At 59.3% G+C, this 177,724-nt stretch carries 147 protein-coding genes, 2 tRNA genes and 3 pseudogenes (1 of these 152 running past the window's edge); 77 read left to right on the forward strand and 75 right to left on the reverse strand.

Translation table 11 applies throughout. The features are described 5' to 3' along the window. The 9 genes from gltB to DBP26_RS09975 all read right to left on the reverse strand — a co-directional run. Window positions 1–1,844 carry the beginning of a glutamate synthase large subunit gene (gltB, locus tag DBP26_RS09930; RefSeq protein WP_108237407.1) on the reverse strand. It extends 2,602 nt beyond the left edge of the window, so the window shows 1,844 of its 4,446 coding nt (coding positions 1–1,844); its start codon is at window positions 1,842–1,844; its stop codon lies beyond the left edge, outside the window. 359 nt (window positions 1,845–2,203) lie between these two features. Further along, window positions 2,204–3,823, reverse strand: coding sequence for an AAA family ATPase (locus DBP26_RS09940; protein ID WP_108237408.1), 1,620 nt, complete (start codon window positions 3,821–3,823; stop codon window positions 2,204–2,206). 10 nt (window positions 3,824–3,833) lie between these two features. Continuing rightward, window positions 3,834–4,937 carry a 3-dehydroquinate synthase gene (gene aroB, locus DBP26_RS09945; protein ID WP_108237409.1) on the reverse strand — a complete coding sequence of 368 codons (1,104 nt, stop codon included), beginning with the start codon at window positions 4,935–4,937 and terminating at the stop codon, window positions 3,834–3,836. A gap of 126 nt (window positions 4,938–5,063) precedes the next feature. Then, window positions 5,064–5,582, reverse strand: coding sequence for a shikimate kinase AroK (gene aroK / locus DBP26_RS09950; protein ID WP_108237410.1), 519 nt, complete (start codon window positions 5,580–5,582; stop codon window positions 5,064–5,066). Window positions 5,583–5,586: 4 nt separating this feature from the next. Continuing rightward, window positions 5,587–7,677, reverse strand: a complete 2,091-nt coding sequence (gene pilQ, locus DBP26_RS09955; RefSeq protein ID WP_108237557.1) for a type IV pilus secretin PilQ — start codon at window positions 7,675–7,677, stop codon at window positions 5,587–5,589. A gap of 53 nt (window positions 7,678–7,730) precedes the next feature. After that, window positions 7,731–8,258 (reverse strand): type 4a pilus biogenesis lipoprotein PilP, encoded by a 528-nt coding sequence (gene pilP, locus DBP26_RS09960; RefSeq protein ID WP_108237411.1) that lies wholly within the window; start codon window positions 8,256–8,258, stop codon window positions 7,731–7,733. Beyond that, window positions 8,255–8,902: a type 4a pilus biogenesis protein PilO gene (pilO, locus tag DBP26_RS09965; protein ID WP_108237412.1), complete on the reverse strand. Its 648-nt coding sequence runs from the start codon at window positions 8,900–8,902 to the stop codon at window positions 8,255–8,257. Before pilO ends, pilP begins: the two co-directional genes overlap by 4 nt. After that, a complete protein-coding gene (locus DBP26_RS09970) occupies window positions 8,899–9,480 on the reverse strand; it encodes a PilN domain-containing protein (RefSeq protein WP_108237413.1) in 582 nt (193 codons plus the stop codon). Before DBP26_RS09970 ends, pilO begins: the two co-directional genes overlap by 4 nt. Further along, window positions 9,480–10,544, reverse strand: a complete 1,065-nt coding sequence (locus DBP26_RS09975; RefSeq protein WP_108237414.1) for a pilus assembly protein PilM — start codon at window positions 10,542–10,544, stop codon at window positions 9,480–9,482. The genes DBP26_RS09970 and DBP26_RS09975 overlap by 1 nt, the downstream gene beginning before the upstream one ends. A gap of 206 nt (window positions 10,545–10,750) precedes the next feature. Here DBP26_RS09975 and DBP26_RS09980 point away from each other — a divergent pair, with 206 nt between their 5' ends. After that, on the forward strand, window positions 10,751–13,228 hold the full coding sequence (locus DBP26_RS09980; RefSeq protein WP_108237415.1) for a penicillin-binding protein 1A: 2,478 nt from the start codon (window positions 10,751–10,753) through the stop codon (window positions 13,226–13,228). A gap of 129 nt (window positions 13,229–13,357) precedes the next feature. On the opposite strand, the gene DBP26_RS09985 is transcribed toward DBP26_RS09980, so the two are convergent. From DBP26_RS09985 to rpmE, 3 genes are all read right to left on the reverse strand, one after another. Further along, entirely contained in the window at window positions 13,358–14,626 is a 1,269-nt protein-coding gene (locus DBP26_RS09985) for a malic enzyme-like NAD(P)-binding protein (protein WP_108237416.1), read from the reverse strand. 186 nt (window positions 14,627–14,812) lie between these two features. Beyond that, on the reverse strand, window positions 14,813–15,631 hold the full coding sequence (locus tag DBP26_RS09990; protein WP_108237417.1) for a thermonuclease family protein: 819 nt from the start codon (window positions 15,629–15,631) through the stop codon (window positions 14,813–14,815). Between the two features lie 2 nt (window positions 15,632–15,633). Beyond that, window positions 15,634–15,855 carry a 50S ribosomal protein L31 gene (gene rpmE, locus DBP26_RS09995; RefSeq protein ID WP_108237418.1) on the reverse strand — a complete coding sequence of 74 codons (222 nt, stop codon included), beginning with the start codon at window positions 15,853–15,855 and terminating at the stop codon, window positions 15,634–15,636. Between the two features lie 168 nt (window positions 15,856–16,023). Between rpmE and DBP26_RS10000 the strand changes: the two genes are divergently transcribed. The 10 genes and pseudogenes from DBP26_RS10000 to DBP26_RS10050 all read left to right on the forward strand — a co-directional run bounded on the left by DBP26_RS10000 (window position 16,024) and on the right by DBP26_RS10050 (window position 28,945). Next, window positions 16,024–18,243 (forward strand): primosomal protein N', encoded by a 2,220-nt coding sequence (locus DBP26_RS10000; RefSeq protein ID WP_108237419.1) that lies wholly within the window; start codon window positions 16,024–16,026, stop codon window positions 18,241–18,243. 160 nt (window positions 18,244–18,403) lie between these two features. After that, a complete protein-coding gene (gene argS / locus DBP26_RS10010; protein ID WP_108237421.1) occupies window positions 18,404–20,140 on the forward strand; it encodes an arginine--tRNA ligase in 1,737 nt (578 codons plus the stop codon). A gap of 1 nt (window position 20,141) precedes the next feature. Continuing rightward, window positions 20,142–20,834 carry an SPOR domain-containing protein gene (locus tag DBP26_RS10015; protein ID WP_108237422.1) on the forward strand — a complete coding sequence of 231 codons (693 nt, stop codon included), beginning with the start codon at window positions 20,142–20,144 and terminating at the stop codon, window positions 20,832–20,834. Window positions 20,835–21,034: 200 nt separating this feature from the next. Then, window positions 21,035–21,565: an ATP-dependent protease subunit HslV gene (hslV, locus tag DBP26_RS10020; RefSeq protein ID WP_037016051.1), complete on the forward strand. Its 531-nt coding sequence runs from the start codon at window positions 21,035–21,037 to the stop codon at window positions 21,563–21,565. A gap of 66 nt (window positions 21,566–21,631) precedes the next feature. Continuing rightward, window positions 21,632–22,969 carry an ATP-dependent protease ATPase subunit HslU gene (hslU, locus tag DBP26_RS10025; RefSeq protein WP_108237423.1) on the forward strand — a complete coding sequence of 446 codons (1,338 nt, stop codon included), beginning with the start codon at window positions 21,632–21,634 and terminating at the stop codon, window positions 22,967–22,969. A gap of 102 nt (window positions 22,970–23,071) precedes the next feature. Next, a complete protein-coding gene (locus tag DBP26_RS10030; protein WP_108237424.1) occupies window positions 23,072–23,449 on the forward strand; it encodes a DUF971 domain-containing protein in 378 nt (125 codons plus the stop codon). Window positions 23,450–23,789: 340 nt separating this feature from the next. Continuing rightward, window positions 23,790–25,469: a class II poly(R)-hydroxyalkanoic acid synthase gene (gene phaC, locus DBP26_RS10035; RefSeq protein WP_108237425.1), complete on the forward strand. Its 1,680-nt coding sequence runs from the start codon at window positions 23,790–23,792 to the stop codon at window positions 25,467–25,469. Window positions 25,470–25,576: 107 nt separating this feature from the next. Beyond that, complete coding sequence (gene phaZ / locus DBP26_RS10040; RefSeq protein ID WP_108237426.1) at window positions 25,577–26,431, forward strand: poly(3-hydroxyalkanoate) depolymerase; 855 nt, start codon at window positions 25,577–25,579, stop codon at window positions 26,429–26,431. A gap of 160 nt (window positions 26,432–26,591) precedes the next feature. Then, window positions 26,592–28,273, forward strand: a pseudogene (gene phaC, locus DBP26_RS10045) (class II poly(R)-hydroxyalkanoic acid synthase). A 57-nt stretch (window positions 28,274–28,330) separates the two neighbouring features. Further along, window positions 28,331–28,945, forward strand: coding sequence for a TetR/AcrR family transcriptional regulator (locus tag DBP26_RS10050; RefSeq protein WP_108237427.1), 615 nt, complete (start codon window positions 28,331–28,333; stop codon window positions 28,943–28,945). Window positions 28,946–29,053: 108 nt separating this feature from the next. Here DBP26_RS10050 and DBP26_RS10055 read toward each other — a convergent pair whose 3' ends face one another. The 3 genes from DBP26_RS10055 to DBP26_RS10065 form a co-directional block, all read right to left on the reverse strand. Continuing rightward, window positions 29,054–29,905 (reverse strand): phasin family protein, encoded by an 852-nt coding sequence (locus DBP26_RS10055; RefSeq protein WP_108237428.1) that lies wholly within the window; start codon window positions 29,903–29,905, stop codon window positions 29,054–29,056. Between the two features lie 10 nt (window positions 29,906–29,915). Beyond that, complete coding sequence (locus DBP26_RS10060; RefSeq protein ID WP_108237429.1) at window positions 29,916–30,353, reverse strand: phasin family protein; 438 nt, start codon at window positions 30,351–30,353, stop codon at window positions 29,916–29,918. Window positions 30,354–30,570: 217 nt separating this feature from the next. Next, window positions 30,571–30,849, reverse strand: coding sequence for a polyhydroxyalkanoic acid system family protein (locus DBP26_RS10065; protein WP_108237430.1), 279 nt, complete (start codon window positions 30,847–30,849; stop codon window positions 30,571–30,573). A 140-nt stretch (window positions 30,850–30,989) separates the two neighbouring features. On the opposite strand from DBP26_RS10065, the gene ubiE reads away from it, so the two are divergent. From ubiE to DBP26_RS10120, 11 genes are all read left to right on the forward strand, one after another. Beyond that, window positions 30,990–31,760: a bifunctional demethylmenaquinone methyltransferase/2-methoxy-6-polyprenyl-1,4-benzoquinol methylase UbiE gene (gene ubiE, locus DBP26_RS10070; RefSeq protein ID WP_108237431.1), complete on the forward strand. Its 771-nt coding sequence runs from the start codon at window positions 30,990–30,992 to the stop codon at window positions 31,758–31,760. Beyond that, a complete protein-coding gene (locus tag DBP26_RS10075) occupies window positions 31,760–32,383 on the forward strand; it encodes an SCP2 sterol-binding domain-containing protein (protein WP_108237432.1) in 624 nt (207 codons plus the stop codon). Before ubiE ends, DBP26_RS10075 begins: the two co-directional genes overlap by 1 nt. Continuing rightward, window positions 32,380–33,999, forward strand: a complete 1,620-nt coding sequence (gene ubiB / locus DBP26_RS10080; protein WP_108237433.1) for a ubiquinone biosynthesis regulatory protein kinase UbiB — start codon at window positions 32,380–32,382, stop codon at window positions 33,997–33,999. Before DBP26_RS10075 ends, ubiB begins: the two co-directional genes overlap by 4 nt. 56 nt (window positions 34,000–34,055) lie before the next feature. After that, entirely contained in the window at window positions 34,056–34,448 is a 393-nt protein-coding gene (gene hisI / locus DBP26_RS10085) for a phosphoribosyl-AMP cyclohydrolase (RefSeq protein ID WP_108237434.1), read from the forward strand. A gap of 1 nt (window position 34,449) precedes the next feature. Next, window positions 34,450–34,782 (forward strand): phosphoribosyl-ATP diphosphatase, encoded by a 333-nt coding sequence (locus DBP26_RS10090; protein WP_108237435.1) that lies wholly within the window; start codon window positions 34,450–34,452, stop codon window positions 34,780–34,782. Between the two features lie 43 nt (window positions 34,783–34,825). After that, complete coding sequence (locus DBP26_RS10095) at window positions 34,826–35,095, forward strand: twin-arginine translocase TatA/TatE family subunit (RefSeq protein ID WP_108237436.1); 270 nt, start codon at window positions 34,826–34,828, stop codon at window positions 35,093–35,095. Between the two features lie 10 nt (window positions 35,096–35,105). Beyond that, window positions 35,106–35,576, forward strand: a complete 471-nt coding sequence (gene tatB, locus DBP26_RS10100) for a Sec-independent protein translocase protein TatB (RefSeq protein WP_108237437.1) — start codon at window positions 35,106–35,108, stop codon at window positions 35,574–35,576. Next, a complete protein-coding gene (gene tatC / locus DBP26_RS10105) occupies window positions 35,573–36,364 on the forward strand; it encodes a twin-arginine translocase subunit TatC (RefSeq protein WP_108237438.1) in 792 nt (263 codons plus the stop codon). Before tatB ends, tatC begins: the two co-directional genes overlap by 4 nt. Then, window positions 36,361–37,068, forward strand: a complete 708-nt coding sequence (locus DBP26_RS10110; protein WP_108237439.1) for a 16S rRNA (uracil(1498)-N(3))-methyltransferase — start codon at window positions 36,361–36,363, stop codon at window positions 37,066–37,068. The genes tatC and DBP26_RS10110 overlap by 4 nt, the downstream gene beginning before the upstream one ends. 146 nt (window positions 37,069–37,214) lie before the next feature. Beyond that, entirely contained in the window at window positions 37,215–39,131 is a 1,917-nt protein-coding gene (locus DBP26_RS10115) for a methyl-accepting chemotaxis protein (protein WP_108237440.1), read from the forward strand. A gap of 168 nt (window positions 39,132–39,299) precedes the next feature. After that, the gene (locus tag DBP26_RS10120) at window positions 39,300–41,243 is read left to right on the forward strand and encodes a methyl-accepting chemotaxis protein (RefSeq protein WP_108237441.1); all 1,944 of its coding nucleotides are present in this window, start codon (window positions 39,300–39,302) and stop codon (window positions 41,241–41,243) included. 500 nt (window positions 41,244–41,743) lie between these two features. Here DBP26_RS10120 and mdoH read toward each other — a convergent pair whose 3' ends face one another. The 4 genes from mdoH to pip all read right to left on the reverse strand — a co-directional run bounded on the left by mdoH (window position 41,744) and on the right by pip (window position 48,126). Beyond that, window positions 41,744–44,332: a glucans biosynthesis glucosyltransferase MdoH gene (mdoH, locus tag DBP26_RS10125; protein WP_108237442.1), complete on the reverse strand. Its 2,589-nt coding sequence runs from the start codon at window positions 44,330–44,332 to the stop codon at window positions 41,744–41,746. Then, complete coding sequence (locus DBP26_RS10130; protein ID WP_108237558.1) at window positions 44,325–46,310, reverse strand: glucan biosynthesis protein G; 1,986 nt, start codon at window positions 46,308–46,310, stop codon at window positions 44,325–44,327. Before DBP26_RS10130 ends, mdoH begins: the two co-directional genes overlap by 8 nt. A gap of 265 nt (window positions 46,311–46,575) precedes the next feature. Further along, a complete protein-coding gene (gene dtd, locus DBP26_RS10135) occupies window positions 46,576–47,013 on the reverse strand; it encodes a D-aminoacyl-tRNA deacylase (protein ID WP_108237443.1) in 438 nt (145 codons plus the stop codon). 141 nt (window positions 47,014–47,154) lie between these two features. After that, complete coding sequence (pip, locus tag DBP26_RS10140; RefSeq protein ID WP_108237444.1) at window positions 47,155–48,126, reverse strand: prolyl aminopeptidase; 972 nt, start codon at window positions 48,124–48,126, stop codon at window positions 47,155–47,157. 400 nt (window positions 48,127–48,526) lie between these two features. On the opposite strand from pip, the gene DBP26_RS10145 reads away from it, so the two are divergent. The 7 genes from DBP26_RS10145 (at window position 48,527) to DBP26_RS10175 (ending at window position 58,237) form a co-directional block, all read left to right on the forward strand. Beyond that, the gene (locus DBP26_RS10145) at window positions 48,527–51,010 is read left to right on the forward strand and encodes a glycogen/starch/alpha-glucan phosphorylase (protein WP_108237445.1); all 2,484 of its coding nucleotides are present in this window, start codon (window positions 48,527–48,529) and stop codon (window positions 51,008–51,010) included. A gap of 204 nt (window positions 51,011–51,214) precedes the next feature. Beyond that, window positions 51,215–54,067 carry a DUF2339 domain-containing protein gene (locus DBP26_RS10150; protein ID WP_108237446.1) on the forward strand — a complete coding sequence of 951 codons (2,853 nt, stop codon included), beginning with the start codon at window positions 51,215–51,217 and terminating at the stop codon, window positions 54,065–54,067. Window positions 54,068–54,084: 17 nt separating this feature from the next. Next, window positions 54,085–55,449, forward strand: coding sequence for a DUF3999 domain-containing protein (locus tag DBP26_RS10155; protein ID WP_108237447.1), 1,365 nt, complete (start codon window positions 54,085–54,087; stop codon window positions 55,447–55,449). A gap of 179 nt (window positions 55,450–55,628) precedes the next feature. Further along, the gene (locus tag DBP26_RS10160; protein ID WP_108237448.1) at window positions 55,629–56,639 is read left to right on the forward strand and encodes a class 1 fructose-bisphosphatase; all 1,011 of its coding nucleotides are present in this window, start codon (window positions 55,629–55,631) and stop codon (window positions 56,637–56,639) included. A 2-nt stretch (window positions 56,640–56,641) separates the two neighbouring features. Next, window positions 56,642–57,244, forward strand: a complete 603-nt coding sequence (locus tag DBP26_RS10165; protein ID WP_108237449.1) for a DUF924 family protein — start codon at window positions 56,642–56,644, stop codon at window positions 57,242–57,244. A gap of 154 nt (window positions 57,245–57,398) precedes the next feature. Continuing rightward, window positions 57,399–57,653 carry an outer membrane protein assembly factor BamE gene (gene bamE, locus DBP26_RS10170; protein WP_108237450.1) on the forward strand — a complete coding sequence of 85 codons (255 nt, stop codon included), beginning with the start codon at window positions 57,399–57,401 and terminating at the stop codon, window positions 57,651–57,653. Between the two features lie 14 nt (window positions 57,654–57,667). After that, on the forward strand, window positions 57,668–58,237 hold the full coding sequence (locus DBP26_RS10175) for a lipocalin family protein (protein WP_108237451.1): 570 nt from the start codon (window positions 57,668–57,670) through the stop codon (window positions 58,235–58,237). 71 nt (window positions 58,238–58,308) lie between these two features. On the opposite strand, the gene DBP26_RS10180 is transcribed toward DBP26_RS10175, so the two are convergent. Further along, on the reverse strand, window positions 58,309–59,673 hold the full coding sequence (locus tag DBP26_RS10180; protein WP_108237452.1) for a formimidoylglutamate deiminase: 1,365 nt from the start codon (window positions 59,671–59,673) through the stop codon (window positions 58,309–58,311). Window positions 59,674–59,866: 193 nt separating this feature from the next. Between DBP26_RS10180 and hutC the strand changes: the two genes are divergently transcribed. The 4 genes from hutC (at window position 59,867) to DBP26_RS10200 (ending at window position 63,480) form a co-directional block, all read left to right on the forward strand. Continuing rightward, a complete protein-coding gene (gene hutC, locus DBP26_RS10185) occupies window positions 59,867–60,577 on the forward strand; it encodes a histidine utilization repressor (RefSeq protein ID WP_177411041.1) in 711 nt (236 codons plus the stop codon). Then, window positions 60,574–61,167 carry a HutD family protein gene (locus tag DBP26_RS10190; protein ID WP_108237454.1) on the forward strand — a complete coding sequence of 198 codons (594 nt, stop codon included), beginning with the start codon at window positions 60,574–60,576 and terminating at the stop codon, window positions 61,165–61,167. The genes hutC and DBP26_RS10190 overlap by 4 nt, the downstream gene beginning before the upstream one ends. A 167-nt stretch (window positions 61,168–61,334) precedes the next feature. Continuing rightward, complete coding sequence (nhaA, locus tag DBP26_RS10195) at window positions 61,335–62,513, forward strand: Na+/H+ antiporter NhaA (protein ID WP_108237455.1); 1,179 nt, start codon at window positions 61,335–61,337, stop codon at window positions 62,511–62,513. A gap of 229 nt (window positions 62,514–62,742) precedes the next feature. Continuing rightward, the gene (locus DBP26_RS10200) at window positions 62,743–63,480 is read left to right on the forward strand and encodes an anti-sigma factor (RefSeq protein WP_108237456.1); all 738 of its coding nucleotides are present in this window, start codon (window positions 62,743–62,745) and stop codon (window positions 63,478–63,480) included. Between the two features lie 78 nt (window positions 63,481–63,558). Here the strand turns inward: DBP26_RS10200 and DBP26_RS10205 are convergent, their stop codons facing one another. Together DBP26_RS10205 and DBP26_RS10210 are read right to left on the reverse strand one after the other, a co-directional pair. After that, entirely contained in the window at window positions 63,559–64,200 is a 642-nt protein-coding gene (locus tag DBP26_RS10205; protein WP_108237457.1) for a DUF1109 domain-containing protein, read from the reverse strand. Then, entirely contained in the window at window positions 64,197–64,769 is a 573-nt protein-coding gene (locus DBP26_RS10210; RefSeq protein ID WP_108237458.1) for a sigma-70 family RNA polymerase sigma factor, read from the reverse strand. The genes DBP26_RS10205 and DBP26_RS10210 overlap by 4 nt, the downstream gene beginning before the upstream one ends. Before the next feature lie 412 nt (window positions 64,770–65,181). On the opposite strand from DBP26_RS10210, the gene hutU reads away from it, so the two are divergent. The 10 genes from hutU (at window position 65,182) to hutG (ending at window position 78,247) form a co-directional block, all read left to right on the forward strand. Beyond that, window positions 65,182–66,876, forward strand: coding sequence for a urocanate hydratase (gene hutU / locus DBP26_RS10215; RefSeq protein ID WP_108237459.1), 1,695 nt, complete (start codon window positions 65,182–65,184; stop codon window positions 66,874–66,876). A 168-nt stretch (window positions 66,877–67,044) separates the two neighbouring features. Further along, complete coding sequence (locus tag DBP26_RS10220; RefSeq protein WP_108237460.1) at window positions 67,045–68,508, forward strand: cytosine permease; 1,464 nt, start codon at window positions 67,045–67,047, stop codon at window positions 68,506–68,508. Continuing rightward, entirely contained in the window at window positions 68,505–69,470 is a 966-nt protein-coding gene (locus tag DBP26_RS10225; protein ID WP_108237461.1) for an ABC transporter substrate-binding protein, read from the forward strand. Before DBP26_RS10220 ends, DBP26_RS10225 begins: the two co-directional genes overlap by 4 nt. 184 nt (window positions 69,471–69,654) lie before the next feature. After that, window positions 69,655–70,506 carry a proline/glycine betaine ABC transporter permease gene (locus DBP26_RS10230; RefSeq protein ID WP_108237462.1) on the forward strand — a complete coding sequence of 284 codons (852 nt, stop codon included), beginning with the start codon at window positions 69,655–69,657 and terminating at the stop codon, window positions 70,504–70,506. Continuing rightward, window positions 70,503–71,333, forward strand: a complete 831-nt coding sequence (locus DBP26_RS10235) for a glycine betaine/L-proline ABC transporter ATP-binding protein (RefSeq protein ID WP_108237463.1) — start codon at window positions 70,503–70,505, stop codon at window positions 71,331–71,333. The genes DBP26_RS10230 and DBP26_RS10235 overlap by 4 nt, the downstream gene beginning before the upstream one ends. 14 nt (window positions 71,334–71,347) lie before the next feature. Next, window positions 71,348–72,982: a histidine ammonia-lyase gene (gene hutH, locus DBP26_RS10240; RefSeq protein ID WP_108237464.1), complete on the forward strand. Its 1,635-nt coding sequence runs from the start codon at window positions 71,348–71,350 to the stop codon at window positions 72,980–72,982. A gap of 23 nt (window positions 72,983–73,005) precedes the next feature. Then, window positions 73,006–74,529 carry a histidine ammonia-lyase gene (gene hutH, locus DBP26_RS10245; protein ID WP_108237559.1) on the forward strand — a complete coding sequence of 508 codons (1,524 nt, stop codon included), beginning with the start codon at window positions 73,006–73,008 and terminating at the stop codon, window positions 74,527–74,529. Between the two features lie 190 nt (window positions 74,530–74,719). Beyond that, on the forward strand, window positions 74,720–76,129 hold the full coding sequence (locus DBP26_RS10250) for an amino acid permease (protein WP_108237465.1): 1,410 nt from the start codon (window positions 74,720–74,722) through the stop codon (window positions 76,127–76,129). Window positions 76,130–76,216: 87 nt separating this feature from the next. Next, complete coding sequence (gene hutI / locus DBP26_RS10255) at window positions 76,217–77,422, forward strand: imidazolonepropionase (protein WP_108237466.1); 1,206 nt, start codon at window positions 76,217–76,219, stop codon at window positions 77,420–77,422. Between the two features lie 21 nt (window positions 77,423–77,443). Next, a complete protein-coding gene (gene hutG / locus DBP26_RS10260; protein WP_108237467.1) occupies window positions 77,444–78,247 on the forward strand; it encodes an N-formylglutamate deformylase in 804 nt (267 codons plus the stop codon). A 127-nt stretch (window positions 78,248–78,374) separates the two neighbouring features. Here hutG and DBP26_RS10265 read toward each other — a convergent pair whose 3' ends face one another. After that, the gene (locus tag DBP26_RS10265; protein ID WP_108237468.1) at window positions 78,375–80,666 is read right to left on the reverse strand and encodes a heavy metal translocating P-type ATPase; all 2,292 of its coding nucleotides are present in this window, start codon (window positions 80,664–80,666) and stop codon (window positions 78,375–78,377) included. 83 nt (window positions 80,667–80,749) lie between these two features. Here DBP26_RS10265 and cadR point away from each other — a divergent pair, with 83 nt between their 5' ends. Then, on the forward strand, window positions 80,750–81,208 hold the full coding sequence (cadR, locus tag DBP26_RS10270) for a Cd(II)/Pb(II)-responsive transcriptional regulator (protein ID WP_108237469.1): 459 nt from the start codon (window positions 80,750–80,752) through the stop codon (window positions 81,206–81,208). A 142-nt stretch (window positions 81,209–81,350) separates the two neighbouring features. On the opposite strand, the gene DBP26_RS10275 is transcribed toward cadR, so the two are convergent. From DBP26_RS10275 to DBP26_RS10295, 5 genes are all read right to left on the reverse strand, one after another. Next, complete coding sequence (locus tag DBP26_RS10275; RefSeq protein ID WP_108237470.1) at window positions 81,351–82,799, reverse strand: catalase; 1,449 nt, start codon at window positions 82,797–82,799, stop codon at window positions 81,351–81,353. 366 nt (window positions 82,800–83,165) lie between these two features. Then, the gene (gene cfa, locus DBP26_RS10280) at window positions 83,166–84,323 is read right to left on the reverse strand and encodes a cyclopropane fatty acyl phospholipid synthase (RefSeq protein ID WP_108237471.1); all 1,158 of its coding nucleotides are present in this window, start codon (window positions 84,321–84,323) and stop codon (window positions 83,166–83,168) included. A 351-nt stretch (window positions 84,324–84,674) separates the two neighbouring features. Continuing rightward, window positions 84,675–85,508: a thymidylate synthase gene (locus DBP26_RS10285; RefSeq protein WP_108237472.1), complete on the reverse strand. Its 834-nt coding sequence runs from the start codon at window positions 85,506–85,508 to the stop codon at window positions 84,675–84,677. A 57-nt stretch (window positions 85,509–85,565) separates the two neighbouring features. Continuing rightward, the gene (gene lgt / locus DBP26_RS10290; protein WP_108237473.1) at window positions 85,566–86,378 is read right to left on the reverse strand and encodes a prolipoprotein diacylglyceryl transferase; all 813 of its coding nucleotides are present in this window, start codon (window positions 86,376–86,378) and stop codon (window positions 85,566–85,568) included. 36 nt (window positions 86,379–86,414) lie between these two features. After that, the gene (locus tag DBP26_RS10295) at window positions 86,415–87,197 is read right to left on the reverse strand and encodes a sulfite exporter TauE/SafE family protein (protein WP_108237474.1); all 783 of its coding nucleotides are present in this window, start codon (window positions 87,195–87,197) and stop codon (window positions 86,415–86,417) included. Between the two features lie 115 nt (window positions 87,198–87,312). On the opposite strand from DBP26_RS10295, the gene DBP26_RS10300 reads away from it, so the two are divergent. After that, window positions 87,313–88,059: an NRDE family protein gene (locus DBP26_RS10300; RefSeq protein WP_108237475.1), complete on the forward strand. Its 747-nt coding sequence runs from the start codon at window positions 87,313–87,315 to the stop codon at window positions 88,057–88,059. Between the two features lie 171 nt (window positions 88,060–88,230). Here DBP26_RS10300 and ptsP read toward each other — a convergent pair whose 3' ends face one another. Together ptsP and DBP26_RS10310 are read right to left on the reverse strand one after the other, a co-directional pair. Further along, the gene (gene ptsP / locus DBP26_RS10305; RefSeq protein WP_108237476.1) at window positions 88,231–90,510 is read right to left on the reverse strand and encodes a phosphoenolpyruvate--protein phosphotransferase; all 2,280 of its coding nucleotides are present in this window, start codon (window positions 90,508–90,510) and stop codon (window positions 88,231–88,233) included. A gap of 21 nt (window positions 90,511–90,531) precedes the next feature. Beyond that, window positions 90,532–91,011 carry an RNA pyrophosphohydrolase gene (locus tag DBP26_RS10310; RefSeq protein ID WP_007252747.1) on the reverse strand — a complete coding sequence of 160 codons (480 nt, stop codon included), beginning with the start codon at window positions 91,009–91,011 and terminating at the stop codon, window positions 90,532–90,534. 165 nt (window positions 91,012–91,176) lie between these two features. Between DBP26_RS10310 and DBP26_RS10315 the strand changes: the two genes are divergently transcribed. Then, window positions 91,177–91,833, forward strand: a complete 657-nt coding sequence (locus tag DBP26_RS10315; RefSeq protein ID WP_108237477.1) for an HAD family hydrolase — start codon at window positions 91,177–91,179, stop codon at window positions 91,831–91,833. A gap of 122 nt (window positions 91,834–91,955) precedes the next feature. On the opposite strand, the gene DBP26_RS10320 is transcribed toward DBP26_RS10315, so the two are convergent. Then, window positions 91,956–92,384 (reverse strand): DUF2269 family protein, encoded by a 429-nt coding sequence (locus DBP26_RS10320; RefSeq protein ID WP_108237478.1) that lies wholly within the window; start codon window positions 92,382–92,384, stop codon window positions 91,956–91,958. 222 nt (window positions 92,385–92,606) lie between these two features. Then, entirely contained in the window at window positions 92,607–94,121 is a 1,515-nt protein-coding gene (ilvA, locus tag DBP26_RS10325; RefSeq protein ID WP_108237479.1) for a threonine ammonia-lyase, biosynthetic, read from the reverse strand. Window positions 94,122–94,373: 252 nt separating this feature from the next. Between ilvA and rpiA the strand changes: the two genes are divergently transcribed. Further along, complete coding sequence (gene rpiA / locus DBP26_RS10330; RefSeq protein ID WP_108237480.1) at window positions 94,374–95,045, forward strand: ribose-5-phosphate isomerase RpiA; 672 nt, start codon at window positions 94,374–94,376, stop codon at window positions 95,043–95,045. Between the two features lie 130 nt (window positions 95,046–95,175). On the opposite strand, the gene DBP26_RS10335 is transcribed toward rpiA, so the two are convergent. The 4 genes from DBP26_RS10335 to DBP26_RS10350 all read right to left on the reverse strand — a co-directional run bounded on the left by DBP26_RS10335 (window position 95,176) and on the right by DBP26_RS10350 (window position 99,375). Further along, window positions 95,176–96,078, reverse strand: coding sequence for an SdiA-regulated domain-containing protein (locus DBP26_RS10335; RefSeq protein ID WP_108237481.1), 903 nt, complete (start codon window positions 96,076–96,078; stop codon window positions 95,176–95,178). 91 nt (window positions 96,079–96,169) lie between these two features. Next, window positions 96,170–97,090 (reverse strand): SdiA-regulated domain-containing protein, encoded by a 921-nt coding sequence (locus DBP26_RS10340; protein ID WP_108237482.1) that lies wholly within the window; start codon window positions 97,088–97,090, stop codon window positions 96,170–96,172. Between the two features lie 184 nt (window positions 97,091–97,274). Next, window positions 97,275–97,940 carry a fumarylacetoacetate hydrolase family protein gene (locus tag DBP26_RS10345; protein WP_108237483.1) on the reverse strand — a complete coding sequence of 222 codons (666 nt, stop codon included), beginning with the start codon at window positions 97,938–97,940 and terminating at the stop codon, window positions 97,275–97,277. Window positions 97,941–97,980: 40 nt separating this feature from the next. After that, window positions 97,981–99,375, reverse strand: coding sequence for an FAD-binding oxidoreductase (locus tag DBP26_RS10350; protein WP_108237484.1), 1,395 nt, complete (start codon window positions 99,373–99,375; stop codon window positions 97,981–97,983). Between the two features lie 203 nt (window positions 99,376–99,578). Here DBP26_RS10350 and serA point away from each other — a divergent pair, with 203 nt between their 5' ends. Further along, window positions 99,579–100,808 (forward strand): phosphoglycerate dehydrogenase, encoded by a 1,230-nt coding sequence (gene serA, locus DBP26_RS10360; protein ID WP_108237486.1) that lies wholly within the window; start codon window positions 99,579–99,581, stop codon window positions 100,806–100,808. Between the two features lie 70 nt (window positions 100,809–100,878). Here the strand turns inward: serA and DBP26_RS10365 are convergent, their stop codons facing one another. Then, entirely contained in the window at window positions 100,879–101,316 is a 438-nt protein-coding gene (locus DBP26_RS10365) for a DUF4399 domain-containing protein (protein WP_108237487.1), read from the reverse strand. A 221-nt stretch (window positions 101,317–101,537) separates the two neighbouring features. Further along, entirely contained in the window at window positions 101,538–102,170 is a 633-nt protein-coding gene (locus DBP26_RS10370) for a 2OG-Fe(II) oxygenase (protein WP_108237488.1), read from the reverse strand. A 195-nt stretch (window positions 102,171–102,365) separates the two neighbouring features. Between DBP26_RS10370 and DBP26_RS10375 the strand changes: the two genes are divergently transcribed. Then, complete coding sequence (locus DBP26_RS10375) at window positions 102,366–103,106, forward strand: DUF2059 domain-containing protein (RefSeq protein ID WP_108237489.1); 741 nt, start codon at window positions 102,366–102,368, stop codon at window positions 103,104–103,106. Between the two features lie 30 nt (window positions 103,107–103,136). On the opposite strand, the gene DBP26_RS10380 is transcribed toward DBP26_RS10375, so the two are convergent. Beyond that, complete coding sequence (locus tag DBP26_RS10380) at window positions 103,137–104,099, reverse strand: alpha/beta hydrolase (protein WP_108237490.1); 963 nt, start codon at window positions 104,097–104,099, stop codon at window positions 103,137–103,139. A 104-nt stretch (window positions 104,100–104,203) separates the two neighbouring features. Here DBP26_RS10380 and DBP26_RS10385 point away from each other — a divergent pair, with 104 nt between their 5' ends. Together DBP26_RS10385 and DBP26_RS10390 are read left to right on the forward strand one after the other, a co-directional pair. Then, window positions 104,204–104,788, forward strand: a complete 585-nt coding sequence (locus tag DBP26_RS10385; protein WP_108237491.1) for a DUF6436 domain-containing protein — start codon at window positions 104,204–104,206, stop codon at window positions 104,786–104,788. A 133-nt stretch (window positions 104,789–104,921) separates the two neighbouring features. Then, window positions 104,922–107,321, forward strand: coding sequence for a penicillin acylase family protein (locus DBP26_RS10390; protein ID WP_108237492.1), 2,400 nt, complete (start codon window positions 104,922–104,924; stop codon window positions 107,319–107,321). A gap of 146 nt (window positions 107,322–107,467) precedes the next feature. On the opposite strand, the gene DBP26_RS10395 is transcribed toward DBP26_RS10390, so the two are convergent. The 8 genes from DBP26_RS10395 to DBP26_RS10430 form a co-directional block, all read right to left on the reverse strand. Then, entirely contained in the window at window positions 107,468–108,355 is an 888-nt protein-coding gene (locus tag DBP26_RS10395; RefSeq protein WP_108237493.1) for an ABC transporter permease subunit, read from the reverse strand. Further along, complete coding sequence (locus DBP26_RS10400) at window positions 108,352–109,272, reverse strand: ABC transporter permease subunit (RefSeq protein ID WP_108237494.1); 921 nt, start codon at window positions 109,270–109,272, stop codon at window positions 108,352–108,354. Before DBP26_RS10400 ends, DBP26_RS10395 begins: the two co-directional genes overlap by 4 nt. Further along, window positions 109,269–110,411 carry a polyamine ABC transporter ATP-binding protein gene (potA, locus tag DBP26_RS10405; RefSeq protein WP_108237495.1) on the reverse strand — a complete coding sequence of 381 codons (1,143 nt, stop codon included), beginning with the start codon at window positions 110,409–110,411 and terminating at the stop codon, window positions 109,269–109,271. The genes DBP26_RS10400 and potA overlap by 4 nt, the downstream gene beginning before the upstream one ends. A 55-nt stretch (window positions 110,412–110,466) precedes the next feature. After that, the gene (locus DBP26_RS10410; RefSeq protein ID WP_108237496.1) at window positions 110,467–111,561 is read right to left on the reverse strand and encodes a polyamine ABC transporter substrate-binding protein; all 1,095 of its coding nucleotides are present in this window, start codon (window positions 111,559–111,561) and stop codon (window positions 110,467–110,469) included. A 260-nt stretch (window positions 111,562–111,821) separates the two neighbouring features. Continuing rightward, the gene (locus tag DBP26_RS10415; protein ID WP_108237497.1) at window positions 111,822–112,916 is read right to left on the reverse strand and encodes a polyamine ABC transporter substrate-binding protein; all 1,095 of its coding nucleotides are present in this window, start codon (window positions 112,914–112,916) and stop codon (window positions 111,822–111,824) included. Window positions 112,917–113,185: 269 nt separating this feature from the next. Further along, window positions 113,186–114,550 (reverse strand): aspartate aminotransferase family protein, encoded by a 1,365-nt coding sequence (locus DBP26_RS10420; RefSeq protein ID WP_108237498.1) that lies wholly within the window; start codon window positions 114,548–114,550, stop codon window positions 113,186–113,188. Between the two features lie 71 nt (window positions 114,551–114,621). Beyond that, a complete protein-coding gene (locus DBP26_RS10425; RefSeq protein WP_108237499.1) occupies window positions 114,622–115,980 on the reverse strand; it encodes a glutamine synthetase family protein in 1,359 nt (452 codons plus the stop codon). Between the two features lie 48 nt (window positions 115,981–116,028). Continuing rightward, window positions 116,029–116,817: a gamma-glutamyl-gamma-aminobutyrate hydrolase family protein gene (locus tag DBP26_RS10430; protein ID WP_108237500.1), complete on the reverse strand. Its 789-nt coding sequence runs from the start codon at window positions 116,815–116,817 to the stop codon at window positions 116,029–116,031. 277 nt (window positions 116,818–117,094) lie between these two features. Here DBP26_RS10430 and DBP26_RS10435 point away from each other — a divergent pair, with 277 nt between their 5' ends. The 3 genes from DBP26_RS10435 to DBP26_RS10445 all read left to right on the forward strand — a co-directional run bounded on the left by DBP26_RS10435 (window position 117,095) and on the right by DBP26_RS10445 (window position 120,293). After that, window positions 117,095–118,471: a glutamine synthetase family protein gene (locus DBP26_RS10435; RefSeq protein ID WP_108237501.1), complete on the forward strand. Its 1,377-nt coding sequence runs from the start codon at window positions 117,095–117,097 to the stop codon at window positions 118,469–118,471. A 228-nt stretch (window positions 118,472–118,699) separates the two neighbouring features. Continuing rightward, a complete protein-coding gene (locus tag DBP26_RS10440; protein ID WP_108237502.1) occupies window positions 118,700–119,344 on the forward strand; it encodes a TetR/AcrR family transcriptional regulator in 645 nt (214 codons plus the stop codon). 484 nt (window positions 119,345–119,828) lie between these two features. Beyond that, a complete protein-coding gene (locus DBP26_RS10445; protein ID WP_146749668.1) occupies window positions 119,829–120,293 on the forward strand; it encodes a hypothetical protein in 465 nt (154 codons plus the stop codon). Between the two features lie 241 nt (window positions 120,294–120,534). On the opposite strand, the gene DBP26_RS10450 is transcribed toward DBP26_RS10445, so the two are convergent. The 5 genes from DBP26_RS10450 to DBP26_RS10470 all read right to left on the reverse strand — a co-directional run bounded on the left by DBP26_RS10450 (window position 120,535) and on the right by DBP26_RS10470 (window position 124,341). After that, a complete protein-coding gene (locus DBP26_RS10450) occupies window positions 120,535–120,750 on the reverse strand; it encodes a TOBE domain-containing protein (protein WP_108237504.1) in 216 nt (71 codons plus the stop codon). Window positions 120,751–120,801: 51 nt separating this feature from the next. Continuing rightward, window positions 120,802–121,611: an aliphatic sulfonates ABC transporter ATP-binding protein gene (gene ssuB, locus DBP26_RS10455; RefSeq protein ID WP_108237505.1), complete on the reverse strand. Its 810-nt coding sequence runs from the start codon at window positions 121,609–121,611 to the stop codon at window positions 120,802–120,804. Then, on the reverse strand, window positions 121,608–122,396 hold the full coding sequence (gene ssuC, locus DBP26_RS10460) for an aliphatic sulfonate ABC transporter permease SsuC (protein WP_108237506.1): 789 nt from the start codon (window positions 122,394–122,396) through the stop codon (window positions 121,608–121,610). The genes ssuB and ssuC overlap by 4 nt, the downstream gene beginning before the upstream one ends. A 28-nt stretch (window positions 122,397–122,424) precedes the next feature. Beyond that, entirely contained in the window at window positions 122,425–123,390 is a 966-nt protein-coding gene (locus DBP26_RS10465) for a sulfonate ABC transporter substrate-binding protein (RefSeq protein WP_108237507.1), read from the reverse strand. Window positions 123,391–123,702: 312 nt separating this feature from the next. Beyond that, the gene (locus DBP26_RS10470; RefSeq protein WP_108237508.1) at window positions 123,703–124,341 is read right to left on the reverse strand and encodes a peroxiredoxin; all 639 of its coding nucleotides are present in this window, start codon (window positions 124,339–124,341) and stop codon (window positions 123,703–123,705) included. Between the two features lie 582 nt (window positions 124,342–124,923). Between DBP26_RS10470 and DBP26_RS10475 the strand changes: the two genes are divergently transcribed. Beyond that, window positions 124,924–126,042 (forward strand): PIN domain-containing protein, encoded by a 1,119-nt coding sequence (locus DBP26_RS10475; protein ID WP_108237509.1) that lies wholly within the window; start codon window positions 124,924–124,926, stop codon window positions 126,040–126,042. A 61-nt stretch (window positions 126,043–126,103) separates the two neighbouring features. Here the strand turns inward: DBP26_RS10475 and DBP26_RS10480 are convergent, their stop codons facing one another. The 5 genes from DBP26_RS10480 to DBP26_RS27480 form a co-directional block, all read right to left on the reverse strand. Further along, window positions 126,104–126,982 (reverse strand): DNA adenine methylase, encoded by an 879-nt coding sequence (locus tag DBP26_RS10480; RefSeq protein ID WP_108237510.1) that lies wholly within the window; start codon window positions 126,980–126,982, stop codon window positions 126,104–126,106. A gap of 63 nt (window positions 126,983–127,045) precedes the next feature. Then, window positions 127,046–128,800, reverse strand: coding sequence for an AAA family ATPase (locus DBP26_RS10485; protein ID WP_108237511.1), 1,755 nt, complete (start codon window positions 128,798–128,800; stop codon window positions 127,046–127,048). A 1,709-nt stretch (window positions 128,801–130,509) separates the two neighbouring features. Further along, window positions 130,510–130,830, reverse strand: coding sequence for a hypothetical protein (locus tag DBP26_RS10495; protein ID WP_146749667.1), 321 nt, complete (start codon window positions 130,828–130,830; stop codon window positions 130,510–130,512). A gap of 35 nt (window positions 130,831–130,865) precedes the next feature. Beyond that, window positions 130,866–131,321 carry a hypothetical protein gene (locus tag DBP26_RS10500; protein ID WP_108237514.1) on the reverse strand — a complete coding sequence of 152 codons (456 nt, stop codon included), beginning with the start codon at window positions 131,319–131,321 and terminating at the stop codon, window positions 130,866–130,868. A gap of 1,001 nt (window positions 131,322–132,322) precedes the next feature. Then, on the reverse strand, window positions 132,323–132,754 hold the full coding sequence (locus tag DBP26_RS27480) for a helix-turn-helix transcriptional regulator (RefSeq protein ID WP_349254549.1): 432 nt from the start codon (window positions 132,752–132,754) through the stop codon (window positions 132,323–132,325). Between the two features lie 12 nt (window positions 132,755–132,766). Here DBP26_RS27480 and DBP26_RS10510 point away from each other — a divergent pair, with 12 nt between their 5' ends. Both DBP26_RS10510 and DBP26_RS10515 read left to right on the forward strand, forming a co-directional pair. Continuing rightward, the gene (locus DBP26_RS10510) at window positions 132,767–133,237 is read left to right on the forward strand and encodes a hypothetical protein (protein ID WP_108237515.1); all 471 of its coding nucleotides are present in this window, start codon (window positions 132,767–132,769) and stop codon (window positions 133,235–133,237) included. A 492-nt stretch (window positions 133,238–133,729) separates the two neighbouring features. Continuing rightward, a complete protein-coding gene (locus tag DBP26_RS10515) occupies window positions 133,730–133,987 on the forward strand; it encodes a hypothetical protein (protein WP_108237561.1) in 258 nt (85 codons plus the stop codon). A 1,074-nt stretch (window positions 133,988–135,061) separates the two neighbouring features. On the opposite strand, the gene DBP26_RS10530 is transcribed toward DBP26_RS10515, so the two are convergent. The 5 genes from DBP26_RS10530 to DBP26_RS10550 form a co-directional block, all read right to left on the reverse strand. Further along, window positions 135,062–135,481: a hypothetical protein gene (locus DBP26_RS10530; protein ID WP_108237518.1), complete on the reverse strand. Its 420-nt coding sequence runs from the start codon at window positions 135,479–135,481 to the stop codon at window positions 135,062–135,064. Window positions 135,482–135,484: 3 nt separating this feature from the next. After that, entirely contained in the window at window positions 135,485–137,458 is a 1,974-nt protein-coding gene (locus DBP26_RS10535) for an integrase (RefSeq protein WP_108237519.1), read from the reverse strand. 4 nt (window positions 137,459–137,462) lie between these two features. Continuing rightward, window positions 137,463–138,998, reverse strand: coding sequence for a site-specific integrase (locus DBP26_RS10540; RefSeq protein ID WP_146749666.1), 1,536 nt, complete (start codon window positions 138,996–138,998; stop codon window positions 137,463–137,465). Further along, entirely contained in the window at window positions 138,979–140,235 is a 1,257-nt protein-coding gene (locus DBP26_RS10545) for a site-specific integrase (protein WP_108237521.1), read from the reverse strand. Before DBP26_RS10545 ends, DBP26_RS10540 begins: the two co-directional genes overlap by 20 nt. 133 nt (window positions 140,236–140,368) lie before the next feature. Further along, window positions 140,369–141,757, reverse strand: coding sequence for an OprD family porin (locus DBP26_RS10550; RefSeq protein ID WP_108237522.1), 1,389 nt, complete (start codon window positions 141,755–141,757; stop codon window positions 140,369–140,371). 672 nt (window positions 141,758–142,429) lie between these two features. On the opposite strand from DBP26_RS10550, the pseudogene DBP26_RS27255 reads away from it, so the two are divergent. Further along, window positions 142,430–142,507 (forward strand): annotated as a pseudogene (locus DBP26_RS27255) (hypothetical protein); the annotation flags it as partial. Between the two features lie 56 nt (window positions 142,508–142,563). Here DBP26_RS27255 and DBP26_RS10555 read toward each other — a convergent pair. Next, window positions 142,564–148,197, reverse strand: a complete 5,634-nt coding sequence (locus tag DBP26_RS10555) for a DUF6543 domain-containing protein (protein ID WP_108237523.1) — start codon at window positions 148,195–148,197, stop codon at window positions 142,564–142,566. Between the two features lie 440 nt (window positions 148,198–148,637). Then, window positions 148,638–149,078, reverse strand: coding sequence for a hypothetical protein (locus tag DBP26_RS10560; protein ID WP_108237524.1), 441 nt, complete (start codon window positions 149,076–149,078; stop codon window positions 148,638–148,640). Between DBP26_RS10560 and trmL the strand changes: the two genes are divergently transcribed. Next, a complete protein-coding gene (gene trmL, locus DBP26_RS10565) occupies window positions 149,077–149,532 on the forward strand; it encodes a tRNA (uridine(34)/cytosine(34)/5-carboxymethylaminomethyluridine(34)-2'-O)-methyltransferase TrmL (RefSeq protein WP_108237525.1) in 456 nt (151 codons plus the stop codon). The two genes, DBP26_RS10560 and trmL, sit on opposite strands and share 2 nt — an antisense overlap. Before the next feature lie 319 nt (window positions 149,533–149,851). On the opposite strand, the gene secB is transcribed toward trmL, so the two are convergent. From secB to DBP26_RS10580, 3 genes are read right to left on the reverse strand one after another with little or no spacing between them, the layout of a single operon-like run. Then, window positions 149,852–150,337, reverse strand: coding sequence for a protein-export chaperone SecB (gene secB, locus DBP26_RS10570; RefSeq protein ID WP_108237526.1), 486 nt, complete (start codon window positions 150,335–150,337; stop codon window positions 149,852–149,854). Between the two features lie 38 nt (window positions 150,338–150,375). Next, window positions 150,376–150,630 (reverse strand): glutaredoxin 3, encoded by a 255-nt coding sequence (grxC, locus tag DBP26_RS10575; protein ID WP_108237527.1) that lies wholly within the window; start codon window positions 150,628–150,630, stop codon window positions 150,376–150,378. Window position 150,631: 1 nt separating this feature from the next. Beyond that, entirely contained in the window at window positions 150,632–151,045 is a 414-nt protein-coding gene (locus tag DBP26_RS10580; protein WP_108237528.1) for a rhodanese-like domain-containing protein, read from the reverse strand. A gap of 152 nt (window positions 151,046–151,197) precedes the next feature. Between DBP26_RS10580 and gpmI the strand changes: the two genes are divergently transcribed. The 4 genes from gpmI (at window position 151,198) to DBP26_RS10600 (ending at window position 156,366) form a co-directional block, all read left to right on the forward strand. After that, window positions 151,198–152,745 (forward strand): 2,3-bisphosphoglycerate-independent phosphoglycerate mutase, encoded by a 1,548-nt coding sequence (gene gpmI / locus DBP26_RS10585; protein ID WP_108237529.1) that lies wholly within the window; start codon window positions 151,198–151,200, stop codon window positions 152,743–152,745. A 140-nt stretch (window positions 152,746–152,885) separates the two neighbouring features. After that, the gene (locus DBP26_RS10590; RefSeq protein WP_108237530.1) at window positions 152,886–154,196 is read left to right on the forward strand and encodes a murein hydrolase activator EnvC; all 1,311 of its coding nucleotides are present in this window, start codon (window positions 152,886–152,888) and stop codon (window positions 154,194–154,196) included. A gap of 30 nt (window positions 154,197–154,226) precedes the next feature. After that, entirely contained in the window at window positions 154,227–155,558 is a 1,332-nt protein-coding gene (locus tag DBP26_RS10595) for a S41 family peptidase (RefSeq protein WP_108237531.1), read from the forward strand. Window position 155,559: 1 nt separating this feature from the next. Then, window positions 155,560–156,366: a divergent polysaccharide deacetylase family protein gene (locus tag DBP26_RS10600; RefSeq protein ID WP_108237532.1), complete on the forward strand. Its 807-nt coding sequence runs from the start codon at window positions 155,560–155,562 to the stop codon at window positions 156,364–156,366. Between the two features lie 120 nt (window positions 156,367–156,486). On the opposite strand, the pseudogene DBP26_RS10605 reads toward DBP26_RS10600, so the two are convergent. Continuing rightward, window positions 156,487–157,164 (reverse strand): annotated as a pseudogene (locus DBP26_RS10605) (ABC transporter substrate-binding protein); the annotation flags it as partial. 304 nt (window positions 157,165–157,468) lie between these two features. Between DBP26_RS10605 and DBP26_RS10610 the strand changes: the two are divergent. Beyond that, complete coding sequence (locus tag DBP26_RS10610) at window positions 157,469–158,983, forward strand: serine protease (RefSeq protein ID WP_108237533.1); 1,515 nt, start codon at window positions 157,469–157,471, stop codon at window positions 158,981–158,983. Here DBP26_RS10610 and hisF read toward each other — a convergent pair whose 3' ends face one another. The 6 genes from hisF to DBP26_RS10640 all read right to left on the reverse strand — a co-directional run bounded on the left by hisF (window position 158,984) and on the right by DBP26_RS10640 (window position 164,115). After that, window positions 158,984–159,754 carry an imidazole glycerol phosphate synthase subunit HisF gene (hisF, locus tag DBP26_RS10615; protein WP_108237534.1) on the reverse strand — a complete coding sequence of 257 codons (771 nt, stop codon included), beginning with the start codon at window positions 159,752–159,754 and terminating at the stop codon, window positions 158,984–158,986. 120 nt (window positions 159,755–159,874) lie between these two features. Continuing rightward, a complete protein-coding gene (gene hisA, locus DBP26_RS10620; RefSeq protein WP_108237535.1) occupies window positions 159,875–160,612 on the reverse strand; it encodes a 1-(5-phosphoribosyl)-5-[(5-phosphoribosylamino)methylideneamino]imidazole-4-carboxamide isomerase in 738 nt (245 codons plus the stop codon). A gap of 104 nt (window positions 160,613–160,716) precedes the next feature. Further along, window positions 160,717–160,974 (reverse strand): DUF2164 domain-containing protein, encoded by a 258-nt coding sequence (locus DBP26_RS10625; RefSeq protein ID WP_108237536.1) that lies wholly within the window; start codon window positions 160,972–160,974, stop codon window positions 160,717–160,719. Beyond that, on the reverse strand, window positions 160,974–161,612 hold the full coding sequence (gene hisH / locus DBP26_RS10630; protein WP_108237537.1) for an imidazole glycerol phosphate synthase subunit HisH: 639 nt from the start codon (window positions 161,610–161,612) through the stop codon (window positions 160,974–160,976). Before hisH ends, DBP26_RS10625 begins: the two co-directional genes overlap by 1 nt. Continuing rightward, window positions 161,612–162,205 carry an imidazoleglycerol-phosphate dehydratase HisB gene (gene hisB / locus DBP26_RS10635; protein WP_108237538.1) on the reverse strand — a complete coding sequence of 198 codons (594 nt, stop codon included), beginning with the start codon at window positions 162,203–162,205 and terminating at the stop codon, window positions 161,612–161,614. The genes hisH and hisB overlap by 1 nt, the downstream gene beginning before the upstream one ends. Window positions 162,206–162,453: 248 nt before the next feature. Continuing rightward, window positions 162,454–164,115: an OFA family MFS transporter gene (locus DBP26_RS10640; protein ID WP_108237539.1), complete on the reverse strand. Its 1,662-nt coding sequence runs from the start codon at window positions 164,113–164,115 to the stop codon at window positions 162,454–162,456. 389 nt (window positions 164,116–164,504) lie between these two features. Between DBP26_RS10640 and DBP26_RS10645 the strand changes: the two genes are divergently transcribed. From DBP26_RS10645 to DBP26_RS10670, 6 genes are all read left to right on the forward strand, one after another. Beyond that, on the forward strand, window positions 164,505–166,733 hold the full coding sequence (locus DBP26_RS10645) for an AsmA family protein (RefSeq protein ID WP_108237540.1): 2,229 nt from the start codon (window positions 164,505–164,507) through the stop codon (window positions 166,731–166,733). A gap of 143 nt (window positions 166,734–166,876) precedes the next feature. Beyond that, window positions 166,877–167,944: an A/G-specific adenine glycosylase gene (gene mutY / locus DBP26_RS10650; protein WP_108237541.1), complete on the forward strand. Its 1,068-nt coding sequence runs from the start codon at window positions 166,877–166,879 to the stop codon at window positions 167,942–167,944. Beyond that, window positions 167,941–168,213 (forward strand): oxidative damage protection protein, encoded by a 273-nt coding sequence (locus tag DBP26_RS10655; protein ID WP_108237542.1) that lies wholly within the window; start codon window positions 167,941–167,943, stop codon window positions 168,211–168,213. The genes mutY and DBP26_RS10655 overlap by 4 nt, the downstream gene beginning before the upstream one ends. 102 nt (window positions 168,214–168,315) lie before the next feature. Further along, window positions 168,316–168,391, forward strand: a tRNA-Phe gene (locus DBP26_RS10660). A gap of 147 nt (window positions 168,392–168,538) precedes the next feature. Further along, entirely contained in the window at window positions 168,539–169,042 is a 504-nt protein-coding gene (locus DBP26_RS10665) for a hypothetical protein (RefSeq protein WP_108237543.1), read from the forward strand. Between the two features lie 87 nt (window positions 169,043–169,129). Next, the gene (locus tag DBP26_RS10670; protein ID WP_256601528.1) at window positions 169,130–169,681 is read left to right on the forward strand and encodes a cytochrome b/b6 domain-containing protein; all 552 of its coding nucleotides are present in this window, start codon (window positions 169,130–169,132) and stop codon (window positions 169,679–169,681) included. Between the two features lie 123 nt (window positions 169,682–169,804). On the opposite strand, the gene gabP is transcribed toward DBP26_RS10670, so the two are convergent. Next, complete coding sequence (gene gabP / locus DBP26_RS10675) at window positions 169,805–171,196, reverse strand: GABA permease (protein ID WP_108237545.1); 1,392 nt, start codon at window positions 171,194–171,196, stop codon at window positions 169,805–169,807. Window positions 171,197–171,612: 416 nt separating this feature from the next. On the opposite strand from gabP, the gene DBP26_RS10680 reads away from it, so the two are divergent. From DBP26_RS10680 to DBP26_RS10710, 7 genes are all read left to right on the forward strand, one after another. Beyond that, the gene (locus DBP26_RS10680) at window positions 171,613–172,386 is read left to right on the forward strand and encodes an ABC transporter ATP-binding protein (RefSeq protein ID WP_108237546.1); all 774 of its coding nucleotides are present in this window, start codon (window positions 171,613–171,615) and stop codon (window positions 172,384–172,386) included. 13 nt (window positions 172,387–172,399) lie between these two features. Continuing rightward, window positions 172,400–173,158, forward strand: a complete 759-nt coding sequence (locus DBP26_RS10685; RefSeq protein WP_108237547.1) for an ABC transporter substrate-binding protein — start codon at window positions 172,400–172,402, stop codon at window positions 173,156–173,158. A 60-nt stretch (window positions 173,159–173,218) separates the two neighbouring features. After that, window positions 173,219–173,914 carry an ABC transporter permease gene (locus DBP26_RS10690; protein WP_108237548.1) on the forward strand — a complete coding sequence of 232 codons (696 nt, stop codon included), beginning with the start codon at window positions 173,219–173,221 and terminating at the stop codon, window positions 173,912–173,914. Continuing rightward, window positions 173,911–174,600: an ABC transporter permease gene (locus tag DBP26_RS10695; protein WP_108237549.1), complete on the forward strand. Its 690-nt coding sequence runs from the start codon at window positions 173,911–173,913 to the stop codon at window positions 174,598–174,600. Before DBP26_RS10690 ends, DBP26_RS10695 begins: the two co-directional genes overlap by 4 nt. Before the next feature lie 97 nt (window positions 174,601–174,697). Continuing rightward, the gene (locus DBP26_RS10700) at window positions 174,698–175,900 is read left to right on the forward strand and encodes a methyltransferase (protein ID WP_108237563.1); all 1,203 of its coding nucleotides are present in this window, start codon (window positions 174,698–174,700) and stop codon (window positions 175,898–175,900) included. A 294-nt stretch (window positions 175,901–176,194) separates the two neighbouring features. Further along, window positions 176,195–176,270: transfer RNA gene (locus DBP26_RS10705), tRNA-Thr, on the forward strand. 110 nt (window positions 176,271–176,380) lie between these two features. Continuing rightward, window positions 176,381–177,190 (forward strand): hypothetical protein, encoded by an 810-nt coding sequence (locus DBP26_RS10710; RefSeq protein ID WP_108237550.1) that lies wholly within the window; start codon window positions 176,381–176,383, stop codon window positions 177,188–177,190. Window positions 177,191–177,724: the final 534 nt, after the last annotated feature.

Consider the following 177,724-nt stretch of genomic DNA (forward strand, 5'->3'; position numbering starts at 1 on the left):
CGGTCGCTCAGCACGATCTGGGTACGCCCGGCGCGCACGGCTTCTTCGGCCTGATCGGCAATATTGCGCACGGCCGCTTCCAGGCCAACGCCCTCGTCGTAGTTCAGGTCGATGACTTGGCGATCGAAACCTTCACGCTCGAGGTTCATCAGCGCGCGCCACTTCGCAGGCGAAATGATCGGCGAACTGAGGATGACACGCGATGCGTGCTCCGGCGATTCCTGGAAAATGTTGCGCTCGGCCCCGAGGCAGACTTCCAGCGACATGACGATGGCTTCACGCAGCGGGTCGATCGGCGGGTTGGTGACCTGCGCGAATTGCTGGCGGAAATAATCGTAAGGCGTGCGGACACGACGCGACAGCACGGCCATTGGCGTGTCGTCACCCATCGAACCGACCGCTTCCTGCCCTTGCTCGCCCAGCGGACGCAGCACCTGATCACGCTCCTCGAACGTGACCTGGAACATCTTCATGTACTGCTTGAGCTGATCCTGGTTATAGAACGCCGAACCGTGATCGTGGTCTTCCAGCGTTGCCTGAATACGCAGGGCGTGCTTGCGCAGCCACTGCTTGTAAGGGTGGCGCGACTTCAAACGGCTGTCGATGGCGTCGGTATCGAGGATCTGGCCGGTTTCAGTGTCCACGGCAAAGATCTGACCCGGGCCGACGCGGCCCTTGGCGATGACGTCTTCCGGGGTGTAGTTCCAAACGCCGATTTCCGACGCTAGCGTGATGTAACCGTTCTTGGTGGTGACCCAGCGCGCCGGCCGCAAACCGTTACGGTCGAGCAGGCAAACGGCGTGGCGACCTTCGGTCATCACGATGCCGGCCGGGCCGTCCCACGGCTCCATGTGCATGGAGTTGAATTCATAGAACGCACGCAGATCCGGGTCCATGGTCTCGACGTTCTGCCACGCTGGCGGCACCAGCATGCGCACGCCACGGAACAGGTCGATACCGCCGGTCACCATCAACTCCAGCATGTTGTCCATGCTCGAAGAGTCGGACCCCACGCGGTTGACCAGCGGGCCCAGCTCGTCCAGCACCATCAAGTCGTTGGCGAACTTGGTGCGACGAGCCTGCGCCCAGTTGCGGTTACCGGTAATGGTGTTGATCTCGCCGTTGTGAGCGAGGAAGCGGAATGGCTGGGCCAGCGGCCATTTCGGCAGGGTGTTGGTCGAGAAACGCTGGTGAAACACGCAGATTGCGGTCTGCAGACGTTCGTCGCCCAGGTCCGGATAGAATGCCGTGAGGTCACGCGGCATCATCAGACCTTTATAAATGATGGTCTTGTGGGAGAAGCTGCAGATGTAGTGATCGGTGTCGGCGGCGTTGGACACGGACGAGCGACGACGGGCGCAGAACAGTTTGATGGCGAATTCCTGATCGCTCAGCCCCTCACCGCCAATGAACACCTGCTCGATCTTCGGCAGGCGCTCCAGCGCCAGACGGCCGAGGACGCTGGTGTCGATGGGCACCTGGCGCCAACCGATGAGGGTCAGGCCCTCGGCGAGGATTTCGCGGTTCATGTTCTCGCGGGCGGCTTCAGCCTTGGCGTCATCCTGGTTGAGAAACACCATACCCACGCAGTATTGGCGCGGCAGTTCGACGTCGAAATGCTCACGGGCGACAGCCCGCAGAAAGGTGTCGGGTTTTTGCATCAACAGCCCGCAACCGTCACCGGTCTTGCCGTCGGCGTTGATCCCACCGCGATGGGTCATGCAGGTCAAGGCTTCAATAGCCGTTTGCAACAGATGATGACTGGGCTCGCCTTGCATATGGGCAATCAAGCCGAAACCGCAGTTATCCTTGAACTCTTCTGGTTGGTACAGACCTGCTTTCATAGACACATTCTCACCAGGCTGCCTCTTGGCGAGGCAAATTTCTTTTCAATTCAACCATTTACCATCCACGCTGAACGCACGCCAGCTTTGCGGGAGCAAAAGGGAGGTCATTGTACACACCGACACAAGGCCTCACAAATTTTGCGACGAAACGTCGAAAATTCATGTCGCATTTATGAAAGGTTTTACAGCGATTCTCGTGGTAGTCAGCGCGTATTTTGCGAGTCTGACCAAAGAGAGTCCGAAGTTCAATGGGTGCCTGAGACGCAGACACCGCAAGGCGCGCTGCTCATAGGCAGCGCGCTCATGCGTGATTTTCGGAGTGCCAAGCGAACGGTCCGGGTAGGACTGCTACAACATCAGCGAGCGGCGGCGAGTTCCTGTTGGATGCTGCCGACTGTGCGAGGCCAAGGTTTACCAGCCTGAACCTTCGCTGGCAAGACCTTGATAGCGGCGAGCGCCGCGTTGCGATCAGCGAAACTGCCGTAAGTGACGACATACAGCGGCTTGCCTTGCAGCGTTTTCTTGAAATAACGGTACTCGGCACCCTGCTCTTTCACGTAGTTCTGGGCCGTGGCTTCAGAACTGGTGCCGAGGATCTGCACGACGTAGTGGGCTGGAGACTGACCTGCGTACCACCCGCTGCCCGAAGCGGCTGCGGTCGCGGCTGGCTTGGCTGCAGGGGCCGGAGCCGGTTTGGCTGTGGCGACCTGAGTCGGCGCGGGCGCAGGTTTGGCGGCGGGGGCTGGGGCCGGTTTAGGCGCAGCCGGGGCTGGCGTAGGACGTGGCGCGGGTGCCTGGGCTTGCGCCATCGAAGGTGCCGGGCTGGCGGTCGCCCCCGCGGGCGGTGCGGTGGTGGTGACAGTCGGCGGCTGCAAGGACTGGTTGGCAGCCGGACCGCCATCCTCGCCATCGCCCTCGCCAGAGCCCGCCGCCTCAGCCAGTGGACCGCGCATTACGGGCTGTGAATTACCGACCAACGGCAACGGCATCGGCTGCGAGTTTCCGGCGAACTCAATTGCCGGGCCACCATTGTTCGATTGTTGCGCAGGTGCCTGGCCTTGCCCCAACGGCAGTTGAGCCTGGGAATTGGCGGGGGCTGTCGGTGCCGTACCACGGCCCGGAATCAATACGGCTGCCAGTACCGCGGCAACCACCACGCCACCCAAAGCCAACACATGTTTCTTAGGCATTTTAAACCCCATACTTGGACGCTTGACCGCAGAGCGGCTGGCGATCATGGCTTCGATCATCGAGTCGCGCGCGACCTGGTTGATCGCGCCCGGCCATCCATTGGATTGCTCATGAATATCGGCGATCTGCTCGGCACTGAACAGCTCGATGCCTTGCCCCGCGCCTTCCAGGCGCTGCGCCAGATACTCACGGGTTTCTTCTTCGGTGTAGGGCGCCAGTTCGATGACGTGGAAGCGCTCTTCCTCCGCGCCGCTCTCCGCGCACAACTGGTCCAGACGATCGATGATCGAAGCCTCGCCGAACAGGAAGACATGCGGACGCCCCTCCGGGGTGCCTGCTGCCAATCCCAACAACGCTTCGAGTGCCGATTCGCCCAGTTGTTCGGCGTCGTCCACCAATACATAGACTTCCTGGCCAGTCAGGGCCAGTTGCACGACCTGCGAGAGGATCGCGCGCATCTCGGGCTGATCGACGTTGAGGGCCTGTGCGACCTGACGCAGCACGCCAGACGCATCACCCGCGCCACGGGCCGATACCACGACGCTCTGCACCGACTGCTTGTTGGTACTCGCGACCAGCGCCTGACGTAGCAGGGTCTTGCCGCTGCCATGGGGGCCTGTCACCAGCAACAGCAACTGGCTGTAACGGGCCAGATGGTGCAACTGGCCCAACACGGGCTTGCGCTGGGCAGGGAAAAACTTGAAGCCGGGGACCCGCGTGGCAAAAGGGTCATGACTCAATTGGTAATGACCTAGGAAGGCCTCATCGGCGTGCAAACTAGTCATGGACTTATCATTAACCTCCAAGCTGATCCACCAAGGCGCGGTAGTCCGCAACCAGGGTGGCCTGTAATACTTCTTTCGGATATTCGTCAGTCACCACGGCTTCACCCATGCGACGCAGCAACACCAGCCGCAGACGACCGTCGATCACCTTCTTGTCCACTGCCATGTGCGTGAGGAAGTCATCAGGCGTCATTTCCTCAGGCGGGACCACTGGCAGGCCCGCCCGCTGGAACAGACGGATGGCGCGATTGCGGTCTGGCTCGCTGATCCAGCCCAGGCGCGCCGACATTTCCAGGGCCATGACCGTACCAGCAGCCACGGCTTCCCCATGCAGCCAGACGCCATAGCCCATGTGTGTCTCGATGGCATGGCCGAAGGTGTGCCCCAGGTTCAGTGTCGCGCGCACACCGGACTCCCGCTCATCGGCACCGACCACGGCCGCCTTGGCGGCGCAAGACCGCTCGATGGCCGTGGTCAGGGTGGCCTGATCCAGTGCGCGAAGCTTGTCCATATTCTCTTCGAGCCACGTCAGGAAAGGCTCGTCACAAATCAGACCGTATTTGATCACCTCGGCCAGCCCCGCCGACAGCTCGCGTTCAGGCAAGGTGCTCAGAGAGGTCGTATCGATCAGCACGGCTTTGGGCTGATAGAACGCCCCGACCATGTTCTTGCCGAGCGGGTGGTTGATGCCCGTCTTGCCGCCCACGGAAGAATCGACTTGGGACAGCAATGTGGTGGGAATCTGGATGAACTCGACGCCGCGTTGATAGCAGGCTGCTGCGAAACCGGCCATATCGCCGATGACCCCGCCGCCCAGCGCAATCACGGTAGTGCGACGGTCATGACGCGCCGTCAGCAGCGCGTCGAAGATCAATTGGAGGGTTTCCCAGTTCTTGAACGCTTCACCGTCGGGAAGCACGATGGGCAGCACGTTGTAACCGGACAGTGTCTGGGTCAGGCGCTCGATGTACAGCGGGGCAATGGTGCTGTTGGAAACGATCGCCACCTGCTTGCCGACGATGTACGGCGTCAGCAGCTCGGGCCGGTCCAGCAGGCCTTCGCCAATGTGAATCGGGTAGCTCCGTTCGCCGAGCTCGACCTTGAGTGTCTGCATGTGTCCCCACACTGTTCTGACAATTGGATGCCTGTCCGACGAAACGTCGATACGGACGGTGGCGCTGGGCCATCTGGCGACCCCGCTTTTTATGGTCGCCGAGGATAGCGCATTTCTGCCTGGGCTTTAACGGGGAGGAAGTTCGGCAAGCAGGGCAAGGATGTCGTGAACGACCATTCTGGGAGGCCGTTCATCGGTTTCGATGATGACATCGGCGATCTCACGGTAGAGCGGATCGCGAATGGCCAGCAGATCACGCAGTACGCGAGCGGGATCGGCGGTTCGCAAGAGCGGCCGATTGCGGTCGCGAGAGGTGCGCCCCACTTGCTGTTCGACCGAGGCATGCAAATAGATTACCCGCCCGCCCGCGTGCAGGGCTCGACGGTTTTCCTCGCGCATGACTGCGCCACCACCGGTCGCTAGCACCACGCCATCGTAGGCGCAGAGCTCGGCGATCATGGCCGCTTCACGGTCGCGGAAGCCGGCTTCACCTTCCTTGTCGAAGATCCACGGGATGTTGGCGCCCGTGCGTTGCTCGATTTCCTTGTCGGAATCCTTGAACGGCAACCGCAGCTCTTTGGCCAGCAAACGGCCGATGGTGCTTTTGCCAGCCCCCATCGGCCCTACAAGTATTAAATTTCGCACAGAATCAACGACTCACAGCAATCGCCTGGTTGTTCATGATACGCGGAGTGAGGAACACCAGCAGCTCGGATTTCGATTCCGTGACCACATCCCGCCGGAAAAGGCGGCCAACATACGGCACATCGCCCAGATAAGGCACCTTGTCGACGACTTTATTTTGCGTATTGGAGAACACGCCACCGATCACGATCGTCTCGCCATCGGAAACCAGCACTTTGGCGTTGACCTCGTTCTTCTTGATGGGCGGCACACCCAACACGGTATTGACGTAGTCAGGCTCGTCCTTCGTGACCTTCACTTCCATGATGATGCGGTTGTCAGGCGTGATCTGCGGGGTCACTTCCAGCGAAAGGGAGGCTTCCTTGAACGACACCGAGGTCGCGCCGCTGGAGCTCGCTTCCTGATAAGGCACCTCAGTACCCTTGAGGATCTTGGCGGTCTCCTTGTCGGAAGTGACGACCTTGGGCTGCGACACCACCTCGCCGTTGCCGGTTTTTTCCATCGCGGTCAGTTCAAGATCGAGGATGGTGTTATTGGTCAGGAAGCCCAGCCCGATGGACGAGGTGGGATCGCTCACGCCCAGATCGACATACGGGCCGTTGGTATTGCCCACGCCCGTCACCGTTCCGCTGCCGCCAGCGGTGAAGTTCCCGCTGGTGCGAGAGCCACCCCAACGCACACCCAATGACTTGTCGTAATCGACGTTGGCCTCGACGATGCGCGCTTCGATCATGACCTGGCGCACCGGGATGTCCAGTTGGGAGACGATTCTTCGCAGTTCGTCGAGGCGATCCTGGGTCTGGTAGGCGATGATGTTGTTGGTGCGTTCATCGACGGTAATCGAGCCACGCTCCTGCTCCTTGGATTCGGCGCTGGTCACCGACTGGAACAGCTTGGCGATATCGGCCGCCTTGGCGTAATTCACTTGAAGCAGCTCGCGACGCAACGGAGCAAGCTCGGAAATCTGCTTCAACGACTCCAGTTCCTGCCGCTCACGCGCGGCGATCTCGTCCGCCGGGGCCACCAGCAGCACGTTACCCACCTTACGCTTGTCCAGCCCTTTGGTTTTCAGCACCAAGTCCAGCGCCTGATCCCATGGCACGTTCTGCAGACGCAAGGTGATGCCGCCCTGGACCGTGTCGCTGGCCACCAGATTGAGGTTGGTGAAATCCGCAATCAATTGCAGCACCGAGCGCACGTCGATGTCCTGAAAGTTCAGCGACAGCTTTTCGCCTGTGTAGACCAGTTTGTCGGCATTGCGACGCGCGACGTCTTCGTTGGTCAGCGGGCGCACGCTGATGGTCAGCTTATTGTCCGTCTGGTAGGCCGAGTAGTCGAACGCACCGGAGGGCTCGATGGAAATACTGGTCTTATTGCCCGTGACGCTGGAGTTGACGAACTGCACAGGGGTCGCAAAATCCTTCACGTCGAGGCGCACCCGCAGAGGGTCGGGCAACTGGGTGTTGGCGAACTCGACACGGATCTTGCCGCCCTGCTCTTGAATGTCCGGCGCGATGGTCGGGTCGCTCAGCTCGATGACGACATTGCCCTCGCCCAGTTCACCGCGCTGAAAATCCACATTACGCACCGACCTTGGGCCAGGCGCATAGCTGCGCGCGGCTGGCTTGGGCTGGATGCCATTCGCCACCGCCGGCGGAATGCTTACGCGAGGCGCGCCCTGAGCAGTACTCGGCTGGGAACCCTGCGCAGCCGAGGCCCCCTGGCCCACGACCACGAACAGATTGTTGCCATCGACGCGGGAGCTATAGGGCGCAAGCGTGGTGAGGTTGATGATCACGCGGGTGCGATCCTTGGCCTCGACCACCACGACGCTGCGCGCATTCCCAGTGCCCAGGTCACGGCTCTTGGTGCCCAACTGGCTGGTGACCCCCGGCAAATCCAGCGCAATCCGCGCCGGCTGCTCGGTGGTATATCCCCGAGGTGCCGCCACGGGCCCGTCGAAAGACAACTTCAATTCGACCCGATCTCCCGGCAGAGCGGCCACGTCGAGTGTCTTGAGGTTGGCCGCCTGGACAATCGGTGACAGCATCGCCATCCATAGCGATACGCCGATGATCGAAAGAATCCTGGTCATGTTCACATTCCACCACTGTGCAGATTCAAAGGTGCTTCGCTTGCTGTTCGTGTTCATGAGCGTTCTTTCAGGGAAATGCTGCGTGGCCGCTCAAGCCAAGCTCCCTCTCCATCGGGCACGATTTCAATGACCTGCACCGCCGAGTCGGTGATCGAGACGATCCGGCCATCATTGCGCCCTAGATAATCCCCCACCTTGACCCGATGGACCCCGCCCGCGCCTCGCAAGAGCGCGAACATACCGGATTCGTTGCTCAGCGTACCGACCATTTCGAAGCTGTCGATGTTAAAGCCTTCCAGGAATTGCTTGACCCGGGTCGGATCCGGCTGAACCAGGCGCGACCCTTTCTGGCGGTTGACCAGATCGACCTTGATGGGCGGCTGGAACGGGCTGCGAAGGCTCGCCGCAGCGTAGGTAAAGGCTTCATAAGGCCGAAACTTCGGCATCGGTTCAATGGTGCCAGTCGGGCGCGCCCTGACCTCGGCCATGAACTGCTTCAGGTCGTCGAATTCGCTGGAATTGTCACAACCGACAAGGGCCATCATCGCGATGCCCATGCACATCCACTGCACGGCCCTCATTTCGCCTGTCCTTTATTGTCAGCGGCCTGAAGCCCCTTGTCGTTATAGCGATAGGTCTTGGCGAGAATGCTCATGCGCAGCTTTCCAGGGGACTTGGCGTCCACCGGTTTGATGTCGAAATCGTGAAGCGTGACGATCCGTGGCAGGCTGGCGACCCCGCTGACGAAGGTGGCCAAATCGTGATAACCGCCGGTAACGGTGATCTGAATCGGGAGCTCGATGTAGAACTGCTGGGCGGCTTCTGGCAACAGCTTGATCTCTTCGAACTCCAGCCCACTGCCCAACCCGGTACGGGTGATGTCCTCCAGCAAGCCGGGAACCTCGGTGTCACTGGGCAACTGACGCAGCAGAGCGCCGAAGGTGTTTTCCATCTCCACCATTTGCGCCTTGTAGGCCGGCAGGTTCGCCGCTTGGTAGGCCTTGTTCGAAAACTGCTCCTTCAGCGCACTTTCGTCATTGCGCGCCTGATCCAGTTGCGTTTGCATGTCCTGAATATAGAAAAAGTACCCCCCGGCCAATACCAGCACTAACAGCAGGGCGCCGACGATGGTCTTGGCGGCGGCGGGCCAGGCGCCGAGGTTATTGATATCCAGATCGTTGATGTCGATCTTGCGCAGGCTGTCCAGCCATTCGTTGACATTCATGGCTTGGCCCCTTTGACCACAGGCTCGATCGCCGGCTGAGTCTGACGCACGGTCAACTGAAACGAGTTCGACTGGTCGGCAGAACCCGCCGTGCTATTGGCCTTCACTTCGGTCAGGCTCGGGGCTTCGAGCCAATCCGACGCGTCAAGATTACGCAGCAGGTCCGACACGCGATTGTTGGACTCGGCGGCGCCGGAAATACTGATCAGATTGTCCGTCATCTTCACTTCGTTGAAATACACACCGTCCGGCAGCGTGCGGGCCAGTTGGTCGAAAATCCTGCCGATGATCGGTCGATTGCCCTGCAGGTCCTGAATGATCTTCATGCGCTCCAGCAACTGCTTGCGCCGTGCCTTGAGCTCGCTGATTTCCTTGATTCGGGCGTCGAGCTGCACGATTTCAGTCTTGATGAACTGGTTGCGCGCATTTTGATGAGCAATGGCGCTGCTCAGGTATTGATCGGCGAGAAAGATCGTGCCGACACCGGCGACCAGTACACCGGCCAGGGCCAGCAAGAAACGCTTCTTGCGTTCTTCGCGCAGCTGTTCCCGCCACGGGAGTAAGTTGATCCGTGCCATCAGTCGAAGCTCCTCAACGCCAGACCGCAGGCGATCATCAAGGCAGGGGCGTCACTGGCGAGCGCACCGGCATTGACCTTGGCACTCAGCGCCATGTCGGCGAAGGGGTTCGCGACCATCGTGGGGGTTCCGAGGCGTTCTTGGATCAAGCGGTCGAGCCCGGCGATAGAGGCCGTGCCGCCCGCCAGCATGATGTAGTCGACGCGGTTGTATTGGCCGGCGGCGAAGAAAAATTGGAGAGAGCGCGATACCTGCTGAACCACGGCATCCTTGAACGGCTGCAGCACTTCGAGGGTGTAATCGTCTGGCAGTCCGCCCTGTTTCTTCGCAAGGCCGGCTTCCCCCTGGGAGAGGCCGTAGCGGCGCTGGATTTCCTCGGTCAATTGACGCCCGCCGAATAACTGCTCGCGGGTATAGATGATGCGGCCATGGTGCAGCACGCTGAGGGTCGTCATGGTGGCACCGATGTCGACCACCGCAACGGTCAACTGGTCGTGCCCCTGCCCCAACTGCGCAGACAACAGGCCGAACGAGCGCTCCAGAGCGTAGGCCTCGACATCCACGACTCGCGCGGTAAGGTTGGCCAGCGCGAGGGCCGCTTCGCGGACCTCGACGTTTTCTTTACGACAAGCCGCGAGCAGGACCTCGACACGCTCGGGATTGCGCGCCGAATAGCCTTGAACCTCGAAATCGATGGCCACCTCTTCCAGTGGATAGGGAATGTACTGGTCGGCTTCGATCTTGAGCTGGTTTTCCATCTCGTCGTCGGAAAGGCCTGCGTCCATCTCGATGGTCTTGGTGATAACCGCGGACCCCGCCACCGCGACCGCCGCAATTTTGACGTTGGTCTTGGCCTTGACCAGCACTCGCGTCAACGCATTGCCGACGCCCTCGAGCTCGGCAATGTTCTTTTCAACCACTGCGTTAGGTGGCAGCGGCTCGACCGCGTAAGACTCGACCTTGTAACGGGTGCCGGAACGACTCAATTCAAGGAGCTTTACCGAGGTGGAGCTTATATCGATCCCTAGAAGGGTATTGGCCTTCTTACTGAAGAGTTCGAACACAACCGATTCCCTATGCGTTTCCGTCACTTACGGATATTTTTTTGTCCAACACCACAGCCGACAGCCTTGACAGTAGCGCAAATAACGCTCGACGACGAAAAATGCTTATAATGCCGAGCGTTTTTTTCGTGTAGCAAAGCTTCAAGGCGTGTTCATTTGTTAATGCCTGCGCTTAACCCATTCTTTTTTCTGGAAATCCAAAAGCCTTGATACGCCTGCTGAAGTTTTTCTGGTGGTCCATCGTCGCAATCGTCTGCGGTCTGCTGCTCGGTCTGAGCGGCGCGTTTCTCTATCTGTCGCCCAATCTGCCTTCGGTCGATGCACTGCGCAACATTCAGTTGCAGATCCCGCTGCGCGTCTTCAGCAGCGACGGCAAGCTGATCGCCGAATTCGGCGAAATGCGCCGTTCTCCCATACGTTTCGCCGACATTCCGCCCAATTTCATCAGTGCCTTGTTGTCTGCCGAAGATGACAACTTCGCCAACCATTATGGGGTCGACCCCGGCAGTCTGATGCGCGCCGCCAGTCAGTTGATCAAGAGCGGTCACATTCAGTCAGGCGGCTCGACCATCACCATGCAGGTCGCCAAGAACTACTTCTTGACCAGCGAACGCAGCTTTTCACGGAAAACCACCGAGATCCTCCTGGCCTTGCAAATCGAGCGCCAACTCACGAAAGACGAGATTCTCGAGCTCTACGTCAACAAGATCTACCTGGGTAACCGGGCCTATGGCATCGAGGCCGCAGCCCAGGTGTACTACGGCAAATCGATTCGTGACCTGAGCGTTGCCCAGATGGCAATGATCGCCGGCCTGCCGAAAGCGCCGTCACGATTCAACCCACTCGCCAACCCCGTGCGCGCCAAAGAGCGTCGCGACTGGATCCTTGGGCGCATGTTCAAACTGGGCAAGATCGACCAGAACACTTACCAGACCGCACTCGCCGAGCCAATCAACGCCAGCTATCACGTTCAGAGCCCTGAAGTGAACGCGCCCTACATTGCCGAAATGGCGCGTGCCGAGATGGTCGGCCGCTACGGCAGCGAAGCCTACACAGAAGGCTTCCGCGTCACCACTACCGTTCCCAGCGATCTTCAGGAAGACGCCAACCGGGCAGTTACCGACGGCCTGGTCGAGTATGACCAGCGCCATGGCTATCGCGGACCGGAAAGCCGTTTCCCCGGTTTGACCCATGACGCCTGGGCGCAGGAACTGACCAAGCAGCGTCCGATCAGCGGTCTTGAGCCAGCCATCGTCACCCAGGTGGACAAGACCGGCATCCGTGTCCTGACCCGCAATGGCGAAAAAGAAGAAGCGGTGTCGTGGGACACCATGAAATGGGCAAAGGCGTTCCTGAACACCAACAGTGTCGGCCCGAATCCCAAGCAGCCTTCGGATGTCGCTCATGTAGGCGATCTGGTGCGCGTGCAGCGCCAACCGGACAACACGCTTAAATTCAGCCAGATCCCGCAAGCACAGAGCGCGCTGGTCTCGCTTGACCCACACAACGGCGCGATTCGCGCCCTGGTCGGCGGCTTCGCCTTCGAGCAAAGCAATTACAACCGAGCCATGCAGGCCAAGCGTCAGCCAGGATCAAGCTTCAAACCTTTCCTGTATTCGGCAGCCCTGGATAACGGCTACACCGCCGCCAGCCTGGTGAACGATGCGCCTATCGTGTTCGTCGATGAAGCGGTGGACAAGGTCTGGCGTCCGAAGAACGACACCGGCACTTTCCTGGGCCCTATTCGCCTGCGTGAGGCCCTGTACAAATCACGCAACCTTGTGTCGATTCGCCTGTTGCAAAGCCTGGGCGTCAACACGGCGATCAACTACATCACCCGCTTCGGCTTCAACAAACAGGACCTCCCGCCTAATCTCTCACTGGCACTGGGCACGGCGACGCTGACGCCGATGGAAATCGTCAGCGGCTGGAGCACCTTCGCCAACGGCGGCTATAAAGTCAGCCCCTACCTGATCGACAAAGTCGAAGATCGAGAAGGCAAGACCTTGTTCGTGGCGAACCCCGCGACCGTTCCGGCCAACGACCCGAACCCTAAAGCGGTCAATGAAGCGCTGGTCAGCGATGCAACCACCTACGCAGCGCCCGAGACACCGGCCCTGACCGCCAACACCGCGCCCAATGCCCTCGATACCAACGGCGCGCCACCGGCACCGGCGGTTGCGCCACGGATCGTCGATGGACGCACCACCTACATCCTCAACAGCATGCTGCAAGACGTGATCAAGCGCGGCACGGGCCGACGTGCGCTGGCGATGAATCGCCCGGACATCGCGGGCAAGACCGGTACGACCAACGACTCGAAAGACGCCTGGTTCTCCGGGTACAACGGCGACTACGTGACCACCGTCTGGACCGGCTTCGACCAGCCTGAAAGCCTGGGCCGTCACGAATTTGGTGGCACGGTCGCGCTGCCCATCTGGATGAAGTACATGAGCGCCGCGCTGAAGGACAAGCCGCCGCACCAACAGGCCGAGCCGGATGGCATCCTGAGCCTGCGGATCGATCCAATCAGCGGCCGCTCCGCCACGCCGAGCACGGCAGGCGCATTCTTCGAGCTGTTCAAGAGCGAAGACACACCGCCAAGCGTCAACGAGCTGAACGGCAGCCCCGCACCGGGCAGCCCGCTGCCTGCGGATGAGTCGGCGCCAATCGATCTGTTCTAAAGCAACTGCAAGCCGCAAGTGAGAGCCGCGCCGCGTACGCTTTCACTTGCAGCTTGAGAGATACAACTTAAAGCTGCCCCATAAAAAAACCGGCCATCAAGCCGGTTTTTTTACGGGTGACAACTGCTATTACCCCTTGAAGACATCATCCACGCTTTTCAGCGGGTAGTGCTTGGGATAAGGCTGGGTCGCTACACCGCTTTCGATCGCCGCCTTGGCCACGGCGTCGGACACCACGGTCAACAGGCGCACATCCAGAGGTTTCGGGATGATGTACTCACGACCGAATTCCAGCTTGATGCCGCCGTAGGCATCGCTGACTTCCTGAGGCACCGGCAGCTTGGCCAGTTCACGTAGGGCATTGGCTGCGGCGATTTTCATTTCTTCATTGATGCGCTTGGCACGAACGTCCAGCGCACCGCGGAAGATGAACGGAAAGCCCAGCACGTTGTTGACCTGGTTCGGGTAGTCCGAACGCCCAGTGGCCATGATCACGTCACTACGGGTCGCGTGCGCCAGTTCTGGAGAGATTTCCGGATCAGGGTTCGAGCAGGCGAACACGATCGGATTGGCAGCCATGGACTTCAGGCCTTCGGCGCTCAGCAGGTTAGGCCCGGACAGACCGACGAACACGTCAGCGCCGTCCAGTGCGTCCGCCAAGGTACGCTTGTCGGTCGAGTGAGCGAATTGCGCCTTGTATTGGTTCAGGTCAGAGCGGTCTGAATGGACCACGCCGTTTCGGTCGATCATGAAGATGTTTTCAATCTTCGCACCCATGCTGACCAGCAACTTCATGCAAGAAATCGCAGCAGCGCCGGCGCCCAGGCAGACGATTTTCGCTTGTTCCAGGGTTTTGCCGGCGATTTCCAAGGCGTTGATCATGCCTGCCGCGGTAACGATTGCGGTGCCGTGCTGGTCATCGTGAAAAACCGGGATGTCGCACTGTTCGAGCAGCGCCTTTTCGATCTCGAAGCATTCCGGTGCCTTGATGTCTTCGAGGTTGATGCCGCCGAACGTAATGGAAATACGCTTGACCGTATCAATGAAGGCTTGTGGGCTTTCCGAATCGACTTCGATGTCGAACACATCGATACCGGCGAAACGTTTGAACAGAACGCCTTTGCCTTCCATGACCGGCTTGGAGGCCAACGGACCAAGATTGCCCAGGCCGAGGATCGCGGTGCCATCGGAAATGACAGCCACCAGATTGCCTTTGCCCGTGTATTTATAAGCCAGTTCCGGATCGCGACCGATTTCACGCACCGGCTCCGCGACGCCAGGGCTGTACGCCAGCGACAGATCGCGGGCAGTGGCAGTGGCTTTGGTGAGTTCGACGCTCAGTTTCCCGGGGCGAGGGTTGGCGTGATATTCGAGCGCGGCAGTTTTCAAATCTGACATGGGGGCATTCCGCTTTTTTGCTGTTGGACAGACGGACCGACGAGCATACGCAAGTCAGAAAGTCCTAACAAGACTGGCGGGTCACCCGTGTCAAGGGGTCGCATCTACGACTTTTAGCGTAGAGCCGCGGAATGCAAGGTGTTGAACGCATACATCCCGCAGCCAGAATTGTTCACAATTTTATAATTACTTTGTATTCAGCATTGCTGGGGATGTGATGGGCATCATCCAGCGAGGCTGTCCGGGCTTGAGCCCACCTCGGCGCCCCCGGTCAACGACCCAGCCTCGGGCCTCGACCTGTCGCCCTTTCAGACGCAGCAGGGCTGCGCCGTCGAATTGCCCCAGAAGGTTTGGCGCAATACGCAGCACCAGCCGGTCCGCAAATTCGATCCAGATGCCCCCGCCGTTGCGCTGAACGTCCGTGACACGACCGGAGACCACCGCAAAACCGCCGCTGCTTATCTGATCGGGAGACTGCACCGGAGAATTGCGCCACAGCCCTAACCCGGCCTGGCGCGCTGCGTTTTCAGCTGCCTGCTGGCAGTCGACGAGCGCGAGGTTGGGTGCCACCGCCACCAGGTAACCCAAACCTTCCGAGAGCAGTTGGGCCTCAAGGTTGGCGCCGTTGCGGCCATAGACATTGGCCAAGGTGCGCCCATAGTGATCGGTGGCCTGCTCGCCGACCCGCAAGCTGACCCGGCCGTCGCTGTCGTCGACCAACGTTTGCAACCGACGTTTTGCCGCCTCGGCGAAGGGTTGCGCAGACTGACCCTTTTTGCCGGTTTCCGGCGCGTTCAGGCCGATCATCCGCACGCTGCGTCCATCGGTGAGGCGCAAGGTGTCGCCATCGACCACCCGCTGGACCTGTGCCGTGGGCAATGAGGCAGGCGCAGGACACAGCGCCTGAGCCGTGGAAATCCAAATCGCAGGCATAAAAAAGGCGCCCGCGAGGGACGCCTTTTTGAACAGCCTGGAGTAGCTCGAAGAGCGATCCAGAATCGCCATTCTTACTTCGCTTTAGGAGCGCCGAACGCACCGAAACGCGATTTGAAGCGGTCAACACGACCACCTGCGTCCAGCGTTTTTTGCTTACCGGTGTAGAACGGGTGGCACTCGTTGCACACGTCCAGGCTCAGTGGTTTGGCCAGGGTGGAACGGGTTTTGATGACGTTGCCACAGCTGCAGGTTGCGTCAACGGCTTCGTAAACTGGATGGATATCAGCTTTCATGGATATTTCCTCAGGTCTAGCGTGCCGCCATCCAACACCATTGTTGAATACCGCACGGAATCAGGCCGCGCATATTAACAGACAACACAAACCACGCAAGAGAACGTTTACACCGGCCGTCTGCTAACATCGCGCCCTGGTCATACTCCGTAACAGGAAATCCCCCGCGTGTCCGACGCCATTCTGCGCCTTGCCCTGCCTTCGCCGCTGCGCCGCCTGTTCGACTACCGCGCCCCTGCCGACGTTGCGCACGACAACCTGCAGCCAGGCATGCGCTTGCGCGTCCCCTTTGGCCGCAGGGAAATGATTGGCGTGCTGGTCGAAGTCAGCGATCACACTGAAGTGCCCAGCGACAAACTCAAACCTGCCATTGCGCTGCTGGATGCAGAGTCGCCGCTTCCCCCCGCGCTGTTCAAGCTGTGCCTATGGACCGCGCAGTACTACCAGCACAGCCTGGGCGATACGTTGAGCTGGGCGCTGCCCGTGTTGTTGCGTCAAGGTGAACCGGCCGAAGCGCGGCAGGAGCGCTTCTGGCAGATCGCCCCTGGGGCCAGCGTCGAAGATCCGCGCATCGCGCGCGCGCCCAAGCAGAAGGAGGCGCTGCGGACCCTGGCGCAACACCCTCACGGCGTGGCGCATCAATTGTTGAGTAAGCTCAACCTGAACCGCGATAGCCTGAACCTCCTGTTGGCCAAGGCCCTAGTGACTGTCGATGTACGCGGCCACGCCCCCGCCGAACGTCATGAACACTGGCTGGCCCAGCCGGAACTGCCCCTCAACACCGAGCAACGTGCCGCATACGAAGCCATACGCTCCGGTTTCGGCAGTTTCCACGCTTCGCTGCTGGCTGGCGTGACCGGCAGCGGCAAGACTGAAGTTTATCTGCAACTGATCCGCGAAACGCTGGAGGCCGGCAAACAGGCCCTGGTCCTGATCCCTGAAATCAATCTGGGGCCCCAGACACTGGCCCGCTTCGAACAGCGTTTCAACGCCCGCATCGCGCTGCTGCATTCGGCGGTCAACGACCGTGATCGGCTGGACGCCTGGCTGGCCGCGCGCGATGGCGAAGCCGACATCATCATCGGCACCCGATCAGCGCTGTTCACGCCCATGAAGCACCCCGGCCTGATCATCATCGATGAAGAACACGACGGCTCCTATAAACAGCAGGAAGGCCTGCGCTACCACGCCCGGGATCTGGCGCTGGTACGCGCGCGGCAGGAAGACATCCCGATCGTGCTGGGTTCCGCTACACCTTCGCTGGAAAGCCTGCACAACGCATACACCGGTCGGTACGCTCTCCTGCGCCTGAATCAACGTGCGGGCGGCGCCCAACAGCCACGCTTCCTGCGGCTGGACGTCAAAAGCCGGCCACTGGACAGCGGCATTTCCGGGCCCATGCAGCAGGCTATCGGCCAGACACTGGCCGCCGGGCAGCAAGTGCTGGTCTTCCTCAACCGCCGCGGCTTCGCTCCGACCCTGCTTTGCCACGACTGCGGCTGGCTGTCCGAATGCAGCCGTTGCGATGCGCGCATGACCGTGCACCAGCGTTACGGTGAGCTGCGCTGCCATCATTGCGGCAACGTCGAGCGCGTCCCTCGTCATTGCCCAACCTGCGGCAAAGTCGACCTTCGCCCTGTGGGGGCTGGCACTGAGCGCGCAGAGGAGCGTCTGGCGATTCTCTTTCCGGACTACCCCGTCTTGCGCGTCGACCGTGACAGCACTTCGCGCAAGGACGCCATGAATCACCTGTTCGCCACGATCCAGAAGGGCCATCCGTGCATTCTGGTGGGCACGCAAATGCTCGCCAAAGGTCACCACTTTCCCCGTGTCACGCTGGTTTCGATCCTCGATGCCGATGGCGGGCTGTTTTCCGGCGACTTTCGCGCCAGCGAGCGAATGGCTCAATTGATCGTTCAGGTCGCAGGCCGTGCCGGCCGTGCGGATGAACCCGGCAAAGTGATCATTCAAACCCATCTGGCCGAACATCCGTTGCTCATCCAATTGACTGAGCAGGGCTATTTCGCCTTTGCCGAACAGGCGCTGAGCGAACGCCGCGCCGCCGGGCTGCCGCCGTTTTCGCATTTGGCGTTACTGCGCGCCGAGGCACACAAGCCAGGCCAGGCAGAGGGCTTTCTCGATGAAGCTTGTGCGAATGCGGAGCAACTGCTGAAGGACATGTCGCTGGGCGGCATCGAACTGCTGGGGCCGGTTCCCGCCCCGATGGAGCGTCGCGCGGGCCGTTACCGCGCTCAGCTACTGGTGCAAGCCAATGCCCGAGCCCCGCTGCACAAGCTGCTGACGAGTTGGTTGCTGACACTGGAAAGCCTGCCCAGCGGGCGCGCGGTCCGCTGGTCGCTGGATGTGGATCCTGTGGATCTCTATTAACGATCGACAAGCCACGCTCCCACAGAGATCGGCGTCTGCTGTGAAGATTCACAACCGCGCATCCAACGCGGTTGGCAAGGTGGCTCCGGCAACGGATAATGCCCAGTTTTTCCACCCGCGCATCGAAGCGCTGCCGCGCTTGCGGTCGAAAGAGAGCACCATGAAAGACACCATTCGCCAGCTGATCCAACAAGCTCTGAGCCAACTCGTCACCGAAGGCGTCTTGCCGGAAGGGCTGACACCGGCGATTCAGGTGGAAAACGCCAAAGACAAGAAAAACGGCGACTTCGCCAGCAACATCGCCATGATGCTGGCCAAGCCTGCGGGCCTGAAGCCGCGCGACCTGGCCGAGAAAATCGTTGCCGCGCTGCCGGCCGATGACCAGATCAGCAAAGTGGATATCGCCGGGCCGGGCTTTCTCAACTTCTTTCAGAACACCCAGGCACTGGCCGCTCGCCTGGACACCGCACTGGCCGACCCGACCCTGTCGGTGCGCAAGAACGGCCCGACCGAACGCGTAGTGGTCGACCTGTCCGCCCCGAATCTGGCCAAGGAAATGCACGTCGGCCACCTGCGCTCGACCATCATCGGTGATGCCGTGGCCAGCGTCCTCGAATTCCTGGGCGACACCGTCATCCGCCAGAACCACGTGGGCGACTGGGGCACGCAGTTCGGCATGCTGCTGGCCTATCTGCAGGAGACCCCTGCCACCAGTGACGAGCTGTCGGACCTGGAAAACTTCTACCGCGCCGCCAAACGCCGCTTCGATGAATCCGAAGCGTTCGCAGAGCGCGCCCGTGCTTTGGTGGTCAAGCTGCAGGCGGGCGATCCCGAGTGCCTGAGCCTGTGGACTCGCTTCAAGGACATTTCCCTCTCCCACTGCCAGGAAGTGTATGAGCGCCTGAACGTCAAACTGACGCCGAAAGACGTCATGGGCGAAAGCGCCTACAACAACGACCTGGCCAATGTCGTGGCCGATCTGAAGAGTGCCGGGCTGCTGGTTGAAAGCAACGGCGCGCAGTGCGTGTTTCTCGATGAATTCAAGAATGCGGAAGGCGATCCGCTGCCGGTGATCGTGCAGAAGGCCGATGGCGGCTATCTGTATGCCACCACCGACCTGGCAGCCGTGCGCTACCGCAGCAACGTACTCAAGGCCGATCGCGTGCTGTATTTCGTGGACCAGCGCCAAGCCCTGCATTTCAATCAAGTGTTCGCCGTGGCGTTGCGCGCCGGTTTCGTGACCAACGGCATGCACATGGAACACATGGGGTTCGGCACCATGAACGGCGCGGATGGGCGCCCGTTCAAGACCCGTGATGGCGGCACCGTGAAGTTGGTGGACCTGCTGGACGAAGCGGAGGAGCGCGCCTACGCGCTGGTCAAGGAGAAAAACCCTGACGTCGCTGAAGACGAGTTGCGCACCATCGCCAGGGCGGTGGGCATCAGTGCGGTCAAATACGCCGACCTGTCCAAGCACCGTGCCAGCGACTACAGCTTCAATTTCGACCAGATGCTGAGCTTCGAAGGCAATACCGCGCCGTATCTCTTGTATGCCTACACCCGCGTGGTCGGGGTATTCCGCAAACTGGGCGAACCGTTCGACGAAAGCAAGGGTCGTATCGTCCTGGAAGCTCCACAGGAGCAGGATCTGGCGGCGCGGCTGGCGCAGTTCGGCGAAACCCTGAACAACGTCGCAGAGAAAGGCACGCCCCACGTACTGTGCGCTTACCTTTACGATCTGGCCGGTCTGTTCTCCAGCTTCTACGAGAATTGCCCGATCCTGAACGCGGAAAACCCCGAGCAACAGCAAAGCCGTCTGCGCCTCGCGCACCTGACCGGTCGCACCCTCAAGCAAGGCCTGCAACTGCTGGGTCTGGAAACTCTGGAGCGTATGTAACTTGGCAGTCAAAAAGAAACCTGCTCCCAAGCGTGGCGCCAGCCGTTACGAAGCGCCCGCAAAGAAGCCGATTCCGGGATGGGTGTGGCTGGCGATCGGCCTGTCGGTCGGCGCCTTCATCGTTTTCCTGATGAAACTCGAACCCGGTGGTGGCGACGACATCAAGCGTTCCAAGGCCGAGGCCAAGGCAGCGAAGATCGCCGAAGCGAACAAGACGCCGCCGAGCCCCACGGCACCTGTGAAGCCCAAATACGACTTCTATACGTTGTTGCCGGAATCGGAAGTGATCGTGCCGAACGAGGCCGTGCCAGAGAAGACACCGCCTTCCGTTGCGACGCCGACCACGCCTGTCACACCCGAGCAGGCGGCGAAGATCGACACGGCGCGCGCCCAGGCAGCCCTCAGTGGCTTGACGCCTCCGCCAGCACCGCCGGTCGCCAAACCTGCAGCGGTCACGACATTTGTCCTGCAGGCGGGCTCGTTCCGCAAACAAGCCGATGCCGAAAAAGTGCGCGCGCAGATCATCCTGCTGGGGCAGGCGGCGACGGTTGAATCGGGGACCGTCAAAGACGAAACCTGGTACCGCGTAATGGTGGGGCCATTCAGCAATCGTGAACAACTGACCACGGCGCAGAAGCAACTGGCGAGCGGCGGTTTCAGCAACCTGCTGCTGCAGCAACGCCAGGCCCGATAATGAGGCGCGACGCGTCATAGCGTCGCGAACGGCTCGTTCAAGCCCATGCCCGTGCGGCAAAATCTGGCGCAATCCCCTGTGCCGTACCTGCCGGATGGGCTCGACCCGGCCATTTCTGCCCGACGGTTGAAATACCCGACCTCACCCCCATATGAGTTTCCATCAGGCCATTTTCGGCCCGCAGCGTGGAGACTCTCCCCTTGACCACCATCGTTTCAGTCCGCCGCCAAGGCAAAGTCGTCATGGCGGGTGACGGCCAGGTTTCTCTGGGCAATACCGTCATGAAAGGCAACGCCAAGAAAGTCCGTCGCCTCTATCACGGCCAGGTCATCGCCGGTTTCGCAGGCGCCACCGCTGACGCCTTCACCCTGTTCGAGCGTTTCGAAGCCCAGTTGGAAAAACACCAGGGCCACCTCGTCCGCGCGGCCGTCGAACTGGCCAAGGATTGGCGCACCGACCGCTCCCTGAGCCGCCTGGAAGCGATGCTCGCGGTAGCCAACAAGGACGCATCGCTGATCATCACCGGCAACGGTGACGTCGTCGAGCCCGAGGACGGTCTCATCGCCATGGGCTCCGGCGGTGCGTTCGCGCAGGCTGCAGCGCGTGCCCTGCTGCTGAAAACCGAATTGTCAGCGCGTGAAATCGCCGAAACCGCGTTGCACATCGCCGGTGATATCTGCGTGTTCACCAACCACAACATCACCATTGAGGAGCAGGACCTCGCCGAATGATCCCCGGCTGTGCCGCAAGTCATCGCGGCCGCCGGACCGAACCATTCAAGAGGACCGTTGAAACCCATGTCCATGACTCCCCGTGAAATCGTCCACGAACTCAATCGCCATATCATCGGCCAGGACGATGCCAAGCGCGCCGTCGCCATTGCGCTGCGCAACCGCTGGCGTCGGATGCAACTGCCTGAAGAGCTGCGCGTTGAAGTCACACCGAAAAACATTCTGATGATCGGCCCCACCGGCGTCGGCAAAACGGAGATTGCCCGCCGTCTGGCCAAGCTCGCCAACGCGCCCTTCCTTAAAGTGGAAGCCACCAAGTTCACTGAGGTGGGTTACGTTGGCCGCGACGTCGAGTCCATCATCCGTGACCTGGCTGACGCGGCGATGAAACTGCTGCGCGAACAGGAAATGACCAAGGTCCGCCATCGCGCCGAAGATGCTGCTGAAGAGCGGATTCTCGACGCGCTGCTGCCACCGGCACGCACCGGTTTCAGCGAAGAGGCGTCACCGAGCAGTGATTCCAATACCCGCCAGCTGTTCCGCAAACGGCTGCGTGAAGGCCAGTTGGACGACAAGGAAATCGAGATCGAAGTCGCTGAAATGTCCGGGGTCGATATCTCTGCGCCGCCCGGCATGGAAGAGATGACCAACCAGCTGCAAAGCCTGTTCGCGAACATGGGCAAGGGCAAGAAGAAAAGTCGCAAGCTGAAGGTCAAGGAAGCGCTCAAGATGGTCCGCGACGAAGAAGCGAGCCGTCTGGTCAATGACGAAGAACTCAAAGGCAAAGCGCTGGAGGCCGTCGAACAGCACGGCATCGTGTTCATCGACGAAATCGATAAAGTCGCCAAACGCGGCAACGTCGGCGGCGCTGACGTCTCCCGTGAAGGTGTGCAGCGCGACTTGCTGCCGCTGATCGAGGGTTGCACGGTCAACACCAAGCTGGGCATGGTCAAGACAGACCACATTCTGTTCATCGCCTCAGGCGCTTTCCACCTCAGCAAGCCCAGCGATCTGGTGCCCGAGCTGCAAGGCCGTCTGCCGATCCGCGTGGAATTGAAAGCCCTGAGCCCGCAAGATTTCGAGCGCATCCTGAGCGAACCCCATGCCTCGCTGACCGAGCAGTACCGCGAGCTGCTGAAAACCGAAGGCCTGAACATCGAGTTCCAACCTGACGGCATCAAGCGCCTGGCCGAAATTGCCTGGCAGGTGAACGAGAAAACCGAAAACATCGGCGCCCGTCGTCTGCATACGCTGTTGGAGCGGCTGCTGGAAGAAGTGTCGTTCAGCGCCGGCGACCTCGGCAGTGCCCAAGACACCGCGACCATCAAAATCGACGCCGACTACGTCAACAGCCATCTTGGCGAACTGGCGGAAGACGAAGATTTGTCGCGTTATATTCTTTAAAAGCAGCGGCTAGCTATAAGCTTCAAGTCACCAGCAGATATCATTGCGATCCGATATCTGCTTCTACTTGAAGCTTGCCGCTTATAGCTTGAGGCTGCCCCCATGTCCCGACTCCCCACCGCCATCCAGCTTCACAAAGCCTCGAAGGTCCTCACGCTCAAATACGGCCCAGAGGAGGAGTATCATCTGCCCGCGGAATTTCTCCGGGTGCACTCACCCTCCGCCGAGGTACAGGGTCACGGCAAGCCGATTCTGCAATTCGGCAAACAGGGTGTCGGGCTGGTGCAGATAGAACCGGCTGGTCAGTACGCACTAAAACTGACCTTCGACGATGGCCATGACAGCGGGTTGTTCACTTGGGAGTACCTGGAGCAACTGGCCTTGCGCCAGACATCGTTGTGGGAGGATTACCTGGCCGAACTCAAGGCCGCCGGCAAATCCCGCGACCCTTCCGAGCAAGTCATTCGCCTGATGCTCTAGCCACCGCTCTGGAACGCCACTCGACGTTTTAGGACGCACTTTCTAATCCGATCTGCTTCAATGTTCCGCGCAGCGGCCAATGACTGGCGCTGCTTGCGATTTTTATAAATCTCGCGTAACCAATGGTTCTGGCAAGTTCTCTGCATCGGTGTCGTTGCAGAAGCGTGTCGGTGTGTTCGCAGCAGTCCCAGGTAGCGCCATCCAACATCCGGCGCCTTGCAGGAACGTGCACATCCTAGGTGTTAATCATCGGTCACCCGAGAGCAGTACTGGCGTTTGCCTGTGTCGCTTATTTCCACAGGGCTGCCAGTGCTCGTCTCAGGACAATGGAGCGTCGTAGATGAGTAACAAGAGTAATGATGACCTGCCGCGTCAAGCCTCTGAACACACCCTGGGTCTGAACCCCGTCGTCGGTCTGAGGCGCAAGGATCTGCTTACCACGGCACGCATGGTGTTGACCCAAGCCATCCGGCAACCCTTCCACAGCGCCAAGCACGTGGCCCATTTCGGGCTGGAATTGAAAAACGTCATCCTCGGCCGCTCCGCCCTGACACCCGACAGCGACGACCGCCGCTTCGCCGACCCGGCTTGGAGTCAGAACCCGCTGTACCGCCGCTATCTGCAGACCTACCTGGCCTGGCGCAAGGAACTGCATGACTGGATCGAAGACAGCAGCCTTTCCGAGCAGGACACCAGCCGTGGCCACTTCGTCATCAACCTTCTGACTGAAGCCATGTCGCCCACCAACGGCGCGGCCAATCCAGCGGCGATCAAGCGCTTCTTCGAGACGGGCGGCAAAAGCATACTCGACGGCCTCTCGCACTTGGCCAAGGACCTGGTGAACAATGGCGGCATGCCGAGCCAAGTCAACATGGACGCTTTCGAGGTCGGCAAGAATCTAGGCACCACCGAAGGTGCCGTGGTCTTCCGCAACGACCTGCTGGAGTTGATCCAGTACAAGCCGATTACCGAGCAGGTTCACGAACGGCCACTGTTGGTGGTGCCCCCCCAGATCAACAAGTTCTACGTATTCGACCTCAGCCAGGACAAGAGCCTGGCGCGCTTCTGCCTGCGCAACAACGTGCAGACCTTCATCATCAGTTGGCGCAACCCGACCAAAGCGCAGCGGGAATGGGGGTTGTCGACCTATATCGATGCGGTAAAAGAAGCTGTCGATGTGGTCTGCAAGATCACCGGCAGCAAAGATGTGAACATGCTGGGCGCCTGCTCGGGCGGCATTACCTGCACGGCGCTGCTGGGGCATTACGCCGCGCTGGGGGAACAGAAAGTCAACGCACTGACGCTGCTGGTGAGCGTCCTCGACACCACGCTCGACACCCAGGTGGCGCTGTTCGTCGACGAGCAGACCCTCGAATCCGCCAAGCGCCACTCCTACCAGGCAGGGGTGCTGGAAGGCAAAGACATGGCCAAGGTCTTCGCCTGGATGCGCCCCAATGATCTGATCTGGAATTATTGGGTGAACAATTACCTGCTGGGCAACGAGCCGCCGGTGTTCGACATCCTGTTCTGGAACAACGACACCACGCGTCTGCCCGCCGCGTTCCATGGCGACCTGATCGAAATGTTCAAGACCAACCCGCTGGTGCGCCCTAATGCGCTTGAAGTCTGCGGGACGCCCATCGATCTGAAACAGGTCAAAAGTGACATCTTCTGTCTGGCAGGCACCAACGACCACATCACGCCTTGGGTCTCGTGCTACAAATCGGCACGGCTGTTCGGGGGAAAAACCGAATTCGTCTTGTCCAACAGCGGCCACATTCAAAGCATCCTGAACCCGCCAGGCAATCCGAAGGCGCGCTACATGACCAACCCGGACCTGCCGGAAGAGGCGAGCCGCTGGCAGGAAGATGCGAGCAAGCACACCGATTCCTGGTGGCTGCATTGGCAGGCCTGGCAAGCGGAACGGTCAGGCAAGCTTAAAAAATCCCCCGCTACACTGGGTAACAAAGCGTATCCAGCGGGCGAGGCTTCGCCGGGGACCTATGTGCATGAACGTTAATCGTTCGTGATGGGATGAAACACGTGTGAGGGCGCGCTCGCTCTCACGGGAAGGTCGCGCTCTGCCCGGACAGCAGTCATCGGCGTTCAACCAACAGGGCTTCGCGCATGCCGCAACCGTTCGTATTCCGCACCATCGATCTGGATGGCCACAACATCCGCACCGCGGTGCGCCCCGGCAAGGAGCATCTGACGCCGTTGCTGATCTTCAACGGCATCGGGGCCAACCTTGAGCTGGTATTTCCGTTTGTCGACGCGCTGGATCCGGACCTGGAAATCATCGCCTTCGATGTGCCCGGTGTGGGCGGCTCTTCGACGCCAAGCCGGCCCTACCGCTTCCCCGGCCTGGCAAAACTCGCAGCACGCATGCTCGATTATCTGGACTACGGCCAGGTCAATGCCATCGGGGTTTCGTGGGGCGGTGCGCTGGCTCAGCAGTTCGCCCACGACTACCCCGAGCGCTGCAAGAAGCTTGTATTGGCGGCGACGGCAGCGGGCGCATTCATGGTGCCGGGCAAGCCGAAAGTCCTGTGGATGATGGCCAGCCCAAGGCGCTACATTCAGCCCTCCCATGTCATTCGCATCGCGCCGGACATCTACGGCGGCGCGTTCAGGCGCGATCCCCACCTGGCCGCCAACCATGCCGCCAAGGTCCGCTCTTCCGGCAAGCTCGGCTATTACTGGCAGTTGTTCGCGGGGGTAGGCTGGACCAGCATCCATTGGCTGCACAAAATCCGTCAGCCCACGCTGGTGCTGGCCGGGGACGACGACCCCTTGATTCCTTTGATCAATATGCGACTACTGGCCTGGCGCATACCCAATGCCCAGCTACACATAATCGACGATGGGCATTTGTTTTTAATCACTCGCGCCGAAGCTGTCGCGCCCATCATCATGAAATTTCTCCAGCAAGAACGGCAGCGCGCCGTCATGCATCCCAAGCCCGCACCCGTGGTGCGCTAAACCGAGGATGGCACTGGAGCCGGCAGGAGTCCGCTCAACGAAAACCGCTGTATCGACTGTGTCATGGGGCGGGATTGCCCCGACGCAGAACGGCGCGCTAGCGCTTTGAGCCCTGCGCGCAGGTGCTTTGCCTGATGGCCTGACGAAGGAGTGTTGACCCATGCGAGAAAAACCGGCGAAGACCAGCTACCCGGTGCCCGCCACCTACATCAATGCGCAGAGCGCAATCACGGGCTTGCGCGGCAGAAACCTGTTTTCCACCCTGCGCAACGTGGCACTGCAGGGGCTCAAGCGTCCGGCTTACACCGCTCGGCATGCGCTGGCACTGGGTAGCCAGTTGGGCAAAGTCATGCTCGGCGACACGCCTCACCAACCGCACCCGCAGGACACGCGCTTCAGCGACCCCACCTGGACGCACAACCCCCTTTACCGCCGCGGCCTGCAGGCCTACCTGAGTTGTCAGCACCAAGTGCGTGAATGGATTGCCCACAGTGGCCTGTCCGAAGACGACCGCTCCCGCGCGCAGTTCATTTTCGCGCTGCTGAACGATGCGTTGTCGCCCACCAATACGTTGATCAACCCGCTGGCAGTCAAGGAGCTGTTCAATACGGGCGGCACCAGTGTGCTCAAAGGCATGAGCCACATGCTGGACGACTTCATGCACAACAACGGCCTGCCCAGCCAGACCACCAAGGATGCCTTCGAGATTGGCCGCACGCTCGCCATGACCCCGGCACGGTGGTGTTCCGCAACGAATTGCTGGAGCTGATCCAGTATTCGCCCATGAGCGAGAAGCAATACGCGCGACCGCTCTTGATCGTGCCGCCGCAGATCAACAAGTTCTACATATTCGACCTCAGCCCCAGTAACAGCTTCGTTCAGTACACACTGAAGAACGGCCTGCAGACCTTCATCATCAGTTGGCGCAACCCCGACGTACGCCATCGGGAATGGGGCTTGTCGAGCTATGTGCAAGCGGTCGAAGAGGCCATGAACGTTTGCCGCGCCATCACGGGCGCACGCGAGGTCAACCTCATGGGGGCGTGTGCCGGTGGCCTGACGATTGCCGCCTTGCAGGGCCACCTGCAGGCCAAGCGGCAGATGCGCCGAGTGGCCAGCGCAACCTACCTCGTCAGCTTGCTCGACAGCCAGATCGAAAGCCCCGCCACGCTGTTCATCGATGAGCAGACGCTGGAAGCGGCCAAGCGTCGCTCCTACCAGAAAGGCGTGCTCGATGGCCGGGACATGGCCAGGGTTTTCGCGTGGATGCGGCCTAACGACCTGATCTGGACTTACTGGGTCAACAACTACCTGCTCGGAAAGGCGCCACCGCCCTTCGACATCCTCTACTGGAATAACGACACCACCCGTCTGCCGGCGGCCCTGCACGGTGATCTACTGGACTTCTTCAAACACAACCCGCTCACCCATCCGGGGGGACTGGAAGTGTGCGGTACCCCCATCGACCTGCAAAAGGTCACCGTGGACAGCTTCAGCGTGGCCGGTATCAACGACCACATCACGCCGTGGGACGTGGTGTACCGCTCGACCTTGCTGCTGGGCGGCGAACGACGCTTTCTGCTATCCAACAGCGGGCATGTGCAAAGCATCCTCAACCCGCCCGGCAATCCGAAAGCCAACTTCGTCGAGAACGGCAAGCTGAGCGGCGACCCGCGAGCCTGGTACTACGATGCGCACCGCACGGACGGAAGCTGGTGGCCGACGTGGCTGAAATGGATTCAGGAGCGCTCGGGCGCGCAGAAAGAAACCCTGGCGGCATTGGGCAACCAGAATTATCCACCCATGGAAGCAGCGCCGGGGACCTATGTGCGTGTCCGTTGAGCAGCTGCCGCTGGGCGCCCGCATCACTCCAAACCGCTGCATGATCAAGAAGACCGGATGAAGACCCGCGACCGCATACTCGAATGTGCCCTGGTGTTGTTCAATCGCCAGGGCGAGCCGAACGTCTCGACGCTGGAAATCGCCAATGAGCTGGAAATCAGCCCCGGCAACCTCTATTACCATTTTCATGGCAAGGAGCCGATGGTGATGGAGCTGTTTGGGCGTTTCCAGGCCGAGCTGGCGCCCCTGCTGAACCCTCCCGCCGATGCGCGACTGGAGGCAGAGGATTATTGGCTGTTCCTGCACCTGATCGTCGAGCGCCTGTCCCACTACCGGTTTCTCTTTCAGGACCTGTCGAACCTGGCCAGCCGTCTGCCCAGGCTTGGGCGGGGCATCCGCGGCCTGCTCGACGCCATCAAGCGCACCCTTGCCTCGCTGCTCGCCCGTCTGAAAGCCGAGGGCCAAGTCACGAGCGACACCCAGGCATTGGGGCAACTGGTCGAACAGATCACCATGACCCTGCTGTTTTCGCTGGATTACCAGCGCATCCTGGACCGCGAAGGCGAAACCCGTGTGGTGGTTTACCAGATCATGATGCTCGTGGCGCCCCACCTAAAACCCGCATCGCGGCACGCGGCCGAAAAGCTCGCGCTGCATTATCTGGGGGACTGACATCGGCTTTCGATTCTGCGTGCCGTCCGCGCGGGACGCGCAATGAGTGTGATGAAAAAAACCCGACCTGCCTGCACAGTTCGGGTTTTTCGTCGGGCCAGCCGAGAATCAGGACTGGCTGGCGGAGGTCGATGAGGCAGCAGGAGTCGACGGCGCTGCCGGGGTAGACGGCGCTGCGCTCGGCGTTGAAGCTGATGTCGCTGCTGCGGTCGGTTTGGCGGCTGCAGCCTTCGGCGTTGCAGGTTTTTTGGCAGCGGCAGGCTTTTTCGCGGCAGCGGGTTTGGCCGCCGCAGGTTTCGCCGCCGGCTTGGTGGCTGGCTTTGCCGCTACGGTTTTGGCTTTAGCCGCCGTGGATGCCGCTGCCTTGGACGCCGCCGCGACAGGCTTGGCAGCCGTCTTGGCAACGGCAGGCTTGGCGGCTGCGGTTTTGCTGGCTGCGGTGCTTGCAGCCTTGGTGACCGTTTTGGCCGCCGCCTTGGTCAGAGGCTTGGCTGTGGCTTTCGTCGCTGGTTTAGCAGTCGGTTTGGCGGCCGCCGTTTTCGAGACCGGCGTGACTGAAGCACCGGTCAGCTTTTCAATTTGTTTGGTCAGCAGGTCCACCTTGTCATGCAAGGCCTTGACCTCGTTGCGGCTTGGCACCCCGAGGCGAGAAATCGCGCTGTTCAGACGCTTGTCGAACGCCCCTTCCAGTTCGCCCCATTTGCCCAACGCCAGATCCTTCACGTCTCCGACGCGGGATTTGGTGGACGCTTTGGCGGTATCGACGGTTTTGCCAACGGACGCCTTGGTTTCCTTTTCCGCCTTCTCGCCGTCCTTCACCAGGGATTCGAAAAGCTTACTGCCGTCATTGCTGATCTTCGAGTAAGCGCCTAAACCAGCCAGCCAGATTTGGCGGGAGTACTTCTCCACTTCGCCAATCCAGGAGCTGCCTTCTTTTTCGGTTTTCTTTTTGCCAGCCATCCCGCTCTCCTTATTGTTTACGCGCGACACGTTCGAGCAATGCCGTCAGCTCATCGAGCTTAGCAGAGAGTGTCTCAACATCATGTTTAGACGGAATGCCGATGCGATTCAAGGCACTGGCCACCCGGCGGTCGAACACGCTTTCGATCTTGTCGAGCTGCGTTTCGACCCGCCCTTTGGCTTTGCTGACTTCACCTTTGACATCGCCTTTGACCGATTCGAGTTCGCTGTTGGCTGCCTCTACTTTTTCGTCAATGACCCTCCTGGCCTTCTTCTCGGTTTGCTCGCCCGTCTTGATCAGTTCCTTGACATAGCCGGCGCCTTCCTGCCCGGCCTTGACGTAGGCGCCCAGGCCGGCGAGCCAGATTTTGCGGGCATACGACCGCACTTCGGAAAAAGCCTTGGTTTCTTGAGCTTGTATTTTCTTCTTCAAGGTCACTTTGGCCATGCTGCACCTCACGCTCGAAAGGGATAAGAGGAACCGCCCCGGAAATAGAGGGCATGGGCACAACGTAGAGAGAAAAATTAGAAAGCTCACCCTAGGTTGGGTGGCGAGATGAGGATCGCTGCAGGAGCGCGCTTGCCTGCGAAACAACCACCGCAGCGTATCAAGCAGCCCGGGTTATCGTTCATCGCGGGCAAGCGCGCTCCTACGAAAGAGTGGGTTACGCGTGCAGGGCCTTGTCTAACTGGCGTTCGACTTCGGACTGGATGGTGCTGCTCATGGCGGACAGGAAGAAATTCAGCTCGATCTCGACTCGAACCAATGCCTCTTCGACCTGCACCGTTCCCTTGGCCCCTTTGCCTTCCAGGGACACTGTGTCGTCCTCCCAACTGTGCTCGATGCCATATTTGTCGCCCAGCTTTTGCGCCAGCAACTCGGCTTTCTCACGCGCCTTTTCCTTACCCAGCGCGTGTGGGCGTTCTACGGTGATGCGGGCCATGAGCGGGCTCCTTCAACGGGTAAATCGTCGGGCCACTATACCAGCGGCAACCGCTGAAGAAACTGTTAGCGGTGAGCCTTGTCAAGACAAAGCCAGCCCCGACGATTAGAATGGCCGCACTTAATTCTGGTGACAGCGATATGAACGATCCGCGCAAAGGCAGCGATGCCGAACCCACCACCCACTTCGGCTACAAAACCGTAGCGCAAAGCCAGAAGGCCGAGAAGGTCGCTGAGGTGTTTCACTCCGTCGCCGCCAAGTACGACTTGATGAACGACGTGTTGTCCGGGGGCATGCATCGCCTCTGGAAGCGCTTCACCATCGAGCTGTCCGGCGTGCGTGTCGGCAACCGTGTCCTCGACATCGCGGGCGGCACCGGCGACCTGGCGAAGAAGTTCTCCCATCTGGTCGGGCCGACCGGTGAAGTGGTGCTTGCCGACATCAACGAGTCGATGCTCAAGGTCGGTCGTGACCGCCTGCTCGATCGCGGGGTGGCAGGCAATATCAGGTTCGTTCAGGCCGACGCGGAAAAACTGCCGTTCCCGGATAACTACTTCGACTGCGTAACCATCGCCTTCGGCCTGCGCAACGTCACGCGCAAGGAAGACGCTATACGCTCTATGCTGCGCGTGCTCAAGCCCGGTGGCCGCTTGCTGGTGCTGGAATTCTCCAAACCCACCAACAAGGTCATGTCCAAGGTCTACGACGCCTACTCGTTCGCCTTCATGCCGCTGGCGGGCAAGCTGATCACCAACGATTCCGACAGTTATCGCTACCTGGCTGAATCGATCCGCATGCACCCCGATCAGGAAACCCTGAAGTCGATGATGGTAGATGCCGGTTTCGACCGCGTGACTTACCACAACATGACCTCCGGCATCGTTGCACTGCACCGCGGTATCAAACCCTGATGCTGATCAGCGGCTTGCTCGCCACCGCCGAGCACGGCATCAACAGGGTGCTGCGGATGGACAGCACGGCCTTGCCACGCCTTGCTCGGCTCAACGGCAAGGTGATTGCAGTCGAATGCACTCGTCCGGCATTTAACCTGTACATCTTGCCCAGCGACGAGGGCCTGATGCTGGCCAGTCGTTGGGAGGCCAGCCCAGACGTCACCCTGCGTGCACCCGCTGCAAGCCTGGCGCGCCTGGCGCTGAGCAGGGACAAGAATGCGGTGCTGCACGGCCCCGAGGTCGAACTGGAAGGCGAAAGCGCGGTGCTGTTGGAGTGTGTGGGTGTCCTGCAGGATCTGGACCTGGACTGGGAGTACGAGCTGCAACGCTGGCTCGGCCCGGTCGCCACGTCTTTGATTGGCGGCCACCTGCGCAGCAACGCGCGTTGGACGCGCGACAGCGTTGCCAGCCTCAGCCACAATCTGGCGGAGTATCTGGCCGAAGAATCCCGAACCCTGGTCGGCAAACGCGAGGCCGAAGCCCGCTTCGCCGAGCTGGATCAGACCAAACAAGACCTGGATCGTCTCGAAGCCCGCTTCGAGCGTCTGGCCCAATCCCTCAAGTCCAGCGATAACGCATGAGCCTGCTTGCCGTCCGCCGCCTGTTTCGCATCCAGCGTGTCGTAATCCGTTACCGCCTCGATGACCTGCTGTTCGCCCTGCCCCTGCCATGGTGGCTGCTCGCTGTGCGCTTTGTGCTGCCGTGGCGCTGGATTCCGCGACGCAAGAACGAGTTGAGCCGAGGGGCTCGGCTGCGGCTGGCATTGCAGGACCTGGGCCCGATTTTCATCAAGTTCGGTCAACTTCTCTCGACCCGGCGTGACCTGCTACCCGAAGACATCGCCGATGAGCTGATGCTGCTGCAAGACCGCGTCCCACCGTTCGAATCGGACAAGGCCATCGCCCTGATCGAGTCGCAGTTGGGTGCAAGGATCAACGATGTGTTCAGCCGCTTCGACGTCGAACCGCTGGCCTCGGCCTCGGTGGCACAGGTCCACGCGGCGCGCTTGAAGTCCGGCGAAGAAGTCGTGGTGAAGGTCGTGCGTCCTGGTCTCAAACCAGTCATCGGTTCGGATCTGGCCTGGCTCTTCGTACTGGCACGAATCGCCGAGCGCCTCTCCGCCGACGCGCGCCTGCTGCATCCGGTGGACGTGGTCGCCGATTACGAGAAGACCATCTACGACGAACTCGACCTCTTGCGCGAGGCCGCCAACTCCAGTCAGTTGCGGCGCAATTTCGAAGGCTCGACCATGCTCTACGTGCCTCAGGTCTACTGGGACTGGTGCCGGCCGAAAGTTCTGGTGATGGAACGCATCTACGGTGTGCAGGTGACCGATCTGGCGACCCTGGCCGATCAGCGCACGGACATGAAAAAGCTCGCCGAGCGCGGCGTGGAGCTGTTTTTCACTCAGGTGTTCCGCGACAGCTTCTTTCACGCCGACATGCATCCGGGCAACATCTTCGTCAGCACCGTAGCGCCTTGGGACCCGCAATACATCGCCATCGATTGCGGCATCGTCGGCAGCCTGACCCCCGAGGACCAAGACTATCTGGCGCGCAACCTGTTCGCCTTCTTCAAGCGTGATTACCGCCGCGTGGCGCAGTTGCACATCGACTCGGGCTGGGTACCCGCCGAAACCAAACTCAACGAATTCGAAGCCGCGATCCGGACCGTCTGCGAACCGATTTTCGAGAAGCCGCTCAAGGACATTTCCTTTGGCCAGGTACTGATGCGCCTGTTCCAGACGGCGCGTCGCTTCAATATGGAAGTGCAGCCGCAGTTGGTGCTGCTGCAGAAGACCCTGCTCAACATCGAGGGCCTGGGCCGTCAGTTGTATCCGGAGCTGGACCTGTGGACCACCGCGCAGCCCTTTCTGGAGCGGTGGATGCGTGAAAGGGTCAGTCCCAAAACGCTGATCGGCAACCTGCAGTCTCAGGTCGAGCAGATTCCCCACCTTGCCAACATGACCCGCGACCTCCTCGAGCGTTTGTCACAACCGCATGCGTCCGATCCGCAGCCGCCCTATTCACACAAAGGCGATCATTGGGCACTGCGCCTGATCGGTGCCGGGTTACTGGCAGGCGGCGTGGTCTTGGCCACCGCCCACACGCAAACCGGCGACACGCTGATAGCCATCAGCGCGTGGCCGGCACTCTTGATGCTGGTGGCAGGGCTCTATCTGGTCGTGCGCCGATAGCCATCGGCGCAACCCACTGGCACACTACCCTCTTTGCAGAGCGGCCGGAGCCGACGATGAAAGACTGGCTGGACGAGGTTAAATGGGACAACGACGGTCTGGTGCCTGCCATCGCGCAGGACTACAAGACGGGCCGCGTCCTGATGATGGCCTGGATGAACCGCGAAGCCTTGAGCCTGACCGCTCAGGAGAACCGTGCCATCTATTGGTCGCGTTCCCGTGGTAAGTTGTGGCGCAAAGGCGAAGAATCGGGTCATGTCCAGAAGCTGCATGAGCTGCGCCTGGATTGCGATGCGGACGTGGTCGTCATGATGGTCGAGCAAGTCGGCGGCATCGCCTGCCACACGGGCCGCGAAAGCTGCTTCTACCGCGTCTACGAGGACGCCAGCTGGAAAACCGTGGACCCGGTGCTCAAAGACCCGGACGCCATCTATCACGCAGGACACTGAAATGACCGATACCCTGTCTCGTCTCGCGCAAGTGCTCGAAGAGCGCAAAGGCGCGGCGGCTGACACATCGTATGTTGCGAGCCTTTACCACAAGGGCTTGAACAAGATTCTGGAAAAGGTCGGCGAAGAATCGGTCGAAACCATCATCGCCGCCAAGGATGCCGCCGTCAGCGGTGATTGCAGCGATGTCATCTACGAGACCGCAGACTTGTGGTTCCATAGCATGGTCATGCTCGCGGCACTGGGCCAGCACCCACAGGCCGTACTCGATGAACTGGACCGCCGTTTCGGCTTGTCCGGCCACGCCGAAAAAGCAGCGCGCTCGGCGGAATAAACACCGGGCTTGCGAGCCCCGAATTTCTTGTGAGGAACCTGCCATGGGCATTTTTGACTGGAAACACTGGATCGTCATCCTGATCGTCGTCGTACTCGTCTTCGGCACCAAAAAACTGAAAAACCTGGGGACCGACGTCGGCGAGTCGATCAAAGGCTTCCGCAAAGCCATGAACGACGATGAAAAACCGAGCGAACAGCCACCGGTTCAGCCGCAGCCAACTGCCCAGCCGAACCCGAGCCAGCCGCTGCATCAGCCGCACACCATCGACGGCACTGCACAAAAAGTCGAAGAGCCCATCCGCAAAGACTAGGTCCTGACCCATGTTTGGTATCAGCTTCTCTGAATTGCTGCTGGTAGGCCTGGTTGCCTTGCTGGTCCTTGGTCCCGAACGCTTGCCGGGCGCTGCGCGCACCGCTGGCCTTTGGGTGGGGCGCCTGAAACGCAGCTTCAACGCGATCAAACAGGAAGTGGAGCGCGAAATCGGCGCCGACGAAATCCGCCGTCAGTTGCATAACGAGCACATTCTTTCCCTGGAAGAAGAAGCGCGCAAAATCATGCAACCGCAGCGCCCCTCGACGCCACCTGCGCCTCAGCCGGCGCCCGAGGCCGAACAGGCGCCTGCTGGCTCACTGGCGGCCTCCGAGCAGGTCATCATGGTCGAGAAACCTTCACTGACCCCCGAGCCGGCCGCTGAGCCAGCTTCGGCGCCCACGCCGACTACCACACAGGCCACTGCTGCACCCGGCACGCCTTCTGCCAACGATTCGACACAGCCTCCCCGAGCCCCATGAGCGATATCCCGGAAAACGACCAGCAAATGCCGTTGGTTTCGCACTTGACCGAGCTGCGCTCGCGCCTGCTGCGTTGCGTGCTCGCGATCTTCCTGATCTTCGGCGCGTTGTTCTATTTCACGCAGAAGATCTACACATTCGTTTCTGCACCGCTGCGCAAGTTTCTGCCGGAAGGCGCGACGATGATCGCCACGGACGTTGCGTCGCCGTTCCTCACGCCCTTCAAGCTGACGATGATGGTCGCGCTGTTTCTGGCGATGCCGGTCATCCTGTACCAGATCTGGGGGTTCATCGCGCCAGGTCTGTACAAACATGAGAAGCGCGTCGCCGTTCCGCTTCTGATTTCCAGCATCATCCTGTTCTACGCCGGGATGGCCTTCGCCTATTTCCTGGTTTTTCCGCTGATTTTCCACTTCTTCGCAAGTGTGACCCCGGAAGGGGTGTCGATGATGACGGACATCTCCAGCTACCTGGACTTTGTGATGACGCTGTTCCTGGCTTTCGGCGTGGCGTTCGAGATTCCGGTCGCGGTCGTGCTGTTGGTGTGGATCGGTATCGTCGACGTGAAGTACCTGAAGAAGATCCGCCCGTATGTGATCATCGGCTGCTTCGTGATCGGCATGATCCTGACACCGCCTGACATCTTCTCGCAGACGCTCTTGGCGGTACCGATGTGGCTGCTGTTCGAAATCGGTGTGCTGTGCAGTGCGATGGTCACGCGACGCGGGGATCACGAGGATGACGAACAGGCCGACAAGCACGATCAGCCGCCAGCGACTCAACCGTGAACCTGCTGTTGCTGGAAGAGGCCGATTTCCTATCGGCTGACCGGGTGGTGCTGCGTGACCGGCGCCTCAGGCACATGCAGGAGGTGCATCGCTGCGAAGCGGGCGACACCCTGCGGGTCGGTAGACTGGGCGGGCTGCTGGGCACTGCCTGCGTTGAGCGTCTAGAAGCGCACGAGGCCGAATTATCCGTCACCTTCGACCATGAGCCCCCCGCCAAACTCCCGCTGACACTGGTGCTCGCCCTGCCGCGTCCGAAGATGCTGCGCCGCGTGTTCCAGACCGTCGCGACCATGGGGGTGCCCAAAGTGATTCTGGTCAACAGTTATCGCGTGGAGAAAAGCTTCTGGCAGACGCCCTTCCTTGAGCCGACAGCCATTCGCGAACAACTGATCCTGGGGCTTGAACAGGCTCGCGACAGCGTGCTTCCGGAGATTGCGATCGAAAAGCGCTTCAAGCCGTTCGTCGAGGATCGACTGCCAGCTATCGTCGACGGCACGCTCGGCCTGGTGGGTCATCCCGGCGACTTTCCGGCCTGCCCGCGCGCCGTCACCGACCCTGTCACACTCGCCATCGGCCCCGAAGGGGGCTGGATACCTTACGAAGTCGACATGCTTCGAGCGTCGGGCCTGAATCCGGTGCAGTTGGGGGACCGTATTCTGCGCGTCGAAACCGCGGTCACCGCACTCCTCGCCCGGTTGTTCTGAATCTGCCCTCGTTTCTCGATTTCGGCCTTGAACCGATCATGCGCCCCCTCCAGCCTCAGCCAATAGGTCGCTGCACCGCGCTTCAGAAGGGTGCACCGGTGCCGATAACCTTGCGTCCATAACAATAACGCGCAAGGAATCAACACATGTACCGCTGGACTGCCCATCGCCTCGGAAACATCAGTGTCGGCCGCAAACTCGCGATCGGTTTCGGCCTGGTGTTATTGCTGACCGTCATCATCATGGCCACAGGCTGGTCGAGTATTTCGTCGCTGATCGAGCGCGGCGACAAGCTGGCGAACATCTCTCGGATCAGCGAGCAAACCATGGCACTGCGCAACGCGCGCATGGCTTATGAAAGCCAGTCAAACGCCGAGACCGCGAAGGTCGTCATGACCGCGCTGGACACGCTCGACCATCGCCTCAAGGCCGCCTATGCGCGCATTACCGGGAGCGACGACCTCAAGTTGCTCGACACCCAAACGCAAGTCGCGGCGGAATACCGACGCGCCTTCGGTGAAATGACTCAAGCGATCCAAGTTCGCGAAACGGCACGGGCAAACCTTGGCACCACTGCGGACGCGGCAGTGAACGAGGTCAACAAGATCGAAGAAGCGCTGATCCAGCATGACAACATCCTGCAGTTCAACAGCGCGGTGGGCGTCAGTAAGTTGATCCAGCAGGCGCGCTTCCAGGTGCGTGGCTACACCTTCAGCGGTAACCCCGACTTCGAGAAGAACGCCACCACTGCCATCGACGAAGCCATCATGGGAGTGAACTCGCTGGCGGGCGACGTTTCTTCGCAATACATTCCCCAACTGCAGCGGGCCAACCTAGCACTCAAGGGTTACGGTGCGGCAGTCGGTCAGTACCGCGACGCGCAGCAGGTCAGTCATCAGGCATTGGACAGAATGGCCGGCCTGGGTCAGCAGCTGCTCGATAACAGCGAAAAACTGACCGCCCTACAAAACGCCAAACGGGACGCCGACAGTCGACAAGCGCGGTCGATGCTGGGCCTGGCAACGGCGGTCGCCTTGCTGATCGGCGTGCTCGCCGCCTGGACGATCACACGCCAAATCACCGCCCCGCTCAAACAGACCTTGCTCGCGGTAGACCGTGTCGCCGCAGGCGACCTGACCCATGACCTGGTGCTGGACCGCCGCGACGAGTTGGGTCAGTTGCAAGGGGGCATCCAGCGTATGACCGTCGCCCTGCGGGGGCTGATCGGTGGCATCAATGACAGCGTCACGCAGATCGCCAGCGCGGCCGAACAGTTGTCTGCCGTGACCGAACAAACCAGCGCTGGGGTCAACAGTCAGAAGGTCGAGACCGATCAGGTGGCCACCGCAATGCATCAAATGACGGCCACCGTCCATGAAGTGGCACGCAACGCCGAAGAGGCTTCGGAAGCCGCGGTGGCGGCCGATCAGCAAGCGCGAGAGGGGGACAAGGTGGTGAATGAAGCCATCGCTCAAATCGAGCGCCTGGCCAGTGAAGTGGGCCACTCCACTGACGCCATGAGCGAACTCAAGCGTGAGAGTGACAAGATCGGCAGCGTGCTGGATGTGATCAAGTCCGTCGCCCAGCAGACCAACCTGCTCGCCCTTAACGCCGCCATCGAAGCGGCCCGGGCCGGTGAAGCGGGTCGTGGCTTTGCGGTCGTGGCCGACGAAGTGCGAAGCCTGGCGCAACGCACCCAGAAATCCACCGAGGAGATCGAGGAGCTGATCGCCGGCCTGCAAAACGGCACACAGCAGGTGGCAGCGATCATGGACAACAGCCGCGAGCTGACCACCAGCAGTGTCGAGTTGACCCGTCGGGCCGGTGGTGCGCTGGAAAGCATTACCCGAACGGTGTCAGCGATTCAGGCGATGAACCAGCAGATCGCCGCCGCAGCCGAGCAACAGAGCGCGACCGCCGAAGAGATCAACCGCAGCGTCCTGAATGTGCGCGATGTATCGGAGCAAACCTCCGCCGCCAGTGAAGAAACAGCCGCCTCCAGCGTCGAACTGGCCAGACTGGGCACGCACCTGCAAGGGCTGGTCGGCAGGTTCAGAGTGTAGGTTCTTTTGTTTTGGCTAAACCGAGGCAACGGCGGATAGCTCCGGCCGGCAAATCTGTGAGCCGAGTCACTTCAGCCGCAGCCTCGGAAACCTCCTACGACCTCATCAGGTCACGTCTTCGATACGCCTGCCGATGCGCGTTTATCGCTCACTCGCAGGAGACGCACCATGGTGCAGGGAATCAACACGGCGCTGGCCAATGCCAGCGTCAAACTCAAATTGTCGCTGGGTTTTGGCCTGGTGTTGTTGCTCACATTGGTCATTACCCTGACCGGCTGGCACGGCCTGGACACGATGATCGAGCGTTCGGAGTCGCTGACAGCCACGACTCGGCTCAACACTCTGACCGAGGATCTGCGTGCCGAACGCATCATATTTCGCACTGAAAATACGCCGGCCAGTGCGAAAGAAGTGCGTGATGGCATCAATGAGATCGAAAGCCACTTGGGCACGTTGCGCAGCAGCGACGACTCTCCCGACATCATCCAGATGCTTAACAAGCAAAGCGAAACCGTCAGTGCCCTGGAAAAGACGTTCAATGACCTGGAACAGTTGCTCAAGGATCGCGATGTAGCGCGTCAGCGGATGAGGACGCTGTCGGAGACGGTTGTCGCCGCGGTGGATAAGGTCGAAGGCGATGTGCTCAAAGCGGTAAGTGAAGAGCAGGGAAACCAGGAGAAACTCGACGAATTCACCAACATCCTGCAACTGCGCCGCCACATTCAAGACACGCGCTATGCCACCCAGGCGTATCTGTACACCGGGCTGGAGTCATTCGAAACCGCCGCAATCAAGGCCATTGGCGATGCGCTCGGCGAAGTCCAGCAAATCATGGCCAGTCCGTCGGACACCAATGCGGCCATTCTGACAAATGCCAAAGAGGCCCTTGAAGATTATCGAGCCCAGTTGAGCCAACTGAAGGTGCTTCAAGCCAAATCGGAAGAAGCTCAAGAGTCCATGGAAGCGATGGGCGACAGCCTTCTTTCTTCCACGGACGACATCACCAAGCGGCAGAGCGAGCGGCGTGACCGCGATGCCGAACGTTCGCGCACGACCCTCAGCAGCGTGGCTGGGCTGGCGATCTTGCTGGGCGTCCTGGCGGCATGGCTGATCACGCGACAAATCATCGTGCCCTTGCGTCAGACCCTCAGCGTTGCGGCACGTATCGCCAGTGGCGACTTGAGCAAGGACCTGGATGTTCAACGTCGAGACGAGATGGGCAGTCTGCAGCAAAGCATGCAGGACATGACCGTTCGGTTGCGCGGGCTGATCACCGGCCTGAGCGATGGCATCACTCAGATTGCCAGCGCAGCCGAGCAACTCTCGGCGGTCACTGGGCAGACCAGCGCGGGCATGAACAGCCAGAAGGTCGAAACCGATCAAGTCGCGACCGCAATGAAGCAGATGACCTCGACCGTGGTGGAGGTCGCTCGCAACGCCGAGGAAGCCAGCGAGGCCGCTCGCCAGGCCGATCAGCAGGCTCGCGAAGGCGACAATGTCGTGGCGGACGCGATAAGCCAGATCGAACGGCTCGCGGTTGAAGTCAACCACTCTTCCCAAGCCATGGGCCAGCTCAAGCTGGAGAGTGACAAAATTGGCGGTGTGCTCGATGTTATCCGTTCCGTCTCGGAACAGACCAATTTGCTCGCCCTGAATGCGGCCATCGAAGCAGCCCGCGCCGGTGAGGCGGGCCGCGGCTTTGCCGTCGTCGCCGACGAAGTGCGCAGCCTGGCATTGCGGACCCAGGAATCGACCGAAGAGATACAGGCGTTGATCGCCGCGCTACAGAACGGCACCCAGCATGCGGTGAGCACACTGGACGCCAGCCGCAGCCTGACGGATCGCAGCGTCGAACTGAGCCGACGGGCAGGCGCTGCCCTGGAGCACATCACCCGGACCGTCTCGGCGATCCAGAACATGAATCAGCAGATCGCCACGGCGGGCGAGGAGCAAAGCGTGGTGGCGGAGCAGATCAACCGCAGCGTACTCGCCGTGCGTGACGTCTCTGAACAAACCGCGGCCGCAAGCGAACAGACGGCTGCGTCCAGTGTTGAACTGGCGCGGTTGGGGATGCAGTTGCAGGAGATGGTGGGGAAGTTTCGGGTGGGCTGAGGCCCGTACATCATGCCTGTCTATCACCATAGGAGCGCGCTTGCCCGCGATGGCGTCGAGTCAGTGACAAGGTGGTGTCTCGCAGTGCGCCGTCGCGGGCAAGCGCGCTCCTACAGGGGCGTGGATATGGGTCGCTGGCTGCAACGACAACAGCAGCAGCGCCACATGATGCCTGCCTATCACCGTAGGAGCGCGCTTGCCCGCGACGGCGTCGGGTCAGTTGAAACCGCAGTGTCTGGGAGTGTGCAGTCGCGGGCAAGCGCGCTCCTACAGGCGTGGATATGGGTCGCTGGCTGAAACGACAATGGCAGCAGCGCCACATGATGCCTGTCTACCGCCGTAGGAGCGCGCTTGCCCGCGATGGCGTCGGGTCAGTTGACACGGCGGTGTCTGGCAGTGTGCAGTCGCGGGCAAGCGCGCTCCTACAGGTGCGTGGATTCAGAAACAAAAACGCCGCTGAAGATCTCTCTTCGGCGGCGTTTTGTTCATAGCACTGTCACTCAGGCATTGGCCAACGACGGCACGCTCACATGGGTCGCTGGTTGCAACGGCAGCAGCGGCGCATGTGGATCGGCCTTGACCGACGCGCGCCAGGCCTCCAGCCACGCCTCGTTGCCTTCGGCCCAAACGGCCTCGTGCAACCGCGCCAACGCGACTGGATCGCTCAGCAGTTGCAGGCGTTCGTGGTTATTCAAATGCTCCGGCCCACCCTTGATCGCATGGCGGACCCGCTCGGTGCGCATCCATTCGATCGGCTCGGCATGGCGGTGACGCGAAGTGGCCAGCGCGCAGGCCAGCGCGTTCTGTTGCGGATCGACCACCGCACGTATGAAGCCGTCGTGCAGAGCATGCCAACGGTTCTCGTGGGTGTACTGGTCGGTCGACACCAGCTCTTGCGGCGGCGTGTGCTCTTCGGGAATCAGGAAGAAACGGTTGTCTTTGGCTTTCAGGCCCAGGTTCGTGCGACTGGAAATCACCGACACCGGTATCGACAGAATCAACGAGCCCACGATAGGCGCCAGCCACCACAGGAAGCTCGGGTTCAGCCATGCCACCAAGGCGGCCCAGGCGAAGCCCAGCAACGTTTGCGGACCGTGGCGCTTCACGGCTTCGCTCCACGGCGTGGAATCGTCGTCACGCTGTGGAGAATTCCACGTCGCAGCCCAGCCGAGGAACGCCGCCAGCACGAAACGGGTGTGGAAGATCATCCGGACCGGCGCCAGCAACATGGAAAACAGCATCTCCATCAGCATGGACAAGGTGACCTTGATCCTGCCGCCATAGCCTGTCGCACCTTTGGCCCAGATCAAAATGATACTGAGCAGCTTCGGCAGGAACAGCAACACGATCGTGGTAGAGAACAGCGCGACAGCCTTCTCCGGATGCCACTGCGGCCAGAGCGGATACAACTGGCGCGGCTCCAGGAAGTAGGTCGGCTCCATCAGCGTGTTCACCGCCAGCAGGGCCGTGGACAGCACGAGGAACAGGAACCACAGTGGCGCTGACAGGTAGGACATCACGCCGGTCAGGAACACAGCGCGGTGAACCGGATGCATGCCCTTGACCAGGAACAGACGGAAGTTCATGAGGTTACCGTGGCACCAGCGACGGTCACGCTTGAGCTCGTCCAGCAGGTTGGGCGGCAACTCCTCATAACTGCCCGGCAAGTCGTACGCGATCCAGACGCCCCATCCGGCACGACGCATCAACGCGGCTTCCACGAAGTCGTGAGAGAGAATCGCGCCCGCAAACGCACCTTTCCCAGGCAGCGGCGCCAATGCGCAGTGCTCGATGAACGGTTTCATGCGGATGATCGCGTTGTGGCCCCAGTAATGGGATTCACCCAATTGCCAGAAGTGCAGACCGGCCGTGAACAGCGGGCCGTAGACGCGTGTAGCGAACTGCTGCATGCGCGCATACAGGGTGTCCATGCCCGAGGCCTTCGGCGCGGTCTGAATGATGCCGGCGTCCGGAGTGGCCTCCATCAGGCGCACCAGGCTGGTCAGGCACTCACCGCTCATCACCGAGTCGGCGTCCAACACGACCATGTAGCGGTAATCGCCCCCCCAGCGACGGCAGAAGTCGTCGAGGTTCCCGCTCTTGCGCTTCACGCGGCGGCGACGGCGGCGGTAGAAAATCTTGCCGAATCCGCCTGTCTCACGACACACGTCCAGCCAGGCTTGCTGCTCGGCAACGGCGATGTCGGTCTCATTGGTATCACTGAGCACGAAGAAGTCGAAACGATCCAGATCGCCCGTCGCGGCCACCGACTCAAAGGTGGCACGCAGCCCGGCGAACACCCGAGGAACGTCTTCGTTGCAAATCGGCATGACCAGCGCCGTCCGGGCGCCCGGTTCGATAGGCTCGTTGCCCGCGCTCGCACCGGAAATGCGGTACTTGTCGCGGCCTGTCAGCAACTCGAGGAAGCCCATCAGCGCGGTCCAGAAACCGGCCGACACCCAGCAGAACAGAATCCCGAACATTAACAGGATTGTGGTCTGCAGGGCGTATGGCATGACTTGAACAGCGGTCTGCCACAGCGTCTGATGGCTGATCTCGTCGAACGACACCAGCGACCAGCCTTGATACGGCAGAATGCCTTTCATGTAGAAGCCAGCGACGATGGTCTGGCCCAACATCAGGATCAGCAGGATATAGCGGCGGATCGAACCCACCGTACGCCAGCGAGACTTCGGCAAGTCCCGGGGCAAGTCGTCCTTGCTCGGTTTAGGCGGGTTGGTTTTCCCCGTCATCCGGCGCCACGCGCGATGCAGGACGTTGGTCCGCCACGGCTCAGGCACGACCTTGGTACGGCGAATCGGTGGCGTGGCTTTAAGGCACACACGACCGCTGGCATCCACCGACAGCATCTCGGCTTCGCGCAGTTCGTCGGCGGTGGTAAGGGTAAGGCGACGACCTACCGAAGCCTGGGCGGCTTCGGCAGGGTCGGCAACGGTCTGTGCCGAAAGGCGTTCATGCAGCTCAGCGAACGAGGTGCAGCTGGCCAATTCGGCCCGCTGCTCGTCGCTCATTGGCAGATGTGCGAGGTACTCGTGAAGAGACTCGGGCACGGCTTGTGAATTACTCATCGGCTGGCAACTGGTAGCTCCAGGTCTCGGTCAGAACCTGTTGATTCATGGCCGGGGCCTGCTGGGTGGGGGCAGCCTCAGTCGCTGGCTGCGCGGTTTCTTTACTGCCTTTGTTCGCCTTGGCGGCATCGCCGAGCGCGGCTTCAGGACGAGACGCCTCGTCGGATTTGGCATCCGCCACCTTCGCGGCGTCGGCCGGCTTGGCAGCGTCAGCCTTATCGGCCTTGGCATCTTTCGAATCGGACTTCGCATCGGCCTTGGCGACCTTGGCGTCTTTCGACTCTTTGGCATCACCGGCCTTCAGAGCGTCAGTCTTGACGATCTCGGCCTTCTCGTCCTTCGGCGCTGCGGTCGAAGCAACGACCTTGGCTTCGGCTTTTTTCTCAGGCTTCTTGTCTGCTTTGTCCGCAGTGATGAGCGCAGGTTCCTTGCCGGGCTCGACCGGGGTCTCACGCAGCAGATAAGCACGCATTTCCACGTTTTTGTTCGGATCCTTGACCTTCAGCCGCAGCGTCAAGCGCCAGCCTTTGGTGACAGGGTTGTAGCGCAGGTTGTTTTCCACCAGATCAGTGTTGTCATCGGTGGTGACCTGGCTGCGGATTGCTGGGTCTTCACCCAGCTTGGCCAGGGTCGGGCCGACGAAATCGACCAGGTAGGCCACGCTGCCGTCCGGTTGGCGAATCAGGTTGGACTGTTTCACATCACCGGTCGAACGCAGGGTCTGCTTGACCCAGCCCAGATCCGGCGAATGGATGGAGTCTTCGTCCATGGTCCAGTGCAGGCGGTAGTTGAACTCGACAGGCTGCCCCGGCTCAGGCTGGGTTTCTGGCCGCCAGAAAGCAACGATGTTGTCGTTGGTCTCGTCGGCGGTCGGAATTTCAACCAGATCGACAGTGCCCTTGCCCCAATCGCCCTTCGGCTCGATCCAAGCGCTTGGGCGCTTGTCATAGCGATCGTCGAGGTCTTCGTAGTGGCTGAAGCCACGGCCACGTTGCAGCAGGCCGAAACCGCGCGGGTTCTCGACCGAGAAGCTGCTCACAGCCAGGTGTTTAGGGTTGTTCAGGGGGCGCCAGATCCATTCGCCGTTGGCCGCCTGAATCGACAGGCCGCTGGAGTCGTGCAGCTCGCGACGGTAATTCAGGACTTTGGACGGCTGGTTGGCCCCGAACAAGTACATGCTGGTCAGCGGCGCGACGCCCAATTTGCCGACCTTCTCGCGCAGGTACATGCGCGACTGCACGTCGACCAGGGTGTTGGTGCCCGGACGCAGGGTGAGTTTGTAAGCACCGGTGGCGCGTGGCGAATCGAGCAGCGCGAAGATCACCAGATGGTTTTCATCCGGGTTGGGCTTCTCGATCCAGAACTCGGTGAAGCGAGGAAACTCTTCACCCGACGACATCGCGGTGTCGATCGCCATGCCGCGGGCGGACAGACCATACACCTGATTCTTGCCGACGACGCGGAAGTAGCTCGCGCCGAGCATGGTCATGATTTCGTCCTGTTTGTCGTCCCGGTTGATCGGGTACATGACACGGAAACCTGCCCAGCCAAGATTCTCAGTGGCCTTGGCATCGAATTTCATGCCGCCGAAGTCGAAACGTGCCGGGTCATACTTGATTTCGTTGACGGTGGTGGCAGTGACTTCGTTGATCTTCACCGGCGTGTCGAAGTGCATGCCTTGGTGATAGAAGGAAAGCTTGAAGGGGGTCTTGTCATTGGCCCATTCGGCTTTGTCTTGCAGGAAGCGGATCTTCTGGTAGTCCGCAAACTTCATGTCGCGGAACTCCGCCGGAAGGTTGCTTTTCGGAGCTACGAATTTCTGCCCGGCCAGATCTTTGGCCTTTGCCGCCACGTCGTCCAGGTCGAACGCCCAGAGTTGACTGGCACCGAACAGACAGAACAGAGCCGACCCGGCCAACAAAGCGCCCCGCAGGCGCTTCACAGCGGTCTTTGGTGCATTACATGGACTAACAATCACGAGCAACCCTCGCCGAGAAACAGATGAAGAAACCAACGGCCAGCCATCATATGCCGGGTTGGCGAGCATTGTTCCGACTCCGAATGGGGCCAATGATTCCCCAAAGGATTTCGGACCAGTCTGCGTTTTTACCGATTTGACGGGCAATCGCTCGTCTTTGTAGCGCGCGATTATCTAGTAGCGCGCGCAACAACGCATCAGGGAAAACAAAGTATTTATGGCTTTTTGCGTAATAAATTCGGGCACGGTGAACGCTGCTGGGGTTTTACGTCTCCAGCAAAAATGTCACAGGGCCATCATTCACTAAATGCACTTGCATATCCGCACCAAATTGGCCCGCCGCGACCGTTCTGTGCGAGGTTTTAGCCTTTTCCAGTAAATAGTCAAACAATTCGGCCCCCAGTGCGGGCGGCGCCGCCTTGGAGAAGCTCGGGCGCATGCCGCTGCGGGTATCCGCGGCCAGGGTGAATTGCGAAACCAATAGCAGACCGCCGTCCACATCGCTCAACGAACGGTTCATCTTCCCGTCCCCCTCACTGAAAACGCGATAGTTCAGCAGCTTGTGCAGCAACTTGTCGGCACTGGCTCGGGTGTCGTGAGGCTCGACACCCACCAGCACCAGCAGTCCGTTATCAATGGCGCCGACGGTGGCGCCTGCGACATCGACACGAGCATTGCGCACGCGCTGGAGCAAACCTTTCATCGAAGCCTCGTCATCACGCTCATGCGCAGATCAATGCAGGCGTCAGTACACCCGCCATTGCGCCAGTTCGGTCACCCGTGGGGTGCGAACGGCACGCTAACGCGGGCTCGCTTACGTCTACCGTCTCTTTTTGCAACTGGCTTACGCCTCTTCCGGTGGAAGATCCAGCAAACGTTGCGCCACTTGAGAGGCAGCACGCACCAGGGCGTCGGTGATGCCAGGCTCGGAAGCGGCATGCCCTGCGTCGCGGATCACTTGCAGCTCGCTGTTCGGCCAGGCCTGATGCAGCTCCCAGGCATTGTCCAGCGGGCAGATCACGTCGTACCGGCCATGCACGATGATTCCTGGCAAGTGAGCGATCTTGGGCATGTCGCGAATCAACTGGTTTTCTTCAAGAAAGGCGTTGTGAGTGAAGTAATGGGATTCGATGCGGGCGATGGACAATGCGCGTTGCGGCTCGGAGAAGCGATCGACCACCAATGGGTTCGGACGCAACGTCGCGGTGCGGCCTTCCCAGGTCGACCATGCCTTGGCGGCATGCATTTGTGCAATTTGGTCGCTGCCGATCAGACGCTTGTGAAAGGCCGAGAGCAAGTCACCGCGCTCGTCGGCAGGAATAGGCGCAAGGTAATCCTGCCAGTAATCGGGAAACAGGCGGCTTGCGCCCTCTTGATAGAACCATTTGATTTCCTGAGGTCGGCACAAAAAGATGCCCCTCAGGATCAGCGCATGAACTCGATCGGGGTGCGTCTGGGCGTACGCCAGTGAGAGTGTCGAGCCCCAGGAGCCGCCGAACAGCACCCACTTGTCGATGCCCAGATGCTCGCGGATGCGCTCCAGATCTTCCACCAAATGCCAGGTGGTGTTGTTCTCCAGGCTGGCATGGGGCGTTGAACGGCCGCAGCCGCGTTGATCGAAGGTAATGATGCGATACAGATTCGGATCGAAGTAGCGACGACTCTGGGCGTCGCATCCCGCACCCGGCCCACCGTGGATGAACACCACTGGCAAACCTTCCGGCGAGCCGCTTTCATCGACGTACAGCACATGAGGCTCTTCCACTGCCAGATCGTGCCGGGCATAGGGTTTGATCTGCGGGTACAAGGTCTGCATAGGTGCTCCAAAGTCCAATTCAGGGGCTTCTATTTATCTGCCGTCGGGCATCATAAACCCGAAACGCCAAATGATCATATTGGCACTGTGAACGTCCTGTCGGCGTGCGCTTGCCCACGCTATTGCCGATGCAGTGCAGCAGGTCAAGCGAGTGATCGCTCTTCGTGGACAAGCGCACGCCGCCCCATGCGGAAGGCTCATTGGCGCGAAACTGGAACGATCAATGCAGGCGTTCCAGGCAAGGTCGGCGATCCGTCACGTCGGCGAACCAGAGCGCCTCGCCTGAGTCGAACCGAGGGTCGTGCTACTGGAATTTCATCCATTCACAGGAAATAACCGGTGACACGCCCTACAGTCATACAACCCATTTAATCGTCCAACCAACTTGAGGTCGTACCCGATGTCTCCGGAACCCAACGTTCGTGACGCTGAAGTGGCAGCCTTTCGTGAAGCTGTGCTCAACAAACTCGAGTTCGCCGTCGGCAAAGACGCTGCCCATGCATTCGACCATGACTGGTTCATGGCCATCGCACTGGCGACGCGCGACAAGATGGCCGAAAAGTGGATGAACCACACGCGGTACATCTATCGGCAGGAAAAGAAACGCGTGTATTACCTGTCGCTGGAATTCCTGATCGGACGCTTGATGTTCGACAGCCTGAGCAACCTGGGCATTCTGGAAACCGCGCGGGAGGCTTTGAAAGGCCTGGACGTCGATCTGGAAAAGATCCGCACGCTGGAACCTGATGCTGCACTGGGTAACGGCGGCTTGGGTCGCCTGGCGGCCTGCTTCATGGAAAGCATGTCGACCCTGGGCATTGCCGGCCACGGCTACGGCATTCGCTATGAACACGGCTTGTTCCGCCAGGCCATCGTCGACGGCTGGCAGCAGGAGCAAACCGAGAACTGGCTGGATTTCGGTAACCCATGGGAATTCGAACGCCCGGAAGTGATTTACCAGATCGGCTTCGGCGGCAGCGTGCAGCCGATGCTGGATGTCACCGGTTCGCCGATGCGTGATGCATCGGGCGAGACCCGCCAAGTCTGGCACGCTGGCGAAACCGTACGCGCCATCGCCTACGACACCCCGGTGGTGGGCTGGCGAGGCAAAGCGGTGAACACGCTGCGCCTGTGGCGGGCCCGCGCCGTAGAGGATCTGCATCTGGAACGGTTCAACGCGGGCGACCACGTCGGCGCGGTCGCGGAAGTCGTACGCGCCGAAAGCATCTCCCGCGTGCTGTACCCGAACGACAGCACCGAAGCAGGGCAGGAGCTGCGCCTGCGCCAGGAATATTTCTTTGTGTCTGCGTCGCTGCAGGACTTGCTGCGCCGCCACAAGAACATGGGCTACAGCATCAACAGCCTGCCCGAGCACGCGGCGATCCAGATGAATGACACGCACCCCTCGATTGCCGTGGCGGAGTTGATGCGTATCCTCATCGACCTCTACGAAGTGCAGTGGGACGAAGCCTGGCGGATCACCGTGGGCACCCTGGCCTACACCAACCACACGCTATTGCCGGAAGCGTTGGAAACCTGGTCGGTCGGCTTGATGGAGCGGATGCTGCCTCGTCACATGCAGATCATTTACATGATCAACGCGCAGCACATCGATCAGGTGCGCATTGATCACAAGGACGACCCGGACCTGTTCGGCCTGTTGCGCTCCGTGTCGCTGATCGAAGAAGACAACGGACGTCGCGTGCGTATGGGCAACCTGGCGTTTCTGGGCTCGCACAGCGTCAATGGGGTGTCGGCCCTGCACACCCAATTGATGCGCAAGACGGTTTTTGCGCAACTGCACAAGCTCTACCCGGAGCGCATCAACAACAAAACCAACGGCATCACCTTCCGTCGCTGGCTGTTCCAGTCCAACCCCCAGTTGACCGCGATGCTGGTCAAGGAATTGGGCGAACAAGTGCTCGACAATCACGAAACCGCCTTGCTGAAGCTTGAGCCGCTGGCTGACAACGCGGCCTTCCAGCAAGAATTCGCGGCGCAGCGACTGCACAGCAAAAAAGCCTTGGCCGCCATCGTGCAGGAGCGCATGGGCATCACCTTGAATCCCGAGGCGCTGTTCGACGTGCAGGTGAAGCGGATCCATGAATACAAGCGCCAACTGCTGAACCTTTTCCATACAGTGGCGCTGTACCAAGCCATGCGCGCCGACCCAAGCACCGACTGGGTGCCCCGCGTGAAGATCTTCGCGGGCAAGGCGGCTGCCAGCTATCACTCGGCCAAGCTGATCATCAAACTGGCCAACGACATCGCCCGCACGGTCAACAACGATCCGACGTTGCGCGGTCGCCTGAAAGTCGTGTTCCTGCCCAACTACAACGTGAGCCTGGCGGAGAACATCATCCCTGCCGCCGACTTGTCGGAACAGATTTCCACGGCAGGCCTCGAAGCGTCAGGCACCAGTAACATGAAGTTCGGCCTCAACGGCGCGTTGACCATCGGCACCCTGGACGGTGCCAACGTCGAGATGAGCGAGCAGGTGGGCCTGGAGCACATGTTCATTTTCGGCATGACCTCCCAGGAGGTCGAAGCCCGCAAGCATGCCGGTGAGTTCAATGCCCACGGCGACATCGCTTCGTCAGCGCGGTTGAACGACGTTCTGCAGGCGATTCGGGGGGGCGTGTTCTCTCCGGACGATCCGTATCGCTATGCCGGGTTGATCGAGCAACTGATCAACTACGATCGCTTCTTCGTCTGTGCGGATTTCGAATCCTATTGGACCGCCCAGGCCCGCGTCGAACAGCGCTGGCACGACAGCAAAGAGTGGTGGCGCTCAGCCGTTCTGAATACGGCGCGCATGGGATGGTTCTCATCGGACCGCACCATCCGCGAGTACGCGGACGAGATCTGGCAAGCCCTGGATTGACCGCCTGAGGTGGTCACTCCTAGAGGGTGCAGGCTGCCCTGTGGGCCAGCGCGCGCGGCGTGTTCGACACGCCGCGTTCTCCGGTCGCATGACCTCGGGTCGTGCGAGATGTGGTTCTCGCCGCTGACACAAATTTTTTTCTCCGCTTGAACGCCCGATATACTCCTGCCATCGCCGCGCTGCGGCCAAAAGGAATGTCGTCGCGTGCAATGGATTCTTTTACTGGTGGGCCTGTTCTTCGGCGCGGTGCTGGATGAATCGCTGCTGGGCGGCGCTGTCGGCGCCGTCATTGGCCTCACCTTGGGACTGAGCATTCGCTTGTCCTCACTGTCTCGTCAGGCCGCCGAACACCAGGCACAACTGGCGCAAACCCGTCTCGATCTGCAAGCGCTGGAACTGCGCCTGAGCCAATTGGACTCTGCTGCGGCACAGTTGCCCGATGCACCCGCCCCAGCGCCACTGCTCGTGGAACCGGTTGCGGACAACGGCCCCGAATTGCTCTGGGACTTGCCGGATCTCGAACCGGAACCCGCCGAAACCACCACCAATTCGGAATGGCGTCGCATGCGCGAGGCCCCTTCCGCTTCCGAACGCGCTCACGCACCGGCCGCGCCGAACCTGGTCGACAACCTGCTGCAGCGCGCAAAGGATTGGTTGCTGGGTGGCAATACGGTGCTGCGCGTTGGCGTGGTGCTGCTGTTTCTCGGCCTGGCGTTTTTGTTGCGCTATGCCACTGAAGGCATGGTGGTGCCCATCGAAGCACGCTACGCCGCCGTCGCTGTCAGTGCGCTGGCGCTTATGGGGCTGGGCTGGTGGCTGCGGTCGCGGAATGAACCCTTCGCCCTGATGATGCAAGGCACAGGGGTGGCAGTACTTTATCTGACGGTCTTCGCCGCGATGAAAGTCCACACCTTGCTCGCCCCTGGCATGGCCTTCAGCCTGTTGGTTGCAGTGACGCTGTTTTCCGCCATTCTGGCGCTGACCCAAAACTCCCTGGCCTTGGCGTGCGTGGCTGCACTGGGCGGTTTCGCCGCGCCCCTGTTGACCTCGAGCGGCGACGGCAGCCACGTGGCATTGTTCAGTTACTTTGCCTTGCTCAACACTGGCATCTTCGCCATCGCCTGGTTCAAGGCCTGGCGTGCGCTGAACCTGATCGGCTTCGTCGGCACATTCGGCATCGGCTTCGCATGGGGGCTGAAGGCCTATACCCCAGCGCTTTTCTGGAGCACCGAACCGTTCCTGATCCTGTTCTTCCTGATGTACCTGGCCATCGGCCTGCTATTCGCACGGCGCAAATTACAAGAACACACCACCGGGCCAGAAAACGACAGTCGTGAAGCGCTGTTGCGCTGGTCGGCGTCCCAGAGTCATTACGTCGACGGCAGCCTACTGTTCGGTACGCCCATCGCCGGGTTCGGCCTGCAATACGCCATTGTTCAGCACATGGACTTCGGTGCGGCCTTCAGCGCCCTGCTGCTCGGGCTGCTGTACATGGGGATCGCAAGGCTGCTGGCCGGACGCGCCCCGGGGCGAGTCCTGTTGCTGGTGGAGGTCTGCCTGTCACTGGGCGTCGTCTTCGCCACACTGGCCATCCCTCTCGGGCTCAGTGCCCAGTGGACCACAGTGGCCTGGGCGGTCGAAGGCGCCGCGGTCTTTTGGCTGGGGATGCGACAAAACCGCTTGCTGGCCCGCGTATTCGGCCTGTTGCTGCAACTGGGTGCAGGCTTGTCGTATCTCGACATCGTCGATCACAGAAGCTCACCAGGGGACGGACCTGGCTTCGATCATGGGGACTTCTGGACGCCCCTGATCATTTCGCTGGCGGCCCTGGTCAGTGCCTTCACCGTCGAACGGATCGGCACATTGCGCCTGGCGCGGAGTCGGCAGGCTTTGCAACCGTGTTTGCTGGCCGGGGGAGCGTTGGGCTGGTCGGCGGCGCTGTGCGTCAGCACCTACTACGTCCCTGGCAACAGGGTAATACCCACCCTGCTGTTACTAGGGGCTATCAGCGTCGGCCTGTGGACAGTGACCGCGAGGCGCCTGAACTGGGCCGGACTGGCGCAACTGTGCACGCTGTTGACCCCGGCCAGCTTCGTACTGCTGGGGCTGATGCTCTTCTCCCCTTATTACCATCCGGCCGCGGAGGGTGGCTGGCTAGTCTGGATAGCGGTTTTCGCAGCGCACCTGATTTCGCTGAAGCGCCTGGACCACCTGCTGGTGCCTCGTCTGCGCACTGCGGCCCACGTGCTGGGGTGCTGGCTGATAATCACGGTGCTATCGCTGGAGCTGCGTCATGCCCTGCTCATGCTTTCCGAATCCTACAATGCATGGCGCTGGCTCGGCTGGGCGCTGATACCGAGCCTCTACCTGCTGGCCATGACCTCGGATCGCCATTGGCCATGGCCGGTCGGCAGCTACTCCCGTGAATATCGGGTCTGGGCCGCTGCGCCCTTGGCGGCCGCGATGCTGGCATGGTTTTGGTTGGCGAACGGTTTCAGTGACGGCGCTGCCGACCCCTTGCCTTACCTGCCGCTGATCAATCCGCTGGAATTGGGCCTGGCGATCACACTGGTAGCCGTCTGTGGCTGGACGCGCCTGCAATTGCCGCAATCGGGAGTCGATTCTCATACGGCTGTGCGAGCCTCCTGGATCATCGCCGGTGCTTCTTCCTTCGCGTTGATCACGGCAATGGTGATGCGCAGCGCCCATCATTGGGCGGAGGTGGCCTGGAACAGCGAAGCGCTGTTCGATTCGATGCGGGTCCAGGCCGGTCTGTCCATCGTCTGGACCCTGACCGCGCTGGCCTTGATGGTGGGCGGGCACCTTCGTTCGCGCAGACAGGTGTGGATCGTCGGTGCTGCGCTGATCGCGGTCGTGGTGGCGAAACTGTTTTTCGTCGAATTGAGCAACCGTGGAGGGCTGGAGCGAATCGTCTCATTCATCGGCGTTGGCATTCTGCTGCTCGTGGTGGGATATTTCGCACCACTACCACCGAAAAGCCCTACTCAAAGCCCGTCTCCTTCCGACGAGACGGCTTCCGATTCGGCCATGCCATAAACGCCAGGAGTCCGTTGTTGAGTCACCAGTCTCTCGCCAAGGCCGCTGTCATCGGCGCACTGTTATTGGCCCCTCTGCTCAGCCTCGCGGAGGATTTGCCGGATGATTTCGCCCACCATACGCCCCTGACGATCAGCGGCGAAGGCCCTTGGTATCGGCTCGAACTGCCGCTGGCCGCACAACTCAATGCGCGCCAGAGCAACCTCAATGATGTTCGCGTCTTCAACGCCGACGGTCAGGCCCAGCCCTATGCACTGACATTGGGCCAGCCGCAGCGTCAGGAGGAGGAAACGCCGGTCGACGTCAAATGGTTCCCCCTTTACAACAGCGACGATGCCAAGGACGCCGAACCGAGGATACGCGTGGAGCGCAGCACCACCGGCACGCTGGTCGAGGTCCAGCCCCAGGAGGACATGGAGGCCGGTGAGGAAGTCCTGCGCGGCTGGCTGTTGGATACCAGCGCAATCAAGGGTCCGCTGGATCAACTGATTCTGGACTGGAGCAGCGAGCGCGAAGGCTTCCAACGCTTTGACATCGAAGCCAGCGACGACCTTCAACATTGGCTACGCTGGGGCGAAGGCCAGGTGGCGCGCCTGTCATTCGCTGACGAGTTGGTCGAGCAACGGGTCGTGACCTTGCCGGGCCGCAGCGCTCGCTACCTGCGCCTGCTCTGGACCAACCCGCAATCGGCCCCGACGCTGACCTCCGCGCAATTGGTCAGCGTGCGCCCTGGCGTGCTGCCCCTGAGCTGGTCGCCGAAGATTGCGGGCAGGGTGGAAAAGCCCGGCGTCTACGTCTGGCAGTTGCCGGTGGCGCTCCCGCTGGAGCGCATGAAGATCGACATCGCTCAGCCCAACAGCCTCGCCCCCGTCACCCTCTACGCGCGCCACGACAGCAATGGGCCCTGGCGGGTGGTCGACAGCGGCCTGCTGTATCGGTTGACGCAGAATGGTCAGGACGTCGTGCAGGATGAAATGGAATTGCCGGGCGACGTCATGCAGCAATTGAAGCTTGAGGTCGATGATCGCGGCGGCGGGCTGGGCAAAGAGGCGCCCGGGCTGCGTTTTGCCGTGCGCGCCACCCAACTGGTATTTCTAGGTCGCGGCGCGGCGCCGTATAGCCTGGCCATCGGCAATGCCACGATCAAAAGCGCCAGCTTGCCGTTGAGTACCCTGGTGCCCGGCATCACCCCTGAAAAATTGGCGTCACTGGGCAGCGCCAGGTTGGACGCCTCCACGATGAACGCTCCAGTGGCTGCCGCACCGCCGGCAGCCGGCCCGGACTGGAAGCGCATAGGGCTGTGGGCGGTACTGGTGCTGGGCGTGATATTGCTCGGCGCAATGGCGCTGGGCACATTGCGAGCGTCAAACGCCAAGCGGTGAGGCTGAAACGATCCTGCGTGAGAAAATGCCGGATCGCCACACCCCGCTGTCACGGATGCATGGCAAGATTCCTGTAGCCCGTGAACCGAAACACTACGAAACCGGTCTGACAGGCAGTATTCAATCGCCACACACGTTAAACTGTGTGCGTTTTTATCCCCCCTTCTTCGGAGCTCTCCATGTCCCGCACTACCCTGAGTCGCTATCTGATTGAGCAGACCCGCAGCAACAATACCCCTGCCGATCTGCGCTTCCTTATCGAGGTGGTGGCGCGTGCGTGCAAGGAAATCAGCCACGCGGTTTCCAAAGGCGCCCTGGGCGGCGTCCTCGGCAGCATGGGCACTGAAAACGTACAGGGCGAAGTGCAAAAGAAGCTGGACGTGATGTCCAACGAAATCCTGCTGGAAGCCAATGAATGGGGCGGTCACCTCGCGGGCATGGCGTCCGAGGAGATGGACAACGCCTACCAGATTCCCGGCAAATATCCGAAAGGCGCCTACCTGTTGGTATTCGACCCACTGGACGGCTCGTCGAACATCGACATCAACGCCCCAGTGGGCACCATCTTCTCGGTACTGCGTTGCCCTAACGAATACCTGAGCCAGAACGAAGCGCTCAATGAAAAGGCCTTCCTGCAACCGGGCAGCAAGCAAGTGGCCGCCGGCTACGCGATCTATGGCCCGCAAACCATGCTGGTTCTGACCCTCGGCGATGGCGTGAAAGGCTTCACGCTGGACCGTGAGATGGGCAGCTTCGTGCTGAGCCACGAAAACATCCAGATTCCGGAGTCCACTCAGGAGTTCGCGATCAACATGTCCAATGCGCGTCACTGGGAACCGCCGGTCCAGCGCTACGTCGACGAATTGCTGGCGGGCAAAGAAGGCCCGCTGAAGAAGAACTACAACATGCGCTGGGTAGCGGCGATGGTTGCCGATGTACACCGCATCCTGACCCGCGGCGGCCTGTTCATGTACCCGCGCGATGCGCGTGAGCCTTCCAAACCGGGCAAATTACGCTTGATGTACGAAGCGAATCCGATGTCCTTCCTCGTCGAACAGGCCGGTGGCGCGTCCACCAACGGCCATGAACGCATTCTCGACATTCAGCCTGAAGGCCTGCACCAGCGCGTTGCCGTGTTCCTCGGTTCGAAGGAAGAAGTGGAACGCGCCACCGCGTACCACAAGGCCTGACGGTGCGGGAGCCCTGGCTGCCGCTCCTTGAATGGTGGTTCGGTGATGCCGAATCACCCACCGAGGCCGCCAGGCAACAAAACGCCCTTTGGTTCGGCAAGAAAAAGTCCCAGGACGCCGACGCGTCGAATCGCTTCGGCGGGCTGGTCGAGCTTGCGCTCGCGGGCGGGCTGTCCGAATGGACCGCCACGCCCAAAGGCTGGCTGGGGTTGGTGCTGTTGCTCGACCAACTGCCTCGCATGATTTTCCGCGGCACCGCCAAATCCTATGCCGGCGATGAACGTGCGCAGGACTTGGTCAGGCACGGCCTGAGGCTCGATCGAGACCGCTTACTCACACCGCTGCAACGCACCTTCATCTATCTGGTACTCGAGCACACCGAGACGCTGGACGCACAAGACGAAGCCATCCGCCGCTTCTCTGCCCTCCTCCCCTTGCAGCCTGCCACCGACCGGGACTACTTCAACCGCACGCTGGATTACGCGAAGAAACACCGCGCGGTGATCGAGCGATTCGGGCGCTTTCCCCATCGTAATGACCTGTTGGGCCGATCCTCCACGGCGCAGGAAGTGGAGTTTTTGAAAGCGCCCGGGTCGCGGTTTTAAGCAGCACCAAGTCGAGCGCAGAAGCTTCGGCTCGAACAGCAGCCATAGCCGCGCCAGCGAGGGCATCAGGGAACCCGACCTGCCCATTCTCTTCTAAGCTTTCGGCATGACGTCAGTACTGGCGCTGCCCCCTTCAGGTTCAGGAGCTTCATCCATGTCGTTGCGCTCTATCGCGTTGTTGTCACTCTGCGTGCTACTGGCCGCATGCAGCAAAATCAATCAGGAAAACTATTCGAAGATCTCCGCCGGGATGTCCAAGGCGCAAATCGAACAGTTGCTGGGCAGCCCTACCGAATGCTCTGGGGCACTGGGGATGTCGAGTTGCACATGGGGCGATCAGAAAACGTTCATCAGCGTCCAGTACGCGGCCGATAAAGTCGTGATGTATTCCGGCCAGGGGTTGAAATGAACCTTCGTCCAGTCATGCGTAGGGCGGCGATAGTACTCGCAGCCGTGTGGTTGAGCGCCTGTTCAGTCACCCCGAACGGCGATTCCATGGCGCCCCGAACGGTCGATCATGTTGACTTGAAGCGCTATCAGGGCACCTGGTACGAACTGGCGCGCATGCCCATGTTCTTCCAGCGCAACTGTGCGCAATCCGAAGCGCACTACAGGCTCAAAGGGGACGGCAATGTCGCGGTGACCAACCGTTGCCTAACCTTCGCCGGCAAGTGGGAGGAAGCGAATGGGACGGCGTCCCCGCAGGTGGAGGGCAAGACCGACAAGCTATGGGTCGTGTTCGACAACTGGTTCTCGCGACTGCTGCCCGGCGTTGCCAAAGGCAATTACTGGGTGCTGTACGTGAGTGATGATTACAAACTGGCGATCGTCGGCAATCCGAGCCGTCAATACCTTTGGCTGCTGTCGCGCACCGCCCATGTCTCCGAATCGGTGCGCAACGACCTGCTGATGAAGGCCCAACAACAAGGTTACGACACCACCAAACTGATTTGGCGGGCCGAGGATGCCAAGGTCGCGAAAGTCGCCGACTGACGGAATGGCCGCCCAGACGGACGGCCAAATCAATCGCATTCGAGGTGCAGGAGCGACGGTCGGTCTGGCCGTCAGCCCAGCAGTTCGCGCAGTACGTTCGTAAATGCTCGGCCGCTGTCCTCTTCGTCAGCGTGACGCCCGTCGCGGATGACCCAGCGACCGTTGACCATGACGTGACGCACCTGACGATCGCCACCAGCAAACAGCCAACGATTGAGAATCGCATCCCCCGTGGCGGTCGTCAGATAGGGGTCGTTGCCGTCGAGCACCAACCAGTCGGCGCGCTTGCCCGCTTGCAGGGCGCCCACCGGCTGCCCCATCGCCTGAGCTCCGCCTGCCAGCGCGGCGTCATACAAGGTCCGACCGACCCCGGGCTGATCGGGGCGATACAGCCGGTTACGGCGTTGATCCCGCAGACGCTGGCCATATTCCAGCCAGCGCAGCTCTTCGACCACACTGAGTGACACGTGGCTGTCCGAGCCGATCCCCCAACGCCCACCCTGGGCGATGTAATCAACCGCAGGAAAGATCCCATCGCCCAGGTTGGCCTCGGTGGTCAGGCACAGACCGGCCACCGCGCCGCTTTTGGCCATTTGTGAGACCTCATCCGGTTCGGCGTGGGTCGCGTGTACCAGGCACCAGCGCTCATCGACTTCGATATTGTCGTAAAGCCATTGCAGCGGACGACGCCCGCTCCAGGCCAGACAGTCGTCGACCTCTTTCTGCTGTTCGGCGATATGGATATGAATGGGGCAAGGCGAGCCATTGGCCGCCAATACCTGCTCGATCTGCCCTGGCGTGACGGCGCGCAGCGAATGAAAACACAGGCCCAACGCCTGCGCCGGTTGGGCACCGATAATCGGTTGCAGGCGCGCGTGCAAATCCAGATAACTGTCCGTGGTGTGAATGAACCGACGCTGGCCCTCGTTGGGCGCCGAGCCGCCGAACCCGGCGTGCGAGTAGAGCACTGGAAGCAATGTCATGCCGATGCCCACCGAGCGCGCCGCCTGACTCACCTGCAACGCCAGCTCCGCCGGATTAGCGTAGGGCTTGCCCGCCGCATCCTGGTGCACGTAATGAAACTCGGCGACCGAGGTGAAGCCCCCTTTGAGCATTTCGATGTACAACTGACGGGCAATTACGCCCAACTGTTCGGGATTGATCTGCCCGACCAGGCGGTACATCAAGTCACGCCACGTCCAGAAACTGTCGTTGGGATTGCCTGCCACCTCTGCCAGGCCAGCCATCGCGCGCTGAAACGCGTGAGAGTGCAAGTTCGGCATGCCCGGCACCACCGGACCGCCGATCGACTCGGCGCCCTGACGGTCAGCATCAGCCTGCACACGGGTGATAACCCCTTCGGCACTGACCTCCAGACGCACGTTATCGGCCCAGCCAGCCGGTAATAACGCTCGTTCGGCAAAGAAAACGGACATCGTTTCGCACCCCCTGCGTGAAATTGTCTATACATATACAGACGTTTGCCTGCCCGGTAAACTGCGGCAAGCTTGTCGGCACTCGCGTTAATGGTTAGCGTGGGCGCCATTTACGGCTTGTTCACCCACCGCTCGTCATCACAAGGATTTCTCCGTGCCGACTCCGCCTGCCAATTCTTCACTGGCCGCCCAGATGGGTGACAGTCCGGCGCCGCTTTACGCCCGGGTCAAGCAGATGATCACCCAGCAGATCCAGAATGGGACCTGGCCCCCGCACCACCGCGTACCCTCGGAGAGCGAGCTGGTGACGCAACTGGGCTTCAGCCGCATGACCATCAACCGCGCCTTGCGCGAGATGACGGCCGAAGGCTTGTTGGTGCGTATGCAGGGTGTCGGAACCTTCGTGGCCGAACCCAAGACTCAGTCTGCGCTGTTCGAGGTGCACAACATCGCGGATGAAATCGCCTCTCGCGGCCATACGCATACCTGCCAGGTGATTATCCTCTGCGAAGAAGCCGCAGGTTCAGAGCGAGCCCTTGCCTTGGAGATGCGCGAAGGTCAACGCGTCTTCCACTCCTTGATCGTCCACTTCGAGAACGGCATTCCCGTGCAAATCGAAGACCGCTTCGTCAACGCAGCGGTGGCCCCCGACTACCTCCAACAAGACTTCACCAAGCAGACACCCTACGCTTACCTGAATCAGGTGGCACCGCTGACCGAAGGCGAGCACGTGGTCGAAGCCATTCTCGCCGACCCGGATGAATGCAAGCTGCTGCAAATCGAAAAAGGCGAGCCGTGCCTCCTGATCCGTCGCCGCACTTGGTCAGGCCGTCAGCCGGTTACCGCCGCGCGGCTGATCCACCCCGGCTCACGCCATAGCCTGGAAGGACGTTTCAGCAAATGACGCAATTGACTGTTTTGCGCGCCGCCACTTACCCGCGCATGCCCTGGAAAAACGGCGGCGGCAGTACCGAGGAAATCACCCGCGACGCAGGCGAAGGTCTGGACGGCTTCGGCTGGCGCCTGTCGATCGCCGACATCGGTGAGTCAGGCGGATTTTCAGTGTTTGCAGGGTACCTGCGCATCATTACGGTGCTGCAAGGCGCGGGCATGACGCTCAACATCGATGGGCAGGACAGCGAGCCATTGCTGCCGTCCGATCCGTTCGCTTTCCGGGGCGACAGTCAGGTGTCCTGCACCCTGCTGGATGGGCCGATTCGCGACTTCAACCTGATCTACTCGCCGCAGCGCTTCCGCGCTCGCCTGCAATGGATCGACGTGCTGCAACCCCAGCGGTTTTTCAGCTCGGCCCATGTATTTCTTGTCTTCAGCGCTGCCGAACAGATGGCCGCGAATGTCGGCGAACACCCGCCGCAGTTGCTGGAGCGCCACGATTGCCTGCAATTGGACAACGCCGAGGGCTCGCTGCTGGAAGTGGTGTTGTATGCGCCCCGGGCAAGCCGCGTTTGCGTGATCGAGCTGACCGCGATCTAATCGCGGCTTCCCGCAGCGCGTAGCTGCTTGATCCGGTCGCGCTCTGCCGTGAAGCGGCACACCGGATCCGGCGTTGGAGCGTTTGCGGGTGGCACCCGGCAGGTGGGGTGCCATGACCTTCAACACGGGCACTCCGGGTAGGTTCTGAATTCAACACAAGGACGCGCATGACCACGCTCAAACACAACACAGAAACCCCTCGCGCCGTCGCGATTCTGGCCCGCTTTCTAGCCTCGGAGTCTGCCGGTGGTATCGTGCTGATGGGCGCGGCATTGGCCGCGATCATCGTCGCCAACTCCCCCATGGCCTCGTTGTATTTCGCCGCGCTACACAGCGTTTGGGGCGGATTGTCCGTGGAGTTGTGGGTCAATGATGGCCTGATGGCGATCTTCTTTCTGATGGTCGGGCTGGAAATCAAACGAGAAGTACTGGCAGGCGGCCTGGCCAGTTGGGGCCAGCGTGCCTTGCCCGGTTTCGCTGCGGCCGGCGGCATGCTGGTGCCCGCGTTGATTTACGTGGGCATCAACACAGGCAACGCCGAAACACTCAGCGGTTGGGCGATCCCGGCGGCGACCGACATCGCCTTCGCGCTGGGGGTGCTGTCGCTGTTGGGCAAGCGCGTTCCGACCTCACTGAAAGTCTTTCTCGCGGCATTGGCGATCCTCGATGACTTGGGTGCCGTGACCATCATCGCGCTGTTTTACAGCTCTGGCCTGAACCTGCCCATGCTCGGCGCCTCGTTCGCGACACTGGCGGTGCTGGTGATCATGAACCGCGCGGGGATACAGCGCCTGCTACCGTATCTGCTGCTGGGCCTGCTGCTGTGGTTCTTCGTGCTGCAATCCGGCGTGCATGCCACGCTGGCAGGCGTGGCCCTTGCGCTGTGCATCCCCTTGGGCACCCGACAGGAAGAAGCGCGGTCCCCCCTGTTATTTCTGGAAGAGAAGCTGCATTACTGGGTCGCCTTCGGCGTCGTACCCGTGTTCGGGTTCGCCAACGCGGGCGTATCGCTTTCAGGCATCACGTGGGGCAACCTCGTGGACCCGGTTCCGCTGGGTGTCGCGCTGGGACTGTTCGTGGGCAAGCAGGTTGGGGTATTCATCGCCGCGGCGCTGGCGATTCGCGCGGGTCTTGCGACGCTACCGGAAGGCAGCAACTGGACGCAGATGTATGGCGTGGCGCTGTTGTGCGGGATAGGTTTCACGATGAGCCTGTTCATCGGTAACTTGGCGTTTCCGGGCGCTGCGCACTTGATCGATGAAGTGAAAGTGGGCGTGCTAATGGGATCGATCGCCTCGGCAATCGCGGGTGTGCTGTTGTTACGAAGCCCACTGGCGAAACGCTGATCCCCCTTGGCGCATTACGGGACTACGTGCCTATTTCCTGCCCGTCTGGTGGTTTGACGACGACCACCGTGACGGCCATTCGAAAAAGCCCTCCCGTGCGTCGTAACAATGTGTTTCTAGAGTGGCGCGGCGGTTATTCTGGATACCATCGCACACACCTCTGGTGCGCCGTCGGCGCGGTGAGCGCCCGTATCAAGCGCGGCAATGCCACGCGGCGGGAGTGTTTTGGATGAGTGAAAAACAAGACAAGATCCCTGATCTCGACGTGCAGACCCTGGCGGGCGAGTACGTGCTGGGCACCTTGACGTCCGACCAGCGGGCCGAGGTCCAGGAACGGCTGGTCCATGACCCTGCCCTGCGCAAGGCCATCGACGGCTGGCGCTCGCGGCTGCTGATGCTTACGGAAATGGCCGAACCTCCCAGTCCTTCGTCGCGCCTCTGGAATCGCATCGAACGAAACATCAACGGACTTAGGCCAACCCCACAGACCCGCAGAGCCCAGCGCAAGAAACGCCGCCTGGCTTGGTGGGATAACGCGGGGCTTTGGCGCGGCCTGGCCGGGCTGGGATTGGCCGCGTCGGTGATCCTCACCACACAATTGCTCGGGCACGTTCCCACACCGCCTGCACCTGCGTTTCTGGCGGTGCTTTCGACGCCTGGAGACCACCTACCCGGGTGGGTGATTCAAGCCAGCAACTTGCGCGGTATCCAATTGGTGCCGGTGGACCAGACTCAAGTCCCCATCGGCAAGGTGCTGCAGCTCTGGACCCAGGCCGATGACTGGCAGGGCCCGATCTCCCTTGGGCTGGTCTCGCCGGGACAAACGTTAAAGGTGCCAACAGACCGTCTGCCGCCGTTGCAGCCGAATCAGATGTTCGAGCTGTCGCTTGAGAAGGCCGGCGGCTCCCCGACCAACAAACCCAGCGGGCCGATCCAGTTTATCGGGCGAACGGTGAAGGCCGGGTAAACGGAGCGAATCACGCGCCGCACCCGTGGCAATGATGCAGGCTTCCAAAGCAAGTTTCCCAAGGGAGCGCGGTAGCATTTACCAACGCAAGACTCGGGGCCCGAGCAGCCCGCCTAACACGCTCGACAACAACAACCCCAACAAATACCAGACACCCCAGAAAGGGATCTCCATTTCCGGGCAATGCAGGCAGTACGCGATCGTCGCCAGCGAGCCTGCGAGCAGTCCGCCGCAAGCGCCGGCCAGGCCCAGCCGCGTGGGTGCCATGCCACGCAATGCCCAGAAGATCGCGGCGAAGCCGGGTACTGACAAAAGCACGATGTTGAACGCACAGACCTTCCACGTTTTGCCGAACACCAGGCTCAGGCGCGCATCGGGTGCCGCCTGTGCCAGTGCGAACAGTGCCCCTGCCCATACGGCCAGCACCCCAGCCATCACCAGCCAACGTCCTGCTCCGCACGTCATGCCTGGCCGCGCCAGACGCGTGATCATCCAAAGCGCTCCCACGCCCAGGCACAGGGGGAAGGCCACCTTGCCCCAAAACAGAGGCGTATGAGCCACCGCTACCAGATCCGGCCGAATGCCGAATATCAGCAGCATCATTACTGTCGACCCCGACAACGCCAGTATCACCGCCAGACCGAAACGCCTGAACAGCAGTCCCCTCTCGACGGGCGTGACACCGCCTGCCAGCAGGGAAATCAGTTCCTCGGTTTTCATCGTGCACCCCGTATGCGTGCCGCCAACGCCTTGAGGCCGCGATGCACGCCAATCTTGACCGCAGACTCGGACAGCCCGGTCAGTTTCGCCGCCTCTGTCACCGACAAGCCCTCCAGTTTCACATGCATGATCGGCAAACGCTGACGATCAGGCAGGCCACTCAATAAGCGACTCAAGTCGCGCCGCGCCTGTGCAGGCTCGAGTTCGGGCTCGGCAAACAATTCAGCCGTGTCATCCAGCGAATCGTTGAACACATCTCCCCGCGAACGCCCCCGGTAGAAGTCGGTGAGCTTGTAGCGGGCAATCGCGAATACCCATGCGGTCAGCGGCTGATCCTCTCGATAGGTGTGCCGAGCATTGTGAATGGCGAGCAACACTTCCTGAAGCACATCTTCGACATCACCCGGCTGACGTGATAGGCGCACCCGCAAGAAACCGCGCAGGTGATGGCTCAGGTCGGTGAGAAATGCCCGATAGGCACGCTCATCCCCATCCTGACCCGCCAGAAACAGCGCCTGCAGGCGTATTTCCCGATTGCGCAATGCGCCTTGATCAATAGTTCGGTCCATCGCTCGCCCTGGTTACACCGACCGGAAAGTTCCTGTGGAACGACGCGAGCAGTAGACCCCTTAGGACGCGCGTAAACAATTCAACATTCTGTTACCGATTGCACCGTCCTGGAGCAGGCGCACCTCAAAGTAACAATTTCCGAGTGGCTGTAACGCCCAACCCGGTAGCGGACTAACCTTTGATTTTCCTGGGAGGCCCTTCACCTCAGGCGCTCAACGAAAATTCAGGCTCATCAGCAGACTTGGCCCTTCAGTTGCATATGCTTGTATGTACAAGTAAATATGAGTATGGAAGCGTGCGGTCTGAGCACCGCCTGCCGCGGCGCCTGATTCGCCAGACCCTATTCCGCCTGTTCGACGCAGGCACCGTCAGCCCAGTGACTGGGCCGGATTGATCATCGAGGATTGTGACGTGACGACTGACAACAAAGCCCCAGCCCAGCAATGGACCAAACGCCGCAACGTGGAAATCCGCGCTGCCCGTGGCACTGAACTGACCGCCAAGAGCTGGTTGACCGAAGCGCCGCTGCGGATGTTGATGAACAACCTGGACCCTGAAGTCGCCGAGAACCCGAACGAATTGGTGGTCTACGGAGGCATCGGCCGCGCGGCGCGCAACTGGGAATGCTACGACAAAATCGTCGAAAGCCTGCGCAACCTGAACGAGGACGAAACCCTGCTGGTTCAATCGGGCAAGCCGGTCGGCGTGTTCAAGACTCACAGCAACGCGCCTCGCGTCCTGATCGCCAACTCCAACCTGGTGCCCCACTGGGCGAACTGGGAGCACTTCAACGAACTGGACGCCAAGGGCCTGGCCATGTATGGCCAGATGACCGCGGGCAGTTGGATCTACATCGGCAGCCAAGGCATCGTGCAAGGCACGTACGAAACCTTCGTTGAAGCCGGTCGTCAACACTACGACGGCAACCTCAAAGGCCGTTGGGTCCTGACCGCAGGGCTCGGTGGCATGGGTGGGGCACAGCCGCTGGCAGCGACGCTTGCTGGCGCCTGCTCGCTGAACATCGAATGTCAGCAGAGCCGCATCGATTTCCGTTTGAAAACGCGCTACGTCGACGAACAGGCGTCCGATCTCGACGACGCACTCGCCCGTATCGCCAAGTACACCGCCGAGGGCAAGGCCATTTCCATCGCCTTGTGCAGCAACGCGGCAGAGGTGCTGCCGGAACTGGTTCGTCGCGGCGTGCGCCCCGACATGGTCACCGACCAGACCAGCGCCCACGACCCGCTCAACGGCTACCTGCCCAAAGGCTGGACCTGGGAGCAATACCGCGACCGCGCCGCCACCGAACCGGCTGCGGTAGTCAAAGCGGCGAAACAATCGATGGCCGAACACGTGGAGGCCATGCTGGCGTTCCAGAAACAAGGCATTCCAACTTTTGACTATGGCAACAATATTCGTCAGATGGCCAAGGACGAAGGCGTGAGCAACGCCTTCGACTTCCCAGGCTTCGTACCGGCCTACATCCGTCCACTGTTCTGCCGCGGGATCGGCCCGTTCCGCTGGGCAGCGCTGTCGGGCAACCCGGAAGACATTTACAAGACCGACGCCAAGGTCAAAGAGCTGATTCCCGACGACGCGCACCTGCACAACTGGCTGGACATGGCCCGCGAGCGCATCAGCTTTCAGGGGCTGCCCGCCCGTATTTGCTGGGTTGGCCTGGGCCAGCGCGCCAAGCTGGGCCTGGCCTTCAACGAAATGGTTCGTCGCGGCGAACTGACGGCGCCGGTCGTGATCGGTCGCGATCACTTGGACTCCGGCTCGGTTTCCAGCCCCAACCGCGAAACCGAATCGATGCAGGACGGGTCCGACGCTGTGTCGGATTGGCCGTTGCTCAACGCGCTGCTCAACACCGCGAGCGGCGCAACCTGGGTTTCGCTGCACCACGGCGGCGGTGTCGGCATGGGCTTCTCGCAACACTCGGGCATGGTGATCGTCTGTGACGGCACTGATGAAGCGGCCGCACGTATCGCCCGCGTGCTGCACAACGACCCGGCCACCGGCGTGATGCGTCATGCAGATGCCGGTTACCAGATCGCCATCGACTGCGCCAGAGAGCAAGGCCTGAACCTGCCGATGATCAACTAGTAAAACGCAAGTCCTGAGCATGGCGCTCGCTCTCGTTGGAGCGCGCTTGCCCGCGAATCCGTCGGCACGTCCACTGAAGGGGTGACTGACACAACGCTATCGCGGGCAAGCGCGCGCCTACAGCTTGCCGCTGCGTGATCCAACACTTGCTTTTGGGGAATGTTCGAGATGGCTGTTCCAGATGATCGTGCTGCAAACGTTTCCGTGATCGAAAAGCGTTCGATCGACTACATTCCTGACGCGGAAAGACAGGGTCGTCTCTTCAGTCAATTCACCTTGTGGCTGGGCGCGAACCTGCAGATCACCGCCATTGTCACGGGCGCGCTGGCAGTGGTGCTGGGCGGTGATGTGTTCTGGTCGCTGATCGGCCTGTTCGTCGGCCAAGTGCTGGGCGGTGCGGTCATGGCGCTGCACGCGGCCCAAGGGCCGAAACTGGGGCTGCCGCAGATGATCTCCAGCCGGGTGCAATTCGGTGTCTACGGGGCGGTGATTCCATTGGTGCTGGTGTGCCTGATGTACATCGGCTTCTCGGCGAGCGGGTCGTTGTTGGCGGGGCAAGCCGTTGCTCAATTGATTCAGGTGCCTGACTGGCAGGGTGTGCTGTTGTTCGCCGCCGCTATCATCGTCCTGACCCTCTTCGGTTACCGCGTCATCCACATGATTGGCCGTGCGGCCAGCATTATCGGCGTGGTGGCCTTCGTGTATCTGTTCGGGGCGCTGCTGGCAGGCAATGACCTCGGCGCGCTGCTGGGCAACAAGCATTTTTCGCTGAGCAGTTTTCTGCTGGCCATCTCGCTGTCGGCATCGTGGCAGATCGCCTTCGGTCCTTACGTCGCGGATTATTCGCGCTATCTGCCGCGCAGCACCTCGGCGCGCAAGACCTTCTGGGCCGTGGGGCTGGGTGCGGTGATCGGCGCGCAGGTCTCGATGGTGTTCGGTGTGTTCGCCGCGGCACTGGCGGGGAAGAATTTCGCGCACCACGAGGTGCAGTTCATTGTCAGCCTGGGTGGCACAGGTGCAGTGGCCGCGGCGCTGTATTTCAGTATCGCCTTCGGCAAGGTCACGGTGACCACGCTCAACGCCTACGGCAGTTTCATGTCGATGGCCACCATCGTCAGCGGCTTCAAAGGCAACCGCCACCTCTCCAGCGCCGCGCGCCTGTCGTACATCGTTGCGATGGTCGGCCTCGCCACGGCGCTTGCCCTGGCGGGCAAGGATTCCTTCCTCAAGGACTTCTCGGCGTTCATCCTGTTCCTGCTGGCCTTCTTCACCCCTTGGAGCGCCATCAACCTCGTGGACTTCTACTGCATCACCCGGGAGCGCTACGACATTCCTGCGCTGTCCGACGCAAATGGCCGCTACGGGCGCTGGAACGCGGTCGGGATCACCGTTTACGTCATCGGTGTGCTGATCCAGATGCCGTTCATCTCCACCCACTTTTACACCGGCCCGCTGGTTGCCAGCCTGGACGACACCGATATCTCGTGGATCATCGGTCTGGTAGTGCCCGCCGCGCTGTATTACTGGGCGGCGAAAAAATGGCCTGGCCGGATTGCCGACCGCCTGATTTTGCCGACCGAACAATCCACTTTTGAAAATCGCCCTTTCAACACCAGGAGCACCACCCCATGAAGATGAAAAAAGCCCTGTTCCCGACACTGCTGACCGCAGGTCTGCTCGTCAGTGGTGCCAGCCATGCGGCGGGATGGTGTGAATCCGGCAAACCGGTGAAATTCGCCGGGCTGAACTGGGAAAGCGCCATGCTGCTGACGGACGTTCTGCAAGTGGTGCTGAACAAAGGGTATGGCTGCGAAGTGGACAGCCTGCCGGGCAACTCGATCACCATGGAGAATGCCCTGAGCACCAACGATATCCAGGTGTTCGCCGAAGAATGGGTCGGCCGCAGCGAGGTCTGGAACAAGGCCGAAGCGGCGGGCAAGGTGGTCGGCGTAGGCGCTCCGGTCAAAGGTGCAGTCGAGGGCTGGTACGTCCCGCGCTACGTCATTGAAGGTGATGCCAAGCGCAACCTGAAAGCCAAGGCCCCCGATCTGAAATCGATTGCTGACCTGGCCAAGTACCCGGCGCTGTTCAAGGATGCGGAAGAGCCCAGCAAAGGCCGCTTCTACAACTGCCCGGCCGGCTGGACCTGCGAATTGGAAAACAGCGAGATGCTGAAGAGCTACGGTCTGGAAGACAAATACACCAACTTCCGCCCTGGCACCGGGCCTGCGCTGGACGCGGCGATTCTGTCGAGCTACAAGCGCGGCGAACCGATCCTTGCGTATTACTGGTCGCCGACGCCGTTGATGGGCCAGGTCGACTTGGTTCGCCTGGAAGAGAAGGCGGGCGTGAACAAGACGATCGACATCAAGGTCGGCCTCTCGAAAGCCTTCCACGACCAGGCCCCCGAATTGGTGGCGGTGATGGAAAAGATCAACATCCCGATCGACCTGCTGAACCAGAACCTTGGGCGCATGACCAAGGATCGCATCGAGTCGCCCAAACTGGCGAAGATCTTCCTCAAGGAACATCCTGAAGTCTGGCATCAATGGGTCAGCGAGGATGCGGCGAAGAAGGTAGAAGCTTCTCTCTGATTCGAAACCCGACCTGTAGGAGCGTGTTTGTCCCGCGATCTGTCGCAAAGCGGCAGCAAAATCAGGCCATACGGTGCATCTGATACACCGTGATCGCAGGGTTTACGACCGGTTCCCGGTCGATCGCGGGACAAGCCACGCGCCTACGGGGCCGGGTGAAAAATTCACAGACCGAGACACGATTATGTTCCCCGAAAGCTTTACCTTCTCCATCGCCGACTGGGTCAACGGCTGGGTCGACAAATTGGTCACCCAGTACGGCGATGTGTTCCGGCACATTTCGGACACGTTGCTGTGGGCCATCGTCAAGCTTGAGGCTTTGCTGCGCATGGCGCCCTGGTGGCTGTTGCTGGCCATTGTCGGCCTCATTGCCTGGCACGCCACGCGCAAGATCACCACCACAGCCGTGGTCGTCGGCCTGCTGTTCCTCGTCGGCGCGGTCGGGCTGTGGGACAAATTGATGCAGACGCTGGCCCTCATGCTGGTGGCCACCTTCATTTCCGTGCTGATCGGCGTGCCGCTCGGCATTCTCTCGGCGCGCAGCAATCGTCTGCGTTCGGTGCTCATGCCCCTGCTGGACATCATGCAGACGATGCCCAGCTTCGTGTACCTGATTCCGGTGCTGATGCTGTTCGGTCTGGGCAAGGTACCGGCGATTTTCGCGACGGTGATTTATGCAGCCCCGCCCCTGATTCGCCTGACCGATCTGGGTATTCGCCAAGTGGACGGCGAGGTCATGGAAGCGATCAACGCTTTCGGCGCCAATCGCTGGCAGCAACTGTTCGGCGTGCAACTGCCACTGGCCTTGCCGAGCATCATGGCAGGCATCAACCAGACCACCATGATGGCGCTGTCGATGGTGGTGATCGCGTCCATGATCGGCGCCCGTGGTCTGGGCGAGGACGTGCTGGTCGGCATTCAGACCCTCAACGTCGGCCGCGGACTGGAAGCGGGGCTGGCCATTGTCATCCTGGCGGTCGTGATCGACCGCATCACGCAGGCCTATGGCCGTCCACGGCATGAGGCGAGCAAATGATGAGCACCGAACCGAACAAAATCGTGGTCAAGAACGTCTTCAAGATTTTCGGCAACCGCGCCTCGGAAGCGCTGGAGATGGTCCGTCAGCAGCAGACCAAGGATCAGGTACTGGCGCGCACCGGTTGCGTGGTGGGCGTGAACGACCTGTCAATGTCCATCGGCAGCGGCGAGATCTTCGTCATCATGGGCCTGTCCGGCTCCGGTAAATCGACGCTGGTGCGCCACTTCAACCGACTGATCGACCCGACCAGCGGCGAGATTCTGGTGGATGGGGAAAACATCCTGACCTATGACATGGAAGCCCTGCGCAACTTCCGTCGACGCAAGATCAGCATGGTCTTCCAGAGCTTCGGCCTACTGCCTCACAAGACCGTCATCGACAATGTGGCCTACGGCCTAGCGGTTCGTGGCGAGAGCAAGGCACAGTGCGCCGAACGCGCGCAGCACTGGATCAACACCGTGGGCCTGCAAGGCTACGAGAAGAAATACCCCCACCAGCTTTCCGGAGGCATGCGCCAGCGCGTGGGCCTGGCCCGTGCCTTGGCTGCCGATACAGACATCATCCTGATGGACGAAGCCTTCAGCGCCCTGGACCCTCTGATCCGTGCAGAAATGCAGGACCAGTTGCTGGAGCTGCAAACCACCTTGCACAAGACCATCGTGTTCATCACCCACGACCTCGATGAAGCCGTGCGCATCGGTAACCGCATCGCCATTCTCAAGGATGGCCGGTTGATCCAGGTCGGCACCCCGAAAGAAATCCTCCACTCACCCGCCGACGAATACGTTGACCGTTTCGTCCAGCGTCGTGTGGCGACCATTTAAGGACGGCTGTACCCATGGCGCGAGCACAACAGATCATCATCGGCGACGCACCGGTCACCTGGCAGGCCGTCACGGCCGTGGCGCGCCACGGCGCGACTCTGGCTCTGTCAGACGCGGCCTGGGCCCGTATCGATAACGCCCAGGCCATCGTTCAGCGCATCGTCGCCAGCGGCGAGCGCGCCTATGGCGTGAACACGGGGCTTGGCGCCCTGTGCAATGTGTCGCTGCAGAATGAGCAGCTCAGCCGCCTGTCACGCAACACCTTGCTCAGCCACGCGTGTGGCGTGGGGCCTGTGCTGGCGGACGAGCAGACACGCGCGATCATTTGCGCCGCGATCATCAATTACAGCCAAGGCAAATCCGGCATTCACCGTCAGGTGGTGCAGGCCCTGCTGGCCTTGCTCAACCACCGCATCACCCCGCAAGTCCCGTCTCAAGGGTCGGTGGGGTATCTGACGCACATGGCCCACGTCGGCGTGGCGCTGCTGGGCGTGGGCCAGGTGAGTTACCGTGGGCACATCGTTTCGGCACTGCAAGCACTGGCCGAGGAAGGGCTGTCGCCGGTCGAACTGGGCGCCAAAGACGGGTTGTGCCTGGTCAATGGTACGCCTTGCATGACGGGCTTGAGTTGCCTGGCCATCGCCGACGTCAATCGCCTGATGCAGTGGGCGGACGTCATCAGCGCCATGACGTTCGAAGGCCTGCGCGGACAGTTGGACGCCTTTGACGAGGAGATCATAGCCCTCAAGCCCCACCCAGGCATGCAGCAGGTCGGCAAGAATCTGCGCGGCCTGCTGGCGGGCAGCGAAGTGCTGGCCAACAGTCAGGGCATCCGGACGCAGGACGCACTGAGCATTCGGTCGATTCCCCAAGTCCATGGCGCCACACGCGATCAACTGGCCCACGCGACGCGGCAAATCGAGACCGAACTCAATTCGGCGACCGACAACCCCCTGCTGCTGGGCACCCCCGAGGCCTATCGAGTGGTCTCGCAGGCCAACCCTCACGGGCAGTCGGTGGCCATGGCGGCCGATCTACTGGCGATTGCCATGGCCGAACTGGGTTCGATCGCCGAGCGCCGCCTCGATCGCCTGATCAGCCCGACCGTCAGTGGGCTGCCGGCGTTTCTGGTCAGCCAGCCGGGCGTCAACTCGGGGATGATGATCGTGCAGTATGTGGCCGCCTCCCTGTGCGCGGAAAATCGCCAGATGGCGCAACCGGCGATCGTCGACAACTACGTCACCTCCGGGCTTCAGGAGGACCATCTGAGCATGGGCACCAGCGCGGCGTTGAAACTGCACAAGGTGCTGGAAAACGTCACGCAGATCCTGGCCATCGAGTATTTACTGGCCGCACAAGCGTTCGAATTCTTCAAGGGGCCGCGTTTTGGCGTCGGCACCGAGGCGGCCTGGCGGTTGCTGCGCGAACGCGTCCCGGCCTACGACGAAGACCGCTGGCTGGCGCCGGACATCGCCAGCAGCGTCACTCTGCTCAAAAACGAAGAATCACTGGAAAGCATCTTTCAGGCCTGCCGCGACTACGCGCGGGCACACAACACCCGTCGCAACCCGAGCGCCACAAGCGCCGAACAGGCAGGAGCCAGTTCAAGGCACGCGACCGACCTCAACGAAGGAGTAGCAGCATCGTGACCGACAACCAACAGGCGACCCCGCTGAACCTGATCCCCGGCCAGTTGACCCTGGCGCAACTGCGCGCGATCTATCAGCAGCCCGTGATCCTGACGCTGGATGCCAGCGCCGCCGGGCAGATCGACGACAGCGTGGCCTGCGTCGAGCAGATTCTCGCCGAGAACCGCACCGCCTACGGCATCAACACCGGCTTCGGTCTGTTGGCCTCGACCCGCATCGCCAGTACCGACCTGGAGAACCTGCAACGTTCGCTGGTGCTGTCCCATGCTGCAGGCGTTGGCGAGCCGATCAGCGACGATCTGGTGCGGCTGATCATGGTCCTCAAAGTGAACAGCCTGAGCCGGGGCTTTTCGGGCATTCGACGGCAGGTGATCGACGCGCTGATCGCGCTGGTCAACGCCCAGGTGTACCCGCACATTCCGCTCAAAGGCTCGGTCGGCGCTTCCGGCGACCTGGCGCCGCTGGCCCACATGTCGCTGGTGCTTCTGGGCGAAGGCAAGGCGCGTTACCAGGGTCAGTGGCTGAACGCTGTGGAGGCGCTGGCGGTCGCCGGTCTCGAACCGTTGACGCTGGCGGCCAAGGAGGGGTTGGCACTGCTCAATGGCACTCAAGTCTCCACCGCGTATGCGCTGCGCGGCCTGTTCGAAGCCGAAGACCTGTTCGCCGGTGCACTGAGCTGCGGCGCACTGACCGTTGAAGCCGTACTCGGCTCCCGGGCCCCCTTCGACCCGCGCATCCATGCCGCTCGCGGCCAGCGTGGGCAGATCGACACGGCTGCCGCCTTTCGCGACCTGTTGGGCGATGGCAGTGAAGTCTCCGAATCCCACCGCGACTGCGACAAAGTGCAGGACCCCTACTCCCTGCGCTGCCAGCCACAGGTGATGGGCGCCTGTCTGACTCAGCTGCGCCAGGCATCCGAGGTGCTGGCGATCGAATCCAACGCGGTGTCCGACAACCCGCTGGTGTTCGCCGCTGAGGGCGAGGTGATCTCCGGTGGTAACTTCCACGCCGAACCCGTGGCCATGGCCGCTGACAACATCGCCCTGGCCCTCGCCGAAATCGGCGCCCTGAGCGAGCGCCGTATTTCGCTGATGATGGACAAGCACATGTCGCAACTCCCGCCCTTTCTGGTGGGCAATGGCGGCGTGAACTCCGGGTTCATGATCGCTCAGGTGACGGCCGCTGCGCTGGCCAGCGAAAACAAGGCGTTGGCGCACCCGCACAGCGTCGACAGCCTGCCGACCTCAGCCAACCAGGAAGACCACGTGTCGATGGCTCCCGCCGCCGGCAAGCGCCTGTGGGAAATGGCGGAAAACACCCGAGGCGTGCTGGCTGTAGAATGGCTGGCTGCCTGTCAGGGGCTGGACCTGCGCAAAGGTCTGAAAACCTCGAAAAAACTGGAGATGGCCCGCGCCACTCTGCGCGACATCGTCCCGTTCTACGAAAAGGACCGCTTCTTCGCCCCTGACATCGAGGCCGCCATCCACTTGCTCGCATCCCGGTGCCTGAGCGAGCTGGTGTCCGCTGACTTGTTGCCGAGCTTCTGATCGGGACAGGCCAGGGACGGCCTGTCATTGGAATGAGGAGAGGGCCGCGACGCTTTGTAGGAGCGCGCTTGCCCGCGAAGGCGGTGTGTCAGGCGACGCATCCGTGAATGACACACCGCCTTCGCGGGCAAGCGCGCTCCTACAGGGCGTGCTCCTTCTCATTCCAGCAAAAGAAAGACTTGGAACTGAAATGAAACCGCAAAACGCAAATGCTCTGAAACGCGGGCTCAGCGCCCGCCACATTCGCTTCATGGCGCTGGGCTCGGCCATTGGGACCGGCCTGTTCTATGGCTCGGCCTCGGCAATCAAACTGGCCGGCCCCGCCGTATTGCTGGTCTACCTCATCGCGGGCGCCGCGGTTTACATGGTCATGCGCGCACTGGGCGAAATGGCTGTGCGTAATCCCGTGGCGGGCTCGTTCGGCGAATACGCCACACAGTACCTCGGACCGCTGGCAGGCTTCGTCCTGGGCTGGACCTACGCCTTCGAAATGATCATCGTCTGCCTGGCCGACGTGACCGCATTCGGGATCTACATGGGTTTCTGGTTTCCCGACGTGCCGCGCTGGATCTGGGTGCTCGGCATCGTGTTCGTGATCGGGGCGCTCAACCTGTGCAGCGTCAAAGTGTTCGGCGAGACCGAGTTCTGGCTGTCCCTGCTCAAGGTCGGCGCCATTATTGCGATGATCCTGGCAGGCTTCGGCATCCTGCTCTTTGGCATCGGTTCGTCCTCCGGCGACAGCGTCAGCCACGTCAGCAACCTGTGGACCCAAGGCGGCTTCATGCCCAACGGCGTCAGCGGCTTAGTCGCGGCGCTGGCCGTGGTCATGTTCGCCTTCGGTGGTATCGAAATCATCGGCGTCGCGGCTGGCGAGGCGCGCAATCCCGAGCAGGTCATCCCCCGGGCCATCAATGCAGTACCGCTGCGTATCCTGCTGTTTTATGTGCTGACATTGTTCGTCCTGATGGCCCTGTACCCTTGGCAAGAGATCGGCAGCCAAGGCAGCCCATTCGTCCAGATTTTCGACAAGCTGGGGATTTCCTCGGCCGCGATCATTCTCAACATCGTGGTGATTTCCGCGGCCGTGTCCGCGATCAACAGTGACATTTTCGGCGCCGGCCGCATGATGTATGGCCTGGCGGTACAGGGCCAGGCGCCGAAAGGATTCGCACAGTTGTCCGGCTCGGGCGTGCCATGGATGACGGTGCTGGTCATGGGCGCCGCGCTGCTGTGTGGCGTGGTCCTCAACTACCTGATCCCGGAAAACGTTTTCCTGTTGATCGCCTCGATCGCCACCTTCGCCACGGTCTGGGTATGGCTAATGATCCTCGTGACCCAGATCGCCATGCGTCGCTCAATGACACAGGGCGAGGTCGCACAACTGAAATTTCCGGTGCCGTTCTGGCCGTTGGGCCCAATGGCGGCCACTGCGTTCATGGTGCTGGTCTTCGTGGTGTTGGGTTACTTCCCTGATACCCAGGCAGCCCTGGCAGTGGGGGCTGTCTGGATCGTGTTGTTGGTGGTTGCGTACCGGGTCTGGGTCGCCCCGAACCGTAATCGGCCATTGTCGGATCAGGCGCGGGGCAAGCCGCCGGCCTGACCCTTCACCCATTCCCGTCGGCGTGAGCCCGCTCGAAGCCGGTGCACGCCTGCTGGGCTCGAACCGCATCGATTTCTGGAGGCATTGATGAAAACGCTCTGGCATAACTGTCACGCAGCAACCATGGCAAACGGTACATACTCGATCATCGAGGATGCCGCCATTGTGACCGACGGAGCGCTCATCGCCTGGCTCGGGCCGCGCAGTGAGCTGCCTGACCAGGGTGACATCGCCCAGGTCGATTTGAACGGAGCGTGGGTGACGCCCGGCTTGATCGACTGCCACACCCACACCGTCTTCGGCGGCAACCGCAGCGGGGAATTCGAACAGCGCCTACAGGGCGTGAGCTACGCCGACATCGCAGCGGCCGGTGGCGGCATCGCCAGCACCGTTCGAGCCACGCGCGCGGCAAGCGAAGAAGCGTTGTATGCCAGCGCGGAGCGCCGCATGCTGCACTTGCTCAAGGACGGGGTCACCACGCTGGAAATCAAGTCCGGCTATGGCCTGGATCTGGCGAGTGAAGCGAAGATGTTGCGCGTTGCGCGTCAACTGGGCCGGAATCTGCCGGTGACCGTACGCACCACCTGCCTGGCGGCCCACGCCTTGCCGCCCGAGTACAAGGACCGTGCCGACGACTATATCGCCCACGTCTGCAGCAACATGCTGCCCGAGCTGGCGAAGGATGGCCTGGTGGATGCCGTCGACGCGTTCTGTGAATACCTGGCGTTCTCGCCCGCCCAAGTCGAGCAGGTGTTCATCACCGCAGGTCAGCTGGGCCTGCCGGTGAAACTGCACGCCGAGCAACTGTCGTCGCTGCATGGCTCCAGCCTGGCAGCACGGTATCAGGCGCTGTCTGCCGACCATCTGGAATTCATGACCGAGGAAGACGCCATCGCCATGGCCGCCTCGGGCACTGTCGCGGTGCTGCTGCCCGGTGCGTTCTATTTCCTCCGGGAAACCCAGTTGCCCCCCATGGAGGCGCTGCGTAAACACGGCGTGAAAATCGCCATCGCCACCGACCTCAATCCGGGCACCTCCCCCGGCCTGTCGTTGCGCCTGATGCTGAACATGGCTTGCACCCTGTTCCGCATGACACCCGAAGAAGCCCTCGCGGGCGCGACCCTTCATGCCGCTCAGGCGCTGGGGATGGCCGATACCCATGGTTCGCTGGAGGTGGGCAAGGTCGCCGATTTCGTGGCATGGCACATCGAGCGACCTGCGGACCTGGCGTACTGGCTGGGTGGAAACCTCGATAAACGCGTCGTGCGCCACGGCGTGGAAAGTCATTTCTAATTACTGAATCGGGAGAACATCGTGGACAAGGTTCTGAGTTTCACTCGTGGTCGCATACCGCTGCTGATCAGCATGCCCCATCCAGGTCTGAATCTGACGCCTGTGGTACGCGAAGGCTTGGTGGATGAGGCCGTGAGCCTGCCAGACACTGACTGGCATATCCCGCGCTTGTACGATTTCACTCACGATCTGGGCGCCAGCGTGCTGGCAGCGGAGTATTCGCGATTCGTCATCGACCTCAATCGCCCTTCCGACGACAAACCGCTGTACGCCGGAGCGACCACCGGGTTGTACCCTTCGACGCTGTTCGAAGGCGACCCGCTGTTCCAGGAAGGCCGGGTGCCGAGCAAAGAAGAGCGCGCGACTTATCTGGAGAAAATCTGGACGCCATACCACGACACCCTGCGCAAAGAGCTCGAGCGCCTGCGTGACGAATTCGGCTACGCGTTGCTGTTCGATGCCCACTCGATTCGCGGCCACATCCCGCACCTGTTCGACGGCCGCCTGCCGGACTTCAACCTCGGCACCTTCAACGGCGCGAGCTGCGATCCGGAGCTGGAAAAGCGGCTTGAAGCGGTGTGTGCAAGCGCCAAGCGCTACAGCCATGTGCTGAATGGGCGCTTCAAAGGCGGCCACATCACCCGTCATTACGGCAATCCGGCAGAGCACATCCACGCGGTGCAGCTTGAGTTGGCGCAAAGCACCTATATGGAGGAGTTCGTGCCGTTCCACTACCGCGCGGATCTTGCTGACCCGACGCGGGTGGTGCTGAAGTCGTTGCTGGAAAGCATGATCGCCTGGGGGCGGGAGAAGTACGGAAAATAATGCCCTTCCGGTGATCGCTCCCACGCTCCGAGTGGGAATGCAGTGCGTGACGCTCCGCGTTACCGGACGGGGAGCGTCCTGCGGCAGGCGGCCCACGCGGCGCGTGGGCACGGTCACGCTGACGTTGCTATCTCCTCAACAAACGTAACCCGTTGAACACCACCAACAGGCTCACCCCCATATCTGCGAACACCGCCATCCACATGGTCGCCATTCCGGCGAACGTCACGGCCAGGAAAATTGCCTTGATCACCAGTGCCAGGGCGATGTTCTGTCTGAGTACCGCAGCCGTATCGCGAGACAGGCGGATGAACGCCGGAATCTTGCGCAAGTCGTCATCCATCAATGCCACGTCGGCGCTTTCGATGGCCGTGTCCGTGCCGGCAGCGGCCATGGCAAAGCCGATCTCTGCACGAGCCAGTGCCGGCGCATCGTTGATGCCGTCGCCGACCATCCCGACCCGATGCCCCTGCGCATAAAGCCCTTCAATTGCTTTGAGCTTGTCCTCCGGCAGCAGATTGCCCTTTGCCTGGTCAATTCCTACCTGCGCGGCGATGGCCGTGGCGGTATGCGGGTTATCGCCCGTGAGCATCACGGTCTTCACGCCCAGGCCATGTAATTGCGCGATGGCTTCCCGGCTGCTGTCCTTCACCGTGTCGGCGACCGCAAACAAAGCCAGGGGTCCTGTCTCGTCAAACAACAGCACCACCGTTTTGCCCTGGGACTCCAGCGCTTCCAGGCGCGCCTCGAGTACTGGCGAGCACAGACCTGCGTCGTGCACCAGCCGGTGGTTGCCCAGATGGTAGAAATGGCCTTCAACTTCGCCTTTGACCCCCAACCCACTCAACGCCTCGAAGGCTTCCACGGCCAGGTGCCCGTGCTGGCCGAATGCCGTGGCGATGGCTTGGGAGACAGGGTGATCGGAACGTCCGGCCAGGCTCGCAGAGATCACTCGCGCACGCTCGCCAAAGGCCTCATCGAGCAGCACGTAATCGGTCTGCACCGGTTTGCCATGGGTAATGGTGCCGGTCTTGTCCAGCGCCAGGTAGTCGAGTTTGTGCCCCATCTCCAGATAGACGCCGCCCTTGATCAGGATGCCCTTGCGCGCCGCAGCGGCCAGACCGCTGACAATGCTGACCGGTGTTGAAATGACCAAGGCGCAAGGGCATGCCACCACCAAAAGTACCAGCGCGCGATAAACCCAGTCGAACCAAGCCGCCCCCATCAGCAGCGGCGGAACGAGCGCCACGGCCAGCGCCAGGACGAACACCGCCGGCGTGTAGACCTTGGAGAAACTGTCGACGAAACGTTGGGTCGGTGCACGGGCGCCTTGCGCCGCCTCGACGGCATGAATGATCCGCGCCAGCGTCGAAGCATTCGCCGCCGCCGTGACCCTGTACTCCAGCGAGCCGGCCTGGTTGATCGTGCCCGCGAAGACTTTATCGCCCACGCTCTTCTCGACCGGCAGGCTTTCGCCCGTGATGGGCGCCTGATCGATGCTGGAATGCCCGGCGACCACTTCACCGTCCAAGCCAATGCGCTCGCCGGGCTTGACCCGGACTACGCTACCCACCGCGATATGCTTGACGTCGATCTCTGCCCACTGACCGTCCTGCTGCACGGTTGCCGTGTCAGGCGTCAATTGCATCAACCCGCCGATAGCATTTCGCGCGCGGTCGAGGGACTTGGCCTCGATCAGCTCAGCGACGGTGAAAAGAAACATCACCATGGCCGCTTCCGGCCATTGCCCGATCAACACCGCCCCCGTCACCGCAATGCTCATCAGCGCATTGATGTTCAGGTTGAAATTCTTGAGTGCGATCCAGCCTTTCTTGTAGGTGGTCAGGCCGCCGCTGAAGATCGCCACCAAGGCGATCAACGCCACGACCCACGTCGGCGCGGCCTCGGTGAAATGAATCACCTCAGCCGCAATGGCTGCGACGCCGGACAATGCCAGCGGCCACCACGGCTTGCTCGGCGCAGGCAGCGTTTCGGCCTCCTCGGTTGCGCCTTCATCGATCACCTCGGCCTGCATCCCCAACGAACCGATGGCATCACGGATCGGCTGCACGGACGGCAACTCATGCCATACGCCCAGCACACGGTTGATGAGGTTGAACTCAAGCTTCTGGATGCCTTTGAGCTTGCCCAGCTTGTTCTGGATCAGCGTCTGTTCGGTAGGGCAATCCATCGCTTCAATGCGGAAACTGCTGAAGCGCGCGTCATTCATCGAACCGCTGGCAAGGTTGACCACTGCCGGGGCGGCGTCGTGGGAGCAACAGGCATGTGCGGCATGATCGTGCTTGCCGACAGGCGTCAATGTCATGGGGGCCGAGTGATCGTGGCCCGGATTGGCATGCCCTTTGTGGTCATGACCCTTGTGATCGTGATGCGAATGTTTGTGGACAGAGTCACTCATGGGTTGAGTCTCTTGATGTGCGTGTTGCCAAGTACACACCCTGTAGCCACTATAGGGTCAAGCCTCAAAACGGGATGAGTGACATGAGCGCCTCTTTCAAGATCGGCGAACTGGCCAGACTGACCGACTGTCCGGTGGAGACCATCCGCTATTACGAGCGTGAGGGACTGCTGGCCGAACCCGCGCGCAGCGACGGCAACTATCGGCTCTACACTCAAGAGCATGTCGAGCGTCTGACCTTCATTCGCAACTGCCGCAGCCTCGACATGACGCTGGACGAAATCCGCAGCCTGCTGGCTTTGCGCGACAGCCCGCAAGACCAATGTCAGAGCGTCAATGCGCTGATGGACGAACACATCCAGCACGTCAGCGCCCGCATCGCCAGTCTCCAGGCGTTACAGGAACAACTCGTGGCGTTGCGAACGCGCTGTAGCGAAGGCGCCTTGGACCATTGCGCGATATTGGAGCGCCTGGAGACCAGCGGCAGCGTGGTCACCCCCGACGTCGAACATTCCCATGTAGGCCGTAGCCACGGCCATTGATGGGTCGATCCTGCCTGAATCAATCACGCCCCCCCGACTCGGACCTGTAGAAGCGCGCATGCCCGCGAAGGGTTGTGTCAGGTGGCATATTTGCCAACAGACATCCCCTACCGCGGGCAAGCGCGCTCCTACAAATTAGGCGTTAAGCGGCGTGAATACGTTCCACGGCTTCGGTCACACCTGCGCCGTACTCCGGGTCAGCCAGTGTGCAGTGCTTGATGTGCAGCGCGATGATGGGCGCCGACACGCCGCGTAAGGCACGGGCAGTATTATCAAACAGCGACTGCTTTTCTTTCGGCGTCATCTTGCGGAACAGATTGCCCGGCTGCGAGAAGTAATCGTCATCCACCCGATGGTTCCAGTGCCCCGCCGCACCTTCGATGGACAAAGGTGGCTCACGGAAATCCGGTTGTTCCTGGAACGCGCCCTTGGTGTTCGGCTCGTAGGAGGTCATGCCGCCACGGTTGCCATCGATGCGCATCAGGCCATCGCGGTGGTAGCTGTTCACGTGCAATGCAGCCTTGGGCGAGTTGACCGGAATCTGGTGGTGGTTGACGCTCAAGCGGTAGCGCTGGGCATCGCCGTACGAGAACAGGCGACCTTGCAGCATCTTGTCTGGTGAGAAACTGATGCCAGGCACGACGTTGGAAGGCGCGAAAGCTGCTTGTTCGACATCGGCGAAGTTGTTCTCCGGGTTGCGGTTGAGCTCGAAATAGCCCACTTCGATCAACGGGTAATCGCCTTTCGGCCAGACTTTGGTCAGGTCGAACGGGTTGATGTGGTAGGTGCCCGCTTCCTTCTCCGGCATGATCTGCACGAACAATTTCCAGCGCGGGAAGTTGCCCTGCTCAATGTTGTCGTACAGGTCTCGGTGGTGCGATTCGCGGTCGTTACCCACCAAGGCGGCGGCTTCGGCGTCGGTCAGGTTGGCGATACCCTGCTGCGAGACGAAGTGAAACTTGACCCAGAAACGCTCGTGCCGGGCGTTGAGGAAGCTGTAAGTGTGGCTGCCAAAACCGTGCATTTCGCGGTAGCTGCGAGGTATGCCCCGCTCGCTCATGACCACGGTGACTTGGTGAAACGCCTCGGGCAATTGAGTCCAGAAGTCCCAGTTGTTTTCGGCGCTGCGCATGCCAGTACGCGGGTCGCGTTTGACCGCGTGGTTCAGGTCAGGAAATTTCAATGGATCACGCAGGAAAAACACCGGCGTGTTATTCCCGACCAGGTCCCAGTTGCCTTCCTCGGTGTAGAACTTCAAGGCAAAACCACGAATGTCGCGCTCGGCGTCCGCTGCGCCGCGTTCACCGGCTACGGTGGAGAAACGGGCGAACATCTCGGTCTGCTTGCCAACCTGCGAGAAGATCTTTGCGCGGGTGTAGCGGGTGATGTCGTGGGTTACGGTGAAGGTGCCGAACGCGCCTGAACCTTTGGCATGCATGCGACGCTCCGGAATCACTTCACGGTCAAAGTGCGCCAGCTTCTCGAGGAACCACACATCTTGCAGCAGGGCCGGGCCGTGTGGGCCGGCGGTCTGGATGTTCTGGTTATCGACTACAGGAGCGCCGAAGGCGGTCGTCAATTTGTTGCTCATGCGCGTTCTCTCCGATGGGGTCACTGACGCGGGCGACCTCGTAGGAAGCCGGCCTGAATGTCTTGGATGGGGAGAACGATAAGGAAAACCGGAGGCGGACGCTCATTGTGATGCCGCACTGGGTGGATAGAGAGATTTAATTGATTAGCTGATCTTCGATAGCCAGCACAAATTCTTAAAGACACTCGAACCTGTAGGCCTTCGCCAACTGTCTCTCACTCCTCCGAGGATCGTTCCCACGCTCCCGCGTGGGAATGCCGTTTGCGATGCTCTGCATTGCACTGACGCGGAGCCTCAGAGGCTGCGTACCCACGCAGAGCGTGGGTACGATCAAACACTGCAGCTTGTGGGAGTGAGGCGGCGGCCTTAGATCTGGCTGCGATGGTACCCATGCGGCACGCCGCCTTTGGACAATACCCATTGCCATAATTGAATGTCCCGTGCTCGGAACGCGCCCGCGCACGACAACAGGTAGTAACGCCACATGCGATAAAAGCGCTGACCCAATTTTGATTCAAACTCAGGCCAGGCCTTCATGAAGTTGTCATGCCAGGCCATGAGCGTCTTGTCATAGTCCGAACCAAAGTTGTGCAAGTCTTCCACTACGAATAAACCGTCCATGGCGTCCCCCATCTGACCTATTGAAGGAAGATCACCGTTGGGGAATATATATTTATCAATCCACGGGTCAGGATAAGAGTTGCGTTGATTCTTCCCGATGGTATGCAACAGAAACAATCCACCCGGTTTCAAACAGCGGTGGGCTAACTCCATGTATTCTCGATGATTTTTACGCCCGACATGTTCGAACATGCCCACACTGGCAATGGCATCGAACTGTTCATCGATTTCACGATAATCCTGAAAACGAAACTCGAGCGGCAATCCCTTGTAACGCTCCTTGGCCCAAGCGATTTGCTCCTTGGAAATGCTCACACCCACGGCTTCGACACCGTAATGCTCGGCGGCATAACTCATGAAACTGCCCCAGCCGCACCCGATGTCCAGCACGCGCATACCCGGTTTGAGTTGCAGCTTGCGGCAGATCAGGTCCAGCTTGGCGGCCTGAGCCTCTTCCAGGGTCGTCGCATTTTCCCAATACCCGCAGGTATAGGTCATGCGCGAATCGAGCATTTTCGAATAGAAGTCGTTCCCCAGGTCGTAGTGCACTTCGCCCACGGTCTTGGAGCGCTTGATGTTCTGCCGGTTCATGAACTTCGCCATGAGCGCGTAGAACACCAGACGCACCGGCTTCACTTCTTCGGTCATGCCGGTTTTCAGCAAACGGTGAAAAAACTCGTCCAGTTGGTCGCTGTCCCACAGCCCGTCCATATACGCTTCGCCCAGTCCAAGGTTGCCCTGCGCGAATGCTCGCTCGATGACGCCCGGCCCGTTGAAGCGAATGTCGGAGGGTGCGGATCCATTCATCTGGATACCGGCGGCGTTGAGGAGACGAGAGGCCGTGCGATAAAGCCCGGAGGTGTGATCTGAATAAGTGTCAGTGCTGAAGTTCGTCGTGGTCATGGAGGGGGCTTTCCAAACGCATGTCAGGCTAAAGACTTTTTTGGTAGACCCGGACTATAGAACAAACAATCGCCACAGTTAAACTCAATAAATGCGATCGGCAGATTGAAAATATCTATCAAATCAATTTTGTTTACCGTGCTGCAAAACAGTTATTACACAGCTGCAACAATCCAATGTTCAGTCGAGTAATTAACAACCTGCAAGAAGGTTTTAACCAGTTAGAACATAGAAGGTTTGTGCGGTTTTGTCGGCAGACCCCCTGGAGGGTCGAAGGCAGGTCTGATTACACCGCGGCGTGGTGAGCCTGCCCTGTCGAAAGCGGCAGACTCCTGGCGAGGTCCGTGGCGCTCAGACCGCCACCGGCGCCTTGATGTTGGGATCGGCGTCGTAACCCACGATTTCGAAATCCTCGAAACGGTAGTCGTAGATGCTGTCCGGGCGACGCTTGATGTTCAACCGAGGCAGCGGCTTGGGCGTGCGAGTCAGTTGCAGCGCGATCTGCTCTTCATGGTTGGCGTACGCATGAGTGTCGCCCAGGCTGACGATGATCTCGTGGGGGATCAGATCGCACTGCTGCGCCAACATATGGGTCAGCAGTGCCAACGCAGCGATGTTATACGGCAGGCCCAGGAATACATCGGAACTGCGGATATACAGTTGCATCGACAGCTTGCCGTCGGCGACGAACGCCTGGTAGAGCAGATGGCAGACCGCAAGCGCCTGGCGCCCCGCTTTCACGTTTTCCTGAGGCGAGAGTTTCTCGTCCGGCAGGTACTCAGTGTTCCAGCCGTGGAACAGAATCCGCCGACTATTGGGGTTGTTCTTCAGGCAATCGACCATGTAGTCGATCTGGTTGATCTTGCCGCCATCCTTGGTTGGCCAGCCAGTCCACTGCGCACCGTAGACCGGGCCGAGGTCGCCCTCTTCGGTGGCCCACTCATCCCAGATGGTGACGCCGTTTTCGTTCAGCCACCGGGTGTTGGTGTTGCCGCTGAGCATCCAGATCAACTCGTTGGCGATGCTTTTAAAATGCAGTTTCTTGGTGGTCAGTAGCGGAAAGCCGTCAGCCAGGTTGTGGCGGATCTGACGGCCGAACACCGCTGTGGTGCCTGTGCCGGTACGGTCGCCTTTGCGTGTGCCGTTGGCAATGACGTCCTGCAACAGGTCAAGGTATTGCTTCATGCCCAAAGGCCCTCTTTATCGATGAACCGCCAGATGCGCTCACCTGGCGGTTCAGAATCATGCAGCTGCGTTATTGGCAGCGGGTGCGCGGTGGTACGCCAGCCAGAGCAGTACCAGACCGCCGATGATCATTGGCAGGCTGAGGATCTGGCCCATGGTGACCCAGCCCCACGCCAGGTAACCCAACTGAGCGTCCGGCACGCGAACGAATTCCACGACGAAGCGGAAAATGCCGTAGAACAGCGCGAACATGCCGGAAACCGCCATGGTCGGGCGTGGCTTGCGCGAGAAGAAGTAAAGAATGACGAACAGTGCCACACCTTCCAGCGCGAACTGATAAAGCTGCGACGGGTGGCGAGGCAGCTGCGCGGGGTCGCTGTAGGGCGGGAAGACCATCGCCCACGGCAGATCGGTCGGCTTGCCCCACAGTTCACCATTGATGAAGTTACCGATACGTCCAGCGCCCAGCCCGATCGGGACCATCGGGGCGATGAAGTCCATCAATTGGAAGAACGACTTGCCATTGCGACGGCCGAACCAGTAAGTGGCGATCATCACGCCAATGAAGCCCCCGTGGAACGCCATGCCGCCCTTCCACACTTCGAAGATCAGCAGCGGATTGGCGATGTAATTGGGCAGGTCGTAAAAGAGCACGTAACCCAGTCGCCCACCGACGATTACGCCCATGGCGACCCAGAAAATCATGTCGGAGAGTTTCTCTTTGGTCCAGGTCGGGTCGAATTTGTCGAGACGACGTGAAGCCAGAAACCAGGCACTGCCGATACCGACCAGATACATCAGGCCGTACCAGTGAATTTGCAGCGGACCGATGGCCACGGCTACCGGGTCAATCTGCGGGTAAGGCAGCATTGCAACTCCTTAAATGGGCGCTCCGAGAGCGACGAATCAAATCAGAAAACTGGTACCGACCACCACCAGCAGCAGTGCGAACAGTCGTTTCAGCACCCTGGGCGACAGTTTATGCGCCAGTTTCGCACCAAAACGGGCGAAGAACATGCTGGTGAATGCAATACCGATCAGCGCGGGCAAGTACACGAAACCCAGACTATGCGGGGGCAGCAGGGGATCGTGCCACCCCAGAATCATGAAACCTATGGCGCTGGCGACAGCGATGGGAAAGCCGCATGCCGACGAGGTCGCCACGGCTTGCTGCATGGTCAGGCTGCGCCAGGTGAGAAACGGCACCGTGAGCGAACCCCCTCCGATGCCAAAAATCGCCGAGGCCCAGCCGATGACCACGCCTGCCCCGACAAGGCCAGGTTTGCCGGGCACGCCGCGGCTGGCCTTGGGTCTCAAATCCAGCGCCATCTGGATGGCAACCAGGATCGCGAACACACCGATGATCTTCTGCAGGTGCGGCCCGGCAATGTAGCTGGCCGTCAGCGAGCCGAGCCCCGCACCGATGAGGATGCCGACTGTCATCCAGCCGAACACAGGCCAGCGCACAGCGCCCATCCGGTGGTGGGCGCGCACGGACTGAATCGACGTGAACACGATGGTTGCCAATGACGTACCCACGGCAAGGTGCGTCAACACCGAGCTGTCGAACCCTTGCAGCGTAAAGCTGAACACCAGCACCGGCACGATGATGATGCCCCCGCCCACGCCAAACAGCCCGGCCAGCACACCGGCGCATGCGCCCAGCGCCAGGTAGAGCAGAAATTCCATGGGGGTCTCCGAAAATCAGTGCGGCAGTTTACCGGAGCGTGCGGCCTGTCTCTAGGTGCGCGCGATGGATGTGCAGCGGATCTGTGCGTACAGTGGCGGAAAAAAGGAGACCTGCATGTGCCTGATCGTCTTCGCATGGCGCCCTGACCACCCGCAACCTTTCATCCTCGCTGCCAACCGCGACGAGTTCTATGCCCGCCCGACGCGCCCGCTCGCGCAGTGGGAAGATGCCCCGCACATCTACGCGGGCCGGGATCTGGAAGCTGGCGGCACCTGGCTGGGCGTCTCCACGGACGGCCGCTTCGCGGCCCTGACCAACATCCGCGACCCTGGCCAGCCCTTGGGGCGTCGCTCGCGCGGGGAGCTGGTTGCTCATTTTCTGCAGGGCACGCTGTCTGTCGATGATTACCTGCGCGAAGTCGCGGGACGCGCGGCAGAATACAGCGGGTTCAATTTGCTGGTCGGTGATCGGCATTCGCTGCACTTTCTCAACGCTGTCGACGCCGCGCCTTGTCAACTCGCCCCGGGGGTTTATGGCGTGTCCAACGCCGGCCTCGATACGCCATGGCCCAAGCTGCTCAAGGCCAAAGCGGCGCTGTCCGCACACCTGAACGACCCCGAGCCTGAGGCCCTGTTCGACTTGCTCGCAGACGACACGGCAGCGGCAGACACGGAGCTACCCAACACGGGCGTAGGGTTTGCTACAGAAAAACTGCTGTCCAGCGTGTTCATCGCCAGCCCCAACTACGGAACCCGCGCGAGCACGGTGTTGATTGTCAGTGCAGACGGGAGCCGGAGGCTGATTGAGCGCAGCTTCGGGCCACATGGTGGGAGATTGGGTGAGGTAAGCCTGCACATCTGAATGCACCGCCCCTGTGCATGATCGTTGCATGATCGTTCCCATGCTCTGCGTGGGAATGCATCCTTCGACGCCCTGCGTCGTTGTGGACGCAGAGCGCCCGGGGCGGCGTTCCCACGCGGAGCGTGGGAACGATCATCAGAGGGCAAGTGAGTCGTCGAGACTTGTGTGCGATCAATGCCCTTTAACGGACGCCGGATTGATCATCCGCGACAGCCCGAGGTTCTTCAGCGCCAGTTGCAACGAACTGCTGATGACCTGAGGGTTGTCATTGTTCATCAGTTGCGCCAGCAGTTCCTTGGCCTTGCTCAGGTTGATCTGACGCAGCATCCATTTCACTTTCGGCAGGTTGGTGGCGTTCATCGACAGGCTATCAAAGCCCATGGCCATCAGCAGCACCGCCGCCGCCGGATCGCCCGCCATCTCCCCACAAATGCTCACCGGCTTGCCTTCGGCATGGGCGTCGCGCACCACGTTCTGCAAGGCCTGCAGCACCGCGGGGTGCAAGTAGTCATAGAGATCGGCCACACGCGGGTTGTTGCGGTCCACCGCCAGCAGGTATTGGGTGAGGTCGTTGGAGCCGACCGACAGAAAGTCCACTTGCCGGGCCAGTTCTCGGGTCTGATAGACCGCCGCCGGGACTTCGATCATCACCCCTACCGGCGGCATCGGCACATCGGTGCCCTCATCGCGCACCTCACCCCACGCCCGGTGAATCAGGTGCAAGGCCTCTTCCGTCTCGTGCGTACCGGAAATCATCGGCAGCAAAATCCGCAGGTTGTTCAAGCCTTCACTGGCCTTGAGCATCGCCCGGGTCTGTACGAGGAAGATTTCCGGGTGGTCGAGGGTGACTCGAATGCCGCGCCAACCCAGGAACGGGTTGTCTTCTTTGATGGGAAAGTAAGACAGCGCCTTGTCGCCGCCGATGTCCAAGGTGCGCATGGTCACCGGCAGGGGATGGAAGGCCGCCAGTTGTTCGCGATAGATCGCCAACTGCTCCTTTTCACTCGGGAACCGCTGGTTGATCATGAAGGGCACTTCGGTGCGGTAAAGGCCGACGCCTTCGGCACCACGCTGCTGAGCGCGGGCAACGTCGGCCAGCAGGCCGGTGTTGACCCACAGCGGCATCCGATGGCCATCGAGGGTCACGCACGGCAGTTCACGCAACGCGTCGAGACCCTGCGCCAACTGACGCTCTTCCTCGACCACCACCGAATACTGCCTGCGCAGCGCTTCACCAGGGTTGGTGTACACCTCGCCGTGGTAACCATCGACGATCAGTTCAATGCCATCGACTTTGGAATACGGCAGGTCAACCGCACCCATGACCGTTGGAATGCCCATGGCCCGGGCCAGAATCGCAACGTGGGAGTTGCCCGAGCCCAACACCGAGACCAAGCCCACCAGCTTGCCTTCCGGCACTTCCCCGAGCATCGCAGGTGTCAGCTCCTCGCTGACCAGAATGGTATTGTCCGGATAGACCAGCGCCTGTTGGCGCTCTTCCTGAAGGTACGCCAGCAGACGGCGCCCGAGGTCTTTCACGTCAGAAGCCCGCTCGCGCAGGTAATCGTCGTCCATCAGTTCGAAACGATTGACGTGCTCGTTGACCACCGAGCGCAACGCGCCCTGCGCCCACTGGCCGGTCCTGATGACGTTCTTGACCTCACTGCCCAGCGAGGCATCGTCGAGCATCATCAGGTAGACATCGAACAGCGCTCGCTCTTCAGGACGCAACTGTGTCGCCAACTTCGCCGAAAGCGTGCGCATGTCGGCGCGAACACCTTCCAGCGCATTTTTGAAGAGCTGAATTTCGGCCTCGATGTCGGTGACCGTCTTGTCCGGCACCACATCCAGATCCGCTGGCGGCAGGACCACCAACGCCGTGCCTACCGCAGCGCCCGGCGAACCGGCCACGCCGACGAACTTGGTTTCCTGGATGCCCTTGCCTTGCCGCCCCAGGCCACGGATCGAACCTGTGGCCTCAGCATGAGCGATGACGCCCGCGAGCTGGGCGCTCATGGTCACCAGAAACGCCTCTTCCCCTTCGTCGAACTGGCGACGCTCCTTTTGCTGGATCACCAACACCCCGACCACGCGCCGGTGGTGGATGATCGGCGCGCCGAGGAAGGAGGCATAGCGCTCCTCGCCCGTCTCGGCGAAGTAACGATAACGAGGGTGATCGGCGGCGTTTTCCAGGTTCAGCGGCTCTTCTCGCGTGCCGACCAGGCCGACCAGGCCTTCATTGGGGGCCATGCTGACCTTGCCGATCGAGCGCTTGTTCAAGCCCTCGGTGGCCATCAGCACGAAACGATTGGTTTCGGGGTCGAGCAAATAGACCGAGCAGACCTGGCTGCCCATGGCCTCTTTGACGCGTAACACAATAATCCCCAACGCCGCCTTGAGATCCTTGGCGGAGTTAACTTCCTGGACGATCTTGCGCAGCGTATTGAGCATGGCTCGGGGTCGAACTCCGTGTCAGTCGCGCGACAACAGGCGCGGGGCAAGCTCTTTGAGTGCGCGGCGATAGACTTCGCGCTTGAATGTCACCACCTGGCCCAACGGATACCAATAACTGACCCAGCGCCAGCCATCGAACTCCGGTTTACCGGTCAAATCCATCCGCACCCGCTGCTCATTGGAGATCAGGCGCAGGAGAAACCACTTTTGTTTCTGGCCGATGCACAGCGGCTGGCTGTGCGTACGCACCAGGCGTTGGGGCAGACGATAGCGTAACCAGCCACGGGTGCAGGCCAGAATTTCGACATCGTGCCGTTCCAGGCCGACTTCTTCATTCAATTCACGATAGAGCGCGTCTTCGGGCGTCTCCTGCGGGTTGATACCCCCTTGAGGAAACTGCCAGGCATCTTGGTTGATACGGCGAGCCCATAAAACCTGGCCAGCATCGTTTGTCAGAATTATCCCGACATTAGGGCGGAAACCATCGGGGTCGATCACGGCTACAACCTCGCAAACGCATGTCGTCGCATTGTTCCACAAAGATCGTGAAGGCAGCAACGAGGCGCGGGCAGCTTATCGCCACAAGCGCATTAATAGATGCGATCACTTGATGAAACCTCGTATTCTTGTGCTCTTTTTTCAGTGATTTCAGCGGGTAACCCCATGCGTCTGGCCTTATTCGACCTCGACAACACGCTCCTCGGCGGTGACAGCGACCACGCCTGGGGCGACTACCTGTGCGAACGCGGCATTCTCGACGGCGCTGCCTACAAGGCGCGCAACGACGCGTTCTATCAGGATTACCTGGCGGGCACCCTCAACCTGACCGAGTACCTGAATTTCAGCCTGGAAATTCTCGGACGGACCGAGATGGCCCAACTCGACGAATGGCATTCGGATTTCATGCGCGATTGCGTGGAACCACTGATATTGCCCAAGGCGCTGGCGTTGATCGCCCAACATCGCGACGCAGGCGACAAGCTGGTGGTCATCACGGCCACCAACCGTTTCGTCACGGCGCCCATCGTGGCCCGCCTGGGCATCGATACGCTGTTGGCGACGGAGTGCGAGCAGGTCGAGGGGCGTTACACCGGGCGCACCACCGACGTACCCTGCTTCCGCGAAGGCAAGGTCACGCGCCTGAATCGCTGGATCGAGGAAAATGGCTTCACGCTGGAGGGCAGCTATTTCTACAGCGACTCGATGAATGACCTGCCGTTACTGGAATGCGTGGCCAACCCAGTGGCCGTCGACCCGGATGAAAAACTGCGCGCCGAAGCGACTCGTCGCGGCTGGCCGGTCATTTCGCTGCGCGATTGAAAGCGTTCGCGGGCAAGTGCGCTCCTACAAGATGCCCTTTCACCTATAGGAGCGCGCTTGCCCGCGACGGCGATCATATACACGCCTGCCACCGGCAAGCCGTCTGCTGCGAATAGGGAGCACTAAACCGGCTTGGCTCCCATCAGGCCGGCGATGGCGACAAAGCAGACCGCGCTGAAAATCGCCAGCCCTAGCGTGAAACGCGGATTGCCAACCACTACTGGCCTGCGCAGCCGATTGACCCGCACCGCCAGCCAAGCCCAACTCAGCGCGCCAAGCGTATAGAGCATGGCGCTGCCCAGAATCCAGGCTTGCCCCAAGGGCCATCCGGCATAGTGCACCAGCCACCAGCCGCTGATGGGCAGCGCCAGCAGACACACCCCCATCAACAACCAGACGAACACCCAAGGCCGTTGCATGGCGCGGTTCTGCACGGTCAAGTCCCCCGCCCGGCGCCCACGCACGATCCAGACTGCCAATGCCAGACCGCTGATGAACAGCAGCGCAGTCATCACCATGTGCAGGATTTTCAGGGTGGCGAAGTGTTCCATGGCGGTGCTTTCCTTTACAGAGGGCCGTGCTTTGAGCGTAGTACCGCCGAGGAAGTTGCGCTGACCAGGGAAATCGCGTTCGCCTCTCTGTAGGAGCGCGCTTGCCCGCGATCTGGCGCACAGCGGCAGCAGAACCAGACAACCGCGTTGTATCAGGCAAACCGCGTCATTTGGGTTTACTGCCGCTGCGCGCCAGATCGCGGGCGAGCGCGCTCCTACGGGCTAGCCCAGGAACAACCGATACGCGGGGTTGTTCGTCTCGTCCCAGTACGGATAACCGATTTCCGCCAGCGCCTGGGGCACCAAGTGGCGTTCTTCCTCCGGCACCACCAGCCCGGCCACCACGCGCCCGTCGGCGGCGCCGTGGTTGCGGTAATGGAACATCGAGATGTTCCATTTTCCGCCGAGCTTGTTGAGGAAGTTGAACAGCGCGCCCGGGCGTTCGGGGAACTCGAAACGGAACACCATTTCGTCGCTCACCCGCTCCGAGTGGCCGCCCACCATGTGACGCAGGTGCAGCTTGGCCAGTTCGTTGTCGGTCAGGTCCAGCACCGGGAAGCCTTGCTCGGTCAGGCTGGCGATCAGCGCCTTGCGCGGGTCGTTTTCCGGGTGGGTCTGTACGCCGACGAAGATGTGCGCTTCGCGGTCGGTGTGGTAGCGGTAGTTGAACTCGGTGATCTGGCGCTTGCCCACCGCCTCGCAGAATGCCTTGAAGCTGCCAGGCTGCTCGGGGATGGTCACGGCGATGATTGCCTCGCGGCCCTCACCCAGTTCGGCGCGCTCGGCCACGTGGCGCAGGCGGTCGAAGTTGACGTTGGCGCCGGACTCGATGGCCACGAAGGTCTGGCCCTTGACCCCGTATTGCTCGACGTACTTCTTGATCCCCGCCGCCCCCAGCGCACCGGCCGGTTCGGTGATCGAGCGGGTGTCGTCATAGATGTCCTTGATCGCTGCGCAGATCTCGTCGGTGCTGACCGTCAGGACTTCATCGACATAATCCCTGCACACATCGAAGGTGTGCTGACCGATCTGCGCCACCGCCACGCCATCGGCGAACAGCCCGACTTGGTGCAGCACCACGCGCTCGTCGTAGGCCATGGCCTGCTGCAGGCAGTTGGAGTCGTCCGGTTCGACACCGATCACCTTGATCTCGGGGCGCAGGTATTTCACGTAGGCCGCGATGCCGGCGATCAGCCCGCCGCCACCCACCGGCACGAAGATCGCGTCCAGCGGGCCCGGGTGTTGGCGCAGGATCTCCATGGCCACCGTGCCTTGCCCGGCGATGGTGTCCGGATCGTCGTAGGGGTGGATATAGACGTAGCCTTTTTCCTCAACCAGCTTCAGGGAATGCGCCAGCGCCTCGGGGAACGAATCGCCATGCAGCACGACCTTGCCGCCTCGCGAGCGCACACCTTCGACCTTGATCTCCGGAGTGGTCTTGGGCATGACGATGGTTGCCTCGATCCCCAGTTTTTTCGCCGCCAGCGCCAAGCCCTGCGCGTGGTTGCCCGCCGAAGCGGTGACCACGCCCCGCGCCAGCTCGTCGGCGCTTAACTGCGCCAGCTTGTTGTACGCGCCGCGGATCTTGAAGGAGAACACCGGCTGCAGGTCTTCGCGCTTGAGCAGCACCTGATTGCCCAGCCGCTCGGACAACTGACGGGCGCCGTGCAAGGGAGTTTCCACGGCGACATCGTAGACGCGGGAGGTGAGGATTTTCTTGACGTACTGTTCGAGCATCGGGAGAGCATCACTGACGAAAAGGGCAAGGCCGAGAAGTCTACCCCGCGCCCCGACCGACGACCACACGAAGACCCGAGTTTTAAAGGCGGCATATCGCTATAATGCCCGCCCTCAACAGATAGCCTCCTCGTTGTAGGAGCGTGCTTGCCCGCGATTGCGGTGTGTCATTCAACTCACCAGCGCCTGACACGACTCAATCGCGGGCAAGCGCGCTCCTACGAGAGCATTCCTCACCGGAGCCAACCCCGCATGACCCAGGATCAACTCAAACAGGCCGTTGCCCAGGCCGCGGTCGATTTCATCCTTCCGAAACTCGACGACAAAAGCATCGTCGGCGTCGGCACGGGCTCCACCGCCAACTGTTTCATCGATGCCCTGGCCAAACACAAGACCGCCTTCGACGGTGCTGTCGCGAGCTCCGAAGCCACCGCCGCACGTCTCAAAGGCCACGGTATTCCGGTGTACGAACTCAATACCGTCAGCGACCTGGAGTTCTATGTCGACGGCGCCGACGAAAGCGACGAACACCTGAACCTCATCAAAGGCGGCGGCGCGGCCCTGACTCGCGAGAAGATCGTTGCAGCCGTGGCCAAGACATTCATTTGCATCGCTGACGGCAGCAAGCTCGTCCCGGTGCTGGGTGCATTCCCGCTGCCGGTCGAAGTCATCCCCATGGCCCGCAGCCATGTGGCGCGGCAGTTGGTCAAGCTGGGCGGCGACCCGGTTTACCGCGAAGCCGTGATAACCGATAACGGCAACATCATTCTGGACGTGCACAATATGAGCATCACCGATCCGGTGGCGCTTGAAGCGCAGATCAATGCGATCGTCGGCGTGGTCACCAATGGCCTGTTCGCGGCGCGGTCGGCCGATCTGCTCCTGCTGGGCACACAGGAAGGGGTGAAAACCCTGACGCGCTGATTGCTCGGACGCAAGTCCTGTAGGAGCGCGTTTGCCCACGATAGCGGTGTATCAGTCACCATTGAGGTGTCTGGTTAACCGCCATCGCGGGCAAGCGCGGTCCTACAAGGAATATCCAGTCGTTTTCGAGTCATCGTTTCTTGAACACGTAAAACAGGTTCGGCTCGCTCACCAGGTACAAGGTACCGTCATCGCCCATGGCAATGCCCTCGGCTTGCGGCACGGTCTTGCTCAGGCCCATGTTGCCCTTGGTCAGCGACACATTGCCCACTGGCCGGCCCTCGATATCCAGCTCCAGTATCTGGCGTGACTCGTCGGACAGCGCGAGCAGGTGCCCACTGCGCTCGTCGAACTGAAGGCTGGACAGGTCCCTCACGAACAGGCCCGCATCCCGGCGCCGACTCGAGGTGACTTCAAGACCCGCGCCCTGCTGGTAAGGAAAACCGCGCACCTCGATGATCTGTACAGGTCGGCGCTCCTTGGCGACGAAGAGGCGCTGGGCCTTGTTGTCATAGGCCAGCCCTTCGAAACCGCTGTTGCCTCCGGCGTCGATTCCCAGCGTGAGCTGCTCGGCATCGGCAGCGTCGAGAAAACGCGTCTCGTCGTCCACCTGGACTTTGATCAGCCGCTGGCTGTGCTCGTCGCTGATGACATAGACACCTGGGCTGATGTACTCCACGGCTTCCGCATCCCCGAAACCGCTCAGCGGAATGCGCCGCAGCACACGGCCATCCAGGCTCAGCTCGATCAATTCCGGATCTTTATTGGTGACGGTAAACAGGGTTTTGCGGTCGGGATCGAAGCTCAACGCCGACACGTTGTCCTCCAGCCCTTCGATCACCCTCGCCTCGACCGCCACCTCGTAGTCGTCCAGGCCCAGCGCCTGGGCGTCATTGGACTGCCAGAACACCTGCCAGTTGAACCAGAGATGCTCGGGGACTCGAAATTCGCGAGCGGCGACGTAGGAAATGGCCAGAACGACCAGAAGCAATAACGCGAACGGAACCGTTTTCGGGCTAGACAGATAACGCATGCATGACGCTCGGATTCAGATGACAGCGTATTAATATCACGCAAAACTGAAATGAAGCTGAAAGCAGGCGCAGCCCTGCATCAGGCCGGCATCATTTTTTCTTGAAGGAGTAGAACAGGTTCGGCTCACTGACCACATAAAGGGTGCCGTCATCGTCCATGGTCACACCCTCTGCACGTGGGATAGTGTGGTCCAGGCCGTTGAGCCCACGCACCAGCGCCATGAAGCTGACGGCATCGCCTTGATCGTCGAGCTCCAGCAACAGGTGCGACTCCGCCGACAGGGCCACCAAATGCCCGGTTTTTTGATCCACGTGCAGGGCCGACAGGTTACGCATGATCAGGTTGTCATTGACCCACCTCTGCTTGTCGCCCTTGAGCATCGCGCTGCCATCGGACTTCCAACTGAACAGTGCGGGCGGACGCTCTTCCCCCAGCAGAAGACGCTGGTTGCGCGCATCCCACGCCACGCCTTCAAAGGCTTTGTTCTGGTCGGCCGATGGGCCGAGGTCGTATTTGGGAAAATCATTGATGTTCAGCTTGTCCGTATCGGGCGACACCGTGACCATCGACAGCATGTGCTCACGCTCATCGACAATCGCGATCAGGCCGTTGCCGAGAACCGCCACGCCCTCGGGATTGCCCCAGCCAATCAACGGAATCTTGCGCAGCACGTCCCCCGTCAGGCTCAACTGGACCAGAAACGGGTTCTTGCCCATGACCGAGTAGAGGGTTTTGGTGGACGCATCGTAAGACAGGTCGGAGGCCTCGTCCTTCTCCAGTCCTGCCAGCGGCTTGCCATCGATGACCACCCGATAATCCGGCAACCAGATACTCGCATTGCGCTGCGCGGCCGACGCCGTCTGCTCCCTCAGCCACAGCAGGCCACGAGCATCCCAATGCCAGACATAAGACAACTCAGCCAGAATCACCACCAGGGCGATCAATAACCAGGCCCCCCGAAAGCGCAGCAGGCGTGCGGGAGGAGTCAAAGACTGGGTGTCAAAGGACATGGCAACCATCCAGAAAAGTCGATGGGCGCAGCAGAGGCGCTGCGATCGGCGGACGATTATCCACATCGTTTGTGAAAAAAACGGCAACTCGCTCGCCAACCGCGGACATCAGGCTCGCCGATGAAATGCCAATGCCGCGTGCGTGAACCCACTGCCAAAATGGTTTCCGCAACGCGTCGGCAACTCAGCGCACGTCGCTTTCGAAACGGCTCTGGCCAGGCAGCTCCAGCACGATCTGGTCACCCACATTGAACGGGCCTACCCCCGCAGGCGTGCCCGTGAGGATCACGTCACCAGCCTGCAGCGAAAACTGCGACGCCATGTGTTGAATCATCGGCACGATAGGGTTGAGCATCTGGCTGCTGTTGCCGTCCTGACGCAATTCGCCGTTGACGGTCAGGCGGATGGCGATATCCGTCAGATCCGGATAGGCGTCCGCCGATACGAAGGGAGCGATAACCGCTGCACCGTCGAACGACTTGGCTATTTCCCACGGCAGGCCTTTCTCTTTGAGCTTGGACTGCACGTCGCGCAGCGTCAGGTCCAGAGCCGGTGCAAAACCGGAGATTGCGTCGAGCACCTCCTCGCGGCTGGGGTTCTTGCTCAGCGGCTTGCCAATCAGCACGGCAATTTCGGCTTCGTAATGCACCGATCCACGGTCCTGCGGAATGCTGAAACCGCCTTCGAGCTCGACGACGCAACTGCCTGGCTTGATGAACAGCAATGGCTCGGTCGGAACCGGGTTATCCAGCTCCTTCGCATGCTCGGCATAGTTACGGCCGATGCAGACCACCTTGCCCAGCGGGAAATGGACCTTGGTACCGTCGAGGTATTTGTGCTGATAGCTCATGAGCGTTCCTCTATTTGAGCGTCTGTTCTGGGATCGGCGCTTACAGCGCGAATATCTTGCCGGGATTCATGATGCCATTCGGATCGAACACCGCTTTGACCGCCCGCATGTAGTCGATCTCCATCGGCGACCGGCTGTATTCGAGGTAGTCACGCTTGACCAGCCCTACGCCATGCTCGGCGGAGATGGAACCGTTGTACTTCTCGACGATTTCGAACACCCACTTGTTCACCTTCGCGCAGGTGGCGAAGAACGCTTCCTTGGGCAGGTTTTCTGGCTTGAGGATGTTCAGGTGCAGGTTGCCATCGCCGATGTGGCCGTACCAGACGACCTCGAAATCAGGGTAGTGCGCGCTAACGATTGCGTCGATTTCCCGGAGAAAGGCCGGCACCTTGGAGACCGTGACCGAGATGTCGTTCTTGTAGGGTGTCCAGTGGGAAATGGTTTCGGACAGGTATTCGCGCAGCTTCCAAAGGTTCTGCAACTGCTGCTTGCTCTGACTCATCACCCCATCGATGACCCAACCCTGTTCGACGCAGTGCTCGAACGTCGCCAACGCCTGATTGGCGATTTCTTCGTTGCTGGCTTCGAATTCCAGCAACGCATAGAAAGGGGTCTTGGTCGCGAACGGCTCGGGGACATCGCCCCGGGCCATGATGCGGGCCAGGCCTTTGTCGGAGAAGAACTCGAAGGCGGTCAGGTCGAGCTTGCCATGAAAGGCATGCAGCACCGGCATGATGGAGTCGAAATCCGGCGTGCCGAGCACCATGCACGTCAGGTTGTTGGGCGCGCGATCCAGACGCATCGTGGCCTCGACGACGAAGCCCAGCGTGCCTTCGGAGCCGATGAATAGCTGACGCAAGTCGTAGCCGGTCGCGTTCTTGATGAGGTCTTTGTTCAATTCCAGCAGATCGCCCTTGCCGGTCACCACCTTCAGCCCCGAGACCCAATTACGGGTCATGCCGTAGCGGATGACCTTGATCCCCCCGGCATTGGTGCCGATGTTGCCGCCAATCTGACTGGAGCCGGACGACGCGAAATCCACGGGGTAATACAGGCCGTTTTCTTCGGCGAAATTCTGCAACTGCTTGGTGATCACGCCCGGCTGGCAGCGCACAGTGCGATCGGTCACGTTGAGCTCGAGAATCTGATTCATGTAGTCGAACGAGACGACCACTTCACCGTTCATCGCCACTGCGGCGGCAGACAGGCCGGTGCGCCCACCCGAGGGAACGAGGGCCACCTTGTGCGTATTGGCCCAGCGCACGATCGCCTGAACCTGCTCGGCGGTTTTGGGGAACACGATGGCGCTGGGGGCGGGATCGTACTGACGGGTCCAGTCCTTGCCATACGCCTGAAGCGAATCGGGGTCGGTCAGGACCTTTCCAGGCTCGACCAATGACTTCAGTTCATCTATCCACGCAGGCTGATTCATCAACGGAACTCTCGAACAATTCATGGTCATCCTGAGAACGGCTCACGTCGCAGGAGCAGGTATTTAGCGGGGCACATATGCTAGCATACCGCCCCCGCAGCGACGTGCCTGAGGCCGACCTGCGATGGCGCCGTTGCGCCGTGAGGCCAACCTCCCAGCTGGCCACTCCCTGCCATTTTTCTCCGGGACACAGGTTTACGCAGATGAGCAAGACTTCCCTCGACAAGAGCAAGATCAAGTTCCTTCTTCTCGAAGGCGTCCATCAATCCGCCGTCGACGTCCTCAAGGCCGCGGGTTACTCCAACATCGAGTACCACACCAAGTCCCTGCCTGAAGCCGAACTGAAGGAAAAGATTGCCGACGCTCATTTCATCGGGATCCGCTCACGCACGCACCTGACCGAGGAAATCTTCGACGGCGCCAAGAAATTGGTCGCGGTGGGCTGCTTCTGCATCGGCACCAACCAGGTGGACCTGAATGCGGCCCGCGAGCGCGGCATCGCGGTGTTCAACGCCCCATACTCCAACACCCGTTCGGTAGCCGAGCTGGTCCTGGCCGAAGCCATCCTGCTGCTGCGCGGCATCCCGGAGAAGAACGCTTCCTGCCATCGCGGGGGCTGGATCAAGAGCGCCGCCAACTCCTTCGAAATCCGTGGCAAGAAGCTTGGCATCATCGGTTACGGCTCGATCGGTACGCAGTTGTCGGTCCTGGCCGAGAGTTTGGGCATGCAGGTGTTCTTCTACGACCCGCTCACCAAGCTGCCGCTGGGTAACGCCACTCAGGTCACCAGCCTGACCGAGCTGCTGGGCCTGGCGGACATCGTTTCGCTCCACGTGCCCGAATTGCCATCCACGCAGTGGATGATCGGTGAAAAAGAAATCCGCTCGATGAAGAAGGGCGCGATCCTGATCAACGCCGCACGCGGCACCGTGGTCGAGCTGGAAGCGCTGGCCGCCGCCATCAAGGATCAGCACCTGATCGGCGCAGCCATCGACGTGTTCCCGGTCGAGCCTCGTTCCAACGATGACGTGTTCGAAAGCCCGCTGCGTGGCCTGGACAATGTGATCTTGACGCCGCACATCGGTGGTTCGACTGCCGAAGCACAGGCCAACATCGGTCTGGAAGTCGCCGAGAAGCTGGTCAAGTACAGCGACAACGGCACCTCAGTGTCCTCGGTCAACTTCCCGGAAGTCGCCCTGCCCGCTCACCCTGGCAAACACCGCCTGCTGCACATCCACGAAAACATTCCGGGCGTGCTCAGCGAAATCAACAAAGTGTTCGCGGAAAACGGCATCAACATTTCCGGCCAGTTCTTGCAGACCAACGAGAAAGTCGGTTACGTCGTCATTGACGTCGATGCCGAATACTCGGACCTGGCCCAAGAGAAGCTGCAACAGATCAAAGGCACCATTCGCAGCCGCGTGCTGTTCTGAACCTCTGACTGAAATGAAAAAGGAGACCTTCGGGTCTCCTTTTTTGTACCGGCTACTGCGTAACTGGGGATCACTTCACGGTGATGGTGATCTTCTGAGACTCGACCACCGGGTTCAGCGGGATGTGGCTCTTGTCCCCCACCAGCAATTGCAGGGTGTGTTGGCCGGGTGCGAGGGTCAGTTCGGTTTCGGTCTGGCCTTTGCCGTAATGGCGGATGTTGTCTGTGGTCGGCAGCGGAGCGTTCATGTCCGGCTGATCCTTCACGTCGATCAACAGGTGGTGATGACCGGTATCAGGGATGTCGACACCAGCGGGCGCAACGCCCATGCCCTTGAGGCCGAACTGCACTTTGAAAGTCCCGTTGACGGTCGCGCCATCCTTGGGCGAGATGATGTAAGCCTCAGCGCCCGCAGGCGACGGCGTGCGCGGCACATCGGCGGCGTGGACCAAAAACGTCGAACCGAGCAACAGTCCAGCCAAGGCAGTTCTAGCAAATGAGGTGTTCATGGTCTCTCCCGTTATTGAGGTGATGCGTCGACCGGGCTGGGACCACGGGCCTGCCGGCCCGGTTCAGGGTCGATCGCCAGACGGTCCGGCACGGTGAATACCTTAGCCCGGTCTGCTGCACGGGGTCTCGGAAGAGCGGGCTCATGCCGAAAATTTCATCTTGGGGCCAATTGCGCCACGCGACGCAGGGCAGCGGCAATGAACACGCCCTGCCCCAATATTTAGAAGGGCTCGTTTCCTCGCCGTCGAAACCATCCGGTCAACGACAGACGCTCACGGCTCGCAGGCAAGACTTCATGGGGCATGTCACCTGACAGGAATACCGCCAGGCTGCCACCGACGGGCAGCACATCGAGGACTCCGCCGCCCTCTGGAAACATGCGCAGTTGCCCACCCTGCTCTGGCAGCCAGTGATCATTGAGGTACACCACGGCGGAGACCATGCGCTTGTCGTCATCCTGAAAGCGGTCCACATGCCTGCGATAGAACGCGCCCGGTGGATAAAGCGCGAAATGGCTCTCGAAGTCTTCCAGCCCCAGAAACAGGCCGCGATTGAGTGCTTGACGCAAGCTGTCCATCAACTCCAGGTACTGATCGCAGGCGGCGGACTGGCCCGGCTCCAGCCACTGGATATGATCGCCGCGAATCCCCTCGCGCACTTCCTGCGCAGCACCGCGCCCGACACCCGCGGGTGCCAGCTCACCTTCAGCCGCACGCTTGCGGCACTCGCGGGCCAGCTCACCGGTCAGCGATTCAGGCAAAAACAGGCGTTGCCGCGACCAGCCGCGTTCGGCCAGGTCGTCGACGATGTGCGTCAGCAGTGGGTCATCGGGAGATAGGTGCATGCCGCGCATAGTATCCATACGGCGCCCGCTTCAACAGAGCCTGCAGGCCGGGAACCGAAGAATCTTTTCCAGGGTTTGACGCGGCAACACCCGTTTGCCCAAAACACGGCCGAACCCTCGGATTTTATTGGGGTCTGGCAACTGTTAACTCGACAAATCCCTGCCACCCCACCGAGAATAGCCGCCTGCCGACAGGAGTCCCTAATGCGCCGTCTGTTTTTCCTGCTGTTGATGTTCTGCACGCTGCCCGCATGGGCAGACGGCTACGACCAGTTGTATAACGTCGCGGGCTGGCCAGAACAACGCGCGCACTTCAACGACGCCCTCAAGGCGGCGCAGCAGCGCTACAAAAACAGCCTGCCGCCTGCCGTGTTCGATGCCCTGGTGAACAACAGCAATCAGCGGTTCGCGCCGCAAGCCATGGATCAACGGGCCGCACAGAAGTTACGCCAGACGCTTCGGGATCCGAACCCGGCCCTGCAATTTTTCCAGTCACCGTTGGGGCGCAAGATCGTCAATGCCGAGTTGACCGCTACCCGCCCGGATCAATTGGCGAAGAATGCCCAAGGGTTGCCAAAGATGCAGGCTGACGACAACCGAGTGTTGATCATCGGTCATCTGGCCAATGCGCTGCCTGCCAAGGAAGCGGGGGCCGAGGTGAGCCTGGCAATCGCCGGGGTGGCTGCCGACAGCCTGAGCTCGATGATCCCGGGCCTGATGGGGGGTGGCTCGACCCAAGGCATGCTCGAAGGTCAACGCCAACGGTTGATGCAACAGATTGCCGCCGACATGAGCAATACCATGCTGTATGTCTACCGCGACCTGACCGATGCCGAATTGGAAGAGTTTTCGACTTTTGCCGAGTCGTCCCAGGGCCAGGCGTATTACCAGGCGGCGCTGGCCGCGATTCGGGCGGGCCTTGCAGTCGGGCAAAACCTGAACTGATACCCAGCGCGCTGCTAGCGCACTCGACGGTCAGCGCCCAGCGTCATAGCCCTGCCCCATCCGGGGGGTCAGAAACTCGAAGAATCGCGCTCTCAGCTCAGGCAATTCATTGGCCAGATGATGCCGGGCTTCATGCAGCATGAAGATCTGGGGATGGGCGAATTTTTCATTCAGCACCGCCAGGTTGTGGCTCCAGTCCACGGTCATGTCCGATTCGCCCTGCACGATCAGCGGGCTGCGCGCGCTGTGCGGGGCGCTTTCGATGCGCACGATCCACTTCGCCAGGGCACCCACCCACTCGGTGGGCAAGCGTCGAGGCTGCAAGGGGTCGGCCATTAGAAAGGGCAAAAATGCAGGCGCGTTGGAATTCTCACTGAAGCGTCGATCGATGCCTTTGACGAACGCCCGCAGCAGGTAGTAGCTGACTTTCGACCACGTCCAGCCGCGCGGCCGCACCAAGGGCGCCAACAGTATGGACTGGCCATCGATCGGGCTTGCATCGCCGTGGTGGAGCAAGTGATCGATGACGATTGCACCGCCTGTGCTTTGCCCGCAAATGTGCCACGGCTTGGGCAAACGGAGAGCGTCAGCTTCGGCGAACAGCCGCTCCAGCACCGCTTGGTATTCGGCGAAATCGGTAATACTCGCCCGCGTGCCACTCGACAGCCCATGGCCCGGCAGGTCGCAGGAAATCACTGCGAACCCCAGTCCCAGGGCCCATTCGATGACATGCCGATACAGGCCCATGTGGTCGTAGAAGCCATGCACCAGGACCAGCGTCGCGACCGGCTGTTCCGGGGTCCATAATTGGGTGACGATTTCATAGCCGCCGACCTCGAAACGCCCGAGACGACTGGTAATCCGACCCTCACGTCCCAACCCCGCCAAGCTGTAGAAACGCTGGTAGGCCTGTTCCTCCTCGGAGGGCATAAGCCCGGCAATCAGAGGTTGCAGACCGGCTCGCAGGCGTTCAGGGTCGAAGGTGTTGGACATCGGCATTCCAGATCCGGCAAATAGGCACACAGTGACGCAGCGTGGTGAGTTTCTTCTGTCCGCAGAGGCGTGGCAAGCTACGTCACCCCAATCGAAGCCCGACCATGACCGCCCGATCACTCAACCGACGCCGTACTGTTGCAATCGCGCTGGTCGCCATCCTGTGTGCAGCGGCCCTTTGGCTGGGATTCCGGTGGTTTGAGGGCCGATACGTCCGGGCGTTCAGTGACCGAGCCGTTCTTTTTACCGGAGACAGTCTGGGTTTGCCCGAAGACATGGCCGGCCCAGGGCGCATTCGGGTCGTGCATTTCTGGGACCCGGCCTGCCCCTGCAACGTCGGCAATCAGGAACATTTGAGCGAATTGGTGGCCCGGTTTTCCACCGACCACGGCGTCGATTTCTACGCCGTACAAAAGCCGGGCTCGCAAGGACGGTTGCCTGCCAGCCTGAGCGCGATCAAACCCCTTGGCAGTGTGCCGGGCGCGGATCGAATCCCTTCGAGCCCAGCCATCGCCATCTGGGACCGCCAAGGCCGACTGGCCTATTTCGGGCCGTACAGCGAAGGGCTGGTCTGCAACTCGCAGAACAGCTTCGTGGAGCCGATTCTGCAAGCGCTCATGGCTGACAGACCCGTGAGCGCGACCCATACGATGGCGGTGGGTTGTTACTGCCCGTGGCTTGAGCATTGAACGGGCTCCTCAGCGGATACCTCACGAGATACGCGCCGAGATACGAAGATCATCACGGGACGGAATGCTTCTACACAGGCCGACCACAAATCTGTAGCCTTCCGGGCTTATCTCTGATCGTTCGGGCCTTTGGATGAAACGCAGCCTTTTCGTCATCGCAGCCGTACTTGTCCTGCTCGCAGGCGGCGGGGCCTGGTATGTCCACAGCAAGCAACCGATGCGCAATGGTGAAATGGCCCTGGCCCATCTTCGCGCCCCGGTCAGCGTACGTTACGACGAGCGCGGCGTGCCGCACATCAAGGCCGAGCATCAGGACGACCTGTACCGCGCATTGGGGTATGTGCACGCACAGGATCGGCTCTTCCAGATGGAAATCCTGCGTCGACTGGCCCGGGGCGAGCTCGCGGAAGTGCTGGGGCCCAAGCTGGTCAACACCGATAAACTGTTCCGCAGCTTACGCATTCGCGAGCATGCCGATGCATACGTCGCCCGGCAGGACAAGAACACCCCGGCCTGGCAAGCCTTGGAGGCATATCTCGACGGTGTGAACCAGTATCAGACCAGCCACCCGAGGCCCATCGAATTCGACGTGCTGGGCATCGAGAAACGGCCGTTTACCGCCGAAGACACGCTGAGCATCGGGGGCTACTTGGCGTACAGCTTCGCCGCGGCCTTTCGAACCGAACCGCTGCTGACTTACGTCCGGGATCAATTGGGCCCCGAGTATTTGAAGACCTTCGACTTGGGCTGGCAGCCCGATGGCGCGCTGCCCTCCAAACCCGCCCTGAGCGGCAATGACTGGAAGGGGCTGAGCGACCTGGCGCTGCTCAGCCAGCAAGCGTTGGAAGACGCAGGGTTGCCTCAATTCGAGGGTAGCAACGCATGGGTCGTATCAGGCCGTAGGACCCAAAGCGGCAGACCGCTGCTGGCGGGCGATCCGCATATTCGCTTCTCGGTGCCAGCGGTGTGGTACGAAGCACAACTGACCTCCCCCGATTTCGAGCTGTACGGGCATTTCCAGGCCCTCAACCCCTTCGCCCTGCTCGGCCATAACATGGACTTTGGCTGGAGCCTGACCATGTTTCAGAACGACGACCTGGACCTGGTCGCGGAAAAGGTCAACCCGCAAAACCCGAATCAGGTCTGGTACCACGGCGCCTGGGCGGACATGACTTCACGCCCTGAACAGATCAAGGTCAAAGGCGAGTCGCCGATTACCTTTACCCTGCGTCAATCTCCCCACGGTCCGATCATCAACGATGTTCTGACGGCCAGCGGCATTCAGGATCACGCCGACACGCCCGTGGCGATGTGGTGGTCCTTTCTGGAATCGGACAACCCGATCCTGCAGGGTTTCTACGAGGCCAACCGCGCCGACACACTGGACAAAATGCGCACTGCCGCCGCGAAGATCCATTCGCCAGGTCTGAATGTGGTGTACGCCAACGCGAAAGGCGATATTGGCTGGTGGGCAGCCGCCCAACTGCCGATGCGCCCGAACGGCGTCAATCCGGCGTTCATTCTCGACGGGAGCACTGACCAGGCAGACAAGACGGGTTTCTACCCTTTCAGCGCCAACCCGCAGGAAGAAAATCCGGCGCGTGGCTATATCGTCTCGGCCAACTTCCAGCCGGTGTCGCCGACTGGCATGGAGATTCCCGGCTATTACAACCTCGCCGAGCGAGGCCGTCGTTTGGACAGGCAACTGAGCGACGGGACGGTCAAATGGAACCTGGAGAACAGTAAAGCGCTGCAATTGGGCACCCAGACCGATTATCCGCAGCAAGTCTTGACGTCGCTGCTTGCCGTGCTGCGTCGCGTGATCAGTGATCCCGAGGAGCACGATCTGATCGAGCGTCTGGCCGCCTGGAAGGGTGACTACCCTCTGGACTCGGTGGGCGCCACGCTGTTCAACCAGTTCCTGTACAACCTGTGCGATCAGACGTTCCGCGACGAGTTGGGTGACGGCCTGTTCGCGACGCTGCTGTCCACACGGGTGATCGATATGGCGCTGCCCAGACTGGCCGCCGATGCCAAGTCGCCGTGGTGGAACAACCGCAATTCCAACGAGACCGAGAGCCGCGACAATACCGTCAAGATGGCCTGGCATGCAGCCGTGTCCCACTTGCGTTCGCTGTATGGCCAGAACCCGAGTGAGTGGACATGGGGCAAGGCCCATACCCTGACCCATGAACACCCGCTCGGTCGCCAGCCGCCGCTGGACGCACTGTTCAATATCGGTCCGTTCGCCGCACCGGGCACCCACGAAGTGCCGAACAACCTGTCGGCCAACATTACCACCGCGCCGTGGTCAGTGACTTATGGGCCTTCGACACGACGGCTGATCGACTTCGCCGATCCGGTACACGCGCTGGGTATCAATCCGGTCGGACAAAGCGGGGTGTTGTTTGACAAGCACTATGCCGACCAGGCCAAAGCCTACATCAGCGGGCAGTACCTGCCGGAGCGGTTCAGTGAGGACGATGTGGCGGGGAATAGCAAAGAGGTGTTGAGGTTGGTGCCGTCCGACTGACACACCCTATCCCGATGATCGTCCCCACGCTCCGCGTGGGGACGCAGCCCAGGACGCTCCGCGTCCAGCATCTGGCGACGCGGAGCGTCGGTGGATGCGTTCCCACGCAGAGCATGGGAACGATCAGTGCGCAATCGAACCCGGAATTAAACCGTTTCCACCTGCGGGCGACGCACCTGCGGCTGTTTCCAGCCGTCGGCCGCCGCTTCCTCGATGGCCTGCTGAATGGCCTTCTTGCGGTTTTCTTCAGCGCGGCGGCTGAAGAACCACACCAGAAAGGTCGCCAGTGACACTGCCAGCAGGATGAGGCTGGCGATCGCGTTGATCTCAGGCTTCACGCCCAGGCGCACCGCCGAGAACACCTCCATCGGCAGGGTCGTCGAGCCTGGACCGGAAACGAAGCTGGCCAGCACCAGATCGTCCAGCGACAGCGCGAACGACATCATGCCGCCCGCGGCCAGTGACGGCGCAATCATCGGGATGGTGATCAGGAAGAACACCTTCCAGGGACGCGCGCCGAGGTCCATGGCCGCCTCTTCGATGGACAGGTCCAGTTCTCGCAGGCGCGCCGACACCACCACTGCCACGTAGGCCGCACAGAAGGTCGTGTGGGCGATCCAGATGGTGACGATACCGCGTTCCTGCGGCCAACCGATCAATTGCGCCATGGCGACGAACAGCAGCAGCAGCGACAGCCCCGTGATGACCTCGGGCATGACCAGCGGTGCGGTGACCAGACCACCGAAAAACGTGCGGCCCTTGAACCGAGTGACGCGGGTCAGCACGAACGCCGCCATCGTACCCAGCGCCACGGCAGCCACCGAGGTGTAGCAGGCGATTTCCAGAGAGCGCGCGACAGCGGCCATCAATTGGGTATTGTCCAGCAGACCGACATACCACTTGACCGACCAGCCCCCCCAGACAGTTACCAACTTCGAGGCGTTGAACGAATAGATCACCAGGATGACCATGGGCGCGTAGATGAATATCAGGCCAAGCACCAACATCAGGTTCGAGAATCGGAAGCCTCTCATGCCTTGCCCTCCAGTTCTTTGGCCTGGCTGCGGTTGAACAGAATGATCGGGACGATGAGGATCAACAGCATCACCACCGCCAGCGAAGACGCCACCGGCCAGTCGCGGTTGTTGAAGAACTCTTGCCACAAGACTTTGCCGATCATCAGCGTCTCGGGGCCGCCGAGCAGTTCAGGGATGACGAACTCGCCCACCACCGGAATGAACACCAACATGCAGCCGGCGATGATGCCGTTCTTGGACAATGGAACGGTGATCTTCCAAAAGCTGTTGAAGGTGCTCGAACCCAGGTCGGACGCAGCCTCGAGCAGGCTGGGATCATGCTTCACCAGGTTGGCGTACAGCGGCAGAATCATGAACGGCAAATACGAGTACACGACGCCGATATAAACCGCCAGGTTGGTGTTGAGGATCTGCAGCGGTTCGTTGATCACGCCAAGCCACAACAGGAAGCCATTGAGCAGGCCGTTGTTGCTGAGAATCCCCATCCACGCGTAGACCCGGATCAGAATCGCGGTCCAAGTGGGCATCATGATCAGCAACAACAGCACCGTCTGCATGTCCTTGCGGGCAATGGAGATGCCATAGGCCATCGGATAACCGATCAACAGGCACAACAGGGTGCTGAAGAACGCCATCTTCAACGAGCCCAGATACGCCGAAATGTACAGGTCGTCCCCGGTCAACAACGCGTAGTTGGCGAAGTTGAGCACAATGTCGAGCTTTTGCTCGGCGTAGGAAAACACTTCGGTATACGGCGGAATCGAGACGTCAGCCTCTGCGAAACTGATTTTGATAACGATCAGAAATGGCAGAGCGAAAAACAGGAACAACCACAGGAATGGCACCCCGATCACCGCTTGGCGGCCATTGGGTACGATGCGATTGAGTGCGCGTTTGACTTTGCGAATTTTCATGAGCGAAGCACCACGCCGCTGTCGTCTTCCCACCAGACGTAGACCTCGTCTTCCCAGGTCGGACGCGCGCCTCGGCGCTCGGCGTTGGCGACGAACGATTGGACCAGCTTGCCGCAGGCCAGTTGTACATAGAACACCGAATGGCCGCCCAAGTACGCGATGTCATGCACCTTGCCGCGCGACCAGTTGTACTCGGTGGTGGGCTGCTCGGTGGTGATGAGCAGCTTTTCTGGGCGGATCGCGTAGGTGATGTGCTTGTCTTCCACCGAGGTGCTCACGCCGTGACCGACGTAGATGTCACGCTCCAGCTCGGGGCTGCGGATCCGCGCATGGCCTTCCATGTCTTCGACGACTTCACCGTCGAACAGGTTGACGTTGCCGATGAATTCACACACCAGACGGCTGGTCGGGGTCTCGTAGATGTCCACAGGACTGCCGATCTGCGCGATCCAGCCCAGGTGCATGATCGCGATGCGTTGGGCCATGGTCATGGCCTCTTCCTGGTCATGGGTCACCATCACACAGGTCACGCCCACGCGCTCGATGATCTCCACCAGTTCCAGTTGCATCTGCGAACGCAGCTTCTTGTCCAGTGCGCCCATCGGCTCATCGAGCAGCAGCAGTTTCGGTTTCTTGGCCAGCGAACGGGCCAGTGCCACGCGCTGACGTTGGCCACCGGAGAGCTGATGCGGCTTGCGCTTGGCGTACTGTGTCATCTGCACCAGCTTGAGCATCTCGTCCACTCGGGCCTCGATCTCTTGCTTGGGCAATTTGTCCTGCTGCAGCCCGAAAGCGATGTTCTGCGCCACGGTCATGTGCGGAAACAGCGCGTAGGACTGAAACATCATGTTGATCGGGCGGTCGTAGGGCGGCATGTCAGTGATGTCGACGCCGTCGAGGAAGATCCGACCCTCGGTCGGACGCTCGAATCCCGCCAGCATGCGCAGCAGTGTCGACTTGCCAGAGCCGGAGCCGCCGAGCAAAGCGAAGATCTCGCCTTTGTTGATCTGCAGAGAGACATCGTCCACAGCAACCGTCTCGTCGAACTTCTTCGTGACCCGATCGATCTTGACCAACACCTGTTTAGGTTGCTGACCACCTTCAAGGGCTTTTTTGTAGGCGCCGGAGGCAACTGCCATGGGTGAAACTCCCAACTGTTCGTGCGTCCGGCCGGTAGAGCCGGGCGCCAGGTCTTTATTTACCGGATTTGATCTTGGTCCAGCTGCGGGTCATCACGCGCTGGATCTTCGGTGGCAACTCGGAGTTGACGTACAGCCGCTTCTGCACGTCTGCAGAGGGATAAACCGACTCGTCGTTACGGATTTCCTGATCCATCAGCTCCCCTGAAGCCGGGTTCGGGTTGGCGTAACCCACCTGGTCACTGACCTTGGCAATCACGTCCGGTTTCAGGATGTAGTTGATGAAGGCATGAGCGGCTTTGACATCCGGCGCGTCAGCGGGGATTGCCAGCATGTCGAACCACAAGTTGCCGCCTTCTTTCGGGATCGAATAAGCGATATTGACGCCTTTACCAGCCTCTTGCGCCCGCGCTTTGGCCTGGAAGACATCCCCCGAGAAACCGGCCGCCACGCAGATGTCGCCGTTGGCCAGGTCCGTTATGTATTTCGAGGAATTGAAGTAGGTGACGTACGGCCGCACCTTGAGCAACTTGTCTTCGGCCTTCTTGTAATCCTTTTCGTCGGTGCTGTTAGGGTTCAGGCCCATGTAGTTCAGCACGGCAGGCATCATCTCGTCGGCCGAATCGAGGAACGCGACGCCACACTTTTGCAGCTTCTTGATGTTCTCGGGCTCGAACAACACCGCCCAGGAGTCGATGGTGTCGACGCCCAGGGCTTTCTTGACCTTGTCGACGTTGTAACCAATCCCGTTGGTGCCCCACAGATAGGGGACCGCGTACTGATTGCCCGGATCGTTCTTCTCCAGGCGCTTCATCAGTTCGGGATCAAGGTTGGAATAATTGGGGAGCAACGACTTGTCGAGTTTCTGGAACGCACCGGCCTTGATCTGCTTGCCAAGGAAGTGGTTGGAAGGGACCACAACGTCATAACCGGTGTGGCCGGCCAGCAGCTTGCCTTCCAGGGTTTCGTTGGAGTCGAAGACATCGTATTTGGTCTTGATCCCGGTGGTGGACTCGAAGTCGGCGAGCGTCGTGTTGCCGATGTAGTCGGACCAGTTGTAAATACGAACGGTGGATTCCGCGTAAGCCCCGACGGCGAGGGTCAGACCGGCGCCCAGCAGCAAGCCTTTGGAAAATAAAGAAATAGACACGTTTGCAGTCCTTTTCAGTGGGTGGGCCTGAAGGCCGTGCCGACGACAGTAGTGGCTGCCTGTGACAATTCCGGCGCGCAACTTACCGTCGATGAACGCTTCTCGCAAAAAAATTTTTACTGCTGTTTCGATTTGATTGTAGGAGCGCGCTTGCCCGCGATTCAGGCGCTGCGGTCTATCAGGCGAACCGCGTTATCGTTCATCGCGGGCAAGCGCGCTCCTACAGTTGGGTGAGAGCCGGGGCCCTCACCCTGCCAGGCTTACTTGCCCGACTTGATATTGGTCCAGCTGCGGGTCAGCAGGCGCTGAGTCGCGGCAGGCAGGTCTGCGATCGCATACAGCTTGGCCAGGACATCGGCGGGTGGGTAGACACCTGGGTCCGAGGTGATTTCCTTGTCCACGAATTCGGTCGCCGCTTTGTTGCCGTTAGGGAAGTGGACGGCATTGGTGATTTCGGCCATCACTTTAGGCTGCAGGATGAAGTTCATGAACTTGTAGGCGCCCTCGACGTTTTCAGCGTCTTTCGGGATGGCAACCATGTCATAGAAGCTGCCCGCGCCTTCCTTCGGAATGTTGTAGCTGACCTTCACCTTGCCACCCGCTTCTTCGGCGCGGGCTTTGGCCTGATAGATGTCACCCGAGTAGCCCACGGCTACGCAGATGTTGCCGTTGGCCAGGTCCGAAATGTACTTGGACGAATGGAAATAGGTGATCGAAGGACGAATCTTCTTGAACAGTGCTTCGGCTTTCTCGATGTCTTCTTTCTTCTGGCTGTCGGTTGGCAGCCCCAGGTAATGCAGCGCTACCGGGATCATTTCGGTCGGCGAATCGAGGAAGCTAATGCCACAGCCTTTCAGCTTGGCCGCGTTTTCAGGCTTGAAGAGCAGGTCCCAGGAGTTGGTCGGTGCGTTGGCACCCAGCGCGGCCTTGACCTTGTCCGGGTTGAAGCCAATGCCGATCGAACCCCACATGTACGGGAAAGCGTGCTTGTTGTCCGGGTCACTGACCGAGACGGCTTTCAGCAGCGCGGGGTCGAGGTTCTTGTAGTTAGGCAGCTTGGACTTGTCCAGCTCCTGATAGACGCCGGCCTTGATCTGCTTGGCCAGGAAGTTGTTGGACGGAACGACGATGTCGTAGCCCGATTTGCCTGCCAACAGCTTGGCTTCCAGGGTCTCGTTGCTGTCGAAGACGTCATACACCACTTTAATGCCCGACTCTTTTTCGAAATCGGCGATGGTGTTCGGCGCGATGTAATCGGACCAGTTGTAGACGTGCAGAGTTTTGTCATCGGCGTTCGCAGCGGCCACTGCGCCCATCAGGGACAAGGCGAGAAGGGTTTTGCCAAATTTCTTCATTCGTACAGCTCCAATGTTTTATGTTAGCGGCGACTGAAACAACCGTTAGTCTGGCAATTTCCCGGGCGGCGTTACAAGCAGAGCGGCCTGCCTTAATGCATAACTTTCAAAGATTTCATCTGCACGCCAATAGCCCTCCGGACCTTACAGGAGCGCGCTTGCCCACGATTTGCGACATACCTGCAACGGATGTGTGGCTGACACATCGCGATCGCGGGCAAGCGTACTCCTACAACGAGTGACCGTTTATCACGCAATCACCGGCTCAATCACTTCTGCAACTCGGCCAGCGTCAGGTCCAGGCATTTGCGTGCCTTGTCCACCAGTTCATCGATTTCCGCGAAGCTGATCACCAACGGCGGCGAGATGATCATCGTGTCACCCACCGCGCGCATGATCAGTCCGTTATTGAAGCAAAACGTCCGGCAGATCATGCCCACCCCCCGGCCGGCATAGCGCTCCCGAGTGGCCTTGTCCTTCACCAGCTCAATGGCGCCCAGCATGCCGACGCCGCGCACTTCCCCTACCAGAGGGTGATCGTTCAACTCGCGCAAACGCTTTTGCAAGTATGGTGCCGTTTCTGTTTTCACCCGCTCGACGATCCGCTCTTCCCGCAGGATGCGGATGTTTTCCAGGCCGACCGCTGCCGCCACCGGGTGACCGGAGTAGGTGAAACCGTGGTTGAAATCACCCCCTTCGTTGAGCACGCTGACCACGTCATCGCGCACGATGACGCCACCCATGGGGATGTAACCCGAAGTGAGCCCCTTGGCGATGGTCATGAGGTGTGGCTGCAGACCGTAGAAATCGCTACCGAACCACTCACCGGTGCGGCCGAAGCCACAGATCACTTCGTCTGCCACGAACAGGATGTCGTACTTGGCCAGAATCTCTTTGACCTTCGGCCAGTAAGTGTCCGGAGGAACGATCACGCCGCCCGCGCCTTGGATAGGCTCGGCGATGAACGCTCCCACGCTGTCTTCGCCCAGTTCCAGAATCTTCTTTTCCAATTGCTCGGCAGCCCAGATACCGAACGCATCCGGCGTCATGTCCCCGCCCTCGCCGAACCAGTAAGGCTGGGGAATGTGGACGATGCCGGGAATCGGCAGGTCGCCCTGCTCGTGCATGTACGTCATCCCGCCCAGGCTCGCGCCCGCCACGGTAGAACCGTGGTAACCGTTCTTGCGACTGATGATGGTTTTCTTGCCAGGCTTGCCTTTGACCGCCCAGTAATGGCGGACCATCCGCAGCACCGTGTCGTTGCCTTCGGACCCGGACCCGGTGAAGAACACGTGATTCATGCCAGCAGGGGCAATCTCGGAGATCGCCTTGGCTAATTGCAGCGCGGGAGGGTGAGCGGTCTGGAAAAACAGGTTGTAGTAAGGCAGTTCACGCATTTGCTTGCTGGCGGCGTCAGCCAGTTCATGCCGGCCATACCCCACGGCCACGCACCACAGCCCGGCCATGCCGTCGAGGATCTTGTTGCCTTCGCTGTCCCAGAGGTAAACGCCCTCGGCGCGGGTGATGATGCGTGGGCCATTCTCTTTAAGCTGCTTGAAGTCGCTGAAGGGCGCCAGGTGATGATCGCTGCTGAGCGCTTGCCATTCGCGGGTTTGCGGATTGTTGGAACTCATGAACCACTCCATTAGCTGCATATCGCGTGTAGGCGCCGCCCGACTCCCGGGCTGGGCAGCGCCTCGGATCTTCAGACGGCAAAAAGCAGGAATTCCCGCTCCCACGAACTGATGACACGCTTGAAGTTTTCGTGCTCGGCGCGCTTGACCGCGACGTAACCGGTCACGAACGTCTTGCCGAGGTATTTCTCGACGGTCTTGCTGTTCTCCATACGCTCCAGAGCGTCTTCGATGGTCAGCGGCAGCCGCAGATTGCGCCGCTCATAACCACGCCCCACCACCGGCGCACTCGGGTTGATGCCCTCGACCATGCCGATGAAGCCGCACAGCAGGCTCGCGGCAATGGCGAGATACGGGTTGGCGTCGGCACCCGGCAGGCGGTTTTCGACGCGACGGTTCTGCGGGGTCGCATCCGGAACGCGCAAGCCAACGGTGCGGTTCTCCTCGCCCCACTCCACGTTCACTGGCGCTGAAGTGTCGGGCAGGAAGCGGCGGAACGAGTTGACGTTGGGCGCGAACAGCGGCAACAGCTCGGGAATCAACTTTTGCAGACCGCCGATGTGTTGCAGGAACAACTGGCTCATGGTCCCGTCTTCATTGGAGAAGATGCTCTTGCCCGTCTCGATGTCGATGATGCTCTGGTGCAGGTGCATGGCACTGCCCGGCTCACCGGTCATTGGCTTGGCCATGAAGGTCGCTGCCACGTCATGCTTGAGGGCAGCCTCGCGCATCGTGCGCTTGAACACGAGAATCTGGTCGGCCAGGTGCAGCGCGTCGCCGTGACGGAAGTTGATTTCCATCTGCGCCGTGCCGTCTTCGTGAATCAACGTATCGAGATCGAGGTTTTGCAGTTCGCACCAGTCGTAGACGTCTTCGAACAGGGGATCGAATTCGTTCGCTGCCTCGATCGAGAAGGACTGACGGCCGGTTTCCGGGCGGCCCGAACGACCCACCGGCGGCTGCAACGGGTAATCGGGGTCGTCGCTGCGCTTGGTCAGGTAGAACTCCATTTCAGGCGCCACGATCGGCTGCCAGCCTTGATCGGCATACAGCTTGAGCACTTTTTTCAACACGTTGCGCGGCGACAGCTCAATGGGGTTGCCCTGCTTGTCGTAGGTGTCGTGAATCACCTGCGCGGTCGGCTCGATGGCCCATGGCACCAGAAACACCGCATTCTGGTCAGGACGGCAGAACATGTCGATGTCCGCAGCGTCCAGCAACTCGTAATAAATGTCGTCTTCGACATAGTCCCCGGTGACCGTTTGCAGCAGAACGCTCTCGGGCAAGCGCATGCCTTTCTCGGCAATGAACTTGTTGGTCGGAGAGATTTTGCCGCGGGTGATACCGGTGAGGTCGGAGATCATGCACTCGACTTCGGTAATCCTGTGTTCTTTCAACCAATCGGTGAGCTGGTCGAGGTTGGTACTCATAAATACCTCAGGGGTTGGATGTCCTGCGTCCAACGGTGGACTCAGGCGTTATCTGGACGCTTCGGCGTCACGTTGTATTGCGCGTTTTCGACAGGCCTCGCCAAAGGCCTGCAGGATTGAAAGATAGTCGGGGTTCTCCGTGACTTGCCACTCCGGGTGCCATTGAACGCCGAGGGCGAACACTTCGGGCGAAGCAAAAGGCACGCCCGATGGTACGGAGATCGCCTCGATCAGGCCATCCGGCGCAGTCGCTTCGACTCGCAAACCGGGTGCAAGGTGCTCGATGCCTTGGCCATGAATTGAATTGACACGAATTTCGTCCGGCAATCCCAGCCCGGCCAGGAGACCACCCGGCTCGATGTGCATGGAGTGGCTCGCAGCGTATTGAATTTCAACGGGTTCATTGTCGGGTTCACGGTGATCCATGTAGGTTCCCGTCTCATGAACCTGCTGATGCAGCGTGCCGCCGAACGCCACATTCATCTCCTGAAACCCCCGGCAAATCCCCAATACCGGCACGCCGGCAGCCACAGCGGCGCGAATAAGCGGTAAGGTGGTGCGGTCGCGCGCAGGATCATGGGCAGTGCCCGGCGCGCTGGCTGGCCCGCTATAGTGGTAGGGTTCGACGTTGGAAGGAGAACCGGTGAAGAGCAACCCGTCGACTGCCGCGAGGATATCGGCCGGGTCGATGAGCTCTGCCAGCGACGGCAGAATGAGCGGCAGGCCCCCGGCAGCGACAGCCACTGCACGGACGTATTTGTCGCCGCTGACGTGATAGGCATGCAAGCCGATTTGCTGAGTGCAGGCTGTGACGCCAATCAGCGGAAGGCGAGGCATATGACCCCCGGTGTTATTGCTGTTATGGGCTGCGACCGAGCTTAGCGTTGTTCATTTTTTTACACAACAACCCCGTAAAAAATAAAACACGCCCCGCTCAAGATCGCAGTTCCCGAGACTTACAAGGCTCCAAATGCGCCCTAAAACGCAGCAAAACTGGCGCCAAGGCGCCGTTTTAGGGCAAATAGGGGCTCTCTTGACTTCATCTGGGCTTTCGGATTGACTGAACCCCGTAATGCTCGATGATTGATATTTTCAACAACAAAGGTGTTGCATCATGTCGGTACCCCCGCGTGCCGTTCAGCTCAACGAAGCGAACGCGTTCCTTAAGGAACATCCTGAGGTTCTATACGTTGACCTTCTGATTGCAGATATGAATGGAGTGGTGCGCGGCAAGCGCATCGAACGCACCAGCCTTCATAAGGTTTACGAAAAAGGCATCAACCTCCCAGCCTCTCTATTCGCACTGGATATCAATGGCTCGACGGTGGAAAGCACCGGCCTGGGGCTGGACATCGGTGACGCAGACCGAATCTGTTATCCCATCCCCAATACCCTCAGCAACGAACCGTGGCAGAAGCGCCCGACCGCACAACTGCTGATGACCATGCACGAACTGGAAGGCGAGCCGTTTTTCGCAGACCCGCGCGAAGTGCTGCGCCAGGTCGTCACGAAGTTCGACGAGATGGGGCTGACCATCTGCGCAGCGTTCGAGCTGGAGTTCTACCTGATCGACCAGGAAAACGTGAATGGCCGCCCGCAGCCACCGCGCTCGCCTATCTCGGGCAAACGTCCGCACTCGACACAGGTGTACCTGATCGACGACCTCGACGAATACGTCGATTGCCTCCAGGACATTCTGGAAGGCGCCAAGGAACAGGGCATTCCCGCAGATGCCATCGTCAAGGAAAGTGCCCCGGCTCAATTCGAAGTCAACCTGCACCACACCGCTGACGCGCTGAAGGCCTGTGACTACGCCGTGCTGCTCAAGCGGCTGATCAAGAACATCGCCTACGACCATGAGATGGACTCCACCTTCATGGCCAAACCCTACCCCGGCCAGGCGGGTAACGGGCTGCACGTCCACATCTCGGTTCTGGACCGCGATGGCAAGAACATTTTCACCAGTGAGGATCCCGAGCAGAACGCCGCGCTACGTCACGCGATCGGCGGTGTGCTCGAGACCCTACCGGCGCAGATGGCGTTCCTTTGCCCGAACGTCAACTCCTATCGCCGGTTCGGTGCCCAGTTTTACGTGCCCAACTCACCCACCTGGGGGCTGGATAACCGGACCGTGGCGGTGCGGGTGCCCACCGGCAGCGCCGATGCCGTGCGCATCGAACACCGGGTCGCCGGTGCAGATGCCAACCCTTACCTGCTGATGGCTTCGGTGCTGGCCGGCATTCACCATGGCCTGACCAACAAGGTAGAGCCACCGCCGCCCGTGGAAGGCAACTCCTACGAGCAGCATGAGCAAAGCCTGCCGAACAATCTGCGCGACGCACTGCGCGAGCTCGATGACAGCGAGGTCATGGCCCGTTACATCGACCCGAAATACATCGACATCTTCGTCGCGTGCAAGGAAAGCGAACTGGAAGAGTTTGAACATTCCATTTCCGACCTTGAATACAATTGGTACCTGCACACCGTGTGATGCCGATGTGAGATAAAAAGAACGCCCTGGATCCATGTGGTTGAGGGCGTTTTTTATTTTAGACGGCGAAATTTCGGTAGGAGCGCGCTTGCCCGCGATTGCGGTGTGCCTGTGACGAATCGGGTGTCTGATTCACCGCAGTCGCGGGCAAGCGCGCTCCTACAACGGATATGGCCCGCCTCAGGACCTCGCGTACAATGCTCCCGGCCCCGATCAAGAGAACGCGCAATGACCCGCCCCGCCATGCCCCGCAAACCCCGTGCACGCAGCCAGGCCCGGATCGAGTCGATCCTCGACGCCGCGCGGACACTGCTGGCATCCGATGGGGTGGCAAGCCTTTCGATCTACAGCGTGGCTGAACGCGCGGGCATTCCCCCTTCCTCGGTGTATCACTTCTTTGCCAGCGTCCCGGCCTTGCTCGAAGCCCTGACCGCCGATGTGCACGCCGCCTTCCGCGAGAGCTTGCAGCAACCGATCGATCATACTCAGCTCAACACCTGGCACGACCTGTCGCGACTCGCCGAAACACGCATGCTCACGATTTACAACGATGACGCCGCAGCTCGCCAGTTGATCCTCGCTCAGCATGGTCTGACCGAAGTCACCCAGGCCGACCGTCAGCATGACATCGAGCTGGGCAACCTCATGCACGAGCTGTTCGCCAGACACTTCCAACTGCCCGCCCTGCCGGATGAGGTCGATGTCTTTGCGCTGGCACTGGAGCTGGCGGATCGCGTCTACGCCCGCTCCGTGCAACTGCACGACACCATCACCCCGCGCATGGCCGAAGAAGGCCGACGCGTGTTCGATGCGTATCTGGGGCTGTACCTGCCGCCGTTTTTGCCGAAGCATTCGCACGTAGCACCCTTGTAGGAACGCGCTTGCCCGCGATGACGGTGTGTCAGCCAACTTTCACACACCTGACACTCCGCCGTCGCGGGCAAGCGCGCTCCTACAGGTCCGTGTGTAATGCCCGCCCCCCCAAAGGGCTCGCACCCTTCAGGATTGGTCACCACACATCAATCACAACTTGGAGATCGATACTTCACGTGCGAACTGCCGCCTAGGGAGCCCGGATCAGGTGGTCTGGCGGTTTTCGCACGCCCGAGACTTGTTCGGCGCATCCAAAGAAGCACTGCACTTATAATCTCCTGATTTACCGTGGCATGCGTATACGAATCTGATTAAGTGAGTCAGTGCACTGACGAGCTGACGTATTTGGAATAAATTATCGAAAGACTACTTCCAATGATTCTAACTAATTAAAAGTCGAGCAACTATTCTGAATGAGCAGCTTGAAAATTTTCTAAGTTGAAAGAAAATTTGAGCGACATAACTATCAATGGAGAAATTGATCATGGATATTAAAGATTTGCCGAGCGAGCTTCAGGCAGGTAGTAAAGAAGCGCCAGCAGGTTCAAGCTTTAGCGGTCTGTTGAAGTGGGGCGATCTGGATCCTGTAAAGTTCTATGCTGACATCGTTACTCTGGATACTGAGGTGGGTTACCCCAGAGTTATGGGAATGTCAGTGAAGAATGTTCCGCCCCCCATAGGGGAACGCATTGTCATTAATGTTTATGCAAATAAAAGTGGGGATTATATCCTAGGGCCTGAGGGCTCTGAACACCAATCCGGTGTATATGTCGTTGGAATCTTAGCTCACGGCGACGACTATGGGTCTGTTCACGATCAGGACGGCAAGATCTCCGTAACGCTTAATCCGAATGGCAGTTTTTCAGCTAAATTTCAATTTACCTTCACCCTTAATGGTCAGAGGGGGGAATTTTTGAATGGAACTGTAAACATCCCAGCTTCTGAATAGTTGTAGGACGGTAACGTTTTAAAGTTGGCATTTTTTCGTACTCCTAGGGCTGTTCCGATCAACTTTCCTTCGTTAAGTGGCAGTTGATCGGAGTATCACTAAGCTCGCCTGCACACTCAATGAACACACCACTCCGGATAACCAGTGTTGGCTACTGTCAGAAATGACAGGGGGCACTTTGCCATGGTTTAAAAAAACCCCGAAGGGCTCGCACCCTCCGGGGTTGTTCACAACGCATCGATCACAACTTGGCGATCGACACCTCAGTGGACTTCACGAATGCGATGACTTCGCTGCCCACGGTCAGCTCCAGTTCTTTGACCGAGCGGGTGGTGATCACGGACGTGACGATGCCGGAAGCGGTCTGAACGTCGATTTCGGACAGCACGTCGCCGGTGACGATTTCCTTGATGGTGCCTTTGAACTGGTTGCGGACGTTGATGGCTTTGATAGTCATGGTATGGCTTCCTTTTTTGAGACCAGTGCCAGGCGCGACATTGCGCCCGGGTTAATTCGCCCAACGCAATTGCGTGGGCAGCGGTGAAGTGGGTTCGGGTTCGGGCGGGCTGCCAGGAATCGACAGCACGCGGTTGAGGACTTCGGTTTCCAGCGCCGCCAGCCGGTAAGAACCGCGTGCGCGAGGACGGGCAAGGTCGACCTGCAAGTCGAGGCCGATACGCCCCTCTTCGATCAGCAAGACGCGGTCGGCAATCGCCACGGCCTCGCTGACGTCGTGAGTGACCAGCAGCACCGTAAAACCGTGCTTTTGCCACAGGTCTTCGATCAACTGCTGCATCTCGATGCGGGTCAAGGCATCCAATGCGCCAAGAGGTTCGTCGAGCAGCAACAACCGGGGCTGGTGAATCAAGGCACGCGCCAGGGCCACGCGTTGCTTTTGGCCGCCGGACAGTGCGGCTGGCCATTCGTTGGCGCGCTCGGCCAGCCCGACGGCGGCCAGCGCTTCGAGTGCCTTGCCACGCCAGTCACCGGTGAGGCCCAGGCCGACATTGTCGATGATCCGTTTCCACGGCAGCAAACGCGCCTCTTGGAACATCAGGCGCGTGTCTTCCCGTGCGTCGGCCAGTGCTGCGCTGCCCGCCAGTAATTGACCGCTGGTAGGCTGATCCAGCCCCGCCAGCAAGCGCAGCAGTGTGCTTTTGCCACAACCGCTGCGACCCACCACGGCGACGAACTGCCCCGCTGGGATGTGCAAATCGATATCTTTCAGGACTTCCCGCGCGCCGAAGGTTTTCTTCAGTTTGCGCACTTGCAGCGGGATGCCGCGCAACAGGTTTGCCGGTTGTTGAAGAGTGCTCATCGCGCGCCACCTTTCGCTACTTGATACGCGGGGTGCCAACGCAGGCAGACCCGTTCCAGCCCTCGCGCCGCGAGGTCCGCCAGTTTGCCGAGTACGGCGTACAGAACGATCGCCAGCACCACCACATCGGTTTGCAGGAATTCACGGGCATTCATCGCCAGATAACCGATGCCTGAGCTGGCCGAGATGGTTTCGGCGACGATCAGCGTCAGCCACATGAACCCCAGAGCGAACCGCACGCCGACCAGAATCGAAGGCATCGCACCCGGGAGGATCACATGACGGAACAAGGCGAAGCCCGACAACCCGTAGCTGCGCGACATCTCCACCAGCGCCGGGTCGATGTTACGAATACCGTGGTAGGTATTCAGGTAGATGGGGAACAGCGTGCCCAGCGCCACCAGGAAAATCTTGGCACTCTCATCGATGCCGAACCACAGGATAACCAGCGGAATCAGCGCCAGGTGCGGCACGTTACGGATCATTTGCACAGAGCTGTCGAGCAAACGCTCGCCCCATCTGGACAAGCCTGTGATGAAGCCCAGCGTCAGGCCGATACCGCCACCAATCGCAAAACCGATCGCTGCGCGCCAGCCGCTGATGGCCAGGTGCGTCCAGATCTCCCCGCTGCGCACCAGCGCCACGCCCGCTTCGATGACCGCGCTGGGCGCTGGCAAGATCCGAGTGGACAGCCAACCGGCGCTGACCGCCAGTTGCCAGATGGCCAGCAACAAGACCGGTAGCAGCCAGGGCGCCAGTCTTTGAGTGATTCTTTCAACGCTCATGGAGTTGTCTCCTCTTAATGCCAAGGGCTCACTGCGCTTTCGCGACAGCAGCGGGTGGCGTCCAGATCACGTCGGCGATGCTGAGCGGTTTGGGGATCAACTTGAGTTGATAGAAGGTGTCGGCGATTTTCTGCTGGGCGGCGACCGTTTCAGGCGAGATGAACGATGCGCCATAGCCCTGACGCTTGACGGAAACGCGGGCGATGTCTTCGGGCAGGCCCAGCAGCGGGGCAACCTGTTGGGTGACTTCGTCCGGGTTGGCTTTGGACCACTCACCCACGGCACGCACTTGTTCGACCAGCGCCTGAATCACTTCAGGATGCTGCTGCGCGTAAGGCCGGGTCGCGAGGTAGAACTGGTTGTTGTCGACGATGCCTTTGCCATCACGCAGGGTTCGCGCCTGAAGCTGTTGCTCGGCCGCGGCCTGGTAGGGGTCCCAGATGACCCACGCATCGACGGCGCCACGCTCGAACGCGGCCCGCGCGTCAGCCGGTGGCAGGTAGACCGTCTGAATGTCGCTGTACTTCAACCCCGCTTCTTCAAGAGCGCGGACCAGCAAATAGTGAACGTTGGAGCCTTTGTTCAGCACCACCTTCTTGCCTTTGAGCGCCTCGACGGATGTGATCGGGGAATCTTTGGGCACCAGAATCGCCTCACTGGTCGGCGCAGGTGGTTCCGAAGCGACATAAAGCAGGTCCGCGCCTGCCGCCTGGGCGAAAACCGGCGGCGTCTCGCCGGTTACGCCGAAGTCGATCGAGCCAACGTTGAGCCCTTCCAATAGCTGCGGGCCGCCTGGAAATTCCGTCCACTGCACCTGCACACCCTGCTCGGCCAGCTTCTTCTCCAGCGAACCCTTGGCTTTGAGCAGAACCAGCGTGCCGTACTTTTGATAGCCGATACGCAGGGTGTCGGCTCGAGCTTGGGTGAGGACGCCGAAGGACACCGCCGCAGCAAACAGAGCGACCAGGCCTCGACGCAAAATGACAGTGCGCATGGCACGCTCCTTTGCAAAATAGCTTTCAGGTGGCACCTGCTCGTCCGATGGCGGGCAAGTAAGGTGGATGGGATTCATGACCGACGACTGCATCAGTGCAACGACATTAGCAGCCGGCTTATATTCTTTAAAATCATATTTATTCATTTGGTTAGCACCAAAATGAATATGTTGCATTTTCATGGACCCGCCGTTTCGGGAGGCGTCAGACGGGCCCGTCATGTCCCAATCGGAAGCTTGAAGGCGGGCCGGCCAGCGGCCAAAAAAAAGGGCCGAATAGTCGGCCCGAATGTCGTGGTTGAAATCGGCGTGTCAGCGATTGGGCTGGGGCGTCAGACGCAGGTAAGGCGTGACGGCCTTGTAGCCTTTGGGGAAGCGTTGCTTGATCTCTTCTTCATCTTTGATGGAGGGCACGATCACCACATCCTCGCCATCCTGCCAGTTCGCCGGGGTCGCCACCTTGTGGCTGTCAGTCAACTGCAGCGAATCGATGACGCGCAGGATCTCGTGGAAATTTCGCCCCGTACTGGCTGGGTAAGTAATGGTTAGGCGTATCTTCTTGTTCGGATCGATCACGAACAGCGAGCGGACGGTCAGGGTTTCGCTGGCATTGGGGTGGATCAGGTCATAAAGCTCAGATACTTTGCGATCGGCGTCAGCCAGAATTGGAAAGTTGACCGTGGTGTTCTGGGTAGCATTAATGTCGTCGATCCACTTGATGTGGGAATCGACCGGGTCTACGGAAATAGCGATGGCTTTCACATTGCGCTTGTCGAACTCGTCCTTGAGCTTAGCTGTGAAACCCAGCTCCGTGGTGCAGACAGGGGTGAAGTCGGCCGGGTGGGAAAACAACACACCCCACTGATTGCCCAGCCATTCGTGAAACTTGATACAGCCTAGGCTGGAGTCCTGTTCGAAATCGGGGGCGATGTCGCCAAGTTTGAGGCTCATGCAGTCAGCTCCTTTAATAAGTGTTATGTGGACACTGTGCCTGCAAACCTCAAAAAATTGAAAGACCGAATGGCAATGGCGAATGCTCGTTTCGCTATAAAAACCGAACACCGCTTTTATTTTCAGCTATAAAAAAGCCCCGCCGAAGCGGGGCTCTTTTCAACACATCGACGCTTATTTGAAGGCTTCTACTCACCTGAGAGCCCGTCGAAAGGATTAATTACCAGTATATTCAGCAAGATGAGCTGACTATACACAAATTTGTAAATAATTTCGTAAAATTTTAGGCCCCAACCGTCATCTAGGCTACCGAGGTGTAAAGAACGCGCGCAGCGCTCAGCGAGCAGGAAGCTACAGCCTCTCAGCCACCCACGCTGTCTCTATGGAAGGCTTAGGATACGCATCTACTCTATATATAGAGACGCGAGACTAGTCTACTGGTGATCAAATCGACGCAGCTCAGCTGCTGACACCCATCGACACAGGGCGTTCCGAGATCACGCCCTAGCTTGCGCCATCTCGAATACGCTAATCTCGGTATCGCTGGAGATTCAAGTCAATCTCATATTTGCTAAGGTTCCGATGAAGAATGATAAACGTGTAACTCCTGAACGATATCAGGAGCTTCGTAACAAACTGCTGAGTGGAGAAATTACTGCTCTCACTTTCGACACACAAGTGTTTGACCGAAATGGACGAACTTTTAAGGGAGGGCTGCTCGGTGAGCTTGACCAGCTAAAACAGTCCAATATTCAGATTTTATTCACCGAAGTGGTTCGTGATGAAGTGGAGAACCATATTCTCGAAAGGCATCGTGCCAAGGCATTACGGGCGGAAGAGGCGCTTTCCAAGCTATCAGGCAGTCTTTCGGCTAGCTTAGCTAAAAAAGTGAGCCGTGAACTAGACTCTGTTGCAACCCCAGAGACGATGACCTTTATAGAGCTCAATGATTTTTTTCTGAAAACTGGGGCAGAAATGATATCCTACGAAGAAGTGCCTGCTAGAGCGCTGTTTGAGCACTACTTTGCAAATCGTGCGCCTTTTCATAAAACAAACAATAAGAAATCAGAATTTCCAGACGCTATGGCGTTACTCTGTCTAGAGGAGCACTCCAAGACCCAAGGGATTCTGGTAATTTCTGAGGACGAGGACTGGGTGTCATTTTGTAAAGAATCTAAAACACAAAAATTACATCACCTACCCGACTTAATTTCTGCTTTTGATTTGATAAATTCTGCAAAAGACGAAATCAAATCGGTCGCAGATTCAAAATTTAGACGCTTTGTAGAATTCGAGCAAAGCGGCGAACTGCTCGCCATTATAGAAAAAAATGTAGTTGATCAACTTCATCAAGGTATTGAATTTTCTGGCAAGTCAGACCTTGACTTTACTGCCTCCTGTCTGAGCATCAGCATTCTGAACATAGAACATGAAGAAGAGCATACCTTTGGCACCATTAGGCATGACGCAAGTGTAACCGTCTGGGCGCTTGAGAAAAATTTAAAAGTTCAGATTAGGGCCGAGGTTGAATTCACCTCTATGAACGACACCTACATGGGCACTAGCATTTATAGCCAGCTCATATCAATACCAGCAACCTCCATTATTAGAATGACGAATGACACCACCACCGTCAACACTATGTTTAAAACAGGCATTGTACTAAATCTGGGAAAAATAAGGCCTGGTGAGAATCTTTAAACAACCTGCTATCTAAAAACCTTGAGGCAAACTTTCAAAAACTAGCAAGAGTGTGCCCCCCTCAGAGTGCCACCTTAGATTTTGGAATTTCAGCGTGAGGTGCGTTCAGGCCACTCTTAAAAAACATAACCTCGTCACCGACATATCGAGCTTGCGCAGTGTAATGAAGCCCATACTTTAATGCCTCGCTGCAATTATACATGGCGCAGATCTCAGGCGTGCAATCGTATGAAACTATCCATTGGCGATTGAACGTTGAGGATTGTAGCAAGCTTGCTATTTCCAAATGATCATCATGCTTATAAAAGTTTCTATATAAGTCGCGACCCTTAACGTAATAGGGCGGATCAAGATAAATCAAAGCACTCTCGGGCAAAATATCGGATGCGCGGCTTAGCAAGCTAAACGCGTCTTCATTATAGACCGTAATGTGATCTGCATGGATTGCAATTTTTTCGAGGCGCGCGGCGATCATTGATTTGTTGAACCGTGCGTCAAGTTTATACGCGCCTGCTTGCGATTTTCCACCGATTACCCCACCTTTGAGTATTCCGGACCTATTCGTTCTATTAACGAATAGCGTCGCAAACCCGCGCGCAGCCTGTGAGACAGTTGGATCCTGAGTCAGCATTACCTGCCTCCAGCGATACCACTCGTCCATCGATATCGGTGTGTCATGCAGAAGCTTCAGAAGCTCCTCAGGTGTGGCAGTCACCGCAGACCAAAAAGCATAGACCGCTGGATCCAGATCGTTGATATGGATGTGGCTGGCATGCTTGTCAAATAAGAGCTCCAGCGCAACGCCCGCCCCACCCGCAAATGGTTCCAGATAGTGGCCACCGCCTAGCCCATTCTCGTGCATTACTGCGGCCACAAACGGAGCGAACCTTGCTTTCCCACCTGGGTATCGTAGCGGGCTGTAAAGCTTATTGGAGTACATTCGATGGATCCTTGATGGCGGGCAAGCCACAGCTTAGCGGTGGGCAGTATACTTGGCCAGCTTTCAAGCGGTAAGCTTTGCGGTCGCTTGCGCCGCTTGTGTGAGGGCTTGTTCAAAGGCTTCAACCTTCTGCGGATTTTCCCGCAGCCAATGGCCGATAAGGTCCCAGTTTCCAATGACCGTTAGATTTTTGTTCATCCATTTCTTCGCAGATTCACGGTTTTTTATATTTGTATCACCTGCTAACAGGTGCGTGCGCAGCTGATCTCTTGTAACGTTGATTTTCGCTAGCGCCTCGCGTGTGTCAGGGTAGTCGTCATTATCTTTCATCAGCTCAGTTATGAATTCGTAGATGGTCCGCTCTGGTGAGAATCCATTTCCTGCCAAATCTGCTCCACCAGGGAGCTTCACGACATTTTTCAGACCCTTAGTCACGGAAGAGTCAGCATCTACTACGATCAGAACTGTCTTGAAATGTTTGTCAAATTTTTGAAGACCTTGCAGATTTTGACACCCTACACTAATCGGTATAGCTTTTAAGGCCCGCCCAGTTAGGCTGTTAATTCTGCGCTTCAGCTTCAGCGTAAGCAAATGCTTAAGAAAATAGTCTGCCTCAGCATCTTCCAAATAAATCTTAAGGGTATTGTCAATTTTTTTAGGCTTAGCAGGCGCAGATGGCGCTATTAACGTCATGTCACCTTTGATTTCTTCACACGACAAGCTTTGCGAAACTCGCGGCGCTATTGAATCCATTATGTAGATAACCGAGTCCATTCGGACACCATGGCCGTTAATCGGATTATTATCCGGATGTATTGCCTCAATCATGCATAACGAATGCGTTGTAGCCACTACTTGTATGCGGAGCTTCTTAGCTGCAGTCTTCATCGCAGTAATTAATGTTTGTTGAGCATGGGGATGAAACCCCGCATCAAGTTCGTCAATTACCAAGAGTCCACCAGGATAACCTGGCCACTCTCGCTCGAGCTTACGGAATGAAGCAAATGCCGTCGCGATCGAACTCAGACTGTCTTGGCCTAAAGATATGCTCTTGGGACTGTAGCTGTAGCTTGGGTGCTTGGCAGCTTTACTCGTTCCTTTGATCCCTTGCGACACGATTGATGAGCTATCTTGGCCCTCTGAAAGCGAGGAATTAATAACACTATCTATAAAAGCTTTAATGAACTCGGCGTCAGTTTTGTCTATCGAGTGATCAATTGTGCTTTCCACAAGCTCTGGATCGCTTTCACCTATAGGGATCATCCTAGTCATCCCAAGATATATAGTCGGGATAGGAACTTTAGATGCCTTTCCGATCACAACACCGCTTTCGGCATCTTCATGATCGGAATCTACAGCGTTGCGTGGTACTACACGGACCTCCTCCCTCACAGAACCATCTTTGTTCTTCACAGCTCTCTTTGTGAAGCCACAGCGCTTTGTGAACTCGGACTTGTTAATTGAGTAATCTAGATATGGACTTGAAAGCGTCTTGTTTCGCTGATTCGCCAAAAATTCTGTTTGATAATCTATATGGATGATTTCGTTGAGCAGGCCTGTAAAAGGCTTACCGGTATAGGTCACGAAATCGGAGTCGGTCAGGCCGGAACCATTTGCCACTAGGGCGAGTATCGTAGATTTGCCAATACCATTATGGCCAGCTATGAGAGTGATTCGCGGTGCGAAATCAATAGATATGTCCTTGAGTTTTCGAAATGGTGGCTTCGCAATCCTCAGTCGGACGAGTGAGAATTCATTATGATTTTCTTGTTTGCTCGGCGATTGCGCTGATTTTCTGGTGCGACGTTGCACTGCCATTTCGTTCCCTGCTGGAGCTGGCTTGTTAACATTCCAGTTGATGAGTAGTTAAAGCAGACCTGTACAGCTTCAGCCGTAGTCTCCCAATCACCTCAACCGACCACAAATTCACCTCGGCCGTTGATCCACTCATACAGATGAGTCAATCGCCGGAATTAATTGCTTGGGCTTGCTTCGCTCACGAAGCAACGCCAATGCGCATAATGATATCAATTAGATATTAATATCAAGCCGTATCGTGCTCCAGCTACATCATTCCAGGGAGGCGGCGCATGCCGCAGCAACGCCCGCATAGTTGCGTTCTTCCGGATGCCCACCAGTTTTTACCGACCGAGCGCGTCCTTCTAGGCCCCACTGGTACCGGCGTGATCAAGCTGTGAGTGCAACCCGAATAAAGCTAATCGATGAAGCCGCTTGAGGCGGAAAGCTGAGCAAGTAGCGAAAAGCACTATGAGCCGCTAGCTCTGGTTTCAGGTGAGGCGTTAGCTCCGGAGCCGCCAGCGTCACCCTCATGGAACGTGGTCAATCAGCCGCGGTCTCGTCCGAAACACCGCCATGAACTACGACCTGTTTAATGCCCCCCTCCTCGAAAAAAGTGACCATGGCGGTCACGGTGCCTTGTCGGACAGCGGTCAGACCCCAGTACTTCACCGAGACGTCACGGGACCAAGTTCAATGCTTCAGCGCGCATCTTGATCCGGGCTTGGCGAGCGGATCGATGTGTACATCGAGATGCACAGTTGTGGCGCGCTTTCAGACGACAATGGCCGGATTGCAAGCTGGATGTCCGCCCAAGATGATGCGGCTGAGCAGGCTGCGTACGCATCAACAACAGTTGCAAATTGCGACACAACGTGTACATTGTTCGCCAAGACGAACAATGTACACATGCAAATCATTTGATTTGCCCACCCTAAAGGAAGCCATGATGACGCCATCTAATGCTGATGTCCTAAGATCAATCCGATTAAGCCACAGGTTAACGACCACTGAAGCAGGACGACTGGTCGGAGTTACCAAGCGAGCTTGGGAGCACTGGGAGAGTGGAGCTCGTCAGGTCCCCCAATCATCCTACGAGCTTTTTATGGCGAAGTGCCGAGGAGTAATTCCTCCAGAAATGACCCCAGACTCCGATCGTGGGCTGTACGTTGTTACAGACTCTCAGGGCCAAGCGGTTATCGTGTTGGGACGGGGAAGCTGGATCGATGTGCACCCCGCTAAGATGACTAATAAGGTTGTCGTCAGCTCGTTTGTCGTGGATTTTGCAGCCGGGCGACGGGAGAAGGTGGAGACTCTTGTGGACCTAGATTTCAACCCCACCCTGTTAGAAACACTGCGCCGCTGGAAGTCGCTAGACAAAGACCTGGAAGACCAATTCTGAACAGAGAGCGGCTTCTCTCAATGGCGCATGGTTCGATAAAAATCGCAGCCAGATGACGCGCCTGACCCGCAGCTTCGGAGGCGTTATCGCCAGAGCTGGATCGATCCAGTTACCGAAACTTCACTGACCCAGGCTTCCCGTTTGAAAAGCACCACCAGTGCTGGATTCTTGCCGTAGGCGTCATGTCAGTGTGTCGGCTAGGGTCAAGCTCTAGTTCACCCATCAATGCAGAGCCGATACGACACGCACCCATCCACGATGTGGGTGGCCGTGCCGGTCGATCATTGATGAGTGACCTGGAGGCTATCCTCAAAAAACATCTGAAGCGCTACCGAAAGTAACCTAAGAAATCTTGCACATCTGCAATAGATCGTCGGACATCACCAAATAGCTCGTGCAAAATTGCGTCGTTTCCTTCGTACTCCCATAGCAAACGCCCATCATTATCTAACAGCCCGATCACTAAATACTCATGCCAATAAGCTTGGTCCTCAATATAATCCTTAGCCCGCACCTCATAAATGCACATCGTCCTTCCTCTGTACTCAACCTGAAAATAGAGAGGAAAAAAATTGTCATTACCTTTTGTAATTGTATAAGGAGCATCGGCTATCGACCATTTTATTTGGCCAGTAGCTGTATCTTCCATAAGCCTAGCGATCATTTTCTTCGTTGTGGAGTCCATCAGATCCTCGCAGCTTCATTATCTTTATCCAAGCCACTCAGCATGACCTCGAATTGAACCATATGTCTCGAAATACGCCAGCCTTCCTTGAGCGTGGGCTCACGAGGCCGTGAAAAAAAACCGTTATCGAAGTTCATCAACTCGATTAGTTTATCCGCAAGGGGACGCTCTTTAACGCCAAGGCTTGGCCTAATATTCTCAATGTGACCCTTAATTTCATACAGCTTATGAATAACATCTTCTTTGGAGTTATCCCAATCACGAAGACCCTCTCTAAATTCGGGAAGCAACTTCGCCAAATCTATAGATACTGCCGGAATTCGACTCTTGGAAATCAGCAAGCCCCTTACTTTTTTCACATATAAAAAAGTAATGCATGTTAGGACCGTGCCAAGTATCGTGCATATCACGCCAAACTGGTTAAGCCAATCCCATAATTCTTTACTACCCCACATGACAGCTCCCCGAGCCGAAAAACAATCCATTCTCAGCGTAAAATGCTGACCCGTTATATTAGCCAATGGCATCGATCTCGCGAGTGTTTTTTTCGCGTCTTTGTGCGCTCACATCAACCTCTTCCCAACGGTTTGAGTGAGTAGACTGAGAGGCGCTCAACGATTCCGATAGACGCTGACTGACTGACGATGTGCTTTGCTCGACCGAAATTCCAGTTAGACATGCACCGCCCCCGTAGCGGTATTGGCATTGGAGCCTAGGTAATCGAAATCATAACTGATGTAAAACGTGCCCCCGTTAGCTTGGCTACCACCTCGAGCTCTCGTTCACTGTCGTGGCTTCTTTGAAGCCACGATGCTCCGTGGCGAGCCGTGTCCGAGTAACGAGCAGAGCTATGGTTTGAAGCGCTCACCTAGACGGAGTGGCGCTGGCTGGATAGATGGCTTATACAGCACCCCGGGTTGCTGGTGAGGCCCTTCTGTTGCGGCTATTCGTGAGGTACGCGTAGCAAAAGATAAGGCCGACTAGCGAAAAACGCTATGAATGCCTATCTTTTGCTACCTGCGGCCAAAGCCTATTAGAAATTGGCAAAAACATTCACCTTTAGCTCCCAGGTTTGTGAGCGTCCGCCCAATCCGGTGGACTGGAGCGCTCTTGTTTCCAGAATCAATTCGCCGCAAATGCTGTGGCTCCGACAGTCGCAGCCCTTGCAACAAAGCAGATTGAGGAAGCGATGGACTCAGTCGCTCTGGTCCTCAAGGAAGCCAGAGCATGCGCGGAGCAATCCTCGAACAGCGCAATCACTGTCCGTACATGATGACCAAGCGATCAGGCTCAGAGCAGCCTTGAGGTACGTGCTCGAAGCATCAAATGCTGCTCGCAGCCAATGCAGTCATCGCGATGGCCCGCACTATCAAAGGAAGGAACAGACTGAGGGCTGGAAAACCATACCTATCGGGCGACGAAGGCCTAGCACCAAACTGTGAGTGAAGCGCCGGTACTACCTGCCCAGGTCTTGGAGCTCTTGCCTGATTCGAGCGAGCAGCGCTTCAACCGAATACCCATCTCGCACGCTTACATAGGCCAGAAGTGTTACTGGGTGAACGCCAAGAAGCTCAGCGATCTGCTCGAACTTTTCCAAAGTAGGATTTCGGATGCCCCTTTCGACGGCGCTGATGAATGATTGGCTTGGACCCAGCGACTCCTGAGGCAGTTGCTTCAATAACCTAACCTCCCTAAGCGCCGCTCCAAAGTCGCTCTTGCTCGTCATACTCACTGCTCGCAAAAGGTACGATAAGGCCCTTTTGCGGTCGAAAGTGCTATGCTGCATACAGCATACGCCTTTGCTTTCCGCGATTTTTCCATCCATCGAACAGCTAGGCAGAGAAACGCACGCTTGCGGCACGCCAGCTTCTGCAGACGCCAGGAGCATTCCGGAGGAGCTATGTCCACGACAGATCAAGCCGACGAGGTTCAAGGAGGTAGCGTTGCAAGCACCCAAGGCGCGATAAAATCGTGGAGGCGGTTTGATACTGCAGAAGTTTTTTTTCAGTTGATAGAAAAGCAGCTTGTCGGTGGCGACGTAGATGAGTCGATAGTATTCATTTCAGACCCTTACGAACTACGACGTACTATACAAATCTCCAGAGCGATAAACTTCCCTGGAATACAGCAAGTTAAGGTCTGCACGCCGGGCCGAATAAACGGAACCAACAGCTGGTCCCAAGATACGCTTCATGCCTTATATCTAGGAACTCACAAATTCAAAAGAACCGTGAAGATCATTTACATTACAAGCGGCGGAACTTTCGGACTAGAGACCAACGAAAACTTAAAAATGTTCGAAAAGAAAATAATCTACCAGGCACTAGACCATCCAATAGATCTATTTGATGATTTCATCCCGTTGCACTGACCAAAACATAGCCTCGGGCGATTCTGAGACAGCTTTATACGGCATTAAGTTTTAGAACGAATGACCTTGTGCACGACTCCAGGTGTTACCGTGCGTGGTTTCGCTACCGATCCAATCACCCGCTCAACGCCTATGCTAGAGACCAAGACAATATCTGCGCCCCTCACCACACAAACATCTCGGCCAGAATTTACGGCCCTGAGGTATGCTTCAGATGTCCCAGCGATACACAATCTTGAGATCTCTGCTTCCAGGAGGTCCAGATCTTCAATCGAGAGGTGAGAGTCTGTACGTGTCTTCACTTCTGAACCTTCCAGTCAGTTAGGCGGCGCAGGCTTACGACAAGATGATGCGAGCCTATTGTCAGGCTATCCTAACTCAGCCATGCAAATTGAAGCTAAGCTGGACTTAGATTGCTGCGTTGAAATGACGGACGGTTGACCCTTCCAAGCGATGTCAATCTCAACCTACCACTCAGATTAGGTAATGCCAGTGGACAAATCGACTCCGCAACTCAACGCTTCAAGCTACCTTGATGGGAAGGAAGATACTGGCCTGTCGGACGAAGAAATTGAGGTCCGCCTCGCCATCGCTGACTACGTGATTCGGCGCGTTGCCGCCACGCCGAACGGTCAACAGATTTTCGAGGCGCTTCTACCTCGCTTCGAGAATAAATACCCGCACCACAAACTGCTCTCGCTTTACCTCACATCCCCCGGTCATATCGACCCCAACTCGTCCGCCCGCTAGCGACGCACCGACGTGACCCCAGCAAAACGCTGATGGGCTTCTTATGCCTGGCAAGGCTCATCCAATCATTGATCAATGCGGGTAACGCGAGTAGACAGACACGTGGCAGAGATCTGAAATTCACTGCTAGGTATCGATGAGACGAGCACGACAATAGAAAAGCATAAATAGGGGGGATAAACATGCTGCTGGACGTAAGGATGCCGGGCCAGGTTCTTCCCCATCACAATACCGGACGGCAGGTACATTGAACGCTGCTCAAATCGAATCTGCCGAACGGCTGCAACCCTGCCGCAGACGCGAAGTTATCGTCGCGCCCCCCCCCCCCGCCTGCCGAGCTCTGAAACCGCTGCGCTCGCGTAATACAACAGCTGCAGGCAGGGGACGAGGCTGGTTACTAAAGGGCATGGTGAAGCCAGTCCCGTCTGCCGCAGGCAAACGAAGGAGCGGGCCGACTCAACAATTCACCGATCCACCGACAAACGCCTTTCATCTGGAAAAGTGATGAACAAAGCCCGAAGATCCGACGAACGGCCTTGACTTTTTTGAAACGAACAAAAATACCACTTGACAAATGCCTAGGCATCATGTCATAATGGTATCAATGTGTGTGGAAAAGGGATCTTCCCCTTCTCACGGTATCGCGTCTTGGTAAACCGATACTATGGGTTGGCGGCATGGATGTCAACACAGTTGTCATTCTCAACGAGACAACTGGGGGGACGGAGACTCCTTTTCAGGCGCAGAGGTCCCGAGCTGATACAGGCGGGTTCATCAACCTGGCTAGGAGAATATCACCCATGCTAGTGATCGAAACAGCGGTTCTGATCAAAATCCTGTACGTGGCGAAAATCGCGTTCGTGATGGTGCAGACCTATAAGGCAGCGATTAAGTAATGCTCAAGGCCGGCACACCGCAGGGTGGTGCCGGCCTTGTTGTATCTGTTGACGCAAGCCAAGCCATACCGCGGCTGCATTCCACCCAGACCCTGACACTCGGCATTGCTCGCCTAAATCTCGTCATCGCGCAAGGCCAGACGAAGGATCAGAGGCGCTCTCTGACTCCTGACATCGCCTAGCGCACGCCCTTATCAGTTCGTTCACGGTCGATGATTGGAAGTGGCTTGAGGATTTCCGCTTCTTTCATGCCCATGGCATAGGCATTGTATTGCATAGTCAGAAACCGCTCGTTATAGAGGCTGATGATCTGCTTCAACTCGGCCACCTCCGCTTCCAGACGTGTAATTCGCTGCCCAGCGATCTGGAGGCTTGCAGGTTTGCGCAGCGAGATTTCCGGGATACGATCCCTTCCTTTGGCTGAACGGTATGCGGCGACGATTGCAGGGTGCTTGCAAATCGACTGGCGGGTCGGACGCTTCCCGACAAGAGAGGCTGCTTTATCGCATATGACTTCCCAAGTTAAATATTGGGGTTCGAGGCCCTGGATACACTTCACGATCGCGTTGATATCCGACGTTGACAAATGCTTGGCCACTATTTACCTCCCCCCGACCCGTCGATTTAAATTTGAAGCTATCGCTCTGTGAATATGGCTGTAGTTCCCCCCCGTCAACCGCACCAAAGAACCGTCAGGAAGGTCGGGATCGGACAGAATTGAGATCAACTGCTTAAGACGCTCAATCGATTTCTGATGAGTTGATACCCACTCGTCTGCTCCGATCACGATGTCCGAATTCGTTTCCAACGCGAGTGCAAGAACAGCCTCCTGCCGAGCGAGGCGCTGCCTGATTCGTTCCAACTTCACGTCATCGCCCTTGACGCATACCTGCTCCTCACAATCATCACAGTTTGCAAATCTCAGGCAGGGGCTGATGATGAAGTTGTGTTCGCAAAAGCCGCTTTCAGTCACATGTGTCGCGGGCTTAAGGTTGGTATAAAAATCTTCGACCGATACGACTTTTACTTCTGAATTAATTCTTACACTGATCGTTGAGGGCGGCGGAGCAGCTAACAGCGCATCACGAACCTTGATCAGACGTTCCTCATCCGAACGGTGATCATAGGTACGATTCTGCCGCACGTTTGCACGGCCCGACCATTTGGCAATGTATTCCTCTGACAGCCCGGCTCGCTGGGCAATGGTATTGAGCAGATGACGAGGTTGATGGGTGGTGAGTTTTAGGGGCTCACCATCAGCGTCCACATAACCATGACGCTTGAACAAATTCGTATGCCCCTCCTGAGTTGCACACGGCCCGAGGTCACGGATAAAAGAGTGATACGTCAGCACCTGTAACTTCACAGCAAGCACAGGACGTGAGGCGTGGATCTGATTGCGATGCATGCAAAAAAGGGCATTGCTGAATTTTATCTTCTTTTCCTTATCCAACCACGGAAACCCTTGAGGTAACCGAGAGAGCACGTAGGGCCAGAGCATCCGGAGGGTATGAGAGCCATGTCTAACCTTAAGGCCCTTGTAATGAAACAGGGAGCGAGCTGCTTCGACGCTTAAAAAACCATGTCCTAATGCCGCAGCGACTTGTTCAATGGTTAAAGGATCATCTTCGTCTACATCGGGACATTCTGAATGCCGGTAGAACTTATCAGGATGATCTTCCACCCATTTTGCAAATCGCCTCGCTGGTTCAGTCAGTGTCCTGATGCGATCAAATGCCTTTTTGCCGACTGATGAAATGGTGGAAGGGATCCACTTGATATCGCCTTCATACCCCTTGCCCGAGAAAAATCTCCACCCATACTGATCAGCGCCTTCGTGATCCACCTCACTTACTTCAGCATTGACGGGCAAAGCTAAAATTTCAGAAGCACGCTGCGGCGCGCACATGGACATCGCAAGAAATGATGTAGTGAAGATGTCTCTAGGCAAATCAGGGTCCCGGGAAAAAATTTCCGCCACGGCATCCAGCGCTTCATCACTCGGTAGTTTCGAGTTCCGGTCACGATGCGCGTGACCTCCCAAACCCGATGACATCCTGCGTGGCCGTTGAATAGAGCACTTCCAATCCTCGACAATGTTATCCACCAAGCGATGAGCAACCAGAAACTTGGCGATGTCAGTCAATTTTGCGGATACGGTATAGCCCGAGTTTTCGGCATACACATCCCGAATAATGCTCACCGCCTGATCAAGCACCACGATGTCAACCTTCCAGGCATCTGAACACTGGTAGACGTCGGATAATGCTTTTTCTAGAACACGAAATGCCATGTATAGGTGAGTTTTACTCAACGCTGGGCGATGAGAGGTCATGTACCAAATGCAGGCTTTTGAAAACTCCCGATATTCATCAGAAAACCGGTGATGGTCCTCCACCTCCCCGCGAGCGTTCTTAGGTGCTGTCAGCTTGGTAAACTTGATGGCATCCCACTTTAAATCTTCCCAAACGCCATCCCCCAGAACGTATGAGGACTTACAACCATCAATGAATTCGTACAGCCTAGCTTTGAGCTGCAAACCTGGATTCGGCACATAGCTGAACAAACTGGTCATGGCGTCAACGATCCTCGCTCAGTGATGCCTTTCGGGCCTGACAAACGCTGACGACCTCAGATACCGCGAGTATTGTCCGATCCAATGCTCCAGCCACTGACGCATCTTTCGTTACGTCCAACAAACGCGCACGTTCATTTACAAGGGACTTATAAAGCTCTTCATGCGGACCGTCCAACCAAGCCTGGAAGTGGATGCAGGTGTAGCACGGAATAGGGATGCCAGCACCGCACGTACCATCTTTGCCGCAGGCGCCAGTGCTCTTGCCACTGAGGTCCCGGATATCGCCCTGTATCGCAGAACCCCTTTTGGCCTTTGTCCGGTCTGTGACGATGATGCCCGCGAAGGCATTGGCGATTGGTATCAGGTGCTGCCCCACCACACTCTCAATATGAGCAGCGTGCTCCGGGACCGTTGCCGTATACACGTCAACATTTTGGATATCACTTTGGTCCAGAAGCTCCGCAATTACGTAAGCCCCACAACCTTCCCTTGCCGCTCGATATGCCAGAGTATATCTGAAGCGACGAGGAGTTACTTTAAGCACATCCTGCGTACGCTCCGAGATGACATCTGAAACCTCAACAGCCTTAATAACTATCTCACGAATTTTCTTTCTAGGCATGTGCAAATAATCACCTGCACAAACTTTAGCAAGCTCACCATATGTAAACAATTCGGACAGCCGCCCCAAATCTATGAACAGTGGCAACTCCTCCAAAAGAGGATCATCTGAATCAATAAAAAACCTAGAACAAACAACATCTACAACATAGTTACACTGAGACTGCAATGTGTCCCAGTACTCTTTAATCAGCTCGATCTTTCTGAAAGACTTCCTAAACCCTCCCGAGCGCTGTTTAGCCCTAGGTATGTCGACAAAATACCGCGAAACGCCATTCTCCAGCACTATCGTTTTAACATCCTTTAACTTAATGCAAGCTAACTGGTAGGTCCGCCGACCTGATGCTTGGGACAGCAACAGAAGAGACAGCTCCGTCACCGTTAGCCAGTTAGCCTCAAACGCTTGAGCTGCCCTCTCAAGTAACGACTGTAGCTCTAATGAAGAGAGCGGCCCGACATTTGGATCCATACGCTTTACTGCATCCCCCCTAATCGGAGGTTTTAACCTCCAGGAGTTCAGCACTGAAAGCACTGACCTATCAACCCCATAATAACCAAGATTCGCCCACGCTCTAAACAATGTTCTGATGCTCGCCAGATGAAAATCCTGACTATCACCTTCATTACGGAAGGCAAGTAACAAGCCACTATCAAGCACGCGAGCACCCGAAAATACTGCCAACTTTCGGAAGGCCTGATCGATATTTAACACCGTTCTCGGCGCATCGCATGTTGCAAGAAAAGCGAGCACCCGCAAGTAACGATCAACCACAAAAACATTCAAGTGCTTTTTTATGAAACCAGGTTTAAATGCAATACCCCTACTTAATACCCATGTCTCATCTCTTAAATCAAATGCATAGCCTTCTCGAGAGACGAATCGCTCACCATTACTTTTAAGATTTTTCATCGTCATGCACTCTCGTCCTCAGGTCACGGTGCGATTGGCGTTGAAGCTTGAGGCTGGCAGCGTTAGCTTTCTCCCTTACATGACGCCTGTTGTAAATTTTGGCTGTACCTGAACCCGGCTTCCAGCCCATCAGAAACGATCGTGATGATTCCTCTTCAGCTTCATTCAGCTGTAGAACTCCGTCGTCCACCATCTTGGAATATCGGTAATTCCAGCGATGCCGGAGACGGTGGCCAGTCACTCCGAATAAAATTCCACTGGTCTCTCTCAACACATGCCACACCTTGTTGTAGCTTGAAATTGACAGAGCTTGCCCCTGCGTTGGCCCCGACTTATGGGTGACAAAAAGATAAGGGCAGCGAGCAGCGAGCTTAAGCGAAGCGCGATCATTTAGTATGTAATCATAAATTTCCTTGATCAGCCAATTCGCGAGTACCAAAGGACGATCTTCGGTTTTGACCAACGGTTGTCGCTGGCGTGTGTCATCTTGCTGATCGGCTCGCCGGACAATTCTCAGACTATTATTTTGGAAATCAAAGTCAGAAATCCGAATATTCAACAGCTCACCCACTCTGATCCCAAACTCGTACATGAGTAAAATCATGAGTCGATTTCTTGTTTTAACACGTGCAGAGAATGGGTTGCGTGGACAATCTAGCTTGATAATGTCAAGTACGTAGTCGACTTGCTCGTCGGTCAGGTCCCTCTCCTCCAATCCCTTATTTTTATTCTTGACGCTCGGGCTACGGGCAACGATCTGATCTTCCATTGCAGAGATCTTATCCGAGTTGACCAAGTCGCTATCACACCGACGCGCAAGCCAAGCCAAATACGCGGCAGACACCCTGAGCTTTTTAGCTTGAGTTTCGTTGGCCACCCACTCTTTGGGCGCAGTCCCTTTTTTTCCTTTCTGTTTGGATGGCTGGCGATCAGCAGTCTGAAGGGTATTCTGATTTTGTTTGAAATAATCACGAAGAGAGTCCAGTTCATGCTCTTCGAGATAATGGCCAGCGTGAAATCGCGTCTGGATATCGATCCTTCGCCAATCCAGGAAACGGTAAAGCGCAGCCAGACAGTAGGCGTTGGCAGATACCCAAGCGAGGGAGGCACCGACCTTTCTGATCTGAGTGGTCAGAAACAGATTAGGCGCATAGGCAGGGACCCTGGTGGCTTGATCAATCAGGATGACATGGCGCTCACCACTGCTCATGGTGAACGGCTGAACGCTTAGCAGGCACCCCATAGCGCACTCTTTACAGAAGTCTAGGTGATGAATACCGAGCGTAGCTGAGAATATATTTTACACAAGCCAGAAACAAAAAAGGCTCTGAAATCAGAGCCTTGATTGTTGAAACACTACACTTGGTCGCAGGTCATCATTTGAAGGCGTAGGTGTAGTTGAAGATCAGACGAGTCTGGTCTTGGTCAGCAACGTGCGGGTTCTGACCGTTGGTGCCAGTGAAGCTACCGCGGTAGTTAGCACGACGCAGCGTGGCGCCGAAGCCCTTCAGAGGACCGTCCTGGAAGACGTAGTCGATACGCATGTCGCGTTCCCACTCGGAGCTGTCACCCAGGTTGCCGCTGCGCGCTTTGATGTTGTCGCCTTTCAGGTAAGCGACAGCCGCCTTCAGACCTGGAACGCCCAGACGTGCGAAGTCGTAGGAGTACTGGCCGAAGTTAGTGGTCTCACCCGCGCGGGCGAACTGGTTGATCATCGAGTCAGTGAACAGGTAGAAGCTGGAACCGCCCTGACCTTCTGCTGCGTTGGCGACTGTCGCAGCACCACCGTTTTTGGTGATGTTGCCGTTGTTCATCCATACGAAGCCGCCGTCGTCACCCACGTCTTGGTGACCCAGCATCAGAGCGTGGCCACCCAAGGTGTAGGTGAACATCGCCGACCAGGTTTTGTTATCGACTTCACCGGCATGCTTGGCATAACCGTTGTTGTTGTTGAAGACGTAACCGGTTTCACCGTTCTTGCCGTCGGAGCGGCTGTCGAAGTAGCGCAGGTCGGTCTTGAAGGACTGATCGTCAGCGATCGGCAGAACGTGAACCAGGCCCAGGAAAGTCTGCTTGTAGTAGTCTTCGAGAACGGAGTGGTAAGCCTGCAGCGTCAGGTCTTTGGTGACTTTCCAGTCAGCACCGGCGAAGGTGAAGCTGTTGGAATCTTCGGTGCCACCTGCAACGGCCAGACCCGAATAATTGCTCGACGCACGGCCCGCTGCATGAGTCAGCTTACCGCCAGTGAAAGTCCAGCCATCGAGTTCTTTCGAAGTGACGATGCCGCCCTCGAAAGTTTGTGGCAACAGACGACCATCGTTCGCCACCAGAATCGGCAAGTTGGGCTGCAGCGCGTTACCCAGCTTCAGCTCAGTCTTGGAGATTTTGACTTTCGCGTTCGCACCCGTGCGGCTCCAGCTGTCTACCGGCGTACCGTCGGTATCGACCGGCGTTACGGTGTTGGCGGTGCTTGCGTTGTGGTGGGTGATGCCGCCACCCAGGTTGATGCCCAGCATGCTCTGCACATCCAGACCGAAGCCGACGGTGCCTGGCGTGTAGCCGGAGATAAAGTTGAACAACAGACCGGTAGCCGTTTGGCGCTGATCAGATGCTTTCGCGGTGCCGAACTGCTCGCGGTTGTCGTTCTCGAAGTACAGCGTACGAGAACTCACGGTCGCCTTGCTGTCATCAAAGAAACCGGCAGCGCCAGCCTGAGTGGCCACGACACCTGCATATACGGCCAAGGCCAGGGTGGACTTCTTCATTGTGTTTCGCTCCTCTTGAATCTAATTTTTGTAGTTCCTTGGTACTGAGACCGAAAGCTCAAGACCGCGGATGCGCGATTAGCGCTGGACCTGACTCGGCGAGTCAATGGTCCCAAGACTAATTGACTAGACCGCGTTAACAGTTGGCTGCAAGGTAAGGGAAATCCTTTAAACCTAAAAAGACTCATTTCTCCTGCTTTTATGCTAAGCAGTTATATGTCACAAGCCGTTTCAGCCGTCCGATGCGGAGTGTATCGGCGTCTTTGGCTAATTCCCAAAAAATATTTCGATCCCGTTCGTCAGATCGATCAGTTTCGCGATGTCACATGACCGACAGCCGACCGACCGGTCACCATCCCTCTGTGAAACCGGGTGAGCATTACCGCTATAACACGTTGAAAAATAAGCTTTTGGTCAACCGGTAGACGTTATTAGCGCGATTGTCACCCTGCTTTCCGTCATTTTTTTGAGCCGCACGGGTCGATGTCGTCGGTTGACTGGCTGTAACGTTGAAATTTCTGACAGCCCTGCGCGCTGCCTTGCGCCAACTAACCCATGTATGAGCAGCATCCTCTTGGCGAGCGGCCTGATCCTATGCATCGACTGTGACGATTCGATGAACGGTCAGAGCATCACCGCATTTTTTCATCTTGTTGAGGCCGCGCGGCGTCGCATTACGCGGTGGATGACTATCGGCCACAACGCCGCGTCATGCACCGCCCCACCATTTTGGGAGACGTCCCTTTTTAACGCACGGTGAGCCCTTCCTGCCGCGCGGCACTTCGCAGGCAGGACGCGGCAGCGGATCAGCTCTGCTCGAAGCCCTCTCGGTAGGTCAACTCACGGATCAAGTGCTCTTCCTCGGTGTCGTACGCCCGCTTCAGCGCCGCGAACTCGTCGCCCAGCTCATCGATCGTTCGGCCAGGATGTTGATCGGGCAGTGACGTCACGCGGGTCAAGTAATCTTCTTTTAACGCTTCGAAGCGTTCAGCGTAGGTCTCACGCAGGTACTGGACCCAGAAGTCCCGCTGGGCCGCGTAACGCATGAAAGGTTCGCCCTGCTCCCCCAACTGAACGCGCGCCAACGCCGCATCCAGTTCACCGGTGCGGATACAGGCGTGCACCTGATACAGCATGTTGCTCGGAGGCAACGGCAAATCCAGCTCGGACGCCCAGCGCAGGCGATAAGCCAGACGCACCTCTGCCTCGTCCCGCCCTTCCGCCTGCTCACGGGCTGTAGCGTCCAGCTCGTCGAGCCGGTACAGGCGTCGGGTAAGGCGATAGAGCGATGCCCCCCGCGTCCCCTGCGCTGCGTCGCCCACTGACTGCTCGATGAACATCTGGATTTCAATCTGGTTGAACACCAGCCAGGCGCCGTCATGGCAGGTCTGGAAGCCAGTGTCGTCGTGGAGCAGCGCCTCTTCGGCGATGCCATTGAAGAGCAGACGACTCTCCAGACGCTGATCGGCCACCTCGAGCACACGCCATACTCGCTCGGCAAACGCATTGCGCGTTTGCAGGTTGCGATAGGGAGCCGACTGCGTGAGTCGGCCAACGAGTGCCATCAGGTTCGGCGCATCCGCCCGCTGATCGAGCCGCTGCCAAAGCGTCTGATGCGCGGCATTTTCGTCCGGGGTGCCCAGCAACCACTGCTCCGCGTCGGGTACCTCTTCCGGCGGCACAGCGGACGGACTATTCAGGGCACCGGATGAATCGGAGCCGGACGCGTAATCGTCCGAGTCCGAGTCAGACCATCGTCGCTCCGGCGGCAGCATCAGGATCTCGTCCGGCCAGTCCATCACAAAGGCGTAGGCGCCATGGTAACGCTCCGCAAGATGTGCCCTGCGCAGAGTTTCGTAGGTCAGCGGGTTGCCGCGCACGGCGATCTCCGTCTGTGTGTGGTCACTGCGTGGGTTCTCCAGAATATGATCCGGTAGTTCGGTCAACCGATTGCGGTCCAGTGTCAGCGCTTCCAGTGGCATCAGGTGTTCGATCCATTCCGGCCACGCTTCCAGCCCGGTATCATCCAGCGCCAACCAGCGCAGCCGGTGCCGAAAGCCGGAAGCGTCCGAGATTTCGCCCAGCGTGTTGCCGCCCAGATCCAGCGACTCCAGGTGCGGCAACCCTCCCAAAAAGGTGATCGCCTGCTGATCGATAAACCGTCCCTGATCTCTCAAGCTCAAGGCCCTAAGGCGAGGCATGTGTCGCAGTACCGAGGGCAGCTCGGGCAATGGTTCGGTACGCCCCGTCATTTCCAGATTCTGCAATTGCGTGAACCGCGCCAGGAATGGGTTCAACTCGGAACCCTCGGCACTGACTCGAACAAGTTGCACGTTGCGCACACCCATGTAGAAAAAGTCGGGTAACGAAGGAGGAAACTCCGCCAGTGAAATGCCTTCCAGCGTAAGGACCGCATGGGTCTGCCCTTCGCTGTAGGCGCGCCAGAAGTCCATTACGTGCTGCCGCGTGACACTTCGTGCCGCGACGGTGCTTTCGGTCAGGGGCTGCGTCGAAGTCGAGGCGTGTTCCCAACTGTCCAGCGCTTCCAGCAACTGTTGCCTCTCGCGCCTGAGCAGCGTCACCTGAGCGCTTAAGTGATGCGGAATATCGACTTGAAAGCGCAGGCGATTGGTCGGGCTCTCTTCCAGTCGAATGCGAGTCAGCATCACACGAGACAGCGGATTACCCTGCAAGTGAATCTCGACCGACTCAACGGCCGATGCCTGCTGGGACACCAGACTATTCGGAATCTCCGTCAGGCGGTTGTTGCGCAATGAGAGCTCGCGAAGCGTCGACGACGTCAGGTCTCCCAGCCAAGCAGGCCAGTGATCGAGTCCCAGGTTGTCCAACCGCAACGTGCGCACCTGCAGTTCGAGCATATTCGAGGGCGGCGTGATGCTGATGTGATTACCGCTCAGGTCCAGTAATTCCAAGTGCTGGAGTCGGGTCAACGACTCGACTTCCATGAAACTGATCCAAAGATCCTGATTGACCAGGCGCAAGCTCCGCAACCCTGGAAAAGACTGAACGATCAGGTGCGGCATTTGGAACACCAGCGGTTCACGGCCTACGGTATTGGTCCGGCTCACCTCCAGTGCCTGGACGCCGGGAAACCGGCCGAAGAAAGCCTCCAATGCCAGACGCTGATCCACGCTGGCGAAAACCGGTTGGGGTCCTGAGGCGGCGGGCCGGCTGACGTTGATATCCACCAGTTCCAGCCGACGGACCTGGTGCTGGAAGAAGTCAGGCAGCGACGGGGGAAAATCGCTGAGCACAATGTGTTGTAACCGCAGTACGGGCGGTTGACCGGCCGTCTCCGGCAAAGACGCCGCTGCCCAGTGACTCCAGATCGCGCGCTGGATTTCCGCGCGACTGGTGAGCTCGCGTTCGAGGCCAGGGTCGCCGTCGTCCCAGAGCCGCAGTGCGCTCTCCAGGACATTGCGCTCCTCCAGCATCTGGCTGAGCCGTTGATGAATCTGCACGCGACTGAGTCCGGCACCTTCCAGTGTCTGCAAGACGTGTTCTGCCGAGGTGTCGGCATCCAGATTGAGCGAACGCACGAGATCCAGAAGGGTGTCTCGCCCGATCATGTCAGCCATGGCGCCCTGGCCACTCAATGCATAACCCAGGCGCCCATCGGCCAGCCGCATGGGGGAAACATGACCGGGTTGCGCGGGCTGCATCTTCATGACTTCACGCAACCTGTGCCGGGGCAGCAACGGTCCGAGTTGAATCGCCTGTTTCAGGCGAGGGCCGTCCCACGTGCCGGGGAAGCCCAGCGCGGTTCGCTGCGCATCAGGCAAGGCATGCAGGATCGAAGCGTAGATGTCGTCTCGGCCATGCAGAGAGTGCCCTTGCTCGTCGAACGTCTCAAACCCGTCGTCAGTGCGCACCAGCACCTTGCGCAGCGCCGAATCGGCAGGCCCCACGGCGTCGACCAAAGGGCCACTGAAGCCACGCGTCCGCACCTCCAAGCGTAACGCGGGCGACCAGCCCTCCAGCGTTGCGACGGTATGCAGAATGAGGGTATCGGTATCAGGGTTACGAACCGACTCGAGATACAGTCCTTCATAAGCGCGCGCCAGCCTGATCTGCTGCTGATAGACACGCACTTCCTGCGCCAGACGGACCGGGACATGACCGTGCGCCAACACCTCAAGCTCCGAGGCTGTGGCAGCACGGATCAGTTCGTCGACCACTCCCCCCGGCAATTGGGGGTAGCGATGTGTGATCGAGCCCGCTTTCGGGTCGCGGCTCTGCGACTTTTCCCGGTATCGCGACTCGAAGAGGGCTGCGCGTCGCGAGGCGGATTCACCGTGCTCGGCAGCCTGCCGAAGCTCCTGATCCAGACGGAAGCGGCAGATCGTGTCGTCCAGGAGGGCCGCTGGCCGCTCACTTTCGGCCAAGGCTCTGCGCAGCGCGGTTTCCGAGGTACCGCTGACTTGCAGGATGCGTCGAGCGTCCAGCGCTGAGAAGTCATCGACACGATGCCCCAGCCGCCTGAACAACTCCACGCCTTGCCATTCCAGCGGCCGGTCCGCCGGATGCAGCCACGCGCCTGCGCCGTTGCTCTTCAAAGGCGGTTGCCAAGCCTCTGCCTTCGTAGGGTGCAGGACGCGATACTGCCCGCTCGAAGGGTCTACCCGAACCGCATACACCTTGTCATCGACGCTGACCCAGGTCTTGTTTTGATAGTGATAGATGCCGGATTCGTCAGGTTGCAAACCTCTCGGCAGTACGGTGTCATGAGCGAAAGGCGCGAGGTCCGGCTTCCACAGCCGGCTTTTGCCATCCGGCGCCTCGACCACGTCCAACTCTTCGATGAAGGACGGCGTTTCTACCGAGAGCGTTTCCATGGCCGGGGTTGCGCCTTCCTGAGCGAGCCCCAGCGACGCCATCAGCGCGAGGTTTTCGAGCACATCTGAGATGTAACCCCACCCTTGCACCCATTCGCCCCGCGTCCAACTATCGACACCTTCGAACACCTCGACGGCCAATTGAGCAGCCGTCACCGCCATCATCGCCGCACCGACGGCAGGCACGACGAAACCTACCGCATTGAGAATCTGCAGGGCCGCACTTTCGAAATAGTGCACGCGCTGGGCAAAGGTCTTTTGATCTTCCTCTGCGGTCGGCACCGCGTGAAACAGCGCATCGTCCTTCAACATGAAGGTTTTCTGTTGGACGAGCGCCGTTAACACACCTGTCGTGATGACGGATTCTCGAAGATGAAGCGTTGCCGTGGCGTCGGGTTGCTGGTCGTACCAGCCCATTTCGCGGTTCCAGACGGTCGGCCAAAGACGCTGGCTCAGCAGGCCATGCAGCCGCACCCAGTGACGTGCCTGAACATAGCGCCGGAAGAACTCCAAGTAGCCTTTCTTCAACATTCTGTCGCGAAGCGCGTGGCAGAAGGCGATAGTTGATGGGTATTCCTTGATCGGGCTGACAGGATCGTCCGGCAGGTAAACGACCACGGGTTGTACCTCTTCGGCGTGGTCGCGCGCCGGACCGATCACCACGATGCCGGTCAATTCGACGTCCCAAAGTTTCAGAAAACTCCACGTCATCGGCTGCGTACCGAGTTCGACGGTTTTGCGGTTTTCCGCGACGCTCAGCAAGGCACGATAAAGTGGGATCCCGAGGTCGCCTTTGAGGTGTGCGAGGTGAACCTGAATACGGAATGCGGTCTGTTCGACACGCTTCAACAGCCCACGTCGATTGAAAGCAGCGGCATCCGGCGCATCACCAGGCTTGGACGGCGGGCTGAGAAAGGCACTGATTTTTTTCTGATACTTCCCGCCCAGATCCAGCTCTCGGCAAAGGCCGGCGAACTCATGAGGCAAAATCGGCAGAGCGGACTGCTCAACCGACGATCCGGCAATCGCGCGGTGCTCGTACAGGTAGGCCTTGTGCCGTGCATCCAGATCGAGCCCACCAGGCTCGGTTTCCCACAATTCGAAATTCTGCAAGGCAGCGTGCAATAACGTCTGGGTGGCGGCCTTCTGGGCATTTTGCAGCTGAACGAATGGGTCCGCCGAGGCGCCCGCAAATGAATCGTCCACCTGCACGCGCCGTGCGTGAAACAAGTAACTGTCACGCACATCAAGCGTTACGCCGAAACGCTCTTTTATTGCGGATGCCAGCAGGGGCTCGGCAAATGCTTCAAGACTCGGGAGTTCACCGAGCGCGCCAGAAAGTTGCGCCTCATTGAAAAGATGAAGTCGATAGTCTTGCTGTAACGCGGTGGCAACTTCGGGTCGGCTTCGTTGCAACCGCTGGAACCAGGACTGCCCCTGCAAACCGCCCTCCCGTAGCGCCGAATGTACAGCGGATGGGGCGCGGACCAACCACTGCGGCAACTTTCCTTGCACGAGTGCAAGGTGCGAACTTGCGGGGATACCCGGTGCAAAGGGCCCCGAGAAGTTTGTATTGGAAGACATAAATAACGCCTTAAGAGCCAAATGGAGCTCCCGAGCTTATTCAGAACGCACGTTGAAAAAAGACTAAATACCCAATAGTAAAACTGCTGATTAGATATAAATTTGAAATGAATAAAATAGATAAATGTTACCCGCGCACCTTAGTACTGCCATACGCGAAGCCTCGGAGAGCGTGCATCACTTTGGTGTTTTCACGCCGAAAATGCACGGATAGCGTGCAAGGCTGATAGCGCTCATTTTCGGACTTCAGAGCACGACTCGAGCGAGCATCCACCGAACTCAGGTAACCGCCATGTGCAAAGCCAAGCAAAATCAGTGCATTAGCGAACAATAGCGTTTTTTTCGAAGGTGCTTTTGAAAAGTGGCACGCGCCCTGCATTATGCTAAGCATCCACCAGTTTTGGGGACCTTGGTACAGGCAGGCCGGGGATTCCCCTCTTTTATTCCTCTCGGAGACTGACCTCCAGTCTCCAGCGACCGTCCTGAGCTGCACCGTGCCAATCGCCGCGCAGTGGACGGGTCGCCAGTAGAGTCAGCAGTAATCCCTTGTCGCTTTTCTGAACCCTCCAGCGCACGTCTCGCCCATTGAGCTTGAACGTTCCCCGCTGGGCGGCCCCCTGCGCGTTGAATAGCAAAGCCACGGTGCCCTCGATCATTTCGCCGTGCAGTTGCGGCTCGCGGTTGAACCAGACCGCCACCCCGGCGGGCAGGACTTCGATGGTCTGCAGCTCTAAGGGGTCCGGCGTCGTCAATCGACCAATCATCAGCCCCACCATCACCCCAAATATCGCGATGGAACCCAAAAACCGCCGCCATAGCTTCGGCCTGGGGTCTTCTTCGGGGGTAGAATGCATCCCGTCCTTATGTTCGGAGCCGTGCATGTTTCACGTGATCCTTTTTCAACCAGAAATTCCGCCGAATACCGGCAACATCATCAGACTCTGCGCCAACAGTGGCTGCCATCTGCACCTGATCGAGCCACTGGGCTTTGAACTGGATGACAAACGCCTGCGCCGCGCAGGGCTCGATTACCACGAATACGCCACACTGCACCGCCATGCCGACCTGGCCAGTTGCCTGGAGAGCATCGGCCATCCGCGCATGTTCGCTTTTACCACAAAGGGTTCGCGCCCCTTCCATGATGTGGCCTTCCAGGAGGGTGACGCCTTTCTGTTCGGCCCGGAAAGCCGAGGCCTTCCCCCCGATGTGCTTGCCCCCCTGTCGAGCGAGCAGCGTCTGCGCCTGCCCATGCGCGAGGGCTCGCGCAGCCTGAACCTGTCCAACACCGTTGCCGTGGCCGTCTACGAAGGCTGGCGGCAATTGGGGTTTAAGTAACCCAGCAGTGAGAGTGGAGGCGCATGGCCTTGGATTGCTAGAGGGATGCCCTGCGGGCGTGTCGCGGGCAAGCGCGCTCCTACATTTGTTTAAACGTGCCGCATGCTGACAGACCCCGTTGTGAGCCTTTGAAGCAGACCGCGAATCTCTCGCCAGGCAAAAAAGGCTAGCAACGCGGTCCATCAGGCCATGGCACGTTGCAGCAAATGTAGGAGCGCGCTTGCCCGCGACACGCCCGCAGGGCATCAATGTAAAAATCTCAAGCCAACCCCCACAAAAAAGCGCCCGTACAGGCGCTTTTCTCATTCAGCCAGACGGCTTATTGAACGGTGGGGGTCTCGCCCGCTTCCTGCATGCGTTGCAGCTCTTGTGCGTACAGGGCGTCGAAATTCACCGGGGCCAGCATCAGTGCCGGGAACGAGCCGCGAACGACCAGATTGTCGATGGCTTCGCGTGCATACGGGAACAGCAGGTTCGGGCAGAAAGAGCCCAGGGTGTGGCTCATGGAAGCCGCATCCAGGCCCTTGATCAGGAAGATACCGGCTTGCTGGACTTCCGCGATGAAGGCGATTTCCTCACCGTTCTTCACTTCGACCGACAGGGTCAGCACGACTTCGTAGAAATCGCCTTCCAACTGCTTCTGGCGAGTGTTCAGGTCCAGGCTGACGCTTGGGGTCCACTCCTGACGGAAGATCGCCGGGCTTTTCGGCGCTTCGAACGACAGGTCACGCACGTAGATGCGTTGCAGGGAGAATTGTGGGGCTTCTTCGTTGGAAGTGGCCCCGTTATTCGTTTGATCAGTCATTTCAGATCCTTTGTCTAGAGGTCTTGTACAGTTCGAATTCAGGCGCTCAACAATGTGTCGAGCTTGCCGGCGCGCTCCAGCGCGTAGAGATCGTCGCAGCCACCGACATGGACCGAACCGATCCAGATCTGCGGCACCGACGTGCGCCCGGCCTTTTGGGTCATTTCAGCGCGAAGCTGTGGCTTGCCGTCGACCCTGATCTCTTCGAAATCGACGTTCTTGCTGGCAAGCAGGTGTTTGGCACGTGAGCAGTACGGGCAATAATCGCTGGAGTAGACAACGACCTGGGCCATGTCACTTCACCAGCGGCAGATTGTCGGCCCGCCACGATGAAACGCCGCCCGACAGCTTGGCCGCCTTGAAACCGGCCTTCAGCAGTTCACGGGCCACGTGCCCTGCGTGCTGACCAGCCGCATCGACGATGATCAGCGTCTTGGACTTGTACTTCTCAAGTTCCGAGGTGCGGGTCATCACTTTGTCTTGCGGGAAATTCAGGGCCCCGACGATATGGCCGGTGGCGTACTCTTTCTTGGCGCGAACGTCGATGACCACTGCTTCGTCGCGGTTGACCAGCGCAGTCAGCTCGCCGGTGCTCAGACTTTTGCCGCCCTTGTTCAGTTCTGTCGCGATCAACAGCGCCAGCAGGATGACAAAGGCGCCAGAGATCAAATAGTGGTTCGTGGCAAAAGCAATCAGGTGTTCAACCATCATCGGGTTCCAGGGCGTTAAAATGTCGGCCAGTATACACAGGCCCCAAGGTCGGCCAAAGCCCGTACGGCGGTCACAGTGACGCCGTTTGAACTTCACCTTAAGATGTCGATCTTTTTTCTACTTCACCCTATTAGCCAAGAGTGGGATTCATGACTACCACGCCTAAACCTCTGGTTCTGATCATCCTGGACGGCTTCGGTCACAGCGACAGCCACGACGGCAACGCGGTCTACGAAGCGACCGCCAGCAAGAAGACGCCGACCTTCGATCGCCTGTACAAGACCATGCCCAACGGCCTGATCTCCGGCTCCGGGATGGATGTCGGCCTGCCAGACGGCCAGATGGGCAACTCCGAAGTCGGGCACATGAACCTGGGTGCCGGCCGCGTGGTGTATCAGGATTTCACCCGTGTGACCAAAGCGATCCGCGACGGCGAGTTCTTCGAGAACCCGGTCATCTGCACGGCGGTGGACAAGGCGGTCGGCGCGGGCAAGGCCGTGCACATCATGGGCCTGTTGTCCGATGGCGGGGTCCACAGTCATGAAGATCACCTGGTGGCGATGGTGGAACTGGCAGCCAAGCGTGGCGCCGAGAAGATTTACCTGCACGCGTTCCTCGATGGCCGTGACACTCCCCCACGCAGCGCGCACAAATACCTCGACACCATGGAAGCGGCCTACGGTCGCTTGGGCAAAGGTCGTACCGCGACGATCATTGGCCGTTATTTCGCCATGGACCGCGACAACCGTTGGGACCGCGTCGAGTCGGCCTACAACCTGATCGTCGACAGCACTGCGCAATTCCAGGCGGCAACGCCAAAAGCGGGGCTGGACGCGGCCTACGAGCGTGGCGAGAACGACGAATTCGTCAAAGCCACCCGCATTGGCGAGCCGGTGAAGGTCGAAGATGGCGACGCAGTGGTCTTCATGAACTTCCGCGCCGACCGGGCCCGTGAGCTGACGCGCGTGTTCGTCGAAGACGACTTCAAAGACTTCGCGCGCGCCCGTCAGCCGAAGCTGGCCGGCTACGTTATGCTGACCGAATACGCCGCATCCATCCCCGCCCCCGCCGCGTTCACCAAAGGCAGCCTGGACAACGTGCTGGGCGAATACCTGGCAAAAAACGGCAAGACGCAACTGCGCATCGCCGAAACCGAGAAGTACGCCCACGTGACGTTCTTCTTTTCAGGTGGCCGTGAAGAGCCGTTCGAGGGTGAAGACCGCATCCTGATCCCGTCACCAAAAGTGGCGACTTACGATCTGCAGCCGGAAATGAGCGCGCCGGAGGTCACCGACCGGATCGTCGACGCCATCGAAAATCAGCGTTACGACGTGATCATCGTCAACTATGCCAACGGCGACATGGTGGGCCACAGCGGAATCATGGAAGCCGCAGTCAAGGCCGTCGAGTGCCTGGACGTGTGCGTAGGCCGCATCACCGATGCCCTGGAGAAAGTCGGCGGGGAAGCATTGATCACGGCGGACCACGGCAACGTCGAGCAGATGACCGACGAACACACTCATCAACCTCACACTGCGCACACCTCCGAACCTGTGCCGTTCGTCTACGTCGGCAAGCGCGACCTAAAAGTCCGCGAAGGCGGTGTGCTGGCGGATGTGGCACCGACCATGCTGACCCTGCTGGGCCTGGAAATCCCGAAAGAGATGACCGGCACCTCGATTCTGGTCGCCAGATAAGTCGGGGCAAACCGGTCTGCTCGTCCTCGGCAGGCCGGTTTTTGTATGAAATGTCTGAAAGCAGCGCCCTGTGAGCGTTTTTTTTGCAGCCTGCGGCGGGCATACTAAGCCCGTCCTCACTCCCGGTATCGCCCAACTCCATGCTTCGCGTCCTGATCGCCCTCGCTTTGATGTGTCTGCTCAATCCGGCCTTCGCCGACGACGAGCGCGCACAGACCCAAAAACAGCTGGATGCCACGCGTCAGGACATTGCCGAACTGAAAAAGGCCTTGGGCCAGCTTCAGGAAGAGAAATCCGGCGTACAGAAAGACCTGCGCTCCACCGAAACCGAAATGGGCAAGCTGGAAAAGCAGGTGGAGGCCCTGCAAAAAGAACTAAAAAAGAGCGAAGCCGAGCTACAACGGCTCGATGATGAGAAAAAAAAACTCCAAAGCGCCCGCGTTGAACAGCAACGCCTGATCGCTATCCAGGCTCGCGCCGCCTACCAGAATGGCCGCCAGGAATACCTCAAACTGCTGCTCAATCAGCAAAACCCCGAAAAATTCGCCCGCACCCTGACCTACTACGACTACCTGAGCCAGGCGCGCCTGACGCAACTGCGCAACTTCAACGAAACCCTGCGGCAACTGGCTGAAGTCGAGAAAGACATCGACCTGCAACAGGCACAATTGCTGGTCCAGAAAAGCTCGCTGGAAGACCAAAAGGCTCAGCTCGACACGGTGCGCCAGGAGCGTCAGGTGGCGCTTGCCAAGCTGAATCAGGATTACAAGGCACGCGACCAGAAACTTCAGGCGCGCCAGCAGGATCAGGCAGACCTGACGAAAGTACTGAAAACCATCGAAGAAACCCTCGCGCGCCAGGCGCGGGAAGCGGAAGAGGCGCGTCAGAAAGCCCTGCTGGCCCAGCAGGAGGCCGAGAAGCGGCAGCGTGAACAGGAAGCGCTGGCGAAAAGCCGTGGCCAAGGCGACAGCGACGAGGCGCCCCGGCGCCCTGCAAAAGTGCCCGGTGCGCTGGTCTCCAGCGCAGGCCAGTCCTATGGCGGACCTTTTGAACAGGCAAAGGGAAAACTTCCTTGGCCTGTCGATGGTCGATTGTTGGCGCGTTTCGGTGAATCCCGTGGCGACGATGACCGAACCAAATGGGACGGCGTCATGATCAGCGCCTCGGCAGGCAGTCAGGTACACGCCGTGCACGGCGGTAGAGTGGTGTTCGCCGACTGGTTGCGCGGCGCGGGCCTTCTGGTCATTCTCGACCACGGAAACGGTTATCTGAGCTTGTACGGCCACAACCAGAGTCTGTTGAAAGAAGCTGGGGACATTGTAAAAGCCGGGGAAGCGATCGCCACCGTCGGCAACAGCGGTGGCGGCCAGGACACTCCGGCACTGTATTTCGCTATTCGTCAGCAGGGTCGCCCTAGTGATCCGGCGCAATGGTGTCGCTCTCAAGGATAAGTCGACGCCTCACTCAGGAGTTCGTAAGACATGCTGTTTTCGTCCCGCCTCACCTCGCTGGCCTTGACTATCGCCGTGGTTATCGGTGCCTCTCAGGCATTCGCTGCCGGTGCCGCCCCGACAGCGACCCCTGCCGCCTCCGCGTCCGCCACTGCCGCTAACGCCAAGGCACCGCTGCCACTCGACGAGCTGCGCACCTTCGCCGAAGTGATGGACCGGATCAAAGCCGCCTACGTGGAACCGGTGGACGACAAGACCCTGCTGGAAAATGCCATCAAGGGCATGCTGAGCAACCTTGATCCGCATTCCGCCTACCTCGGGCCGGAGGACTTCCAGGAACTGCAGGAGAGTACCAGCGGCGAGTTCGGCGGGCTGGGCATCGAAGTGGGCGTTGAAGACGGTTTCATCAAAGTGGTTTCGCCCATCGATGACACGCCTGCGTCCAAGGCTGGCATCGAGGCAGGGGACCTGATCGTCAAGATCAACGGCGCACCGACTCAAGGCCAGACCATGCAGGAAGCGGTCGACAAGATGCGCGGCAAGATTGGCGAGAAGATTACCCTCACGCTGGTGCGCGACGGCGGCAACCCATTCGACGTGACCCTTGCCCGCGCCACCATTCAGGTCAAGAGCGTGAAAGCGCAGATGCTGGAGCCGGGTTATGGCTACATCCGCATCACGCAGTTCCAAGTCAAGACCGGCGAAGAAGTCGGCAAGGCATTGGCCAAGCTGCGCAAGGACAACGGCAAGAAGATGAACGGGTTGATCCTCGACCTGCGCAACAACCCGGGCGGCGTGCTGCAGGCAGCGGTGGAAGTGGCCGATCATTTCCTCACGAAAGGCCTGATCGTCTACACCAAGGGCCGCATCGCCAACTCGGAACTGCGCTTCTCCGCCGACCCGGCCGATGCCAGCGAAGGCGCACCTCTGGTGGTGTTGATCAACGGTGGCAGCGCCTCCGCTTCGGAGATCGTCGCCGGTGCCTTGCAGGATCAGAAACGCGGCATCCTGATGGGCACCGATACGTTCGGCAAAGGCTCGGTGCAGACGGTTCTGCCGCTGGCCAATGACCGCGCGCTGAAGCTCACTACAGCGCTGTATTTCACGCCGAACGGCCGCTCGATCCAGGCGCAAGGCATCAACCCGGACATCGAAGTCAAACGCGCCAAGGTCACCACCGAAGCCGATGGCGAGAACTACAAAGAGGCCGACCTGCTCGGGCATCTGGGCAACGGCAACGGCGGTGCGGACCGTCCGACCACCAAAGCCAAAGCAGCCAAGGCGCGCCCACAGGACGACGACTACCAGTTGAACCAGGCCCTCAGCCTGCTTAAGGGCTTGAGCGTCACACGCGGCAATTGATATGCACGCTCGGTTGACCGGGCTCCTGGGAGCCCTCGTTCTTTTCACGTTCGCGATCACCGGTGCAGCCCACGCGGCCCGCGCCGACGCATCCGACGCCAGCGCCTCGAAAGTCGCCTACATCAGCCTGATCATCGACGACCTGGGGCAGAGCCCGCAGCGAGACAGCCGCGCGCTGGCCCTCCCCGGCCCGGTGACGCTGGCCATCATGCCGGACACGCCCCACGCCACCGACTTCGCCCGCCAGGCCCACAAGGCAGGCAAGACGGTCATGTTGCACATGCCCATGGACCCGGCGACCGGCCCTTATGCCTGGCGCCCGGACCTGCCGTTGACGGAGCTTGAGTCACGGCTCAACGCTGCGCTGTTGAAGGTGCCCTATGCGGCAGGTATCAATAACCATGAAGGCAGCCGCATGACAGCCGAACCGGTGGCGATGAGCTGGCTGGTCGGTGAGTTGCAACGCCGGCATCTGTTTTTCGTCGACAGCCGTACCAGCGCTAAAACCGTCGCTGCAGCAGAGGCGCAGAAGATCGGCCTGGCCAGCCTATCGCGGGATGTTTTCCTGGATGACGAGCGCACCGCCGAAGCGATCACCGGCCAGCTCCAGAGCGCAATCCGCCTGGCACACAAACAAGGCTCGGCAGTGATGATCGGCCATCCTTATCCCGTGACCCTGGACGTACTGGAACGGGAGCTGCCAAAGCTGAAAAGCCAAGGCATCGAATGGATCGAACTGCGTCACATGATCGGGTTGCGCGGTAATCAGGCCATGGATGGGCATGGGAAGAATGGGGTGTATCGGTGAGCTGAACGCCACCCCTTGTAGGCGCGCACTTGCCCGCGATTGCGGTGTGTCATTTTGGCGATGAAGTCGCTGCTCCAGTGCAATCGCGGGCAAGCGCGCTCCTACAAGAGGCGTCTTGGCTCAAAGGTATTTCGCGAGAATACTGTCGACCACCCCTTCCTTGCGCAGCTGATCCAGCGCCGTTTGTAGCTTCTGAACCACTTCATCGGGCGTGTCCCTGTTCAGCGCCAGAAACAGTTCGGCGCTGTTGAAGCGCAGCACCGTCTTGAGTCCGGTCACCCCTTCTTGCCGCGCCAGATAGCGCCCCGCAGGATCTCCCGTGGCCCAGAGATCGATCTGGCCATCGATGAGCTTTTTCGCATTGTCCTTGTCGCTGAGTACGGTGATCGGGTGCATGCCTTGCCGCCCCAGTTCTTCGGCGATCGCGTCGCCCTTGTAGGCCCCAATTCGGTACTGCCGGGCGTCTTCAAGGTTATTCAAACGGATCGGACTGTCCGCTTTCGCCAGCATGATCCAGTCATCGGGCCCGATCGGCCCAACCCACTTGAACAGCTTCTCGCGCTCGGGCAAACGTGCGGTGACGAATACACCATAACCCGGCTTTTCCAGCGCCAGTTTGTAGATGCGGTCCCACGGGAAGCGCAGGGTCATGTTGTAACCGATCCCGGCACGCTTGAAGGTCTGGCGAACGATCTCGACGGCAATGCCCTGGATGTTGTTTTCCTGGGCGAAGTTCTTGCCATCGATGGCCATGTTGTAGGGCGGGAAATTCTCAGTGAGCAGCACCACTGAATAGTCTGTCCTTTTTCCTTCACCCGTACCGATAGCCGGTTCATCTGCATACGTCCCCTTACTCGGCATCAAAACGAACAGTGCGAGAAAACACGCAGCAGGTTTAAGCATACGGCTGTTCCTTATCCATGGCTGTGGACAGAGTGCGGACCTCAAATGCCGTTGTCCAGAGTCTTCATTGCATCGCGTATTTTTTTGAGCACGCGATACCTATGTATGCGCCCTGAACAGCGTTTGTCTGACTAATTGAGGGCTTCACTGACCGCTTACAACGTGAGCGGAAGCCCTCACTTTAAAGACAGGTACCACCATGCAACATCGAACAGCAGCCTATGTGTTCGCAATGATCACGCTTTTGTCAGCACACATGGTCCAAGCCCAGGATTACGGCGAAGGCGGGGCTAACCGCTCTCCTGCCATCGCCCTCGATAATGCACAGCGTCGCCACGAACACTGGCGCGCGATCGGGCGTCTGCACGTCGACCAGGCTTCGCAAAGGTCGCGCTGCACAGGCGCACTGATCGACTCGCGTGACGGAGCAACCCACGCCGCCGGGCCCGCCTATATCCTCACCAGCGGGCACTGCGCAACCCGCCACAGCCTCAATTTCACCCGCGACACGCTGATTCAGGGGCATATCGATTTCGACTACTTTCTCGGCAACATGCACAGGACGCAGCGTCACGAGTTGAAACAGATCGTCAGAGCGACCATGCGCGGCGCCGACCTGGCCCTCATTGAACTGAAAACGCCCTTGCAGGAATTGCTGGATCTCGGTATCGAGCCCTTGAAGCTGAGCCCTCGACCACCCACCGATGGCACGGACCTGATGGTCGTCGGGGCGCCGTCCGGTCACGAGAGCGCGCCAGGACTGAGGCTGTCGCTGTGTGCTTACGAAGGCGAAGAGGATCTGGTCGAGGAAGTGTTTGTCTTTCGCGGCTTTTACAAACACCGCTGCGCTGGAATCGCTCCGGGCAGTTCCGGCAGCCCGCTGCTGGATCGCCGCTCAAACCGTATTGTCGGGGTGCTCAGTACATCGACCGGCCTCGCCAAGGAAGAAAACCGCTGCCAGACCAACGCGCCTTGCGAGATAAAGGCCGGCCAGCCGGCATGGTCAGCGGATACTCAATACTCAAGTCCTGCGATGGGGCTGCAATCGTGCTTCGTCCGAGGTCAATTCAACCCCGATGGTCAAGAATGCATACTTCGATCAACGCTCGAAATGACGCTTGGCGACGATTATTCACCTAACACCTACCAACGCATCACACTGGATCGACAGGGTAACCCTGTATTCCCGACCTGGTCCTGGCCGTTCTCGCTGGACACCCCGATGTATCGCTACAAAGCCACTCGCAGCGCCACGGAATGCGAAAGCCCGCATTACTACAACGATGCAGCCGACGCTGCCAACGCGTTGATCGATGATCCAGTCGGGCCTGAGGCGGGCATGCACTTTCTGTGCATCATCGGCGTGACATCGCAGGCGCAACGACCCGCCCGCGAAATGATGAAAACGCCCGTGGTGATAGCGATGGAGTTGGCACCGGCAGGCCCGACTCGCATGCCGGAACTGACGATTGATCGCCTGAACGATGGGGGTTATCGGGTAACGCCCTACTTCTCCACCCCATCGCTGTGGGTATACACATTCAAATCAGGGGCACCCGATACCGTACGCTGCGATGAGCAGGAAGGTTACACGCCCCACTTCGAGGGCGCGAAAACCTTCGAAGCATCGGAATTGCCCATCAAGCTGTGCTCAAAAGCCCACGACTTGTCGAAACAGGCATCACTGCCGCGCACCGATCTACTCGAGCCGTGATCAGCGAACGACAATCCCTTGCTGCGCCATGAACGCCTTGGCTTCCGGCACGGTGTATTCGCCGAAGTGGAAGATGCTCGCCGCCAGCACCGCGCTCGCGTGGCCTTGCAGCACGCCATCGGCGAGGTGCTGGAGATTGCCCACGCCACCCGACGCGATGACCGGAATGCCCAGCGCATCGCTGATCGCGCGGGTCACGCCCAGGTCGAAACCGTTCTTCATGCCGTCCTGATCCATGCTGGTCAGCAGAATTTCACCCGCGCCCAGACCTTCCATCTTCTTCGCCCACTCGACGGCGTCCAGACCAGTCGGTTTGCGACCGCCGTGGGTGAAGATTTCCCAGCGCGGGGTCTCGCCGGGGCCGGAGACTTTCTTGGCGTCGATGGCCACGACGATGCACTGCGAACCGAAACGCGCAGCCGCTTCGCCCACAAATTCAGGAGTGAACACCGCAGCGGTGTTGATCGACACCTTGTCGGCGCCGGCATTGAGCAGGTTGCGAATGTCCTGAACGGTGCGTACGCCGCCGCCGACGGTCAACGGGATGAAGACCTGGCTGGCCATCCGCTCGACGGTATGCAGCGTGGTATCACGGCCATCCACGCTGGCGGTGATGTCGAGAAAGGTGATTTCGTCCGCGCCTTGCTCATCGTAACGACGGGCAATTTCTACCGGATCACCGGCATCGCGGATGTTTTCGAACTTCACGCCCTTGACCACGCGACCGTTGTCGACATCCAGGCAGGGAATAATACGTTTGGCGAGGGCCATTGGGGTCAACCTCTGAAATTTGGAACACCTGCAGGAGCGCGCTTGCCCGCGATAGCGTTGTATCAGCAGCCATGAATGTCACAGCCACACCGCCATCGCGGGCGAGCGCGCTCCTACAAATCAGACCGCGTACCGATCACAGAACGCCTGGGCTTCTGCGACGTCCAGCGTGCCTTCATAGATCGCGCGGCCGGTGATAGCACCGATGATGCCCGGCGCCTTGGCATCCAGCAGCGCCTTGATGTCGCCCAGGTTGTGGATGCCGCCCGACGCAATCACCGGGATTTTCGTGGCTGCCGCCAGCGCTGCAGTGAACGGGACGTTGCAGCCCTGCATCATTCCGTCTTTGGCAATGTCCGTGTAGACGATGGCCGAGACGCCGTCAGCTTCGAAACGCTTGGCCAGGTCGATCACCTGGACCGAGCTGACTTCCGCCCAGCCGTCTGTGGCAACGAAACCGTCTTTGGCGTCCAGGCCGACGATGACTTTGCCTGGAAACGCACGACAGGCTTCGGCGACGAATTCAGGCTCCTTGACCGCCTTGGTACCGATGATCACGTAGCTTACGCCCGCTTTGACATAGTGCTCGATGGTCTCCAGCGAACGGATGCCGCCACCGATCTGGATCGGCAGGCTCGGGTAGCGCTTGGCGATGGCCGTGACCACTTCCCCGTTGACCGGCTGGCCTTCGAACGCGCCGTTCAGGTCGACCAGATGCAGGCGGCGGCAGCCACCGTCGACCCATTTGGCAGCCATGCTGACCGGGTCATCGGAGAATACCGTGGAATCTTCCATGCGGCCCTGGCGCAGACGCACGCAGGCGCCGTCTTTAAGGTCGATAGCGGGGATGATCAGCATCAGCTTTTCCTTCGTCACAAGAGCAGCAAGTTGCAAGCGGTGAGCTGCAAGCAGGCACGCGTGGATCAGTCTTGCAGCTTTAAGCGTTGAGCTCGTCGCTGCCCTCAGTTTTTTTCGAGCGACCAGATGTCGCTTTCGAGGATTTCAAAACGCTCTTTCAACAGCGCCTGGGCATCGAAAATCGCTCGGTTGTAATAGTGCGGCGCGATTTCACGGGTGAACAACTCAAGGATTTCCGCCGCTTCGAACGTGCCAAGGGCCAATTCGAAGCGGTCCTCCATGAAACGCTTGATCTGGTGACACGCTTCGCTCTCCTGTTCGGGCGTCAGGGTCAGGATCGGCGCCTTGTTCTTGCGGCTCATTACCAGCGGCCGTCCCACGCGGCGAAGTTCTGCAACAGTTGCAGGCCGTGGGTATGGCTCTTCTCGGGGTGGAACTGCACGGCGAACCGCGAACCGTCCGCCAGCGCGGCAGCGAAGTCACGACCGTAATGACCGCGGCCGACGATCTGCCGCGGGTGCGGCGAGTCGATGAAGTAGCTGTGCACGAAGTAGAACCGGGCTTTGTCGGGGATGCTGTGCCACAGGGGGTGATCCACCGACTGCTCGACTTCGTTCCAGCCCATGTGAGGCACCTTCAAGTGCTGGCCGTCTTCGTGAAGGTCCTTGCCGAAGAAACGCACCTGACCGGGAAACAGACCGATGCAATCGACGCCGTCGTTCTCTTCACTGCGGTCCATCAGGGCTTGCATGCCGACGCAGATGCCCAGGAAAGGGCGGTCCTGACTGACTTCACGCACCAGGGCGTCAAAGCCCAGACGGCGGATTTCGGCCATGCAATCGCGGATCGCGCCGACACCGGGAAACACGATGCGATCGGCTTCACGGATCACGTCGGCATCACTGGTGATCAACACGCGACCGGCGCCGACGTGCTCCAACGCCTTGGCCACCGAATGCAGGTTGCCCATGCCATAGTCGATAACGGCAACGGTCTGCATTACAGCACGCCCTTGGTGGATGGCATCTGCCCGGCCATGCGGTCATCCAGCTCCACGGCCATGCGCAGCGCGCGGCCAAAGGCCTTGAACACGGTTTCGATCTGGTGGTGGGTGTTGTGCCCGCGCAGGTTGTCGATGTGCAAGGTCACGTTGGCGTGGTTCACGAAGCCCTGGAAAAACTCCTGAAACAGGTCCACGTCGAAGCCGCCCACCGTGGCGCGAGTGTAAGGGACGTGCATCTGCAAGCCAGGACGGCCCGAGAAGTCGATGACGACGCGCGACAGCGCTTCGTCCAGCGGTACATAGGCGTGGCCGTAGCGACGAATGCCTTTCTTGTCGCCGATGGCTTTGCTGAACGCCTGGCCCAAGGTGATGCCGACGTCCTCCACGGTGTGGTGGTCGTCGATTTCCAGGTCGCCTTTGCAATCGAGTTCGATGTCGATCAGCCCGTGACGGGCGATCTGGTCGAGCATGTGTTCAAGAAAAGGCACACCGATATCGAATCGGGCCTTTCCGGTGCCATCCAGGTTGATCGAGGCTTTGACCTGGGTTTCCAGGGTGTCGCGCTCGACGAACGCTTTACGTTCGGCCATCACCAGCTCCGCAAAATCATTGGGCGAAAAGGCGGACATTATAGGCGTGTGGCAGGGAAACAGAAACACGAGACGTGGGATGGTAGACGGGATGACGCAGGTAGACATGTCTGTACAAGACACGAACACCCCCGCATCGCAGGAGCGCGCTTGCCCGGGACGGCGATGTGCCTGTGACGTTTTCAGCGTCTGACACGGCCCCATCGCGGGCAAGCGCGCTCCTACAGCTTTAGCGTGTGCGAACAGCCTTAATGGAACAGCACTGCCGTTTTCTGCAGCGTGATCCATACGCCCCACGCCAGTGGGATACCCACCGCCAGCCAGGCGAGAATGGCCAGCGGCTTGGTGCCTGCGTCGGCCTTCCACTCCAGCGAGGTGGTGTGGTCAGCGCCTGCATCGTGGCCAATCGCCTGTTCGGCTTTCAGCTCTTCGTCGGTCATGAAGTACTTGTCGGCCACCGGGCGCACCAGCATGTTGCAGATGAAGCCCAGCACCAGCAGACCGGCGAGGATGTACAGGGTGATGTCGTAGGCGTCAGCCCGCGCCACACCGTGGCTGAGCTGATACTCGCGCAGGTAGTTCACCAACACCGGGCCCAGCACGCCCGCGGCAGCCCAGGCCGTCAACAGACGACCGTGGATCGCGCCTACCATTTGCGTACCGAACAGGTCCGCCAAGTAAGCCGGAACGGTGGCGAAACCCCCGCCGTACATCGACAGCACCACGCAAAACGCCGCGACGAACAGCGCAACGCTGCCCAAGTGGCCAAGCGTCGGCACCGATGCGTAGAGCAGGAAGCCCAGCGCGAAGAACACGAAGTACGTGGCTTTACGGCCGATGTAGTCGGAGAACGACGCCCAGAAGAAACGACCGCCGATGTTGAACAGGCTCAACAGGCCGGTAAAGCCCGCCGCGATGGCCGCGATGGCCGCCAGTTGCGAGGCGTCCAGTTGTGCGAAGCCCTGATCGGTCCCCAGCAGTTTGCCGCCAAACACTTCCTGCAGCAGGGGCGAAGCCATGCCGAGGATGCCGATACCTGCCGAAACGTTCAGGCACAGCACCAGCCACACCAGGCGGAACTGCGGAGTTTTCCATGCCACGCTGACGTGCACGTGACGGTTGGTGATCATCGCGCTGTTGGTTTTCTTTGCCGGCGCGGTCCAGCCTTCAGGCTTCCAGCCGGTTGGCGGAACGCGGTAAGCCAGGGCGCCGCCGATCATGAACACGAAATAGATCGCGGCCATGGCGACGAAGCTCTGCCACACGCCCACGCTGTCAGGCGTAGCAAAGTGGCCCATCAGCGCGGTGGCCAGTGGCGCACCCACCATGGCGCCGCCGCCGAAGCCCATGATTGCCATGCCGGTCGCCATACCGCGCTTGTCCGGAAACCATTTGATCAGGGTCGAAACAGGCGAGATGTACCCCAGGCCCAGACCGATACCGCCGATCACGCCCGAGCCAATCCACATCAGCCAGATCTGGTGGGTATAGACACCCAGCGCCGAGATCAGCAAGCCGCCGCACCAGCACAATGCCGACACGACACCCGCTTTACGTGGGCCTGCGTGTTCCAGCCAGCCACCCCAGATGGCCGCCGAGCAACCCAGAAAGATGAAGAACAGGGTGTAGATCCAGCCCAGCATCGAAATCGGCCAGTCACAGCTGGACGAGAAGACCTGTTCGAAGAACCCCATGTCCGGCGAGCAGGCCACGGCCGTCTTGATGCCGATTGCCTTGGACAGCGGCAGCCAGAACACCGAGAAACCGTAGGCCATGCCGATACACAAATGGATCGCCAGTGCCGCTGGCGGAACCAGCCATCGATTGAAGCCACGCTTGGCAATGATGCGTTCTTTGGACAAGAACGCAGGCTGAGCGACAGTGCCGCCCAGAGCAGTGCTCGTAGTCATTGTTTGTTTTGCCCCTATTTATAGTTGTGCCACGCCAGAACCACGGCAACGGCTCTGCCACTTCTCTTGACGCCACATGCATCGGAAGCTTTATCGGCAGAACGGCCTCATAACGTGACAATTCGACGCAAGTATTTCGCGAACGGCGAGAGATTAGCATTTGCAACGTGACATAAAGCATTCTGCTACTACCTTTTTTATGCCGTCTGTCATGCGATCACGCCATGAAAAGCCCTGCGTACGCTCGGCGAATGACCGGAATTTCCTGCTGTCCCAGTTCCGCGTACCTTTACCTGGCCACTGCGCAAGGTCGAACGAGGCCCGGCGCCTGCGTGAGAACGCTATACTCGCGGGCTAAATTTTGAACGAATCGATTAAAGGACTCGCCCATGAAAGCGTTCGGCAAAATCCTGGGACTCTTCATTCTCGGGCTGTTGCTGATCATCGTGGCTCTCGGCTTTGCCTTGACCCATCTGTTTGATCCCAACGACTACAAAGACGAGATTCGCAAACTGGTACGCGACCGGGCCCATGTCGAACTGACCCTTAACGGCGACATCGGCTGGAGCCTGTTCCCCTGGCTGGGCCTGGAGCTGCATGACGCCAGTGTGGCGACACTGACCGAGCCGACCAAACCCTTTGCCGACCTGCAAATGCTGGGGCTGTCGGTACGCGTCCTGCCGCTGCTGCGCAAAGAAGTGCAGATGAGTGACGTTCGGGTGGAAGGCCTGAACCTGATGCTGACCCGCGACGAAAACGGCCATGGCAACTGGGAGGACATCGGCAAGACGCCCGCTGCCGCGGCCAACCCGACGCAGCCCTCCACGCCTGCGGCCCAACCCGCACCCGACGCGAGCGCCCGCCCGGAACGCAGTTGGCAGCCCCTCAAACTGGACATCGACAGCTTGACGGTGAATAACGCACGCGTCGATTTCAACGATATCCAGAAGGCCCGGCAATTCACCGCCGAAAGCATTCAACTGAGCACCGGGCCAGTCCACAACGCCACGGACATCCCGATCAAACTGACGGCCTTTCTCAGCACCAATCAGCCTGTGGTGCGCACCAAGACGGAGTTAACCGGCAAGTTGCGCTTCGACCGTGCCCTCAAACGCTATCAACTGGACGACATGCGCTTCTCTGGGGAGGCCGCTGGCGATCCCCTGCAAGGCAAGACGCTGAGCTTTTCCGCACAAGGTCAATTGTTAGCGGATATGTCGGCCAACGTCGCCGAGTGGACCAACCTCAAGCTGTCCGCCAACCAATTGCGCGCGCTGGGCGAATTGCGTGTGCGCGATCTGGACAAGGCGCCTCAACTGAGCGGCGGTATCTCCATCGCCCAGTTCAACCTGCGTGAGTTCCTCGACAGCATTGGCCAGGCGGCACCCACACTGGGTGAAAACAGCCTGACCCGGCTGGAAATGGTCAGCCGCATCGCCGCCACTCAGAACAGTGTGTCCCTAGATGACCTGACCCTGCGACTGGACGACAGCACCATTACCGGCCATGCGGCCGTGGAGGACTTCGCGCGGCAATCGCTGCGGCTGCAACTCAAGGCCGATACCTTCGACGCCGACCGCTATCGCCCGCCACAGAGCGAACAGGCAAAAGCCGCTGGCGCTGCGCGCAAATCCGAGGTCCAGAGTGGCGAGGCCGAGGCCATGGCCGCCTCGGGCACTTCGCCTCTGCCCAACCAGCCCACACAGGGGGCGTGGAGCGACACACGCCTGCTGCCACTGGAGCGCATGCGCAAACTGGACGTCGATGCGGACCTGAGCTTTGGCAAGCTGACCGTGGAAAAGCTGCCTATCCAGAACGCGGCCCTGAAAACCTCGGCGCGAGACGGTGTGGTCACCGTCGACAGCCTGCGCGGTGAACTTTACAACGGCAATTTCGAAGTCAAAGGCAACCTCGACGTGCGCCCGGAAGTACCGCTGGCTGCCGTGCAGACGCGCATCGTCCGGGTACCGGTCGAGCATTTCATCCAGAGCCAAGGCACGACGCCTCCCTTGCGGGGGCGGCTGACGCTGAACAGCGATGTGACCGCCAAGGGCAACAGTGAAAAAGCCTTGGTCGAAAGCCTCAACGGCACGGCCAACTTCGCACTCAACGATGGCGTACTGGTCAACGCCAATCTCGAGCAGCAGCTCTGCCGCGGCATTTCAGTGCTCAATCGCAAAACCTTGAGCGGCGAGCCACGGGGCAAGGACACCCCGTTTCAACAACTCAATGGCAATCTGGTGTTCCGCAACGGCGTGGCCAGCAACCCGGACCTGAAGGTGCGCACGCCGGGGCTGACCGTCAACGGCGATGGCGACATCGACCTGCGGGTACTGGGCATGAATTACCGCGTCGGCGTGATTATCGAAGGCGACAAGAGCGACATGCCGGATCCCGCCTGCGAAGTGAACCCACGCTTCGTGGGGATCGAATGGCCGATTCTCTGCCGCGGCCCGCTGGAGCTGGGCGCCAAAGCCTGTCGGCTGGATAACGAAGGGCTGGGCAAGGTCGCCGCGAAGCTGGCCACCGACCGCATCGGCGACAAGATCGATGAAAAGCTGGGGGACAAGGTCAGTCCCGAGCTCAAGGATGCCATCAAGGGATTGTTCAAGCGGTAACAGCCAACCGCGAAACTCTGTAGGAGCGCGCTTGCTCCGCGATAGCTGTCTATCAGACGCCGATTGAGTGCCTGATCTATCGCATTGCGGGCAAGCGCGCTCCCACAGTCGCTAACCTATATTCCCTGAACACCGGAACCATGATGCAACCCGAGCAGTTCTCCTCCGCCGTTCTTGACTGGTACGACCGTCACGGCCGCCATGACCTTCCTTGGCAACACGACATCACGCCATACCGCGTCTGGGTATCGGAAATCATGCTGCAACAGACGCAGGTCAGCACCGTCCTCGGCTACTTCGACCGCTTCATGGACGCTTTGCCCACGGTTCAAGCGCTGGCCGAAGCACCGGAAGATGAGGTGCTGCACTTGTGGACCGGGCTGGGCTACTACACCCGCGCCCGCAATCTGCAAAAGGCGGCGAAAATTATCGTCGCCGAGCACGGCGGAGAATTCCCGCGTGACGTAGAAAAGCTCACCGCGTTGCCGGGTATCGGGCAGTCCACCGCCGGGGCGATCGCCAGCATCAGCATGGGCCTGCGCGCCCCGATTCTGGACGGCAACGTCAAACGGGTGCTGGCGCGCTTCACCGCGCAAGAGGGCTACCCGGGCGATCCGAAAGTGGCCCGGCAGATGTGGGCAACCGCGGAGCGCTTCACGCCCCAAGCCCGCGTCAACCACTACACTCAGGCCATGATGGACCTTGGCGCCACGCTCTGCACACGCAGCAAACCCAGTTGCCTGCTTTGCCCGCTGGAGCGCGGCTGTGAAGCCCACATGCTTGGCCTGGAGACACGCTACCCCGTTCCCAAGCCACGCAAGGTGGTTCCGCAGAAACGCACACTGATGCCGATCTTCGCCAACCGCGAAGGCGAAATTCTGTTGTACCGCCGCCCATCGTCCGGCCTGTGGGGTGGACTGTGGAGCTTGCCGCAACTGGACGAGATCGACGACATGCAACACCTCGCCGATCAACACGCGCTGGAGATGGGCGCCCCGCAGGCGCTACCCGGGCTGGTTCATACCTTCAGCCATTTTCAGCTCACCATCGAGCCCTGGCTGGTCCGCGTCGAGGAGTCCGCCCATCACGTGGCCGAGGACGACTGGCTCTGGTATAACCTCGCCACCCCGCCGCGCCTGGGCCTCGCCGCCCCGGTGAAGAAACTGCTGAAACACGCAGCCGACGTATTGAATGCAGGAGAACCGTCATGACCCGCACCGTAATGTGCCGCAAATACAAAGAAGAACTGCCTGGCCTGGAGCGCCCGCCCTACCCTGGGGCCAAAGGTGAAGACATCTACAACCACGTCTCTCAGAAGGCCTGGGCCGATTGGCAGAAACACCAGACGCTGCTGATCAACGAGCGCCGCCTGAACATGATGAACGCCGACGACCGCAAATTCCTTCAAACCGAAATGGACAAGTACCTCTCTGGAGAGGAATACGCCAAGGCCGAAGGCTACGTTCCTCCTTCCGAATGACCCCGCGCGGGCGGCATCCATCGTAAGCGGAGGAAATAATTCAAATTTTTTTCAACGACACGCTTGACGCCCTCCGGAAAAACACGTCTAATGCGCCCCGTTGCCCAGATAGCTCAGTCGGTAGAGCAGGGGATTGAAAATCCCCGTGTCGGCGGTTCGATTCCGTCTCTGGGCACCACTAATACCGAAAGACCCCTGCATCGAAAGATTCAGGGGTTTTTTATTGGGCGCAATTCTCGGCCAACTCTTCCGGCCCCAGCTTGGCAAATCGACCGGCTTGGGTTTTCATAGCCCGCCTCCCTTGCCCACCAAAGGACCCACTTGCATGGCCTCCGCAGACAAACAGCAAAAACGTGCCCAGCGCGCCAAAGCCAAGGCCAAGCAAAACCGTTCCGGCAAGGGCAAACAGAACGTCGTGCATCCGGTGCTGAATCATGCCTTCGTCGACGAACCCTTCGATGACGTAGCCATTGACCTGAGTACGTTCGATTTCAAGGACATCGAAGAAAATGGCTTCGACCCTGCGGATTTCGACGACCTGTTCGAAGCCATGAAGAAAGCCGAAGGCATCAGCCTGCTGGCGATGTGCGTCGTGTTCCTGCAGTACCCGGTGCTGGAACTGGTCATCGCCGAGGAAGACGAGGAAGACGAGGAACCGGCCACCGACTTCATGATGGGGCTGCTGATCACCTACCGCGGCATTTTTTACGACGAAGACGAAGACACCGCCGTGGAATGGATTGGCAGCGAGACCTTTCAGAAAGCCTATGGCGAGGCCTCGCAAATCCTGGAGCGCAAGAACGCGCGAGACGGAAGCCGTCGCTTTTAAGCCGTTTTTTGATTTACATGACCCCGATCAAGACGGTAGCTTTGCGCCATCACGAGAATGCAATTCCTTCTCACTAAGGCTACCGTTGTGAAATTCCCTCGTTCCCCCTCATCCATTCCGGCTTTCGATAGAGCGGGCACCTACACCAAGCCCCGAATTTTCCTGCACTGGCTGTCGGCGGCGATTATTCTGTGGGCCACGTTCAGCGGCTTCGGCGTCGTGCTGCTGGCCCCCACCGATCCGTTCCGGCAATGGGTCGAGTCGTTCAATCCACAGATCACCAGCCTGTTCATCCCCTTCTTCGCCTGGCGCTTGTGGCTGGCCATCAAGGCAAGCCCGGCGCACCCGCGCACCACGACACAGGAACGCCTCGCCAGCGTTGCCCATACGGCGATCTACGCAGCGGTGACCGGCGTACTGATCACTGGCGTGTTGATGATGAGCCACCCTGTGTTGCTGCTGGACCTCGTGCCTCTGCCTCAGTTGATCCATTCGAAGATAGCGCTGCTGGAGCTGCACGAACTGCATCACGTGCTGTGCGCGATTCTCGCGGGACTTGTGGCGTTGCATTTGGGAGCAGTGGTGCTGCATCAACTGCGCGGCAAACCAATTCTCGACAGAATGCGTTTGAGCCGATAACAAGGCACCGCGCCTCCTTGACCTGCTATTCGCCTATCCAGAGAACGGTGCCTCAAAAAAAACGGCCACCTTCATGCTGAAGGCAGCCGCTCTTTCTGCTCAGGCAACGCCCGCTCAATCAGCTCAATTGAGCACTACCTTGCCTGCCTTCACCGCCTTGCGACGATTCGACACGATCAGGCCTGCGGCGACCACCAGGATGCTGAGCAGCCCCGTCGCGATGATTTCCATGCGATGCGCTTCCTGAAACAGCATGACCGTCAGGACCGCGACGATGAAAACGATCACCAACCAAGTCAGCCCTGGGAACAGCCACATCCGGAATGCGATGGCCTGGCCTTCGGCTTCACGCTTGCGACGCATGCGCAGTTGCGAAACGGCGATCACCAGGTACACCAGCAGTGCAATGGCGCCGGAGCTGGCGAGCAGGAAGTCGAACACCGCGGCAGGGGCGACGTAGTTGGCGAACACGGCGGCGAACGCCGCGGCTGTGGACAGCAGAACGGCCCAATAAGGCGTACCCGCCTTGCTGGTGCGCTGCGAAACGGCCGGGGCATCGCCACGCTTCCCAAGGGAAAAGAGCATGCGCGAAGCGGTGTAAAGCGCCGAGTTGAGGCAACTCGTCACCGCCACCAACACCACGAGATCGACGATCAGCTTGGCATTCGGAATGCCCATCAGGTCGAGCACGGTCTGGTAAGAACCCACCTGCGCCAGGCGACTGTCATTCCAAGGCACCAGCGCGACGACCAGGAAAATCGACACCAGGTAGAACAGGCAGATCCGCCAGATCACCGAGTTGGTGGCTTTGGTGATTTGCTCGCCGGGGTTTTTCGACTCAGCCGCAGCGATGGTGACGATTTCGGTGCCCATGAACGAAAACATGGTCGTCAGCATGGCAGCCAGCACGGCGCCCATCCCGTTGGGCATGAAGCCTTGGGTGTCGAACAAGTGGCTGACGCCGCTGACCTGGCTGTTCGGCAGCAGGCCGAATACAGCGGCCATGCCCAAAATCACAAAGCCGATAATTGCCAGGACTTTGATCAGTGCGAACCAGAACTCGAACTCTCCGTAGTTCTTGACGCTGAACAAGTTGGTGGCGGTCAGTACCAGCGTGATCACCAATGTGAATGCCCAGATCGCGACGTTCGGAAACCAGGCATGAAGAATCGTCGCGGCGGCGTTGGCTTCCAATGGAATCACCAGTACCCAGAACCACCAGTACAGCCAGCCGATCGTGAAACCGGCCCAGTGGCCGATCGCGCGGTCGGCATAGGTTGAGAACGAGCCGGTGTCGGGCGACGCCACTGCCATCTCGGCCAACATGCGCATGACCAGCACCACGAGCGTGCCGGCTGCGGCATAGGCCAGCAAAACCGCTGGGCCCGCTTCAGCGATGGCGTGTCCGGAACCGACGAACAGACCCGCGCCAATCACGCCCGCGATGGACAGCATGGTGATATGGCGCGGTTTGAGCCCCTGATCGAGGTTTGAAGAATTTCGGGTAGTGCTCATGTAAGCAACCTTTAAAATTTGTACGGATCAGAGCGGTTTGCGACCCGCGTAAAAAGATCGCAACAGCCCTGTTATTTATTTTTTACGCAAGAACTACGCCAATACAGCTCAAAAGCGACGTCGCGCGTGGATATGCCCGCTGCAGGGGCTTTCGGTAAGTGCTTGAGAGAAATGACCTTTCAACATTTCTGAAGAGAGTGTTACCGAGTGCTACAGGATAGAGACGTTTTGTCGCACCGAAAATACACAGGAGGCGACAGAAAGCACCAAATAAGCGCACAGATCCGACCTTCCATCGCCGTGCTGGCCGAAATAGCCTTCCACACGGCGTTTAAAGCTGGCACCATCGCGCCCTTTTTGCGCACGGCCATACCGCTCAACGTGCGTGAACAGCATTGAAACTGTAAGGACCCGACATGGCTCATGCCGCGCCCGCCCTCGAAATTCGCAACCTGCATAAACGCTATGGAGCGCTGGAAGTCCTCAAAGGCGTCTCTCTGACCGCACGCGACGGCGACGTCATCTCGATTCTCGGCTCATCGGGTTCAGGCAAATCCACCTTGTTGCGCTGCATCAATCTGCTGGAAAACCCGCACAACGGTGAAATCCTCGTCGCCGGTGAAGCCCTCAAACTCAAAGCCTCGCGCAGGGGTGAACTGATTGCCGCTGACCATCGTCAGATCAATCGCCTGCGCAGCGAGATCGGTTTCGTCTTCCAGAACTTCAACCTGTGGCCCCACATGACCGTTCTGGACAACATCATCGAAGCGCCACGCCGGGTGTTGGGCCAGAGCAGGGCCGAGGCCTGTGATGTCGCGGAAGGATTGCTGGCCAAAGTGGGCATGGCTGACAAGCGCCATGCCTACCCGAACCAGTTGTCCGGCGGTCAGCAGCAGCGCGTGGCCATCGCCCGCACACTGGCAATGCAGCCTAAAGTCATTCTGTTCGACGAGCCGACCTCTGCGCTCGACCCGGAGATGGTGCAGGAAGTGCTTGGCGTGATCCGCGGCTTGGCCGAAGAAGGCCGGACCATGCTGATGGTCACGCATGAAATGAAGTTCGCCCGGCAGGTGTCCAGCGAGGTGGTGTTCCTGCATCAGGGGCGAGTGGAGGAGCAAGGTTCGCCCCAGCAGGTTTTTGACGACCCGCAGTCGGCGCGCTGCAAACAATTCATGTCCAGCAATCGCTAACGGAGCAATATCGATGCAGACCCTGAAATCCTTCCTGGCGGCCGCGCTTCTGTTGGCGACCTCCAGCGCTTTTGCTGCCGAAACCCTCAAGATGGGCATCGAAGGCGCGTACCCGCCGTTCAACAACAAGGACGCCAGCGGCCAAGTGGTGGGCTTTGACGTTGAAATCGGCAATGCCTTGTGTGCCAAGATGAAAGTCACCTGCGAAGTGGTCACTTCCGATTGGGACGGGATTATCCCGGCCCTGAACGCACAGAAGTTCGACTTCATCGTCTCCTCGATGTCCATCACCGAAGAGCGCAAGCAAGCCGTCGACTTCACCAACCCTTACTATTCGAACAAGTTGCAGTTCATCGCGCCCAAGGCCAGTAATCTCGGCGCCAACAACGACGCCATCAAAGAAGCGCTGAAAGGCAAGACCATCGGTGCACAACGGGCAACCCTGTCTGGCACCTGGCTGGAAGACAACTGGGGCGACGATGTCACGATCAAGCTCTACGACTCGCAGGAAAACGCCTTCCTTGACCTGGCTTCCGGCCGAGTGGATGCCTTGCTTGGCGACAAGTACGCCAGCTACGAATGGCTGAAAAGCGATGAGGGGAAAAACTTCGAATTCAAGGGCGAACCCATGTTCGGCGAGGACAAGATCGGCATTGCCGTCCGCCAGGGTGATCCGCTGCGCGAGCGCTTGAACACCGCGCTGAAAGAAATCATCGAAGACGGCACCTACAAAAAAATCAACGACAAGTACTTCCCTTTCAGCATCCTCTGACTGCCCAGGCCGCCCCGCCATGCCTCGCAGGGCGGGGCCGCTGCCTAACGAAACAACACAATGAACCTCGATCTCCAAGGATTCGGCCCCGCCCTTGCTGCCGGTGTGCTGATGACCATTCAACTCGCGCTGTCGGCGCTGTGCCTGGGTTTAGTGCTCGGCCTGCTGGGCGCATTGGCCAAAACCTCGTCCAATCGGGCCCTGCGCTGGCTCGGCAGCAGCTACTCGACGTTGGTGCGCGGCATCCCTGAATTGCTTTGGGTGTTGCTGATCTACTTCGGCACGGTCAACGCAATGCGCGCCATCGGCCATGTGTTCGGCATTCCCAACCTGTCCCTCAGCGCCTTCGCCGCAGGCGTGATTGCCTTGGGCCTGTGCTTCGGCGCGTACGCCACGGAGGTGTTTCGCGGCGCCATGCTGGCCATCCCCAAAGGCCATCGTGAAGCCGGGCTGGCGCTGGGGCTCTCGGGCCCGCGCATCTTCATCAAGCTGGTCATGCCGCAGATGTGGCGCATCGCCCTGCCGGGGCTGGGCAACCTGTTCATGATTCTGATGAAGGACACCGCGCTGGTCTCCGTCATCGGCCTGGAAGAAGTCATGCGCCACGCGCAGATCGCCGTCACCACCACCCGGCAGCCGTTCACCTTTTATATGGTTGCAGCGTTCATGTACCTGGGCATGACCGCCGTGTCGATGCTGGGCCTGGCATGGCTGGAGCGACGGGCAGCGGTCGGTTTCGTGAGGCGCGCAGCATGAGTTGGGAATTCGTCCTCAAATGGCTGCCCAAGTTGCTACAAGGCGCGGCCCTGACACTGGAGCTGGTGGCGATCGCCGTTGTATGCGGGCTGATCCTGGCAGTTCCGCTGGGTATCGCGCGCGCCTCGCGTCACCCTTACGTGCGCGCCCTGCCCTTCGCCTACATCTTCTTCTTTCGCGGCACACCGCTCTTGGTGCAACTGTTCCTCGTCTATTACGGGCTGGCGCAGTTCCAAGCGGTCACGCAAAGCCTGCTGTGGCCTTACCTGCGCGAGCCGTTCTTCTGCGCAGCGCTGACCATGACGCTGCACACCACGGCCTACATTGCCGAAATCCTGCGCGGCGCGATTCAGGCCGTGCCGCCCGGAGAAGTCGAAGCGGCGCGTGCGCTGGGCATGTCCAAAAGCAAGGCGCTGCTTTACATCATCCTGCCCCGCGCCGCGCGCATCGGCCTGCCGGCCTACAGCAACGAGGTCATCCTGATGCTCAAGGCCAGCGCCCTGGCCAGCACCGTGACCCTGCTCGACATCACCGGCATGGCCCGAACCATCAACGCCCGGACCTACATGCCGGAACAAACCTTCTTCATCGCGGGGATGATTTACCTGGTGATGTCGTTCGCTCTGGTGCAAGGCTTCAAATGGCTGGAGCGGCGTCTGCGGGTGGACGCCCACCAAGGCGTCTGATCGGGAGGTTCGTGGGGTGGCGGTGCTCGCCAAGGCTGCCGCCCACGGGGTAAAGCCCGTAAGCTTCACCCCACCGCCACAAACCGCCGCTCACACCATGCTGCTCGCCGCCGATCTCACACCTCGCTTCCTCGCCCTCGACGCCTTCCTGCGTGAGCACGAGCACCTGTGGCGACCAAAACCCTTCACCCAGCGCCGCTTACCGTGGGAAGCCCAGCACCCCGAACTGTCCACCTGGCTGCGCCAGCGGTCGTTGGCAGACGCCGAAGCTGCCCACAACCATCCAGAATGCCTGGACGCCCCCGCCCCTTTCGCACAGCTTGCCAGGCAATCTCGGGCACTGAGCGAAGTCGACACGTTCCCCAGCCACGCCCTCGCCGCCCGCGGATCGCGAATGAGCGTCGACGTACCCGGTCGCAAATGGCAACAGATCGAAGCCTTCGCCAGCCGCTTGAGCTTTCGCCAAACGCCCACCCACTGGCTCGACTGGTGCGCCGGCAAAGGCCATCTCGGTAGACGCCTTGCCCATGACGGCCAAGCCCTGACCTGCTTCGAATACGATGAAAACCTGGTCGAGGCCGGCCGTCTGCTCAGCCGCAAGCTCGGCATCAACGCCTTGCACCTGCAACAGGAGGTCATGGCCGACAGCGCCGCCGCCCGCCTTGCCGCGCATCACACCCCAGTCGCCCTCCATGCCTGCGGCGACTTGCACGTGCGGCTCATGCAACTGGCCAGCGACGCCCGCTGCCAACAGATGGCCATCGCCCCATGCTGCTACAACCGCATCGCCGGCGAACGCTACCAACCGCTGTCCGCCGAAGGCTTGGCCTCTCCCCTCACCCTGTCCACAGACGACCTCGGCCTGCCGCTCAGCGAAACCGTGACCGCAGGGGCCCGCGTCCGCCGTCAGCGCGACGCTTCGATGGCGCGCCGTTTGGGCTTCGACCTGCTGCAACGCCAACTGCGCGGCATCGACCACTATTTGCCGACCCCCTCCCTGCCCAGCGCCTGGCTGGAAAAACCCTTCGCCGACTACTGTCGCGACCTCGCCGCACTCAAGGCACTCCCCGCTCCCGGTGCCCAAAACTGGGACACGCTGGAAGCCGCAGGCTGGCAGCGGCTGGCCGAAGTGCGCAACCTCGAACTGCTGCGCAACCTCTTTCGCCGCCCCCTCGAACTCTGGCTCACCCTCGACCGCGCCCTGTACCTGCAACAGCGCGACTACGAAGTCCGTATCGGCACGTTCTGCGAGAGCCACGTCACACCGAGAAATCTGCTCATCCTCGCCGAGCGGATGTAACCGTCTCGCCCGCCGTGCCCTGTGGATAACTCTGTTGATGGTTTACCGCCGTGCGCACATAAATCCTAGCCTGCGCGCCATTTCACAATTTGTTCATTTTTTAAGCAGCGGCGAATCGCTCGGAAAAACAATAGCTTGCGAACAAATGAGAATGCTTCCACAAACCCACCGCTCATCGGCCTGCAAAACCACGCTTTGTGAATAACGATCATCGTGGTCAGGCATAAGCCACGCAAAAAAACTGAAATTAAGGCTTTACTCGACAGACCAAATCCCTATAATCAGCGCCCACACGCCGGTATAGCTCAGTTGGTAGAGCAACTGACTTGTAATCAGTAGGTCCCGGGTTCGACTCCTGGTGCCGGCACCATACAAAACAAGGGCTTGCAGCGATGCAGGCCCTTTGTTTTTCGTGTTCCACGTAACAACACACGTAACAAGTTCTCGGCTCAAGCACTTGCAGTCTTCGAGGGATCGTCTATGGACTGGATTGATAATCTGCTGCGAGTGTTGGGGTTCGCATGGCTGGGTGGCCTACTAGCCATCGTCGGCTTGGCGTTTGCGGTTTTAACTTATCTGTGGACACGGCGGCGAACCAAGTTTACTTACGTGCACCTGGGCGAGCACCTGCTCGGGAGTACCTCCGATAAGCTTCCACCAGCAATAGCTGTCCAGTACAACGGCATCAGCATTCCAAGACTGACTAAGACAGTAATCATCATCTGGAATGATGGCGAAAACACAATCTCTCGAAGCGACATCGTCAACAAAGATCCACTCCGATTACAGGTTGGAAAGGACGGGCACATTCTCTCGGCCTCGATATTGAAGACGAGTCGAGATGTAATCGACTTCAAGCTTGATGACGCGGAATCGCCGAATGAAGCGCTGTTGACCTTCGATTTTCTTGATGCGAAAGACGGCGCGGTTATTGAGGTACTGCACACCAGCACTGAACGCAAGCCCCGCCTACTGGGTACGCTTAAAGGGCTCCCGCAAGGTTTTCAAAGCCTGGGGCAATTCAAGCGTCCAAATCAGCGCATGGCAAAAAACAGGGCCGTATCCAAGATTCTTGCCTTCATTCTCTCGCCAATAGCGTTGGCGGCAGCTGGCTTTTCGCTTGGGCTTTTCGGTCCGCACCCCGATTTTCTCGCTGTGACTCCTAGGGTCGATTCTTCCGCGTCCGCCTTACTAGGGGTTGTTAGCGGTTTCGTCGCCACATGGGCTGCGAGTAGCTGGGCATCCCGACGTAGATATCCCAAGAGCCTCTATTTGGACGCGTTGGAGTGAACCCATGCTGCTCAAGCATTTGTGTGGAACTTCAGATGTGAGTGACCAGCGATGCAGACTTGGTTCGCAGCTGTCATCGGAGCACACCACCGCGTTTTCAGGTTGGCCCTCGGAAACCGATACTTTAGGTAATTAATTCGATATGCCCCATGAAACCCGCAAAGATCTGTATTAAATCAATCACCTAGACGTTTTAGAGCTCAAATCACTCAATTATGCCAAAGCTAGGCAATGGCTGACCGCAGCATCGCACGCGGGGTGTAGCCATTGAGCAATCCATTTTTTACGACTTACCTTTTTCCGTGGGTCAAACCGAGAAAACGCCAGCCGTCTTGGAGGATCAAGGGTCCGAGGGGCTCGATAGCACCCCCTACTTCCGCAGGGTTCTGGAGGCTTTCCATGCAGGAAGCCCTCATAAAGCGCTACGCAGGGCAGGCGGCAGGGTGCAGAAAAAGACCCATTTAGCCCCCTGTATAGACCGGAGACATGGTGGACACGTGTGCGGAGACATGGTGGACACTTTTCGGCGAGATA

This window comes from Pseudomonas sp. RIT409, from assembly GCF_003052515.2.
Taxonomy (GTDB): Bacteria; Pseudomonadota; Gammaproteobacteria; order Pseudomonadales; family Pseudomonadaceae; genus Aquipseudomonas.

Bases quoted from the DNA above. Each gene is read 5' to 3' on its own strand.
- DBP26_RS09985 (WP_108237416.1), bottom strand. From the start codon at position 14,626: ATGTCAGATTTGAAAACTGCCGCGCTCGAATATCACGCCAACCCTCGC.
- DBP26_RS10415 (WP_108237497.1), bottom strand. From the start codon at position 112,916: ATGAAGAAATTTGGCAAAACCCTTCTCGCCTTGTCCCTGATGGGCGCA.
- DBP26_RS10315 (WP_108237477.1), top strand. From the start codon at position 91,177: ATGCGTCTGGCCTTATTCGACCTCGACAACACGCTCCTCGGCGGTGAC.
- DBP26_RS10625 (WP_108237536.1), bottom strand. From the start codon at position 160,974: ATGAGCCGCAAGAACAAGGCGCCGATCCTGACCCTGACGCCCGAACAG.
- DBP26_RS10320 (WP_108237478.1), bottom strand. From the start codon at position 92,384: ATGGAACACTTCGCCACCCTGAAAATCCTGCACATGGTGATGACTGCG.
- gpmI (WP_108237529.1), top strand. From the start codon at position 151,198: ATGACTACCACGCCTAAACCTCTGGTTCTGATCATCCTGGACGGCTTC.
- DBP26_RS10365 (WP_108237487.1), bottom strand. From the start codon at position 101,316: ATGAACACCTCATTTGCTAGAACTGCCTTGGCTGGACTGTTGCTCGGT.
- lgt (WP_108237473.1), bottom strand. From the start codon at position 86,378: ATGCTGCCTTACCCGCAGATTGACCCGGTAGCCGTGGCCATCGGTCCG.
- hslU (WP_108237423.1), top strand. From the start codon at position 21,632: ATGTCCATGACTCCCCGTGAAATCGTCCACGAACTCAATCGCCATATC.
- pip (WP_108237444.1), bottom strand. From the start codon at position 48,126: ATGCAGACCTTGTACCCGCAGATCAAACCCTATGCCCGGCACGATCTG.
- DBP26_RS10385 (WP_108237491.1), top strand. From the start codon at position 104,204: ATGACCGCCCGATCACTCAACCGACGCCGTACTGTTGCAATCGCGCTG.
- DBP26_RS09970 (WP_108237413.1), bottom strand. From the start codon at position 9,480: ATGGCACGGATCAACTTACTCCCGTGGCGGGAACAGCTGCGCGAAGAA.
- DBP26_RS10500 (WP_108237514.1), bottom strand. From the start codon at position 131,321: ATGTGGGGTAGTAAAGAATTATGGGATTGGCTTAACCAGTTTGGCGTG.
- ssuB (WP_108237505.1), bottom strand. From the start codon at position 121,611: ATGAGCACTCTTCAACAACCGGCAAACCTGTTGCGCGGCATCCCGCTG.
- DBP26_RS10275 (WP_108237470.1), bottom strand. From the start codon at position 82,799: ATGAGCAACAAATTGACGACCGCCTTCGGCGCTCCTGTAGTCGATAAC.
- DBP26_RS10480 (WP_108237510.1), bottom strand. From the start codon at position 126,982: ATGTACTCCAATAAGCTTTACAGCCCGCTACGATACCCAGGTGGGAAA.
- DBP26_RS27480 (WP_349254549.1), bottom strand. From the start codon at position 132,754: ATGCTCCTGGCGTCTGCAGAAGCTGGCGTGCCGCAAGCGTGCGTTTCT.
- DBP26_RS09940 (WP_108237408.1), bottom strand. From the start codon at position 3,823: ATGACTAGTTTGCACGCCGATGAGGCCTTCCTAGGTCATTACCAATTG.
- pilP (WP_108237411.1), bottom strand. From the start codon at position 8,258: ATGAGGGCCGTGCAGTGGATGTGCATGGGCATCGCGATGATGGCCCTT.
- DBP26_RS10095 (WP_108237436.1), top strand. From the start codon at position 34,826: ATGGGCATTTTTGACTGGAAACACTGGATCGTCATCCTGATCGTCGTC.
- DBP26_RS10610 (WP_108237533.1), top strand. From the start codon at position 157,469: ATGCAACATCGAACAGCAGCCTATGTGTTCGCAATGATCACGCTTTTG.
- DBP26_RS10555 (WP_108237523.1), bottom strand. From the start codon at position 148,197: ATGTCTTCCAATACAAACTTCTCGGGGCCCTTTGCACCGGGTATCCCC.
- DBP26_RS10265 (WP_108237468.1), bottom strand. From the start codon at position 80,666: ATGAGTGACTCTGTCCACAAACATTCGCATCACGATCACAAGGGTCAT.
- DBP26_RS10590 (WP_108237530.1), top strand. From the start codon at position 152,886: ATGCTTCGCGTCCTGATCGCCCTCGCTTTGATGTGTCTGCTCAATCCG.
- DBP26_RS10435 (WP_108237501.1), top strand. From the start codon at position 117,095: ATGTCGGTACCCCCGCGTGCCGTTCAGCTCAACGAAGCGAACGCGTTC.
- DBP26_RS10495 (WP_146749667.1), bottom strand. From the start codon at position 130,830: ATGGAAGATACAGCTACTGGCCAAATAAAATGGTCGATAGCCGATGCT.
- DBP26_RS10665 (WP_108237543.1), top strand. From the start codon at position 168,539: ATGGCCTCCGCAGACAAACAGCAAAAACGTGCCCAGCGCGCCAAAGCC.
- DBP26_RS10545 (WP_108237521.1), bottom strand. From the start codon at position 140,235: ATGGGGTGCCTGCTAAGCGTTCAGCCGTTCACCATGAGCAGTGGTGAG.
- DBP26_RS10235 (WP_108237463.1), top strand. From the start codon at position 70,503: ATGATGAGCACCGAACCGAACAAAATCGTGGTCAAGAACGTCTTCAAG.
- DBP26_RS10225 (WP_108237461.1), top strand. From the start codon at position 68,505: ATGAAGATGAAAAAAGCCCTGTTCCCGACACTGCTGACCGCAGGTCTG.
- cfa (WP_108237471.1), bottom strand. From the start codon at position 84,323: ATGACCACGACGAACTTCAGCACTGACACTTATTCAGATCACACCTCC.
- DBP26_RS10710 (WP_108237550.1), top strand. From the start codon at position 176,381: ATGGACTGGATTGATAATCTGCTGCGAGTGTTGGGGTTCGCATGGCTG.
- DBP26_RS10680 (WP_108237546.1), top strand. From the start codon at position 171,613: ATGGCTCATGCCGCGCCCGCCCTCGAAATTCGCAACCTGCATAAACGC.
- DBP26_RS10470 (WP_108237508.1), bottom strand. From the start codon at position 124,341: ATGAGCCTCAAACTTGGCGACATCGCCCCCGATTTCGAACAGGACTCC.
- DBP26_RS10690 (WP_108237548.1), top strand. From the start codon at position 173,219: ATGAACCTCGATCTCCAAGGATTCGGCCCCGCCCTTGCTGCCGGTGTG.
- DBP26_RS10335 (WP_108237481.1), bottom strand. From the start codon at position 96,078: ATGCGTTATCTGTCTAGCCCGAAAACGGTTCCGTTCGCGTTATTGCTT.
- gabP (WP_108237545.1), bottom strand. From the start codon at position 171,196: ATGAGCACTACCCGAAATTCTTCAAACCTCGATCAGGGGCTCAAACCG.
- phaC (WP_108237425.1), top strand. From the start codon at position 23,790: ATGAGTAACAAGAGTAATGATGACCTGCCGCGTCAAGCCTCTGAACAC.
- DBP26_RS10055 (WP_108237428.1), bottom strand. From the start codon at position 29,905: ATGGCTGGCAAAAAGAAAACCGAAAAAGAAGGCAGCTCCTGGATTGGC.
- DBP26_RS10420 (WP_108237498.1), bottom strand. From the start codon at position 114,550: ATGAGTTCCAACAATCCGCAAACCCGCGAATGGCAAGCGCTCAGCAGC.
- bamE (WP_108237450.1), top strand. From the start codon at position 57,399: ATGTCGTTGCGCTCTATCGCGTTGTTGTCACTCTGCGTGCTACTGGCC.
- DBP26_RS10685 (WP_108237547.1), top strand. From the start codon at position 172,400: ATGCAGACCCTGAAATCCTTCCTGGCGGCCGCGCTTCTGTTGGCGACC.
- ubiB (WP_108237433.1), top strand. From the start codon at position 32,380: ATGAGCCTGCTTGCCGTCCGCCGCCTGTTTCGCATCCAGCGTGTCGTA.
- DBP26_RS10065 (WP_108237430.1), bottom strand. From the start codon at position 30,849: ATGGCCCGCATCACCGTAGAACGCCCACACGCGCTGGGTAAGGAAAAG.
- DBP26_RS09990 (WP_108237417.1), bottom strand. From the start codon at position 15,631: ATGGCGATTCTGGATCGCTCTTCGAGCTACTCCAGGCTGTTCAAAAAG.
- ssuC (WP_108237506.1), bottom strand. From the start codon at position 122,396: ATGAGCGTTGAAAGAATCACTCAAAGACTGGCGCCCTGGCTGCTACCG.
- DBP26_RS10445 (WP_146749668.1), top strand. From the start codon at position 119,829: ATGGATATTAAAGATTTGCCGAGCGAGCTTCAGGCAGGTAGTAAAGAA.
- phaZ (WP_108237426.1), top strand. From the start codon at position 25,577: ATGCCGCAACCGTTCGTATTCCGCACCATCGATCTGGATGGCCACAAC.
- ptsP (WP_108237476.1), bottom strand. From the start codon at position 90,510: ATGCTCAATACGCTGCGCAAGATCGTCCAGGAAGTTAACTCCGCCAAG.
- hisA (WP_108237535.1), bottom strand. From the start codon at position 160,612: ATGCTGATCATCCCCGCTATCGACCTTAAAGACGGCGCCTGCGTGCGT.
- hisI (WP_108237434.1), top strand. From the start codon at position 34,056: ATGAAAGACTGGCTGGACGAGGTTAAATGGGACAACGACGGTCTGGTG.
- mdoH (WP_108237442.1), bottom strand. From the start codon at position 44,332: ATGAGTAATTCACAAGCCGTGCCCGAGTCTCTTCACGAGTACCTCGCA.
- DBP26_RS10210 (WP_108237458.1), bottom strand. From the start codon at position 64,769: ATGGACCGAACTATTGATCAAGGCGCATTGCGCAATCGGGAAATACGC.
- DBP26_RS10700 (WP_108237563.1), top strand. From the start codon at position 174,698: ATGCTGCTCGCCGCCGATCTCACACCTCGCTTCCTCGCCCTCGACGCC.
- DBP26_RS10175 (WP_108237451.1), top strand. From the start codon at position 57,668: ATGCGTAGGGCGGCGATAGTACTCGCAGCCGTGTGGTTGAGCGCCTGT.
- hisF (WP_108237534.1), bottom strand. From the start codon at position 159,754: ATGGCCCTCGCCAAACGTATTATTCCCTGCCTGGATGTCGACAACGGT.
- DBP26_RS10485 (WP_108237511.1), bottom strand. From the start codon at position 128,800: ATGGCAGTGCAACGTCGCACCAGAAAATCAGCGCAATCGCCGAGCAAA.
- DBP26_RS10350 (WP_108237484.1), bottom strand. From the start codon at position 99,375: ATGAATCAGCCTGCGTGGATAGATGAACTGAAGTCATTGGTCGAGCCT.
- DBP26_RS10250 (WP_108237465.1), top strand. From the start codon at position 74,720: ATGAAACCGCAAAACGCAAATGCTCTGAAACGCGGGCTCAGCGCCCGC.
- ubiE (WP_108237431.1), top strand. From the start codon at position 30,990: ATGAACGATCCGCGCAAAGGCAGCGATGCCGAACCCACCACCCACTTC.
- DBP26_RS10230 (WP_108237462.1), top strand. From the start codon at position 69,655: ATGTTCCCCGAAAGCTTTACCTTCTCCATCGCCGACTGGGTCAACGGC.
- tatC (WP_108237438.1), top strand. From the start codon at position 35,573: ATGAGCGATATCCCGGAAAACGACCAGCAAATGCCGTTGGTTTCGCAC.
- DBP26_RS10190 (WP_108237454.1), top strand. From the start codon at position 60,574: ATGACGCAATTGACTGTTTTGCGCGCCGCCACTTACCCGCGCATGCCC.
- DBP26_RS10375 (WP_108237489.1), top strand. From the start codon at position 102,366: ATGCGCCGTCTGTTTTTCCTGCTGTTGATGTTCTGCACGCTGCCCGCA.
- DBP26_RS10535 (WP_108237519.1), bottom strand. From the start codon at position 137,458: ATGACCAGTTTGTTCAGCTATGTGCCGAATCCAGGTTTGCAGCTCAAA.
- DBP26_RS10400 (WP_108237494.1), bottom strand. From the start codon at position 109,272: ATGAAAATTCGCAAAGTCAAACGCGCACTCAATCGCATCGTACCCAAT.
- ilvA (WP_108237479.1), bottom strand. From the start codon at position 94,121: ATGCTCGAACAGTACGTCAAGAAAATCCTCACCTCCCGCGTCTACGAT.
- DBP26_RS10450 (WP_108237504.1), bottom strand. From the start codon at position 120,750: ATGACTATCAAAGCCATCAACGTCCGCAACCAGTTCAAAGGCACCATC.
- DBP26_RS10560 (WP_108237524.1), bottom strand. From the start codon at position 149,078: ATGCACGGCTCCGAACATAAGGACGGGATGCATTCTACCCCCGAAGAA.
- DBP26_RS10285 (WP_108237472.1), bottom strand. From the start codon at position 85,508: ATGAAGCAATACCTTGACCTGTTGCAGGACGTCATTGCCAACGGCACA.
- DBP26_RS10550 (WP_108237522.1), bottom strand. From the start codon at position 141,757: ATGAAGAAGTCCACCCTGGCCTTGGCCGTATATGCAGGTGTCGTGGCC.
- DBP26_RS10430 (WP_108237500.1), bottom strand. From the start codon at position 116,817: ATGCCTCGCCTTCCGCTGATTGGCGTCACAGCCTGCACTCAGCAAATC.
- DBP26_RS10645 (WP_108237540.1), top strand. From the start codon at position 164,505: ATGAAAGCGTTCGGCAAAATCCTGGGACTCTTCATTCTCGGGCTGTTG.
- DBP26_RS10600 (WP_108237532.1), top strand. From the start codon at position 155,560: ATGCACGCTCGGTTGACCGGGCTCCTGGGAGCCCTCGTTCTTTTCACG.
- trmL (WP_108237525.1), top strand. From the start codon at position 149,077: ATGTTTCACGTGATCCTTTTTCAACCAGAAATTCCGCCGAATACCGGC.
- DBP26_RS10300 (WP_108237475.1), top strand. From the start codon at position 87,313: ATGTGCCTGATCGTCTTCGCATGGCGCCCTGACCACCCGCAACCTTTC.
- DBP26_RS10440 (WP_108237502.1), top strand. From the start codon at position 118,700: ATGACCCGCCCCGCCATGCCCCGCAAACCCCGTGCACGCAGCCAGGCC.
- tatB (WP_108237437.1), top strand. From the start codon at position 35,106: ATGTTTGGTATCAGCTTCTCTGAATTGCTGCTGGTAGGCCTGGTTGCC.
- hisH (WP_108237537.1), bottom strand. From the start codon at position 161,612: ATGCAGACCGTTGCCGTTATCGACTATGGCATGGGCAACCTGCATTCG.
- hutI (WP_108237466.1), top strand. From the start codon at position 76,217: ATGAAAACGCTCTGGCATAACTGTCACGCAGCAACCATGGCAAACGGT.
- DBP26_RS10160 (WP_108237448.1), top strand. From the start codon at position 55,629: ATGTCCCGCACTACCCTGAGTCGCTATCTGATTGAGCAGACCCGCAGC.
- serA (WP_108237486.1), top strand. From the start codon at position 99,579: ATGAGCAAGACTTCCCTCGACAAGAGCAAGATCAAGTTCCTTCTTCTC.
- DBP26_RS10050 (WP_108237427.1), top strand. From the start codon at position 28,331: ATGAAGACCCGCGACCGCATACTCGAATGTGCCCTGGTGTTGTTCAAT.
- DBP26_RS10120 (WP_108237441.1), top strand. From the start codon at position 39,300: ATGGTGCAGGGAATCAACACGGCGCTGGCCAATGCCAGCGTCAAACTC.
- DBP26_RS10395 (WP_108237493.1), bottom strand. From the start codon at position 108,355: ATGAGAGGCTTCCGATTCTCGAACCTGATGTTGGTGCTTGGCCTGATA.
- DBP26_RS10695 (WP_108237549.1), top strand. From the start codon at position 173,911: ATGAGTTGGGAATTCGTCCTCAAATGGCTGCCCAAGTTGCTACAAGGC.
- hutC (WP_177411041.1), top strand. From the start codon at position 59,867: ATGGGTGACAGTCCGGCGCCGCTTTACGCCCGGGTCAAGCAGATGATC.
- hisB (WP_108237538.1), bottom strand. From the start codon at position 162,205: ATGGCCGAACGTAAAGCGTTCGTCGAGCGCGACACCCTGGAAACCCAG.
- DBP26_RS10390 (WP_108237492.1), top strand. From the start codon at position 104,922: ATGAAACGCAGCCTTTTCGTCATCGCAGCCGTACTTGTCCTGCTCGCA.
- DBP26_RS10655 (WP_108237542.1), top strand. From the start codon at position 167,941: ATGACCCGCACCGTAATGTGCCGCAAATACAAAGAAGAACTGCCTGGC.
- DBP26_RS10475 (WP_108237509.1), top strand. From the start codon at position 124,924: ATGAAGAATGATAAACGTGTAACTCCTGAACGATATCAGGAGCTTCGT.
- DBP26_RS10075 (WP_108237432.1), top strand. From the start codon at position 31,760: ATGCTGATCAGCGGCTTGCTCGCCACCGCCGAGCACGGCATCAACAGG.
- rpmE (WP_108237418.1), bottom strand. From the start codon at position 15,855: ATGAAAGCTGATATCCATCCAGTTTACGAAGCCGTTGACGCAACCTGC.
- DBP26_RS10030 (WP_108237424.1), top strand. From the start codon at position 23,072: ATGTCCCGACTCCCCACCGCCATCCAGCTTCACAAAGCCTCGAAGGTC.
- DBP26_RS10340 (WP_108237482.1), bottom strand. From the start codon at position 97,090: ATGTCCTTTGACACCCAGTCTTTGACTCCTCCCGCACGCCTGCTGCGC.
- DBP26_RS10640 (WP_108237539.1), bottom strand. From the start codon at position 164,115: ATGACTACGAGCACTGCTCTGGGCGGCACTGTCGCTCAGCCTGCGTTC.
- rpiA (WP_108237480.1), top strand. From the start codon at position 94,374: ATGACCCAGGATCAACTCAAACAGGCCGTTGCCCAGGCCGCGGTCGAT.
- DBP26_RS10115 (WP_108237440.1), top strand. From the start codon at position 37,215: ATGTACCGCTGGACTGCCCATCGCCTCGGAAACATCAGTGTCGGCCGC.
- pilQ (WP_108237557.1), bottom strand. From the start codon at position 7,677: ATGACCAGGATTCTTTCGATCATCGGCGTATCGCTATGGATGGCGATG.
- mutY (WP_108237541.1), top strand. From the start codon at position 166,877: ATGCAACCCGAGCAGTTCTCCTCCGCCGTTCTTGACTGGTACGACCGT.
- DBP26_RS10510 (WP_108237515.1), top strand. From the start codon at position 132,767: ATGTCCACGACAGATCAAGCCGACGAGGTTCAAGGAGGTAGCGTTGCA.
- grxC (WP_108237527.1), bottom strand. From the start codon at position 150,630: ATGGCCCAGGTCGTTGTCTACTCCAGCGATTATTGCCCGTACTGCTCA.
- cadR (WP_108237469.1), top strand. From the start codon at position 80,750: ATGAGCGCCTCTTTCAAGATCGGCGAACTGGCCAGACTGACCGACTGT.
- secB (WP_108237526.1), bottom strand. From the start codon at position 150,337: ATGACTGATCAAACGAATAACGGGGCCACTTCCAACGAAGAAGCCCCA.
- argS (WP_108237421.1), top strand. From the start codon at position 18,404: ATGAAAGACACCATTCGCCAGCTGATCCAACAAGCTCTGAGCCAACTC.
- DBP26_RS10200 (WP_108237456.1), top strand. From the start codon at position 62,743: ATGAGTGAAAAACAAGACAAGATCCCTGATCTCGACGTGCAGACCCTG.
- DBP26_RS10380 (WP_108237490.1), bottom strand. From the start codon at position 104,099: ATGTCCAACACCTTCGACCCTGAACGCCTGCGAGCCGGTCTGCAACCT.
- DBP26_RS10145 (WP_108237445.1), top strand. From the start codon at position 48,527: ATGTCTCCGGAACCCAACGTTCGTGACGCTGAAGTGGCAGCCTTTCGT.
- hutH (WP_108237464.1), top strand. From the start codon at position 71,348: ATGGCGCGAGCACAACAGATCATCATCGGCGACGCACCGGTCACCTGG.
- DBP26_RS10345 (WP_108237483.1), bottom strand. From the start codon at position 97,940: ATGAGCTATCAGCACAAATACCTCGACGGTACCAAGGTCCATTTCCCG.
- DBP26_RS10580 (WP_108237528.1), bottom strand. From the start codon at position 151,045: ATGGTTGAACACCTGATTGCTTTTGCCACGAACCACTATTTGATCTCT.
- DBP26_RS10425 (WP_108237499.1), bottom strand. From the start codon at position 115,980: ATGAGTACCAACCTCGACCAGCTCACCGATTGGTTGAAAGAACACAGG.
- DBP26_RS10370 (WP_108237488.1), bottom strand. From the start codon at position 102,170: ATGCGCGGCATGCACCTATCTCCCGATGACCCACTGCTGACGCACATC.
- DBP26_RS10090 (WP_108237435.1), top strand. From the start codon at position 34,450: ATGACCGATACCCTGTCTCGTCTCGCGCAAGTGCTCGAAGAGCGCAAA.
- DBP26_RS10465 (WP_108237507.1), bottom strand. From the start codon at position 123,390: ATGCGCACTGTCATTTTGCGTCGAGGCCTGGTCGCTCTGTTTGCTGCG.
- DBP26_RS10180 (WP_108237452.1), bottom strand. From the start codon at position 59,673: ATGTCCGTTTTCTTTGCCGAACGAGCGTTATTACCGGCTGGCTGGGCC.
- aroB (WP_108237409.1), bottom strand. From the start codon at position 4,937: ATGCAGACACTCAAGGTCGAGCTCGGCGAACGGAGCTACCCGATTCAC.
- DBP26_RS10060 (WP_108237429.1), bottom strand. From the start codon at position 30,353: ATGGCCAAAGTGACCTTGAAGAAGAAAATACAAGCTCAAGAAACCAAG.
- DBP26_RS10205 (WP_108237457.1), bottom strand. From the start codon at position 64,200: ATGAAAACCGAGGAACTGATTTCCCTGCTGGCAGGCGGTGTCACGCCC.
- DBP26_RS10595 (WP_108237531.1), top strand. From the start codon at position 154,227: ATGCTGTTTTCGTCCCGCCTCACCTCGCTGGCCTTGACTATCGCCGTG.
- pilO (WP_108237412.1), bottom strand. From the start codon at position 8,902: ATGAATGTCAACGAATGGCTGGACAGCCTGCGCAAGATCGACATCAAC.
- DBP26_RS10220 (WP_108237460.1), top strand. From the start codon at position 67,045: ATGGCTGTTCCAGATGATCGTGCTGCAAACGTTTCCGTGATCGAAAAG.
- nhaA (WP_108237455.1), top strand. From the start codon at position 61,335: ATGACCACGCTCAAACACAACACAGAAACCCCTCGCGCCGTCGCGATT.
- DBP26_RS10295 (WP_108237474.1), bottom strand. From the start codon at position 87,197: ATGGAATTTCTGCTCTACCTGGCGCTGGGCGCATGCGCCGGTGTGCTG.
- DBP26_RS10540 (WP_146749666.1), bottom strand. From the start codon at position 138,998: ATGACGATGAAAAATCTTAAAAGTAATGGTGAGCGATTCGTCTCTCGA.
- dtd (WP_108237443.1), bottom strand. From the start codon at position 47,013: ATGAAAGGTTTGCTCCAGCGCGTGCGCAATGCTCGTGTCGATGTCGCA.
- potA (WP_108237495.1), bottom strand. From the start codon at position 110,411: ATGGCAGTTGCCTCCGGCGCCTACAAAAAAGCCCTTGAAGGTGGTCAG.